Source organism: Halopseudomonas formosensis, from assembly GCF_900115905.1.
GTDB classification, from domain to species: Bacteria; Pseudomonadota; Gammaproteobacteria; order Pseudomonadales; family Pseudomonadaceae; genus Halopseudomonas; species Halopseudomonas formosensis.
The window spans coordinates 1-175,572 of sequence record NZ_FOYD01000006.1 but is presented as its reverse complement, the minus strand read 5'-3'; the positions used below and the strand labels follow the sequence as shown (position 1 = coordinate 175,572).

Annotated in this window: 166 protein-coding genes, 3 tRNA genes, 1 other RNA gene and 1 pseudogene; 77 read left to right on the top strand and 94 right to left on the bottom strand. The window is 64.0% G+C overall.

All coding sequences use genetic code 11. From position 1 onward, the window contains the following. Window positions 1-153: 153 nt before the first annotated feature. The gene (locus BM046_RS10615) at window positions 154-438 is read right to left on the bottom strand and encodes a CRISPR-associated endonuclease Cas2 (RefSeq protein WP_143084178.1); all 285 of its coding nucleotides are present in this window, start codon (window positions 436-438) and stop codon (window positions 154-156) included. A 4-nt stretch (window positions 439-442) separates the two neighbouring features. On the opposite strand from BM046_RS10615, the gene BM046_RS10610 reads away from it, so the two are divergent. Both BM046_RS10610 and tsaD read left to right on the top strand, forming a co-directional pair. After that, complete coding sequence (locus BM046_RS10610; RefSeq protein ID WP_090539273.1) at window positions 443-832, top strand: hypothetical protein; 390 nt, start codon at window positions 443-445, stop codon at window positions 830-832. Window positions 833-1,156: 324 nt separating this feature from the next. Then, on the top strand, window positions 1,157-2,188 hold the full coding sequence (tsaD, locus tag BM046_RS10605) for a tRNA (adenosine(37)-N6)-threonylcarbamoyltransferase complex transferase subunit TsaD (protein WP_090539308.1): 1,032 nt from the start codon (window positions 1,157-1,159) through the stop codon (window positions 2,186-2,188). Here the strand turns inward: tsaD and plsY are convergent, their stop codons facing one another. Next, window positions 2,189-2,773 carry a glycerol-3-phosphate 1-O-acyltransferase PlsY gene (gene plsY / locus BM046_RS10600; RefSeq protein ID WP_090539270.1) on the bottom strand — a complete coding sequence of 195 codons (585 nt, stop codon included), beginning with the start codon at window positions 2,771-2,773 and terminating at the stop codon, window positions 2,189-2,191. It lies immediately after the preceding gene. A gap of 54 nt (window positions 2,774-2,827) precedes the next feature. Here plsY and folB point away from each other — a divergent pair, with 54 nt between their 5' ends. Both folB and folK read left to right on the top strand, forming a co-directional pair. Continuing rightward, the gene (folB, locus tag BM046_RS10595) at window positions 2,828-3,190 is read left to right on the top strand and encodes a dihydroneopterin aldolase (protein ID WP_090539268.1); all 363 of its coding nucleotides are present in this window, start codon (window positions 2,828-2,830) and stop codon (window positions 3,188-3,190) included. Next, window positions 3,187-3,750 (top strand): 2-amino-4-hydroxy-6-hydroxymethyldihydropteridine diphosphokinase, encoded by a 564-nt coding sequence (gene folK / locus BM046_RS10590; protein WP_090539265.1) that lies wholly within the window; start codon window positions 3,187-3,189, stop codon window positions 3,748-3,750. The genes folB and folK overlap by 4 nt, the downstream gene beginning before the upstream one ends. Before the next feature lie 104 nt (window positions 3,751-3,854). Here the strand turns inward: folK and BM046_RS10585 are convergent, their stop codons facing one another. The 10 genes from BM046_RS10585 to BM046_RS10540 form a co-directional block, all read right to left on the bottom strand. After that, complete coding sequence (locus tag BM046_RS10585) at window positions 3,855-5,105, bottom strand: multifunctional CCA addition/repair protein (protein ID WP_090539263.1); 1,251 nt, start codon at window positions 5,103-5,105, stop codon at window positions 3,855-3,857. 194 nt (window positions 5,106-5,299) lie between these two features. Further along, window positions 5,300-6,853, bottom strand: coding sequence for a SpoVR family protein (locus BM046_RS10580; protein WP_090539261.1), 1,554 nt, complete (start codon window positions 6,851-6,853; stop codon window positions 5,300-5,302). Continuing rightward, on the bottom strand, window positions 6,850-8,124 hold the full coding sequence (locus BM046_RS10575) for a YeaH/YhbH family protein (protein WP_090539260.1): 1,275 nt from the start codon (window positions 8,122-8,124) through the stop codon (window positions 6,850-6,852). Before BM046_RS10575 ends, BM046_RS10580 begins: the two co-directional genes overlap by 4 nt. A 130-nt stretch (window positions 8,125-8,254) precedes the next feature. Then, window positions 8,255-10,177: a PrkA family serine protein kinase gene (locus BM046_RS10570; RefSeq protein WP_090539258.1), complete on the bottom strand. Its 1,923-nt coding sequence runs from the start codon at window positions 10,175-10,177 to the stop codon at window positions 8,255-8,257. Window positions 10,178-10,480: 303 nt separating this feature from the next. Beyond that, complete coding sequence (locus BM046_RS10565; protein WP_090539256.1) at window positions 10,481-11,293, bottom strand: symmetrical bis(5'-nucleosyl)-tetraphosphatase; 813 nt, start codon at window positions 11,291-11,293, stop codon at window positions 10,481-10,483. Window positions 11,294-11,304: 11 nt separating this feature from the next. Next, complete coding sequence (gene apaG, locus BM046_RS10560) at window positions 11,305-11,688, bottom strand: Co2+/Mg2+ efflux protein ApaG (RefSeq protein WP_090539254.1); 384 nt, start codon at window positions 11,686-11,688, stop codon at window positions 11,305-11,307. Further along, window positions 11,681-12,493, bottom strand: a complete 813-nt coding sequence (rsmA, locus tag BM046_RS10555) for a 16S rRNA (adenine(1518)-N(6)/adenine(1519)-N(6))-dimethyltransferase RsmA (RefSeq protein WP_090539251.1) — start codon at window positions 12,491-12,493, stop codon at window positions 11,681-11,683. Before rsmA ends, apaG begins: the two co-directional genes overlap by 8 nt. Then, a complete protein-coding gene (gene pdxA / locus BM046_RS10550; protein ID WP_090539249.1) occupies window positions 12,490-13,482 on the bottom strand; it encodes a 4-hydroxythreonine-4-phosphate dehydrogenase PdxA in 993 nt (330 codons plus the stop codon). The genes rsmA and pdxA overlap by 4 nt, the downstream gene beginning before the upstream one ends. Continuing rightward, on the bottom strand, window positions 13,483-14,775 hold the full coding sequence (locus BM046_RS10545; RefSeq protein WP_090539247.1) for a peptidylprolyl isomerase: 1,293 nt from the start codon (window positions 14,773-14,775) through the stop codon (window positions 13,483-13,485). After that, complete coding sequence (locus tag BM046_RS10540; protein ID WP_090539245.1) at window positions 14,765-17,509, bottom strand: LPS-assembly protein LptD; 2,745 nt, start codon at window positions 17,507-17,509, stop codon at window positions 14,765-14,767. Before BM046_RS10540 ends, BM046_RS10545 begins: the two co-directional genes overlap by 11 nt. A gap of 199 nt (window positions 17,510-17,708) precedes the next feature. Here BM046_RS10540 and BM046_RS10535 point away from each other — a divergent pair, with 199 nt between their 5' ends. From BM046_RS10535 to BM046_RS10465, 15 genes are all read left to right on the top strand, one after another. Next, window positions 17,709-18,716 carry an aminoglycoside phosphotransferase family protein gene (locus BM046_RS10535; RefSeq protein ID WP_235818621.1) on the top strand — a complete coding sequence of 336 codons (1,008 nt, stop codon included), beginning with the start codon at window positions 17,709-17,711 and terminating at the stop codon, window positions 18,714-18,716. A 3-nt stretch (window positions 18,717-18,719) separates the two neighbouring features. Next, window positions 18,720-19,394, top strand: a complete 675-nt coding sequence (gene murU / locus BM046_RS10530) for an N-acetylmuramate alpha-1-phosphate uridylyltransferase MurU (RefSeq protein ID WP_090539241.1) — start codon at window positions 18,720-18,722, stop codon at window positions 19,392-19,394. A gap of 1 nt (window position 19,395) precedes the next feature. Beyond that, entirely contained in the window at window positions 19,396-20,166 is a 771-nt protein-coding gene (locus BM046_RS10525) for a DnaJ domain-containing protein (RefSeq protein ID WP_090539239.1), read from the top strand. A gap of 133 nt (window positions 20,167-20,299) precedes the next feature. Continuing rightward, a complete protein-coding gene (rpe, locus tag BM046_RS10520; RefSeq protein ID WP_090539238.1) occupies window positions 20,300-20,974 on the top strand; it encodes a ribulose-phosphate 3-epimerase in 675 nt (224 codons plus the stop codon). Window position 20,975: 1 nt separating this feature from the next. Then, the gene (locus BM046_RS10515; RefSeq protein WP_090539236.1) at window positions 20,976-21,653 is read left to right on the top strand and encodes a phosphoglycolate phosphatase; all 678 of its coding nucleotides are present in this window, start codon (window positions 20,976-20,978) and stop codon (window positions 21,651-21,653) included. 177 nt (window positions 21,654-21,830) lie between these two features. Next, complete coding sequence (trpE, locus tag BM046_RS10510) at window positions 21,831-23,309, top strand: anthranilate synthase component I (RefSeq protein ID WP_090539235.1); 1,479 nt, start codon at window positions 21,831-21,833, stop codon at window positions 23,307-23,309. Between the two features lie 10 nt (window positions 23,310-23,319). Continuing rightward, entirely contained in the window at window positions 23,320-23,916 is a 597-nt protein-coding gene (locus tag BM046_RS10505) for an aminodeoxychorismate/anthranilate synthase component II (protein WP_090539233.1), read from the top strand. An 18-nt stretch (window positions 23,917-23,934) separates the two neighbouring features. After that, window positions 23,935-24,984 (top strand): anthranilate phosphoribosyltransferase, encoded by a 1,050-nt coding sequence (gene trpD / locus BM046_RS10500; RefSeq protein ID WP_090539231.1) that lies wholly within the window; start codon window positions 23,935-23,937, stop codon window positions 24,982-24,984. Further along, window positions 24,981-25,787: an indole-3-glycerol phosphate synthase TrpC gene (gene trpC, locus BM046_RS10495; RefSeq protein WP_090539229.1), complete on the top strand. Its 807-nt coding sequence runs from the start codon at window positions 24,981-24,983 to the stop codon at window positions 25,785-25,787. Before trpD ends, trpC begins: the two co-directional genes overlap by 4 nt. 187 nt (window positions 25,788-25,974) lie before the next feature. Beyond that, the gene (locus tag BM046_RS10490) at window positions 25,975-26,550 is read left to right on the top strand and encodes a cytochrome b (RefSeq protein ID WP_090539227.1); all 576 of its coding nucleotides are present in this window, start codon (window positions 25,975-25,977) and stop codon (window positions 26,548-26,550) included. Between the two features lie 4 nt (window positions 26,551-26,554). Continuing rightward, window positions 26,555-27,130 carry a YceI family protein gene (locus BM046_RS10485; RefSeq protein WP_090539225.1) on the top strand — a complete coding sequence of 192 codons (576 nt, stop codon included), beginning with the start codon at window positions 26,555-26,557 and terminating at the stop codon, window positions 27,128-27,130. 141 nt (window positions 27,131-27,271) lie between these two features. Then, the gene (locus tag BM046_RS10480) at window positions 27,272-28,207 is read left to right on the top strand and encodes a siderophore ABC transporter substrate-binding protein (RefSeq protein WP_218150031.1); all 936 of its coding nucleotides are present in this window, start codon (window positions 27,272-27,274) and stop codon (window positions 28,205-28,207) included. A gap of 78 nt (window positions 28,208-28,285) precedes the next feature. Then, window positions 28,286-29,296 carry an iron chelate uptake ABC transporter family permease subunit gene (locus tag BM046_RS10475; protein WP_090539222.1) on the top strand — a complete coding sequence of 337 codons (1,011 nt, stop codon included), beginning with the start codon at window positions 28,286-28,288 and terminating at the stop codon, window positions 29,294-29,296. Continuing rightward, entirely contained in the window at window positions 29,287-30,252 is a 966-nt protein-coding gene (locus tag BM046_RS10470) for an iron chelate uptake ABC transporter family permease subunit (protein ID WP_090539220.1), read from the top strand. Before BM046_RS10475 ends, BM046_RS10470 begins: the two co-directional genes overlap by 10 nt. Next, complete coding sequence (locus BM046_RS10465; RefSeq protein WP_090539218.1) at window positions 30,249-31,013, top strand: iron ABC transporter ATP-binding protein; 765 nt, start codon at window positions 30,249-30,251, stop codon at window positions 31,011-31,013. The genes BM046_RS10470 and BM046_RS10465 overlap by 4 nt, the downstream gene beginning before the upstream one ends. A gap of 238 nt (window positions 31,014-31,251) precedes the next feature. Here BM046_RS10465 and BM046_RS10460 read toward each other — a convergent pair whose 3' ends face one another. Beyond that, the gene (locus BM046_RS10460; RefSeq protein WP_090539215.1) at window positions 31,252-32,175 is read right to left on the bottom strand and encodes a LysR family transcriptional regulator; all 924 of its coding nucleotides are present in this window, start codon (window positions 32,173-32,175) and stop codon (window positions 31,252-31,254) included. Window positions 32,176-32,330: 155 nt separating this feature from the next. Between BM046_RS10460 and BM046_RS10455 the strand changes: the two genes are divergently transcribed. Then, window positions 32,331-33,512, top strand: a complete 1,182-nt coding sequence (locus BM046_RS10455) for an acyl-CoA dehydrogenase (protein ID WP_090539212.1) — start codon at window positions 32,331-32,333, stop codon at window positions 33,510-33,512. Between the two features lie 54 nt (window positions 33,513-33,566). On the opposite strand, the gene BM046_RS10450 is transcribed toward BM046_RS10455, so the two are convergent. The 5 genes and pseudogenes from BM046_RS10450 to ahcY form a co-directional block, all read right to left on the bottom strand. After that, window positions 33,567-34,367, bottom strand: a complete 801-nt coding sequence (locus BM046_RS10450) for a universal stress protein (RefSeq protein WP_090539210.1) — start codon at window positions 34,365-34,367, stop codon at window positions 33,567-33,569. 60 nt (window positions 34,368-34,427) lie between these two features. After that, complete coding sequence (locus BM046_RS10445) at window positions 34,428-35,015, bottom strand: DUF3617 family protein (RefSeq protein WP_090539208.1); 588 nt, start codon at window positions 35,013-35,015, stop codon at window positions 34,428-34,430. Between the two features lie 245 nt (window positions 35,016-35,260). Further along, window positions 35,261-36,691, bottom strand: a pseudogene (locus BM046_RS10440) (DEAD/DEAH box helicase); the annotation flags it as partial. Window positions 36,692-36,963: 272 nt separating this feature from the next. Next, window positions 36,964-37,800 carry a methylenetetrahydrofolate reductase [NAD(P)H] gene (metF, locus tag BM046_RS10435; RefSeq protein WP_090539206.1) on the bottom strand — a complete coding sequence of 279 codons (837 nt, stop codon included), beginning with the start codon at window positions 37,798-37,800 and terminating at the stop codon, window positions 36,964-36,966. Window positions 37,801-37,857: 57 nt separating this feature from the next. After that, window positions 37,858-39,264 carry an adenosylhomocysteinase gene (gene ahcY, locus BM046_RS10430; protein WP_090539305.1) on the bottom strand — a complete coding sequence of 469 codons (1,407 nt, stop codon included), beginning with the start codon at window positions 39,262-39,264 and terminating at the stop codon, window positions 37,858-37,860. 80 nt (window positions 39,265-39,344) lie between these two features. Between ahcY and BM046_RS10425 the strand changes: the two genes are divergently transcribed. After that, complete coding sequence (locus BM046_RS10425; protein ID WP_143084177.1) at window positions 39,345-39,803, top strand: c-type cytochrome; 459 nt, start codon at window positions 39,345-39,347, stop codon at window positions 39,801-39,803. 69 nt (window positions 39,804-39,872) lie between these two features. On the opposite strand, the gene metK is transcribed toward BM046_RS10425, so the two are convergent. Together metK and BM046_RS10415 are read right to left on the bottom strand one after the other, a co-directional pair. Further along, window positions 39,873-41,063, bottom strand: a complete 1,191-nt coding sequence (gene metK, locus BM046_RS10420) for a methionine adenosyltransferase (protein WP_090539202.1) — start codon at window positions 41,061-41,063, stop codon at window positions 39,873-39,875. After that, window positions 41,056-42,048 (bottom strand): ArsR/SmtB family transcription factor, encoded by a 993-nt coding sequence (locus tag BM046_RS10415; RefSeq protein WP_090539200.1) that lies wholly within the window; start codon window positions 42,046-42,048, stop codon window positions 41,056-41,058. Before BM046_RS10415 ends, metK begins: the two co-directional genes overlap by 8 nt. 232 nt (window positions 42,049-42,280) lie before the next feature. On the opposite strand from BM046_RS10415, the gene tkt reads away from it, so the two are divergent. The 4 genes from tkt (at window position 42,281) to fba (ending at window position 47,704) form a co-directional block, all read left to right on the top strand. Next, window positions 42,281-44,281 (top strand): transketolase, encoded by a 2,001-nt coding sequence (gene tkt, locus BM046_RS10410; protein ID WP_090539198.1) that lies wholly within the window; start codon window positions 42,281-42,283, stop codon window positions 44,279-44,281. Window positions 44,282-44,283: 2 nt separating this feature from the next. Then, window positions 44,284-45,336 (top strand): erythrose-4-phosphate dehydrogenase, encoded by a 1,053-nt coding sequence (gene epd / locus BM046_RS10405; RefSeq protein WP_090539196.1) that lies wholly within the window; start codon window positions 44,284-44,286, stop codon window positions 45,334-45,336. Window positions 45,337-45,375: 39 nt separating this feature from the next. Next, window positions 45,376-46,536: a phosphoglycerate kinase gene (locus BM046_RS10400; RefSeq protein ID WP_090539194.1), complete on the top strand. Its 1,161-nt coding sequence runs from the start codon at window positions 45,376-45,378 to the stop codon at window positions 46,534-46,536. 103 nt (window positions 46,537-46,639) lie between these two features. Then, the gene (gene fba / locus BM046_RS10395; RefSeq protein ID WP_090539192.1) at window positions 46,640-47,704 is read left to right on the top strand and encodes a class II fructose-bisphosphate aldolase; all 1,065 of its coding nucleotides are present in this window, start codon (window positions 46,640-46,642) and stop codon (window positions 47,702-47,704) included. Here fba and BM046_RS16490 read toward each other — a convergent pair. Then, entirely contained in the window at window positions 47,697-47,819 is a 123-nt protein-coding gene (locus tag BM046_RS16490; protein WP_268875175.1) for a hypothetical protein, read from the bottom strand. The genes fba and BM046_RS16490 overlap by 8 nt on opposite strands. A gap of 59 nt (window positions 47,820-47,878) precedes the next feature. Here BM046_RS16490 and BM046_RS10385 point away from each other — a divergent pair, with 59 nt between their 5' ends. Further along, window positions 47,879-48,154, top strand: coding sequence for a hypothetical protein (locus BM046_RS10385; protein ID WP_090539188.1), 276 nt, complete (start codon window positions 47,879-47,881; stop codon window positions 48,152-48,154). A gap of 3 nt (window positions 48,155-48,157) precedes the next feature. After that, entirely contained in the window at window positions 48,158-48,625 is a 468-nt protein-coding gene (locus BM046_RS10380; RefSeq protein ID WP_090539186.1) for a hypothetical protein, read from the top strand. Window positions 48,626-48,808: 183 nt separating this feature from the next. On the opposite strand, the gene dbpA is transcribed toward BM046_RS10380, so the two are convergent. Further along, a complete protein-coding gene (dbpA, locus tag BM046_RS10375) occupies window positions 48,809-50,188 on the bottom strand; it encodes an ATP-dependent RNA helicase DbpA (protein ID WP_090539184.1) in 1,380 nt (459 codons plus the stop codon). A gap of 92 nt (window positions 50,189-50,280) precedes the next feature. Beyond that, entirely contained in the window at window positions 50,281-51,180 is a 900-nt protein-coding gene (locus BM046_RS10370; protein ID WP_090539182.1) for an acyltransferase, read from the bottom strand. A 151-nt stretch (window positions 51,181-51,331) separates the two neighbouring features. Between BM046_RS10370 and lnt the strand changes: the two genes are divergently transcribed. After that, window positions 51,332-52,954 (top strand): apolipoprotein N-acyltransferase, encoded by a 1,623-nt coding sequence (lnt, locus tag BM046_RS10365; RefSeq protein ID WP_177197841.1) that lies wholly within the window; start codon window positions 51,332-51,334, stop codon window positions 52,952-52,954. Here lnt and BM046_RS10360 read toward each other — a convergent pair. The 4 genes from BM046_RS10360 to BM046_RS10350 form a co-directional block, all read right to left on the bottom strand. Then, window positions 52,930-54,150, bottom strand: coding sequence for a BaiN/RdsA family NAD(P)/FAD-dependent oxidoreductase (locus tag BM046_RS10360; RefSeq protein ID WP_090539178.1), 1,221 nt, complete (start codon window positions 54,148-54,150; stop codon window positions 52,930-52,932). The genes lnt and BM046_RS10360 overlap by 25 nt on opposite strands. 89 nt (window positions 54,151-54,239) lie before the next feature. Continuing rightward, window positions 54,240-54,392, bottom strand: a complete 153-nt coding sequence (locus BM046_RS16240; protein WP_177197840.1) for a hypothetical protein — start codon at window positions 54,390-54,392, stop codon at window positions 54,240-54,242. Window positions 54,393-54,406: 14 nt separating this feature from the next. Further along, window positions 54,407-54,955, bottom strand: a complete 549-nt coding sequence (locus BM046_RS10355; RefSeq protein WP_090539176.1) for a cation efflux transmembrane domain-containing protein — start codon at window positions 54,953-54,955, stop codon at window positions 54,407-54,409. Further along, window positions 54,952-55,485, bottom strand: coding sequence for a transporter substrate-binding domain-containing protein (locus BM046_RS10350; RefSeq protein ID WP_090539174.1), 534 nt, complete (start codon window positions 55,483-55,485; stop codon window positions 54,952-54,954). The genes BM046_RS10355 and BM046_RS10350 overlap by 4 nt, the downstream gene beginning before the upstream one ends. Before the next feature lie 150 nt (window positions 55,486-55,635). Here BM046_RS10350 and BM046_RS10345 point away from each other — a divergent pair, with 150 nt between their 5' ends. Then, a complete protein-coding gene (locus tag BM046_RS10345; protein ID WP_090539172.1) occupies window positions 55,636-56,352 on the top strand; it encodes a YebC/PmpR family DNA-binding transcriptional regulator in 717 nt (238 codons plus the stop codon). Here the strand turns inward: BM046_RS10345 and BM046_RS10340 are convergent. The 12 genes from BM046_RS10340 to norR form a co-directional block, all read right to left on the bottom strand. Next, the gene (locus tag BM046_RS10340) at window positions 56,347-57,144 is read right to left on the bottom strand and encodes a metallophosphoesterase family protein (protein ID WP_090539170.1); all 798 of its coding nucleotides are present in this window, start codon (window positions 57,142-57,144) and stop codon (window positions 56,347-56,349) included. The genes BM046_RS10345 and BM046_RS10340 overlap by 6 nt on opposite strands. After that, window positions 57,141-58,121: a diacylglycerol/lipid kinase family protein gene (locus BM046_RS10335; RefSeq protein ID WP_218150030.1), complete on the bottom strand. Its 981-nt coding sequence runs from the start codon at window positions 58,119-58,121 to the stop codon at window positions 57,141-57,143. The genes BM046_RS10340 and BM046_RS10335 overlap by 4 nt, the downstream gene beginning before the upstream one ends. 31 nt (window positions 58,122-58,152) lie before the next feature. Next, complete coding sequence (locus tag BM046_RS10330; RefSeq protein ID WP_090539165.1) at window positions 58,153-58,419, bottom strand: DksA/TraR family C4-type zinc finger protein; 267 nt, start codon at window positions 58,417-58,419, stop codon at window positions 58,153-58,155. A 10-nt stretch (window positions 58,420-58,429) separates the two neighbouring features. Continuing rightward, entirely contained in the window at window positions 58,430-60,076 is a 1,647-nt protein-coding gene (gene glgP / locus BM046_RS10325) for an alpha-glucan family phosphorylase (protein WP_090539163.1), read from the bottom strand. Window positions 60,077-60,306: 230 nt separating this feature from the next. Continuing rightward, a complete protein-coding gene (tatA, locus tag BM046_RS10320; protein ID WP_177197839.1) occupies window positions 60,307-60,501 on the bottom strand; it encodes a twin-arginine translocase TatA/TatE family subunit in 195 nt (64 codons plus the stop codon). Window positions 60,502-60,526: 25 nt separating this feature from the next. Further along, window positions 60,527-61,102: a nitrous oxide reductase accessory protein NosL gene (locus BM046_RS10315; protein ID WP_090539161.1), complete on the bottom strand. Its 576-nt coding sequence runs from the start codon at window positions 61,100-61,102 to the stop codon at window positions 60,527-60,529. A gap of 24 nt (window positions 61,103-61,126) precedes the next feature. Continuing rightward, window positions 61,127-61,954: an ABC transporter permease gene (locus BM046_RS10310; RefSeq protein WP_090539159.1), complete on the bottom strand. Its 828-nt coding sequence runs from the start codon at window positions 61,952-61,954 to the stop codon at window positions 61,127-61,129. After that, window positions 61,951-62,877 carry an ABC transporter ATP-binding protein gene (locus tag BM046_RS10305; protein ID WP_090539156.1) on the bottom strand — a complete coding sequence of 309 codons (927 nt, stop codon included), beginning with the start codon at window positions 62,875-62,877 and terminating at the stop codon, window positions 61,951-61,953. The genes BM046_RS10310 and BM046_RS10305 overlap by 4 nt, the downstream gene beginning before the upstream one ends. After that, entirely contained in the window at window positions 62,877-64,178 is a 1,302-nt protein-coding gene (locus BM046_RS10300) for a nitrous oxide reductase family maturation protein NosD (protein ID WP_177197838.1), read from the bottom strand. The genes BM046_RS10305 and BM046_RS10300 overlap by 1 nt, the downstream gene beginning before the upstream one ends. 78 nt (window positions 64,179-64,256) lie before the next feature. Then, entirely contained in the window at window positions 64,257-66,182 is a 1,926-nt protein-coding gene (gene nosZ, locus BM046_RS10295; protein WP_090539154.1) for a TAT-dependent nitrous-oxide reductase, read from the bottom strand. Between the two features lie 37 nt (window positions 66,183-66,219). Then, the gene (gene nosR, locus BM046_RS10290) at window positions 66,220-68,385 is read right to left on the bottom strand and encodes a transcriptional regulator NosR (RefSeq protein WP_090539152.1); all 2,166 of its coding nucleotides are present in this window, start codon (window positions 68,383-68,385) and stop codon (window positions 66,220-66,222) included. A 111-nt stretch (window positions 68,386-68,496) separates the two neighbouring features. Next, window positions 68,497-70,059, bottom strand: coding sequence for a nitric oxide reductase transcriptional regulator NorR (norR, locus tag BM046_RS10285; protein ID WP_090539150.1), 1,563 nt, complete (start codon window positions 70,057-70,059; stop codon window positions 68,497-68,499). A 152-nt stretch (window positions 70,060-70,211) separates the two neighbouring features. Here norR and BM046_RS10280 point away from each other — a divergent pair, with 152 nt between their 5' ends. After that, window positions 70,212-70,562, top strand: coding sequence for a hypothetical protein (locus BM046_RS10280; RefSeq protein WP_235818620.1), 351 nt, complete (start codon window positions 70,212-70,214; stop codon window positions 70,560-70,562). 27 nt (window positions 70,563-70,589) lie between these two features. On the opposite strand, the gene BM046_RS10275 is transcribed toward BM046_RS10280, so the two are convergent. Both BM046_RS10275 and BM046_RS10270 read right to left on the bottom strand, forming a co-directional pair. Continuing rightward, window positions 70,590-73,664 carry an efflux RND transporter permease subunit gene (locus BM046_RS10275; RefSeq protein WP_090539148.1) on the bottom strand — a complete coding sequence of 1,025 codons (3,075 nt, stop codon included), beginning with the start codon at window positions 73,662-73,664 and terminating at the stop codon, window positions 70,590-70,592. 3 nt (window positions 73,665-73,667) lie between these two features. Further along, window positions 73,668-74,768 carry an efflux RND transporter periplasmic adaptor subunit gene (locus BM046_RS10270; protein WP_090539147.1) on the bottom strand — a complete coding sequence of 367 codons (1,101 nt, stop codon included), beginning with the start codon at window positions 74,766-74,768 and terminating at the stop codon, window positions 73,668-73,670. A gap of 85 nt (window positions 74,769-74,853) precedes the next feature. Here BM046_RS10270 and BM046_RS10265 point away from each other — a divergent pair, with 85 nt between their 5' ends. Together BM046_RS10265 and BM046_RS10260 are read left to right on the top strand one after the other, a co-directional pair. Next, entirely contained in the window at window positions 74,854-75,492 is a 639-nt protein-coding gene (locus BM046_RS10265; protein WP_090539145.1) for a TetR/AcrR family transcriptional regulator, read from the top strand. 78 nt (window positions 75,493-75,570) lie between these two features. Continuing rightward, entirely contained in the window at window positions 75,571-75,807 is a 237-nt protein-coding gene (locus tag BM046_RS10260; RefSeq protein ID WP_090539143.1) for a hypothetical protein, read from the top strand. Between the two features lie 54 nt (window positions 75,808-75,861). On the opposite strand, the gene BM046_RS10255 is transcribed toward BM046_RS10260, so the two are convergent. Together BM046_RS10255 and BM046_RS10250 are read right to left on the bottom strand one after the other, a co-directional pair. After that, entirely contained in the window at window positions 75,862-76,113 is a 252-nt protein-coding gene (locus BM046_RS10255; RefSeq protein WP_090539297.1) for a hypothetical protein, read from the bottom strand. Between the two features lie 101 nt (window positions 76,114-76,214). Next, a complete protein-coding gene (locus BM046_RS10250) occupies window positions 76,215-78,392 on the bottom strand; it encodes a malate synthase G (protein ID WP_090539142.1) in 2,178 nt (725 codons plus the stop codon). Between the two features lie 205 nt (window positions 78,393-78,597). Here BM046_RS10250 and BM046_RS10245 point away from each other — a divergent pair, with 205 nt between their 5' ends. Further along, the gene (locus BM046_RS10245) at window positions 78,598-79,530 is read left to right on the top strand and encodes a phospholipase BipL (RefSeq protein ID WP_090539139.1); all 933 of its coding nucleotides are present in this window, start codon (window positions 78,598-78,600) and stop codon (window positions 79,528-79,530) included. A gap of 42 nt (window positions 79,531-79,572) precedes the next feature. On the opposite strand, the gene BM046_RS10240 is transcribed toward BM046_RS10245, so the two are convergent. Continuing rightward, the gene (locus tag BM046_RS10240) at window positions 79,573-80,316 is read right to left on the bottom strand and encodes a DUF2059 domain-containing protein (protein WP_090539137.1); all 744 of its coding nucleotides are present in this window, start codon (window positions 80,314-80,316) and stop codon (window positions 79,573-79,575) included. A 136-nt stretch (window positions 80,317-80,452) separates the two neighbouring features. On the opposite strand from BM046_RS10240, the gene BM046_RS10235 reads away from it, so the two are divergent. Beyond that, complete coding sequence (locus BM046_RS10235) at window positions 80,453-81,097, top strand: 2OG-Fe(II) oxygenase (protein ID WP_090539135.1); 645 nt, start codon at window positions 80,453-80,455, stop codon at window positions 81,095-81,097. Window positions 81,098-81,154: 57 nt separating this feature from the next. Then, window positions 81,155-81,673 carry a 2-thiouracil desulfurase family protein gene (locus BM046_RS10230; protein WP_090539133.1) on the top strand — a complete coding sequence of 173 codons (519 nt, stop codon included), beginning with the start codon at window positions 81,155-81,157 and terminating at the stop codon, window positions 81,671-81,673. On the opposite strand, the gene BM046_RS10225 is transcribed toward BM046_RS10230, so the two are convergent. From BM046_RS10225 to BM046_RS10215, 3 genes are all read right to left on the bottom strand, one after another. Then, window positions 81,637-82,536, bottom strand: coding sequence for an SdiA-regulated domain-containing protein (locus BM046_RS10225; protein WP_177197837.1), 900 nt, complete (start codon window positions 82,534-82,536; stop codon window positions 81,637-81,639). The genes BM046_RS10230 and BM046_RS10225 overlap by 37 nt on opposite strands. 62 nt (window positions 82,537-82,598) lie before the next feature. After that, window positions 82,599-83,270: a fumarylacetoacetate hydrolase family protein gene (locus BM046_RS10220; RefSeq protein ID WP_090539129.1), complete on the bottom strand. Its 672-nt coding sequence runs from the start codon at window positions 83,268-83,270 to the stop codon at window positions 82,599-82,601. 72 nt (window positions 83,271-83,342) lie between these two features. Further along, window positions 83,343-84,734: an FAD-binding oxidoreductase gene (locus tag BM046_RS10215; protein WP_090539127.1), complete on the bottom strand. Its 1,392-nt coding sequence runs from the start codon at window positions 84,732-84,734 to the stop codon at window positions 83,343-83,345. Window positions 84,735-84,905: 171 nt separating this feature from the next. Here BM046_RS10215 and serA point away from each other — a divergent pair, with 171 nt between their 5' ends. Beyond that, window positions 84,906-86,135, top strand: coding sequence for a phosphoglycerate dehydrogenase (serA, locus tag BM046_RS10210; RefSeq protein ID WP_090539125.1), 1,230 nt, complete (start codon window positions 84,906-84,908; stop codon window positions 86,133-86,135). Between the two features lie 42 nt (window positions 86,136-86,177). On the opposite strand, the gene mgtE (BM046_RS10205) is transcribed toward serA, so the two are convergent. Further along, window positions 86,178-87,521 carry a magnesium transporter gene (mgtE, locus tag BM046_RS10205; RefSeq protein WP_090539123.1) on the bottom strand — a complete coding sequence of 448 codons (1,344 nt, stop codon included), beginning with the start codon at window positions 87,519-87,521 and terminating at the stop codon, window positions 86,178-86,180. Between the two features lie 229 nt (window positions 87,522-87,750). On the opposite strand from mgtE (BM046_RS10205), the gene BM046_RS10200 reads away from it, so the two are divergent. The 3 genes from BM046_RS10200 (at window position 87,751) to BM046_RS10190 (ending at window position 90,476) form a co-directional block, all read left to right on the top strand. Then, window positions 87,751-88,353 carry an outer membrane beta-barrel protein gene (locus BM046_RS10200; RefSeq protein WP_090539121.1) on the top strand — a complete coding sequence of 201 codons (603 nt, stop codon included), beginning with the start codon at window positions 87,751-87,753 and terminating at the stop codon, window positions 88,351-88,353. Window positions 88,354-88,428: 75 nt separating this feature from the next. Continuing rightward, window positions 88,429-89,106: a response regulator gene (locus tag BM046_RS10195; RefSeq protein ID WP_090539119.1), complete on the top strand. Its 678-nt coding sequence runs from the start codon at window positions 88,429-88,431 to the stop codon at window positions 89,104-89,106. After that, window positions 89,103-90,476: an ATP-binding protein gene (locus tag BM046_RS10190; protein WP_090539117.1), complete on the top strand. Its 1,374-nt coding sequence runs from the start codon at window positions 89,103-89,105 to the stop codon at window positions 90,474-90,476. The genes BM046_RS10195 and BM046_RS10190 overlap by 4 nt, the downstream gene beginning before the upstream one ends. Here BM046_RS10190 and rpiA read toward each other — a convergent pair whose 3' ends face one another. Beyond that, entirely contained in the window at window positions 90,477-91,157 is a 681-nt protein-coding gene (gene rpiA, locus BM046_RS10185) for a ribose-5-phosphate isomerase RpiA (protein WP_090539115.1), read from the bottom strand. 123 nt (window positions 91,158-91,280) lie between these two features. Here rpiA and ilvA point away from each other — a divergent pair, with 123 nt between their 5' ends. Then, window positions 91,281-92,801 carry a threonine ammonia-lyase, biosynthetic gene (gene ilvA, locus BM046_RS10180; protein WP_090539113.1) on the top strand — a complete coding sequence of 507 codons (1,521 nt, stop codon included), beginning with the start codon at window positions 91,281-91,283 and terminating at the stop codon, window positions 92,799-92,801. On the opposite strand, the gene BM046_RS10175 is transcribed toward ilvA, so the two are convergent. From BM046_RS10175 to BM046_RS10155, 5 genes are all read right to left on the bottom strand, one after another. Further along, window positions 92,798-94,642 (bottom strand): diguanylate cyclase, encoded by a 1,845-nt coding sequence (locus BM046_RS10175; RefSeq protein ID WP_090539111.1) that lies wholly within the window; start codon window positions 94,640-94,642, stop codon window positions 92,798-92,800. The two genes, ilvA and BM046_RS10175, sit on opposite strands and share 4 nt — an antisense overlap. Window positions 94,643-95,005: 363 nt before the next feature. Next, a complete protein-coding gene (locus BM046_RS10170; protein WP_090539109.1) occupies window positions 95,006-95,608 on the bottom strand; it encodes a 5-formyltetrahydrofolate cyclo-ligase in 603 nt (200 codons plus the stop codon). A gap of 4 nt (window positions 95,609-95,612) precedes the next feature. Then, a non-coding RNA gene (gene ssrS, locus BM046_RS10165) (6S RNA) lies at window positions 95,613-95,791 on the bottom strand. 50 nt (window positions 95,792-95,841) lie between these two features. Beyond that, complete coding sequence (locus BM046_RS10160; RefSeq protein ID WP_090539107.1) at window positions 95,842-96,144, bottom strand: cell division protein ZapA; 303 nt, start codon at window positions 96,142-96,144, stop codon at window positions 95,842-95,844. Further along, a complete protein-coding gene (locus BM046_RS10155) occupies window positions 96,141-96,350 on the bottom strand; it encodes a TIGR02449 family protein (protein WP_090539295.1) in 210 nt (69 codons plus the stop codon). The genes BM046_RS10160 and BM046_RS10155 overlap by 4 nt, the downstream gene beginning before the upstream one ends. 174 nt (window positions 96,351-96,524) lie before the next feature. On the opposite strand from BM046_RS10155, the gene BM046_RS10150 reads away from it, so the two are divergent. The 11 genes from BM046_RS10150 (at window position 96,525) to BM046_RS10100 (ending at window position 111,311) form a co-directional block, all read left to right on the top strand. Further along, a complete protein-coding gene (locus BM046_RS10150; protein ID WP_090539105.1) occupies window positions 96,525-97,088 on the top strand; it encodes a UPF0149 family protein in 564 nt (187 codons plus the stop codon). Window positions 97,089-97,097: 9 nt separating this feature from the next. Continuing rightward, window positions 97,098-98,438 carry a Xaa-Pro aminopeptidase gene (gene pepP, locus BM046_RS10145; RefSeq protein WP_090539104.1) on the top strand — a complete coding sequence of 447 codons (1,341 nt, stop codon included), beginning with the start codon at window positions 97,098-97,100 and terminating at the stop codon, window positions 98,436-98,438. Continuing rightward, window positions 98,435-99,628, top strand: a complete 1,194-nt coding sequence (gene ubiH, locus BM046_RS10140) for a 2-octaprenyl-6-methoxyphenyl hydroxylase (RefSeq protein ID WP_268875174.1) — start codon at window positions 98,435-98,437, stop codon at window positions 99,626-99,628. The genes pepP and ubiH overlap by 4 nt, the downstream gene beginning before the upstream one ends. A 23-nt stretch (window positions 99,629-99,651) precedes the next feature. Then, window positions 99,652-100,911 carry an FAD-dependent monooxygenase gene (locus BM046_RS10135; protein WP_090539101.1) on the top strand — a complete coding sequence of 420 codons (1,260 nt, stop codon included), beginning with the start codon at window positions 99,652-99,654 and terminating at the stop codon, window positions 100,909-100,911. Between the two features lie 65 nt (window positions 100,912-100,976). Beyond that, the gene (locus BM046_RS10130) at window positions 100,977-101,978 is read left to right on the top strand and encodes an extracellular solute-binding protein (protein WP_090539099.1); all 1,002 of its coding nucleotides are present in this window, start codon (window positions 100,977-100,979) and stop codon (window positions 101,976-101,978) included. A 79-nt stretch (window positions 101,979-102,057) separates the two neighbouring features. Then, window positions 102,058-103,686 carry an ABC transporter permease gene (locus BM046_RS10125; RefSeq protein ID WP_235818619.1) on the top strand — a complete coding sequence of 543 codons (1,629 nt, stop codon included), beginning with the start codon at window positions 102,058-102,060 and terminating at the stop codon, window positions 103,684-103,686. Between the two features lie 81 nt (window positions 103,687-103,767). Continuing rightward, on the top strand, window positions 103,768-104,847 hold the full coding sequence (gene gcvT / locus BM046_RS10120) for a glycine cleavage system aminomethyltransferase GcvT (RefSeq protein ID WP_090539097.1): 1,080 nt from the start codon (window positions 103,768-103,770) through the stop codon (window positions 104,845-104,847). 66 nt (window positions 104,848-104,913) lie between these two features. Further along, window positions 104,914-105,294: a glycine cleavage system protein GcvH gene (gene gcvH / locus BM046_RS10115; protein ID WP_090539095.1), complete on the top strand. Its 381-nt coding sequence runs from the start codon at window positions 104,914-104,916 to the stop codon at window positions 105,292-105,294. A 59-nt stretch (window positions 105,295-105,353) separates the two neighbouring features. Beyond that, entirely contained in the window at window positions 105,354-108,239 is a 2,886-nt protein-coding gene (gcvP, locus tag BM046_RS10110; RefSeq protein ID WP_090539093.1) for an aminomethyl-transferring glycine dehydrogenase, read from the top strand. A 144-nt stretch (window positions 108,240-108,383) separates the two neighbouring features. Further along, entirely contained in the window at window positions 108,384-110,006 is a 1,623-nt protein-coding gene (gene mgtE / locus BM046_RS10105) for a magnesium transporter (protein ID WP_090539092.1), read from the top strand. A 111-nt stretch (window positions 110,007-110,117) separates the two neighbouring features. Then, a complete protein-coding gene (locus tag BM046_RS10100) occupies window positions 110,118-111,311 on the top strand; it encodes a class I SAM-dependent rRNA methyltransferase (RefSeq protein WP_090539090.1) in 1,194 nt (397 codons plus the stop codon). Between the two features lie 105 nt (window positions 111,312-111,416). Here BM046_RS10100 and BM046_RS10095 read toward each other — a convergent pair whose 3' ends face one another. Further along, window positions 111,417-112,073 (bottom strand): histidinol-phosphatase, encoded by a 657-nt coding sequence (locus BM046_RS10095; protein WP_090539089.1) that lies wholly within the window; start codon window positions 112,071-112,073, stop codon window positions 111,417-111,419. 142 nt (window positions 112,074-112,215) lie between these two features. Between BM046_RS10095 and BM046_RS10090 the strand changes: the two genes are divergently transcribed. Then, window positions 112,216-112,701 (top strand): RNA pyrophosphohydrolase, encoded by a 486-nt coding sequence (locus tag BM046_RS10090; protein ID WP_090539289.1) that lies wholly within the window; start codon window positions 112,216-112,218, stop codon window positions 112,699-112,701. A gap of 8 nt (window positions 112,702-112,709) precedes the next feature. Continuing rightward, window positions 112,710-114,977 carry a phosphoenolpyruvate--protein phosphotransferase gene (gene ptsP / locus BM046_RS10085; protein ID WP_090539286.1) on the top strand — a complete coding sequence of 756 codons (2,268 nt, stop codon included), beginning with the start codon at window positions 112,710-112,712 and terminating at the stop codon, window positions 114,975-114,977. Between the two features lie 135 nt (window positions 114,978-115,112). Here the strand turns inward: ptsP and BM046_RS10080 are convergent, their stop codons facing one another. Beyond that, window positions 115,113-115,865, bottom strand: a complete 753-nt coding sequence (locus tag BM046_RS10080) for an NRDE family protein (RefSeq protein WP_090539087.1) — start codon at window positions 115,863-115,865, stop codon at window positions 115,113-115,115. A gap of 69 nt (window positions 115,866-115,934) precedes the next feature. Continuing rightward, window positions 115,935-117,068, bottom strand: a complete 1,134-nt coding sequence (locus BM046_RS10075; protein WP_090539085.1) for a hypothetical protein — start codon at window positions 117,066-117,068, stop codon at window positions 115,935-115,937. Window positions 117,069-117,262: 194 nt separating this feature from the next. Between BM046_RS10075 and BM046_RS10070 the strand changes: the two genes are divergently transcribed. Genes BM046_RS10070 through BM046_RS10055 form a run of 4 tightly spaced genes read left to right on the top strand, consistent with a single transcriptional unit; the run spans window position 117,263 to window position 120,148 of the window. Continuing rightward, window positions 117,263-118,045, top strand: coding sequence for a sulfite exporter TauE/SafE family protein (locus BM046_RS10070; protein ID WP_090539084.1), 783 nt, complete (start codon window positions 117,263-117,265; stop codon window positions 118,043-118,045). 9 nt (window positions 118,046-118,054) lie between these two features. Continuing rightward, window positions 118,055-118,861 (top strand): prolipoprotein diacylglyceryl transferase, encoded by an 807-nt coding sequence (gene lgt, locus BM046_RS10065; RefSeq protein ID WP_090539082.1) that lies wholly within the window; start codon window positions 118,055-118,057, stop codon window positions 118,859-118,861. Next, window positions 118,845-119,639, top strand: coding sequence for a thymidylate synthase (locus BM046_RS10060; protein ID WP_090539080.1), 795 nt, complete (start codon window positions 118,845-118,847; stop codon window positions 119,637-119,639). Before lgt ends, BM046_RS10060 begins: the two co-directional genes overlap by 17 nt. Then, the gene (locus BM046_RS10055) at window positions 119,636-120,148 is read left to right on the top strand and encodes a dihydrofolate reductase (protein WP_090539078.1); all 513 of its coding nucleotides are present in this window, start codon (window positions 119,636-119,638) and stop codon (window positions 120,146-120,148) included. Before BM046_RS10060 ends, BM046_RS10055 begins: the two co-directional genes overlap by 4 nt. A gap of 3 nt (window positions 120,149-120,151) precedes the next feature. Here the strand turns inward: BM046_RS10055 and BM046_RS10050 are convergent, their stop codons facing one another. Beyond that, on the bottom strand, window positions 120,152-120,370 hold the full coding sequence (locus tag BM046_RS10050) for a DJ-1/PfpI family protein (RefSeq protein WP_090539076.1): 219 nt from the start codon (window positions 120,368-120,370) through the stop codon (window positions 120,152-120,154). A gap of 142 nt (window positions 120,371-120,512) precedes the next feature. On the opposite strand from BM046_RS10050, the gene BM046_RS16135 reads away from it, so the two are divergent. Continuing rightward, on the top strand, window positions 120,513-120,716 hold the full coding sequence (locus BM046_RS16135; RefSeq protein ID WP_143084176.1) for a hypothetical protein: 204 nt from the start codon (window positions 120,513-120,515) through the stop codon (window positions 120,714-120,716). A gap of 25 nt (window positions 120,717-120,741) precedes the next feature. Here BM046_RS16135 and ilvD read toward each other — a convergent pair whose 3' ends face one another. Beyond that, entirely contained in the window at window positions 120,742-122,580 is a 1,839-nt protein-coding gene (gene ilvD, locus BM046_RS10040; protein ID WP_090539072.1) for a dihydroxy-acid dehydratase, read from the bottom strand. 169 nt (window positions 122,581-122,749) lie between these two features. Further along, window positions 122,750-124,033 (bottom strand): amino-acid N-acetyltransferase, encoded by a 1,284-nt coding sequence (gene argA / locus BM046_RS10035; RefSeq protein WP_090539070.1) that lies wholly within the window; start codon window positions 124,031-124,033, stop codon window positions 122,750-122,752. 134 nt (window positions 124,034-124,167) lie between these two features. Between argA and amn the strand changes: the two genes are divergently transcribed. Then, window positions 124,168-125,640, top strand: a complete 1,473-nt coding sequence (amn, locus tag BM046_RS10030; RefSeq protein ID WP_090539068.1) for an AMP nucleosidase — start codon at window positions 124,168-124,170, stop codon at window positions 125,638-125,640. A 168-nt stretch (window positions 125,641-125,808) separates the two neighbouring features. Here amn and argE read toward each other — a convergent pair whose 3' ends face one another. The 3 genes from argE to BM046_RS10015 form a co-directional block, all read right to left on the bottom strand. Beyond that, window positions 125,809-126,954, bottom strand: coding sequence for an acetylornithine deacetylase (argE, locus tag BM046_RS10025; protein ID WP_090539066.1), 1,146 nt, complete (start codon window positions 126,952-126,954; stop codon window positions 125,809-125,811). A gap of 88 nt (window positions 126,955-127,042) precedes the next feature. Further along, window positions 127,043-128,293, bottom strand: a complete 1,251-nt coding sequence (locus BM046_RS10020; RefSeq protein ID WP_090539064.1) for an inorganic phosphate transporter — start codon at window positions 128,291-128,293, stop codon at window positions 127,043-127,045. A gap of 37 nt (window positions 128,294-128,330) precedes the next feature. Then, window positions 128,331-129,008, bottom strand: coding sequence for a TIGR00153 family protein (locus BM046_RS10015; protein WP_090539062.1), 678 nt, complete (start codon window positions 129,006-129,008; stop codon window positions 128,331-128,333). 141 nt (window positions 129,009-129,149) lie between these two features. On the opposite strand from BM046_RS10015, the gene BM046_RS10010 reads away from it, so the two are divergent. The 5 genes from BM046_RS10010 (at window position 129,150) to BM046_RS09990 (ending at window position 132,533) form a co-directional block, all read left to right on the top strand. Beyond that, window positions 129,150-130,553, top strand: a complete 1,404-nt coding sequence (locus BM046_RS10010; RefSeq protein ID WP_090539060.1) for a CYTH domain-containing protein — start codon at window positions 129,150-129,152, stop codon at window positions 130,551-130,553. Window positions 130,554-130,569: 16 nt separating this feature from the next. Further along, complete coding sequence (locus BM046_RS10005) at window positions 130,570-131,412, top strand: 23S rRNA (adenine(2030)-N(6))-methyltransferase RlmJ (protein ID WP_090539059.1); 843 nt, start codon at window positions 130,570-130,572, stop codon at window positions 131,410-131,412. 98 nt (window positions 131,413-131,510) lie between these two features. Beyond that, window positions 131,511-131,825, top strand: a complete 315-nt coding sequence (locus BM046_RS10000; protein WP_090539057.1) for a DUF883 C-terminal domain-containing protein — start codon at window positions 131,511-131,513, stop codon at window positions 131,823-131,825. Continuing rightward, complete coding sequence (locus BM046_RS09995; RefSeq protein ID WP_090539055.1) at window positions 131,822-132,292, top strand: hypothetical protein; 471 nt, start codon at window positions 131,822-131,824, stop codon at window positions 132,290-132,292. The genes BM046_RS10000 and BM046_RS09995 overlap by 4 nt, the downstream gene beginning before the upstream one ends. After that, complete coding sequence (locus tag BM046_RS09990) at window positions 132,249-132,533, top strand: hypothetical protein (protein WP_090539053.1); 285 nt, start codon at window positions 132,249-132,251, stop codon at window positions 132,531-132,533. The genes BM046_RS09995 and BM046_RS09990 overlap by 44 nt, the downstream gene beginning before the upstream one ends. 36 nt (window positions 132,534-132,569) lie before the next feature. Here BM046_RS09990 and mnhG read toward each other — a convergent pair whose 3' ends face one another. From mnhG to nudE, 9 genes are all read right to left on the bottom strand, one after another. Next, window positions 132,570-132,956: a monovalent cation/H(+) antiporter subunit G gene (mnhG, locus tag BM046_RS09985; protein ID WP_090539051.1), complete on the bottom strand. Its 387-nt coding sequence runs from the start codon at window positions 132,954-132,956 to the stop codon at window positions 132,570-132,572. After that, window positions 132,953-133,222: a K+/H+ antiporter subunit F gene (locus tag BM046_RS09980; protein WP_407920441.1), complete on the bottom strand. Its 270-nt coding sequence runs from the start codon at window positions 133,220-133,222 to the stop codon at window positions 132,953-132,955. The genes mnhG and BM046_RS09980 overlap by 4 nt, the downstream gene beginning before the upstream one ends. Window positions 133,223-133,230: 8 nt before the next feature. Continuing rightward, window positions 133,231-133,728: a Na+/H+ antiporter subunit E gene (locus tag BM046_RS09975; RefSeq protein WP_090539048.1), complete on the bottom strand. Its 498-nt coding sequence runs from the start codon at window positions 133,726-133,728 to the stop codon at window positions 133,231-133,233. Continuing rightward, window positions 133,725-135,365: a monovalent cation/H+ antiporter subunit D gene (locus tag BM046_RS09970; RefSeq protein WP_090539046.1), complete on the bottom strand. Its 1,641-nt coding sequence runs from the start codon at window positions 135,363-135,365 to the stop codon at window positions 133,725-133,727. The genes BM046_RS09975 and BM046_RS09970 overlap by 4 nt, the downstream gene beginning before the upstream one ends. Continuing rightward, window positions 135,362-135,703 carry a Na+/H+ antiporter subunit C gene (locus BM046_RS09965; protein ID WP_090539044.1) on the bottom strand — a complete coding sequence of 114 codons (342 nt, stop codon included), beginning with the start codon at window positions 135,701-135,703 and terminating at the stop codon, window positions 135,362-135,364. Before BM046_RS09965 ends, BM046_RS09970 begins: the two co-directional genes overlap by 4 nt. Next, entirely contained in the window at window positions 135,703-138,609 is a 2,907-nt protein-coding gene (locus BM046_RS09960) for a monovalent cation/H+ antiporter subunit A (protein WP_090539041.1), read from the bottom strand. Before BM046_RS09960 ends, BM046_RS09965 begins: the two co-directional genes overlap by 1 nt. 158 nt (window positions 138,610-138,767) lie before the next feature. Next, entirely contained in the window at window positions 138,768-139,409 is a 642-nt protein-coding gene (msrA, locus tag BM046_RS09955) for a peptide-methionine (S)-S-oxide reductase MsrA (protein WP_090539039.1), read from the bottom strand. A 51-nt stretch (window positions 139,410-139,460) separates the two neighbouring features. Next, on the bottom strand, window positions 139,461-140,264 hold the full coding sequence (cysQ, locus tag BM046_RS09950; RefSeq protein ID WP_090539037.1) for a 3'(2'),5'-bisphosphate nucleotidase CysQ: 804 nt from the start codon (window positions 140,262-140,264) through the stop codon (window positions 139,461-139,463). After that, window positions 140,261-140,827, bottom strand: coding sequence for an ADP compounds hydrolase NudE (nudE, locus tag BM046_RS09945; protein WP_090539283.1), 567 nt, complete (start codon window positions 140,825-140,827; stop codon window positions 140,261-140,263). Before nudE ends, cysQ begins: the two co-directional genes overlap by 4 nt. A 65-nt stretch (window positions 140,828-140,892) precedes the next feature. On the opposite strand from nudE, the gene yrfG reads away from it, so the two are divergent. Further along, the gene (gene yrfG / locus BM046_RS09940) at window positions 140,893-141,582 is read left to right on the top strand and encodes a GMP/IMP nucleotidase (protein ID WP_090539035.1); all 690 of its coding nucleotides are present in this window, start codon (window positions 140,893-140,895) and stop codon (window positions 141,580-141,582) included. A gap of 6 nt (window positions 141,583-141,588) precedes the next feature. On the opposite strand, the gene rimK is transcribed toward yrfG, so the two are convergent. Further along, the gene (gene rimK, locus BM046_RS09935) at window positions 141,589-142,494 is read right to left on the bottom strand and encodes a 30S ribosomal protein S6--L-glutamate ligase (RefSeq protein WP_090539033.1); all 906 of its coding nucleotides are present in this window, start codon (window positions 142,492-142,494) and stop codon (window positions 141,589-141,591) included. Between the two features lie 10 nt (window positions 142,495-142,504). Next, the gene (rimB, locus tag BM046_RS09930) at window positions 142,505-142,972 is read right to left on the bottom strand and encodes a retropepsin-like aspartic endopeptidase RimB (protein ID WP_090539031.1); all 468 of its coding nucleotides are present in this window, start codon (window positions 142,970-142,972) and stop codon (window positions 142,505-142,507) included. Window positions 142,973-143,079: 107 nt separating this feature from the next. On the opposite strand from rimB, the gene BM046_RS09925 reads away from it, so the two are divergent. The 3 genes from BM046_RS09925 to BM046_RS09915 all read left to right on the top strand — a co-directional run bounded on the left by BM046_RS09925 (window position 143,080) and on the right by BM046_RS09915 (window position 146,144). Continuing rightward, window positions 143,080-143,475 carry an RNA-binding S4 domain-containing protein gene (locus tag BM046_RS09925; RefSeq protein ID WP_090539030.1) on the top strand — a complete coding sequence of 132 codons (396 nt, stop codon included), beginning with the start codon at window positions 143,080-143,082 and terminating at the stop codon, window positions 143,473-143,475. A 79-nt stretch (window positions 143,476-143,554) separates the two neighbouring features. Next, the gene (gene hslO, locus BM046_RS09920; protein WP_090539028.1) at window positions 143,555-144,436 is read left to right on the top strand and encodes an Hsp33 family molecular chaperone HslO; all 882 of its coding nucleotides are present in this window, start codon (window positions 143,555-143,557) and stop codon (window positions 144,434-144,436) included. A 163-nt stretch (window positions 144,437-144,599) separates the two neighbouring features. Then, window positions 144,600-146,144 carry a phosphoenolpyruvate carboxykinase gene (locus BM046_RS09915; protein WP_090539026.1) on the top strand — a complete coding sequence of 515 codons (1,545 nt, stop codon included), beginning with the start codon at window positions 144,600-144,602 and terminating at the stop codon, window positions 146,142-146,144. Between the two features lie 436 nt (window positions 146,145-146,580). Here BM046_RS09915 and BM046_RS09910 read toward each other — a convergent pair. The 4 genes from BM046_RS09910 to BM046_RS09895 all read right to left on the bottom strand — a co-directional run bounded on the left by BM046_RS09910 (window position 146,581) and on the right by BM046_RS09895 (window position 147,158). Further along, window positions 146,581-146,656 (bottom strand) — tRNA-Lys (locus tag BM046_RS09910). Between the two features lie 9 nt (window positions 146,657-146,665). After that, a tRNA-Pro gene (locus BM046_RS09905) sits at window positions 146,666-146,742 on the bottom strand. A 13-nt stretch (window positions 146,743-146,755) separates the two neighbouring features. Next, a tRNA-Asn gene (locus BM046_RS09900) sits at window positions 146,756-146,831 on the bottom strand. A 150-nt stretch (window positions 146,832-146,981) separates the two neighbouring features. After that, the gene (locus BM046_RS09895; RefSeq protein ID WP_090539024.1) at window positions 146,982-147,158 is read right to left on the bottom strand and encodes a DUF3094 family protein; all 177 of its coding nucleotides are present in this window, start codon (window positions 147,156-147,158) and stop codon (window positions 146,982-146,984) included. A gap of 166 nt (window positions 147,159-147,324) precedes the next feature. On the opposite strand from BM046_RS09895, the gene BM046_RS09890 reads away from it, so the two are divergent. Continuing rightward, window positions 147,325-148,008, top strand: a complete 684-nt coding sequence (locus BM046_RS09890) for an energy-coupling factor ABC transporter permease (RefSeq protein WP_090539023.1) — start codon at window positions 147,325-147,327, stop codon at window positions 148,006-148,008. Between the two features lie 76 nt (window positions 148,009-148,084). After that, on the top strand, window positions 148,085-148,300 hold the full coding sequence (locus tag BM046_RS09885; RefSeq protein WP_090539021.1) for a hypothetical protein: 216 nt from the start codon (window positions 148,085-148,087) through the stop codon (window positions 148,298-148,300). Between the two features lie 6 nt (window positions 148,301-148,306). Here BM046_RS09885 and BM046_RS09880 read toward each other — a convergent pair whose 3' ends face one another. After that, on the bottom strand, window positions 148,307-149,008 hold the full coding sequence (locus tag BM046_RS09880) for an SIMPL domain-containing protein (RefSeq protein WP_090539019.1): 702 nt from the start codon (window positions 149,006-149,008) through the stop codon (window positions 148,307-148,309). A 171-nt stretch (window positions 149,009-149,179) separates the two neighbouring features. Between BM046_RS09880 and BM046_RS09875 the strand changes: the two genes are divergently transcribed. Beyond that, the gene (locus BM046_RS09875; RefSeq protein WP_090539017.1) at window positions 149,180-150,442 is read left to right on the top strand and encodes an ATP-binding protein; all 1,263 of its coding nucleotides are present in this window, start codon (window positions 149,180-149,182) and stop codon (window positions 150,440-150,442) included. A gap of 48 nt (window positions 150,443-150,490) precedes the next feature. After that, on the top strand, window positions 150,491-151,045 hold the full coding sequence (locus tag BM046_RS09870; protein WP_090539015.1) for a response regulator transcription factor: 555 nt from the start codon (window positions 150,491-150,493) through the stop codon (window positions 151,043-151,045). Between the two features lie 72 nt (window positions 151,046-151,117). Here the strand turns inward: BM046_RS09870 and BM046_RS09865 are convergent, their stop codons facing one another. The 6 genes from BM046_RS09865 to BM046_RS09840 all read right to left on the bottom strand — a co-directional run bounded on the left by BM046_RS09865 (window position 151,118) and on the right by BM046_RS09840 (window position 157,062). Beyond that, complete coding sequence (locus tag BM046_RS09865; protein WP_090539013.1) at window positions 151,118-151,963, bottom strand: Tim44 domain-containing protein; 846 nt, start codon at window positions 151,961-151,963, stop codon at window positions 151,118-151,120. A gap of 81 nt (window positions 151,964-152,044) precedes the next feature. After that, window positions 152,045-152,872, bottom strand: a complete 828-nt coding sequence (locus BM046_RS09860) for an SDR family oxidoreductase (RefSeq protein WP_090539011.1) — start codon at window positions 152,870-152,872, stop codon at window positions 152,045-152,047. Window positions 152,873-152,906: 34 nt separating this feature from the next. Next, window positions 152,907-153,371 carry a hypothetical protein gene (locus BM046_RS09855; protein WP_090539009.1) on the bottom strand — a complete coding sequence of 155 codons (465 nt, stop codon included), beginning with the start codon at window positions 153,369-153,371 and terminating at the stop codon, window positions 152,907-152,909. 54 nt (window positions 153,372-153,425) lie between these two features. After that, a complete protein-coding gene (locus BM046_RS09850; protein ID WP_090539007.1) occupies window positions 153,426-154,223 on the bottom strand; it encodes a TatD family hydrolase in 798 nt (265 codons plus the stop codon). An 82-nt stretch (window positions 154,224-154,305) separates the two neighbouring features. Beyond that, window positions 154,306-156,468 (bottom strand): hypothetical protein, encoded by a 2,163-nt coding sequence (locus BM046_RS09845; protein ID WP_143084175.1) that lies wholly within the window; start codon window positions 156,466-156,468, stop codon window positions 154,306-154,308. Between the two features lie 135 nt (window positions 156,469-156,603). Next, complete coding sequence (locus BM046_RS09840; protein WP_090539002.1) at window positions 156,604-157,062, bottom strand: EVE domain-containing protein; 459 nt, start codon at window positions 157,060-157,062, stop codon at window positions 156,604-156,606. A gap of 196 nt (window positions 157,063-157,258) precedes the next feature. Here BM046_RS09840 and BM046_RS09835 point away from each other — a divergent pair, with 196 nt between their 5' ends. After that, the gene (locus tag BM046_RS09835; RefSeq protein WP_090539001.1) at window positions 157,259-158,596 is read left to right on the top strand and encodes a DUF1329 domain-containing protein; all 1,338 of its coding nucleotides are present in this window, start codon (window positions 157,259-157,261) and stop codon (window positions 158,594-158,596) included. On the opposite strand, the gene BM046_RS09830 is transcribed toward BM046_RS09835, so the two are convergent. From BM046_RS09830 to nrdA, 4 genes are all read right to left on the bottom strand, one after another. Then, a complete protein-coding gene (locus tag BM046_RS09830; RefSeq protein WP_090538999.1) occupies window positions 158,597-159,148 on the bottom strand; it encodes a DUF3087 family protein in 552 nt (183 codons plus the stop codon). Window positions 159,149-159,152: 4 nt separating this feature from the next. Further along, window positions 159,153-159,416, bottom strand: a complete 264-nt coding sequence (yfaE, locus tag BM046_RS09825) for a class I ribonucleotide reductase maintenance protein YfaE (RefSeq protein WP_090538997.1) — start codon at window positions 159,414-159,416, stop codon at window positions 159,153-159,155. A 3-nt stretch (window positions 159,417-159,419) separates the two neighbouring features. Further along, on the bottom strand, window positions 159,420-160,559 hold the full coding sequence (gene nrdB, locus BM046_RS09820) for a class Ia ribonucleoside-diphosphate reductase subunit beta (protein ID WP_235818618.1): 1,140 nt from the start codon (window positions 160,557-160,559) through the stop codon (window positions 159,420-159,422). 188 nt (window positions 160,560-160,747) lie between these two features. Beyond that, on the bottom strand, window positions 160,748-163,024 hold the full coding sequence (nrdA, locus tag BM046_RS09815; protein ID WP_090538993.1) for a class 1a ribonucleoside-diphosphate reductase subunit alpha: 2,277 nt from the start codon (window positions 163,022-163,024) through the stop codon (window positions 160,748-160,750). 133 nt (window positions 163,025-163,157) lie between these two features. Here nrdA and BM046_RS09810 point away from each other — a divergent pair, with 133 nt between their 5' ends. Continuing rightward, entirely contained in the window at window positions 163,158-163,415 is a 258-nt protein-coding gene (locus tag BM046_RS09810; RefSeq protein WP_090538991.1) for a DUF1289 domain-containing protein, read from the top strand. A gap of 39 nt (window positions 163,416-163,454) precedes the next feature. Here BM046_RS09810 and BM046_RS09805 read toward each other — a convergent pair whose 3' ends face one another. Together BM046_RS09805 and glpD are read right to left on the bottom strand one after the other, a co-directional pair. Beyond that, window positions 163,455-165,044 carry a peptide chain release factor 3 gene (locus tag BM046_RS09805; RefSeq protein WP_090538989.1) on the bottom strand — a complete coding sequence of 530 codons (1,590 nt, stop codon included), beginning with the start codon at window positions 165,042-165,044 and terminating at the stop codon, window positions 163,455-163,457. Window positions 165,045-165,239: 195 nt separating this feature from the next. Continuing rightward, the gene (gene glpD, locus BM046_RS09800; RefSeq protein WP_090538987.1) at window positions 165,240-166,775 is read right to left on the bottom strand and encodes a glycerol-3-phosphate dehydrogenase; all 1,536 of its coding nucleotides are present in this window, start codon (window positions 166,773-166,775) and stop codon (window positions 165,240-165,242) included. Between the two features lie 413 nt (window positions 166,776-167,188). On the opposite strand from glpD, the gene BM046_RS09795 reads away from it, so the two are divergent. Further along, window positions 167,189-168,352 carry a type III PLP-dependent enzyme gene (locus BM046_RS09795; protein ID WP_090538985.1) on the top strand — a complete coding sequence of 388 codons (1,164 nt, stop codon included), beginning with the start codon at window positions 167,189-167,191 and terminating at the stop codon, window positions 168,350-168,352. Window positions 168,353-168,594: 242 nt separating this feature from the next. On the opposite strand, the gene nagB is transcribed toward BM046_RS09795, so the two are convergent. From nagB to BM046_RS09780, 3 genes are all read right to left on the bottom strand, one after another. Then, window positions 168,595-169,317, bottom strand: a complete 723-nt coding sequence (nagB, locus tag BM046_RS09790) for a glucosamine-6-phosphate deaminase (protein ID WP_090538983.1) — start codon at window positions 169,315-169,317, stop codon at window positions 168,595-168,597. Window positions 169,318-169,442: 125 nt separating this feature from the next. Then, entirely contained in the window at window positions 169,443-170,348 is a 906-nt protein-coding gene (locus BM046_RS09785) for an SDR family oxidoreductase (RefSeq protein ID WP_090538981.1), read from the bottom strand. A 128-nt stretch (window positions 170,349-170,476) separates the two neighbouring features. Next, the gene (locus BM046_RS09780; protein WP_090538979.1) at window positions 170,477-171,655 is read right to left on the bottom strand and encodes an acetyl-CoA C-acyltransferase; all 1,179 of its coding nucleotides are present in this window, start codon (window positions 171,653-171,655) and stop codon (window positions 170,477-170,479) included. 212 nt (window positions 171,656-171,867) lie between these two features. Here BM046_RS09780 and BM046_RS09775 point away from each other — a divergent pair, with 212 nt between their 5' ends. Both BM046_RS09775 and BM046_RS09770 read left to right on the top strand, forming a co-directional pair. Next, window positions 171,868-173,550 (top strand): fatty acid--CoA ligase, encoded by a 1,683-nt coding sequence (locus BM046_RS09775; RefSeq protein ID WP_090538977.1) that lies wholly within the window; start codon window positions 171,868-171,870, stop codon window positions 173,548-173,550. A 185-nt stretch (window positions 173,551-173,735) separates the two neighbouring features. Next, window positions 173,736-174,983 (top strand): dicarboxylate/amino acid:cation symporter, encoded by a 1,248-nt coding sequence (locus BM046_RS09770; protein WP_090538975.1) that lies wholly within the window; start codon window positions 173,736-173,738, stop codon window positions 174,981-174,983. Window positions 174,984-175,572: the final 589 nt, after the last annotated feature.

Here is a 175,572-nt window from a genome sequence, read left to right as displayed (position 1 = left end):
GTCCGGACATGAGCCCCGCTCAAAGGGGATTAAGACGCCGGAGCGGCGACCGGTCGGATCTTCCACGAAGTCCGGACATGAGCCCCGCTCAAAGGGGGTAGGATTTCCAGTTCTGGGTTGGGATGTGAGGTTGTACCGGGCTGGTGATGAAGATCAGGGCAGCCAGGCCCTTGAGTCTCGATGTTCGATAATGGGGGGCAGGCTGAAGTTGTACAAGCCGGCCGGCAGGCATCCTGTGCCCCAGCGACGAATGGGCTGGTCCGTGCGCAAGCGGTATATCAGCAGGTCATCCGTGCCAGGCTTGATCTCTTTCCACAGGGCGTTGCGTAACGCTTCGAGTTCGGCAGCGCTACCGTTGAATAGAAACAGCGATTCCAGCAATGCATAGGAACGGGGCTTCAGTACCCGGTGCCATGAGAGCCCGGAGCGTTTCATCACGAAAATGGAAGCCAGTTTTCTGTTAAAAAACCGGCCACATATTGGCGAGATGAAGGCAAGTAACAGTGGAGTGACGAGTCATGACAACGTCCAGCTGGATGATATCCGTGAGCGCATCTCGACCAGAATCGAGGGCATGAGGATCATGCGCTCCCAGCGCCCAGATCTGGTTAAAGCCTATGGCTTGCGTAGTCATGTGGTGAGGACGGGTAAATTATCCCTGGGGCAGGCTGCGGAACGTGATTTTGTGCTTGCCTGGGATAAAGAAAAGTCAGAACTGAAGAGGGAGCTGAAGGAATACTTCAGGATTCGCTTCAATCCGGACCTGGAATTACAGCAGACGGTATTGCAAAGCATCGGATTTGAGCCCTGCAAAGCCTGTGGCAGTATCTGACATTTGATAGTTTAGTTCCTTCATCACTTCCTTGGTTGAAGTACGATCCCCGCTCAAAGGGGATTAAGACAAGTTCTTCTGGACTTATAGGGCGGGGGACCTATTACCTGCAGGGAGATCATAATGATCTGGCAGTACTGCTCGGCGATTTGCAGGACGTGATAGATGAACGTCGTGACGATGTGCGTGCCTACTCGGTTCGCCCCTTGTCTGAAGCGCAGCAGATAGGTTGCCCATGGCTGCCGGAGGGCGTCGGGTTGTTTGAGTGAGGCTGGCTTTGGGATTATCATGCACGGCTATTTTTCAGCCGAGGCCTGTCCCGCCATGCGCGTTCTGGGTATTGAAACCTCCTGCGATGAAACCGGCGTTGCCCTCTATGACAGCGAACGCGGTCTGCTGGCCGACGCCCTGTTCAGCCAGATCGACCTGCACCGCATCTATGGGGGCGTGGTGCCTGAGCTGGCTTCCCGCGATCACGTCAAGCGCATGATACCGCTGGTACGCGAGGTTTTCGAGCGTGCCGGGGTGCCCCATGGCGAGGTCGACGGGGTTGCCTATACCGCCGGCCCCGGGCTGGTGGGGGCGCTGCTGGTGGGGGGCGCCTTTGCCCGGGCGCTGTCCTTTGCCTGGGGCGTGCCGGCGCTGGGCGTGCATCATATGGAAGGTCATCTGCTGGCGCCCATGCTGGAGGAACGTCCCCCGGCGTTTCCCTTCGTCGCGCTGCTGGTCTCCGGGGGCCATACCCAGCTGGTGGAAGTAACCGGGATCGGCGAATACCGGCTGCTGGGCGAATCCCTGGATGACGCCGCCGGCGAAGCCTTCGACAAAACCGCCAAGCTCATGGGGCTGCGCTACCCCGGTGGCCCGGAGATTGCGCGCCTGGCCGAGCAGGGCACCCCGGGGCGCTTCCTGTTTCCCCGTCCGATGACCGACCGTCCCGGTCTGGACTTCAGTTTCAGCGGGCTCAAGACCTTTACCCTGAACACCTGGCAGGCCTGTGTCGCCGAGGGTGACGACAGTGAGCAGACCCGCGCCGATATTGCCCTGGCCTTCGAGCAGGCGGTGGTGGAGACCCTGACCATCAAGTGCCGGCGGGCGCTCAAGGCGACCGGCCTCAAGCGTCTGGTGATTGCCGGTGGGGTGAGCGCCAATCGCCGGTTGCGCCAGTCACTGGAAAAGATGGCCGCCGGTCTGAATGGCGAACTGTTCTATGCCCGCCCGCAGTTCTGTACCGATAACGGTGCCATGATTGCCTATGCAGGCTGCCGGCGCCTGATGGCCGGCCAGCAGGACGAGGGCGGCCTGTCACCGCGGGCGCGCTGGCCGCTTGAGGAGTTGCCGGCTATCGTCAGTTGATCAGAACCGGAAGCGGTTCTCGTTGCCGGCCAGCAGACGGCCTATGTTCAGTCGGTGGCGCAGGAGAATGATGAGCACCATGAGGCTGACCGGGATCTGCAGTTCCGGGCTGTGCCAGGCCATCCAGGGTACCAGCGCGACACAGGCGGCCAGTGAGGCCAGCGAGGCGATGGAGCGGATGGTGAAGATGGCCAGCCAGACCAGTCCGGCGATCAGCGCCGCGGGCCAGGAAAGCACCAGCAGCACGCCTGCCGCCGTAGCCACGCCCTTGCCCCCATGGAAGCGGTGATACAGGGGCAGTATGTGACCGATCACCGCCAGCAGTCCCACCCAGGCCTGTTGTACCGGTATCAGTCCCATCTGGGAGGCCAGCCACACAGCCACAGCGCCCTTGCCCATGTCCCCGATCAGGGTTGCCAGGGCCAGGCGTCGGTGGCCGAGGCGCAGCATGTTGCTGGCGCCGGGGTTGCGTGAGCCGAAGCTGCGCGGATCCGGCTGATGGCGCAGACGGGCCAGCAGCACGGCAAAGGACACCGAGCCCAGCAAGTAGGCAGCGCACAGCAGCAGGAAGAATTCGACGGTCATGGTACGCCTGGCCGAATGATTGAAAGGCCATTGTAGACGACACGGGAGCAGACAGTGGATCAGGTTTTCATCAGAGGACTGGAAGTGCAGGCGGTGATAGGCGCCTATGACTGGGAACGGACCATCCGTCAGCGCCTGGTGCTCGACCTGGAGATGGACTGGGATATCCGGCCGGCGGCGGCTGACGATGATCTGACCCTGGCGCTGGACTACGCCGCGGTCAGTCAGCGGGTGCTGGACTATGTCAGTGCCAGCAGCTTCGAGCTGGTGGAAACCCTGGCCGACCGTCTCGCCACCCTGATCATGGAGGAATTCTCCGTTCCCGGGCTGCGTCTGGTCATCACCAAGCCCGGCGCGGTGCCGGAGGCGCGGCGTGGTGTGGGTGTCATCATCGAACGGGGACGCTCCCGCGCATGACCCGGATCTATCTGGGGGTCGGCACCAATACCCGCCGCGAGCATCATCTGCATCGCGGGCTGGATGCACTGCAGCAGCTGCTCGGTCCGCTGCAACTGTCGCCGGTGTTCGAGAGCGATGCGGTGGGCATTCTCGGGGCGCGGTTCTACAACCTGGTGGTGGCGGCGGACACGCCGCTGCCTTTGGCGGATCTGAATGCGGCGCTCAAGGCCATCGAGGCCGCCTGCGGTCGGCGCGAACAGAAGGTGCCCGGGCGCATCACCCTGGATATCGACATCCTGTTGTACGGCGAGCTGAGCGGCTGTCATGGTGGAGTGCAACTGCCCCGTCCCGAGATCAACCACAACGCCTTTGTGCTCTGGCCGCTGACCCTGCTGGCGCCTGAGCTGGTGCTGCCGGGTACGGACACCAGCTGTGCCGCCCTGTGGCAGGGCTGGCGGGGGCAGCAGAAGGTGTGGCCGGTCGCCTTCGACTGGCACGGTCAACCACTGACGCCGTCATTGCTGCTGCGTCAGTATCCTGCCCAGAGCAGTCCTGCGCCGGGCAGTGGTGCGGCCTGAGGTCTGTTTCAGTGTGTTTTAAGCAGGCGTAGCGCGGGTGCGCTACACCCCGCATTGCCGGGTTGGCGAGCACCAGCTCGTCCACCGGGGCTGCCAGCACCCCTTCATCGAGCTGGTGCTCGACGTTCCCGGCAGTACTCGGTTATCCGCTGCAGTCGCAGCTTCTCCATTTCCGCGCCCAGTGCGGCACCTTTGAATCCCTGCTCCAGCAATATCTTTACCTCCGCTGAGCGGGCGGCGTTGGCGGCGCCGCGCAGGTAGTCGGCCTGCGGATAGTCGCGTTCTTCCAATCCGGCCCGCCCGCGTGCGTCGGCTTCGCAGGCACCGAGAAAGAGGTCGAAGCGTTCCGGGCGACGGTAGATATCGAAGGCCTTGAACAGCTTCAGCAGGGTGGCCGGCTTGAGTTCCAGGGCGCGGTGGCAGTGGGTGTGGTACTCGCAGGTCAGCAGTGCCAGCTCCTGACATTCCCGGGGGGCCTTGCAGCGCTGGTTTACGGCCTTGACCGCAGCCAGGCCGGATTTTTCGTGACCATGGTGTTTCGGCCAGAAGCGCTCCGGGGTACGGCCCTTGCCCAGGTCATGCAGCAGGCAGGCCCAGCGTGCCGGCAGCGGTAACTGCATCCTCGCTGCCTGCTGCAGCACCAGCAGCAGGTGCTCGCCGGTATCCACTTCCGGATGGTGGGCCTCCGGCTGGGGGACGCCAAACAGTCCATCCACCTCGGGCAGCAGTTCGGCCAGTGCGCCGCAGGCGCGCAGCACCCGTATGAACACATCAGGGCGCGGTTCCATCAGCGCCCGGCTGATCTCCTTCCAGCTGCGCTCGGCGGTCAGGTGCTGCAGTTCCCCGGACTCGGCCAGCTCCCGCATCAGCGCCAGGGTGTCCGGCGCGACACGAAAACCCAGCGGTGCATAGCGGGCGGCAAAGCGGGCGACGCGCAGTACCCGCAGCGGATCTTCTGCAAAGGCCGGCGAGACATGACGCAGCAGGCGGGCCTGCAGGTCCTGCTGCCCCCCATAGGGATCGATGACCTGACCCGCGTCATCCATGGCCATGGCGTTGATGGTCAGGTCGCGGCGCTGCAGGTCCTCCTCCAGGGTGACCGAGGGATCGGCGTGGAAGGTGAAGCCGCCGTAGCCGTGACCACTCTTGCGCTCGGTTCGGGCCAGCGCGTATTCCTCGCCGGTGTCCGGGTGCAGGAATACCGGGAAGTCCTGCCCGACCGGGCGGAAGCCGGCCTCCAGCAGCTGGTCCGGCGTGGCGCCGACCACTACCCAGTCGCGTTCATGCCAAGGCACGCCCAGCAACTGATCGCGGACGGCGCCGCCGACCAGATAGGTCTTGAAGTCTGTTTTCATGGGCGAAGCTTAGGGCGGGGTGGGGTGGTGCTGCAAGGGGGCATGCAACCCCCAATTGCCGGGATGGAACCCGGCACTCCCTGGAAGAGGCGACCTGCTGGGAGCGTCGAGCACCACGGGCCGCGATCGGACTCGATGAAGGGGTGGCTGACAGTGCCGGTGGACGAGCTGGTGCTCGTCCTTCCCAGGGGAGGTCAGATCGGCGGTATGTTCATGTCGAAGCGGGGGATGCTTTCCTCGGTTTCGCTGGGTCGGGGTGGCATGTGCTGTTCTTCCTTGAGCGCATCGCCGTCCCAGCTCTGCAGATGGACATCGAAGCCCCACAGCCGGTGCAGGTGCTTGAGCATGCGCTCGGTGGTCTTGCCCAGCGGTTTGCCCTCATGGCGCTGGTGACGCAGGGTCAGTGAGCGGTCACCGCGGCGATCCACTTCCCAGACCTGGATATTGGGCTCGTTGTTGCCGAGATTGTACTGGGCCGCCAGCAGCTCGCGCACCCGGCGATAGCCGGAATCGTCGTGGATGGCGGCGACTTCCAGAAAGTCGTTCTGTTCATCGTCGACTATGGCAAACAGTTTCAGCTCGCGAATCACCCGCGGGGACAGGTACTGCAGTATGAAACTCTCATCCTTGAAGGTGCGCATGGCGAACTTGAGGGTTTCCAGCCAGTCGCTGCCGGCGATGTCGGGGAACCACCGGCGGTCCTCCTCGGTGGGGTTTTCGCACATGCGGCGGATGTCCTGCATCATGGCAAAACCCAGGGCATAGGGGTTGATGCCGCTGAACCAGTCGCTGTCGAACGGTGGCTGGTAGATGACGCTGGTGTGGGACTGCAGGAACTCCATCATGAAACCGTCGGTGACCTTGCCCTCGTCGTACAGATGATTGAGCAGGGTGTAGTGCCAGAAGGTGGCCCAGCCCTCGTTCATCACCTGGGTCTGGCGCTGGGGATAGAAGTACTGCGCGATCTTGCGCACGATGCGCACCACTTCGCGCTGCCAGGGTTCCAGCAGCGGCGCATTCTTCTCGATGAAGTACAGTAGGTTCTCCTGTGGTTCGGCGGGGAAGCGTGCCTCCTGCTGGCGCCGCTCATGGCTTTCCGGGTTAACCGGTATGGTCCGCCACAGATCATTGACCTGACGCTGCAGGTATTCTTCGCGCTCGCGCTGGCGGCGCCGTTCCTCCTCGGCGGACACCGGTGCCGGGCGCTTGTAACGATCCACACCGTAGTTCATCAGGGCATGACAGGAGTCGAGCAGGTCTTCCACCGCATCGATGCCGTAGCGCTCCTCGCACTGGGTGATGTACTGCCGCGCGAATACCAGGTAGTCGATGATGGAGCCGGCGTCGGTCCAGCTGCGGAACAGGTAGTTGCCCTTGAAGAAGGAGTTGTGGCCATAGCAGGCATGCGCGATCACCAGCGCCTGCATGGTCATGGTGTTCTCTTCCATCAGGTAGGCGATGCACGGATCGGAGTTGATCACAATCTCGTAAGCCAGACCCATCTGGCCGCGCTTGTAGTGCTTTTCCGTGTGCAGGAAGTGCTTGCCGTAGGACCAGTGGTGATAGCCCAGGGGCATGCCCACCGAGGCATAGGCGTCCATCATCTGTTCGGCGGTGATGACCTCGATCTGGTTCGGGTAGGTGTCCAGACCGTAGACCTCATGGGCAATGCGGCCGATTTCCCGGTCATACTCGCGGATCAGGTCGAAGGTCCATTCCGATCCGGTGGAAATGGGCTGACGGCTCATGTGACCATCCTCTTCTGGAACAGTTTGCGGAAGACCGGGTAGATGTCACCGGCATCCACTATCTGTTGCTGGGCGAAACTGTCGGGGAACAGCTCTGCGACCTTTTCGTATTCGTACCAGAGTGCCTGGTGCTCCCGCGGGGTGATTTCCACGTAGCAGTAGTACTGCATGGCCGGCATCAGCTGGCGGGCCAGCAGCTCCCGGCAGATGGGCGAGTCGTCGTTCCAGTTGTCGCCGTCCGAGGCCTGGGCACAGTAGATGTTCCATTCGTTGGGCGAGTAGCGGTCGGTGATGATCTGCTGCATCAGGCGCAGGGCGCTGGAGACTATGGTGCCGCCTGTTTCCCTCGAGTAGAAGAATTCCTCTTCATCGACTTCCCTGGCGCTGGTGTGGTGGCGGATGAACACCACCTCGATGCGCTCGTAGTTACGCTGCAGAAACAGGTAGAGCAGGATGTAGAAGCGCTTGGCGATGTCCTTGGTGGCCTGGGTCATGGACCCGGAGACGTCCATCAGGCAGAACATCACGGCCCGGGAGCTGGGGTCCGGCTGCTTGACCAGCAGGTTATAGCGCAGGTCGAAGGTGTCGAGGAAGGGGACCCGGTCGATGCGCGCCCGCAGTTGCTCGATCTCCTTTTCCAGCGCCTGGATGTCGATGAGATTGTCCGGCTGCTCACGGCGCAGCATCTCCAGTTCGCGCTGGGCTTCGCGCAGCCGCGCCCGGCTTGCGCCGGACAGGGCGATACGGCGGGCGTGGGCAGCGCGCATCGAGCGCACCACGTTGATGCGCGAGGGGTTGCCCTGCTGGCTGAAGCCGGCGCGCACCGTGCGGAAGTTGTCGGTGCCGGTCAGGTGGCGCTTGATCAGATTGGGCAGGGCCAGATCCTCGAACATGAAGTCGAGAAACTCTTCCTGGGTTATCTGGAAGACAAAATCATCCTCCCCTTCACCGGTGTTGCCAGCTTCGCTGCCGCCACCGGCTCCTCCGCCACCCCCTTCCGGCCGGGGAATGCGGTCGCCGGCGGCGAAGTCCCTGTTGCCGGGAAAGACCCGGGTCTGGCGCCCCCCGGGACCATGGTGGAAGATCGGCTCGTCTATATCCCGCGCCGGTATGCTGATCTGCTCTCCATGCTCGATGTCGGTAATGGAGCGCCGGCCGACCGCCTCTTCCACGGCTTTCTTGATGTGCGCCTTGTAGCGACGCAGGAAGCGCTGGCGGTTGACCGTGCTCTTGTTCTTCCCGTTAAGTCGACGGTCGATTACATAACTCATGGCCCCTCCAGGGCCAGCTGCAAGCCACTGGTTGCAAGCTTGAAGCTGGCCGTGCTGCTTCATTTGTGCGCGATGCCTATAGACACCTGCGGTCAACCTGCCGCTTGAAGCTGCAAGCTTGCCGCTGCATTTATTGGGCCTTGCGGACGCGCAGGTACCATTCCGACAGCAGTCGCACCTGTTTCTCGGTGTAGCCCCGCTCCACCATTCGGGTGACGAAATCGTTGTGCTTCTTCTGGTCCTCGGTCGAGGCCTTGGCGTTGAAGCTGATGACCGGCAGCAGGTCCTCGGTGTTGGAGAACATCTTCTTCTCGATCACCACACGCAGCTTCTCGTAGGACAGCCAGCTCGGGTTCTTGCCGTTGTTGTGCGCCCGGGCGCGCAGCACGAAGTTGACGATCTCGTTGCGGAAATCCTTGGGGTTGCTGATGCCGGCCGGCTTCTCGATCTTCTCCAGCTCCTCGTTGAGGGCGCTGCGATCGAGGATTTCCCCGGTGTCCGGGTCCCGGTATTCCTGGTCCTGGATCCAGAAGTCGGCATAGAGCACGTAGCGGTCGAAGATGTTCTGGCCGTACTCGCTGTAGGACTCCAGATAGGCGGTCTGGATCTCCTTGCCGATGAATTCCACGTAGCGCGGCGCCAGGTACTCCTTGAGGAAGCGCAGGTAGCGCTCGCTGGTCTCGGTCGGGAACTGTTCCTGTTCGATCTGCTGCTCGAGCACGTAGAGCAGGTGCACCGGGTTGGCGGCTACCTCGGTATTGTCGTAGTTGAACACCTTGGACAGGATCTTGAACGCGAAACGGGTCGACAGACCGCTCATGCCCTCGTCCACACCGGCGGCATCGCGGTATTCCTGGATCGACTTGGCCCTGGGGTCGGTGTCCTTGAGGTTCTCACCGTCGTAGATGCGCATCTTGGAGTAGACGTTCGAGTTTTCCGGCTCCTTCAGGCGCGACAGCACGCTGAACTGGGCCAGCATCTTCAGGGTGTCCGGGGCGCAGTGGGCACTGGCCAGGGAACTGTTGGCCAGCAGCTTCTGGTAGATCTTGATCTCATCGCTGACCCGCAGGCAGTACGGGACCTTGACGATGTAGATACGGTCGATGAAGGCTTCGTTGTTCTTGTTGTTGCGGAAGCTGTGCCACTCCGATTCGTTGGAGTGGGCCAGCACCACGCCGTTGAAGGGCAGGGCACCGAGACCTTCGGTACTGTTGTAGTTGCCCTCCTGGGTGGCAGTCAGCAGCGGGTGCAGCACCTTGATCGGCGCCTTGAACATCTCGACGAACTCCATCAGCCCCTGGTTGGCACGACACAGGGCGCCGGAGTAGCTGTAGGCATCCGGGTCGTTCTGCGGAAACTCTTCCAGCTTGCGGATATCCACCTTGCCGACCAGCGCGGAGATGTCCTGGTTGTTCTCGTCGCCGGGTTCGGTCTTGGCGATGGCGATCTGCTGGAGGATCGAAGGGTACAACTTGACCACGCGAAACTGGCTGATGTCCCCGTTGTATTCATGCAGACGCTTGACCGCCCAGGGCGACATGATGCTGTTCAGATAGCGGCGGGGGATGCCGTAATCCTCCTCCAGGATATGACCGTCCTCGCTGGCGTTGAACAATCCCAGGGGTGACTCGAACACCGGCGAATCCTTGATGGCATAGAAGGGTACCTGTTGCATCAGCGCCTTGAGCTTCTCGGCGATCGATGATTTTCCGCCGCCTACCGGCCCGAGCAGGTAGAGGATCTGCTTGCGCTCCTCCAGGCCCTGGGCGGCGTGTTTGAAGAAGGACACTATGCGCTCGACCGCGTCCTCCATGCCGTGAAAATCGGCGAAGGCGGGATAGCGCTTGATCACCTTGTTGGAAAAGATCCGCGACAACCGCGGGTCCAGGGAGGTATCAATCAGTTCCGGCTCGCCAATGGCCATCAGCAATCGTTCGGCCGCAGAGGCGTAGGTCGAGGGGTCGGCCTTGCACAGTTCAAGGTATTCCTGCAGGGACATCTCTTCCTGCTGGGTGGTCTCGAATCGATTCTGGAAGTGACTGAATATGCTCATGGCATGACCTCGCTGTTACCAGGAATGTGATCCGGGGCTTCCGGGTAGGAACCCGCCTGCCACGCAGCGAAGGGCGAAGATCTGGACAACATGTGCAATCCCCCGTTACCGCTGGTCAGTCAAGGCCCGGGAGTGCGGCCAGGGCTGGATACGCCCGGGCGTGATCCCCTTTATCGGAAGCCGGCGGACCGGCTCTGCTTGTTCTGATTGCCTTGACTTCAGGATAGTTGGTTTGCGCGGGGGCGACAGGAAGATTGGAAAATATTTACGCGAGACTGGTGGGGGACTGCTGCGAGGGAGTGCTCAGTGCGGGCATTTGCAGCACAGCTTTTCACCGGTGTCGACATTCATCAGGGTCATGCTGTTGCCCCAGACGCAACCGGTATCCAGCGCGTGGATACCGGGTTCGGAGACCTTGCCCTCCAATGCTGCCCAGTGACCGAAGATGACCTGTACCTCGGGGTTGCGGCGAGGCAGTTTGAACCAGGGCTGGTAGCCGTTGGGCGCCCCTCCGGGACCTTCCTTGGACTTGAGATCCAGGGTGCCGTCGGCACGGCAGAAACGCATGCGGGTGAGGTAGTTGGTGATCACCCGGAGCCGGGTGGTGCCCTCCAGGCCGTCGCTCCAGCACGCCGGTTCATTACCGTACATGTCATCCAGAAAACCGGGAATGCGCTGATCGTCCCGCAGCGCGGCACTGACTTCCGCGGCCAGGGTGCAGGTCTGCTCCACGCTCCAGATCGGCGGAATGCCGGCGTGGGTCATGAGGATGTTGCGCTGGGGGTCGAAGTGAACCAGAGGGCGGTGGCGCAGGCTGTCCAGCAGCAGTTCGCTGTCCGGGGCGTCGAGGATCGGCATCAGGGTGTCGGATTTGCGCAACCGTTTCGGGTTCTGGGCGCAGGCCAGCAGGTGCAGGTCGTGATTGCCCAGCACAGTGATGAAAGCGTTGCCGAGACCTTCGAGAAACCGCAGCGTTTCGAGGGAGTCGGGTCCGCGGTTGACCAGATCGCCGACCGCCCACAGGGTATCCCGCGACGGGTTGAAGTCGACCTTGCGCAGCAGGCATTGCAGAGGCTTCAGGCAGCCCTGAATGTCACCGACTGCATAGACAGCCATACCCTCAGTCCTCAGTGGAGCGCATTGGGTTTGGCCAGGCGAAACACCGCAATGGGTGCGCGGAACAGCTCGCCATCGCTGCTCTGCATGCCATAGCTGCCCTGCATGCTGCCTACCGGTGTCTCCAGCAGACAGCCACTGGTATAGGTGTGGCAGGCGCCGGGCTGGATCAGGGGCTGCTCACCCACCACGCCTTCGCCGCGCACCTCCTGGATCTTGCCGTTGCCGTCGGTGATGATCCAGTGCCGATCCAGCAGCTGGACAGTCCTGTCACCCTTGTTGCAGATGGTGATGGTGTAGGCGAAGGCGAAGCGGTTGTCGGCCGGCTTGGACTGCTCGGTGAGATAGCGTACCTGCACCTGGATGCTGATGTTCTTCGCCAGGGCGTCAGTCATGGCTGGCGCTCCGCTCGCGGCTCAGGCGGTTGGCCAGTCGCACGAAACCGGCCAGATCGACCTGCTCCGGCCGCAGGGTCGGGTCCAGACCCTCTCCGGCGATGGCATCGGCGTCCAGCAACGGCTTGAGCGTATTGCGCAGGGTCTTGCGGCGCTGGTTGAAGGCTTCGCGCACCACGATCTCCAGCATCTCCACGTCGTCGGCCGGATGAGGCAGCTCAGCATGGGGGGTAAGTCGGACGATGGCTGAATCGACCTTGGGTGGCGGATTGAATGCGCCGGGGCCGACATCGAACAGATGCTCCACGGCACACCAGTACTGGACCATGATGCCCAGGCGGCCGTAGTGGTTCATGCCCACACCGGCGGCCAGGCGCTGCACCACTTCCTTCTGCAGCATGAAGTGCATGTCACTGATGCAGTCGGCCTGACTCAGCAGGTGGAACATCAGCGGCGTGGAGATGTTGTAGGGCAGGTTGCCCACCACTCGCAGCTTCTGTCCGGGCTCGGCCAGGGCGCGGAAATCGAACTTCAGGGCGTCGCCCTTGTGCAGGGTGAACCGGGGGTTGTTGCCGAAACGGGCGAGCAGCAGCGGGTGCAGGTCGTGGTCCAGCTCGACCACGTCAAGGGTGGCGCCGCTGTCGGCCAGCCCCTGGGTCAGGGCGCCCTGGCCCGGGCCGATTTCCACCACGCGCTGGCCCTCGCGGGGGGCGATGGCCCGCAGGATGCGGTTGATCACTCCGTGGTCGTGCAGGAAGTTCTGACCGAAGCGCTTGCGCGCCCGGTGCGGAGCAAATTCACTCATGGTTTACCTTGGGCTTCGATCATGCTGATCGCTGTATGCAGGGCTACCCGCAGGCTGCCGACATCGGCGCGGCCGGTGCCGGCCAGATCCAGGGCGGTGCCGTGATCCACCGAGGTGCGGATGATGGGCAGGCCCAGGGTGATGTTCACCGCCTGGCCGAATCCCTTGTGCTTGAGCACCGGCAGGCCCTGGTCGTGATACATGGCCAATACCGCGTCGGCATGGTCCAGATACTTGGGCGTGAAGAGAGTGTCCGCCGGCAGGGGGCCTTCCAGCAGCATGCCCTCGCCACGCAGGCGCTCGAGCAGTGGGATGATCACATCCAGCTCCTCGCGGCCCAGATGGCCACCCTCGCCGGCATGGGGGTTCAGCCCGCAGACCAGGATGCGTGGGGCGGGCAGGCCGAACTTGGTCTGCAGGTCCCGGTGGAGTATGCGTATGACCTGTTCGAGGGACTCGTGGGTGATGGCATCGGCTACTGCGCGCAGTGGCAGGTGGGTGGTGGCCAGGGCCACGCGCAGGCCGGGGCAGGCCAGCATCATCACCACCTTGGGGGTGCCGGTCTGCTCGGCGAAGAATTCGGTATGTCCGGAGAAGCTTACGCCGGCATCGTTGATGACGCCCTTGTGCACCGGGGCTGTCACCACGGCGGCAAAGTCACCGTCCAGGCAGCCCTGGCCGCCCAAGCGCAGGGTTTCGAGGACGTAACGGGCGTTGCCCGGATCAAGCTGGCCAGGGACGCAGGGGCTGGCCAGGGACACCGGCAGCACGCTCAGCTGGCCGGCCTGTTGCGGTTGTGGGGACTGCGTGGGGTCAAAGAGATCCAGCTGAATGTCGAGGCCGAGCATGCTGGCTCGCTGGGCCAGCATGTCGGGATCGGCGATCACGACTCGCTGATGGGCGCAGGGCTCGGTGGCCAGCTGCAGGCACAGATCGGGCCCGATGCCGGCGGGTTCGCCGGCGGTCAGGGCAATGGACAGAACGCTCACTTAACTCTTGATCTCAACGTAGGCCTCGTCGCGGATCTCCTGCAACCAGCTCTGCAGTTCTTCGTCGAACTTGCGGTTCTGCAGCATGTTGCGGGCCTGTTGCTCGCGCATTTCATCCGTCATGTCCACTTCCCGCTGGTCCAGCACCTGCAGGATGTGCCAGCCGAACTGGCTCTGGAAGGGCGCAGAGACGGTGCCCTTCGGGGTGCTGAGCATGGTATCGCGGAACTCCGGCACCATGGCGTCGGCGGTGATCCAGTCCAGTGAGCCGCCATTGAGCGCAGTGCCCGGGTCTTCGGAGAAGGAGCGGGCCAGGGTTTCGAAGGATTCGCCGTTGCTGATGCGCTCATAGAGTCGCTGGATCAGTTGCGCGGCTTCGGCCTCGCTGCGGATCTCGCTGGGCTTGATCAGGATATGGCGCACATTGAATTCATCCACCAGCAGGTTGTCCCCACCGCGCTTGTCGAGCAGCTTGAGGATGTGGAAACCCACCGGCGAGCGCAGCGGTGGGGTGATGCCGCCGATTTCCAGGCGGTCCACCGCATTGGCAAACTCGGGGGGCAGCTGCGCCGCCTTGCGCCAGCCCAGCTCGCCGCCCTCCAGTGCGTGCTCACCGCCGGACCGACTGACAGCCAGGCGGGTGAAGTCGGCACCTTCCTGCAGCTCGCGGTGGATCTGTTCGGCCATCTCGGCCTGACGGCGTGCCTGCTCGTTGCTCGCGGTTTCAGACACGGGCAGTACTATCATGGCCAGGCGATAGTCCGCCGAGGTCTGATAACGCCCCATCTCCGAATTCAGGAAGTTGCGTACTTCCTGATCACTGACCTGGATGCGTTCGGCCACCCGGCGCTGACGTACCCGGTTGATGATCATTTCCCGGCGAACCTGCTCCCGGGCCTGCCTGTAGCTGATGCCGTCCCTCTCCAGCGCAGCACGGAACTGCTCGAGGGTAACGCCGTTGCGCTCGGCCAGTTGCTGCATGGTCTGGTTCAAAGAGGCATCATCGATCTGGATACCGGCCCGCTCACCCATCTGCAGCTGAATGCTTTCCAGGATCAGCCGGTCCATTACCTGCTTGCGGATCTCTTCGGTCGGTGGCAGCTCGCGGCTGCCGCCCTGACTGAGCTGGGCGCGGACGCTGTTGACCCGTTCCTCCACCTGGCTGGCCATGATGACATCGTTGTCGACGATGGCGACCACCCGGTCCAGCTCGACCATCTGCGCCTGCAGGCCGGTGCTGATCAGCAGACCGGCGCACAGGCCGATCAGTTTTGCGTGTAGCTTAAAATGCATTGGATTCTCGCTCTCGGTAACCGGTGATGCTGTCTTCCAGGAGCGTTTCCATGCTGCCACCGGCAATATTGCCGAGGCCTTTGAAGACAACCTGCAGGAAGATGCCACGGTCAGGCTCGTCGTTGAGTCTGGGATTCAGACTGGTTTCATCGTAATCGATCCAGTAGCGGTTGATCACCCGCAGTTTCCAGCAGCAGCTGTCGTACTCGAAGCCGCCGAAGGCCTCGACGGTGCGGTTGCGACCATAATCACGCTGCCAGCGGCCGATCAGGCTCCACTGGTTGGAAACCGGCCACATGAAGGAAATGTCATGCTGGTCGGTCTTGTAGTAGTTGGCGATGTAATTCGCGGTGCCTCTTCCGAAGTCAGGGTCTGTCGTCCAGTTCCCGGTGGCGCGGTCAAAGCGCACGGTGTCATTGCGGTAGATATAGCCCAGGTTGAGAATCTTGCGCGGATTGTCAGCGGGCTGGTAATGCCACATGGCGCTGCCGCTGCGGGTTTCGCTCTGCTCGGCATCCCAGTTGAAGGTCGAACTGAAGCGCCAATCTTCGTTGTGGCGGTACTGATAAGCCAACGCGATGGGCGACTGCGAAGATTGTGCGTCATCCCGCTTGCGATAATCGATGCCGCGCAGTTGCACTTCGCGGTCCCGGAAGTAGTACGCCTGACCGATGCTGAAGGTCTGCCGCTCGACGCCCCTGGAGTCTATCCAGCGGTTGGTCAGACCCAGCGAGATCTGGTTGGCATCACCGATGCGATCTCTGCCGGAGAAGCGGTTGTCGCGCCACAGGGAGGCGTAGCTGAATGCCGGCTCGCCACTGTCGAAGATCGGAATGTTGCTTTGATCTTCCTCCGGCACGTACAGGTAGAACAGGCGTGGTTCCAGCGTCTGGTTGTAGCTCTTGCCGAACACTTGGGTCGGACGGTCGAAGTACAGTCCGCTGTCGACACTGAAGATCGGCACGCTGCGATCCTGGCTGCTGTCAAAGCTTTCGTAGAAGACACCGTTCCGCTGCCCGAGACTGCTCCGGCCGATGCTGTCCAGCGACAGGTCGTAGCGCGTATAGGCGTACTTGGCGGTCGGCTTGATGAAGCCCCAGTCCCAATTGAGCGGCAGGCTGACGCTCGGCTCCAGATGCAGGCGGTCGCCCTCGGCGCGGGTCAGACCACGGAGGCTTGCGTCGTACCATTCCCGTTCCTGCTCGCCGTCTTCGTTCGTATAGAAACCGCTCAGCAGGCTGCGCTGGAAGCTGACGAACTCGGTGTCATAGCCCAGACGCAGGCCGCCCGGCTGATAGGGCAGGGTGCCGCCCAGCAGCAGTTGCGGCAGCCGCTCGTAGGGGGTGATCTCGGTTACCGTGGCCCGTTCGTAGGCGTGCACGTTGAGGGCGGCGAAGTGGTTGTCGCCACGCCATGCAAGGCTGCCGCGCTGGTCGAGGAAGTCGCCGGTATTGATGCCCAGGAAGGTGTCCAGGTCCTGGAAGTAGTAGTAATCGCTGATGTCGGTGTAATCGACACTGCCGCGCAGGCGCGGAGTGAAGTCACTGGTGTGCTGCCAGCTGTACATCCAGCGCTGGTCCTTGTATCCGGTCTGCAGCTCCCGCTCGTCCTCGCGGTCATCCAGTACCGAGGCACCGATCTGGCCGGAGCTGGTGGGCGTCAGGTAGCGGAATTCACCCTCCAGTTGCAGGCCCCGGTCGGTCATCAGCGTCGGATAGAGGGTAGCGTCGTAGTTCGGCGCCAGGTTGAAGTAGTAGGGCTGGGTATAGGAGCTGCCCGAGTTGCTGCTGTAGGACAGGCTGGGCACCAGCAGGCCGCTCTGGCGCCGGTCGTCCAGCGGGAAGTAGAAATACGGCGAGTAGAACACCGGCACGTCCTTGACCTTGAGAGTCACGTGCCTGGCTTCACCCCAGCCTTTTTCCCGATCCAGCTCGATATCGTCACTGTGCAGGCTCCAGGTGTTGCGTCCCGGATCGCAGGTGGTATAGGAGCCGTCGGTAATGACGATCACTGCATCATCCCGGCGACGCAGGCTGTCGGCGGTACCCCGGGCATTGGCCTCGTGTACCACATAGCGTACCTGGTTGACCCGGGCCTCGCCGGTCTCGATGTGCATCTGGCCGTCTTCGCCGAGAATCAGTACGCCCTGGTCGCGCAGACGGACGTTGCCTTCCAGGCGGACAAGATTGTTGGCACGGTCAAAGCTGGCCTGGTTGGACTGTGCCTGCAGCCGGCCCTGGCGCAGCACCACGTCACCCTGGAGGGTACCTGTCTGCTGGTCCTGCTCGAAGCTGCTGGAGTCGGCACTGGCGTAGACAGGCAGCTCATCGAAGGGGGTGTCGTCGTCGCGGCCGATGCGATCAGGCTCGATGTAGTCGCCGCTGCAGAAGGGCGCGATTGCCGCCCGCTGCGCCTCGGTCAGCTGATCACGCGGAACCCAGTCCAGTTCGCTGAAGTCCACCACCCGGCGCTGCTCGGCGGGGGCGGGCTGACGGGGTTGTTCGGTCGATACCGGCTGCTGAGCCGGCTCGCTGGCACGCACCACCGGTGCCTGGGGGCGTGGTGGCAGCTGACTGGTGGTTTCCAGCGGGTTGCAGGCCCAGCCGCGGCCGTCACTGCTTGGGCGGCACTCGACCTGGCTGGCAGCCAGACTGGATGCCGGCTGGGCCAACAGCAGTCCGCTGGCCAGCAACAGGGAGAATGTGGGGCGAAACGGAGGTCTTTGGTTGGCCATTATAATTGTCCGGGCTTCCAGTCGGTCGTACAGGTCGCGATGACTCGGTGAGCTCTGCGAGGTAAATGCAACATGGGCTGCTTCTACTTATAGAGATCGTGGATAATAAAGCATTGTTGGGCAGCAGAGCCAGCGCCGTACCAGCGTGACTGTCGCCTGTGCGAGCTAATCGACCTTCGCGGTCCCTAGGAGCTGAATGATGGATGCAAGACGACGTCTGCTGGATACCTGGTTGCCTGAGGCGCTGCTGCAGGCACAGCAGACAACAGGCTGGTCGCTGCGTTCCGGTGAGTTGTCGCCGGCCAGCAGTGATGCCAGCTTCCGGCGTTACTTCCGCTGGCATGACGGGCAGCACAGCCTGATCATCATGGACGCGCCGCCACCGCAGGAGGATGTGCGTCCATTCATGCGTATCGCCGCTCTGCTGGCCGAAGCAGGTGTGCATACGCCGGCGATCCTGGCGGCCGATCCCGCGCAGGGGTTCCTGCTGCTCGAGGATCTCGGCACCCATACCTACCTTGAAAGCATCCAGGCTGGGGTCAGCGATGCGGAACTCGAGCGCATGTATGCCGGGGCCATTGCCGTGCTCATTCGCTGGCAGCTGGCGAGCCGTCCGGGGGAGTTGCCCGAGTACGACGAGGCGGTACTGCGGCGCGAGCTGCAGCTGTTCCCCGACTGGTTTGTCGCTCACCACCTGCAGCGCGAGCTGAGTGCCGAGCAGGCTGCGGACTGGGACGCCCTGTGCAGGACGCTGCTCGATTCGCATCTGGCGGAAAGCCGGGTGTTCGTGCACCGGGACTACATGCCGCGCAACCTGATGACTGCCACTGGTGAGCCGGGTGTGCTGGACTTTCAGGATGCCCTCTACGGTCCGGCCAGCTATGACATTACCTCGCTGCTGGCCGACGCCTTCTTTCACCTGCCGCTGCAAGAGCGAGATCGCTGGCTGCGTCGTTACTGGGAACAGGCGCGGGCCGCTGGGGTACCGCTGCCCGAGCAGTTCGAAGTGTTTCACGGGCAGTCGCGGCTCATGGGCGTGCAACGGCATCTCAAGGTGCTGGGCATTTTCGCCCGGATCCGTTACCGCGACGGCAAGCCGCGCTACCTGGAGGATGCGCCGCGCTTCGTTCAGTACCTGCGCGATGCCTGTGCCGGCGATGGGCGCCTGCAGCCGCTGACGCGACTGCTGGACAGTCTGGGGCTGTAATCCATGAAGGCAATGATCCTCGCCGCTGGCAAGGGAGAGCGCATGCGTCCCCTGACCCTGCATACCCCGAAGCCGCTGTTGCCGGTGGGTGGCAAGCCGCTGATCCAATGGCACATCGAACGTCTTGCCCGGGCTGGCTTGCGGGAGCTGGTCATCAACCACGCCTGGCTTGGCGAGCAGCTGGAGGCACGGCTGGGTGACGGTACCGACCTTGGCGTGCGCATCCGCTGGTCTGCCGAAGACGAGCCCCTGGAAACCGCCGGCGGCATCCGTCGTGCCTTGCCCCTGCTGGGTGAACAGCCCTTCGTGCTGGTAAACGGGGACGTCTGGACCGATTTCGATTTTGCCCGACTGCAGCTGCCGACCGGCATGCTGGCCCACCTGGTACTGGTGGACAACCCGCCCTTCAAGGCCGCCGGCGACTTCCTGCTGCAGGGCGGGCGCATTGCCAACCCGGGCGCCGGAGAGCAGGCCGATGCCATGACCTACAGCGGTATTTCCATCCTGTCCCCGAGCCTGTTCGACGGGCTCGGTGAGGGGCCGCAGCCGCTGGCGCCGCTGTTGCGCCGAGCGGCGGAGCAGGGGCTGGTCAGCGGTGAGCGGCATACCGGGTGCTGGGTAGACGTGGGAACGCCGGAACGCCTGCGGCAGGTCGACCAACTGGCCCGGGAAGCCTGAGATGCTCTGGCCGCTGACGCTGGGAGGAATAGCGCTGGGCACTGTGGTGGCGGGCGTGTCCGGGGCCATCCTCGGCGGCATCCTCGGGCATGCCCTGGATCGTCACTGGCAGCTGCGGCGCTGGTCCGATCTGCTCCAGCGTCTTGGGCTGCGGCCCGATTTCGAACAGGTGCTGTTCCTCTGTCTCGGACGCATCGCCAAGGCGGATGGCCAGGTAACTCAGCAGCACCTGCAGCTGGCCCGTGAGTTGATGCAGCAATACCGTCTGGACGAATCCCAGCGACTGGCCGCCATGCGTGCCTTCAATCAGGGCAAGCAGCAGGCGCGGCGAGTCGAGCGCGCGGTCGAGCGTCTGTTCCGTCAGCAGCCGGCGCGCAGTGCCGAGCTGCTCGACGGTGGCTGGCGCATGGCTCTGATACACGGCCGGGTAGGGCGGGCGGGCCTGCTGCTGGATGACTGGGCGCAACGCGCGGGCCTGGGCAAGGCCGAGCAGCAGCGTCTGCGTCAGCGGCATCAGCGTCGTCAGACGGGGGCTGCCGCGCCGGCGCGCACCACGGGCAGTCTGCAGCAAGCGGCGCGGCTGCTGGGAGTGGAGCTGGACAGCAGCCCCGAACAGATCAAGCGCGCCTACCGCCGGCAGCTCAGCCGGCATCATCCGGATAAGTTGATAGGTACCGGTGCCAGTGAGGCGAAGCTGGCCGAGGCCAGTGAGCGGGTGCATCAGATCCAGCAGGCCTACGAAAGGCTGCGTCGGTATCACGGTATCCGCTGAGTGTGCCTCCTGCCACACCGCGGACGAGCCGGACGAGCCGGTGTTCGTCCCTCCCGGGGCTGGAGCTCGTCGCTCCCGGAGGAGCTGGGCATGGTAGAATGGCCCGGTTCCGATCACTCCCCTGAGGTCTGCCATGCCTGATTACGCGATTGCCCCGTCCATTCTGTCCGCCGATTTCGCCCGCCTCGGGGAAGATGTGGATCGGGTGCTGGCGGCGGGTGCTGACATTGTCCACTTCGATGTAATGGACAACCATTACGTGCCCAACCTCACCATAGGTCCCATGGTCTGCAGTGCCCTGCGCAAATACGGCGTGTCGGCGCCAATTGACGTGCATCTGATGGTGCGGCCGGTGGATCGCATCATCGGCGACTTTCTGGAGGCGGGGGCCAGTTACATCACCTTCCACCCGGAAGCCAGCGACCATATCGACCGATCCCTGCAGCTGATCCGCGATGGCGGCGCCAAAGCCGGGCTGGTATTCAATCCGGCGACCCCGCTGGATGTGCTCAGGTACGTGATGGACAAGGTCGACATGATCCTGCTGATGAGCGTCAACCCCGGCTTCGGCGGGCAGAAGTTCATCCCCACCACCCTGGACAAGCTGCGCGAGGCGCGAGCGCTGATTGACGCCAGCGGGCGTGATATCCGTCTGGAAGTGGACGGCGGGGTCAACACCCAGAACATCCGCCAGATTGCGGAGGCCGGGGCCGACACCTTCGTGGCCGGCTCGGCCATCTTCAATGCACCGGACTACAAGGCGGTGATTGACCAGATGCGTGCTGAACTGGCCCAGGTCCAGCGTTGACATGAACGCCCTTATGCGCCTGTTCGACGGGGCGCTGCCGCAACTGGTGATGTTCGATCTGGACGGCACCCTGGTGGATTCGGTGCCGGATCTGGCGGCGGCGGTAGACCATATGCTGGCGCTGCGCGGCAGGCCGCCTGCCGGCGTCGAGCGGGTGCGTGACTGGGTCGGCAATGGCGCGCTGGTGCTGGTGCGCCGTGCCCTGGCTGGTAGCCTCGCGCATGATGGGGTAGGTGAGGCTGAGGCCCGGGCAGCGCTGGATGATTTCTTCGAGGCCTACTCCGGTGATCACAGCGCCACCGCTGTATACCCCGGGGTAATGCCGTTCCTGGCCTGGTTGCGCGAGCGTGGCGTGGCACTGGCAGTGATAACCAACAAGCCCGGGCAATTTGTGGCCCCGATTCTCGAGGAAAAGGGGCTGGGGGATTTCGACTGGATCATCGGAGGCGACACCCTGCCGGTGAAAAAGCCGGATCCGGCAGGCCTGCTGCATGTGATGCGGGCCGCTGGCGCCGCTCCCGATCGCAGCCTGTTTATCGGTGATTCGCGCAACGATGTACTGGCGGCGCGCGCGGCCGGTGTCACCGTGGTGGCGGTGGATTACGGCTACAACCACGGCCGGCCGGTGGCGGCAGAGGGCCCCGACCTGCTGGTTGATTCGCTCGCAGCGCTCATATAGTCTTGTCCCGTTACACACCTTCGATAGATGGATCAGCCGTGTTTGTCAGCAACCGCATACTGATGGGAATCCTGAAAGCGCTCGCGCGCTGGCGTTGGCGTTCCTGACAGTGCTTTGCCCGCCACCGCTGCGGGTACCGGTTTGCATGTGACTTTCACCCGCCCCATGAGGCTGATCATGAATCAAAACGAATTTCTCCGTCTGGCCGCCCAGGGTTTCAACCGCATTCCCGTGGTGCGCGAAGTGTTGGCCGACATGGACACCCCCCTGTCCACCTACCTGAAACTGGCCGATGCGCCCTATTCCTACCTGCTCGAATCAGTGCAGGGCGGCGAGAAATGGGGGCGTTACTCCATCATCGGCCTGCCGGCCCGTACCGTGCTCAAGGTGCAGGGTCGTACTGCCCGGATCCAGGTCGATGGCGTCCTCACCGAGCAGCATGAGTGCGAGGATCCGCTGGCCTTCGTCGAGCAGTTCAAGGCCCGTTACCGGGTGCCGGACATTTCCGGGCTGCCGCGCTTCAACGGCGGTCTGGTGGGCTATTTCGGTTATGACTGTGTGCGCTATGTGGAGCCGCGACTGGCAAGATCGGTCAATCCCGATCCACTGGGCAACCCGGATATCCTGCTGATGGTTTCCGATGAGGTGGTGGTATTCGATAACCTTGCCGGCAAGCTGCATGTGATAGTGCTGGCCGACACCGGCGCGGATGACGCCTTTGCCCAGGCCAACCAGCGGCTGGAGCAGCTGCTGCGGCAACTGACTGCGCCCTTCACTCCGCGTCCGGGCCTGAACCTGACGGCGGTGGCCGAACGGGAGCCGGAGTACCGCGCCAGCTTCAGTCGGGAGGACTATCAGAACGCGGTGCGGCGCATCAAGGAGTACATCCTCGCCGGCGACTGCATGCAGGTGGTGCCCTCCCAGCGCATGAGCATCGACTTCAGCGCTGCACCCATCGACCTCTATCGCGCCCTGCGCAGCCAGAATCCCACTCCCTACCTGTACTTCTTCAATCTCGACGATTTCCATGTGGTCGGCAGCTCCCCGGAGGTGCTGGTGCGCGTGGAAGATGGCGAGGTTACTGTCCGTCCCATCGCCGGCACCCGCCCCCGGGGTGCCACCGAGGAGGCCGACCTGGCGCTGGAGCAGGACCTGCTGTCCGATGCCAAGGAGCTGGCCGAGCACCTGATGCTCATCGATCTGGGGCGCAATGATGTGGGTCGTGTATCGCAGATCGGCCAGGTGCGGGTGACCGAGCAGATGGTGATCGAGCGCTATTCCAACGTCATGCATATCGTCTCCAACGTGCAGGGCCGGCTGCGTCCCGAGCTGACCGCCATGGACGCCCTGCGCGCCATTCTTCCGGCGGGCACCCTGTCCGGGGCGCCGAAGATCCGGGCGATGGAAATCATCGACGAGCTGGAGCCGGTCAAACGCGGCGTCTATGGTGGCGCGGTCGGCTACTGGGCCTGGAACGGCAACATGGACACCGCCATCGCCATCCGCACGGCCGTGATCAAGAACGGTGAGTTGCACGTGCAGGCCGGTGCCGGCATCGTCGCCGACTCCGTGCCGGAAACCGAGTGGGAAGAAACCATCAGCAAGCGCCGCGCCATGTTCCGTGCGGTGGCGCTGGCCGAGACGACCATGCAGTGAGGGGAACGTCATGTTATTGATGATCGACAACTACGATTCCTTCACCTGGAATCTGGTGCAGTACTTCGGCGAGCTGGGTGCCGAGATCAAGGTGGTGCGCAACGATGAGCTGAGCGTGGCCGAGATCGAAGCGCTGCAGCCCGAACGCATAGTCGTCTCCCCCGGCCCCTGCACGCCCAACGAGGCTGGGGTATCGGTGCCGGTACTCAAGCACTTTGCCGGCGGGCTGCCGATCCTGGGCGTCTGCCTCGGCCACCAGAGCATCGGCCAGGCCTTCGGCGGCGAGGTGGTGCGTGCCCGCCAGGCCATGCACGGCAAGACCAGTCCGGTGTATCACAGTGATCAGGGAGTATTCGCCGGCTTGGCCAATCCCCTCACCGTCACCCGCTACCACTCGCTGGTGGTAAGCCGTGACAACCTGCCGGACTGTCTGGAAATCACCGCCTGGACGCAGCATGCGGACGGCTCGATGGACGAGATCATGGGCCTGCGTCATCGCCGGTACATGATCGAGGGTGTGCAGTTCCACCCCGAATCCATCCTCAGCGAACAGGGCCACGAGTTACTGGCCAACTTCTTAAAACAGCAGGGCGGAATGCGCAGCTGACGAATCAGGAGAGTCATAATGGACATCACCACAGCACTGGCCAGGGTCGTTGATCACATCGACCTGTCCACCGAGGAAATGCAGGACGTCATGCGGCAGATCATGACTGGACAGTGCACCGACGCCCAGATTGGCGGTTTTCTCGTTGCCCTGCGCATGAAAAGCGAAAGCCTGGATGAAATCACCGGTGCGGCGCTGGCCATGCGCGAGCTGGCGTCGGGGGTATCCATCCAGGGCGAGCATCTGGTCGATACCTGTGGCACCGGTGGTGATGGCGCCAACATCTTCAACGTGTCCTCAGCTGCAGCCTTTGTGGTTGCCGCAGCGGGCGGCCAGGTGGCCAAGCACGGCAACCGCGCGGTGTCCGGCAAGAGTGGCAGCGCCGACCTGCTGGAAGCCGCCGGCATCAACCTGAACCTGACCCCCGAGCAGGTGGCCCGCTGCGTCGAGCATGTCGGCGTGGGATTCATGTTCGCCCCGGCGCACCATGGCGCCATGAAGTACGCCGTCGGCCCGCGGCGCGAGCTGGGCCTGCGTACCCTGTTCAACATGCTCGGGCCGATGACCAACCCGGCCGGGGTCAAGCGTCAGGTGATCGGCGTGTTCAACAAGGCGCTGTGCCGACCCATGGCCGAAGTGCTGCGCCGGCTCGGCAGCGAGCATGTGCTGGTGGTGCATTCGCGCGACGGGCTGGACGAGATCAGCATCGCCGCCCCGACCCATATCGCCGAGCTGAAGAACGGTGAGGTCAGCGAATACCAGATCAGTCCCGAGGAGCTCGGCATCAAGAGCCGCAGTCTGATCGGCCTGACCGTGGAAGGCCCGGCCGAGTCCCTGACCCTGATCCGCGATGCGCTGGGCAAGCGCACCACCGAGAACGGTGAAAAGGCCGCGGACATGATCATCCTCAACGCCGGTGCGGCGCTCTATGCGGCAGATGTAGCCTCGTCGCTGCGCGAGGGTGTGGAGCTGGCCTCGGATGCGCTCTACTCCGGCATGGCCCGGGAGAAAATGGCGGAGCTGGCCGCTTTTACCGAAGTATTCCGTGAGGAGGCACTGCAGAAATGAGCCTGCCTACCATTCTGGAAAACATCGTTGCCCGTAAATATGAGGAAGTGCGGGAAAACCGCGCCAGGGTGTCCCTGGATGACCTTCAGCGTCAGGCCGCATCAGCCGATGCGCCGCGGGGCTTTGCCCGGGCACTGCGGGCGCAGGCGCAGGCGCAGGCGCGTCAGCCAGCGGTGATCGCCGAGATCAAGAAGGCCTCGCCCAGCAAGGGCGTGATCCGCGAGGACTTCAACCCGGCGCAGATCGCGGTCAGCTATGAGCAGGGCGGTGCTGCCTGCCTGTCGGTGCTGACCGATATCGACTTCTTTCAGGGCAGCCCGGAGTACCTCCAGCAGGCCCGTGCGGCCTGTGCGCTGCCGGTCATCCGCAAGGACTTTCTGGTCGATCCCTACCAGGTGGTGGAAGCCCGGGCCATGGGCGCCGATTGCATTCTGCTGATCGTAGCCTCGCTGGAGGATGCCCAGATGGCCGAACTGAATGCGGCGGCGGTGGAGCTGGGCATGGATGTGCTGGTAGAAGTGCACGACGCCCCGGAGTTGGAGCGCGCGCTGGCACTGGACACCCCGCTGGTGGGGGTCAACAACCGCAACCTGCATGACTTCAGCGTGTCACTCGATACCACGCTGGAGCTGCTGCCAAGGATTCCGGCCGACCGGCTGGCGGTCACCGAAAGCGGCATCCTCTCCCGGGCCGATGTGGAGCTGATGCTGGACAACGGCGTCTACAGCTTCCTCGTTGGCGAGGCTTTCATGCGCGCCGAGGATCCTGGCACCGAGCTCAAGCGCCTGTTCTTCCCCGGCTGAGCACACTCCTTTCTTTCAGCTAGTCTCATGACATGATCGGTGCAGTGGCAAGTCCACTGCACGGATCGCTGTCCCATTTGCGACCGTGGTCATATCGAATTATCAGATCGGTTGAAGCCAGTATTTGCGCTTTTTCTATCGCCCAGGCGATGTATGATCTTGGCAAAGGTTACAGGGAGCATCCGCCATGCACTGGAAGAACACCGCAACCCGTTATGGTCTGGTGGCCATAGTTCTGCACTGGGTGGTTGCCGTGACGGTTATAGGTCTGGCCATCCTGGGTTTGTGGATGGTCGATCTGAGTTACTACAGCCCCTATTACCGCAGTGCGCCTTTCTGGCACAAGAGTATCGGCCTGGCGCTGTTTGCGGTACTGGTGCTGCGGATTCTCTGGCGCTTGTTCACGCCGCGTCCTGCCCATCTGCCCAATCACAGGCGCTGGGAGAGGATCAGCGCTGCGCTGGTGCATGCTCTGCTATACCTGATGCTGTTCGTGATCCTCATCAGCGGCTATCTGATTTCCACCGCCAAGGGGCAGGGCATCAGCTTCTTCGGCTGGTTCGAGGTGCCGGCGACCCTGACCGGGTTGCCGAGCCAGGCTGATCGGGCCGGGCAGATACATTACTGGATGGCAATGGCAGTACTGGCGCTGGCAGGGTTACATGCCCTGGGCGCCCTGAAGCACCACTTTCTTGACCGTGACGACACGCTGCGCCGGATGCTCGGCCTGCGCCCTCGTCATCTGACTGATAGACAGGAGTAACTGTATGAAGAAGATTGTTGCCGGCATTGCACTGGGTAGTCTGATGGCAGTATCCGGTTCGCTGCTGGCCGCCGATTATGTGATCGACAAGGAAGGCCAGCACGCCTTCATCAACTTCAAGACCGGCCACATGGGCTTCAGCGTTCTGCATGGGCGCTTCAATGACTTTGACGGCACCTTCAGCTGGGACGCCGCCAAGCCCGAAGAGAGCAAGGTCGAAGTGACCATCAACACCGCCAGCGTGGACTCCAACCACGCCGAGCGTGACAAGCACCTGCGCAGCCCGGACTTCCTCAATGTGGACAAGCATCCGCAGGCCACCTTTGTCTCCACCGGTGTGGAAGTGACTGGCGAGAATACCGCCAGGGTCACCGGCGACTTCACCTTCAACGGTGTGACCAAGCCGGTGGTGATCGACGCGCAGTTCATTGGTGAAGGCGAGGATCCCTGGGGCGGCTACCGCGCCGGCTTTGTCGGTACTACCAGCATCAAGCTGGCTGACTACAACGTATCGATGGACCTTGGTCCGGCCTCTGCGGTGGTTGATCTGGATCTGACCATCGAGGGTGTGCGCAAGTAACCTCTGCGGCAGTAACCAGGGGCGAGCTTCGGCTCGCCTTTTTTATGCAGGAATTCCCGCTTCTCCGATTGCACCAGCGGAGCGGTCTCTGGTAGCATTGCAAACAATAACTATTCTCACTATTGCTTAGCAGGGGTGATCATGCTGCCAGCTGTTTCCCGTTTTGCCGCGGTATCGGGTATCTGTGTTTCCATGCTGTTCGGCGCCGCGCAGGTGCAGGCCGAGTCCGTCACCATCAGTCACTCCAGCGGCCAGACCGAGGTGCCGGTGCAGCCGCAGAAGGCGGTAGTACTGGACTGGTCGACGCTGGATACGCTGGCACAGCTGGGGGTGACTGTGGCCGGTATTCCATCCGGCAATCCGCCGGAAGTGCTCAGGCAATACCGGGAGGGCGAGTTTATCCGAGCCGGCAGCCTGTTCGAGCCTGATCTGGAAGTGCTGCGCACTGCCCAGCCTGATCTGATCATTCTCGGCCGTCGCGCCCAGGGCAAGTACGAGGAAGTCTCGGCCTTCGGCACCACCATCGACCTGACCCCCGATCCCAACGACCTGCTGGGCAGCGTGGAACGCAATACCCTGCTGCTGGGCGAGATCTTCGGCAAGCAGGAGCGGGCGGCTGAGCTGGTCGCTCAGCTCAAGGCATCGGTGGACGAGCTGCGTGCGCTCACAGCCAAACAGGGCGATGGCCTGCTGATTCTCACCACCGGTGGCAAGATGGCCGCCTTTGGCAAGGGCACCCGGTTCGGCCTCATTCATGATGTCTTCGGTGTCGAACAGGCGGTTGCCGAGCTCAAGGCCGGCCGCCATGGTCAGGCGGTATCCTTCGAGTTTCTGCTGGAGGCCGATCCGGACTGGCTGTTCGTCATGGATCGGGATGCGGCCATCGGCCGGGAAGGCACCGCAGCCGCCGAGCTGATGGACAACGAACTGGTTAAGGCGACCAGTGCCGGCAGCAAGGGTCAGATCGTGTACCTCGACCCGGCCAGCTGGTACCTGCTGGACAACAGCGGCATCGGGGTGATGCAGGCCAGTGTGGACGAGCTCATCAAGGTGTTCTCCGCCGCCGCTGCGCGATAATCGACCCCGCAAAGGACGCTGGCGAAACCCCATTCCTGCTCCGGTCGGGAATGGGGTTTCCTGTTGCAGGTAGAGTGCATGACTGATTCCCGTTTTTCTCCTCCGAGGGCGTCTCGCGCTGGCGCCCTCTGGCTGTTGCTGTTGTTGGTCCTGGTGCTGGTTCTGGCGGTGTGCAGCCTGAACGTCGGCGCCAGCCGGCTGAACCTGCTCAATGTATTGACCGCCGACCCGGATGACCGGGTCTCGAAGATCCTCTTCGCCAGTCGGCTGCCACGAACCCTGGCACTGATTCTGGCCGGCGCGGCGCTGGCGGTGGCCGGCGCCATATTGCAGATGATGGCGCGCAACCGGCTGGTGGATACCTCCACCACGGGCCCCATGGCGGCTGCGGCGCTGGGCATGCTGGTGCTGGCCATTGCGCTGCCGGACGGCCTGCCTTTGTGGGCGCGCTTTCTGCTGGTCAGTGGTTTCGCCGCCGGCGGCATTCTGCTGTTTCTCGGTGTACTGCAGCGCATCCCCCTGCGCTCGGCGCTGATAGTGCCGCTGGTTGGATTGATCATCGCCGGAGTGGTGCATGCCGGCAGTGGCCTGATCGCCCATCATTTCGATCTGTCCCAGTCGCTGCGTGCCTGGAACAGCGGCGATTTCTCCGCGGTGTTGCGCGGTCGTTACGAGCTGCTGTGGGTGGCGGCGGGGCTGACGCTGGCTGCCATGCTGCTGGCCGACCGCTTTACCGTGATCGGCATGGGGCGGGATTTTGCGGTGAATATCGGCGTCAACTATGGGTTGCTGATGGCCATCGGCGTGGCGCTGGTGGCCATGATCGTCGGCAGCGTGGTGGTCACCGCCGGGGTGATCCCCTTCATCGGACTGGTGGCACCCAATGTGGTGCGGGTGCTGACCGGCGACAACCTGCGGCGGGCGGTGCCCATGATTGCGCTGCTGGGGGCGGCCATTCTGCTGGCGGCCGATCTGCTCGGGCGGCTGCTGATCCATCCCTATGAGGTGCCCTCATCCAACCTGCTGTCGATTGCCGGCTGCGTGGTATTTCTCGCGGTCCTGCTGCACGGGAGGAAGCAATGGTCCTGACCCTGTGGCGACAACCCGCCGTGCGGGTACTGCTGCTGGCGATAGCGGCGGTGCTCTGCGTGCTTGGCTTCATGACCATCAACGTCCAGACCGACTGGGCCTTCATCCTGCAGCACAGGGGCAGCCGCCTGCTGGCGTTGCTGCTGGCAGCCAGCGCCATCGGCCTGTCCACCGTGCTGTTCCAGACCATCACCCACAGCCGGCTGCTGACGCCGGCCCTGATGGGCTTTGATGTGCTCTTTGTACTGGTCAACACCCTGGTGCTGCTGATCTTCGGTGGGGCGGAGCTGGCCGGTTGGCCGAGCTCGCTGCGGGTCGGGCTGCAGATGCTGCTCATGGTGGGGCTGGCGTTGTTGCTGTTTCGCCTGCTGTTTTCCGGTTCAGTGCGCAGCCTGCACCTGATGATCCTGCTGGGCATGCTGGCCGGCATGCTGTTCCGCGAATTGTCGGAGCTGGGTGCCCGGGTGCTGGACCCGAGCGAGTTCGGTATCAGCAGCGGTGTGCGCCAGGCCAGTTTCAGCCGGGTCAATACCGAACTGCTGGCGGTCAGCGCCGTGGCCCTGACCCTTGGCGGGCTGTTGCTGCTGCGCTGGCGGCGCTATCTGGATGTGCTGTCGCTGGGCCGGGATATTGCGGTGAATCTGGGCGTGGCCCATGGCCGTGTGGTGCTGGGCATCATGGCAGTGGTCGCCATCATGGTGTCGGTGGCTACGGTACTGGTCGGCCCGACCCTGTTCTTCGGCCTGCTGATTGCCAACCTGGCCTACTGGATCACCGGCACCCAGCGCCATCGGTGGACGCTCCCGGCCAGCGTGCTGGCGGGCATCATCTGCCTGGTCGGTGGTCAGGTACTGCTGGAGCAGTTGCTGGCCTCAACCCTGCCGCTGGCACTGGTCATCGAGTTGGCCGGCGGCCTGTTATTCATAGCGCTGTTGTTGCGTGGAGTCAGACAATGATTGAAACCCGGGGCGTATCCAAGCGCTACGGCGATACCCTGGTGGTGGATGATGTCAGCCTGAGCATTCCCAAGGGCGGTTTCACCTCCATCATAGGTCCGAACGGGGCGGGCAAGTCGACGCTGCTGTCGATGATCAGCCGCCTGACACCCATGAACGCCGGTTCGGTAGTGGTGGATGGCATGGACGTTACCCGTACACCGGGCAATGTGCTGGCCCGGCGCTTGTCGATCCTGCGCCAGGACAATCAGACCAGCCTGCGCCTGAGCGTGCGGGATCTGGTGGCCTTCGGTCGCTTTCCGCACTCGGGCGGCCGCCTCACCGCCGAGGACCTGCGCCATGTGGATGAGGCCATGGAGTATCTGCAGCTGCACGAATACCGCGACAGGCCGATTGATGAACTGTCCGGCGGCCAGCGCCAGCGTGCCTATGTGGCCATGGTCATGTGCCAGGACACCGACTACGTGCTGCTCGACGAACCGCTGAACAACATCGACATGCGCTTTGCCGTGGACATGATGCAGCTGCTGCGCCGGGCGGCGGACGAGAAGGGCAAGACCGTGGTGGTGGTTCTGCACGACATCAACTTCGCCTCCTGCTACTCCGATCACATCATTGCCATGCGCCGGGGCCGGCCCGTGTATCAGGGAGCCCCGGAGCAGATCATCCGTGACGAGGTGCTGCGCGATCTCTACGAGATGGATATCCGCGTGCACGAGGTCAACGGGCAGCGGATCTGCGTGTACTTTCGAATGGGCTGAGGCAGGTCGCAGGCCGCCCGGCCCGGGTGCGAATGGGGCTGGCGGTTTTCGCACCGAGGCGGTGCTCCTACAGCAGATCCCGATATCCTCGTTAGCTCTGTCCTTGCAGGAGCACCCGCCCCGGGTGCGAATGGATGTGGCGGTTCACACCGAGGCGGTGCTCCTACAGCAGGTCCCGATATCCTCGTTAGCTCTGTCCTTGTAGGAGCACCCGCCCCGGGTGCGAATAAATTGGGTACTACGCCTGCTGGTGCATTGCTGCGGCGGGGCCTGCGCGATACTGCTGCGCCTCGGCAATCACCCAGTCACGGAACCCCTGCAGGGTCGCCGACTCGGCCTTGCGCTCGGGAATGACCAGATAATAGGCGTTGCGGCTGTCGACGCTGTGATTGTTGGCGATCACCAGTCGGCCGCTCTGCAGCTCGCTGCGGATCAGGAAAGGCGGTATCAGCGCCACGCCCATGCCATGCATGGCCGCCTGGGCCAGCATGGAGAACAGCTCCAGGCGCGTGCCGTTCAGATCATGCTCGATGCGCATGTCGCAGGACTCGAACCACTGGCGCCAGGCGTAGGGCCTGGTGGACTGCTGCAGCAGCGGCAACTGGCTGATCTGCTCGGCGCTCAACTCGCTCAGCCCCTGCATCAGGGCAGGGCTGCAGACCGGCACCGGGGACTCGTTCATCAGAAAGTGCACTTCGGTACCCGACCATTCCCCGTCGCCGAAGTAGATGGCGGCATCGAACTCGGTGTCGGCGAACAGAAAGGGGCGGGTGCGGTTGGTCATGTTGACCGTGACGTGCGGATGTTGCACAAGGTACTGACCAAGCCGAGGCAGCAGCCATTGGGTGCCGAAGGTCGGTACCAGGGCCAGCTCCAGGGTGGCGCTGCCCTTGTTGCCCATCAATGACAGGGTATCGCGCTCCATGGCATCCAGCCGATTGGCAATGCGACGATGGTAGGTCAGTCCCGCCTCGGTCAGCCGTACTCCGCGCCGGGTACGGCGGAACAGCTCGACGTCAAGGAATCCTTCGAGATTGGCGATCTGCCGGCATACCGCGCTCTGGGTCAGGGCCAGTTCCTCGGCGGCCCGGGTAAAGCTCTCATGGCGGGCGGCGGACTCGAAGCAGATCAGGGCCTGGGTGGGGGGTATCTTGCGGCGCACGGTGGGATTCTCGAAGTGAGGGTGTGTTTACGGAGTTCCAATCTAGCACAGGTCGCTGAAAAAAACGCGTTTGCTTGTGCGCCTTGGCAGGACTAGGCTTTAAACCATTCTGCGGCGTTGTGCCGCGCCAACACCACGATATTCACGGAGTACCCATGGCTAACAAGGCATCCTTCAACTGGGCAGACCCGCTGCTGCTGGACCAGCAACTCACCGAAGAAGAGCGCATGGTGCGCGACTCCGCAGCACAGTATTGTCAGGACAAGCTGATGCCGCGCGTGCTGGAATCCTTCCGCCACGAGCAGACCGATGCCAGCATCTTCCGTGAGATGGGTGAGCTGGGCCTGCTGGGTGCAACCATTCCCACCGAGTACGGCGGCAGCGGCCTGAACTATGTCTGCTATGGCCTGATTGCCCGTGAGGTCGAGCGGGTGGATTCCGGTTATCGCTCGATGATGAGCGTGCAGTCCTCGCTGGTCATGGTGCCGATCAACGAGTTCGGCTCCGAGGCCCAGAAGCAGAAGTATCTGCCGAAACTGGCCAGCGGCGAGTGGATCGGCTGCTTCGGCCTGACCGAGCCCAACCACGGTTCCGACCCGGGCTCCATGGTCACCCGTGCGCGCAAGGTCGAGGGCGGCTATCGCCTCAAGGGCGCCAAGATGTGGATCACCAACAGTCCGATTGCCGACGTGTTCGTGGTCTGGGCCAAGACCGAGGACGATGTGATCCGCGGCTTCATCCTCGAGAAGGGCTGGGAAGGTCTGAGCGCTCCGGCGATCAAGGGCAAGGTCGGTCTGCGCACTTCGATCACCGGCGAGATCGTGATGGATGATGTGTTCGTGCCAGAGGAGAACCTGATGCCGGGCGTGACCGGTCTGCGCGGTCCCTTCACCTGCCTGAACTCCGCCCGTTACGGCATTTCCTGGGGTGCCCTGGGTGCCGCCGAGTTCTGCTGGCACACCGCCCGCCAGTACACCCTGGATCGGCATCAGTTCGGTCGGCCGCTGGCGCAGACCCAGCTGGTACAGAAGAAGCTGGCCGACATGCAGACCGAGATCACCCTGGCCCTGCAGGGCTGCCTGCGCCTGGGCCGGATGAAGGACGAAGGCACCGCTGCGGTGGAGATCACCTCCATCATGAAGCGCAACTCCTGCGGCAAGGCGCTCGATATCGCCCGGGTTGCCCGTGACATGCTCGGCGGCAACGGCATCTCCGACGAGTACGGCGTGATCCGTCATGTGGTCAACCTGGAAGTGGTCAATACCTATGAGGGTACCCACGACGTTCACGCACTGATCCTGGGCCGTGCCCAGACCGGTCTGCAGGCGTTCTTCTGAGGCGTCGCTGAGCAGTACCGAAACGGCCCCGGCAACCCCGGGGCCGTTGTCGTTCTAGAGGCCGGTGCCGGCGGGCACCAGCAGTACCGGGCGGCGGCTTTCCCGGGCTACCCCTTCGGCGGTACTGCCGATCATCAGATCCTGAATGGGCGTGGTGCCGCGCTTGCCCAGGATCACCAGTGCCACCTGCTCATCCTCTGCGGTGCGGACTATCTCGCGAACTGCCGAGCCCTTGCCCAGACGGGCCACTGCCTGCTCGTGCCTGGCGGTGAGATCGGCTATCTGCGATTGGACAAGGGCGCTGTTGTCCGCCTCCTCGGTCTCCACCCAGAGCACCAGTCCATGGCGACCGTCCACCAGGTAGTGTTCGAACATGCGCTGCGCCGCCTGGGCCGGGTCCGAGCCGTCGGTGGCGAGCAACAGGGTGCCGGCCGGCTCGATCGCCGGTCCGTCAGCGGGCAGCACCAGCAGCGGCAGGCGTGTCAGACGCGCCAGGTTCAGGGTGGTATTGCCGTAGAACAGTGCCCGGCCCGCGGAGTGGCTCTGATTCAGCATGATCAGGCCGTCAGCCTTGTGCCGCCGGGCCACTTCGTGGAGCTCGGTCGCGGCAAAACCGCGGCGAACCTCATGATCGACGGCGATGCCGAGCTCCGTCGACAGCGTGCCCGCCAGTTTTGCCAGATGGCTGTCGGCGGCCGCTTCGCTGTCCTCGACGTTGATGCGCCGGGTAGTGTCCACGACATGCACGAGCGTGAGTCGCTTCACGCCGAGCAATTGCACTATCGGGGGAAGGCGTTCGCAGGTCCTGTCCCAGCTGTCCGAATAATCAAAGCCAAGAATGCAGTGGTTCAACATGGTGCCCCCTTTGCGCTGTCCTGAGCTTCAGTCTAGACGAGGGCGGGGATAAGACGAGGATCAGAACGCCATGCGGTCGTGGGGTTCGTACTGCCCACAGTCAGGGGATGCCCAGCGGTGAACCTCATGCTGCTGGATGATCAGTCCCGAGGGGGAGTTACTCTCTGGCTGGCCGGGGGTGGGTGCACGGCCGAGGAACGACGCGTGAATCTCATGGGTGCTGACAAACTCGACCAGGCCTTCCATCTTGCCGTTGAAACGTTCGGGGTCCTGGCAATCGCCACGCACCTGAACGGTGGAGCGGCCGACCTTCTGCAGGCTCAGGTCGCACTCCGGCAGTTTGCGCTGGAGGATGTTGTGGAGACTGTGATGGCTGCCCAGCTCGGAGGCCTGTGAAGGCGTGAGGCAGACCAGTTCGATCTTGGGTTGTGCCACGCGTCTGGCCGTCTCGTGCAGGATGCGGTAATCGACATGGGAGAAGGTGAGACCCGGCTGAACGGAACGCATCCGGCGCAGGCTACCCTCGTTGTCGGTAATCAACCGGCTTTCGGAACGCCACAGGCCGGCTTCGGGGGGCGGAGCCAGACGGTTCTCCGCTTGAAGGTCCAGTGCTATGAGCAGCATCAGTATGGCTAAGGTGCCTCTCATCAGAACCTCCTGTCGGTATGTGAGAACTTTTGGTGTGGAACGTTGACTATAGCCTCTTGCCCAAAATTTACACGGCGCCGTTTGAGGCGCTCTGGACCATGGATTCCGTAGGGTTTATGTGGCACAACGCCACGTGGCTGATAGCTATGAAAAAAAGAGGATGGAAGCGGGAGATGGCGAGAAAATGAACAGGTTCTGCGACCTGTTCATTTCTGACGAACGGAGACTCAGCTGCCGAGCAGGGCAGGCTTTTCGCGACGCGGGCGGTTACGTTTGGGGGCCGGTGTTTCCGGCACGACCCGGTTGCCCATCGCCTGCAGACGGCGCTCGCGGGCGACCGCGTCCTCGGGCTCGGCGATACCCGGCATGGCCTGCTGCGGGCGGCGTGGCTTGCTGCCGGGGCGGGGCTTGTCAGCACGACCCTGACCCCGCGGAGCGGCGTTACTGCGGGGCTGGCCGCGACCCCTGCTCGGGGTATTGGCGCCACGCGGACGCTCGGGGCGGTCGCTGTTGAGTTCCGCCTGCGCCGGGGGCACGAAGCCCTGCAGATCGCCTTCCTCGAAGCGCTGACGGGTCAGTCGCTCGATGGCCTTGAGCAGCTTCTCCTCATCGGGGCTGACCAGGGAAACCGCCTCGCCACTGCGTCCGGCGCGGCCGGTACGACCGATGCGGTGCACATAGTCCTCAGCCACGTTGGGCAGCTCGAAGTTCACCACATGGGGCAGCTGGTCGATATCCAGGCCGCGGGCGGCGATATCGGTTGCCACCAGCACGCGGATGCCGTTGCTCTTGAAATCCGCCAGTGCCTTGGTGCGAGCGCTCTGGCTCTTGTTGCCGTGAATGGCGGCCGCCGGCAAGCCGTGCTTGGACAGGTATTCGGCCAGGCGGTTGGCACCATGCTTGGTGCGGGTGAACACCAGTACCTGTTCCCAGGCGCCCATGGTGATCAGGTGGGCGATCAGGGCCCGCTTGTGGCCTGCCTCTACCCGGAAAACCCGTTGCTCGATGCGTTCCACCGTGGTGTTCGGCGGGGTTACTTCGATCCGTGCGGGATTGTGCAGCAGGCGGTTGGCTAGCTGTGTGATCTCGCTGGAAAAAGTCGCCGAGAACAGCAGGTTCTGGCGCTTGGCCGGCAGCTTGGCGATGACCTTCTTCACGTCATGAATGAAGCCCATGTCCAGCATGCGGTCAGCTTCGTCCAGAACGAAGTATTCCACGGCAGACAGGTCCACGGCGCGCTGGCCAACCAGGTCCAGCAGCCGTCCGGGGCAGGCCACCAGGATATCCAGGCCAGGGGCCAGCGCCTTGATCTGCGGGTTGGCACCCACGCCGCCGAAAATGCAGGCGCTGTGCATCTGCAGCTCGGTGGCGTAGGAGCGGATGTTGTCATGCACCTGGGCCGCCAGCTCGCGGGTAGGGGTCAGCACCAGTGCACGAACCTGACGGGCAGTGCGCTTGTAACCGGACGGACGCTGACCATCGGGGAACAGCAGCTCGAGAATCGGCAGGGAGAAACCGGCGGTCTTGCCGGTGCCGGTCTGGGCCGCGACCATGAGATCACGACCTTCCAGCACGGCCGGGATGGCCTGCGTCTGGACCGGAGTGGGGGTGGTGTAACCAGTGGCAGCCACGGCGCGCACCAGCGCGTCGGACAGGCCGAGAGAAGCAAAGGACATTCAGATAAACCCTGTGATGGCCGTTTGCGAACAGGGGCTGTCCGTGCGGCCGGAATGAAGATGAAGAGCGGCGAGTCTAACAGAAAGCTGCAGATCTCGCAGAAAAATAGCGCAGACGGTTGCCGAAACGTCACTGCGCTCCCGACAGCCGAACCGCTGGGAGGGCCCAGCCGAACTTCCGGGAGGGACGAAAATCAGTACGTTCGGCACAGCAGCCGCTACGGATAATTGCCACGGCCGTGCCGGGCTGAACCCGGCACGGCGCACCTGACTCAGAGGTTGCGCAGGATCGCCAGGCTCGGCTCTGCCTGGTTCAGCGTGTAGAAGTGCAGGCTGGGTGCACCACCGGCGATCAGGCGCTGACACATGTCGCTGATCACCTCGGTGCCGAAGGCGGCAATGCTGGCTGTATCGTCGCCATAGGACTCCAGCTGCTTGCGGATCCAGCGGGGGATCTCGGCGCCGCAGGCGTCGGAGAAACGCGACAGGCTGCTGTAGTTGGTGATTGGCATGATGCCCGGCACTATCGGCACGTCCACACCGGCCTTGCGAACCCGGTCGACGAAGTGGAAATAGCAGTCGGCATTGAAGAAGTACTGGGTGATGGCGCTGTTGGCGCCGGCCTTCACCTTGCGTACGAAGTTTTCCAGGTCCACTTCGAAATTGCGGGCCTGGGGGTGGGATTCGGGATAGGCAGCCACCTCGATGGTGAAGTGATCACCGGTTTCCTGGCGGATGAACTCCACCAGCTCGTTGGCGTAACGCAGTTCACCCGAGGCCCGCCCCATGCCCGAGGGCAGGTCGCCACGCAGGGCGACGATACGGTGGATGCCCGCTTCACGGTACTCGTTGAGCAGCTGGCGCAGGTCTTCCTTGCTGTCGCCGACGCAGGACAGGTGTGGCGCGGTGGGCACCTTCACCTGCTGGTCGAGCTGCAGCACGGTGTTCTGGGTACGGTCGCGGGTGGAGCCACCAGCGCCGTAGGTAACCGAGAAGAACTCGGGCTTCTGTTCGGCCAGCACATGGGCTGCGGCGATCAGTTTTTCATGGCCGGCATCGGTCTTGGTCGGGAAGAACTCGAAGCTGACCGGGATGTTGCTGTTGTTCATATCCTGTCTCTTGGCAAACGCTGGGGGTGGCGCGCTCGCGCCCCCCCCAGGCGGGTATCAGTAGCGGTAGGTGTCCGGCTTGAACGGACCTTCCACCGGCACGCCGATGTAGTCGGCCTGTTGCTGGGTCAGACGGGTGACCACGCCACCGAAGCCCTTGACCATTTCCAGCGCCACTTCCTCGTCCAGCTCCTTGGGCAGCACTTCCACGCGCAGCAGCTCCTCGCGGGCGGTGGCGTCCAGGTTGGCATAGCCCTGGCGGAACAGGTGGATCTGGGCCAGCACCTGGTTGGCGAAGGAGCCGTCCATGATGCGGCTGGGGTGACCGGTGGCATTGCCCAGGTTCACCAGGCGGCCCTCGGCCAGCAGGATCAGGTAGTCGTCGTTGGCCGGATCGAAGCCGTCCTTGCCGGTACGGTGGATCTTGTGTACCTGCGGCTTGACCTCTTCCCAGGCCCAGTTCTGACGCATGAAGGCGGTATCGATCTCGTTGTCGAAGTGACCGATGTTGCACACCACGGCGCGCTTCTTCAGCGCCTTGAGCATGTTGGCGTCGCACACGTTGATGTTGCCGGTGGTGGTGACGATCAGGTCGGTGTTGCCCAGCAGCTCGCGGTTGACGCTGGCTTCGGTGCCGTCGTTGACGCCGTTGATGTAGGGCGAGGTGACCTCGAAACCGTCCATGCAGGCCTGCATGGCGCAGATCGGATCGGCTTCGGCCACGCGCACTATCATGCCTTCCTGGCGCAGGGACTGGGCCGAGCCCTTGCCCACGTCACCATAACCGATGACCAGCGCCTTCTTGCCAGACAGCAGGTGGTCGGTGGCGCGCTTGATGGCATCGTTCAGGCTGTGACGGCAGCCGTACTTGTTATCGTTCTTGCTCTTGGTCACCGAGTCGTTGACGTTGATCGCCGGTACCTTCAGGGTGCCCTTCTTCAGCATCTCCAGCAGGCGGTGTACGCCGGTAGTGGTTTCCTCGGTGATGCCGTGGACCCTGTCCAGCACCTGCGGGTACTTCTCGTGCAGGATCTGGGTCAGGTCACCGCCGTCGTCCAGTACCATGTTGGCGTCCCAGGGCTGACCGTCCTTGAGAATGGTCTGCTCGATGCACCATTCGTACTCCTCTTCGGTCTCGCCCTTCCAGGCGAATACCGGAATGCCGGCGGCGGCGATGGCGGCGGCGGCGTGGTCCTGGGTGGAGAAGATGTTGCACGAGGACCAGCGCACTTCGGCGCCCAGCTCGACGAGGGTCTCGATCAGCACCGCGGTCTGAATGGTCATGTGGATGCAGCCGAGGATGCGTGCGCCCTTGAGCGGCTGCTCGGCCTTGTACTTGCGACGCAGCGCCATCAGCGCCGGCATTTCCGATTCGGCGATGACGATTTCGCGGCGGCCGTAATCGGCCAGGGTGATGTCCGCTACCTTGTAGTCGGAAAAATCTGCTTGCATGACTGCGCTCATAATCAGCTCCAATAAGAGTAAGCTTGCGAGGGCCGATTCCGGCCCCACTATCAATTCCACGTACGTCAGGGAGAAATCCGTTGTCTGTTTCCCTTCCCCGAATATTGCTGCCTGCGGCCCTGGGCCTGGCTCTGGTCGGTTGCGGCGGTCCTGCCGATCCCGATTCGCCTGAGGGCAAGCGTCAGGCGGTGTTCAAACAATTCCTCCAGCACAGCGAGCCCATGGGCGGCATGCTGTCGGGGCGCGTGCCCTTCGATGGCGAGGCCCTGGCCGGACACGCCGAGGGCCTGGCCGAACTGGTCGAGGCGCCCTGGGACTACTTTCCCGAGCCCGGCGACTCCAGGCAGCGCAATGCGGCCCTCACTGACATCTGGCAGCAGCCGGATGCCTGGCAGCAGGCCATAGCGGATTACCGCCAGGCCGTGGCCGATCTGCTTGTCGTTACCCGCGAGGGTGTCGACAGTCCCGAGCAGGTGGCTGCCCCTGTGGCAGCGGTACAGCAGGGCTGCAAGGGATGCCACGACGGCTTCCGCCGCTGATTCCACTTCCCTGCAGGGCAGGGCCGCACCGCGTATGCCGGGACGGCCTGCTCCGGATTCCCCGGTCTGTTACAGCCCGGCGTCGGCGCGCAGGGCGTCGGCGCGGTCGGTCAGTTCCCAGGGGAAGGCGGTGAAGGTGTCGCCCTTCACGGTCATCTCGTAGGGGTCACGACCGAAGTGGCCGTAGGCCGCGGTGGCCTGGTACATCGGGTGCAACAGGTCGAGCATGCGGGTGATTGCATAGGGCCGCAGGTCGAAGTGCTCGCGAACCAGCTGAACGATGCGCTCGTCGCTGACCTTGCCGGTGCCGAAGGTGTTGATCGACACCGAGGTCGGCTGGGCCACGCCGATGGCGTAGGACACCTGGATCTCGCAGCGATCGGCCAGGCCGGCAGCGACGATGTTCTTGGCCACGTAACGACCGGCATAGGCGGCGCTGCGGTCGACCTTGGACGGGTCCTTGCCGGAGAAGGCGCCGCCACCGTGACGGGCCATGCCGCCGTAGGTATCGACGATGATCTTGCGTCCGGTCAGACCGCAGTCACCCACAGGGCCACCGATGACGAACTTGCCGGTGGGGTTGATGTGGTACTGGGTGCCGGCATGCAGCAGCTCGGCCGGGATCACGTGTTTGATGATGGTCTCCATCACCGCCTCGCGCAGGTCTTCCTGGGCGATCTCCGGATTGTGCTGGGTGGACAGCACAATGGCATCGATACCGACCACCTGGCCGTTCTCGTAGCGGCAGGTGACCTGGGACTTGGCGTCCGGGCGCAGCCAGTTCAGCGTGCCGTTCTTGCGCACCTCGGCCTGGCGCTCGACCAGACGGTGGGCGAAGGTGATGGGCGCGGGCATCAGTACGCTGGTCTCGTTGCTGGCATAACCGAACATCAGGCCCTGGTCCCCTGCGCCCTGATCCTCGGGCTTCTGCCGGTCCACACCCTGGGCGATATCCGGTGACTGCTTGCCGATGATGTTGATCACGCCACAGGTATCGGCGTCGTAGCCGACCTCGGAGGAGGTGTAGCCGACATCCTTGATCACCTTGCGTACCAGATCCTCCAGGTCGACCCAGGCGCTGGTGGTGATTTCCCCGCCGATGATCGCCACGCCGGTCTTGACCATGGTTTCGCAGGCCACACGGGCCAGCTTGTCCTCGGCGAGAATGGCGTCGAGCACGGCGTCGGAGATCTGATCAGCCAGTTTGTCCGGATGGCCTTCGGATACCGATTCGGACGTGAAGATGCTGTATTCACTCATGGTTCTGGTCCTTGGAAAATTGTTGAAGCTGAATCTGAAATCCGTTGCGCAGTCCCAGATAGAGGCTGACGCCACTGTTCAATCCCGCCTGTGAAGCCCAGCGGGCGAGGTCGCTCTGGTCGAAGCCCAGCCACAGGTCACCGCAGGTGTCCTGAACCCAGCTCTGATCATGTCGGCACAGCTCGGTGAGGATCAGGCTGCCGCCGGGCCTGAGCAGGTCGGCGAAGCGCTTGAGCGCCTCCGCTGGCGCCGGCATGTGGTGCAGCACCATATTGCACACCACGGCGTCCGCCGGGGGCAGGGCCTGGGGCTGCAGGGCATCGGCCAGCAGGCATTCGACATTGACCAGACCGGCCTCGCTGCACTGCTGGCGGGCGCGCTCCAGCATGGCCGGGGCGTTGTCCAGGGCCAGCACCCGGGTGAAGCGGCCGGCCAGATCCGGCAGGAAGCCGCCTTCCCCCGGCCCGACCTCGATGGCCAGCGCCCGGTCCGGCAGGGCCAGGCTGTCGATCAGGTCCAGCAGCGGTTCGCGGTACAGGCCGAAGTGGGCAATCAGGTCCTGCTGCGCCGGGGTGCCATCGGTAAAACGGGCGAAGAACTGCCGCGACACCTCGCCGCGCTGACTGTGTACCAGGGCGATGGCGCTCTGCAGTCGGTCTTCCAGCGGCAGGGCGTCAAGTTCGCCGAGCAGCTGCTCGTGCAGCACCGGCCAGGGGCTGGCGTCGGCCAGGCTGCGCCGGTAGAAGATCGAATTGCCTTCACGACGGGTGCTGACCAGACCTGCGCTGGCCAGTACCTTGAGGTGGTGGCTCATGCCTGACTGGCGCATGTCGAAGATCTGCGCCAGTTCCAGCACGCCGAAGGAGTCATTGCGCAGTACCCGCAGGATATCCAGGCGCAGCTGATCCCCCGCCGCCTTGAGAAAGGCAGCCAGTTGCTCGGAACTCGAGCTGGCGACGAGGGCGAGGGAGGCGGTGCTGTTCATGCTGGGGGATTCTAGTCAGCCGCGACCGGTCTCGCAACGGCTATATCAAAATATTTTGATATTCATCTCGGATTTGGGCCGCTCGTCCACAATTCCCGGCGTTTTCCATGGTCGGTCCGGGTTTTCATTGCCCGTTGCAGCAGTTTGGGCGAAAATGCCGTCCTTTCATTTTCCGGGGGCGTGGACCAGTCCTGGGCCCCTCCCAGCCTTGCCAAAATCACAGGAGTTGTTCATGCCCAGTCGTCGTGACCGAGCCAATGCCATTCGTGCCCTGAGCATGGATGCGGTGCAGAAAGCCAACAGTGGTCATCCGGGTGCGCCAATGGGCATGGCGGATATCGCCGAAGTGCTCTGGAGGGACTTCCTCAAGCACAACCCGGCCAACCCGCAATGGGCTGACCGCGACCGTTTCGTGCTGTCCAACGGCCACGGCTCCATGCTGATCTATTCCCTGCTGCACCTGACCGGCTATGACCTGACCATCGATGATCTGAAGAACTTCCGTCAGCTGCACAGCCGCACCCCCGGCCACCCGGAATACGGCTACACCGCCGGTGTGGAAACCACCACAGGTCCGCTGGGGCAGGGCATCGCCAACGCCGTGGGCTTTGCCCTGGCGGAGAAGATCATGGCCGCCCAGTTCAACCGCCCCGGGCACAACATCGTCGATCACGACACCTATGTGTTCCTCGGTGACGGCTGCATGATGGAAGGCATTTCCCATGAAGTCTGCTCGCTGGCCGGTACCCTGGGCCTGAGCAAGCTGACCGCCTTCTATGATGACAACGGCATTTCCATCGATGGTGAAGTGCATGGCTGGTTCACCGACGATACCCCCCGGCGCTTCGAGTCCTATGGCTGGCAGGTGATCCGCAACGTCAACGGCCACGATGCCGACGAGATCAGGCTGGCCATCGAGACTGCTCGCAAGAGCGACAGGCCGACCCTGATCTGCTGCAAGACCATCATCGGCTTCGGCTCGCCGAACAAGCAGGGCAAGGAATCCTCCCACGGCGCAGCCCTGGGTGAGGACGAGATCGCTCTGACCCGCGAGGCGCTGGGCTGGAAGCATGGTCCCTTCGAGATCCCCGAAGACATCTACGCCGAGTGGGACGCCCGCGAAGCCGGTGCCCGTGCCGAGCAGCAGTGGAACGAGAAGTTCGCTGCCTACCAGGCCGAATTCCCCGAGCTGGCTGCCGAGTTCAAGCGCCGCATGGCCGGTGAGCTGCCGGCGGACTTCGAGGAGAAGGCCAGTGCCTTCATCCGCGAGGTAGCGCAGAAGGGCGAGAACATCGCCAGCCGCAAGGCCAGCCAGAACTGCCTGAATTTCTTCGGTCCGCTGCTGCCCGAGCTGCTCGGTGGCTCCGCTGACCTGGCCGGTTCCAACCTGACCCTGTGGAGCGGCTGCAAGCCGGTGGTGGCCGAAGATGCCTCCGGCAACTACATGTACTACGGCGTGCGCGAGTTCGGCATGGCCGCCATCATGAACGGTGTCGCCCTGCACGGCGGTCTGATCCCCTATGGCGCCACCTTCCTGATGTTCATGGAGTACGCCCGCAATGCGGTGCGCATGTCGGCGCTGATGAAGCAGCGGGTCATCTATGTGTTCACCCACGACTCAATCGGTCTGGGCGAGGACGGCCCGACCCACCAGCCGGTCGAACAGCTGACCAGCCTGCGCACCACCCCCAATCTGGATACCTGGCGTCCGGCGGATACCGTCGAGTCGGCGGTGGCCTGGAAGCAGGCACTGCTGCGCAAGGATGGTCCCAGCGCACTGATCTTCTCCCGCCAGAACCTGCCGTGCCATGTGCGTGATGATGAAACCGAGGCGGCCATAGCCCGCGGCGGTTACATCCTCAAGGACTGCGCCGGCGAGCCCGAGCTGATCCTGATTGCCACCGGCTCCGAGGTCGGCCTGGCGATGCAGGCCTGGGAAAAACTCAACGAACAGGGTCGCCGCGTGCGCGTTGTATCCATGCCCTGCACCAGCGTGTTCGACCAGCAGGACGCCGAGTACCGCCAGGCCGTGCTGCCGCTGGAAGTGGGTGCGCGCATCGCCATCGAGGCGGCCCACGCCGACTATTGGTACAAGTACGTTGGTCTGGACGGCCGCATCATCGGCATGCACACCTACGGTGAGTCAGCGCCGGCAGGGGAGCTGTTCGAAGCCTTCGGCTTTACCCTGGACAATGTCCTGGCGGTGGCCGACGAGCTGCTCGAAGACGAGTGAACATGTCGCGCGGCAGGCCCTATCGCATCGCCCTGAATGGCTACGGCCGTATCGGCCGCTGTGTGTTGCGCGCCCTGCATGAGCGGGGTGGGCAGGACATGCAGATAGTGGCCCTCAACGATCTGGCCGATCAGGCCAGCGTCGAGTACCTGACCCGCTTCGACTCTACCCACGGGCGCTTTCCCGGTGAGGTGCGGGTCGACGGCGACTGCCTGCACATCAACGGCCACTGCGTGAAGGTGCTCTGTGCGTCCACCCCCGAAGCGGTGGACTGGGCGGCGCTGGATATCGACCTGCTGCTGGAATGCTCCGGGCAGTACACCCGCCGTGACGAGGGTGCCCGCTTCGTCGAAGCCGGTGTACCCCGTGTGCTGTTCTCCCAGCCGATGGCCAACGCCGAGGCGGTGGATGCCACCCTGGTCTACGGCGTCAACCACCACAGCCTGAATCCGCGCGCGCGGCTGATCTCCAATGCCTCCTGCACCACCAACGCCAGCGTGCCGGTGCTGCATCTGCTCAACCGCGAGCTGGGTCTGGAGCAGGTGTCCATCACCACCATCCACTCGGCGATGAACGACCAGCCGGTGATCGACGCCTACCACCATGCGGACCTGCGCCGCACCCGCTCGGCCTTCCAGTCGGTGATCCCGGTGTCCACCGGGCTGGCCCGGGGCATCGAGCGGCTGCTGCCGGAGCTGGTCGGGCGGGTGCAGGCCAAGGCCATGCGGGTGCCCACGGTCAACGTCTCGGCGCTGGACATCACCCTGCAGACCCGTCGTGACACCAGCGCCGAGGAAGTGAACCGGCTGCTGCAACAGGCGTCAGAGTCTGAGTATTCCGGCCTGCTGGGCTATACCGAGCTGCAGCACGCCAGCTGTGATTTCAACCATGATCCGCATTCCGCGATCATCGACGGCAGTCTGACCCGGGTCGCCGGCCCGCGCCTGGTCAACCTGCTGGTGTGGTTCGATAACGAATGGGGCTTTGCCAACCGCATGCTGGATGTGGCGCAGTACTGGCTGCAGCAGCTTGAGGGTGCGGCGGCCCGCGACTGAACAACAGTTAATTTCCAATCTCTGGACAAGGAGCACTACATGCCGGTACTGACCATGGAGGCACTCGACCTGAACGGGTTGCGGGTTCTGATTCGTGAAGATCTCAACGTCCCGGTCAAGAATGGCCAGGTCGCCAGCGATGCGCGCATCCTGGCCGCACTGCCGACCATCCGCCTGGCGCTGGAAAAGGGTGCAGCGGTCATGGTCTGCTCACACCTGGGTCGCCCGGAAGAGGGCGTGTTCAGTGAGGAGAACAGCCTGGCACCGGTCGCCGCGTACCTGAGCAAGGCGCTGGACCGTGACGTCCCGCTGGTGCGTGACTACCTCGGCGGCGTGCAGGTGCAGCCGGGCGAGCTGGTACTGCTGGAGAACGTGCGCTTCAACACCGGCGAGAAGAAGAACACCGATGAGCTGGCGCAGAAATACGCTGGCCTCTGTGATGTCTTCGTCATGGACGCCTTCGGTACCGCCCACCGTGCCCAGGCCTCCACCCACGGTGTAGCCAAATTCGCCGCCACCGCCTGCGCCGGCCCGCTGCTGGCAGCCGAGCTGGAGGCCCTGGCCCGGGCGCTGGACAAGCCGGCCAAGCCGATGGCCGCCATCGTTGCCGGCTCCAAGGTGTCGACCAAACTGGATGTGCTCAATGCCCTGTCCGAGAAGTGCGACCAGCTGATCGTCGGTGGCGGCATCGCCAATACCTTCCTTGCTGCGGCCGGTCTGCCGGTGGGCAAGTCCCTGTACGAGGCGGATCTGGTGGATACCGCCCGCGCCATCGCCGAAAAGGTCAGCGTACCCCTGCCGGTGGATGTGGTGGTGGCCAAGGCCTTTGCCGAGGACGCCGAGGCCACGGTCAAGGCGGTCGAGGATGTGGCCGCGGATGACATGATTCTGGATATCGGTCCGAAAACCGCTGAACAGTTCGCCCAGTTGCTCAAGTCCTCGGGTACCATCCTGTGGAACGGCCCGGTCGGGGTGTTCGAGTTCGACCAGTTCGGCGAAGGTACCCGCGCGCTGGCCGAGGCCATTGCCGAGAGCCCGGCGTTCTCCATTGCCGGCGGCGGCGATACCCTGGCAGCCATCGACAAGTACGGTGTGGCCGATCGCATTTCCTACATTTCCACCGGCGGTGGCGCCTTCCTCGAGTTCGTCGAGGGCAAGGTGCTGCCGGCGGTCGAGATACTGCAACAGCGCAGTAACTGAGCAACCGTTATCCTGCCCCGCGCGCGGGGCACTTGCAGCCACGGGCCTGCTGCGGCAGGCTACGCGGCAGTGAATTGAATACAGTTAACCGGAGAATATCACCATGGCTTTGATCAGCATGCGCCAGATGCTGGACCACGCCGCCGAGTTCGGCTACGGCGTCCCGGCCTTCAACGTCAATAACCTGGAACAGATGCGGGCCATCATGGAAGCGGCTGACAAGACCGACTCCCCGGTGATCGTGCAGGCCTCCGCCGGCGCCCGCAAGTACGCCGGTGCACCCTTCCTGCGCCACCTCATCCTGGCCGCCATCGAGGAGTTTCCGCATATCCCGGTGTGCATGCACCAGGACCACGGCACCAGCCCCGCCGTCTGCCAGCGCTCGATCCAGCTGGGCTTCTCCTCGGTGATGATGGATGGCTCGCTCGGCGAGGACGGCAAGACGCCGACCAGCTACGAGTACAACGTTGACGTAACCCGTCGCACCGTGGAAATGGCCCACGCCTGTGGTGTTTCCGTAGAGGGTGAACTGGGTTGCCTGGGCAGCCTGGAAACCGGCCAGGCCGGCGAGGAAGACGGCATCGGTGCCGAGGGTACCCTGGATCACAGCCAGATGCTGACCGACCCCGAGGAGGCCGCCGACTTCGTCAAGAAAACCAAGGTGGACGCGTTGGCCATCGCCATCGGCACCAGCCACGGCGCCTACAAGTTCACCCGCCCACCGACCGGCGACATCCTGGCCATCGACCGCATCAAGGCGATCCATGAGCGCATCCCCAACACCCACCTGGTGATGCACGGCTCCTCCTCGGTACCCCAGGAGTGGCTGGCGATCATCAACGAGTATGGCGGCGACATCAAGGAAACCTACGGCGTGCCGGTCGAGGAGATCGTCGAGGGCATCAAGTACGGCGTGCGCAAGGTCAATATCGATACCGACCTGCGTCTGGCGTCCACCGGGGCCATCCGTCGCTACATGGCGCAGCACCCCAGCGAGTTCGACCCGCGCAAGTTCTTCAGCGAAACCGTCAAGGCCATGCGCGATATCTGCATCGCCCGGTACGAAGCCTTCGGCACCGCCGGTAATGCTTCCAAGATCAAGCCGATCAGTCTGGAAGCCATGTACCAGCGTTACGAAAGCGGTGAGCTGGACCCCAAGGTCAACTGATCAGGGCGTTCCAGCCGGGGTTGGCGAGCGTCTGCTCGCCGAGCCCGCAGCATGCGCTGCTGGCGGCGTAACGCACCCGCCGGGACGGCCCGGGCTTGCCTTGAACCTCGAGCACCAGCTCGATGAACCTCGGAGCCCCGTGCCACCCGGAACAGAACACCAACGAGACCAAGCATGTCCCAAGCCGATAACGAAGCCGACGAGTCTTTCACCCACGAGAAGCTGCTGGAAGCGATCGAGAACCAGCTGGCCGACGGTTCGCCCGCCGCTGCCCAGGCCACGCTGAACAAGCTGACCCTGGTGGGTTATGAGCGCGCCGACAGTCTCGACCTGATGGCTCAGGTGCTGGCCTTTCATATCAACCAGATGCTGGAGCAGGACGCCCCCTTTGACCTCGAGGGCTATGAGCAGTCCCTGCGCAACCTGCCGGATCTGCCTGACAAGGACTGAACGATGTCACCCATAGCGATACTGCGCATCATCGCCTTCTATCTGCTGGCGGTTGTGGTGGCGACCATTCTGGGCGGCCTGGTGCAGGCCCAGATCGAGATCGCCGCCCTGGCCGAGACACCCCTTGACCTGAACGAGCGCGTGGCGGCCGGCTGGCCGGCGCTGCTCGGCCTGCTGCCGATCCTGGCGGCCATACTGGCCGTCACCCTGCTGATAACCCTGCCGATTGCCGAAGCGCTGGCGCGGATCTTCCGTCCCTGGCGCTGGCTGCTGTTCGCGCTGGCCGGGGCAGGGGGTATCTGGGCGGCTTACAAGCTGCTGCCGGCACTGCCGCTGACGCTGCCGAGCCTCACCACCCCGGCAGGTGGATGGCAGTGGCTGGCCCTCTGCGTGGCGGTGGCCATCGGCAGCTGGCTGTTCGGCCAACTGACCCGCCCCAAGGCCAAGCGCGGCCTGCGCGTACTGGGCTGAGATGGGTGTGCCGGGTTACATCCCGGCCACCCGGGGTGGCGGCGAGCACTCCAGGGAGGGACGAGCACCAGCGCGTGCGCGGTGTTGGGTCGGCAGCGCATGCGCTGCGTGTCAGTCCGCTCATCGAGCTGGTGCTCGAGATTTCCCAGAGGGAAGCCTGGAAAACCTACGCTGCGCCACGCCTTACAGCAACCGCACCTTGAACCGGCGGCCCTTGATCTTCCCCTGTTCCAGCCGCTCCAGCGCGGTCTGGGCCAGATCCCAGCGCACCGCTACCAGCGCCTGGAAATCACTGATACTGATCTTGCCGATGGCATCGCCGGGCAGTCCCGCCTCTCCGGTCAGGGCGCCGAGCAGGTCGCCGGGGCGAACCTTGTCCTTGCGTCCACCGGCCACCGCCAGGGTGCGCATGGGCGGCAGCAGGGGTTTGTCCAGATGCTCCGGCAGCCGGTCCAGTGAAGCCCAGTTCAGCGGCTCACCCAGGGCTTCCTCGATACGCCGGGCTCGTCCCTGTTCAGCCGGGGTAACCAGGCTCAGGGCCAGCCCCGGCTGACCGGCGCGGCCACTGCGACCGATGCGGTGGGTATGCACCGCCGGGTCCGGTGACAGTTCGGCGTTGATCACCGCCGCCACCCCCTCGATATCGATGCCCCGGGCTGCCACGTCGGTGGCCACCAGCACGCTGCAGCTCTGGTTGGCGAACAGGGCCAGTACCTGATCCCGTTCACGCTGTTCCATATCGCCGTGCAGGGCCAGGGCGCTGACCCGGTTGCCATTGAGCAGTTGCTGCAGTTGCTGGCACTGCTGGCGGGTCTGACAGAACACCATGCAGGGCTGCGGCCGTTCGGCCGCCAGCAGGCGCAGCACCGCCGGCAGACGCTGTTCGGCGCTGACCTCATAAAAGCGCTGGCTGATGGGGTTCCTGACCTCGGTTTCCTCGATCACCACCTGCTGCGGGTTGCGCATGAAGCGCCCGGCCAGACCTTCGATCCCCGGTGGATAGGTGGCGGAGAACAGCAGGGTCTGACGCCGGCTCGGGGTGCACTCGATGATCTCGCTGATGACCTCGATGAACCCCATGTCGAGCATGCGGTCGGCCTCATCCAGTACCAGACAGTTGAGTCGATCCAGCTTCAGCGTGCCGCGCTGCAGGTGGTCGCGTACCCGCCCCGGGGTGCCGACAATGATGTGCGCGCCCTGCTCCAGGGAGGCGGCCTGTGGACCGAAGGGGGTGCCGCCGGCCAGGGTCAGGATCTTGATGTTGCCGGTGCCCCTGGCCAGTGCCCGCAGGGCGTCAGCGGTCTGCCCGGCCAGCTCCCGGGTGGGGCTGAGCACCAGGGCCTGACAGCCGAGGAAGGCGGGATTCAGCGGCGCCAGCAGGCCGATGCCGAAGGCGGCGGTCTTGCCGCTGCCGGTGCGTGCCCGGGCAATGAGATCCTCACCGCCGAGGATGACCGGCAGTGCCGCGCGCTGGATCGGGGTCATCTGCTGATAGCCCAGCTGCTGGATGCTGTCGAGCAGAGGGGCGGGCAGCGGCAGTGTGGAAAAGTCGGAATGGCTCACGTCATTGACCTGCAGGGAAGGGGCGGGGAGTGTAGCAGATGCGCCCGCCCGATGGGCGGGCGCCGGTCGCCCCGGCGCGGCAGCCTTCCGGCTCAGCCGCGGGTACCCAGCGCCGCGCGCAGTTCGGCGATACGCTGATCCTTGGCATCCCAGATGCTGTTGACCCAGTTCTGGAAGTACTCGCGGAACTGCGGATCCTCGCTGTAATCGCCATGGAAGAGGTCGGCCGGCAGCGTCTGCGAGCGGATGTCCACCAGCACATAGGGTACCCGACCGCTGATCAGGGCCCAGAAGCCCGGCGGCGTCTGCTCCGGATAGACGATGGTCACATCCAGCAGCGAACGCATTTGCTCGCCCAGCGCGGCGGTGACAAAGGCAATGCCACCGGACTTGGGCCGCAGCAGGTGGCGGTAAGGGGATTGCTGGGCGGCATGCTTGGCCGGGGTGAAGCGGGTGCCTTCCAGGAAGTTGACCACGGTCACCGGCAGGTGGCGGAACTTCTCGCAGGCGCGGCGGGTGATTTCCAGATCCTTGCCCCGGTCCTCGGGATGGCGTTCCAGGTGCGCCTTGCTGTAGCGCTTCATGAAGGGGTAATCCAGCGCCCAGAAGGCCAGCCCGAGAAAGGGCGCCCAGATCAGCTCCTTTTTCAGGAAGAACTTGAAATAGGGCGTCTTGCGGTTGAAGGACTGCACCAGTGCCGGTATGTCCACCCAGGACTGATGGTTGCTGATCACCAGGTAGGAATGGTCGCTGTACAGGGGAGTATCGCAGCGGATGTCCCAGACCGTCGGCAGCATCAGGCGGAAGATGGCCTTGTTGGTCTCGGCCCAGGTTTCGGCAATCCACATGACCCAGCGTGAACTCCAGCGGCGGAAACCCTGGTGGGGAATCACTACCTTGAGCACCGCAAGCACCATCATCGGGCCGATCCCGATCAGGGTATTGAGCAGGACCAGCAGGCTGGTCAGGGTTCCGGTCAACCAGTGGGGCATGGTGTGTTATTCCTCGACGGTCAGAAACGAGGCCAAGCATAGCGGCTTTGGGCGTTACTGTGGCAGGGGTCACGATTCACTCGGACAGGGTATTGCCTGCGACCGCCTGACGGGCAAGGATGGGGCTGAACCCGTACCGGATTGCCGACCCATGCTGCCTACCAGTTCCCCTCTGCCAGCGCAGCCGGCCCTGATCGACCGACTGCAGGCTGGGTACCGATCGCTGCTGCTGCGTCTGCTGCTGGCCGCACTCAGCGGTCTGATGCTCTGTGTGCCCTGGCTGAACAATCAGCTGTTCTGGAGCGGATGGCTGGGCTGGGTGCCGCTGCTCTATGCCCTGCGGGGGGCCGGCCCGGGCATGGGACTGCTGCTGGGCTGGGTTGCCGGCACCCTGTGTTTTGCCGGGGGCAGCTACTGGCTGGCCCAGTTCATGATCAACCTCAAGCAGGTCAACCCCGGCCTGAGCCTGGTGCTGGCGGCGCTGTTCTGGAGCTACCTGGGGTTGACCCTGGGCCTGACCAGCATGCTCTATCGCTGGCTGGTGCGCCGGCTGGGTGGCTGGGAGCTGCTGGCCTTCCCGCTGTCGCTGGTGGTGGTGATGGCGTTCTATCCGATGCTGTTCAAGACCCACTTTGCCGATGGTCAGGTGCAGTTTCTGCCGGCGCTGCAGGCGGTGGAATGGACCGGCGCCGCCGGCCTGGACGCGGTAATGGCGCTGTTCGCGGTGCTGCTGTACCGGATGCTGACCCGGGATGGGCCACGGTCGGCGATGGCCAACCGCATCGCCTGGATCGCCCTGCTGCTGTGGCTCGGCTACGGCGTCATCAGTCTGCAGGACTGGGATCGGCGGATGCATGACTGGGAAACGCTGCGCATCGGGCTGGTCCAGCCCAATGACCCCATCACCCTGGATATTCCCCCTCCGGCGCCTGGCTTCACCCGGGAGTTTCCCCAGGAGATGGAAGCGACCCGGCGGCTGATCGAGGCGGGCGCCCAGTGGGTGGCCTGGCCGGAGGCCCGTTACAAGGGCTATTTCGACACCTACAGCGTACGCCAGGCCTATGCCCGGGAGGTGTCTCGCCGGGGGGTGCCGCTGATCTTCCATGATGTCGAGCGCCAGTGGCAGGGCAGCGAGCGAATCAGCTACAACACGGTGGCGCTGCTGGATGCCGAGGGTGAGCTGGCGGCCCGATACCGCAAGATGCTGCGCATGCCCTTCGGCGAGTATCTGCCGCCGCCCTGGTCATGGTCCTGGCTGCGCCCGATCAATGACCGGGTGTTCGGCGAGTTCCTGCGGCCCCTGGGTGCCGGGGAGGCCCATGTGGAATTTCCGGCGGCAGGCATGAGGGTCATGCCCATGGTCTGCTACGAGGCGGCCTTTGCCGACTTCGTAGCCGCTGCGGTAGGTGCCGACGGTGCCGGCAAGATGCTGCTGTTCCTGTCCCAGGACAACTGGTTCGGTGAGAGCACTCAGCCCCGGCACCACGCCAACATGTCGATCCTGCGCGCGGTGGAGAACCGCCTGCCGATGGCCCATCTGATCAACAATGGCCCCTCGGTGGTGGCTGCACCCCATGGGCGGATTCTCGGTGAGGGCCAGGCCTTCAATGCGGACGAGCTGCTGGTGCGGGTGCCCTTCGATGCGGCCTCCGGTGGCAGCTTCTTCAGTCGTCATCCGCGGCTTTTCATCCATGGGGCGACCTGCCTGCTGGGACTGCTGATTCTGGGGGCGCTCTGGCGCAGCCGGTCTCAGACTGCCAGTCCGGCACTGTAGCCGGATGACCAGGCCCACTGGAAATTGAACCCGCCCAGGTGACCGGTGACGTCCAGCACTTCGCCGATGAAGTAGAGCCCGGGGCAGTCACGGGCTTCCATGGTGCGCGAACTGATGGCGGCGGTATCCACGCCACCCAGGGTCACCTCGGCGGTACGGTAGCCTTCGGTGGCCGAAGGCTTGATGACCCAACCATTGAGCTGGCCGGCGATGTGCAGCAACTGGCGGTCACTGAACTCGGCCAGGGGTTTGTCCGCCGCCTCCGGCCACCAGAGCTGTTGCAGCTCGGTGACCAGGGCTCGTCCCAGCTTCTCGGCAAGTACCGTCCTGAGCAGCTGGCGGGCCTGCAGCTGCTTGGCTTCCCGCAGCCACTGGGCAGCGTCGATCCCGGGCAGCAGATCCAGGGTCAGGCTGTCGCCGGGGTGCCAGTAGCTGGAGATCTGCAGAATGGCCGGACCACTTATTCCCCGGTGGGTGAACAGCATGTTCTCGGTGAAGCTCTGGCCGTTGCAGCTGGCTTCGACTTCCAGCGCCAGCCCGGACAGGCGTTCGCAGAGACCCTTCATGCTGTCACTGAACATGAAGGGCACCAATCCGGCGCGTCGCGGCGTCACCGACAGACCGAACTGCTCGGCAATCTGGTAGCCGATACCGCTGCCGCCGAGGGTGGGAATGGACAGGGCGCCGCTGGCCACCACCAGCGAGTGGCACTCGATGCGCAGCGGTTGCTGGCCCTGGCGCAGCTCAAGACGGTAGCGAAGGTGCTGCGAATCCAGTGCGCTGACCTGCAGCAGTTCGCAATGGGTACGGATCTCCACGCCGGCAGCGGCACATTCGTCCAGCAGCATGTTGAGCACATCCCGTGCCGAATGCCGGCAGAACAGCTGGGAATGCCGGCGCTCTTCGTATTCGACGGCGTGGCGTTCGATCAGGCTGATGAAGTCCCACTGGGTGTAGCGCTTGAGCGCTGCCTTGCAGAAGTGCGGGTTGGCCGATATGAAGTTGTCCGCTTCGACCTGGTAGTTGGTGAAGTTGCAGCGCCCGCCACCGGACATGAGAATCTTCTTGCCGGGCTTGTTGGCCTTTTCCAGTACCAGTACCCGCCGGCCGCGCTGACCGGCGGTGGCGGCGCACATCAGGCCGGAGGCGCCGGCGCCGATGATGACAACATCGAAACTCAGAGTGGGGGCGTGCACGGGCAGGTCCGTATCGTTACATGGAAACGGGCGCCGCCTTGGTTGCGGCACCGGCGCGCAATGGTAGCACGCCGGTGCCTGTCAGATGCCTACTTGAGCAGTGCCTTGCGTCGCCAGGCCGGCAGGGGCTGATGGCGGTTGATCCGGCACAGCGGATCATCCTGAGCGGCAAAGGGGCGGCACCACCAGAAGGTGGAGTTGCCGCTCGGGTTGTGATGGGGACCGGGGTTGGGTTTCCACATGATCGGGCTCCTGTTCAACGGTTGATTTTCTCGACCGGCATGAGGATCAGGTCATACAGACGCCAGTCCAGCTCGCGGGACAGCGGCAGCTTCATGCGCCCGAGAATGATCGGCGGAATCATGGAGTACACCAGGGCCAGGATCATCACCCAGCCACCCCAGATCGGATAGGCCTCGCCGAACAGCTGGAAGTGGCCGATGCTGGGCCTTTCCTGGCGCAGCAGCGAGCTTGCCGAATCGATCAGCATGAATAGGCCGAACAGGACTATGGCCATGGCGGCGGCAAGGAAGGCCAGCAGGATGGCGCGACTGTAGCCGTAAGGGTGCTGCTCGTCCGGAGGCTGCTTGCGCATGCGCATGGCCAGCAGGAAGACCACCGGCGGCACCAGGGCCAGCAGATCCTCGAGCAGGGCCATCTTCATGGTCTGGGAAGAACCCATGCTCAGGTACATCACCAGCACTATGCTGAGCACGAAGCCCAGCGAGATCCACTCGAGGCGGATCGCCTTGTGCAGCAGGGCTTCCCGGTCTGCGGGCAGCCGATAACCCTGACGTACCCTCATGGCTGGCCGGCGGCTCGCAGCGTGGGCAGGTAGTGTTCCGGGTCCTGGCGGGTGAACAGGAAACGCTCCAGCGTCAGGAGCAGGGCATTCTCGCCGGGCGCCGTGAGGATGACATGTTCACCCAGTGTGCCCTGCTGGTTGCGTTCGTTGAAATAGATAAAGGTCTGGCCGACCTCGGCGCGCCAGGGGTGGGTGGCGGAGAAACCACCGATCAGCAGGTCCAGTTCATGTCGACGCAGGGACTCCACCAACTGCTCGACCCCGCGATGATGCCATTGGATATCCAGATCCTGACGCTCGGCGAACTCGCGCACCAGTTCACTTTCCAGGCCGACCGGCGCCGCCGGGTCCGGCACTTCAACCCAGGGTGGGTTGGCCACCACACCGACACGCAGGGCGCCCCGTTCCCGGGCCGCGGTCAGGGAACGTTCGGGATCTGCGGGCCATTGGCAGCCGGTGAGCATCATGGTCAGGGCCAGGACCGTGGTGAGCGGCCTGAAGAAGCCGTCAGTCAGGGAATGCAGCATCATCGTCAGCACCTCGAATGGGTATCAGTTCTGACTGGATAAACGACGCGGGAGTTCAGACCGGATTTTCCGCTGGGCGGGGAGTGGAAAATACTCCAGCGCAGCGGGCAACTGACGTAGAATGACGGCTTTTCAATCAAACGGGACCGCCGGATGGGACGCGCTTATCAGAACCGCAAGGAATCCATGGCCAAGACGGCCGACGCCAAGACCAAGCTCTACAGCAAATACGCACGGGAAATCTATGTCTGTGCCAAGTCCGGCGGTGTCGACCCCGCAGGCAACCTGTCCCTGCGTGGCCTGATCGAGCGGGCCAAGAAGGATCAGGTGCCGGCCCACGTGATCGACAAGGCCATCGACAAGGCCAAGGGCGGCGGTGGTGAGGATTTCTCGGTGGCGCGTTATGAGGGTTTTGGCCCGGGTAACTGCATCGTGATTGTCGAGTGCCTGACCGATAACCCCAACCGCACCATTGCCGATGTGCGCCACTGTTTCACCAAGACCAAGTGCAAGATGGGCACCCCCGGCAGCGTCAGCCACATGTTCGACCACTGCGCTATCCTGGCCTTCAAGGGCGACGACGAGGAAGCCGTGCTCGAGGCGCTGATGATGGCTGATGTGGATGTCACCGACATCGAGAACGAGGATGGCCTGATCACCGTTTTCACTCCCAACACCGAATATGCCAAGGCCCGCCAGGCGCTGACCGAGGCCCTGGGTGAGGTGGAGTTCGAGGTCGACGAGATCCAGTTCCTGCCCCAGACCTTCACCGCCATCGGCGAGGAGGATCGACCCATGTTCGACCGCTTCCTCGACATGCTCAATGATCTGGATGACGTGCAGAACGTCTACCACAACGCCGAGCTATAGGTCGCTCAGGCGCAGCTCGCTGCGCTCGACCTCCACGAAGCCCTGACCCGCCAGATAATCCCAGCGGGTCAGGCAGCAGCGCCGCGGCCCGCCGGCGTCGTATTCGATCAGATTCACCGAGTTGGGCACGGCGCCGCGGGTACGCGTCGAGAGTCCCGTGCCCGCCTGCACTGCCCAGCCGCGCCGCTCGGGCTGGCTGCCCTGCAGCGGTACCAGATAGGGCAGGTGGATGTGTCCACCCAGCAGCAGATCCGCCCCGGCATCCACCCACTCCGGTACTGCCCGCTCCCGACCGATCAGCAAGTTGCTCAGGTCCGACTCTTCTATGGCACGAACCGGATGGTGCAGCATCACTATGCGCAGCTGTCCGGGTGCGGCCTGTTGCAGGCGCCGGCTCACCCGCTGCACCTGGGCGGCGGACACCTGACCGTCCTTGTGTCGCGCTGGCCGAGTACTGTTGACGCCGATCACCAACAGCCGTGGCGTGTCCAGCACGGGCTCCAGATCCTGCCCGAACGCCTGGCGGTAGTTGCCGTAGGGATTGAACAGACGTGCCGCCAGATTGAACAGCGGCAGATCGTGATTGCCGGGCACGGCCATCACCGGGGCGCCGAGACGCCGCACGAAAGCCTGGGCGGCGGCGAACTGGCCGCGCCGCGCCCGCTGGGTGATGTCGCCGCTGAGCAGGCAGTGATCCGGCCGCAGTTGCTGCTCCAGTTGCAGCAGGGCCTGAACCACTCCGGGATCCTCGGTGCCGAAGTGCAGATCTGACAGGTGCAGCAGACGGGTCATGGATGCTCCGGTGTGGGGGCGCTGCGCGGAATGAGCAGCGGCAGCACATGCGGGGCAATGCGGAAGGTCAGGGGCGTGCGCATGCGCAGTATCTCGCCATCCACCGCCACCTTGACCATCCGCGGCCGGGCGTTGGGGCGCACCGTCAGGTTTTCGAAACCGAAGCTGATGACATTCTCCGCTTCACCCATGCGGCTGAGCAGGCCCTGCAACAGCAGCAGGTAGAGCGCGCCGGTGCCCACCGGTCTGGAGGCCAGGGCCACCAGATGGTCGCGGTTGTCCGGCAGCGCCGGATCCACACCTATGTGCTTGAGCTGCAGGGCGTTGTTGCAGACCACCAGGGTCGGCGTGCGCAGGCGCTCGTGGCGGCCGCCATGCTCCAGGGTGATGTCGAGCTGGCGATGGGCCCGCGCCAGGGTGACCAGGGCGGCGACCAGGGCGATCCAGCGGCTGCGACCGTAGCGCTGCTTGTACTCCTCGCGGTCCTCCAGCAGTTGCGGATAGAGGCCGAGACTGGCATTGACCAGAAAATAGCGTCCGTTGATCTGACCCAGACTGATGTGTTCCAGACGGGCGTTGAGCAGGTCGTGCATCGCCTGGCCGGTGTCCTGGGAAATGCCATGGGCGCGGCCGAAATAGTTGAAGGTCCCCTGGGGCAGGACGCCGAAGGGCACGCCCTGGCCCACCACCGCCTGACACACCGCATTCAGGGTGCCGTCGCCACCGACGGCCACCACTATGCCGCCCTGTTCACGGGCCAGGGTCACGGCCTTCCGTGCGGCGCTGTTCAGGTCGGCGCCGCGCTCCATCACCAGCAGCTCGCAGCGGCGCCCGGCCTCGGCACAGGCTGTCCGTATGGCCTGGCGTGTGGCCTCGCTATCCTGCTTGCCGGAGCGGCTGTTCATGACCAGGAACAGGGGTTCGCAGCCGGTCAGCTGGACCGCCGCGGCAGGGGTTTCGGGAACGGCTGTATGCAAGCAAAGCTCCTTCCGGTATCGGGCCGGTATTTCAACGTAATTGACTGTCCTTGCTGCCGCGGCGGTTGTAACCGGCGGACTGGCGCTGGTCGGCATCATGCTCGGTCTGGCAGGGTACGCACAGGCGCACCCCGGGCAGTGCCTCGCGTCTGGCCTGCGGAATAGGGTCGCCGCATTCCTCGCAGTGGGTCAGGCTCGGCCCTGCCGGCAACTGGCTGCGTGCCCTGTCCACCGCATCCTGGATGCTGTCTTCTATCTGTTCCTGAACGGCACCGTCCTGCGCCCAACCTGTGGCCATGTCGTTCTCCTCAGGGGTTGTACATGAGTTCGTAGTACTGGTGTGCCAGCCGGTCGGAGTCGAAGCGGGGCTGTACATCGCGCATGCCCTGTTTCATCAGCTGCAACCAGCGTCCAGGTTGATCGTAGTACATGGGCAGGGCCCGGTTCTCGAGCAACTCCATCAGCTGCAGGGCGTCCTCGGCGCGCTGGGCCTCGACATCCCCGGTCGGATCGGCCGGCGGTATCAGCAGACAGTTGTGCCCGTCCACGGCGAACTCCGGTACCCAGCCGTCGCAGATGGTCAGGTTGACCGCACCGTTCATGGCGGCAGTCATGCCACTGGTGCCCGAGGCCTCGCGCAGCCGTTGCGGCGTGTTCAGCCAGATATCCGCACCCTGTTTGAGCAAGCGCGACAGGCGGATCTCGTAGCCGGTGAGCACCGCGATCCGGGGATGGCGCCAGGTCAGATGCACCAGCTGGTCGAACATGTCCACGGCGGTCTGATCGAAGGGGAAGGGCTTGCCCGCCCAGATGATCTGAACCGGTCGATCCTGCTGCTCCAGCAGCCGATTGAAGCGATAGAGGTCGTGCAGCAGCAGGTCGGCACGCTTGTAGGCGGCAAAACGGCGGGCCCATACCAGGGTCAGCGTCTGTGGGTCGAAAAGCTTGCCGGTCTGATCGGCCACCTCCTCGAACAGCGCCCGCTTCATGGCCTGCTTGCGTGCCACCAGCGCCGCATCGTCATCGGTGTCCAGCGCCTGGCGCAGCTGCGGGTCCTGCCAGAAACGGGCGTTCTGGGCATTGGTAATGCCGATGATCGGGCAGGTCCCGGCATTGTCGCTCCACATATCCCGGGCCACCTGCGCGTGCAACCGGGACACGCCGTTGGCCCGTGCGGCCAGGCGCAGGGCGGCCAGAGTGTGGCTGAACAGGGCGCCATCGGTCCCGGTAGCCTGCCTGACGGTCTCCAGCGGCAGGCCGGCGAAGTAGCCCATGCTGTGCAGGAACTGCGGGTCGCTTTCCTCGTTGCCCGCCTTCTCCGGGGTGTGGGTAGTGAATACCACGCGTCGGCGGACCTCAGCCACATCACCGAGTCTGGCCAGCAGATGGAAGGCCAGGGGCAGCGCATGCGCCTCGTTGAGGTGGTGAATGGCCGCGCCACCGAGCTGTTCAACCACCTGGGCACCGCCGATGCCAAGAACTATGCTCTGGGCCACCCGGGTTGCCGGTTCCGTGTCATACAGGCGGTGGGTGATGGTGCGGGCGAGGTAGTCGTTTTCCGGAATATCGGTGGTCAGCAGATAGACGGGGGCAGTGCCGAAGGTCTCCGGCGCCAGACGCAGTACCCGGATATGTACCGGATGACCATTGACGCTGACCTGGGCACGCAGATCCGTTGGCTGCAGGAAGGGGTAGTACTTCCTGATGAACTGCACCCGCATGCACTGATCGTCCTGGCGTACCTGGTCGTAGTAACCGTACTTCCAGAGGATGCCGATGCCAATCAGGTTCTGCTGCAGATCGTGGGCGCTACGCATGTGCGAGCCGGCCAGAAAGCCCAGCCCGCCGGCGTAGATCTTCAACGCCTGATCGATGGCGTACTCCATCGAGAAGTAGGCCACGGCCTTGCGGTAGCGCGGATCGGGCTCCCAGGGGAGCGGTCGGGGTGAATCCATGAGGCGTGCCCTTGAGCGGTTGCCACGGGGTTACCTCTTACAGACAACGGAGAAGGGCATGGGTGCCGCTGACACCGTCGGGATGTCGAACACCCGCTCGACGACGGGGTCTCTGCCGCCTGAGGCTGTGCAGGCGCAGCGCGGGTGCGCTGCACCCCGGGCAACAGGCGACGGGGCGTGCGCCCGCGGGCCGCGATCGGACTTGCCGACCCGATAGGCGCGAAGCCTGTTCAGGAATGCTGTTGGCTCTTGAGCTTGTCGCTTTCCAGCGCTGCGGGCGTGCTGTCACCCTCGTTGACGGCCTTGCGGAAGCCGCTGATGGCGCTGCCGACATCCGAACCCAGGCCGCGCAGGCGCTTGGTGCCGAACAGCAGCACCACGATCAGCAGAATGATTGCCAGTTGCCAGATACTGATACCCATCATCTCGTTGAACTCCTCGGTACCGACCTCAGTGGCCGGTGTGACTGTGTGGATCCATCGGCTGGGAGTGCATGTCATGCCCCATACCGCCGTGCTGCGCAGCTGCGGCCTGCTGCAGGAACTGCTCGTCGATGTCGCTGAAGGCTACTACCCGTGCGCCCTGGTGTCGGGCGGCCAGTGCCTCGGCGGCCTCGCGCTCGGCAAAGGAGGCCAGCGATGCGCCCATGGCGCCTTCCAGCCCGGTGCCGGTGACGTACCAGGCCTGGGTGGCATCGACCAGGTACGCGTCATCGGGCTGGCCCCAGTGGCTGCGACCCATGTCATGGACGTAGAGGCGCAGCTGCAGGATACGGTTCTCCGGTTGCAGCCACCAGCTGAGCATTTCCGCAGTGGAGCAGAACTTCCGCACCCCGTCGCGGGCTACTGCCTGTCCCTTGGGCCCGGGGAAATCCATCACCACCATGCCGCACACATGGCATTCGTCCTCGCTGTGGAAGGCCACCGGGTCCAGGGATACCTCGGCCTCTTCCCGGTCGCCGCAACCGGCCAGGCCCAGCAGCACTGCCAGGATCAGCCCCAGGGGAAGGTTGTATCGCAGTTTCATGACAGTTTTCCTCTTTCCTTGAAATCAGGCAGCCCGACGGCGGAAGGCCGCCCAGGCCAGCAACAGGGCGGCGCCGGCCCAGCCCAGCAGACCGGCCCAGAGCACGGCGCCGTGCACGGGCAGATCCTCGGCCAGCGACAGCACGCCGATGGCGTTGCCGCCGTCGAAGCCGCCGAGGTTGATCAGCCGGTAGATGTCGGTGGGGTTGAGCAGCAGCAGCCAGGGCAGCAGTTCGGGGTTGAACTTGCCTTCACTGAACACCAGCAGGGCCAGCAGCACCAGATCGAATACCAGCACGAAGAGGAACCAGACCCCCAGGGCCAGTCCGGCGGCACTGGACTTCTCGCTGACCAGGCTGCTGAGCAGGTAGGCCAGGGCGAGGAAGGCCCAGCCCAGCAACGTGGAGGACAGCATGAAGCGGCCGAAGGCCCAGACCAGCAGGTTCAGCTCGATATCCTCGACCAGGGCGCCGATGGCGACTGCCGCGCAGCCGAAACCGATGAGTACCGCCAGCGCCAGGATCAGGCCGTGACCGACGAACTTGCCGAGCAGTATCTGCCCGCGGCTGATGGGGTAGGTCATCAGCAGCATCAGGGTGCCGCCTTCGTCCTCACCGACGATGGCATCGTAGGCCAGCAGCAGGGCGATCAGCGGCATCAGGAAGGTGGCCAGGCTGGCCAGACTGGCGACGGTGGCAGGAATCGAAGTGAAGCCCAGCTGCCCTGACGCCGCCGCGCCGAGCCAGGCGATACCCACCGCCAGTACCGCAAACAGCACACTGATGGCCAGCAACCAGCGGTTGCGCAGGCCGTCGCTGAGTTCCTTGCGCGCAATGTTCCATACCTGGTTCATGCCTTGTCCTCCGCCGCACGCGCGCGGCTGGCGCGTTCGGTGTAAAAGCGGTACAGATCCTCCAGCGAGGGCTGCAGTATGTCGATATCGCCGGGCTGGTCCCGGTCCAGCAGCTGACGCAGCAGGCTCATCTTGGTGGCGGCGCTGCCGGTCAGCTCTATGCCGTCGCCCCCCAGCGGCCGCGCGTTGCCATTGAGCGAACTGAAGCTCTGCAGTACCTGCTCGCGTTGCTTGAGGCCGGTAGCGCGGATGCGCGAGGGCAGACCGGCGCCGGTGCGCAGGCTGGTCAGGGTGCCCACGGCTTCCAGCTGGCCGCCGGCCAGGATCGCCGCCCGGTTGATATGGGCTTCCACCCCCGGCAGCACGTGGGAGCAGAGGATGACGCTGGTGCCCTGCTGGCGCAGCTGATCAATAAGCAGATAGAGATCCTGGGTGGCGATGGGGTCGAGGCCCACGGTGGGCTCGTCCAGCAGCAGCAGGCGAGGCTCGCCGAGCAGGGCCTGGGCCAGACCCAGGCGCTGGCGCATGCCCTTGGAGTAGGTCTTCACCCGGCGATCGGCGGCGTGGGCCAGCCCCACCTGTTCCAGCAGCTGGTCGGCCTGCTGCCGCGCCGCACCCTTGATGCGGGCGAAGTGGTGCAGAGTCTCGCGGCCGGTCAGCTGCGGATAGAACATGACGTTCTCCTGCAGATAGCCCATGCGGCGGCGGACATCGGCATCATTCGGCGCCTGACCCAGCACCCGCAGCTGCCCTTCGCTGGGGGTGAGCAGGCCGAGGATGAGTTTCATGGTGGTGGTCTTGCCGGCGCCGTTGTGACCGAACAGCCCCAGCACCTCACCTTCCTCCAGATGAAGGTCGAGTTGGCGCAACGCGGTCATCTTGCCGTAACGCAGACTGACGCCCTGGATATCAACGGCATTCATCAGCGGGTTTCCTGTGTAGGTTGAATCAGATGGGTGGTGGGCATCCGCATCAGGGGGTGGCTGTCCTGCACGCCCTGCATCCTGATGACCGGGAAGGCCCGCTGCACCCAGCGCAGCACCTGGATGGCCGGACTGTTCATCAGCAGGCGCACCTGGGGATACATCCACAGCAGGCGGTCAACGTTGTCATTGGGTTCGTAGGGCACATCGCCGAGCCCGTCGTCGTTGCGATCCCAGCCCAGATAATCGCTCCAGAAATTGCCGCGGCCCTCCACCGACCACTCCTGGGTGCGGGTGGCCACGTACTTCACCTGCTGCTCGTTGCCGGCAAAGGTGTTGCTGCTGATCCTGTTGTTCTCCGAACCGGCGGTCAGGTGAATGCCCAGGTTGCTGCGTTCGAAGTGGTTGTTGGCGATGGTGTTGAACAGCGAGTTGTAGATGAACAGGGCCTTGCCTTCGCCGCCCTTGATCATGCTGTCATCACCGGTCTGCCCCCGCTGCACGTTGGAGACGAAGTTGTCGGTGATGGTCGAGTAGGTGATGAAGTTCATCAGGATGCCGTAGTTGCGGTCATCTTCGGAGCGGTTGTGCTCGACCGTCAGCATGCGGCTCTGCATCAGCGCATAGCCGGTACGGGTACGGCGGGTGGTGTTGCCGATTACCCGGTTGCTCTGGGAGAACATGTAGTGGATGCCGAAGCGCAGGTCCTCCATCAGGTTGCCCTGAATCAGGTTGTTGTTCGAGTTGCCCAGATAGATGCCGTCGCGGGTATGGCGCACCCGGTTGTTGAGCACCCTGGCTTCATTGGTATTGATCAGGTGGATGCCGTTGCCTCGGTCCTGGGAGCGGTAATCGGTGTCGCCCTCGACCTGGTTGTTCTCCACCACCAGATTGCGGGTGCCGTCCGACCAGATGCCGAAGCCGGGGCCGCGCAGCCGGTTGCCCTGCAGGGTCACGTCGGTGGCGCTGGGCTCGACGAAGATGCCGGCGTTCATCTCGGTCAGGTTGGAGCCCCAGTTGCGCAGGGTGCAGCCTTCGATGGTGACGCCCGGCGCCCGTATGGTCAGCAGGTTGTCATGGCCACCGCCATCGAGCACCGCCTCCGGCGCGCAGCGCAGGTGAATCGGGGTCTCCAGTACAAAGTTGCCGGTATGGGTGCCGGCGGGCAGAACGGAAATCTCGCCATCAGCCTGCAGCGGCAGGCTGTCGATGGGCAGGGGTGAGGCCTGGGCGTTCGCCCAGAGGCCACAGGCGATCACAAGTGCCGCAAGGTGCCGGCCTGTAGCCAGATGCGTGAACAATGCTGCATTCCTTCATGCCGGTTGAGTGGATCGGGGATGGTGCAATCCGGGCGCGGCCAGCGCGCCCGGATCCCAGGCTTATGCCGGCTCGACCAGCATGCGACCGCACATTTCCATGTGCAGCGCGTGGCAGAACCAGCTGCAGTAGTACCAGAAGACACCGGGCTTGTCGGCCGTGAAGGTGATCGACGAGGTCTGCTGCGGGCTGATCTCCATGCTCACACCGTGGTTGACCATGACGAAACCGTGGGACACGTCCTCGATCTGGTCGATGTTGGTGATGATCACGGTGACTTCATCGCCCTGCTTGACGGTGAACTCGTTGATGCCGAAGGACGGCGCCATGGATACCATGTACACCCGGACCTTGTTCCCATCACGGATGATCTTGCTGTCGGTGGTCAGGTTGATGCCATCGGCCTCGGCCATCTTCACGGTTTCGGCGAAGAAGGGGTCGTCCCGATCCCAGATCTTCTTGGTGCGGATCTGGTCGCGGCGGCACATGATGCAGTCATGCGGCTCGGCGTAGGTCGGGCCGTCGTGTACCAGCACCATCTCGTCGCCGGAGATGTCGATCAGCTGGTCGTTCTCCGGGTGCAGCGGGCCGGTGGGCAGGAAGCGGTCCTTGGAGAACTTGGACAGTACTACCAGCCACTGGCCGTCGGCTTCGCTGGTCTCGGTCAGCGAGGCGTGGGTGTGGCCGGGCTGGTAATGCACGTCCAGCTTCTGCTTGATGTAGTTGACGTTCTCGCCGTTGTGGGCGCGGATCGCCTCCTCGATGTTCCACTTGACCACCTGGCTGTCGATGAACAGGGTGGTGTAGCCGTTGCCGCGGCCGTCGAAGGTGGTATGCAGCGGCCCCAGGCCCAGTTCCGGCTCGGCCACGACCACGTCACGGGGGTCGCTGATCTTGCCGTCGAACAGATCAGGCAGCTTGTCGATGGCGATGATGGAGACGGTCGGCGACAGCTTGCCCGCTGCGATGAAGTACTTGCCGTCCGGCGAGGTGTTCAGGCCGTGGGGGTTCTTGGGCACCGGAATGTAGCGGGTGACCTTGCTGTCCTTGCCGTCCTTCTTGCGACCATCGATCACCGGTACCTTGGAATCACCCAGGGTGATGAAGTTGCCGGCCTTGACCTCGGCCTCGATGGCGTGGACGTCGAACACCACCACCCAGTCGCGTTCGTTGCGCATGGTGCCGCCCAGGTCCAGGGCCTTTTCCGAGTTGTAGCAGGTGGAGGCGCAGAAGCGGCCGGTGTAGTCCATGTCGGTGTTGTCGAGGTTGCCGTCGACGATCACCTGCCAGGCCACTTCCATGGTTTCCGCGTCCACCGCGTTGTACATGGTGTAGCTGTTCTCATCATCCATGGCGAAGATCTTGCCATCGTTGGGATGGGGGATGATGAACTCGGCGTTACCGAACACGTACTTGGTATGGGGCACCTTCTGCAGGCGCAGGCCGTGGATGGCCTGGACGTTGGGGATGGTGACCATCTTGTCCGTCTTCATGATGTCCAGACGGATACGCGCAATGCGGCTGTTGGCCTTGTCGTTGATGAACAGGTACTTGCCGTCGTACTTGCCATCGGTCATCGACAGGTGCGGGTGGTGGCAGTCGCCGTTGGTAAACCTGGCACTGTCCCCCATGATCCGCTTGCTTTCGTTGGTCATGCCCCAGCCGGTGGCGGAGTCATGGTTGAACACCGGGATGCGCATCAGCTCGCGCATGGACGGAATGCCCAGCACGCGGACTTCGCCCTGGTGGCCGCCGGACCAGAAGCCGTAGTAGGTATCCAGCTCGCCGGGGCCGACATGGATCTTGTCCATCGCCTTCTTCTGGGCGTCGCTGACGGCCTGGGCCCAGGCCTCACGGCTCATCACCGCGCCGCCGAAGGCAGTAGCGGCCACTGCCGCACCGGTGGCCGCGCTGGCGCCGAGGAAACCACGCCGGCTGAGGCCCCTGGCTTCCGGACTGGCCGGAGGGTTGTTGATCTTGTCGCTCATGTTGAAGCTCCTTGTTGGCACACTTGGTTGACGTTGGTCAGGGTTCTACTACTTGCACTACCGGAATCAGCTGCTTATCCGGCGCTTTCTTGCCACGTGTCTTGCGCTTGTTCTTCAGGATCAGCGGCGGACACTTGTTCTCGTTGTGGTAGGTCATCTGGCAATCGAGGCAGTAATGGCACTCGTTGTGGTTGATATGGCCGTCCGGGTGGATGGCCTGGATCTCGCATTCCTTGGCGCACAGCTGGCAGGGGTTGCCGCATTCCTTGCGGCGCTTGAGCCAGTCGAACAGGCGCACCCGGCTGGACACAGACAGCGCCGCACCGAGCGGGCACATGTAGCGGCAGAACACCTTGCGGGTGAAAATGTTGACCACCAGCAGGATCACCGCGTAGAGCACGAACCACCACTGGCGGTCGAACTTGAGCATGATGGCGGTCTTGAACGGCTCCACCTCGGCGGCCTTCTCGGCCAGCATCATCGATTCCAGGGAGATGCCGAACAGCACCAGCAGGATGATGTACTTGATCGCCCACAGCCGCTCATGCACCGCAAAGGGCAGCTCGTACTGGGGTATTTTCAGCTTGCGGGCGATTTCGTTGATCAGCTCCTGCAGCGCACCGAAGGGGCACAGCCAGCCGCAGAACACGCCCCGACCCCACAGCAGGATGCTGGCGGCGGTGAAGGTCCAGAGAATGAAGATCACCGGGTCGCTGAGGAACAGTTCCCAGCGGAACTCGGTTACCAGGGCATGCACGAAGGTCAGGACGTTGACGATCGACAGCTGCCCCAGAGCGTACCAGCCGATGAACACCACCGTGAAGGTCAGGTAACCGTGGCGCAGCCAGCGCAGGAAATTGGGGTGCCGGGCGAAGCTGTCCTGGAAGAACAGGATGATGGTCAGCAGCAGCAGGGCAACCAGGATCACGCCGACCTGAAAGCTCTTCTGGTACCAGATGTTGACCCACATCGGCCGGTTGGCCTCCTCGATGGCGCGCAGCTCCTCGGGGGTGGGTTCGGGGCGCTGGATGTAGTCCTCGGGTGTCTGGTAAGGCAGCTCGAAGGTGACAAATGTGCTGTCTACCGGCCCGGTCTGGCGGCGTACCAGCAGCTCCAGGGTCCAGGGGGTGCCCGGATCGAACAGAGCATCCTCACGCAGGATGAACACCCCCAGCTCCTGGAAGCGCGGCGCGCCGTCGGCCATGAGGTCATACAGGCGCTGGTGATCCAGGTCGCGGAAGCTGTGGATGTTGCCGAACTGTCGGATCTGGAAGCGATCGTAGATGCCACCGCGGACAAAGCCAGAGCCCTTGTAGGAGTACCGGCCATTGCTCAGCACGGCAAAGGCGTGTTCGCCGGGCTTGAGATCCTGCATCAGGAAACGGTACTGGTTGTCGCCCAGCAGGTTGCGGCCGACGGTCGGCGGATTCAGGTAGGCCACGTGCAGGTCGATGAAGGTCTCTTCAAGCTGGTCCGCCGGCACCTGATCGACCTGTTCGGCAGCGGTGCCGACAAAGGCCTGATTGACCTCGGCATTGCTCAGCAGCAGGCGGCGGATGGATCCATCCCCGATCAGTTCGGTCCAGCTGGCTGGCCGATAGACCTCCTCGAGCACAGTGGCCGGGCGACTGCGGGCCAGGGTATTGCTCTTGACCAGACCAAGGGCTGCGCCCACCTCCTGGGCGGCGCGCATCACTATTTCGTTGACCACCATGACGGTCACGGTGGCCCCGGCAACCGCGTCGACGGTGACCGCATCGGGATCCTTCGAGCGTCCGACCACTACCCGCTGGTCGGCGCGAATGCCGTGGTACAGGGCATTGAAATCGTGCAGGCGCTGCTCGGGGATGCCGATCAGCAGGATCGGCTCATGGTGCTCCAGCACATAGGCATCCTGGATCACGCCCTCGGTGTCCAGCAGGATCAGCATGTTGATCGGCTTGCCTGAATAGGCGGGAATGTTGAGCACGTTGATGCTCTCGAAGGCATAGCCGTAGACGGTACCCACGCCATCGGCCAGGGTGCGTATCCCATACTCGCCTTCGGGCTCGGAAATGGCGGTCACCTGCGGGAAGAACTGGCTGATGCGTTCCTCTATCAGTGCCTGCTCGGCGGAGGCCGTCGCGGTGAGGAAGAAAGACAACATCAGTACCAGGCACAGCAACCATCGGCTGGGTCCTGTGGCAGTGCGCGACGCGTTCATGGCAGACACTTCCCGTGTTCAGGGGTTCATTATCGTTATCCCGGCATGCTTGAGCCTTGCTCAGCATCAATGTCCTGTCAAATCGCCGGGAGAACGGCTCGGTAATTCGGTTCAGTTTTTGCTTCGGCCGCCCGGTGATGCTCCTTCCAGTCCCAGGCGGCGGGTCAGCCGGTGCAGGTTGCCCCGGTCGATCTTCAGCGCCCTGGCGGTCGCCGACAGGTTGCCCCTGTTGTGCTGCAGCAGGGTGCCGATCAGGCGACGCTGGTAGTCATCCACCGCTTCGCGCAGGCCATTGACCGGCAGGACGGCATCGGGGGCTGGATCCCACCCACAGGCCGACAGGCCCTCATCCAGCCCGAGGTCTGTGGCGGTCAGCTGCAGGTTGCTGCCCTGGGCCCGGGCTCGGAGCAGGGCGCGGCCGATCAGGTGTTCCAGCTCGCGCACGTTGCCCGGCCAGCCGTGTTCCAGCAGTGCCTGCCTGGCGCTTTCGGTGAGGCCGGCGCTGCGGATCTGCAGGCGGGCCCGGTTCCGTTCGATGAAATGCCCGGCCAGCAGCAGCACGTCCGTTCCGCGCTCACGCAGGGCCGGCACCTGCAGCGGATAGGCACCGAGGCGGTGATAGAGGTCGGCGCGAAAGCGTCCCTCGCGCACCGCGCTGCCCAGATCCCGGTTGGTGGCGGCGATGATGCGCACATCTACCTGATGTTCGCGGTCCGACCTCAGGCGCTGCAGCTGGCCGCTCTGCAGTACCCGCAGCAGCTTGGCCTGGACCGGCAGCGGCAACTCGCCGATCTCATCGAGAAACAGGGTGCCGCCATCGGCCAACTCGAACTTGCCGGCACGCGCCGCGGTGGCCCCGGTGAAGGCGCCGCGGACATGGCCGAACAGCTCGCTTTCCACCAGAGACTCGGGCAGGGCGGCGCAGTTGATGCTGATCAGGGGTTTGTCGTGGCGCGTGGACTGCTGATGTATGGCCCGGGCGACCAGCTCCTTGCCGGTTCCGGTCTCGCCGCAGATCAGGACGGTCAGGTGACTGCGCGCTACCAGTGCCATCTCGCTCTGCAGGTGGTGCAGGGCCGGGCTGTCGCCGATCAGCTCGGGGGCCGCGATCGGCGTGGCGGCATCCCGCCAGGTCTGTGCCGAGCGCTTCTGCTGCTCGGCAACCCGGGTCAGCCAGCGCATGCGCTCGCTGGCCTTGACCGTGGCGGCGGCCAGATGGCCGAAAGCTTCCAGGGTATCGAGACTGATGCTGCCGAAGCGTGCCGGATTCAGCGAGTCGAGGGTGAGCACGCCCCAGGCTCTGCCATCGATGTGCAGCGGGCAGCCCAGGCAGTCATGCACCTGCAGTGGACCGCTGGTGCCGCTGATCAGGCCGTCATAGGGATCGGGCAGATCACAGTCGGCGGCAAAACGGGTGGCCCGCTGCTGCTCGAGGATGTACTGCAGGCGCGGGTGTTCATCCACGTGGAAACGTCTACCCAGGGTATCGGTACTCAGCCCCAGCACCGCCACGGGTACCAGGCGACCGCCGTCCAGCCGCAGCAGCGCCAGGGCGTCACAGGGCAGGCAGGCCTGCAGTGTCTGCAGCAGGCGCCGGTAGCGCTCGGCCTGGGGCAGGTCACGGCTCAGGTCGTCGAGCAGTGGCAGCAGCGCGGTGAGTGGCGAGGGGCTCATGGGTGTGTATTCCACATCGTCTGGGCGTTCTTACCCGGTTGGTGGTTGTTAATGTGACGACTTCACCGGCGCATATCCTTGATTTTGGTCAAATCCGCCACTGGCATGCTTCCTGAATAGGTCCCGGTACACTTATCCACAGGAGAAATGGCATGAAGGTGAAAGCAGGCGTGGTAGCAGCGGTACTTGCTCTGGGCAGTATCCCCGCAATGGCGGAGCAGGTGGTGGCGGAAATGGGTGATACCACAGCCGGCGCTGGGCTGGGCGTGAGCACCGGGCTGATGGTCGGCGGCGCTGCCGGTGGTCCGCTGGGCGCGCTGGTGGGTGCCGGTGCCGGGCTCTGGCTGGGCAGGACGGTGCAGCAGGCAGGCGGGCTGGAGGAGCGCGCTTATCAGGTCCGCGACGGGATGGGTGAGCTGGATATCGTGCGCTCACCGACAGCGCAGTTCGCCGTCGGCGATCGGGTCGAGCGCCGCGGCAACCGCCTGTACGCGGTGCCGTAGCAGGGTGAGGGGGCCTGTGGCCCCGGATCAGCTGTGCTGCGGCGGCCTGACCCTGAACCAGGCGGCATAGAGTGCCGGCAGGAACAGCAGGGTCAGGGCCGTGGCCACCGTCAGCCCGCCCATGATGGCTACCGCCATCGGACCGAAGAACACGCTGCGCGACAGCGGGATCATCGCCAGGATGGCCGCCAGCGCGGTCAGTACTATGGGGCGGAAACGCCGCACCGTGGCATCGATGGTGGCGGTCCAGCGGTCATGGCCGGCGGCGATGTCCTGATTGATCTGGTCGACCAGGATCACCGAGTTGCGCATGATCATGCCGGACAGGGCGATGGTACCGAGCATGGCGACGAAGCCGAAGGGTTCGCGGAACACCAGCAGGAACAGGGTGACTCCGATGATGCCCAGGGGCGCGGTGAGAAACACCATGGCCGACAGCGAGAAGCTGCGCAGCTGGATCATCAGCAGGGTCATGATGACCAGTCCGAGCAGCGGCAGCCCCTTGATGATGGACTTCTGCCCCCGCGCCGAATCCTCCACGGTGCCGCCGGTATCGATGCGGTAGCCACTGGGCAGCTGCTCGCGGATCGACGCCAGGCTGGGCAGGATCTGCTTCACCACGGTGGCCGGCTGCTCGGCGCCTGGGATGTCCGCCAGCACTGTCACCGTGGGCAGCCGGTCCCGGCGCCAGATGATGCCTTCCTCGAAGCCGTACTCCAGAGTCGCGACCTGCTCCAGGGCAACGCTGCGTCCGTCCCCGGTGGGAATGGCCAGACTCGGCAGGTGCTGCAGCTGGTCCCGCTCCTCGCTGGTACCGCGCAGCAGTATCTCGATCAGCTCGTTACCGTCGCGGAACTGGCTGACCCGGTTGCCGGTGAGCTGGCTGGCGAGGAAGCCGGCCACATCGGCGGTACTCAGGCCCAGGGCCCGGGCGCGCTCCTGATCGATGTTCAGGTGGACTATCTTGCTCGGCTCCTCCCAGTTCAGATGGACATGGTTGACCGCCGGGTTGCGCCGTACCTGGGCGGCGACCTCCCGGGCCACACGGCGCACCTCATCGATATGCTCGCCGGAGATACGGAACTGGATCGGATAGCCCACCGGCGGCCCATTCTCCAGTCGGGAGATGCGGGCGCGCACCTCGGGGAAGTCGCGGGCGAAGACCTCCATCAGCCAGCTGCGGATCTCCTCGCGATCTTCGATGGAACGGGCCTTGACCACGAACTGGGTGAAACGGGTGGCCGGCAGCTGCTGGTCCAGCGGCAGGTAGAAGCGCGGGGAGCCGGTGCCTATGTAGGCGACAAAGTTCTCGATGCCCGGGTGATCGCGCAGTCGCTCCTCCAGACGTCTGGCCTGTGCCTCGGTCGCCTTGAGCGAGGAGCCCTCGGCCAGGGTCAGGTCGACCATCAGCTCGAGGCGGCCCGAGGGTGGGAAGAACTGCTGGGGGACCAGCCGGAACGCCAGCAGCGAACCGATGAACAGCGCCAGGGTCAGCAGCAGCACCAGCCAGCGGTGGTTCACGCACCAGACGATGGTGGCCCGTACCCGGTGGTAGAAGGGGGTGGCATAGGGATCCTGGCCCTCGGCGTGGCTGCCGTGCTTCTTCGCATGCAGGGCGGCCATGTCCGGCAGCAGCCGGTAGCCCAGCCAGGGTACGAAGATCACGGCGGCAATCCAGGACACCAGCAGGGCGATGGTCACCACCTGGAAGATGGCGCGGGTGTATTCGCCGGTGGCCGAGGCGGCGATGGCAATGGGCAGAAAGCCGGCGGCGGTGATCAGGGTCCCGGTCAGCATGGGGAACGCGGTACTGGTCCAGGCGAAGCTGGCTGCCTTCATGCGGTCAAAGCCCTGCTCCATCTTGATCGCCATCATCTCCACGGCAATGATGGCATCGTCCACCATCAGGCCCAGCGCCAGTACCAGCGCGCCCAGGGAGATCTTGTGCAGACCGATGTCGAACTGGTTCATCAGGGTAAAGGTCATCGCCAGCACCAGCGGGATCGACAGGGCCACGACCAGGCCGGTGCGCAGGCCCAGGGAGAAGAAACTCACCACCAGTACGATGATGACCGCCTCGGCCAGTACCCGGACGAACTCGCCGACACTGTCGCGTACCGCTTCAGGCTGATCCGAGACCTTGTGCAGCTCCATGCCCAGGGGCAGGGTCTGGCGCAGCCGATCGAACTCGGCCTCCAGGGCATCGCCCAGTTGCAGGATGTCGCCCCCGGGTTTCATCGATACCGCCAGGCCCAGGGCATCCTGCTCCATGAAGCGCATGCGCGGGGCCATGGGGTCGTTGAAGCCGCGGAAGACGTCGGCGATATCCTCGATATGGAAGGTGCGGTCACCGACCCGCAGGGGGAAGCGGCGGATCTCCTCGACGCTGCGGAACTGACCGGAGACCCTCAGACGTACCCGCTCATCCGGGGTCTCGAAGAAGCCGGCCTCGCGCAGATTGTTCTGCTCCTGCAGTGCCTGCTGCACTGCCGGCATCGACAGGCCCAGGGTAGCCAGCCGCGGGTTGGATATCTCGATCCAGATCTTCTCGTCCTGCACGCCGATCAGCTCGACCTTGCCGACGTCGCGGATGCGCTGCAGCTGCAACTGCAGGCGCTCGGCATAGTCCTTGAGCACGGCGTAGTCGAAGCCTTCACCGGTCAGGGCATAGATGTTGCCGAAAGTGGTGCCGAACTCGTCGTTGTAGAAGGGACCGACGATATCCGGCGGCAGGGTATGGCGGATATCGCCGACCTTCTTGCGCAGCTGGTACCAGAGCTCCGGAATCTCCCGGGGCGGCAGGTCGTCCCGGGCGACGAAGGTGATGGTGGACTGCCCCGGGCGTGAATAGGACACCACCTGCTGGTAGTCCCCGGTCTCCATGACCTTCTGTTCGATGCGGTCGGAGATCTGCTGGGCTACCTCCTCGGCGGTAGCGCCGGGCCACTGGGTGGTCACCACCATGGCCTTGAAGGTGAAGGGCGGGTCCTCGCTCTGGCCCAGCTGCCCGTATGACAGGACGCCGGCCACCGCCAGCACCAGCATGAAGTAGAGCACGAGCTGGCGGTTACGCAGCGCCCAGCTGGAGAGGTTGAAATTCATGGCTCACTCCCCGGAGATCTGGACGCTGCGGTTCTGCCGGTCGACCGGCAGCACCTGCTGGCCCTCAAGCAGCATGTGAACCCCGGCGGCCACTATCCAGTCGCCTGCCTCCAGGCCCTGGAGAATGGTGGCGCGGTCGTGCTGATAGTTGCCGACCTGCACCGGCTGGCGGCGCAGGCGGTGGGACTCTGACTCCACCACCCAGACAAAACTCTGGCCTGCCTCGGCACTGACTGCCGCCAGCGGTACTGCAAGGGCGCTCTGGCTGGGGTTCTCGATGAATACGCGAGCGCTCTGGCCCAGCTCGATCTCCGCTTCGGGCGCCTCGAAGGCGACCCGTGCGGCGAAGGTGCGGGACTGCGGGTCGGCTGAAGGGGACAGTTCGCGCAGGCGCCCCGGGTATAGCTGATCGGGACGCGACCACAGCTGCACCTGCACCGGCAGGCCCAGCTGCAGCTGTCCGAGGCTGCCCTCGGGCAGGCTGAACAGCACCTCGCGCTCGCCATCGGCGGCCATCACCAGCACCGTCTGGCCGGCGGCGACGACCTGGCCGCTTTCCAGCAGGCGGCGGGTGATGACCCCATCCTCCGGTGCGCGCAGCACGCTGTAGGTGGCGTGGTTCTGTGCCACGTCGAACTCGGCGCGGGCCTGCTTCAGCCGGGCGGCGGCGGAGCGGTAACTGTTCTCGGCGTTGTCATACTGCGAGGAACTGATCATCTGCCGCTCCAGCAGGGTGCGGTAGCGGTCGCGTTCGGCCTGGGCAAGACTCAGGTTGGCCTCGGCGGCAGCCACCTGCGACCGTGCCGCTTCCAGCTGCAGGCGCGCATCCTCGGGATCCAGTTCCGCCAGCGGCTGGTTCTTTTTCACCCGATCACCGACCTCGACCAGGCGCCGGGTGACCTTGCCGCCGATGCGGAACGCCAGTTCCGGTTCGTGGCGGGCCCGCACCTCTCCGGGGTAGCTGAGTACCTGGGCGCTGGCGGGCTGGGGCTGGGTGACCAGTGCCGGGCGGGGTTGCTCGTCCACCGTCTGTGGATCGCTGCAGGCTGACAGCATCGAGCAGAGAAGGGCAATGACGCCAAGGGAAGCAAGATAGCGGTGCATGGTCGTGTGCCTGAATCAGAGTGGAATAAGTGTGCTGGCGAGTATAGTATGAATAGTGAACTCATCAGTCCAGTATTGGCAAGATATGTCGAACGCGAAAATTCCTGCTCCGGGTCCCGGGCGTCCCAAGGACCCCGCCAAGCGTGCCGCGGTGCTGCAGGCAGCGCAGCAATTGTTTCTGCGCAATGGCTACGAGGGCACCAGCATGGATGCGATCGCCGCCGAGGCCGGCGTATCCAAGCTCACTGTCTACAACCACTTCCGGGACAAGGAGACACTCTACGCCGCTGCCATCAGACTGGTCTGCGAGGCGCAACTGCCCGACCTCTACAGTGGTATAGCGCCGCAATGCGATATCCGACAGACCCTGGAGCGGATCGGGCTGTCCTTCTGTGCGCTGGTCAACAGTCCCGAGTCCCTGGCCTTGCACCGCCTGCTGGTGGGGATGGCCGGGCAGGATGCCAAGCTGGCCGAGCTGTTCTACGAGGCCGGTCCGCAACGGGTATGTGAGGGCATGACCCTGATCCTCGAGCAGGCCTGCGCGCGCGGGGAGTTGTGCATCGACCAGCCGATGGATGCGGCGCGCCACTTCTTCACCCTGCTCAAGGGCGATCCCCACTTCCGGCTGCTGATCGGATTCGCGCCGGCCATGGACCAGGGGCAGCTCCAGGAGCACGTCGGGGGTGTAGTCGAGTTGTTTCTCAGGCTCTACGGCCCGGCCTGAGGCTGCTGGCAGAGGGCCGCCGCTGGTTGCCTGTCGCGCTTTGCTATATGCTCTGCGGTTTTTTGCCGGGGGCTCAAGATGTTGGAAACCACGCTTACACAACTGGAACGTCTGCTGGATGATCTGCTGCAGCAGAACAGTACACAGCAGGAGACGATCGCCAGACTGGAGCGGGAACTGCTGCAGCTGCGTGAGGAGAACGACAACCTCCAGCTGAGCAATCTGGAACAGGAAGAGCAGCTGGCCACGACGCTGGAACGGCTCAAGGGCATGCTCGAACGCAGCGGCGCCGGTTCCCAGAGTACTCCTGCCTGATTTGGGATATTCCGAAGTTCGATGAAAAGGCCGCTTACGCGGCCTTTTTCAGGTTCATCGCGCGTTTCCAGGGGGGGCGGCGTTCTTCCGGGTGCCGCGCAGATTCATCGCGAACAGCCCCAGCTGCAGCACTATCAGTGCCCAGGCCTGACTGTGCCAGCCCCAGATGACCCAGAGTACATTGCTCAGAATGAAGCACAGGAAACCGGCACAGCGGCGGACGCGGTGGCGCGAGCCCACCAGCCAGGCGGCGATGAGGGTGACCAGCATGGCCGGCCACTGCAGCAGGTCGATCAGCGATTCCATAGTCATGAAGGTTCAGACCGGAGCGCTGGGCTGCCGTTCATTGATTGCACCGGAAACGCAAAACCCCGGCCTGGGCCGGGGTTTTGCTGTTACGCTGGTTCTCAGCAGCCGAAGCGCGCCTTGAACTCGCGACGGCGACGGTGCAGAACCGGCTCGGTGTAGCCGTTCGGCTGCTTGGTGCCTTCGAGGATCAGCTCCAGCGACGCCTGGAAGGCGATGCTGTCATCGAAGTTCGGTGCCATCGGGCGGTAGGCCGGGTCACCGGCATTCTGCCGGTCGACCACCTCGGCCATGCGCTTCATGCTCTCGACCACCTGCTCCTCGGTGATGACACCGTGGCGCAGCCAGTTGGCCAGCAGCTGGCTGGAGATGCGCAGGGTGGCGCGGTCTTCCATCAGGCCGACATCGTTGATGTCCGGCACCTTGGAGCAGCCGACGCCCTGGTCGATCCAGCGTACGACGTAACCCAGGATGCCCTGGACGTTGTTGTCGATCTCGTTCTGCTTCTCCTCGGCACTCCAGTTGGTGTCCTGAGCCAGCGGAATGGTCAGGATGTCGTCCACCGAGGCGAAGGGGCGCTTGGCCAGTTCCTTCTGACGCTCGAACACGTTGACCTTGTGGTAGTGCAGGGCGTGCAGCGCGGCAGCAGTGGGGGAGGGTACCCAGGCGGTGTTGGCACCGGCCATCGGGTGGCCGATCTTCTGCTCCAGCATGGCGGCCATCAGGTCCGGCATGGCCCACATGCCCTTGCCGATCTGGGCGCGGCCGGACAGGCCGAGGTTCAGACCGTGGTCGACGTTCCAGTCCTCGTAGGCAGCAATCCACTTCTGGGCCTTCATGGCAGCCTTGCGTACCACGGGGCCGGCCTCCATGGAGGTATGGATCTCGTCACCGGTACGGTCGAGGAAGCCGGTGTTGATGAACACCACGCGCTCGCTGGCCGCCTTGATGCAGGCCTTGAGGTTGACGGTGGTGCGACGCTCCTCGTCCATGATGCCCATCTTCAGGGTGTTGCGGGCCAGGCCCAGCAGGTCTTCCACCCGGTTGAACAGCTCATTGGCGAAGGCCACTTCCTCGGGGCCGTGCATCTTCGGCTTGACGATGTACACCGAGCCGGCGCGGCTGTTCCGGCGGCTGGTGTTGCCCTTGAGGTTGTGGATGGCAATCAGGCTGGTGACGATACCGTCCATGATGCCTTCGGGCACTTCGTTGCCGTCCTTGTCGAGGATGGCATCGTTGGTCATCAGGTGGCCGACGTTGCGCACGAACAGCATGGAACGGCCGTGCAGGCTCAGCTCGCTGCCATCGGCGGCGGTGTAGGTGCGGTCCGGGTTCATGGTCCGGGTGAAGGTGCTGCCACCCTTGCTCACGGCTTCGGCCAGGTCGCCCTTCATCAGGCCCAGCCAGTTGCGGTAGGCCAGTACCTTGTCATCGGCGTCGACGGCGGCGACCGAGTCTTCGCAGTCCATGATGGTGGTCAGGGCGGCTTCCATCAGCACGTCCTTGACTCCGGCAGCGTCGGTCTGGCCGATCGGGCTGCTGCGGTCGATCTGGATCTCGAAGTGCAGGCCGTTGTTTTTCAGCAGAACGGCGCTGGGTTCGGCGGCATCACCCTGGTAGCCGATGAACTTCTCGGGCTGGGCCAGACCGGTCTGGCTGCCATCCTTGAGACTGACCTGCAGCTGGCCGTTGACCACGGCATAGGCTGTCGCATCGCTGTGGGAACCTTTGGCCAGGGGTGCTGCCTCATCAAGGAATGCGCGGGCATAGGCAATTACCTTGTCGCCCCGTACCTGGTTGTAGCCCGGGCCCTTCTCGGCGCCACCTTCTTCACTGATGGCGTCGGTGCCGTACAGAGCATCGTACAGCGAACCCCAGCGGGCGTTGGCGGCGTTGAGCGCGAAGCGGGCGTTCATGATCGGCACCACCAGCTGCGGACCGGCCATGGTGGCGATCTCGTCGTCCACGTTCTGGGTGGTAACCTTGAAGTCGGCCGGCTCCGGCAGCAGGTAGCCGATCTCCTGCAGGAAGGCCTTGTAGGCTGCGGCATCGTGGGCCTGGCCGGCGCGCTGCTGGTGCCATGCATCGATCTGAGCCTGGAGGTCGTCACGTTTTTTCAGCAGTGCGCGGTTTTTCGGTGCCAGATCGTGAATCAGCGTGTCCACACCGTTCCAGAAGGCGGTGACGTCAACGCCAGTACCGGGAATGGCCTGCTCATTGATGAAGTCATAAAGAACCCTGGCAACCTGGAGATTACCAACCTGGATGCGATCACTCATGAAAACCCCTCACTCTTCGGAGAAACTGCGCCATGGCGCATAAGGACGTGACATTTCGAGACGCAGCATGTTACACGATGATTCATTGCAAAGCATGTTCACTACAATGAATTGTTCGGCAGACGAGGCAATTGAGCAGACTTTTACCCGTTTGGCAGGGTAATTCGCTACCGATGCGGAAAAAAACCGTCACAAGGCCCATTGGATGAATCAGACGTTTTTCGAGGAACTGGTCGCGCAGTTACCGCAACTGGAGGCAGATCAGCCCATCAATCCCCAGGCCAGGCAGTACGCCGCCTATTACGGAATCGACTTCAGTGACGAGGTACGGCAGCATCTGGGACGCATCCGGGTGGACGGGTTCGATGTGGCTCTGCAGATCTGGCGACCCTCCGCGCCGCGGGGCACCCTGTTCATTCTGCATGGCTACTACGACCATATGGGACTCTACCGGCACGTGATCCGCTGGGCGCTGGAGCAGCGTCTGGCGGTGCTCGCCTTCGATCTGCCGGGCCATGGTCTGTCCAGTGGCGAGCGGGCCAGTATCGACAGCTTCCTGCGCTATCAGCAGGTGCTGGATGGCGTGATCGAGCATGCGGGGCTGTGGAAACTGCCCGCACCCTGGCACTATCTGGGCCAGAGTACCGGCGGTGCCATCCTCATTGACCGTCTGCTGCACGGGGAGGTCCCCGAGCAGAGCGGGCGCACCATCCTCATGGCGCCCCTGGTACGCCCCCGGCAATGGGGCGTTTCCCAGTTCAGTCTGAAACTGCTCGGCGGTTTCATTCAGCAGCTGGGGCGGCGCTTCACTGACAACTCCACGGACGAGGAATTTCTCGCCTTCATCCGTGAGCGCGACCCGCTGCAGCCGCAGGTGCTGCCAGTGGCCTGGGTGCAGGCGCTGGACAAGTGGATTCCCCACATCGAGGCGGCGATCCCGGCTGACCATCGGCCGCTGATAGTGCAGGGCCAGGCCGATGGCACCGTGGACTGGCAGCACAATATCCGTGTTCTGCAGGACAAGTTCGACGATCCGGAACTGCTCTACCTGCCCGATGCCAGGCACCACCTGGCCAATGAGAAGGCCGACTTCCGCCAGCGCTATCTGGACTGGCTGGGCGAGCGTCTGGGGTACTGACGAAGGTGCTGCGGTATCGCCGGGCGATACCGCAGGAGTCGATCAGGGATTGAGGGCGTCCTGCACCGCCCGCTCGGTGGCGCGGTAGAAGGCGCGGCCAGCCGCCGACTCGCTCCAGTCGGCAAAGCGGGTCAGCTCGGCGTCAGACAGGTCCCGGTAGATATAGGCGAGGGTATTGGGCAGTTCCGGGCGCATCTGCTGACGGAGACGCTCGCGGCCGCCATCGCTGGCCGCCTGAGCGGTGCCGAGCAGGCCACCGAGCAGGTCGTTGGCGCTCTGGGCCGCCAGGCCGGTCAGGGCAGTGGAAACCTCGACGCCCATTTCCAGCGCCGGCAGCTGGCTGGCCAGACGATCGATCAGCGCCCGCCGCTCGGGGCTCAGCTGCATCACCGGCAGACCGCCCTGCATGGCGGCCACCGAGGCCGGCGAGCTGGCGTTGGTTTCGATCTGCACTATCTTCCGGCCCAGGGTGCTGTCGAAGAATTCCAGGGCCTGGCGCATATGCCCCTCATCCAGCTCGAGCGCCAGCCGCGTCTGCGCCCGGTCATGCATGCCGCGCAATTCGAAGCGCTGGCTGCTGTTGCGTTGCAGGGTGTCGCGTACCGCCGGTGGAAGCTGGGCGCCATACTGCTGCTGGGCCTTGGCCAGCGCGGCCTGGAAGTGCTCCTGATGCTGGGCCATGCCGCTGGCCTGATACAGGCGGCCGGTATCGGCCAGGGCGTTCAGGCTGGTCAGCAGCAGACCGAGGAACAGGCCGAGGGGCAAGCGCAATAGGGTGAAATGCATGTGGACTCACTATTAATGACAGAGGGGTGTTTTCAGCAACTTTTATCCGGGTTTACACTGAGCGCCGCCCAGTCCGGTGGGTCTTTTCCGTTGACCGGCGTCCGTCAGCCAACGCCTTTCCAGTCCCGATTTGAGTATGAAGATGATGCCCGAGTTCCCCTTTGCGGTGCCAGACCGTCTGTTGTCGATTGCCGACCTGCTGGCCGAGCAGGGCTGGGCGGTGGCCGAGAGCGGCCTCGCCCCCGAGGTGCTCGACCAACTGGAACGCAACTGTCGCGCCCTCTGGCAGGGTGAGGCCCTGCGCCCGGCCGCCGTGGGCCGGGCCGGTGAGCGTCAGGTGGTGCCGGAGATCCGCGGGGACCATATCCGCTGGCTGGATGACTGCCCGCCCTGTGCTGCCCAGGACGCCTACGTCGAGGCCATGGCCAGACTGCGTCTGACCCTCAACCGCACCCTGCTGCTGGGTCTGGACAATTACGAGACCCATTACGCCCTGTACCCGCCGGGGGCCGGTTACAGCCGGCATCTGGACAGGTTCAAGGACAACCCCCTGCGCACCGTGTCGGTGGTGCTCTACCTCAACAGTCAGTGGCAGCCGGGAGATGGCGGCGAGCTGCGCCTGCATCTGCCGGAGGGCCCCGTGGATGTGGCGCCCCGCGCCGGCACCCTGGCGGTGTTCATGAGCGACAGTATCCTCCACGAGGTGCTGCCGGCCCGCCGTCCTCGGGCCAGTCTGGTCGGCTGGTTCCGCCGGCGTCCGGACAACCCGCTGCTGCGCTGACAGGCGGGTCCGCGCCAGCCTTGCAGCAGGCAGCCCCGAGCCTGTAGCGTACCCTGCATGGAAAAGATTCTGGTCAGTGCCTGTCTGCTGGATCAGCCGGTGCGTTACGACGGCACCGGTGCCGGTTGTCATGCCTTGCTGCAGCGCTGGTGGGCGGAGGGCCGGATAGTGATGGTCTGCCCGGAGGTCAGCGGCGGGCTGCCGACCCCGAGACCGCCGGCGGAGATCCCCGGAGGGCAGGGCGCTGCGGTGCTGGAGGGGCGGGTGCCGGTACGCGACATCCAAGGCACCGATGTCACCGCGGCCTTTATCGCGGGAGCGGAGACGGCGCTGGCCCTGGTTCGGGAACATGGCATCCGCTTTGCCGTGCTCAAGGCGCGCAGTCCCTCCTGTGGCAATCACGAGACCTATGACGGCAGTTTCAGTGGCACCCGGGTGCCCGGCGAGGGTGTGGCCGCCGCCGCCCTGCGGCGCCAGGGTGTACAGGTATTCAACGAGACCGAGCTGGCGCAGCTTGAGCAGCTGCTGCAACAGCAGGTTCAGTCCTGCGACGAACCCTCGGGTACAAAGCGATAGAACAGGTTGGGCTCGCTGGCGATATAGACGCGCCGCTGTGAATCTATCGCCAGTCCCTCGGCCTGAGGAATGCTGCGGGCCAGACCATGGGAGCCGCGGCGCAGGCCCAGCATGCTCACCGGCACACCCTGCTGGTCATATTCCACCACCATCCGTGATTCATCGCTGAGCAGCAGCAGGTGGCCGCTCGTCTCATCCGCTACCACCGAGGACAGGTCGCGCAGCTGCAGCGTGTTCTGATTGAACAGCGTCTTTTCGCTGATGCTGATGTTCTGCTGGCTGTCTCCGGTGACGAAGCCCTCGATCACCAGTACCCGCAGCGGATCCCGTTCGCGCACCGCCAGCAGCTGCTGGCGCTCGCTGTCCCAGGACAGACCTTCGAAGCCCTTGTTGTCACCTTCATCCATGGCCACCGTCAGCTGCGGCGCCTGGCTGAGATCCAGCTCGGTGGCTGCTTCCGGCAGTTCGATGAGGTGCAGGCGCTGGCGCCGCTCTTCGACCACGACATAACGGTTTCCGCCGACGTGGGTCAGGCCTTCCATATCCTGCAGTCCTGTCAGGTGCACACGGCGCAGCACCTCGCCATCGAGGCTCAGCTCCAGCAGATAGGGGTCGCCGTTGAGCAGGGCAAAGAGGGTGTCGCGCTCGGCGTTGTAGGTCAGTGCCGACAGATCATCCTCTACCCCCTCCAGCACCAGCGCGTCGATATCGACGCGGTAGCCGCCGAGGCCCACCGCCTGGGGCGGCAGCTCGCGACCAGCCAATTGCCATTGGTACCACAGATACAGCGGCAGCTGGGTTTGATGCAGGGTCAGACCGGCCAGCGCCAGCAGGATGGCGAGCAACAGCAGAAAACGCTTCAAGGGTGTACTCCAGAATTTCGGACAGCCCTTTGAGGGGGCGATCGGGCCTTGGGTTCCCGGGGTCAGTCGCCGGCAACACGGGCCGACTGTTGCAGCGCCCCGGGAATGTCCAGCGCCAGTTCATCACCGGGCTGCAACACACCGACGCCCGCGGGGGTGCCGGTCAGCACCACATCCCCCGGCAGCAGTGTGAAGATACCGGCGATATGCTGCAGCAATGTGACAATCGGCGTGATCATCTCGGCGCTGCTGCCGTTCTGGCGCAGCTCGCCGTTGATCCGCAGCTGCAGGCCGATGCTGTCCAGCGCCGGCACGGCGTCGGGCCGCAGGAAGGGTGACAGCGGGCAGGCCCCATCGAACGCCTTGGCACGCTCCCAGGGGTGACCCTTGGCCTTGAGCTGATCCTGCAGCTCGCGCAGGGTCAGGTCCAGGGCCAGGCCGATACCGGCAATCGCAGTGCTGGCCTGGGCATCACTGACCACGCCCGACAGGGGCGCGCCTATCAGTACGGCGATCTCGGTCTCGTAGTGCACCGCGCCGCGCCCACGGGGCAGATGGATCGGCTCGGCCATGGGCGTCACTGCCGTGGCCGGCTTGATGAACAGCAGGGGTTCGCTGGGTACCGGGTTGTTCAGCTCCCGGGCATGTTCGGCGTAGTTGCGCCCGACGCAGACCACCTTGCCCAGCGCGTGGGGGAAGGGGCTGCCGTCGGTGTATTGGTGCTGGTAGGTCATGGTCATTGTCATTGTCTCGAGCCGGGCCCATCGGGGCGGCGATTGGCACCGGCCCCGAGAGCGGGTGGTGCCTCAGGCGAAGATCTTGCCCGGGTTCATGATGCCGTTGGGGTCGAATACCGCCTTGACCGCCTTCATGATGGCAATTTCCTCGGCGCTGCGGCTGTAGCCCAGGTAGTCGCGCTTGGTCATGCCCACGCCATGTTCGGCGGAGATGGAGCCGTTGTACTTCTGCACGATATCGAACACCCACTGGTTGACGCTGGCGCACTTGGCGAAGAACTCTTCCTTGGGCATGGCGTCGGGCTTGAGGATGTTCAGGTGCAGGTTGCCGTCACCGATGTGACCGAACCAGACGATCTCGAAGTCCGGATAGTGCTCGCCGACGATGGCGTCGATATCCCGCAGGAACGCCGGTACCTGGCTGACGGTGACCGAAATGTCGTTCTTGTAGGGCGTCCAGTGGGAAATGGTCTCGGAAATGAACTCGCGCAGCTTCCACAGGTTCTGCAGCTGCTGCTCGCTCTGGCTCATCACCCCATCGAGCACCCAGCCCTGCTCGACGCAATATTCGAAGGTGGCCAGTGCTTCGTTGGCCACCTCCTCGCTCACCGCCTCGAATTCCAGCAGGGCATAGAACGGGCAGTCGGTCTCGAAGGGCGCGGGGACGTCGCCCCGGGCCAGCACCTTGGCCATGGCGCGGTCGGAGAAGAATTCGAAGGCAGTCAGATCCAGCTTGCTCTGGAAGGCATGCAGCACCGGCATGATGGCGTCGAAATCCGGTGTGCCCAGTACCATGGCGGTGAGGTTCTTCGGTGCCCGCTCCAGGCGCATGGTGGCCTCGACGACGAAGCCCAGGGTGCCTTCGGCGCCGATGAACAGCTGGCGCAGATCGTAACCGGTGGCATTCTTCATCAGGCCCTTGTTCAGTTCCAGCAGCTCGCCGGTACCGGTGACCACTTTCAGCCCGGCTACCCAGTTGCGGGTCATGCCGTAGCGGATCACCTTGATGCCACCGGCGTTGGTGCCGATATTGCCGCCGATCTGGCTGGAGCCGGCGGAGGCGAAATCCACTGGGTAGTACAGCCCCTGTTCCTCGGCGAACTGCTGCAGCTGGGCAGTGACCACGCCCGGCTGGCAGGTCACGGTGCGGTCGTAGGCATTGAAATCGAGAATGCGGTTCATGTAGTCGAAGGACACCACGATCTCGCCATTGGCGGCCACCGCGCCGGCGGACAGCCCGGTGCGGCCGCCGGAGGGGGTCAGCGCCAGTTTGTGTTCGTTGGCAAAGCGCACCACAGCCTGCACATCCTCGACGCTGCGGGGGAAGACGATGGCCAGCGGCGCCGGCTCGAACTGCTTGGTCCAGTCGCGGCCCCAGTTGGTCAGCGACTCGCTGTCGGTACGCACCTTGTCGACGTCAAGCAGCGTTTTCAGGTTCTCGATGATGGCTTCTGGGGTCATGGTCGCTCTCAAACAGGATTCAAGCTGGGCCTGAACAGATTTCATGCTGCCCGGGCAGTGAAAAAAGGGAGATTATGTTAGCATGTGCGGCTTCCGAAACAGGTGTCCGACTGAGCAAACGCCGAAAAACCTGACGGACCATCATACATCAGCATTACGGGTAACTCACTCATGGCAAAAACCTCGCTGGACAAGAGCAAGATCAAATTCCTGCTCCTCGAGGGTGTGCATCAGACTGCCGTCGATACGCTGCAGGCAGCCGGCTACACCAATATCGACTACCACAAGGGCTCGCTTCCTGACGAAGAGCTGAAGAAGGCGATTGCCGATGCGCATTTCATCGGTATCCGTTCCCGTACCCAGCTCACCGCTGATGTGCTGCAGCATGCCCACAAACTGGTCGCTATTGGTTGTTTCTGCATCGGCACCAACCAGGTGGATCTGGACACTGCCCGTGAAATGGGTGTGGCCGTGTTCAACGCGCCCTACTCCAATACCCGTTCGGTGGCCGAGCTGGTGCTGGCCGAGGCCATCCTGCTGCTGCGCGGTATCCCGGAGAAGAACGCGGTTGCCCACCGCGGTGGCTGGCTCAAGAGCGCTGCCGACTCCTACGAGATCCGTGGCAAGACCCTGGGCATCGTCGGCTATGGCTCCATCGGCACCCAGCTGTCGGTACTGGCCGAAGGTCTGGGCATGCATGTGATCTTCCATGACGTGGTGACCAAGCTGCCGCTGGGTAATGCCCGTCAGGTGGGCAGCCTCGACGAACTGCTGCGCACCGCTGACATAGTGACCCTGCACGTGCCGGAAACCCCCTCCACCAAATGGATGATCGGTGAACAGCAGATCCGCGCCATGAAGAAGGGCGGCATCCTGATCAACGCCGCACGCGGCACCGTGGTGGATATCGACGCACTGGCCGCGGCGCTCAAGGACAAGCATCTGAACGGCGCCGCCATCGACGTGTTCCCGGTTGAGCCGCGTTCCAACGATGACGAGTTCGTCTCCCCGCTGCGTGGTATCGACAACTGCCTGCTGACCCCGCATATCGGTGGTTCGACCATGGAAGCTCAGGCCAATATCGGTCTGGAAGTGGCGGAGAAGCTGGTGCGCTACAGCGATAACGGCACCTCCATCACCTCGGTCAACTTCCCCGAAGTGGCCCTGCCGTCGCATCCCGGCAAGCATCGTCTGCTGCACATCCACCAGAACATTCCGGGTGTGATGAGCGAGATCAACCAGGTGTTTGCCAGCAACGGCATCAACATCTCCGGTCAGTACCTGCAGACCAACGAGAAGGTCGGCTATGTGGTCATCGACGTCGATGCCGCCTATTCCGATCTGGCGCTGAAGAAGCTGAACGAGGTCAACGGAACCATCCGCTGCCGCGTGCTGTTCTGATGCCTGCCCGTGGCGGGGTTGCCCCCGCCACGGGCTCTGCCGCTACGCCGGCATGTTCAGCAGCACGCTGGCGATGCTGAAGTAGATGAGCACCCCGGTCGCGTCGGCGATGGATGTGACCAGTGGCGTGCTGGCCGTCGCCGGGTCCAGCCGGAAGCGGCTCAGCAGGAAGGGCAGCAGCATGCCGATCAGGCTGCCGACCACTACGATCAGCACCATCGACAGGCTGATCACCAGGGCAATCTGCTGCCCGCCCCGCACTACCCCTATCACCCCGATGGCGCAGGCCATGCTGACCCCCAGCAGCATCGCCAGTACCAGTTCCCGCCCGAGTACCCGGGTCCAGTCCGACAGGCCTATCTCCCCCGTTGCCAGCGCCCGTATCATCAGGGTCGCGGACTGCGAGCCGGCATTGCCCCCGGAGGAGATCAGGATCGGCAGGAAGAACATCAGCGCCAGGTTGGCGGCAATGGTGTCCTCGAAGTGCGCTATGCCGGCACCAGAAAAGATGCTGCCGAAGACCAGCAGCATCAGCCATACGATCCGCGCCCGGTAGAGCATGGGAATGGAGGCGGAGCCGACGCCGGATTCCAGATGGGTAACTGTGCCCACCCGGTGGAAGTCTTCGGTGGCGCCGGCCTGCAGCACATCCAGGGCGTCGTCATGGGTGATGATGCCCACCAGACGATTGTCCGCATCCACCACCGGCAGCGCGATCACATCGTAATGGGCGATCCGGCGGGCGGCTTCCTCCGCATCCTCGTCGACGCGGATCTGATAGGAGCAGGTCTTCATCAAGGCGCTGACCCGGGTCTGTGCTGGTGCGGTAATGAGGTCCTGCAGGCGCACCGACCCGAGCAGCTTCCTGTGGCTGTCGATCACGTAGGCGCGGTAGATGGTTTCCTTGTTCGGTGCCTCGCGGCGCAGTACGGCCAGGGCGTCGCTGGCGGAAATGCCGGGCGGCAGCGCAGCATAGGCGGAGGTCATGATGGCGCCGGCGGTGCCCTCCCGGTAGGCCGCCAGGCGGCGGATATCCTCGCGCTCGGCCTGGGCCAGCGCGGGCATCAGGGTCTCGCGCTGCTCCTCGGTCAGCTGCCGGTACAGGTCGGCGCGATCGTCCGCTCTCATGTGCATGACGATGGCGGCCAGGTCCTGCTGCGAGATGCTGTTGACCAGCAGCGTCCGGAAGTCCGGGTCCAGATAGCCGAACACGGCGGCCTGCCGGGGAATGGCTGCCTGATGCAGGATGTCCCAGGCGACAGACGGCTCGAGGTCCTGCAGTGCGGCGGCAAGATCGGCCGGGTGGTGGGCTTTGAGTGCGGTAGCCAGCTCGTCGCTGTTGCCACGCCGCAGGCTGTCCCGAAGGAGGTTGATGTCGAGTTCCATAGCTTGCTTCTGTAGATACCAGGCAGAGAGGCTGGCGGCGGGCAGCCGGACAGGGATGCCTGCTGCACGATAGCCCGAGGTTCGGGAGGTTGGTCCGGAATATAGCAAAACGCCGCTGGCGGTCGGGCGGCATCTCGCTCTCGTTCAGCCCGGGTTCAGCGAGTGTTCAGCTGCGGTTCAGGGCTGCTCAGGCAGTCTGTATTCCGACATTTACAAGGAGACAGCCCTTATGCAGAACACTCTGAAAGCACTGACGGTCGGTACCGCCATCGCCCTGGCCAGCGTGCCGGCATTCGCCCAGGACAGCTTCGTCGGTCTGACCTGGGGTGAGACCAGCAACAACATGGACCGCTCCGGCAGCCTCACCGGAAATCCGCTGGCGCGCAGCCTCGACAGCACCATCAACAACGAGAGCACCTGGGGTGTGCGCAGCGGTGTGCAGGATGACACCGGACGCATGTACCTGAACTATGAATACATCTCCGGTACCGGCAATGGCTACAAGCTGCGCCAGCAGAACCTGCTCGGCAGCTACGATCTGTTCATGCCGATCGCCGACAGCACCCGTCTGTTCGGTGGCGTGACCGCCGGTCTGGTCAAGCTGGAGCAGGACTCCCCGGGCTTCCACCGTGACAGCGATCTGGGCCTGGCCGGTGGTCTGCAGGCCGGTATCCTGCACCAGTTCGATGCACCGGTCTCCCTTGAGGCGGGTTATCGCTACCTGCGCACTACCGCGGATGTCAGCCTCAATGCGCGCAGCGGCGCGGTAGGTGGCTCGGCTGACCTCAAGAGCAGCGAGCAGCTCTATCTGGGGTTAAACTACCACTTCTGATATCGGCGCAAGCCGCACTCTGCCCGGCACTGACCGGGCAGAGTCGCATGCGTCAGTCCTGCCGTGGAGGGTGACATGAAGCTGCTGTTGGTCGAAGACGAGGCGCTGCTGCGTCACCACCTGGCGACGCGCTTTGCGGAGCTGGGGCATGTCGTCGATGCAGTGGCCGATGCGGAGGAGGGGCTGTACCGCGCCCAGCAGTACAACCATGATATTGCCATCATCGATCTGGGACTGCCCGGCATGGGTGGACTGGACCTGATCCGCGAGCTGCGCAGCATGGACCGCAGCTTTCCCATCCTCATCCTGACGGCCAGGGGCAACTGGCAGGACAAGGTCGAGGGGTTGACCTCCGGCGCCGACGACTATGTGGTCAAGCCCTTCCAGTTCGAGGAACTGGAGGCCCGTCTGAATGCCCTGGTACGCCGCGCTGCCGGCTTCGTTCAGGCGCAGATCCAGGCAGGCTCGCTGGTGCTGGACCTGCATCGACGTCAGGCCACGGTCGACGAGGAGGCGGTTCCCCTGACGGCCTTCGAGTACCGGATTCTCGAGTATCTGATGCGCCATCATCAGCAGGTGGTCTCCAAGGATAGGCTCATGGAGCAGCTGTACCCCGATGATGAGGAGCGTGATCCCAACGTCATCGAGGTGCTGGTCGGTCGGCTGCGCCGCAAGCTGGAGGCGGCCGGCGATCTGCGCCTGATCGAGACCGTGCGCGGCCAGGGTTACCTGTTCAGCGAGCCGTGCCGTTGACCCGCTCGCTGCGTTCACGCCTTGTCGTCAGCGCTGCGGGGTTCGCTGCGCTCTTCGTGCTGGCGCTGGTGCCGGCGCTGGAGAGGGTATTTGATCAGACCCTGGAGCAGGTGGTGCAGCAGCGGCTGGCGGCGGACGCCTCGACCCTGATCGGCGCCGCCAGTGTGGTCGATGGGCAGCTGGTGATGCCCGAGCAGATGCCCGACGAGGAATTCAATCTGCCCGAAGCCAAACTGCTCGGCTATGTCTACGATGCCGAGGGCAGTGTCATCTGGCATTCACGCTCGACCACTGACGAGGAGCTGCACTATTTGCCGTTCTATGCCGGCAATCGCATCGACTTTCTGCGCATCCGTGATCGGCACGGCAATGAATACTACGTCTACGACGTGGAGGTGCAGCTGTCCGGTGAACAGAGTCTGCCCCTGAGTTTCGTTACCATGCTGCCAACCAGCGAGTTCGCCGGCCTGCAGCAGGATTTCAGCCAGCGTCTGCGCCTGTGGCTGGGCGGTGGACTGCTGGTGCTGCTGGGCATGCTGTGGCTGGCACTGACCTGGAGTCTGGGTTCGCTGCGCGGCGTGCGCCGGGAGCTGCAAGAGATCGAGAGCGGCGGCCGCGAGCATCTGAGCGACCAGCATCCCCGGGAGCTGAACCGCCTGACCCAGTCGCTCAACCGCCTGATTGACAGCGAGCGCCTGCAGCGTACCCGTTACCGGGACTCGCTGGCGGATCTGGCGCACAGTCTGAAGACGCCGCTGGCGGTGCTGCAGACCGTGGTGGAGAATCTGCGCGCCCAACCGGCCGGGCGCGAGCAGGCGCGCATTCTGCGCGACCAGATCGAGCGCATGAGCCAGCAGATCGACTACCAGTTGCAGCGCGCCAGCCTGCGTCGCAGCGGGCTGGTGCGGCACAGTGCGGCCCTGCAGCCGCTGGCGGGCAAGCTGGGCGAGGCGCTGGGCAAGGTCTACCGGGACAAGGACGTGACACTGCAGCTGGACATGCCCGAAGGTACCCGGCTGCCGATCGAGGAGGGTGCTCTGCTGGAGCTGCTGGGCAATCTGCTGGAGAACGCCTACCGTCTGTGCCTGTCACGTATCCGCGTCAGTGCCCGGGCGTTGCCCGGTGGCTGGGAAATCTGGGTCGAGGATGATGGTCCGGGGGTGCCGGAGGATCAGCGCGAACGGGTCATCGGCCGAGGGGAGCGCCTGGATGCGTCGCACCCGGGACAGGGCATAGGCCTGGCCGTGGTCCGCGATATCATCGAGAGCTACGGGGGCAGTCTGAGTCTGGATGCCTCACCGCTGGGCGGCGCGGCATTCCGGGTATGGCTGCCGGGAGATGCCCGGCCAGCGAAGGGCCGGGCGCTCTGATCAGGGCCGTGCCCGTTCCATGCGCTTGACGCCCTCGCTGGTACCCAGCAGCAGTATGTCCGCCGGGCGGGCGGCGAACAGACCGTTGCAGACCACGCCGACGATGGCGTTGAGCTTTTCTTCCAGGCTGCGCGGGTCATGAATCTGCATGTTGTGGACATCCAGGATCACGTTGCCGTTGTCGGTGACCACACCCTGGCGGTAGACCGGATCCCCACCGAGCCTGACGATCTCCCGGGCTACATGGCTGCGCGCCATGGGGATGACCTCCACCGGCAGCGGGAAGCTGCCCAGGGTATCCACCAGCTTGCTCTGATCGGCAATGCAGATGAAGGTCCGGGCCACCGCGGCGACGATCTTTTCCCGGGTCAGCGCGGCGCCGCCACCCTTGATCAGCTCCAGATGGTGGTTGCTCTCATCCGCGCCATCGACGTAGAAGTCCAGGCTGGCAACGCTGTTGAGGTCATAGACCGGAATGCCATGCTGGCGCAGGCGCTCGGCGGTCGCCTCGGAGCTGGCCACGGCGCCGTCGAAGCTGGCCTTGTGGCGGGCCAGGGCGTCGATGAAGAAGTTGGCAGTGGAGCCGGTGCCGACACCGACGATGCTCTTGTCCTCCAGTTGCGGCAGCAGAATGTCCACTGCGGCCTGGGCAACGGCCTGCTTGAGTTCGTCCTGGGTCATGCCGGATACCTCTGTATGCTGAAAAACCGGGGATTATACGATCCTGCCCGGATACCGTGTAGTCGGAGGAAGGCGGATTCGTTTAGACTGGCCTCTTTTCCCTTACCTGCCAAGCCGAACGCGATGCCTACCCTTGAAAGCTATGTAAAGAAGATCCTCTGCTCTCCGGTCTACGATGTGGCGGTGGAAACCCCCGTGCACCGGGCCAACTTCCTCTCCGAGCGTCTGGGCAACACCGTCCTGCTCAAGCGAGAGGACCTGCAGCCGGTGTTTTCCTTCAAGATTCGCGGAGCCTACAACAAGCTGGCGCGCCTGACCGATGAGCAGCGCGCCTGCGGCGTGATTGCCGCCTCGGCGGGCAACCATGCTCAGGGGCTGGCCTTTGCCGCCCGGCACATGGGGGTCAAGGCGACCATCGTCATGCCGCGCACCACCCCGGAGATCAAGGTCAAGGCCGTGCGCGCCCGGGGCGGCAAGGTGGTACTGCACGGGGATGCGTTCGACGAGGCGCTGGCCTATGCCCAGAAGCAGGTGGAGGAGAAGGGGCTGGTGTTCATCCACCCCTATGATGACCCCGACACCATTGCCGGCCAGGGTACCGTGGCCATGGAGATACTGCGTCAGCACCAGGGCCAGCTGGACGCCATCTTCGTGCCGGTGGGCGGTGGCGGGCTGATCGCCGGGATCGCCGCCTATGTGAAGTACCTGCGTCCCGAGATCAAGGTGATCGGCGTCGAGCCGCGCGACTCCAACTGCCTGCAGACCGCCCTGCAGAAGGGCCGGCGGGTGACCCTGAGCCAGGTCGGCCAGTTCGCCGACGGCGTGGCGGTGGCCCAGATCGGCAAGTACACCTTCGATATCTGCAAGAAATACGTGGATGAGGTGATTACTGTCTCCTCCGACGAGATGTGCGCGGCCATCAAGGACATCTACGATGACACCCGTTCGATCTGCGAGCCCGCCGGTTGCCTGGGTGTGGCCGGGATCAAGAAGTATGTCGAGCGCGAGGGCTGTACCGGCCAGGTGCTGGTGGCCATCGATTCGGGTGCCAATATCAACTTCGATCGCCTGCGTCATGTGGCCGAGCGCGCCGAGATCGGCGAGCAGCGCGAGGCCCTGCTGGCGGTGACCATTCCGGAACGTCCGGGCAGCTTCAAGGCCTTCTGTCAGGCGATCGGCAAGCGTGCCATCACCGAGTTCAACTATCGCTACCACGACAGCCGCGAGGCGCATATCTTCGTCGGCGTCCAGACCCATCCGGAGACGGATCCGCGCGAGGCGCTGGTGGCGGGGCTGGTGGAGAAGCAGTTCCCGGTGCTGGATCTGACCGACAACGAGCTGGCCAAGCTGCATATCCGTCACATGGTCGGTGGCCATTCGGTGCAGGTGGAGGACGAGGTGGTGTACCGCTTCGAATTCCCCGAGCGCCCCGGCGCGCTGTTCAACTTCCTCAACAAGCTGGGCGGGCGCTGGAACATCTCCATGTTCCACTATCGCAACCATGGCGCCGACTACGGCCGCGTGGTGGTCGGGCTGCAGGTGCCGGAGGCCGAGCGCGGTCTGGTGCCCGAAGCACTGGATGCCATCGGCTATCCCTACTGGGACGAAACGTCCAACCCGGCCTACCAGCTGTATCTGGGTTAACTCACCAGTTCGGCACAGGCGCTGCGGTTGCGTCCGGCCTTCTTGGCTTCATAGAGCGCCTGATCGGCGGCCTGCACCAGGCTTTCCGGCGGGTGCTCGCAGCCGGGCAGGGCGCAGGCGATGCCGATACTGATCGACAGTCGCCGCTCCGGCTCCACCACGTGGGGGATCTTCATCTGCCGCACTTCGGCATGGATCAGATCCGCCACCTTGCGACACTGGGCAATATCGGCACCCGGCAGCAGAATGGCGAACTCCTCGCCGCCGTAGCGACAGACCCTGTCCCCTTCACGGCCGACATGCTGTTGCAGTGCCCGGCTGACACTGCGCAGGGCATCATCCCCGGCCAGGTGGCCATAGGTGTCGTTGTACAGCTTGAAATGATCGACATCGACCATCAGCATGCCCAGTGGCAGCTGCTGGCGCTGCAGCCGGCGCCACTCGGCGGCCAGGGCCGCATCGAAGGAACGACGGTTGAACAGCCCGGTCAGGCCGTCGATCTGGGTCAGCCTTTCCAGTTGCGCCGTGGCCTCCAGCTGCTGGTGGTTGTTGCGGCCGACGCACACCAGGTAATCGATGCCCAGGCGCTTCATCGGACGCACACTGATCTCCAGTGGAACCAGCTTGCCGGTGCGCGTGCGTGCGTATCGTTGATAGATGGCACTCTCGCCCTTGCGCGACTGCTCGCGCAGGGTCTCCAGCCAGTCCTGCGCACCGGGCACGACATCGTCCGGGCAGATACCCAGCAGATTGCGCAGCTGCTCGGCGCTGTATCCCAGACTCGCCCAGCAGGTGCGGTTCATGTAGACGATCTCGAAGGGATCCAGGTTGAGGATGAAGAGCGCGTCATAGCTGTAATCGGTCATGTCCAGCACCAGCTGCAGGCGGGACTGGCTTGACTGCAGCACCTGTTCGACCTGTTGGCGACGGGCGATCTCGCTTTGCAGGGTCCGGTTGGTCAGCTGCAGCGCATCGAGTCGTCGGGTCGCCAGCAGGGCCATCCAGAGCGCGTGGCACAGCAAGGCGCTGGCCAGCAGGCCGCTGATCAGGGTGATGGTCGGGATCGGGCTGTTGTGCAGGGTTGCCGCATTGGGATAGCTGTACAGGGTGAAGTTGTCGCTGTCCCCCAGGTGGACCCGGGCCTGGGCCGGCGGCAGGCTGTAGTGGGTATCGGCGCGCAGGCGCTGGAACAGGGTGCCGCGCCGGTCTTCGAGCGTCAGGCTCAGGTGGGCGGTGGGCAGCTCGGCCAGCAGGCTGTGCAGCAGCGCTTCCGCGCGGAAGATGGCGATCAGGTAGCCGTCGAACTGCGGATTGCCGCCGGCGTCGCGATACAGCGGGATCTGGTAGGCCAGCCCGGCGCCACCCTGGACCAGCTCGAACTGGTTGCTCAGCACGGGTTGCCCGCTTTCCCGGGCGATCTGCAGATAAGGCAGGTTGGGGTGGTCATCCGGGTACTGGAATTCCACCGCTGGCTCGTTGCCCTGCAATGGGTGGATCCAGCGGATGCAATGGCTGGCGTCCAGCCATTCGATGGCCTGGATGTTGTCGAAGTCCTCCAGCAGGGCGTCGGCGTCCCGCTGCCAGGCCGGGGGATGGCGCCGATAGTCACTCCAGCGTCGCGCCATCCGCTGGATGGCGTCAGTCTGGTAGTCGAAACGGGTTTCCATCTGCCGCGCCAGACCTTCCACCTCCTGTTGCAGCAGCTCCTGCTGGCGGTGGGTTTCGTTCTGCACCAGGGTGCGCCAGACGCTCAGCGTGCCGATCGCCAGGCACAGCAGCAGAACCATCACCAGAATGGCGTGGAACAGTCGTGGCTGGGGCTTGTGCGGCAGGGCATCCATGGTTGGAAGGTACGTCCTGTAGCTGGCATTGGCCCAGCTAGTATATGACGGCGCCGGGGATTGCGCTCGGCCTCCGGTCGACTGATGGCTGCAGGCTATCAGCCTGTCGGGGGCTTATCTGTTGATTTTTTCCGCTGGATGGGGTATAGGGTGTCGCTCAAAGTTTTGAAGTGTTCCAGAACGATAATAATAATGGACTCCGTCTCATGGCCTGAGTGCTTCAGGTCGGGAGTCGGCCGGAAAGGAGAGCAGGTGTCATGCGCCGCAAGCCGGATCTTATCTGGATTCTCGTCTTGATATTCACACTGGGGGTGGTCACCACCGGGTACACCCAAAGTTACCTGGAACGATCGGAATCACCGATTACGCAGTTCCCTGCAACAGAATGATCTGCTGATCGCTGACGATCCCGTCCAGTGGCACGTCCCAGGGCGCGACCGGAAGCTGGTCGACCTTCTGGCAATGGTGCGCCAGCCCCAGCAGACGGGGGCCTGGCCAGTGTGCGCGGGTCCGGCGGTAGGCGAACAGGCGGTCGTAGTAGCCGCCGCCCATGCCCAGGCGATTGCCCCGGGCATCGAAGCCGACCAGTGGCATGAGCACCAGATCCAGCCGCCAGGGGCTGACCTGCCAGCGGGGGTCGGGTCGGGGTTCACGGATACCGTATCTGTTGGTGGTCCAGCGCTGGCCCGGGCGCAAGCGCTGGAAGTGCATCTGATTGGCTGGCCAGCGGCGCAGTACCGGCAGGTAGCAGTGCTTGCCCAGTTCGCGGGCGCGCTGCATGAGCAGATGCGGATCGATCTCGCCGTCGTTGGCCAGGTAGAAGGCGATATGCCGGCTGCGGCGGAACAGCGGATGATGTACCAGCTGGCGCAGCAGCTGTTCACTGGCGGCACGTTGCTCGCGTGGAGTCAGGGCGCGTCGGGCCTGACGCAGCTGGCGACGCAGAAGAGTACGCGGGTCGCTCATTGAATGGATCCCCGGGACGCCGCTGTCAGGTTAGCCCTTGAACCGTGAAGTTCAAGGTGGGGGACACGGTACCGGCTTAGGCTTTCCGTCTTGCGGACATGCACACTGACGGCAACGCGTGGCCTCCTTCTGCAGGAGTATCGGCTCAGGGACGTCTCCGACTGGCAAACACCCCAGGGATGTGACCGAGTATACAGAATATTCACCCGATTTCCACTGACCCGCCGGTCGAACTATTCCTGCTGACGTGCCAGCGCCTGATCCAGGCGCTGGTTCAGTTCGTTGATCTGCTGTTGCTGCTCACCGGACAGCTGCTGCTGTTGGCGCTTGCTGATGAGCATCTCGTGGCTGATGTTCAGGGCCGCCATCACGGCAATGCGCTCCAGGCCTATCACCTTCCCGCGGTTGCGGATGTCCCGCATGGTGGCATCCAGATGACGGGCAGCCTCCTCCAGGTTGTAGCGTTCTTCAGGGGGACAGGCGACCTGATATTCCTTGTCCAGAATACGCAGGCTGACGGTGAGGGGCTGGCTCATGAATCGTGCTCCAGGGATTTCAAACGCAGTATCATGGCTTCGACCTTCTGGCGGGCCAGATCGTTCTTTTCGATCAGTTGCAGACGCTCTTCCCGCCAGTTGCGTTCCTGAGCCAGCAGTTGACGATTCTGCAGTTGCAGCTGGTCGCAGAGATCGATCAGCCGGTCTACCTTTTCAATCAGGGTGGTTATTTCGGGTTGTTCCATGGGTGCCATTCTGTCATCCCGGTGTGCAGCTCACTATAGAGTGGCCCGCAGGGGCGGTCAAACTCCCGTGGGCCGCCGGTTGTTGGCTGCGACGCTGCGTCGGTAGGATATGCCGCCGGTCTGGAATACACTGCTGGGTTCATCGACCTGAGAGATTGCAAGAATATGCTTCGGATGTCTGCCGCTTTTGATTACGACCGCTTCGACCAGTTGTTCCGGCAACTGGGCGCCGCCGGTTACCCCGCCGAGCTGCACGGCCACCTGGTGGGCCGTCTCAGTGCCGGCAGCCGCCTGGACCATGGCACCTGGCTGGATGTGGCCAGGGAGGTCATCGACGGTCGCGGCGCCCCCGGTGAGGCGGACCGTATCCTGCTGATCCAGCTGTATGACTCCAGCCTGGCCCAGCTGGCCGGCAGCGGTTTCGATCTGCAGCTGCTGCTGCCCGACGATGAGGCGCCGATCGACCAGCGCACCCAGGCGCTGGGCCAGTGGTGCGAGGGTTTCCTCGGCGGCTTCGGTCTGGTGGCCCGTGAGCGGGCCCTGAGCGAGGAGGCCGACAGCGTGCTGGCCGACTTTGCCGCCATCTCCCAGGTGCAGAGCGATCTCGAGGAATCCGAGGCCAACGAAGTGGACTTCATGGAGGTCATGGAATACGTCCGCATGGCCGTACTGATGTTGTTCAGTGAGTGCCAGCCGGCCGAGACCAGTCAGGACCAGCCGCCCGCATCACTGCATTGAGGAGAATCCATGCGCATCAGCAAACAGGAATACGCCCGTCGTCGCAAGGCCCTGATGAGCCAGATGGAGCCGGGCAGCATTGCCATCCTGCCCGCTGCACCGGTTCACGCACGTAACCGGGACACCGAATACCCCTATCGCCAGGACAGTGATTTCCAGTACCTGACCGGCTTCCCCGAGCCGGAGGCGGTCATGGCACTGATTCCCGGGCGCGAGCATGGCGAGTACGTGCTGTTCTGTCGGGAGAAGGACGTGGAGCGGGAGCTGTGGGACGGTTACCGCGCCGGCCAGACCGGCGCCGTGGCGGATTATGGTGCCGATGACGCCTTCCCCATCGCCGATATCGACGACATCCTGCCGGGACTGATCGAAGGGCGCGAGCGGGTCTACTACGCCCTGGGTGCCAATCACGAATTCGACATGCAGCTGACCGGCTGGATCCAGGCCATCCGCAGCAAGACCCGTCTGGGTGCCGAGCCGCCCAAGGAGTTCGTCGCCCTCGATCACCTGTTGCATGACATGCGCCTGTATAAAAGCGCCGCCGAGGTACGGGTGATGCAGGCAGCGGCGGATATTTCCGCCGAGGCCCACGTCCGTGCCATGCAGGCCTGCCGTCCGGGCATGTACGAATATCAGCTCGAGGCCGAGCTGCAATACACCTTCATGCGCCACGGCAGTCGTGCGCCGGCCTATTCCTCCATAGTGGCGGCCGGGGCCAATGCCTGCATCCTGCATTACACCGAGAACACCGCACAGATCCGTGACGGCGATCTGGTGCTGATCGACGCAGGCTGCGAGCTGGACTGCTACGCTAGTGACATTACGCGTACCTTCCCGGCCAATGGTCGCTTCTCCCCGGAACAGCGGGCCATCTATGATCTGGTGCTGAGGGCTCAGGCGGCGGCCTTCGAGGCGATCGGCCCGGGGCGTACCTGGAACGAGGCCCATGACGCTACCGTACGGGTGATCACCGAGGGGCTGGTGGAACTGGGTCTGCTGGCGGGCGATCCCGAGGAACTCATCGCCAGCGGTGGCTACCGCCCCTTCTACATGCACCGCGCCGGTCACTGGCTGGGCATGGATGTGCACGATGTCGGCGAGTACCGGGTCGGCGGCGAATGGCGGGTGCTGGAACCGGGCATGGTGATGACCGTGGAGCCGGGTATCTACATCGCCCCGGACAACCAGCAGGTGGCAGCCAGGTGGCGGGGTATCGGCATCCGTATCGAGGATGATGTGCTGGTCACCCGCGACGGACACCAGATCCTTACCGGCAAGGTGCCCCGTGAAGCTGACGAGATCGAGGCGCTGATGGCAGCGGCGCGGACTGCGGCGAGCGTGCCGGCGTGAGCTACAGCCTGAATATCGTCGGCGGTGGCATGGTCGGGGCCAGTCTGGCACTGGCGCTGCAGGACTGTGCCCGCCAGTCGGGCTGGGCCATTCGCCTGATCGAGGCCCAGCCGCCGGTCGAGGGGGGCTGGCAGCCCAGCTACGATAACAGATCCACCGCCCTGTCCCATGGCAGCCGCCGGCTGTTCGAGCGCCTGGGCATCTGGCAGGAGCTGGCCCGGCGCGCCGAGCCTATCCGGCAGATACACGTCTCCGACCGGGGGCATCCGGGCTCGGCCCGCATGCATGCCGAGCAGGAGGGGGTGTCCGCCCTGGGCTACATAGTGGAAAACGCCTGGCTCGGCGAAGTGCTGCTGGGCAATCTGGATCGCCAGGCCATCGAGTGGGTGGCGCCGGCGCGGGTTGCCCATGCCCGGCCGCATCCCGGCGGCTATCAGCTGGACCTGCAGGTGCCCGGTGGTACCCGCCAGCTGGAGTCGGACCTGCTGGTGATTGCCGACGGCGGCCGCTCAGGACTGCTGGATCAGCTGGGCATCCATCGCCGGGTCAATCCCTATCAGCAGGTCGCCGTGATTGCCAATGTGACCACTGCCAACGGGCATGCCGGTGTGGCCTACGAGCGCTTCACCGAAACCGGGCCGCTGGCCCTGCTGCCGCTGTCCGGACAGCGCAGCGCGCTGGTCTGGACCCTGGCGGTGGACGTCGCCGAGGAGGTGGCGCAGCTGCCGGACGAGGCCTTTCTCGAGCGCCTGCAGGCGGCCTTCGGTTTCCGCATGGGCGCGCTGCTGCGGGTCGGCGAGCGGGCCAGCTATCCGCTGAACCTGATCGAGGCTGAAGAGCAGGTGCGTTCCAATCTGGTGGTGCTGGGCAATGCCGCGCACAGTCTGCATCCCATTGCCGGACAGGGCTTCAACCTGTCCCTGCGTGACGCCATGGCTCTGGCCGACCAGCTGCAGCGGGCCGGGCGCGAAGGACATCACCCCGGCTCGCTGTCGGTACTGCAGCGCTATCTGGACGGCCAGCGCGGCGATCAGGCGGCAACCGTGGCCTTCAGTCATTACCTGACGCAGCTGTTCAGCAATCGCAACCCGGTGCTGGTAGCCGGACGCAACGCCGGGCTGCTGGCCATGGACCTGCTGCCGCCCTTGAAGACCAGACTGGCCCGTCAGGGCATGGGGTTGCGCGGATGAGTGAATCGATATCGGGAGGCGCCATGGTGCAACAGTACGATCTGATTGTCGTCGGCGCCGGCATGGTCGGTGCCACTCTGGCGCGGGCCATGGCCGACAGCCCGCTGCGGGTGGCGCTGCTCGACGCCATGCCGCTGGACAGGCCCCTCGAGGCCCGCCCCACGCCCTCGGGTTACGATCCCCGGGTCAGCGCCCTGAGCGCCGCCTCGGAGAACATCCTCACCCGCCTCGGTGCCTGGGAACAAATCGCGACCGATTACCGCAGTCCCTACAGGTATATGTGCGTCTGGGATGGCGCAGGCACCGGCGAGATCCGTTTCGATGCCGGCATGGTCGGTGAGAATCGCCTGGGCCATATCATCGAGAACTGGCGGGTGCAGCAGGCGCTGCTGGACAGTCTGAACACCACCGATGTCAGCCTGCTGGGTGGCAGGCAGGTCGAGCAGCTGGTGCAGGAAGCCGATGGCTGGGCACTGCAACTGGCCGATGGTGAACGCCTGCAGGCGCCGCTGATAGTGGCCGCCGACGGTGCCCGCTCGAGACTGCGGGAGCTGGCCGGGTTCGCCATGCGCGAATGGGATTACCTGCACCATGCCGTGGTCACCACGGTGCAGACCGAGCGTCCGCATGCCGAGACCGCCTGGCAATCCTTCCTCGATGCCGGGCCGCTGGCCTTCCTGCCGCTGCAGGACAGGGACGGTCGGCATTACTGTTCCATCGTCTGGTCGCTGGTACCCGAGGAGGCCCGGCGGGTCATGGCGCTGGACGAGGCGACCTTCGCGGAGGAGATCGAGGCGGCCATCGAAGGGCGTCTCGGCCGGATCCTGCAGGTCGATGCGCGGCACTGCATTCCCCTGCGCCAGCGCCATGCCCGGCGTTATGCCCAGCCCGGGCTGGTGCTGATCGGCGATGCGGCGCACAGCATCCATCCGCTGGCCGGGCAGGGGGTCAACCTCGGCCTGCTGGATGCGGCGGAGCTGGCGGCGGTGCTGCAGGCGGCACTGACCCGGGGCGAGGCCTTCGCCAGCCTGCCGGTGTTGCAGCGCTACGAGCGCCGCCGCATGGGAGCCAACCTGTCGATGATGCTGGCGATGGAAGGCTTCGAGCGCCTGTTCCACGCCGATACGCTGGCGCTGCGCTGGGTGCGCAATACCGGGATGCGCTGGATGGACGGCCTGCAGGGGCTCAAGGCCGGGATAGTCCGGCGGGCGCTGGGGCTCGAAGGCGAGCTGCCGCCGCTGGCTCGCCCGGTTATCGAGGGGGAAGAAAGTCCGGCTGTCTAGTTGATGATCTTAATTAAAATCATTATCATCCAGGCTTCCGAACTCCCTAATCGAGGCTTCCACAGATGTCATTTACCCGCAATCTCGTCGTGCTGAGTCTGGCCCTGAGCGCCTTCACCAGCGTCGCCCAGGCCAAGGAACTGGTGGTCTACTCCTCCCGCCAGGATCATCTGATCAAGCCGGTATTCGAGATGTACACGGAGAAGACCGGGGTCAAGATCAACTTCATCACCGATCGTGAAGCTCCCCTGATGGCCCGTCTGCGCGCAGAAGGTGTCAACACCCCGGCGGACATGTTCATGACGGTGGACGCGGGCAACCTGTGGCAGGCAGAGGAGCAGGGGCTGTTCCAGCCGGTACAGTCGGAGGTCATCGAGGGCAACATTCCCCAGCACCTGCGTTCGAGCAACAACATGTGGACCGGGCTGTCGCTGCGTGCGCGCACCATCGCCTACTCCACCGAGCGGGTGAAGCCGGAGGAGCTGAGCACCTACGAAGCCCTGGCTGACGAGCAGTGGAAGGGCCGGGTGTGCCTGCGTACCTCCAAGAAGGTCTACAACCAGTCGCTGGTTGCCACCATGCTCGAATCCATCGGTGAAGAGAAGACCACCGAAGTGATTCAGGGCTGGCTGGCCAATCTGGCCACTCCGGTCTTTGCCGATGACACCGCCCTGCTGCAGGCCATCGACGCCGGTCAGTGCGATGTGGGCATCGTCAACTCCTACTACTTCGGCCGCCTGCACAACGCCCAGCCGGATGTGAAGGTCAAGCTGTTCTGGCCGAACCAGGAAGACCGCGGCGTGCACGTGAACATCTCCGGCGCCGGTGTCACCAGACACGCGAAGCATCCGGAGGAGGCCACCCGCCTGCTGGAATGGATGACTACCGAGGAAGCCCAGCGCATCTTTGCCGATGTGAACATGGAATTCCCGGCCAACCAGGCCCTGGAGCCCTCCGCGGAAGTGGCTGCCTGGGGTGACTTCAAGGCCGACAACGTGAACATCGAGGTGGCCGGTCGTCGTCAGCCCGAAGCCATCATGCTGATGGATCGCCTCGGCTGGAACTGATTCCGCCCCGGTCATTTGTTTGTATACTGCACGCCCGGCTTCTGCCGGGCGTGTTTTTTTACCGTTACAGGGAGTATGCGTGGCCCGTCCAAGTCCCGCCCACAAGCTGCGCTGGCAGCTGATCACCTATCTGGCTGCCGGGCTGGTGCTCATGCCCTTGCTCGTATTGCTGTTCAGCTGGCAGAGCGTGGATCAGACCATCTGGGGCCACCTGCTGCAGACCCAGCTGGCGCGCCTGATCGGCAATACCCTGTGGCTGGTACTGGGCGTCGGGGCCGGGGTGATACTGCTGGGTGTGAGTCTGGCCTGGCTGATCAGCCTGTGTGAGTTTCCCGGGCGCCGCTGGCTCGACTGGGCACTGATGTTGCCCTTTGCCATACCGGCCTACGTCCTGGCCTTCGTCATGGTCGGGCTGCTGGATTTTGCCGGCCCGCTGCAGACCCTGCTGCGCGGCTGGTTCGGCAATGACTTCAGGCTGCCACCGATTCGCTCCACCGGCGGGGTGATCCTCACCCTGGTGCTGGTGTTCTATCCCTATGTCTACATGCTTGCCCGCAGTGCCTTCATGGCCCAGGGCAGGGGACTGATGGAGGCCTCGCGCATCCTCGGCCAGACGCCCTGGCAGGGTTTCTGGCGGGTGGCGGTGCCCATGGCGCGGCCGGCCATCAGTGCCGGCGCGGCTCTGGCCATCATGGAAACCCTGGCCGATTTCGGCGCGGTTTCCGTGTTCAATTACGACACCTTCACCACGGCGATCTACAAGACCTGGTACGGTTTCTTCAGCCTGCAGAGCGCCACCCAGCTGGCCAGCCTGCTGCTGCTGTTCGTGTTTCTCGCCCTGTTCGCCGAGCGCCACGCCCAGGGGCGCAACAAGCGGTTTCCGGCCAACGACAAACCGCGTAAGGGCGCCCTGTACCGGCTGCAGGGGCCGTTGGCCTGGCTGGCCAGCGGCTATTGCCTGCTGGTGCTGTCGATCGCCTTCATCATTCCGGTGGGGCAGTTGCTGTACTGGCTGCTGAGCAGCGGGATTGCCGATCTTGACAGTCGCTACTGGGCGCTGATCCAGAACACCCTGCTGCTCGGGGCGATTGCCGCGCTGATGACGGTGGTCGTGGCCACTCTGCTGGTGCTGGCGCTGCGCCTGCAGCCGATCCGCCGGGTGCGCGGTGCGGTGGCCCTGGCCAATCTGGGTTATGCGCTGCCCGGGTCGGTACTGGCGGTGGGCATCATGTTCTTCTTCAGCTTTCTCGACAACAACCTGGTGGTGCCCCTGCGCACCTGGCTGGGGGCGGCCAATCCCGCGCCTGTCCTGCTGGGCGGCCTGTTCGCCTTGCTGCTGGCCTATCTGATCCGCTTCATGGCGGTGGCCTATGGTCCCCTGGACACTTCGTTGGCGCGCATCCGGCCGTCGCTGCCGGAGGCGGCCCAGAGTCTGGGTCAGTCCGGCTGGCAGGTCTTCTGGCGCGTCTATGTACCGCTGCTGCTGCCCGGCATCCTCAGTGCGGCGCTGCTGGTGTTCGTCGACGTGCTCAAGGAAATGCCAGCCACTCTGCTGATGCGGCCCTTCGGCTGGGATACCCTGGCGGTGCGTATCCACGCCCTGACCAGTGAGGGGGAATGGCGACGAGCTTCCCTGCCGGCGCTGACCCTGGTACTGGTCGGGCTGGCGCCGGTGATAGTGCTGATCAGACGTTCCGCCCGCCGCTGAATGCGGCTCGGCGCAGGGAGCAATGGACCCCGTTTGTGGCTACAATCAGCCACTGGGTCGAAGATAACAAGGAACAACGCCATGGGTCTGCGCACACCCCTGTATGACAGTCACCTGGCCACCGGTGCCAGGATGGTCGATTTCGGCGGCTGGGACATGCCACTGCATTACGGTTCGCAGATCGAGGAGCACCATCAGGTGCGCCGCGAGGCCGGGATCTTCGACGTTTCTCACATGGGCGTGGTGGATATCACCGGCGCTGACGCCACCGCCTTCCTGCAATACCTGCTGGCCAACGACGTCGGTCGTCTGCAGGCGCCGGGCAGGGCGCTGTATACCGCCATGCTCAACCCGGACGGGGGCATCCTCGACGACCTCATCGTCTACCGCCTGGCCGACGGCTACCGGCTGGTGGTCAATGCCGGTACCCGCCAGCGTGATCTGGAATGGATCCGCGGCCAGGCTGCCGGGCGTCAGGTCGAGGTGACCGAGCGCCGGGAGCTGGCGATGATCGCGGTCCAGGGCCCTCTGGCCCGGGCCCGTTGCGCCAGTGTGATGACAGATGCGCAGGCCGCGCTGGCCGAGCGGCTCGAACCCTTCCATGGGCAGGCCGAGGGTGACTGGTTCATAGCCTGTACCGGCTATACCGGCGAGGACGGTCTGGAAATCATGCTGCCGGCCGCGGAGGCGGCAGCCTTCTGGAACGCCCTGCAGGGCGCCGGCTGCAAGCCCTGCGGACTGGGCGCCCGGGATACCCTGCGACTGGAGGCCGGACTGAATCTCTACGGCGCCGATATCGACGAACAGACCTCGCCCCTGGCGGCCAACATGGCCTGGACCATCGCCTGGGAACCCGAGACGCGGGACTTCATCGGCCGCCGGGCGCTGGAGCGCCAGCGCCAGGCCGGCGATCTGCCCCGGCAGGTCGGTCTGGTGCTGGAGCAGCGTGCAGTGCTGCGCAGCGGCCAGAAGGTCATGATCGACGACCGCGAGGGTGTCATCACCAGCGGCAGCTTTTCCCCGACCCTGGGCTGTTCCATCGCGCTGGCCCGGGTGCCCCGCAACACCGGTGACAGCGCCCGGGTGGACATCCGGGGCAAATGGCTCGATGTGCAGGTAATCCGCCCCGGGTTCGTGCGCAACGGCATAAAACTCTTTTAAATCAACGGAGAACGCGTCCGCCAGGCGGAGCGAACTTCACCATCCATGCACCGAGGACAATAGAAGATGAGCAACACCCCCAGCGAACTGCGCTACGCCAGCAGCCACGAATGGAGCCGCGAGGAAGCGGACGGCACCATCACCGTGGGCATCACCCACCACGCCCAGGACGCGCTGGGGGACGTGGTCTTCGTCGAGCTGCCGGAAGTCGGCCGCCAGCTGACTGTCGGTGACGAGTGTGCGGTGGTTGAATCGGTCAAGGCGGCCTCGGACATCTACGCGCCGGTCAGTGGTGAGGTCGTTGCCATCAACGAGGCACTGGCCGATTCCCCCGAGCTGGTGAACTCCGATCCCTACGGTGAAGCCTGGTTCTTCAAGATCAAACCGACCGACAGCAGTGAGCTGGACAAGCTGCTGGACGCTGACGGATACCTCGCCAGCCTCTGATACGGCGCCTCCGGGCGCAGCGGTACAGGATCTGGTCCCGATTGATAGGAGGTGAGCGTATGAACCCCACCCGGAGTCTTGCCGAGCTGGAGCAGCAGGATGCCTTCATCCGGCGGCACATAGGTCCGGACGCCGAGGAGCAGCGCAGCATGCTGCAGACCCTGGGCCTGAGTTCGCTGGATGAGCTGATCGACCAGACGGTACCGCGCAGCATACGCCTGAACAGTCCCCTGGAACTGGCCGGCCCGCGCAGCGAGACCGATGTGCTGGCCTGCCTGCGCGAGATGGCTGCGGGCAATCAGTTGTTCACCTCCTGCATCGGCATGGGGTATTACGACACCATCCTGCCTCCGGTGATACTGCGCAACGTGCTGGAGAATCCGGGCTGGTATACCGCCTACACCCCCTATCAGCCGGAGATCTCCCAGGGCCGGCTGGAGGCGCTGCTCAACTTCCAGCAGCTGACCCTGGACCTGACCGGGATGCAGCTGGCCAACGCCTCGCTGCTGGACGAGGCCACCGCTGCCGCCGAGGCCATGACCCTGGCGCGGCGGGTGGCGCGCAGTCCGAGCAACGCGTTCTTCATCGACCAGGACTGTCACCCGCAGACCATCTCGGTGGTGCGCACCCGGGCCGAGGCCTTCGGTTTCGAGCTGATCGTCGGGGACGTCGCGCAGTTGCAGGACCATCCGGTATTCGGTGCGGTGTTGCAGTACACCACCACCTGGGGCGAGGTCCGCGATCTGCGGCCATTGATCGAGCAGGTCCAGGCGCAGCATGGCCTGGCGTGCGTGGCGGCCGACCCCCTGAGCCTGGTATTGCTGACCCCGCCCGGGGAACTGGGCGCGGACGTGGTGTTCGGCTCCTCCCAGCGTTTCGGTGTCCCCATGGGCTACGGCGGCCCCCACGCCGCCTTCTTTGCGACTCGGGATGAGTACAAGCGGGCCATGCCCGGGCGCATCATCGGGGTATCGGTGGACAGCCGTGGCCGCCGGGCGCTGCGCATGGCGCTGCAGACCCGGGAGCAGCACATCCGCCGCGAGAAAGCCAACTCCAATATCTGCACCGCTCAGGTACTGCTGGCCAATATCGCCGGATTCTACGCGGTGTACCACGGCCCGGAGGGACTGCGGACCATCGCCGAGCGGGTGCACCGGCTGACCGCCATCCTCGCCCTGGGTCTGGAACGCTGTGGCATCACGCGCAGCAACCGGCACTTCTTCGACACCCTGACACTCAGGGTGCCGGGCCAGGCCCGGCTGATTGTCGGCCGCGCGCGGTCCCTGCGTATCAATCTGCGGCTGATCGATACCGATCACCTGGGAGTAAGTCTGGACGAGACCAGCACGGCGGCCACGGTGGCGGCCCTGCTGCAGTGTTTTGCCGGGGACGCCCATGGTCAGGAGGTGGAGGCGCTGGATCTGGCGGTGCGCGGCGCCGACACCGGCATTCCCCTGTCGCTGCAGCGCCGTTCGCCCCTGTTGACACATCCGGTGTTCAACAGTCACCACTCCGAGACGGCCATGCTGCGCTATATCAAGTCGCTGCAGAACCGCGACCTGGCGCTGGATCATGCAATGATCCCGCTGGGCTCCTGTACCATGAAACTCAATGCCACCAGCGAGATGATTCCCATCACCTGGCCGGAATTCGCCCGCATGCATCCCTTTGCGCCTCGGGAACAGGCTGCCGGCTACCGTCAGCTGATCGACGAGCTGGAAACCATGCTGCGGGCCATCACCGGCTTCGATGCCATCTGCATGCAGCCCAACTCCGGTGCCCAGGGCGAATACGCCGGACTGCTGGCGATCCGCAAGTTTCACGAGGCCAATGGCAACGGCCACCGGGATGTCTGTCTCATTCCGACCTCGGCCCACGGTACCAACCCGGCCTCGGCACAGATGGCCGGCATGCGTGTGGTGCTGGTGGCCTGCGACGAGCAGGGTAACGTCAATATCGACGATCTGCGGGCCAAAGCCGAGGCCCATTCCGAGCACCTGTCCTGCCTGATGATCACCTACCCTTCGACCCACGGCGTGTACGAGGAGGGGATAGGCGAGATCTGCGACATAGTGCACCGGTACGGCGGGCAGGTGTACATGGATGGCGCCAATCTCAATGCCCTGGTGGGTCTGGCCCGCCCGGCGGATTTCGGTGCCGACGTGTCGCACATGAATCTGCACAAGACCTTCTGCATTCCCCATGGGGGCGGTGGTCCGGGCATGGGGCCGATCGGTGTCAAGGCGCACCTGGCGCCCTATGTGGCCAATCACGTGGTGGTGCCTCTGGACGGCCCGGACCCCGAGAACGACGCGGTCAGCGCCGCGCCCTGGGGCAGTGCCAGCATATTGCCGATCAGCTGGACCTATATCGCACTCATGGGTGGTCGTGGCCTGCGCCGGGCCACGGAAATAGCCATTCTCAATGCCAACTACATTGCCCGGCGGCTGGGCCAGGCCTATCCCGTGCTCTACAGCGGGCGCAATGGCTGGGTTGCCCACGAGTGCATTCTCGACATACGCCCGCTCAAGGCGGCCACCGGCATCACCGAAGAGGACATTGCCAAACGCCTGATGGACTTCGGCTTCCATGCGCCCACCATGTCCTTCCCGGTCCCGGGCACCCTGATGGTGGAGCCCACCGAGAGCGAGTCGAAGGCGGAGCTGGACCGTTTCATCGACGCCATGCTGACCATCCGCGAAGAGATCGCCCGGGTCGAGCAGGGGCAATGGGACGGTGAGGACAACCCGTTGCGCCTGGCGCCGCACGTCATGGCCGACCTCACCGGCGACTGGCAGCGCAGCTATTCCAGGGAACAGGCGGTATTTCCCTTGCCCTGGGTGGCCGCCAACAAGTACTGGCCGGTGGTCAACCGCATCGATAATGTCTATGGCGACCGCAATCTGTTCTGCGCCTGCCCGCCAGTGGAGGAGTGGGCGCAGTAGGGGGGCGCCCACGCTCCCGGGGCAGTCTGCCACGCGCCTGGGAGCGTCCCGTTGTGGTATTTTAGGAGCCTTGCCGCCACGCCTGCCTGTAACCCGGAGGCGCGGTGGCGCGTCAACCGATCCACCGCCTGACGGAAACGCGCCATGACTGAAGAAACCCCTGTCGCAGCTGAAACCCAGGAGTCCATCGCCGAAGCGCTGGCCAAGGGCAAGCTCAAGCGCGTGCGCCGGATACTGCGTGACCTGTCGGCGGCGGAAACCGCCGAGCTGCTGGAGCAGCTTGATGAAGATCAGCAGCAGATCGTCTGGGACCAGATCGGGGACGTCGAAGAGCCGGCCATTCTCGAACTGCTGGATCCGGCCCTGGCCGAGCGCCTGCAGGTCAACAGCGACGACAACCAGCTCGAAGCCCTGCTCGACAGCGAGGACGAGACCGACATCAGCCCCATCGCCATAGTGCGCGAGGCCCTGGAGGCCGGTCGCTTCAAGCGGGCGCTGAAGGTCTTTGCCCTGCTGCACCCGTCCCAGGCCGCAGGCCTGCTCGAGTCCCTGCCTCCCGGGGAGCGCAGCAGCATCTGGTCACGGCTGGACAGCGCCCGGGCCGGTCAGATCCTGGTCCATCTGCGTGAGGAAGTGGCCGCCAGTCTGGCCCTGGAGATGTCCGACGCCGAGCTGCTCGAAGCCGCGCGCCAGCTGGATCTCGATGACCTGGTGGACCTGATCCAGGCACTGCCCTTCGGCCCCGGCCGGCAGCTGCTGCTGTCGATGGATGTGAAGAAGCGGCAGCAACTGGCGGACATGCTGTCCTACCCCGAGGACTCGGCCGGTGGTCTGATGAACATCGACCACATCTCGGTGCGCGCGGACGTCAAGGTCGGCTCGGTGCTGCGCTACCTGCGTCTGCTCGAGGATCTGCCCGACCATACCGACAAGCTCATGGTGGTAGACCGGGAGAACCGTTATCAGGGCGTGCTGCGCCTGAGCCGGCTGGTCACCAGCATGGCCGACGAGCTGGTGCGGGATGTGATGGACGCCGAGTTCAAGCCGCTCGACGTACTGATGAGCAGCCAGGAGGTGGCGCGCCAGTTCGAGGATCTGGACATGCTCTCGGCGGCGGTGGTCAGCGAGGATGGTGTGCTGCTCGGACGCATCACGGTGGACGACGTGATGGACAGCATCCGGGACGATTCCGAGCGGGCGATCATGGGTATGGCCGGTCTGGACGACGAGGCGGACATGTTCGCGCCCATCCTCACCAGTACCCGCCGCCGCTCCGTCTGGCTGGGCTGCAATCTGATCACAGCCTTCCTGGCCGCCTCGGTGATCGGCCAGTTCCAGGGGGCGCTGGAACAGATAGTGGCGCTGGCGGTGCTCATGCCGGTGGTAGCGAGCATGGGCGGCATCGCCGGCAGCCAGACCCTGACCCTGGTCATCCGCGGTCTGGCGCTCGGCCAGGTGGATACCGGCAACCTGCGGGTGCTGCTGGGCAAGGAGCTGGGCATAGGTACGCTCAACGGCGTGTTATGGGCGCTGCTGGTGGCAGCGGTGGCCATCATCTGGTTCGGGGATCTGGGCATCGGCTGGGTGATAGGCCTGGCGATCCTGATCAACCTGGTCTGCGCGGTTCTGGCCGGGTTGCTGATACCACTGATCCTGCGGCGCTTCGGCATAGATCCCGCGCTGGCCGGCAGCATGGTGCTGATGGCGGTCACCGATGTGGTCGGCTTCTCCTCCTTCCTCGGGCTGGCGACCCTGTTTCTGATCTGAGGCAGGGCGCGGCTGGCTCAGCGTCCATTGAGTCTGGTCGCAGACGCGGGACCCTGCTGCCGCTATACTGCCGCCCCGAGCCCTTCACGCCTGCCACCCGGAGAGATCAGCATGAATCTGCCCACCCTGCGCCTCAAATCCAACTGTGACCGTCGCCTGCGCGCCGGCCACCTGTGGGTATTCAGCAACGAGGTGGATACCGCGCAGACGCCGCTGACCGCCCTGGCTGCCGGCGACGAGGTGCAGGTGCTCAATGCCTCGGGCAAGCTGCTGGGTCTGGCCACGGTAAGTCCCGACAATCTGATCTGTGCCCGGCTGCACAGCCGTGAGGCCAGGCATGGTCTGGACAAGTCCCTGCTGGTGCACCGCATCAAGATCGCCCTGAGCCTGCGTGAGCGGCTGTTCGACAAACCCTTCTACCGTCTGGTTTACGGGGATTCGGACCTGCTGCCCGGACTGGTGGTGGATCGTTTCGCCGACTATCTGGTAGTGCAGATCACCACCCCCGGCATGGAGCGGGTGCGCGGAGAGATCGTCGAGGCGCTGGTGCAGGTGCTCAGACCCGAGGGCATCCTGCTGCGCAACGACGGTGGTGCACGCAAGGCAGAGAATCTGGCCAGCTATGTCGAGGTGGTACACGGGCAGATGCCCGAGCGGGTCGCGGTCGAGGAGAACGGGGTGCACTTCGAAGCCCCGGTGCACAGCGGCCAGAAGACCGGCTGGTTCTATGACCATCGCATGAACCGGGCGCGCCTGGCGCCCTATGTCGCCGGCAAGCGGGTGCTGGATCTGTACAGCTATATCGGAGGCTGGGGTGTGCAGGCGGCGGCCTTCGGTGCCAGTGAGGTGATGTGTGTCGACAGCTCGGCGCCGGCGCTGGATCTGGTCGAGCACAATGCCGAACTCAACGGTGTTGCCGAACGCATGAGCGTGGTCGAGGGGGATGTCATGGACGCCCTGCGCGAGCTCAAGGGTGCCGGGGAGAAGTTCGACGTCGTCATTGCCGATCCGCCGGCCTTCATCAAGAAGCGCAAGGATATCCGCAATGGCGAGGCTGCCTACCGTCGTCTGAACGAACAGGCCATGCGCCTGCTCAACCGCGATGGGATTCTGATTTCGGCCTCCTGCTCCATGCATCTGGCCGAAAACAGCCTGCGCGACATGCTGCTGGCGGCCAGCCGCCACCTGGACCGTCACCTGATCATCACCGAACGGGGCTTCCAGGGCGCCGACCACCCGGTACATCCGGCGATTCCCGAGACCAGCTACATCAAGGCGTTCTTCTGCCGCGTACTGCCGGTCTGATGAGGTATTGCGGTTGCTCCGCGCCGGGCCGCGCCCGCGGAGTTGCCGGCGAGCAGGTGCTCGTCAACCCGACCTCGGTTGCCGGGATCGGACCCGGCAACCCGCTCAATCGCGCAGGCTGATCACCGGCCAGCCATGCTCACGGGCATGGGCCAGCAGGACATCGTCCGGATCCACCGCCACCGGGTTGTCCACCAGGGACAGCAGCGGCAGGTCGTTGCGTGAGTCACTGTAGAAATAAGCGCCCTTGAGATCATGGCCGGTTTCCTCCAGCCAGCGCTGCAGGCGGGTGATCTTGCCCTCGCGGAAGCAGGGGATATCGCAGGGTTTGCCGGTGTAGCGCCCGTCGATCTCCTCGCATTCGGAGGCCAGCATGATATCGATCCCATAGCGGCGGCCGATGGGACCGGCGACGAAGCGGTTGGTGGCGGTGATGATCAGGGTGGTGTCGCCGGCCTGTTCATGGCGCCGCACCAGCTCGATGGCCCTGGGCAGGATGAAGGGCTCGATCTTCTCCTCCATGAACAACGCATGCCAGCGCTCCAGTTCCTCGCGGCTGTAGCGCGACAGGGGCTCCAGGCAGAACTCCAGATAGGCGTTGACGTCCAGCTTGCCGTCCAGATAGTCGTTGAAGAACCGGGTGTTCAGCGTGCCGTAGGTTTCCGCATCGACTATGCCCCGCGCCACGGCGAATTCGCCCCAGGCGTTGTCACTGTCGGTCCCCAGCAGGGTGTTATCAAGGTCGAAGATGGCCAGTGCCACGGTGCGCTCCTGTCTACTGAATCGGGCTGAGGCGCAAGGATAATCCAGCTGCGGAATAAATGCGCGACTGGCGCCCACGGGCAATTGCTGGTACGCGCGTCTTTGTGGAACAATGCAGTGGAACTCACACAAGGATATGGCAGTGATCGACTCCGACGGCTTTCGTCCCAATGTAGGCATCATCCTGACCAACGGGTCCGGGCAGGTGCTCTGGGCCCGGCGTATCGGTCAGGACGCCTGGCAGTTTCCCCAGGGCGGCATACGCCGCGATGAGGACCCCGAGCAGGCGCTGTATCGCGAGCTCCACGAGGAGGTCGGGCTGCTGCCCGGCGATGTGGAGATACTCGGCTGTACCCGGGGCTGGCTGCGGTATCGTCTGCCGCAGCGGTTGATCCGCAGCCATTCCCAACCGGTTTGCGTGGGCCAGAAGCAGAAGTGGTTCCTGCTGCGTCTGACCTGTGCCGATGAACGCGTGTGCATGACCCGGACCGCCAAGCCCGAGTTCGATGGCTGGCGCTGGGTCAGCTACTGGTATCCGCTGGGGCAGGTCGTGTCCTTCAAGCGCGACGTCTACCGTCGGGCCATGAAGGAACTTGCCCCCCGGCTGCCCCTCGATGAGTTCAGCTGATGCTGAACATGCTCAGTACGCTGCGGCGTATCGTTCAGGAGGTCAACTCCGCCAAGGACCTGGCCACCGCGCTGGATATCATCGTCAAGCGGGTGCGCGAGGCGATGGAGACCCACGTCTGCTCGGTCTATCTGCTCAATCCCGATACCGATCGCTATGAGCTGATGGCCACCGAGGGCCTGAACAAGAGCGCCATCGGGGTGGTGAGCCTGGCCAGCAACGAGGGTCTGGTCGGTTATGTCGGTGTCCGCGAGGAGCCGGTGAACCTCGAAGACGCCGCCTCGCATCCCCGTTTCCGCTACTTTGCCGAGACCGGCGAGGAGCGCTATACCTCCTTCCTCGGGGTTCCCATCATCCACCACCGGCGGGTGATGGGCGTGCTGGTCATCCAGCAGAAGGAGCGCCGGCTGTTTGATGAGGTGGAGGAATCCTTCCTGGTCACCATGAGTGCCCAGCTCTCCGGGGTGATTGCCCACGCCGAGGCCACCGGTGCCATCCGTGGCCTGAGCTGGAGTGGCGAGGTCATCCAGGATACCCGGTTCGACGCTGTTCCCGGCGCACCGGGCGTGGCCATCGGCCGCGCGGTGGTGATGTTGCCGCCGGCGGATCTCAAGTCCGTTCCGGACAAGGAGATCAAGGATGTGGATGCCGAGATCGCTTTGTATCGCCGCGCGGTCGAAGCGGTGCGGGCGGATATCCGCCAGCTGGCGAAGAAGCTCTCGGCCCAGTTGCGGCCGGAAGAACTGGCCCTGTTCGACGTCTACCTGATGATGCTCGAGGATGCGTCCCTGGGGAACGAGATCATCCAGGGCATCCGCCAGGGCCAGTGGGCCCAGGGCGCCCTGCGCGACGTGATCAGCGCCCATGTCGGTCGCTTCGAGGTGATGGACGATCCCTACCTGCAGGAGCGTGCAGCGGACATCAAGGATCTCGGGCGGCGCCTGCTGGCCCGCCTGCAGGAAGCGGATCGCCAGCAGCTGGTGTTTCCGAAGAAGACCATCCTGGTGGCCGAGGAACTGACCCCGTCGATGCTGGGCGAGGTACCGGAGGGGCGCCTGGTCGGTCTGGTCTCGGTGCGCGGTTCGGGCAGCTCCCACGTGGCCATCCTGGCCCGTGCCATGGGTATTCCCACGGTGATGGGGGCGCTGGATCTGCCCTACCTGCGCATGGATGGGATGGACCTGATCGTCGACGGCAACGCCGGCGAAGTGTACTGCAACCCGTCCCAGGAGCTGCGCCGGCATTACCGCGAGCTGATCCGCGAGGAGCTGGAGCTGTCCCATGGTCTGGCCAAGCTGCGCGATCAGCCCTGCGTGACGCTGGACGGCCATCGCATTCCCCTGTGGGTGAATACCGGGCTCTATGCGGACATCGCCCGCTCGCTGGATCGTGGCGCCGAAGGGGTAGGCCTGTACCGCACCGAAGTGCCCTTCATGATCCAGGACCGCTTTCCCAGCGAGAAGGAGCAGCAGACCATCTACCGGGAACAGCTGCAGGCCTTCCATCCGCAGCCGGTAACCATGCGCACGCTGGATATCGGTGGTGACAAGGAGCTGAGCTACTTCCCGATCAAGGAGGACAACCCCTTCCTCGGCTGGCGTGGCATCCGCGTCACCCTGGATCACCCGGAGATCTTCCTGGTCCAGATCCGCGCCATGCTCAAGGCCAGCGAAGGTCTGGAGAACCTGCGCATCATGCTGCCCATGGTCAGCAGCGTGCCGGAGGTGGAGGAGGCCCTGCACCTGATCCACCGTGCCCATGGTGAAGTGCAGGATGAAGGCTGCAATGTGCCCATGCCGCCGATCGGCGTGATGATCGAGGTGCCGGCGGCGGTGTATCAGGCGGCCGAGCTGGTCCGCATGGTGGACTTCCTGTCGGTCGGCACCAACGACCTGACCCAGTATCTGCTGGCGGTGGATCGCAACAACCCGCGGGTCGCGGATCTCTATCACTCCTTCCACCCGGCGGTGCTTAAGGCACTGCAGCTGATTGCCAGGGCCTGCCGCGAGGCGGGCAAGCCCATGAGTGTGTGCGGTGAGATGGCCGGTGACCCCGCAGCAGCGGTGCTGCTGCTGGCGCTGGGCTGTGACGTCCTGTCGATGAGCGCGTCGAGTCTGCCCCGGGTCAAGTGGCTGCTGCGCCAGATCAGTCTCGATGACGCCCGCGCGCTCCTGCGTGACGCCCTGCGGGAAGACAACGCCTATCTGGTGCAGAGCATGCTGCACCTGTCGCTGCGCAATATGGGGCTGGGCAAGGTTCTGCAACCCCTGCGCTGAGTTCCGCGGACCTGGAGCCTTTCGGGGCTCGTTCGGATTCGGTCACCCCTCGCGTTATCCTGCACCTGCGCCGGACGAGCCGGTGCTCGTCCCTCCCGGGAAGGGCCGGCGAGTGGGTGCTCGCCAACCCGAGGCCTAGAGAATCCAGCCCGATTCGCCCAGCTCCTGCCCGTTGGGGCCGAAGTTCCGCTCGACGAAGGTAATGCTGCCGTCGGCATCGATGGCCAGCAGGCTGCTGGCACGGGTGCCGTAGTCTTCCCCGCGGATGAAGGTGGCGGACAACCGCCGTTCCCACTCCAGACCCACACCACTGTCCGGCAACTGTTCGTCGGGGTATTCCCGGCTGTCCCTGAGCAGGCCCAGCAGGGCGTCGCTGTCACTCTCGCTGTCCAGATGCTGGTCGAGCCCCTGGCGCAGCGCCTGCAGCTTGGGCCAGGGACTGTTCAGCGCGGCATTGGACAGACCGTAGAGCCCGGGCGTCAGTGCCTGGGGTCGAGCCTCATCGCTGTTGAGGTACCACAGCTGCTGCATGTTGCCGACCAGCAGATTGAAGCCCGCATAGCCCGCCAGGTCATCGACCAGGGCGTTCAGGTAATCCTCCGGCGCGCTGCGTCCGGTGAGGTAGCCCAGTACCAGACTGCCCCGGGAGCGGGGCCCCCGGCGTGCACCGGGCGAGCGGATATTGGTCAGCGCAGCGAAGCGCCCGCTGCGGGTGACCCCCAACCAGGTGCCGCCGGCTTCCAGATCCTTGCCGGCGAGCAGCTCCGGGTGGCCCTCCTCGTTCCAGAAGGTGGCGGGGCGGGTAGGGCGGGCATGGAACTCGTCGCGGTTGCCGAGCAGCAACAGCGGGCGCCCGGACAGCTGCCAGGCAAAGGCGATCAGACACATGGCACTCTCCATCAGGTTGGCACCAGTGTACCGGTTTCCATGCGCCCGGTCGTCAGCCCACCAGCGCGATCAGGCAGGTGTCCCCGGCAGGGTCTCCGCAGCGCCCAGTTTCTCGAGATAGCTGATGGTGCGGGTCTGATCGAACTGCCGTGCCAGCTGCAGAGGCGTACTGGCCATGCGCGAATCGAATACCTGCACGGGGAAGTTGATATCGAGTCCGGCGCCCACCAGTGGGGCAAGGAACTTCTGTCCCGGGTCGAAGCGCTGCCAGGCGCCGTAGGGCGGAGCATAAAGCAGATGCAGCCATATCTCCTGCTGCACCTCGGGGCGCTGCAGGCGGCTACCCAGCAGTAGTTCCAGCAGGCGGGGGTTATCGGTAATAAAGAATTGCTTGATGAACCTGCCGATGGCCTCGATGCTGTGGCCGAGCTGGGCGGAACGCAGCAACAGCGCCTCCCGAGCCGGCTCATCCTCGACCAGCCTGATCAGATGGCGGACATCCAGCCCCAGCTCCATGAGGCTGGCCAGATAGCGATCCAGCGTCGGGAGCTGCTCGGCCAGCTGGCGGGCCTGGGGCGCGTTCAGCAGCACCCTGGCATCGGCCACACGCCCGCCCGCAGCGACGATGGCCTGGATGAAGGTCAGGGCGGTCTTTGCATCGTGCAGGACGAAGGGACCGAAGTTCAGTGCCGACAGATCCAGATCATGCAGTCCGCCGCTTTCCAAAAGGAGCCATGAGACCGCAGCAGCCCTGCTGGCATCGACCGGTGGCTGCCATATCCGATTGAACAGCGACTGGCCCTCCACCTGCGCTGCCAGCCCCGGTCTGGCTTCTGTGATCCTGCTCAGCAGGGTCTGCAGAAAACCGTCGCGCAGGTGGCAGGCGGCGTCCTGATCATCAAAGGTTTCGCAGATGGCCAGCTGGCAGCCCAGTCTGTGCAGATCCCGGAAGTGGGCAGTCTGGGGGCTGGCGCCCGGCGGCGTGGTCAGCCAGACCTCGACGCCGGCGCCAAACAGGGTGAGGGAGTCGACCGGAACATCCTCCAGCTCCCCGGCGAGCAACGGCTTGAGGCCCAGCTCCCGGTTGAGCTGGGCATGGCGTGATTGATCCGCCTGCTGCAGTGCGCCAAGGCAGTCAGCGTAGCGCTCAGCCTGATGCGGGTCGTTGAATACGGCGGTCATCCAGATACGTGTTTCAGACATTGGCACTTCCCTGTGACAGTGAGCCCATGATGACAGCGCCTCAGCACTACCGGCCATGCAACGCGGAGCCGGTCCGGGTCGGCGGTTTCGGCTCCAGGGTTATCGCGTTAAACTAGCGCACTTTGACATTCTTGGGGATAGGCTGCAGCGGACCCGGGTATGCCTCGCCTCGTTTTTCCGCACAGGGGACGTTAATGGAATTCATCTTGTATCTGGTTCTGGGAGGTTGTGCGGGGGTGCTGGCGGGTCTGTTCGGGGTCGGCGGCGGCATGATCATAGTCCCGGTGCTGGTCTACAGTTTCGCCTTGCAGGGCTTTGCCCCCGATGTGCTGACCCATATGGCGGTGGGTACCTCGCTGGCGACCATCGCCTTTACCTCGATCAGTTCGGTGCGGGCCCACCACAAGCTCGGTGCGGTGCGCTGGCCGCTGTTTGTCTGGCTGACCCTGGGCATCATTGGTGGCTGCGTGCTGGGTGCACTGACCGCGGCGGCGCTGAGCGGACCGGTGCTGCAGAAGGTGATAGGGGTGTTCGCCATCTGCGTGGCCATACAGATGGCCTTCGATCTCAGACCCAGAGCGGCGCTGGCCGAGCCCGGCAGGCCGACACTCGGCGTGGCCGGGGTGGTAATCGGCTGGGCGTCGAGTATCTTCGGTATCGGTGGCGGCTCCCTGACCGTGCCCTTCCTGGTCTGGCGCAGCGTACCCATGCAGCAGGCGGTGGCCACCTCCGCCGCCTGTGGCATGCCGATCGCCGTGGCCGGCGCGCTGAGCTTCATTGCCACCGGCTGGGGCGCCACACCGCTGCCGGATTGGAGCCTGGGCTATGTTTACCTGCCGGCGATGGTCGGTATTGCCGCCACCAGTGTGTTCTTCGCCGGCTTCGGGGCGCGTCTGGCCCACCGGCTGTCGCAGCGCCTGCTCAAGCGGCTGTTCGCCCTGCTGCTGGTGCTGGTGGGCATCAACTTTCTACTCTAGGACCCTGTCATGCTGACTTACCCGCAGATTGATCCCGTTGCCCTGTCCCTGGGGCCGGTGCAGATTCACTGGTACGGCCTGATGTATCTGGTCGGCATTGGCGGCGCCTGGTGGCTGGCCGCGCGGCGGCTGCACCGCTTCGAGCCCGGCTGGAGCCGTGAAACCCTGTCCGATCTGGTGTTCTGGGTAGCACTGGGGGTAATCGCCGGAGGGCGCCTGGGTTATGTGCTGTTCTACGATCTGGGTTCCTACATTGCCGACCCCAGCCTTGTATTCCAGATATGGAAGGGGGGCATGTCCTTCCATGGCGGTCTGATCGGCGTACTACTGGCGGTGTGGTGGTTCTCCCGCCGGCAGCAGGTGGGCTTCTTCCGGCTGATGGATTTCATCGCGCCGCTGGTTCCCATCGGCCTGGGTGCCGGGCGCATCGGCAACTTCATCAATGCCGAGCTCTGGGGCAGGGCGACCGACGTGCCCTGGGCCATGGTGTTTCCCACCGACCCGCAGCAGCTTGCCCGCCATCCGTCTCAGCTCTATCAGTTCGCGTTGGAAGGTGTCGCGCTGTTTGTCATACTCTGGCTGTTCTCCCGCAAGCCGCGACCAACCATGAGTGTCTGCGGGCTGTTTGCGGTGTGCTACGGAGCCTTCCGCTTCTTCGTCGAATTCTTCCGCGAGCCGGACGCCCATATCGGCTATCTGGCCTTTGGCTGGCTGACCATGGGTCAGCTGCTCTGTATACCTATGATTTTGCTCGGTGCCGCCTTCATCTGGTGGGGGTATCGCAAGGGGGATGTAAGGCATGAAACAGTATCTTGAGCTGATGCGCCGGGTGCGCGAGACCGGCACCTTCAAGAGCGATCGCACCGGTACCGGGACCTGGAGCGTGTTCGGCCATCAGATGCGTTTCGATCTGGCTGATGGTTTCCCCCTGGTGACCACCAAGAAGTGCCATCTCAAGTCCATCATCCACGAGCTGCTGTGGTTCCTGCAGGGCGATACCAACATCCGCTACCTCAAGGAAAACGGCGTCTCCATCTGGGACGAGTGGGCCGATGAAAACGGCGATCTGGGCCCGGTCTACGGCTACCAGTGGCGCAGCTGGCCGGCGCCCAATGGCGAGTCCATCGACCAGATCAGCAAACTGGTGGAGATGATCAAAACCAACCCCGATTCCCGTCGGCTGATCGTCTCGGCCTGGAATCCGGCGCTGGTGGACCAGATGGCGCTGCCACCCTGCCATGCGCTGTTCCAGTTCTATGTTGCCGATGGCAAGCTGAGCTGCCAGCTGTACCAGCGCTCGGCGGACATCTTCCTCGGTGTGCCCTTCAATATCGCCAGCTATGCCCTGTTGACGCTGATGGTGGCCCAGGTCTGCGATCTCCAGCCGGGTGAGTTCATCTGGACCGGCGGCGATTGCCATCTGTACGCCAATCACATCGAGCAGACCGATCTGCAGCTCAGCCGCGAGCCGTTGCCGCTGCCGACCATGCGTCTCAATCCCGAAATCAGGGATCTGTTCGCCTTTACCTTCGAGGATTTCACCCTGGAAAACTACCAGTCCCACCCGCACATCAAGGCGCCGGTGGCGGTATGACCCGTTCGCTGCCGCTGTGCCTGATCGCCGCCTGTGCCCATGACCGGGTGATCGGGCGGGATAATCAGATGCCCTGGCATCTGCCGGAGGATCTCAGGCACTTCAAGGCGAAGACCCTGGGCAAGCCCATCATCATGGGGCGCAAGACCTGGGAGTCGCTGGGCCGGCCGTTGCCGGGGCGTCTGAATCTGGTGGTGACCAGGCAACCCGATCTGGTGCTGGAGGGGGCCGAGGTATTCGGCGATCTGCCGTCGGCCATTTGCCGAGCCGAGGAGTGGGCACGGCAGCAGGGCGTTGACGAGATCATGCTGATCGGCGGCGGTCAGCTGTATGCGGCAGCCCTGCCGCAGGCCGACCGCATCTACCTGACCCGTATCGAACTGGACGTGGCCGGGGATGCCTGGTTCCCGGCCTTCGAGGGCTGGGAGCGGATTGAGCATGAGGCCCATCCGGCTACCGGGAACACCCCGGCCTACAGCTTCGAAACCTGGGTCAGACCGGCTGGCTGATGCTCAGCCTGCCCTCGCCAGCTGCTCGACCAGTGCCTGACTGAAGGCAGGAATGTCGTCCGGTTTGCGGCTGCTGATCAGCTGGCCGTCGACCACCACCTCCTGATCTACCCAATGGGCGCCGGCCTTCTCCAGCGCCTCCCTGGGCCCGGTCAGCTCTACCTGCTCAAAACCTTCGGTTGCCAGGATGGCCACGCGCTTGCCACGCTGTGCTTGAGTCATGCCTGTTCTCCTCGATCTGAAAAATGGATACAGGATTTCGAACCATGGGATGGACGCTAAGTTCGCCCTATCGGTCGTCCGGCAGGGTGGGGGGCAATGGATCGTCTATGCTCCAGAGGTATCGCCATTTCCGGAGACGCCCATGGGCAAGTCCTTTTTGATCGCGCTGCTGCTGCTCGCTCCCGGCGAGGATGACAGTGCAACGCAGTCGGCAGTGAGGGAGGAGGGGACAGGGTCGTCCGTACAGGTAGTGAAGCTGGAACCGCTGGAGCAGGAGCCGCCGGGTACACCGGCGGCGGATCTGGGGAATGCAGCCCAGGATCTGGGGGAGCTGTGGACGGAGTAGCAGACGCTGCTCCGCCCCCCGACTGTCAGCCCTCCAGAAGAGCCTTGTTGCGCACCGCGCCCTTGTCGGCACTGGTGGCCAGCAGGGCGTAGGCCTTGAGCGCAGTGGAGACCTTGCGGGCGCGCGGCTGGGCGGGTTTCCAACCCTTGGCGTCCTGCTCGGCGCGGCGCTGGGCCAGCTCCTCGTCGGAAACCAGCAGGTTGATGCTGCGCTGCGGGATGTCGATGAGGATCCGATCGCCGTCGCGGATCAGGCCGATGGCGCCGCCGGACGCCGCTTCCGGTGAGGCGTGGCCGATGGACAGGCCCGAAGTGCCGCCGGAGAAGCGGCCGTCGGTGAGCAGGGCGCATTCCTTGCCCAGGCCCTTGGACTTCAGGTAGCTGGTCGGGTAAAGCATTTCCTGCATGCCCGGCCCGCCCTTCGGACCTTCGTAGCGGATGATCACCACATCGCCCGGCTTGACCTCGTCGCAGAGGATACCCTTCACTGCGGCGTCCTGACTTTCGTAGACCCGGGCACTGCCCTCGAATACCAGGATGGACTCATCCACGCCGGCAGTTTTCACCACGCAGCCGTCCAGCGCGATATTGCCGTACAGTACGGCCAGACCACCTTCGCTGGAATAGGCATGCTCCACCGAGCGGATGCAGCCCTCGGCGCGGTCCAGATCCAGGCTCGGCCAGCGGGTATTCTGGCTGAAAGCGGTCTGGGTCGGGATGCCGGCCGGACCGGCCTTGAAGAACTCATGCACCGCCGCATCGTCGGTCTGGGTGATATCCCACCGGGCGATGGCCTCGGCCATGGTCGGGCTGTGCACCGTGGGGACGTCGGTATGCAGCAGGCCGCCTCGGGCCAGCTCGCCGAGGATGGAGAAGATGCCTCCGGCGCGGTGCACGTCTTCCATGTGGTACTTCTGGATGTTCGGCGCCACCTTGCACAGCTGCGGCACCCTGCGCGACAGCTGGTCGATATCCCGCAGGTCGAAGTCGACTTCGCCTTCCTGGGCTGCGGCCAGCAGATGCAGGATGGTATTGGTCGAGCCGCCCATGGCGATATCCAGGGTCATGGCATTCTCGAAGGCCTTGAGGCTGGCGATGTTGCGCGGCAGCACATTCTCATTGCCCTCTGCATAGTACTGGCGGCACAGATCGACGATCAGGCGGCCGGCCCGCAGGAACAGCTGTTCACGATCGGCATGGGTCGCCAGGGTCGAGCCGTTGCCCGGCAGGGACAGGCCCAGGGCCTCGGTCAGGCAGTTCATCGAGTTGGCGGTGAACATGCCCGAGCAGCTGCCGCAGGTGGGGCAGGCGCTGCGTTCATACTCGGCCACGGTTTCGTCGGAGCAGGAGTCATCGGCCGCCGCGACCATGGCATCGACCAGATCCAGACCGTGGTTGGCCAGCTTGGTCTTGCCGGCTTCCATGGGGCCGCCGGAGACGAAGACCACGGGGATGTTCAGGCGCAGGGCGGCCATCAGCATGCCGGGGGTGATCTTGTCGCAGTTGGAGATGCAGACGATGGCGTCGGCGCAGTGGGCGTTGACCATGTACTCCACCGAGTCGGCGATGATCTCCCGCGAGGGCAGGGAGTAGAGCATGCCGTCATGGCCCATGGCGATACCGTCGTCCACGGCGATGGTGTTGAATTCCTTGGCCACGCCGCCGGCCTTCTCGATCTCGCGCGCCACCAGCTGACCCAGGTCCTTCAGGTGCACATGACCCGGCACGAACTGGGTGAAGGAGTTGGCAATGGCGATGATCGGCTTCTTGAAGTCTTCATCTTTCATGCCGGTGGCGCGCCACAGCGCACGGGCACCAGCCATGTTGCGGCCATGGGTGGACGTCTTGGAACGGTAATCAGGCATGGGTACTGTCTCGTTATGCGTGAAGCAGGGATGGGCCTAGCATACCAATTTGCCGCCAAGGCCGCAGCCTTGTGCTGGGAGTGTCGAGCACCGGTTCGATGAGCGGCGTGGCAGCCGGTTCGGCGAGCGCCTGCTCGCCGAAGGGCAGTACTGCAGCTCACCCGGCGGGTTACAGGTTCTTCTCGAACACCTTGGAGTTGCGCTGGTAGTTGTACAGCTGGGCACGTTGCTGGGGCAGGCGCTCCACCGAGCTGGGCTCGAAGCCGCGTTCGCGGAACCAGTGCGCGGTACGTGTGGTAAGCACGAACAGCCGGGTCAGCGAGCGGCGTCTGGCTTCGGCCTCGATATGTTCCAGCAGCTGGTCGCCGCGCCCGCCGTGGCGATAGTCCGGGTGGATGGCGACGCAGGCCAGCTCGGCGCTCTGCTCGTCCAGCGGGTAGAGGGCGGCGCAGCCGATGATCATGCCGTCACGTTCGATCAGGGTGAACTGGTCGATCTCGGTTTCCAGGACCTCCCGGGAGCGGCGCACCAGGATGCCCGCCTGTTCCAGCGGACGCAGCAGATCCAGCAGGCCGGCCACATCGTCGATATGGGCCCGGCGGATCTTCTCGAAGGGCTCCTGGGTCACCAGGGTGCCGCCCCCGTCACGGGTGAACAGCTCGGTGAGCATGGCGCCGTCGTCGGCGTAGCTGATGATGTGGCTGCGCCGCAGCCCGGCGTTGCAGGCCTTGCAGGCGGCGCTGAGCAGCGAGCCGGGCAGGCTGTTGCCCAGCGCCTCGATCAGCGGCAGCGCGCGGCTGGGCTTGAGTTCGCGCAGCAGCTGGCCGTCGGTATCGAAGATGCCGGTGTCCGGCCCGAACAGGATCAGCTTGTCCGCTTCCAGTGCCGCCGCCGTGCTGATGGCCACATCCTCGCAGGCCAGATTGAATACCTCGCCGGTGGGCGAATAGCCCATGGAGGACAGCAGTACTATGGAGGCATCATCCAGGTGGCGACTGATGCCCTTGCGGTCGATGCGCCGGACCTCGCCGGTATGGTGCAGGTCCACCCCGTCGATCACGCCGATCGGCTTGGCAGTGACAAAGTTGCCGGAGACCACGCGCAGCCGGCTGCCCTGACCGGCCAGTGTGCACAGGCGCGCCTCGATGGCGATGCGCAGGCTGCCCACCGCATCCATCACGCAGCCCAGGGTATCGCTGTCGGTAATGCGCAGGTCATTGTGGAAGCGCGAGGTCATGCCGCGGGCCGCCAGACGTTCCTCGATCTGCGGACGCGAACCGTGCACCAGCACCAGCCGCACGCCCAGGGTGCTGAGCAGCATGATGTCATTGATGATGTTGTTGAAGTTCGGGTGCGCGATGGCCTCGCCCGGCAGCAACACCACGAAGGTACGGTCGCGGTGGGTGTTGATGTAGGGCGTGGAGTGGCGGAACCACTTGACGTAATCGGACATGCTGCTGTTCCGTGGAAAAATGCCAGTGTAGAGACAATCAGGGGCGGGCATCAAGGTCGGGGCCTGCGGGCGTGCCACGAGACTGAAACACAGGCAAGATAGAAGGGTATCGATACTGTGCAAGGGGCAATGACGTGAGTACCGGATCCGAACAATTCAGAGTGGTGCACACCCCCGAAGAGGCCGTGGACCAGCTGGCCGCCCTCTATGATCAGGCGGTTCAGGCGCTGTCCGAGGCGCTCAGGGGTTACCTGCGCGATCGCACCCGGCCCAGCGCTTCGCAGCTGGCGCTGTTCCGCTATCCCGAACTGCGCCTTGTCTGGGACGGCGACGACCCGGCGCCCAGCAGCGTGCGCGCCTGGGCGAGATTACAGGTGCCCGGCACCTATGCCGCCACCATCACCCACCCGCAGGCCTTTCGCGGCTATCTGCTGGAACAGCTGGGCCCGCTGACCCGGGACTTCAAGGTGCGGCTGGAGGTCGGTGTCAGTCAACAGGCGATTCCCTATCCCTATGTCGTGGAGCAGGGCGATGAACTGGCCGGTTCCGGCGTGACTGCCGCCGAGCTGGCCCGGGTGTTTCCCAGTACCGACCTGTCGGCGACCAGCGATGGCGTCGCCGACGGCCTGCTGGACTGGGCCAGCAGCGACCCGCTGCCACTGGCGCTGTTCGATGCGGCGCGGGTGGACTTCTCCCTGCGCCGGCTGGTGCATTACACCGGTACCGACTGGCGCCATGTCCAGCCGTGGATACTGCTGACCAACTACCACAGGTATGTGGACCAGTTCATCCGCCACGGGCTGGACATGCTGCTGGGCCAGTCGCGCTTCTGCCGCCTGGTGCTGCCCGGTAACGTGGTGGTCGAGCGGGGCATGCCCGAGGGCGAGATGCAGGCGGTGCTCGACAGTGTGGTCTGGCACAAGTACCAGATGCCGGCCTACCACCTGGAGGCCGCCGACGGCGACGGCATCACCCTGGTCAACATCGGCGTCGGCCCGTCCAATGCCAAGAACATCACCGACCACCTGGCGGTGCTGCGCCCCCATTGCTGGCTGATGATCGGCCACTGCGGCGGACTGCGTCAGTCGCAGACCATCGGCGACTACGTGCTGGCCCACGCCTACATGCGCCGCGACGGCATTCTCGACCGGGTGTTGCCACCGCATATTCCGCTGCCGGCGCTGGCCGAGGTGCAGCAGGCCCTGCAGGAGGCCGCCGCCGAGGTGACCGGCGACCGCGGCGACGCCCTCAAGGGGCGCCTGCGTACCGGCACGGTACTGACCTACGATGACCGCAACTGGGAACTGCGCTGGGCCCAGGAGCGGCCGCTGATCAACCTGTCCCGGGCGGTGGCGGTGGATATGGAAAGCGGCACCATCGCCGCCCAGGGCTACCGGCTGCGGGTTCCCTACGGCACCCTGCTGTGCGTGTCGGACAAGCCGCTGCACAGCGAGCTGAAGCTGCCTGGGGCGGCCGGGGCCTTCTACGAGCGGGCGGTGGCCCAGCATCTGCACATAGGCATTGCGGCGCTGGAGTTGCTGCGCAGTCAGGTGGGGAGCCTGCACTCGCGCAAGTTGCGCAGTTTTGACGAGCCGTTGTTTCGCTAGTCGCTTCCCCCTCTCCCCGGCCCTCTCCCGCCGGGGGAGAGGGAGCAGCCTTTGCCAGCAGGAACCGCAGGCGCTCTGCTGAAGACATCCCTCCCTTGGCGCGACAGGCGCTGCGCAGAACGGCCAGCTGGCCCGAGGGGGCGAGTAGTGGGCCGGGGAGAGGGGATGCTACAAGCAAAACCGCCCGATCAGTTCCCGCAGCACCCTGACCGTGGGCTCGATCCGCTCCATCGCCAGGTACTCATCCGGCTGGTGCGCCTGGGCGATGTCGCCGGGACCGAGGATCACTGTCTGCAGGCCGAGCTGGTTGAGGTAGGGGCCTTCGGTGGCGAAGGCGACGCTGCCGGCACTGTAGCCGGTGAGCTGTTCACAGGCCCGGACGATCTCGGCACTGGCCGGGGTATCCAGCGGTGCGACACCGGGGAACAGGGGCTGGTAATCGATCTCCACTCGGTGCCGTTCGGCCACCACTGCCAGGCGCTGGGCGATGGCCGCGCGCAGGGCATCCGGATCCATCCCGGGCAGGGGACGCAGATCGAACTCCAGGGCGCAGCGACCGCAGATGCGGTTGGGGTTGTCGCCGCCGTGGATGCAGCCCAGGTTCAGGGTCGGGGTAGGTACGCTGAACAAGGGATTGTGCCATTGCGCCTGCCAGCTGCGACGCAGCTCCAGCAGCTCGCTGATGACCTGGTGCATCGCCTCGATGGCGTTGCGTCCCAGGCTCGGGTCGGAGGAATGTCCGGCCTGACCGATGATATCCACCCGCTCCATCAGGATGCCCTTGTGGATGCGGATCGGCTGCAGCCCGGTGGGTTCACCGATCACCGCATGGCGGGCACCGAGCAGATCGTCCGCCACCAGTGCCTGGGCGCCGCCCATGGCGCTTTCCTCGTCGGCGGTGGCGAGGATGATCAGCGGCTGCTTCAGCGGCTGGTCGAGCAATGGCCGCAGGGCCTCGATGATCAGCGGGAAGAAGCCCTTCATGTCGCAGCTGCCCAGGCCGTACCAGCGGCCGTCGGCCTCGGTCAGGCTGAAGGGGTCGTGCTGCCAGCGCTCGGGATTGCAGGGCACTGTATCGGTATGGCCTGCCAGCACCAGTCCGCCGGGACCGCTGCCCAGGGTGGCGATCAGATTGGCCTTGCCCGGCGCGCCCGGCACGGGCTGGATGCGGCAGTCGAAGCCGAGCTGGTCGAGCCAGTCCGCCAGCAGGTGAATGACCGGCAGGTTGGACTGGTCAAGCTCGGGCTGGGTACAGCTGATCGAGGGGGTCTGCAGCAGGGCGGCGAACTGCGCCTTGAGGGAGGGGAGGGACATGGCAACTCCTGACTGAACACCCTGCGGTCGTGGTGCTGACCACAGGGTCGTAGCTGAAACAGCAGCTTACGTCAGTCGGGCGCCGGCGTCAGCCGAAAATGGCCGAGAAGATCAGGAAGTAGATGATCGACAGAATGGCGCCAGCGGGCAGGGTCACTACCCAGGAGGTGAAGATGGTACCGATGACCCGCAGGTTGAGTGCGGCAATACCCCGGGCCATGCCGACCCCGAGAATGGCACCGACCAGCGTGTGGGTGGTGGAAATCGGCAGACCCAGACCGGAGGCGCCGACCACGGTGGAGGCGGCAGCGAGCTCTGCGGCAAAACCGCGGCTGGGGGTCAGTTCGGTGATGTGCTTGCCGATGGTGGCGATGACCCGGTAGCCGTAGGTGATCAGACCCACCACGATGCCCAGGGCGCCCAGCAGCAGTACCCAGCCCGGCACGGTGGATTGCGGCTGGATGGTGCCCGACTGCAGCACACCGACGATGGCTGCCAGCGGCCCGACGGCGTTGGCCACGTCATTGGAGCCGTGGGCAAAGGCCATGGAGCAGGCGGTGAAGATCATCAGGATGGCAAAGACCCGCTCCACTCCCTGCAGGTGCCGGCTGTCATCCTGTTCCTCCTTGATGCGGCTCATCAGCGCGACGCCGAGGACGGTCACCACCGTACCGGACAGCAGTGACAGGCCGAAACTTTCCACATTGTTCAGGTCCAGACCAACGTGCTTGAGGCCCTTGGTCAGGGTCATCAGGGCAATGATGAAACCCACCGCGAACATGTAGATGGGAATGTAGCGCTTGGCATTGGCGAAGGGGTTATCCGTATCCAGGATAAGCTTGTGCACCGTGACGAAGATCATGAAGGAGATGCTCCCCGCCAGCAGGGGCGAGATGATCCAGCTGGACACGATCGGCACGACGCCGCCCCAGTGCACCGACTCCACTGATACGCCGACCGCGGCAAAGCCGATCACGGCGCCGATGATCGAGTGCGTGGTGGAGACCGGCCAGCCCTTGATGGACGCGATCAGCAACCAGGTACCCGCTGCCAGCAGCGCGGCCAGCATGCCGAAGATCATCTGCTCCGGGCCGATCATCGAGGAGTCGACGATGCCGCTGCGGATGGTCTGGGTCACGGAACCCCCGGCCAGGTAGGCGCCGAGGAACTCGAAGACCATGGCGATAAGAATCGCCTGCTTGATGGTCAGGGCCCGGGAGCCGACCGAGGTGCCCATGGCATTGGCCACGTCGTTGGCGCCGACGCCCCAGGCCATGAAGAAACCGAACAGGCAGGCCAGCACCAGCAGGATGGTGCCATATTCTGCTATCAGGGTCATAAGTCAGAACTCATTTGGATTGAAGTAAGGTGACCCGTCAGCGGGCCATGATGATTCCCAGGCGGTTCCCTACCCGCTCTGCCCGGTCCGCCACATCACCGATCCACTCGATGACCTGGTAGGTGAACATCACGTCCACCGGGGGCAATACGGCTTCGCGCTGGTAGAGCGCGGCCCGCAGTTTGATCTGCATCTCGTCGGTATCATGCTCGATGCGCTCCAGTTCATCGATCAGATTCTCCACCAGCTTGACCTCACGGCCTGCGAAGCTGGTTTCCATCAGATCGCTCAACTCGCCAATGGCCTTCAGAGCCTGGGCAGAAGCGTCCACGGAGCGAACCACGAAGCTTCTGAATGCGGGCTGCACATCCGGATGAATCTTCATCTTGCGGCCCAGCATCAACCCGGCGATATCCTTGGCGCGGTTGGCTACTTTGTCCTGTACACTGAGCAGCTCCAGCAGATCCGAGCGGGGAACCGAAAGGAAAAGACTGTTGGGCAGACTGACGCGAATATTCTTCTTCATCTGATCGGCTTCGCGTTCAAGGTGGGATATCTGCTGCTGGATGCGCTCGGCCTCGACCCAATCCTCCGCCATCAGGGCATCGATAAAGGGAATCAGCTGCGCTGCGCATTCGTGTGCCTTGGCCATGTGTCGCTGCATCGGCCCGATGGGGGAGCGACCGAACAGGTTCAGAAAGGGATTGTTGGGCATATTCCAGGCTCCAAGGCATGAAGGGGGCGTAATTATAAGCCCGGATCGCACGGGTGGTCACCCGATAGCAATAAAAAGGCCACAATCAGAATAGACGCTGTATCACCGTTGAGGGTGGTGCAACCAGGTATGAGACAGAGTATGGACAAGGAAACAGAGATCAAGCTGCGGGTCAGCCCGGCGGCGATCACCAGCCTGCGGGAGCATCCGCTGCTGAACAGGCGCAGAACCGGAGAGTGGCATACCGGCACCCTGTACAACCAGTACTACGACACGGCGGAGCGGGATCTGGCCCTGGCCCGGGTGGCCCTGCGTGTACGCAGGGACGGCGAACAGTACATCCAGACACTCAAGAGCAAGGGCCAGAGCGTGGCCGGGCTGTCTGAACGCAACGAATGGGACTGGCCCATCGATGGTCCCGGTCTGGACCTGACGCAGCTGGATGACAGCTGCTGGCCGGCCAGCCTGGCGACCCTGGACAAACTGCTGCTGCAGCCGGTGTTCACCACCGATTTCCAGCGCACCAAGGCGCTGCTGAACTGGGAGCACGAAGGCCAACCGGTGCAGGTGGAGGTCGCGCTGGATCAGGGGCAGGTGCTGGCCGATGGCCGTGCCGAGCCGATCTGTGAGCTCGAGCTGGAACTGCGCAGCGGCCCCGTCGTGGCATTGCTGGAGCTGGCGACCAGCCTGTCGGCCGATATTGCCCTGATACCCTGCGACATCAGCAAGGCCGAGCGCGGCTACCGGCTGTACGACCCCGCCAGCTACGAGCTGCAGTTGCCGGCCCATCCCTGGAGCGAACAGACCACGGTCGATGAGGTGGTGGCGGCAGCCGGCTGGCAGTTGCTCGGGCATACCCAGCGCCTGGCCGAGCAGTACCGTTTCAGCGGTCAGTGGCGCCTGTTCCGGGAGCTGGTGGCGAGGCTGGTGGATCTGCGGGCCTTCTTCAGCGTGTTCGATCTGGGCGTGCCGCGCAGCTCGACCCAGCGCTTCACCCCCCGTCTGGACAGCCTGCTGGCGGAGTACCGGCCGCTGGTGCTGGCCGGCTGGGCCGATGATGAGGATGGCCGGCGGGCCAGGGAACAGGCTCCGGTGCTGTTCGAGCGTACGCTTCAGGATCCGGCCTGGGGGCAGCTGTTCCTCGGACTGGCCCTCTGGCTGCACACCGGCGGCTGGAACCAGGAGCGGCCGCCCCGGGGGGACAGGGTTGGCGCGCTGGCGTTGCCGCGCTGGTTACTGGCCGCCGTGGCCCGGGAGATCCAGGAGCTGCGCGTACCCCACCAGAATGACGATGACCGCGATGTCCAGCTGTGGCTGGCCCAGCAGCCGCGTCTGCAGCGACTGGGCTTTTTGCTGGGGGGCTTTCGCCAGTTCCTTGCTCTGCCCCAGGTGGATCACCTGTATGGCGAGCTGAACAAGCTGCAGGCGCTGCTCGAGCAGTACCCGCTGGTCGACGACGAGGTGCGCCCGGCGCTGCTGCTTGCCCTGCGCAAACAGGGTCAGAAGGTGCGTCGGCTGGACGCCTGGCGCGAATTGAACCGCTGATCACGGGGCCAGCTGGATGAACTACCGTCACAGTTTCCACGCCGGCAACCATGCCGACGTACTCAAGCATGCCGTGTTGTTGCGCGTGCTCACCCTGATGCAGCGCAAGACGACCCCGCTGTGCTATCTCGACAGCCATGCGGGCATCGCGCTTTACGACCTGCAGGGCGACGACGCCAGCCGTACCGGCGAGTATCTCGATGGCATCGGACGGCTCTGGGAGCGGGACGACCTGCCCGAACTGCTCGCCGACTACCGCGCTGCGGTGGCGCGGCAGAATCCGGACGGGGCGTTGCGGTTCTACCCCGGCTCACCGCAGCTGGCGGCGGATCTGCTGCGCGAGCAGGACCGGATGATTCTGAGTGAGCTGCACCTGGAGGATGCCGCGACCCTGCGCGAGCATTTTGCCGGGCACCCGGCCGTTGCCGTGCACCACCGCGATGGCTACGAGTTGCCCAAAGCCTTCCTGCCGGTCGCGGAAAAGCGCGCCCTGTGGCTGCTGGATCCGCCCTTCGAGAAGAGCGATGACCTGCAACGCTGCGTGGATGGCGTGCAGCAGGCCATCGGCCGCATGCGCCAGACCGTGATTGCTCTCTGGTACCCGATCAAGGACGAGCGCCTGCTGCGTGATTTCTATCGCCGCATCGCCGAGGCCGAGGTACCCAAGGTGCTGCGCGTCGAGCTGCATGTTCGACCTATCGACACCGGCCTCGGGCTCAACGGGTCGGGGCTGATGCTGATCAATCCGCCCTGGCCTTTGTGGGAGGAGCTGGAGGCAGTGCTGCCCTGGCTGGCCTCCCAGCTGGCCCAGGCCCCGGGGGGCGGATGGCGGATGGACTGGCTGGTCGGGGAACCCTGAGGCGGATATAGCGGGAACACCGGGGGCGCTTCGGTAGTCAAGTACTATGTCGGCGCCCTGGCGTCCGGCCAATTCGAAGCTATCAAGGAGCCCTGAACATGAGTGCTGTTGACAAGAACGGACCCGTAGCAAACCAGAGCAACGATCGCAGGGAAGAGGTCGAATCGGGCAAGGAAGCCGTGGCAGCCGCCTACAGCAAGCTGATGGAAGCCAAGGAGCATTTCCGTCATGCAGCCGAAGCGGCGGGGATGGACTGGAAGCATGATGCCGAGGCGCAGCTGGCCAAGGGCAAGAGCAAGGCTACCGAGCTCTGCGATCATGCCAAGGGTTACCTGCACGACAAGCCGCTGGTGACCCTGGGCATCGCCTTTGCCGCCGGTTTCCTGGTTGCCCAGCTGACCTCCCGGAAATGAGCAGGGTGCCGGGGGACGACGTCCCCGAGAGCGGAGATGTCGGGGGCCAACCCCGGCAATCCCAGCCGGTGCTGGACGAGCTGAAATCCTCCGCGCAGTGGTTGGAACATGCAGCTCTGGTCGGCGGGGATCTGGTTCGCCTGGCGGGTATGGAGCTGCGGTTGGCGGCCGGGGACTCCGGCCGCATGCTGCTGCTTGCCCTGGCGATGATCCCGGTAGCCATTCTGGCCTGGACCGGGCTGTCGGTGCTGCTGGCCTGGCTGGTTTTCACCTGGCTGGGGTCTGTCGCCTGGGGCCTCGCGGGCTTCATTGCGCTGCAGTTGCTGATGCTCGGGATCGTGGCAGCCTACTGTCGAAAACTCTCCGCCAGCCTGCGCTTTCCGGCTACCCGCCGTCAGCTCAATGCCCTGAAGGAGCAGATCCATGGGACGCAAGATACTGCAGAAACAGATTCAACAGCTGGATGAGCAGCTGGGCATCGAAATGGCCCTGCTCAAGCTCGATGGGCGGGAACGCCTTGCCGCGCTCAAGGGAGTGTCGCCGCTGTACTGGATCGGCGGCGGCCTCGCGCTGGGGCTGCTCACCGGCAAACTCATGGGCGCCAACGGACCACGCCTGCTGATCAGTCAGGGCAGTCAGCTGCTGCGGATTGGCAGCCTGCTGATGCCGGGCCTGGCCGTTGCAACAAGCCCGCCCGAATCCCTCTGACCCGACGGGCGACCGGTGTCGCCCGCCTCTTCCCGTCTATTCATCTTCCGGAAACTGGTAGGCATCGGTCTGGTCGTCGCTGGCCTTGCGCCGTGCCCGCAGGTCGCGGTACACCGCGGCCCGCATGATCATCATGGATACCACTGGCGCGGTAAGCAGAACGAAGGCGGTGATCAGCAGCTCGTGCACCACGGGGCGTTCCAGCGTTCCGGAGAAATACAGCATCGAGGCAATCAGGAAGCAGCCGGTGCCGACGGTAATGAACACTGCCGGGCCATGAATGCGTTGATAGAAGTTGGGCAGGCGCAGCAGACCCAGGGCCCCGATGAAGGTGATCAGACCACCGATCACCAGCAGCAGCGCTATGGGCAGCGCCAGCCAGATACTGAGCTCGGCCATGGGCAGGCTGAGAAAACCGCTCATTCGATGATCTCCCCGCGTATCAGGAATTTGGCCAGGGCGATCGACGACACGAAGCCGGTCAGGGCAATCACCAGTGCGGCCTCGAAATAGACCACGCTGGAAAAGCGGATGCCCAGCAGCAGGATGAACAGCATCGCCGCCATCCACAGTGAATCCAGCGCCAGCACTCGGTCCTGGGCGGTCGGACCGAGCAGCAGGCGGATACCGCAGAAGATCAGCGCCAGCATCACACACAGCAGGGCGAAGCCGAGCGCGGCGGTCAGCATCAGGCCTGTCATGCTTTCTCCTGTTCGAATATCTCGATCAAGGGCTGCTCCAGCTTGGTCTTGATCATGTTTACCCACCAGTTGGCATCATGCAGGTCGAAGACATGCAGGGCCAGATCGTTGGTGCCCGGGATGATCTCCACCCACACGGTGCCGGGCGTGGAGTTGATGATGCAGGCCAGCACCGCCAGACCGTGGGGGTCACGCAGATCCAGCGGAATACGGATGAACTGGGTGTTCAGCCCCCTGGAGCGGAACAGGATCAGCGTGCAGACGTTGAAGCACGAGCGCAGTATCTCGATCAGTGAGGAGATGGTGAGCCTTATCACGGTCAGCGGTCGCGACACCCGTACCGGGGTCGGACGCAGCGGGGCTACCAGCAGGGGGATGGCAATGGCGATCACCGCGCCCAGCAGCAGGTGGGCCGGGTGCAGGGTCTGATTGAGCATCAGCCACAGCCCCAGCAGGGACAGGGAAATCAGCGGGGTCGGCAGCCAGCGCCTCATGAATCACCTCCGGTGATGCTGACCACGCCAGGCACCGCCGGCGTCGACATCACCCGCTCGATATACCGCCCCGGATCGTGCAGGGCGTCGGCGGTACGGTCCAGATAGCGGCTGGTGGGGCCGGCCGCCAGGCTGATGGTGATGCACAGGGCCAGCAGCACGGTAATCGGCAGGGCCTCGCTCAGCTGCAGGCGCGGCGCCGTGGCATCCGCTGCGGCCCAGAAGGTCCGCACGCCGTAGCGCATCAGCGAGATGATCGCTGCCAGCCCGGACAGGATGATCAGCGCGAGTATGGTCCAGGCCAGCGGATCGGCGACATAGGTGTTATCGGTGAACATGCCGGTCGGATTGAGCAGGGCGTGGAACAGCGCGAACTTGGCGATGAAGCCGGACAGTGGCGGCAGACCGGCCATGATCAGGGCACTGGCGACGAAGGACAGACCGAGGAAGGCCATGGCGGCGGGAATCACCACCCCGGCGGACTCCTCGGGAGCGTCATCGATGGCGAAGGCCTCCATGGTCAGGGCCAGTACCGCGGCACTGGGTTTGCGGATGCGTTCGATCAGCTCCATCAGCAGCATGAAGGCGGCCACTGCCAGGGTCGAGCTGATCAGGTAGAACAGGGCGGCGCTGATCACCCGGGGCTCACCATAGCCCAGGGCGGCCAGCAGGGTGCCCGAGGAGATGATGGCGCTGAAGCCTGCCATGCGTCCCAGTTCCTGGCTGCCGAGCATGCCGATGGTGCCGAAGGCCAGGGTCAGCAGGCCGCCAGTCACCAGCACCGCACCGGACAGGGCATTGAGCAGCTCGGTCTGCTCGGCGAACACCAGCTGCCACAGGCGCAGCAGTACATAGATGCCCACCTTGGTCATCAGCACCAGCATCGCGCCCACCGGGGGCGCGGCGGCCGCATAGGTGGTCGGCAGCCAGAAGCCCAGCGGCCAGACTGCACTCTTGATCAGGAATACGATGGCCAGCACCGCTGCGCCGATTTCCAGCAGCAGCCGCTCGCTTTCGCCCATGGTGCTGGCGCGCACCGCCAGATCGGCCATGTTCAGGGTGCCGGCGGCAGCATAGATCAGGGCCACGCCGATCAGGAAGAAGGATGAGGCCACCAGGTTGATCACCACATACTGCATGCTGGCCCGGATCCGCTCCGATTGCAGACCGAGCAGCAGCAGGCCGTAGGACGCGGCCAGCATGATTTCGAAGAACACGAAAAGGTTGAACAGGTCGCCGGTGATGAAGGAGCCGTTGATACCCGCCAGCAGGAACTGGAACAGGGAATGGAAGTGCACCCCGGCGCGGCTCCAGCGGCGGTAGGAAAACACCAGTGCCGCCAGTGCGATAACGGCACAGAGGGTCAGCATCAGCGCTGACAGGCGATCGACCACCAGGGCGATACCGAAGGGCGCCGCCCAGTTGGCCGCCAGGTAAACGCCGACGCCCTGGGGCCAGACCTCCCGATCGGTGAACCAGAACAGCGTGATCGCGGTGGCCAGCAGGGCCAGGGTGCCGATCAGGTTGATGGCGAACTTCAGCTGCTGCCGGCGGCCGCTGAGCAGGACCAGCGCTGCGGCGAACAGCAGCGGCAGCAGGATGGGCAGGAGTATCAGTTGATCAGCCCAGAAGCTCATTGACGGGGTTCCTTGCCATCCACGTGGTCGGTTCCGGTCAGACCCCGGGAGGTGAGCAGCAGTACCAGATACAGGGCGGTGGTGGCGAAGCCGATGACGATGGCAGTCAGCACCAGGGCCTGGGGAACCGGGTCGGCGAACAGCGCCGGATCAACAGCCTGCTCCAGGGTCAGCGGCGGTTTGTTCACCCACAGCCGCCCCATGATGAAAATGAACAGGTTGACCGCATAGGACATCAGCAGCAGGCCGATGATCACCTGGAAGGTACGCGGCCGCAGGATCAGCCAGACGCCCGAGGCAAAGAGTACGCCAATGGCAATGGCGATGACGGCTTCCATCAGTTTTTCTCCTGTCCGGTGGCATCAGCCGCATCGATGGCGGCCACCGGCAGGCGGTGGCTGCGCAGCGACTGGTGCGCCAGGGCGGTGAGTATCAGCATGGTGGCGCCCACCACCACGCTGAACACGCCCAGATCGAAAAAGAAGGCGCTGGGCAGGTGCAGCTCGCCGAGCAGTGGCAGCTCGAAATGGGCGGTGTGGCTGGTCAGGAAGGGGTAGCCCACCACCAGCGCGCCCAGTCCGGTTAGCACGGCGAGGGCCAGGCCCAGCGCCAGCCAGCGGTGCGGTTGCAGGTGCAGCCGGGATTCGACCCAGACGGTACCTGCCAGCATGTACTGGATGATGATGCCGACCGAGAACAGCAGACCGGCGACGAAGCCGCCCCCCGGCAGATTGTGACCGCGCATGAAGAAGTACAGGGCGCACACCAGAATCATCGGTAGCAGCAGACGCAGGTAGACGCCGGGCACCATCAGGTAACCCGTTTCGGCCTGCTCCGCGGGCTGCTGCGAACCGGCGGGGTCTACGGGGTTGGTCTGCTGCGGCGGCAGGGTCATGCTTTCCGGCGCCGGACGGAAGCGCCGCAGCAGGCCGTAGACGGTCAGGGCGACAATGCCCAGCACGGCGATCTCGCCCATGGTGTCGAAGCCGCGGAAATCCACCAGCAGCACGTTGACCACGTTGCTGCCGCCACCCTCGGACAGCGAGCGCTCGAGGAAGAAGCCGCCGATACCGGCGCCGGCCGGCAGCATCAGCACCAGATAGCTGATGGCTGCCATGGCCAGACCCGACGCCACGGCGAGGATGAAGTCCCGGGTGCGGCGCGAGCGGGCAATGCGGTTCTCCCGCTTGTCGCGCTCGATATCCAGCAGCCGCGGCGGCAGCCAGCGCAGGCCCAGCAGGATCAGCACCGTGGTCACGGTTTCCACCATCAGCTGGGTCAGCGCCAGGTCCGGTGCAGACAGCCAGAGGAAGGTCAGACAGACCACCAGCCCGGCACCGCCGACCAGCGCCAGCGCCGCCAGTCGGTGATATTTGGCCTGCCAGGCGGCCGCCACGGCGCAGACGCAGCCGATCAGCCACAGGGCCGCGAAGGGCAGGTGCGGGGTGCTGGGTTGCATCGCCGTCCATACCCCGGGGGCGCTGGCTGCCGCTGCCACGCCGGCGAGCAGACAGACGGAAACGATCAGCACCAGCTGCGGTTGCAGGCGTCGAGTCCCCAGCAGGCGCTCGAGACGCGAGGCAGCGCTGCGCATCTCCAGCATGATGTTCTCGTAGGCCTGCTTGCCGTTGAAGCGGTACAGCACCGGTACCCGGTCGACCTGCTGAAGGTTGAAGCGCACCCGCAGCACGGTATAGAACAGCACGCCGCCGCCCAGTGCCACGAAGCTCATGATCAGCGGGATGTTGAAGCCATGCCAGAGCGCCAGGCTGTAATAGGGGGTCATGTCGCCGAGTACCGACTGCACGCTGTTGTGCAGCAGCGGGCCCACGCTCAGCCCGGGGATGATGCCGACGATGAGGCAGAATACCACCAGCACCTCCACCGGAAAGCGCATCCAGCGCGGCGGTTCATGGGGGGTACTGGGCAGATCGGTGGCCGGCTTGCCGAAGAACACGTTAATGAAGCGCAGCGAGTAGGCGACGCTGAACACACCCATGGTCACCGCCGCCAGGGGCATCCACCAGTTGTCGCTGCTGCCGACCATCAGCGTCTCGGCGAAGAACATTTCCTTGGAAATGAAGCCGTTCAGGAAGGGCACGCCGGCCATGGCGGCGGAGGCCACTATCGCCAGGGTGGCGGTATGCGGCATCAGATGGTAGAGCCCGCGCAACTTGCGCATATCCCGGGTGCCGCTCTCGTGGTCGATGATACCCACGGCCATGAACAGGGAGGCCTTGAAGGTCGCGTGGTTGAGCGTATGGAATATGGCGGCGACCATGGCCAGTGGCGTGCCTATGCCGAGCAGGGCGGTGATCAGGCCCAGGTGGCTGATGGTCGAGTAGGCCAGCAGGCCTTTCAGGTCATGCTGGAAGATGGCGATGAAGGAGCCCAGCAGCAGGGTGCAGACCCCGGCACCGCCGATGATCCAGGTCCACTCCGGCGTGCCGGACAGTACCGGCCACAGGCGCATCAGCAGGAAAATCCCCGCCTTGACCATGGTGGCCGAGTGCAGATAGGCCGACACCGGGGTCGGCGCGGCCATGGCATGGGGCAGCCAGAAATGGAAGGGAAACTGGGCGCTCTTGGTCAGCGCGCCCAGGGCAATGAGGATCAGGGTCGGCAGGTACCAGTCATGGTCGCGCAGGGTTTCGCCGGAGTTGAGCACCACATCCAGATCATAGCTGCCGATGATGTGCCCGAGCATCAGTACCCCGGCCAGCAGACAGAGCCCGCCGCTGGCCGTGACGGTGAAGGCCATGCGGGCACCCCGGCGGGCGTCGGCGCGGTGGTGCCAATAGCCGATCAGCATGAAGGAGGACAGGCTGGTCAGTTCCCAGAACATCACCAGCTGGATCAGGTTGCCCGACAGCACCACACCGAGCATGGCGCCCATGAACGCCAGCAGAAAGGAGAAGAAGCGCGGCACCGGATCTTCCGGTGACATGTAGTAGCGGGCGTAGACCACCACCAGCAGGAAGATGCCGATGATCAGCAGACTGAACAGCCAGGCCAGGCCATCCATGCGCAGTACCAGATTCAGGCCGTACTCGGGCATCCAGTCGATCTGCTGGCGGACCACGTCACCGTTATTGATCTGCGGAAACAGGTATCCGAGGATGACCAGGCCGATCAGGCCGATGGCCGCTGCAAGCCATGCTTCCTGATTGCGCGCATTGACCGGCAACATCGCTGCCAGTGCGCACCCGATGAAGGGGATCAAGGTCAGTATCAGTAACAGCATGGGCTCCCGGGATGACTGAATTTGAGAGGGATTTGTTATCGCGCTCTGATGTCCGAAGAGCGTCAGACGAACATCACCGGCTCGCTGGAATCCCGGTGATGCTCATGGCAGAGCGGATGTTTTATTAGCAATCCGCTGAATTCGCAAGTAAAAAACTATTACCTCATGCAAACTCCGGTGCCGCCTATGCCGCAGTATCCGCCCGGATTCTTGTGCAGGTACTGCTGATGGTAGTCCTCGGCGTAATAGAATTCCCCGGCCGGAGCAATCTCCGTGGTGATCGGGCCCAGGCCGGCGGCCTGCAGGGCATCGGCGTACTGGGCACGGCTGGCTTCGGCCACGGCGCGCTGATAGAGGTCGAAGGTGTAGATGCCCGAGCGGTACTGAGTGCCCAGGTCATTGCCCTGGCGCATGCCGGAGGTGGGATCATGGTTCTCCCAGAAGACCCGCAGCAGCTCCTCCAGTGGCAGCCTCTCGGGGTCAAATACCACCAGCACCACCTCATTGTGTCCGGTCAGGCCCGAACAGACTTCCTCATAGGTCGGGTTGGGCGTAAGTCCCGCGCTGTAGCCCACAGCGGTGCTGTACACGCCATCCAGCTGCCAGAACAGCCGCTCGGCGCCCCAGAAACAACCCATGCCTACCACCAGCTGCTGCAGGCCGGCGGGGAAGGGGGGCTGTATCCTTGTGCCCAGTACGGCGTGGATCTCGCTGGTGACTACGGGTTCGGCCCTGCCGGGCAGGGCTTCCTCGGCGGTGGGCAGGCGCATCTTGTGCTCGGGCACGGTGCGGAAGAACATGGCCGACTCCTGAATCCTGAATGAATGGGGTGGGATCAGCTCCCAGTCTAGCTAGTCGAGCAGCAATCGGGTCAGTGCTCCGTCAGGCAAGCCGGTGGCGATGAACCAGGGGTTCAGCCAGTCGGCGCGCTGGGGGTAGTGAAAACGCCGGCCATCCAGTCCCAGCACCTGACCACCGGCCCCTTCCACTACGGCCTGGGCGGCGGCGGTATCCCACTGGCTGGTGGGGGCAAAACGCGGGTAGAGATCGGCGCTGCCTTCGGCCAGTACACAGAACTTGAGCGAGCTGCCGACATTGGTCAACTCCAGGCTACGGGCGGCCTGCAGGCGTTCGAGCAGGGCTTCCTGGTCGGGACTGCTGTGGCGGCGGCTGGCGACCACCCGCAGGGGCTCGGCGGGGGCGCGACAGCGGATCGGCTCGGCGGGCCCATCGCCCTGCCGGCGCCAGCTGCCCAGCCCGGCGCCGCCCCAGTAGAGCACGCCGCGTGCGGGGACGCCCACCACACCGAAACGCACCTGGTCCGCTTCGATCAGGGCGATGTTGACAGTGAATTCGTCGGTGCCGGCGATGAACTCCCGGGTGCCATCCAGCGGATCCACCAGCCAGAAGCGCGTCCAGTGCCGGCGCGCCTCGTAGGGTACATCGGCCGCTTCCTCGGAGAGGATGGGAATATCCGGGGTCAGGGCCTGGAGACCCTGCATGATGTGTCTGTTGGCGGCCAGATCGGCGGCGGTGACCGGTGAATCATCGGCCTTGGTGATCACCTCGGGGTCCTGGCGCCACCAGGGCAGGGCGATCTCGCCGGCGTCCCGGGCCAGCTGGCACAGGGCTTCAACGGCAAAGGGCAGGGTCATCGACTCAGCTCTCCACGTTGTTCCAGCAGATCCCGCACCAGGTAGAGCGCAGCCAGCGCGCGGCCTTCGGAGAAGCCGGGACGGCTCATGAGACCGCTGAGGTCATACAGATCGACACTGTCGACCCGGATGGGCTCGGGCTCGTCGCCCGGCAGGCGCTTCTCGTACAGGTCCCGGGCCAGCACCACGGAAATGCTCTGGCTCATGTAGCCCGGTGACAGGGACAGCTTGCCCAGCAGCTCCAGCTGCCTGGCACCGAACCCGGCTTCCTCCATCAGTTCGCGGTTGGCCGCATCCAGCACGTCCTCGCCGGGTTCGACCAGCCCCTTGGGCAGGGACAGTTCGTATTCCTGAGTGCCGCCACAGTACTCCTCGATCAGCAGGGCGGTGCGGGCATCCTTCAGCGCCACCACCATCACCGCGCCGTAACCGGAGCCGGAGCTGACCAGGCGTTCATAGGTGCGCTCGGTGCCGTTGCTGAACCTCAGTTGCATCTGTTCCACGGTGAACAGGCGGCTCTTCGCGACAATGCGGGCGTCAAGGATGTCTGGCTTCTGCGGCATGCTGTCTCCGTGGTCACTGGCTGGTCTGTTATCATAGCCGTCCACCTGTTCAAAACCCAACTGCCATGCCTGACTGGAACACCATAGATACCGTCCTGCTGGATATGGACGGCACTCTGCTGGATCTGCATTTCGACAATCACTTCTGGGTCGAGTACCTGCCGCGGTGCTACGCCCGCAAGCACGGCCAGTCCGAGCAGTGGGCCCGGGAACGGATCTTTCCGCTGATGCAGCGCATCCAGGGGCAGCTCGACTGGTACTGCCTGGACTTCTGGACCCGCGAGCTGGATCTGCCGATCGTCGAGCTGAAGCGGGAGGTGGCCCATCTGATCCAGTTGCGACCCGATGCGGACCTCTTCCTCCAGGCGCTGCAGCGCAGTGGCCGCCAGGTGGTGCTGATCACCAACGCCCACCGCGATTCCCTGTCCCTGAAGATGGAGCGGGTACAGCTGCGCACCTGGTTCCAGCGCCTGATCAGCTCCCACGACTTCGGTTATCCCAAGGAGGAGCAGCGCTTCTGGCAGGCCCTGCGCTCTGAAGTGGACTTCGAGCCCGAGCGGACCCTGTTCATCGATGACAGTCTGGGCATACTGCGCGCGGCCCGGCAGTTCGGCATCGGCCAGCTGCTGGCGGTGCGTCAGCCCGACAGCCGCGGTGAGCGGCGCGATACCGAGGAATTCGCGGCGGTGGAGGACTATCTCAGTCTGGTGCGGGATATCGAGGCAGGCCACCCGCTCGAGGTCCGGGAGGCCTGACCGCTCTCAGCCCTTGCCCTTGGTGCGGGTCTGGTTGGGTCGAGCGTTCTTCTCGATATAGCTGATGATGAGGCCGGCCACGTCCTTGCCGGTGGTCGACTCTATGCCCTGCAGTCCCGGCGAGGAGTTGACTTCCATTACCACCGGACCGTGGTTGGAGCGCAGGATATCCACCCCCGCCACGTTCAGTCCCATCACCTTGGCCGCGCGTACCGCGGTCATGCGCTCCTCGGGAGTGATCTTGATCAGGCTGGCGCTGCCGCCGTGGTGCAGGTTGGAACGGAACTCCCCCGGCCGCGCCTGGCGTTTCATGGCGGCGATCACCTTGTCGCCGACGACCAGGCAACGGATGTCCGCCCCGCCGGCCTCGCGGATGTACTCCTGCACCATGATGTTGGCCTTCAGGCCCATGAAGGCTTCCAGTACCGACTCGGCGGCCTTCTCGGTCTCGCACATCACCACACCGATACCCTGGGTCCCCTCCAGCAGCTTGATCACCAGCGGCGCGCCACCGACCATGCTGATCAGGTCGGGAATGTCGTCGGGAGAGTGGGCGAATCCGGTCACCGGCAGACCCACGCCCTTGCGTGACAGCAGCTGCAGCGAACGCAGCTTGTCCCGGGAGCGGCTGATGGCCACCGATTCGTTGAGCGGGAACACGCCCATCATCTCGAACTGGCGCAGCACGGCCGTACCATAGAAGGTGATGGAGGCGCCGATGCGCGGAATCACCGCGTCGAAGGGCTCCAGCTCGGCCCCCTTGTAGTGGATGCTCGGCTTGTGGCTGGCGATGTTCATGTAGGCACGCAGGGTGTCGATGACATGAACCTCATGGCCGCGCTCTCGTCCGGCCTCGACCAGGCGCCGGGTGGAGTAGAGGTTGGGGTTGCGCGACAGTACCGCAATTTTCATGGTGTTCTATTCAACCTCTGAGGGTTCGATCGGTCTGGGGAAAGCCCTGGACGAAGCGTTGTCCGGGGTTGATCACAAGCTGGCCATCGAGCATGGCGCTGCAGCCGAGCAGCACGCGGTAGCGCATCGATTCCCGGCAGGTCAGGGTGAAGTCCACCGGCCAGCGCTGGTCACCGAGCACCAGGTCGGTGCGAATCACGTGGCGCTCCTGCAGCTGACCATTGGAACTCCTGACCCGCCTGAAACTGACCAGTCTGGCTTCGCATTCAACGTCCCTGGGGTGGCGCCGGGTGCCGGTGTGTGCCTTGAAGCGCACCCAGGTTTCGCCGTCGCGGTAGAAGGTGACGATATCGCTGGCATGCAGGGCGGAGGTTTTCGCGCCGCTGTCCACCTTGGCGCGGACCCGGTCGATGCCCAGTTCGGGCAGGCCTATCCATTCGCGCAGACCGATCACGCTCAGATGGTCAAAGGTTTTCATGCTGTCTCCGCCACAGGGCTCTGATCGCGCGCATCATGGACCATGATCGGCCTTTCAACAAGCTTGATACACTGGCTGCCGGAAGAAATGCATGGAGTCCCCCATCAATGAGTGAAGACAGCAAGCCGCGCCTCGATAAATGGCTCTGGGCGGCGCGCTTTTTCAAGACCCGTGGCCTGGCCAAGGCCGCCGTGGAAGGCGGCAAGGTGCATTACGCCGGCGAGCGCTGCAAACCCAGCAAGGAGCCCAGAGTAGGCGACCAGTTGCGAATCCGCCAGGGCTTCGATGATCGTACCGTGGTGATACGTGCCATCTCCATGACTCGCCGGGGCGCGCCCGAGGCGCAGCTGCTCTATGAGGAGACTGCGCAAAGCATCCGTCTGCGCGAACAGGCTGCCGCCGCGCGCAAGGCCGCAGGTCCGGGGCTGGTGATCAGCGAGCAGCGCCCGACCAAGAAGCAGCGCCGCCAGATCCACCGGTTCAAGGAGCAGCAGGGCGACTGAGGGCGGGGCGCTCCGTCAGTTTGCGGATACCCTTCTGTGGGTCGTGGGTTATAATCGACGTTTTTCGAAGGTTCCCGTCATGCCATCCCAGGATGTCACACAGCGTTTTATTTTCGAGCAGGCCGATGTGCGCGGCGAACTGGTATCGCTGAACGAGAGTTATCGCGAGATCCTCGCCCGTCACGACTATCCCGAACCGGTCAAGGCGCTGCTGGGGGAGATGCTTGCCGCCGCAGTCCTGCTGTCCACCGCCATCAAGTTCGACGGTCTGCTGGTCATGCAGGCCCGTTCCTCCGGCCCCCTGTCCACCCTGATGGTGGAGTGTTCCAGTCGCCAGGAAGTGCGCGGTATTGCGCGCTATGCCGATGAACTGAGCGGTGACACCCTGTCCGAGCTCATGCCCGACGGCGTGCTGGCGATTACCGTGGACCCCGAACGTGGGCAACGCTATCAGGGCGTGGTGGCGCTGACCGGGACCAGCCTGGCCGATGCTCTGGCGGGCTACTTCGACAGCTCCGAACAATTGCCCAGCCGCTTCCGCCTGCTGGCCGACGGCCAGATGGCGCGCGGCTTCATGCTGCAGGCGCTGCCGGCCAACCGGGAAACCGATCCGACCGCCCGTCAGGAGACCTGGAATCGTCTGAGCACCCTGGCCGACACCCTCACCGTCGAGGAGCTGAAGGCCCTGGACAATCGCACCATACTGCACCGCCTGTACCATGAGGAGGATGTGCGCCTGTTCGACGAGCAGCCGGTGTGCTTCCGCTGCAGCTGCTCGCCGGAGCGTTCGGGTAACGCGCTGATCAGCCTGGGACGCGAGGATGCCTTCGCGCTGCTGGCCGAACAGGGCGGCGAAATCAGGGTGGACTGCCAGTTCTGCAATGCCTGTTACCGCTTTGATCAGGCTGCCCTGCAGACGCTGTTCGACAAGGCCCGGGAGCATGCCAGAAGCCTGCATTGAGGTCACCCGGCGCTCGGCTTAGCGCGCCGCGTAATTCTTTGGCATAATGTCGCGCCTGCGCGGCCATGCCGCTTGATTTTTTGAGGAACTGTAACCCCCACGGGCGAGGCCGAAACCGTCGGTCTTATGGAGATTTCGGTCAAGCCGAAGAGGATTAAGTTTGATGACGCAAGCAACCAATACCGTATTTAACGACCTGAGCATCGCCGAGTTGATCGAGGCGGCGATCCAGCGCAATGAGGGTCAGCTGGCCGATACCGGAGCTCTGGTCGTGAAGACTGGTGAGCGTACCGGCCGTTCGCCCATGGACCGTTTCATCGTCGATGAGCCGTCCACCAGTGCCGATATCGCCTGGGGTCCCATCAACCGCCCGTTCCCGGCTGACAAGTTCGATGCCCTGTGGACCCGGGTGGAGGACTACCTGGCCGAAGGTCCCAGCTACGCTTCGCGTGTACACGTGGGTGCCAGCCCCGAGCACTACCTGCCGGTGGTCATGGAAACCGAAACCGCCTGGCACAACCTGTTCGGCCGTACCCTGTTCATCAATCCCGAGCAGTACAATCCGGCCGGCAAGGACGAGTGGCAGATCCTCAATGCGCCGCACTTCGTCTGCGAGCCCGAGCGTGACGGCACCAACAGCGATGGTTGCGTGATCATCAACTTCGCCCAGCGCAAGGTACTGCTGGCTGGCATGCAGTACGCCGGCGAGATGAAGAAGGCGATGTTCTCGGTGCAGAACTTCCTGCTGCCGGCCAAGGACGTGCTGCCGATGCACTGCGCCGCCAACGTGGGCGACGACGGCGATACCACCCTGTTCTTCGGTCTGTCCGGCACCGGCAAGACCACCCTGTCCGCCGATCCGGCACGCAACCTGATCGGGGACGACGAGCATGGCTGGGGTGAGGGCGTGGTGTTCAACATCGAGGGTGGCTGCTACGCCAAGTGCATCGACCTGTCGCAGAAGAACGAGCCGGTGATCTGGAATGCCATCAAGTTCGGCTCCGTGCTGGAAAACGTCATCATCGATCCGCAGACCCGCAAGGCCGATTACGCCGATGTGAGCCTGACCCAGAACACCCGTGCCGCCTATCCGCTGGAGCATGTCGAGAAGCGTGTCGAGGCGAACCTGGCCGGTGAGCCGAACGCCATCATCTTCCTGACCTGCGACCTGACCGGCGTACTGCCCCCGGTGTCCATCCTGAACAACGAGCAGGCGGCCTACCACTTCCTGTCCGGTTACACCGCGCTGGTCGGTTCCACCGAGATGGGTTCGGGCGGCGGCATCAAGTCGACCTTCTCCACCTGCTTCGGCGCACCGTTCTTCCCGCGTCCGGCTGGTGTTTACGCCGAACTGCTGATCAAGCGCATCAATGCCTTCGGCAGCAAGGTCTACCTGGTCAACACCGGTTGGACCGGCGGTGGTTACGGTGTGGGCACCCGCTTCAGCATCCCCACTACCCGGGCCATCATCACCGCCATCCAGTCCGGCGCTCTGGTCGGCGCCGAGACCGAGCACGTCCCGGTCATCAACCTGGACGTGCCCAAGGCCGTTGAGGGTGTCGACAGCAAGCTGCTGAACCCCCGCAACACCTGGGCTGACCCGGCTGCCTACGATGCCGCCGCCCGGGATCTGGCCGGCCTGTTCATCCAGAACTTCAAGAAGTTCGATGTGGCCGAAGCCATCGTCAAGGCCGGTCCGCAGCTGTAAGGCTGACCCCTTGATGTGACAAACCCGCCTGCATGGCGGGTTTGTTGTTTCTGGGGTGCTGATGGTATGGGGCCTTTCGCAGCGGGGCGCTGCTCCTACAGCAGAGCGGAGAGGTGCTCGGCTTTGGTGGTGGGGGGCTTTCGCAGCGGGGCGCTGCTCCTACAGCAGAGCGGAGGGGGCTCGGCTTTTTGTAGTGGGGGCCTTTCGCAGCGGGGGCGCTGCTCCTACAGGCGATCTTGGAGTTGCTCATCCGTTGTAGGAGCAGCGCCCCGGCTGCGAACGGCGCGCAACGCGCGCCCACAGGCTGCGATAAATCGCCGGCGCAAAGAGGTCTCTGGAGGGTCGAACACACAGCATCAAGCCCCGCCTGGACAATCATCCCGGACGGACACGATAAGCGGATTTGAGGAGGAGAGGGCGAACAGGAAGTTTTGAGTGGTGGGTCGTGCAGGATTCGAACCTGCGACCAATTGGTTAAAAGCCAACTGCTCTACCAGCTGAGCTAACGACCCGCTCAAAATTGGTCGGGGTAGGGGGATTCGAACTCCCGACATCCTGCTCCCAAAGCAGGCGCGCTACCAGACTGCGCTATACCCCGAATATTGACAGGATGGCTCCGCGACCTGGACTCGAACCAGGGACCCAATGATTAACAGTCATTTGCTCTACCGACTGAGCTATCGCGGAATTATATCCTGAAAACACCCTTCAGAGGATTGGGCTGTGGCCATATATCCCCTGTCGAGGCGCGCCATTTTACCCGCCACAGCGGTGCTGTCAACCCTGAAAAAGGGCTGTCGAAGAAAAAGTCAGGTTGTGCCGGCCGGCGGCCTGAAATCAGCCGATGACCGTCCAGGCCAGAAAGCGGGACAGCAGTCCCAGACCGGCGACGGAGAGGGTCAGTATCAGCAGTAGCCACCAGACCCGGAAGGGTTTGCGTTCGACGCGGTGCTGGGGCAGGTTGAGGTATTCCTCGACGCGCTTCTGGTCGTCGGGGTAGAGGCGGCTGGACATGTATCACCCTGTGCTGCTTGTTGTCATTGATTTTCAGAACCCGGGTTGCGAGCTTCAGTCTATACCCGGTGTGGGCGCTTTGCACACCTGGCTGCCTGCAGCGTCGCGGCTCGCCTGATATCATCGCGCGGCACGCTTGTCGCTTCACCGCCACCGGGGGACTCCCATGCTGTCAGTCAGTCTGCTCACCACCACCCAGATCATCCTCAGCCTGCTGCTGTATGCAGGCGTGCTGCTCTGGGCTCTGGCGCGCGTTTCCTGGGTCGAGCTGGTGGCCGACAGTCGACGCCAGCACCTGCTGTTCGGCAGTGTGTTCGTGTTGTTCGTGCTGTGGCTGCTGCGCAAGGAGTTCGATAACGGCCTGACCTTCCACTTCCTCGGGCTGACCGCCATCACCCTGATGCTCGACTGGCCGCTGGCCGTGCTGGCCGCCAGTCTGGCCCAGCTGGCCCTGGTCGCGCTGGGGCTGGATGATGCTGGCGCCCTGGGCGCCAATGGCCTGCTGCGCATACTCCTGCCGGTGCTGGTCACCGTGGCCATGAGTCGGCTGCTGGAGCGCTTCAGGCCCACCAACCTGTTTCTCTACATCTTCATCGCCGGCTTCTTTGCCGCCGCGCTCGCAGCGGTGACCACCATGCTGGCGGGCCTGGGGCTGCTGGCTTGGTCCGGTCAGCTGCGGGCACCGGACTCGCTGGTTGAGCTGGCCGGGTACATGATCCTGGTGGCGTTCCCGGAGGGGTTCATCAACGGCATGGGCATAGCGGCGCTGGTGGTGTTCCAGCCGCACTGGGTGGAAACCTTCGACAGCGACCGCTATCTGCAGGAGCCGTTCGACGACGGGGATCACTGATACTGAGCCAGATCAATGCACGCACCTGCCGGGCATGGTGCAATCAGCCTTTTTCCAGATCATGCGGAGGTGCGATATGTCGGTATACGGATTGGCAGCACAGGTGATGCAGCAGGCGCTGGAGCAGGGGCAGCAGGCCGGGTACGGGGAACAGGAGCTGGCCCGGGCGCTGATGACCGAAGTGCTGGCGGTATACAAGCGTGGGCGTACCCCGGCGGACATCGCCCACGAGCTGAATTTCCTCGCCGAGAATCTCGACGAGGATCAGGACTATGCCTTCATGCGGCCCTGAGCGGGCTCAGCGCATCTGCACCTCGATGACGCCGTCGGCGCTGACCTGGACGTCGGCTTCGCCACCCTCGACCGCGGGCGTGGCCATTTCCATGTCGGCGGCCATCGCCATCATGCGGCCGCTTTGCATGTAGGGGCGGGGCGTCATGAACTGGGTGTTGAGGTTGAGGTGGACAATCCGGTAGTCGCTGCCGCCCAGACTCTCGGTGGCGATGTCCGCCCGCTGACGGAAAGCCGCTATGGCGCGCTTGATCAGCTCGTCCTCGGTGGCACTGCGGCTGTCGGCTGACAGGCTGAACTGCATGCTGCCCAGGGCCAGATCACCCAGCAGCTCGCCCATGGTGCCGGACAGGGAGGCGAAATCGGTTCCTTCAAGGCGAATCTCGCCGCGTTCGCGCCAGGCGATGATGTTCTCGCGCTTCTCGTCGTACACCGGCTGGGTGGAACGGTTGCCGCTGGAGACCTTGATGCCGGTGTTCTTGCGGGCAACTTCCAGGCCCTTGTTCAGGCGGGTGGTGATACGATTGGCCAGTTTCGCCGGGTCGGTATCCTGGTCCTCGGTGAACAGGGTGACGGTCAGGGTGTCGTTGTTCACCGACTGCCTGACTTCGGCGCGCAGGGAAATCTGGTTGTAGTTGAGCGAATCGGCCAGTGCCGGCGTGGCCGTGGCGAGGCACGCCATGACCGGAAGCAGGAAAAGCGGGCGCATGAAGGTCTCCTTGTGACATGCTGGGGCCCGGGCCCCATGACTGATCTATGACCCATGGCTGCCAACAGGGTTCCAGCGGGTCGGGACACCAAGCTATATCACGTATGCCGTATCACGGAAACGGCCGAGGGCTGACTTATCTGGAGCAAGGTTGTGGCTGAGCGACTGTCAATGAACCTGAATACGCTGGCCCTGTCGCCGGCGCGGCAGAATCTGTGGCGGGTCATCATCATCCGTCTGCTGGTGCTGATGGCCCAGGCCATCTCCATCCTGGGCGCCTGGTACAGCGGGCTGTTCGCCCTGGAGTGGCTGCCACTGTTGCTGACGCTGGGACTGTCCGGCGCGGTCAGCCTGCTGTCATTGCTGCGCCTGACCCGCAGCTGGCCGGTGACCAATCTGGAATACAGCATGCAGCTGCTGTTCGACATCCTCATTCACAGCGTCCTGCTGTACTACGCCGGGGGGCCGACCAACCCCTTTGCCTCCTATTTCCTGGTGCCCCTGACCATAGCGGCGGCGACCCTGTCCTGGCTGTATACCGCCGCCCTGGCCAGCATCGCCATGCTCGCCTACAGCCTGCTGCTGTTCTGGTACCATCCGCTGCCACTGTTCGAGATGCGCACCGGCGAAAACCAGATCAATATCCGGGTGATCGGCATGTGGCTGAACTTCGCCATGAGTGCCGGGCTGATTACCCTGTTTGTGGTGCACATGGCCGAGGCCCTGCGCAAGCACGCCGAGCGGCTGGCCGAGCGTCGCGAACAGAGCATGCGCGATTCGCAGCTGCTGGGCATCGCCAGTGTCGCAGCGGGGGCGGCCCATGAACTGTCCACACCGCTGTCGACCATGAGCGTGTTGCTCAAGGATCTGCATGCGGACAACAAGGATCCGCAGATTCAGGAAGACCTGGAGCTGCTGCAGGAGCAGGTGCGCCAGTGCAAGGCCAGCCTGCAGCAGATGGTGCGCAGTGCCGAGTTCAATCGCAGCCAGCCGCACAGCATGCAGGCCGCCGACAGCTGGCTGCATGGACTGCTAGAGCGCTGGCAGCTGATGCGCCCGGAGGTCAGTTGCCGACTGCGGCCGCTGCCGGAGGGCAAGGTGCCGCTGATCAAGGACAGTCCCGAGCTGGGGCAGTCGATACTCAACCTGCTGAACAATGCCGCCGACGCCTGTCCGGACAACATCCAGATCGGCCTGGAATGGAACGAGCAGCGCCTGCGGCTGTGCATCCGGGACCATGGCCCGGGTGTACCGCTGCACATCGCCGAACAGCTGGGTACCGCCTTCGTGACAACCAAGGGCAAGAAGGGCTTTGGCCTGGGACTGTTCCTCAGTCAGGCGGCGGTTGAGCGGGTGGGCGGCAGTGTGAAACTGTTCAATCAGGATGGCGGGGGTACCCTCACAGAGGTAATCTTGCCGGTGGAACATGACTGAGCCGCGCTGCGGGATGCGGCGCGGATCGAGTGTTAGCGAGGAGCGTGCATGACTGAGAAAACCCAACCGCAGGAACAGCCCCTGCTGCTGCTGGTCGACGATGACCCGACCTTTACCCGGGTCATGGCCCGGGCCCTGACCCGGCGCGGTCTGGAGGTGGAAACGGCGGGTGATGCCGAGGAAGCCATGCAGCTGGCGCGTCAGCGCAAGCCGGACTATGCGGTGCTTGACCTGAAGATGGAGGGCGACTCCGGCCTGGTGCTGCTGCCCCGGCTGCTGGAGCTGTACCCCGATCTGCGGGTGGTGATACTCACCGGCTACTCGAGCATCACCACGGCGGTGGAGGCCATCAAGCGCGGTGCCTGCAACTATCTGTGCAAACCCGCCGATGCGGACGACGTGCTGACGGCACTGCTGTCGGACCAGGCCGATCCGGAAAGTCTGGTGCCCGAGCACCCCATGTCGGTGGACCGCCTGCAGTGGGAGCATATCCAGCGGGTGCTGGCCGAGCACGACGGCAACATCTCCGCTACGGCCCGGGCACTGGGCATGCACCGCCGGACCCTTCAGCGCAAACTGCAGAAGCGCCCCGTGCGTCGCTGATCAGACACTTTCCTGCGATAAAAGAAACCCCGGCCTGAGCCGGGGTTTTTCATGGTGCGATCAATGCGGATATCAGTTCTGACGGATACCGCAGATGATCCAGGGCTGGTTGTCCCCATCGGCACGTTCCAGCCGCCAGCTCTCGTCGAAGTGTTCGCCCTCGTCGGTGGGGAACTCTCGGTCCACGCCGGTGAAGCCGACGGTGGCGATGGTCCGGCCTTCGCGCTGCTCGATGCCTTCCAGACGTGCTTCCAGCTGCTCGACGAAGCCATTGCTGCTCGGCGGATTGGCACTGCGTTCGGCCAGCATCTGCTGCAGCAGGGCCGGGTCCAGGTATTCGGCCATGCCCGCCACATCGTTGTCACGCCAGTGGCGCTGCAGGGTGTAGAAGTGCTCCTCCGCGCCTTTCAGGAAGCTGTCGGCATCGAACCAGGCGGGTGCGTCCATGGTGACCGGGGCTGCTGCCGGCTGGGCGGAGGCGCTCTGGCTCGGCCAGACCGGCTGCTGCTGCGGGGCTGGCACCGGACCACCCGCCGGGTGCGGCTGGCGCTGCATGGCCGGGGCATTGCGGCGGGAGAACAGCTTGAACAGCACGAAGGCCAGCAGGCCGAAGATCAGGATGTCGAACAGCTGCAGGCCCTGGAAGCCGTCACCGAACAGCATGGATGCCAGCAGACCGCCGGCGGCGATACCGGCCAGCGGGCCCAGCCAGCGGCTGGCGCCGGAGGTGGCCGCGGGGTTCGTCTGCTGGTTGCGTGGTGTAGCCTGCTGCGGAGCCTGCTGGCGCTGCGCCGGCTGGCTCTTGTGCATGGGGGCGGCGCCGAAGCTCTTGCCGCCACCCATACGACGGGCTTCGGCATCGGGGACGGTCAGGCCGACCATGAGGAATACGGCAAAGAAGGGTAGCAGCCAACGCATGGGCAGTTCTCCAGGGAAAATCAGGCCTGCGATAGTGCCAAAGGCGGGCGCTGCCCGCCAGCAATAAAGTGTTTCGTGTTTTTAGAGCATGCGGTCGAGCTTGAAGCGCTTGCGCAGCCGGGTGTCGAGTATCGAGGTCGGCAGCCAGCGCTTGAGGCGGACCATGCTGCGTGCGCCGGAGCCGATCAACGCGGTTTCCGGACGCAGCGGCTTGCGGATGTAGTCCATCAGTTCCTCGGCAAACTCCCGGGCCGAGGTGGAGCGGGCGTTCTGCGACGCCTTGGCCCGGGCCTGGACGGCCTTCTCCCAGGGCTTGAACCAGGAGTCCTCGGCCATGGTAATGGCGGCACTGGCATTGTTGCCGAACTCCGAGGCGATGGCCCCGGGCTGCACCGTGAGGACCTGGATGCCGAAGGGGGCCAGCTCCAGACGCAGGGCATCGGACAGGGCGTGCAGTGCCGCCTTGGATGCACAGTACACCCCGGAGAAGGGGGTGGTGGTCACCCCGGAAACGCTGCCGATATTGACGATCAGCCCGCGCGCCTCGCGCAGCAGATCGGCATGGGCGCGAACCATTTCCAGCGGCGCGAAGACATTGGTGTCGAACTGCTTGAGCAGGGTCGCGCGGTCCGCATCCAGTACCGGGCCCATGGCACCGTACCCCGCGTTGTTGACCAGCAGGTCCAGCCGGCCCGCCTCGCTGCGCAGACGTTCGGCACAGGCGGCAACCTGTTCGGCGTTGTTCACGTCCAGGGTGACAGCCAGCGCGCCTCGGCTGGTCAGCGGAGCCAGGCTGTCGGGATTGCGCGCCGTAGCATAGACGGTATAGCCCTCATCCAGACAGACCTGGGCCAGCGCCTGGCCGATACCGCTGGAACAGCCGGTGATGAGTGCAACGGGTTTGTTCATGGGTACTTGTCCTTGTTCTCTTTGTTGTTGGATCTCAGCGCTGGAGCCGGGCCCGGACCTGGTCTGCCCGGTATTCCAGATCTCCTGCGCGGTAGCCACTGCGCAGGGCAGGCGCCGGGTAGCAGCGCTGCCACCGCCCGTCGGCTGGCAGTATGTCGTCGAGCAGATAGGTTCTGCGACTGGCTTCGCCGGTCAGCAGATCGAAGCTGTACCCGGGCTGGCTTGCGCGCAGCTGCCAGCTCATTCCGGTCACGGTGCGGGTGCTGCGATTGTGTACCTCGACCCGCAGCGGCCTGCCGAATTCGCAGTGCTCCGGGTCGTGCCGGATGCTGATCTCGATCTGGCTGACCTGACGCTCATGTCGCCACTGGGCGACAGCCGCTACCGCCGCGATGAGCAGGGCGATGACCCCGATGATCGCGGTCGCCGGCAGCATGGGACGCGGATAACGCACCAGCAGTACCAGCCAGACCAGCAGCAAGACGATACCCAGTGGCATGATCACTCCCGCAGACAGCTTCTGTGACAGTCCGACTCTACCAGACTGACCGGCTCAGGAAAGTGCAGTGGCAGACCAGTCGAACAATTCACAGGTGTTATGCAGGCACTGTCTGGCCAGCTGCTCCGGAGTTTCCCCACGCAGCGCCGCCAGCTCGCTGCATATGCGCGGCAGGTTCTGCGGTGTGTTGCGCTGGTGGGGGGTAAAGGCAGGGGCCATGTCCGGACTGTCGGTTTCCAGCACCAGGCTGGTGCCCGGCAGCTGTGCAATCACCCGGTGCATGCGGCGGGCCTGGGGCCAGGTGGCGGCGCCGCCCAGGCCCAGCCTGAAACCCAGGCGAATGTATTCCCGCGCCTCCTCCAGGCTGCCGGAGAACGCATGGATGATGCCGCCCCGGGCCAGTCGGTAGCGTTTGAGGGTGGCTATGGTCGGGGCGTGGGCTCGGCGTACATGCAACAGGGCAGGCAGTTGAAGATCCACCGCCATCTCAAGCTGGGCCTCGAACAGGCGCTGTTGCTGCTCCCGATCCGGGTCATCAATATAATAATCCAGCCCGAATTCACCAATGGCGCAACAGCGCGGATCACCCGCATGCTGGTCGAGACGGTCGCGCAACAACTGCAGATCCTGCGGCTGGTGCTGATCGAGAAAAACCGGGTGCAGACCAAAAGCCGCGTACAGCCGGTCGTCGGCGCTGGCCATCGACCAGATCCTGTCCCAATTACTCGCGGTAACGCCCATCAGCAGGACGCGCCGCACACCGAGGCGCTCGCATTCAGCCAGTACCGAATCGCGATCAGCGTCGAAATCAGGAAAGTCCAGATGGGTATGGGTATCGATATAGATGCTCATGGCTATAGCATGGGCATCCGCCACGGAGCTGGCAAGCGTAGCGGAAAAGAGGCAGGCCCATGGCGGGCCTGCCCTCATCGGGTCAATCGCAGTTCGTACACACCGCGATGGTTGGGCCGAACAGGGCGCCACCACTATGTGTCAAAGTACGGTTAAGCAGCAGCACCCGGCCGCCTTCCTGCACGTAACCGTCCAGCTTCAACGTCGAGGTAGCGCTACCCTCGCCGGGGATCGTGGTCGACACGGTCAGGTGACCATCATCCAGATTGATGGAAGAGGCGGGGATCGCGAAGCTCTGTTGCAGGTTGTTGAAGCCCGCTCCGAGCCCATCAAGACGAGCGAATTGCCCCTGGCTACTGGCTTGAACCTGAGCTTTGCCCTCGGCATCGAACTCCAGCGTGCCAGCAAGGAAACGATTCATCCCGGCCATGCCCTCACCGCGCACCGCCCGCGCATCCAGAGCCAGGCTGAACAGGCTGTAGCGCCGGCCAGCGAGGCTTTTCAGCTCTTCATCAAGCTTGACGGAAATCAGCGCGGCGCGTTCGCCTTCGTTCACTTGCGCATAGTCGTCCATGTCATCCTGGTCAGGATCCTGGGCGGCCATGAGGATGGTCAGGCCATCCGCTGAAACCCAGCCTTCAATATGGGGGCCGTCTGGTTGAAGAATCGTCAGCTTCCCATCCTCTTCAAGGATGAATTGCCGCTCTGCCGAACCATACAGACAGTCGCCGTCGGCCGGTTCCATCCGTTCGTACTGGTGGGTCAGATCGTTTGTGTAGACCTCAAGGTCAACGTTGGCGGTCTCGCAATAACGAACGGTACTGGTCTGATAGTGCATATCGACCAGCCAGGCTTCGAAGTCCACGACATCTGGATCCTCAGCTTCCACCTGTATGCCGTACTCCAGAGTGCCGTAAGCCCCCTGTAGCCGGATGGGCGAGGTGGGTTTACGTATCCCCAGATCGAGGAAGCCAGCCACTACCTGCAGCTCGGTATCGCCATCGGCATTGGTAACGTGGCGGTCGTTATAACTGGCGCCGATCAGGGTGTTGAAACGTGCATCTGCCGGGCCGGCGGCGAGCATGCGAAGCGCCGAACTGTAATCACGATCAGTACAATCGGCTGCGGGTGTCTCGCAGGCCTCCACGTCGTTACTGTCTTTCTCATAACGGGCTACCGATTCCGACTCGGCATTGAGCAGACCTCGGCTATCTATCGTAATAGTGGCTGGCTCATCTTCCAGCAGCTCGGCGGTAACCACGGCTGAGCCCCCCACCGGATGAACAGCCTCGAACTCGAGAACCGCGCCCTGGGGTGACAACGTTGCTGCGCTGCCATCGACCGTCAGCCGCGCGTCATTATTATGGCCACCCAACAGCAAGCCACCGCCCTGGGGAGAGGAAAATGCGCCGATGGAAAGTCCCATGAAATGGTAGCTTCCGATCGCCTGGCTAGCTGAACTTGCCGGTAATGGCGGCGTTACAGCTTCTTCCACCTTGTGTTCGATAGTCGAAGCCAGTTGCGCGGCGACCCCAGCGAGGAGCTCTTCAGTATCGGTCGCCTGAAGATAGGCCTGACTCAAAGCCTGTTGTACAGCGGGATCGGCTGCCAGTTGTTGGATTTCTTCGATCAACTCATCCAACTCTTCCAGATCCAGCTGATCCAGCTGAGCAGCGTAGCTGCTGATGACCCGGGTAATGAAGGTACTGACCGGATCGGCGATCAGGCTCTGGTCGTGGGTGAGCACCGTGAATTCCATGCCGGGACTGACTTCCACGCCGATATAGCTATTCACCTGGGGCTCGAATGGCAATTCCAGCCGGTAGCGCCCACCATCGGAAGTAACGTCAAAATCTTTGCCGCCGAGCAGGATTCGGTCTTCATCATCAGTGACATCATCCGGCGTACCATTGTCATCGCCATTGATAATGACCGCGCGAAAATCCTCCGGCCGTGGATCAATGACTACCTGCGCAAAGGCAGGAGTGATGAGCGTATTCATGACCGCGGTCAGCACCCGTTCACTGCGGCTGGTGGGGCTGAATGTCACCTGTTGCTGAGGTGTCTGAATGGTGAGGTTGTAACTGGTCAGGTTGTTGTCTGGCGGGTTGGTTCCGCCGCCCCCACTTCCCCCATCACTTCCACCGCTGCTGCTACCGCCGCCCCCGCCACCGCCGAAGCAGCCTGTGAGAGCGATAGCGGTCGCAATGGCAATGGATACAGGAGCCCTACGAAATATGTCCATGCAGAATCCCTCTTTTAATGTCTTTTTATTTCCGTCTGATGGCTTTCAGCCACTGGCAGCAGCATAGATCGCAATCTTGAAAATGAAAACTGGAATTATCAGCAGGGGTGGCGCAGATAAGCGCGCCGGTATTGGTCAGCTACTCGCGTGCAGCAATATCCGCCATTGCTCCGGCGACACCGGCATGACCGACAACCGGTTGCCCCGCTGCATCAACGGCAGCCCGTCGAGGCCGTTGAGTGACTTGATGCTGTCCAGCGGCAGCAGTTCGGCAAAGCGCTGCTGAAAGATCAGATCCACCGCCTGCCAACGGGGCTTGTCCTCGCGGCTTTTCGGGTCGTGGTAGGGCGAGCTCGGATCGAACTGGCTGGGGTCAGGGTAGGCGGCGGTGCTGACCCTGGCGATGCCGGCGATGCCGATCTCGCGGCAGCTGGAATGGTAGATGAACACCAGGTCGCCGACGCTCATCTGCCCGAGATAATTGCGTGCCTGAAAGTTGCGTACGCCGTCCCAGCGGATCGGGGTCTGCGGGGCGCGGGCGAAGTCATCGATGCTGCATTCATCGGGTTCGGTCTTGGCCAGCCAGAATGCCATGGGGTCCTGCCTCGAACTTGGATGGGGGAAGCCGCCCAGTTTGCAACGGCCGGACCGGCGCGTAAAGCCTTTGTGTCTTTATGTAATCATTCGTGGAGTTTGCAGCCGTTTCACGTAGGATTGCGGATTTTCGAAAATGTATGGCCTGGGCAGCGAGGCTGCCGGTTGCGGTCGGGCCGCTTGATGGAGCGTGAATATGTACAGGAAGTTGGGCGTTATATTCTTGACCGTGCTGGCCAGTCAGGTGCAGGCGAAGGTGGACAGCAGCCAGGCGGCCCGTCTCGGGCAGGATCTCACACCCCTGGGCGCGGAGCGCGCAGGCAACGCCGAGGGCAGCATTCCCCCCTGGGAGGGGGGTGTGCGTCCCCCAGCCGGTTATCAGCCGGGCATGCATCATCCCGATCCCTTTTCCGGCGACCAGCCGCTGTTTCGCATAGACGCGCAGGACGTCGAGGGATTCCGCGCGAAGCTGCCGGCGGGTCTGGTCGATCTGCTCGAGCGCCATGCGGACTATTACCTGCAGGTCTATCCCACCCGCCGCAGCGCCGCGTCGCCGGAGCGCATCTACGCGGCGACCCGGCACAATGCCGAGCATGCCGAGCTGATCGAGAACGGCAATGGCGTATCCGGTGCGGTCGCCGGCATTCCCTTTCCCATTCCCCAGAGCGGCATGGAGGTCATCTGGAACCATTTGCTGCGCTATCGGGGCGAGCAGACGCGCATCATCAACAACCAGGCGGTGGTGATCAACGGACGTGCCAACCTGATCAAGCGTGACCGCTACCTGCTCTATGTGTACAACCGCACCGGCATGACCCCGGACGAGCTGGGCAACACCCTGCTGTACTACCGCTATCAGGTGACCGCCCCGGCCAAGCTGTCGGGCACGGCGCTGGTAGTCCAGGACCCGCTGGATCAGGTGCTGACCACCCGCCGCGCCTGGCGGTACAGCCCCAGCGACCGCCGGGTGCGGCGCCTGCCTTCGCTGGCCTATGACTCGGTGCAGCCGGACACCAGTGGCCTGGCCACGGCGGACGTGGTGGATGCCTACAATGGCGCGCCGGACCGCTACGAATGGGTGCTGCTGGGCAAGCGCGAAATGCTGGTGCCCTACAACAGCTACAAGGTGCATCAGCAGGGCCTGGCCTACGATGAGATAGTGCTGCCCGGGACGCTGAACCCGGCGCTGCTGCGCTATGAACTGCACCGGGTGTGGGAAGTGGAGGCCAGGCTACGCACCGGCTACTCGCATCCCTATGCCACCCGGCGTTTCTATCTGGACGAGGACAGCTGGTCAATCCTGGCGGCGGATCTGTACGACGCCCGCGGCGAGCTGGTGGGGCTGCAGGAAAGCCACCCGATCAGCTACTACGAGGTGCCCATGTTCAACAGCACCCTGGAGACGCTCTATCACCTGAAGACCGGGAACTATTTTGTCGACGGCCTGGACAACAACGAGCCGATGTACGACTTCGACTACCCCATGTCGCCCCAGGACTTCACTCCCCAGGCCCTGCGCCGGGCGGGCAACTGATCAGCGCCGCTTGAGGTGGCGCCAGCGCTGGCTGATCTGGTCCAGCCAGACCTGCTCCAGGCGGTTCTGCTCCGGCGCCAGGCCCAGGGCCGTCATGCGCTCGAGGTGACGATCGACTCCCTTGACCAGATCGCTGATGGCGGTCTGGTTGCCCTCCAGGGTGTGCATCTGGATCAGCCCCAGATGGTAGAAGCGCAGCACCTTCATCGCCGTCGGGTCCTCCTCGGCCACAGCGGCTTCCACCTGATGCAGCATGTTGGTGATCTTCATCAGCTGGCGCTTGAGGCGCAAGCCATAGACGGCGGCAGCCATCCAGGGCTGTTCCCAGAGGACCTTGCGAACCAGGGCGATGGTCAGCAGCAGTCCGGCGATCACCCCGGCCAGATTCCAGCGGAAATTGTTGTCGCCGCCCGGCTCACCGAACAGGAAGATGGACAGGTTGGCCATCAGAAAGCAGGACGCGGCCAGAATGACACAGACCATCAGGGTGCTGCGCCGGGTCTGGCTGCGGTAGAACTCGGCCGCCATCGGGTGGAGCTCGAACATCGGCAGTACCTCAGAGCTTGCTTTTCAGGGGGACGTCGTCGATCACTATCTGCTCCGCCGGCCGGCAGCAGCAGGGCAGTATCTCGTCACGCTTGACGAAGGCCAGCGGCGCCGTGGAATAGACCACGCTGCCGACCTTGAGTTTGATCCGGCAGGCGCCGCAGTAACCACTGCGGCACTGGTACTCCACATGGTGACCGGTACGCTCCAGGCCTTCGAGCAGGGTTTCCTCCTCGCCCAGCTCGAAGAAGGTGTCGCGGGTGAAGACCTGCACGACCTAGAGCTCGAAGTCGCCCAGATCCTCGACCGACACCTCCGCATCGATCTGACCGACCAGGTAGGAGCTGACCTCCACTTCCTGGGGCGCGACCTGCACGTTGTCCGAGACCAGCCAGGCATTGATCCAGGGGATAGGGTTCTGCGAGGCGCCGGGGAAGATCGGCTCCAGCCCCACCGCGCTCATGCGCAGGTTGGTGATGTACTCCACGTACTGGCTGAGGATGTTGTAGTTCAGGCCGATCATGGAACCGTCCTTGAACAGGTACTCGGCCCAACGCTTCTCCTGCTCGGCGGCGTGGCGGAACAGCTCCACGCTCTGTGCACGGCAGGCCTGGGCCACCTCGGCCATCTGCGGATCGTCCTCGCCCTCCTGCATGATATTGAGGATGTGCTGGGTGCCGGTCAGGTGCAGCGCCTCGTCCCGGGCGATCAGGCGGATGATCTTGGCGTTGCCCTCCATCAGCCGGCGCTCGGCGAAGGCGAAGGAGCAGGCGAAGCTGACATAGAAGCGGATCGCCTCCAGCACGTTGACCGACATCATGCACAGGTACAGCTTCTTCTTCAGTTCGAACAGACTGACGTTGACGGTCTGGCCGTTGAGCTGGTGGCTGCCATCGCCGAACTGGTTGTACAGGTTGCCGTACTGGATCAGGTCGTCGTAGTAGTTGGAGATGTCGCCGGCACGCTCGATGATGTGCTGGTTGCGCACTATGTCATCGAATACCACCGCAGGGTCGTTGACGATGTTGCGGATGATATGGGTGTAGGAGCGGCTGTGGATGGTCTCGGAGAAAGACCAGGTCTCGATCCAGGTTTCCAGCTCGGGAATCGACACCAGCGGCAGGAAGGCCACGTTCGGGCTGCGGCCCTGGATGGAATCGAGCAGGGTCTGATACTTCAGGTTGCTGAGGAAGATGTGCTTCTCGTGGTCCGGCAGGTTGCGGAAGTCGATGCGGTCCTGGGACACATCCACCTCCTCCGGGCGCCAGAAGAACGACAGCTGCTTCTCGATCAGTTTCTCGAAGATCGGGTATTTCTGCTGGTCGTAACGGGCGACGTTGACCGGCTGGCCGAAGAACATCGGCTCGCGCATCTGGTCATTGTCGGTCTGGGAAAAGGTGCTGTATTTCATTTTCATGCTGGCCCCTCGGGGAACCTGAAGTCGTTAATTAGCTTTGAGGGGGCCCGCAGTACGGGCCATCGCGGCGAGGGCGCCGCTCCTACACCAAACCGGGGCGCCACGGGCCGCCGGCGCAAACGCATCGGTGGCATGGAGCGGCAGGAACGTCGACCCGGCGCGATGCTGGCCGCACGGCCAGCCGGTTGTCAGATCTTGCACGCCCCACCCGCACAATCATCCGCCAGGTCCGCCTGGGCATCATCGGCCCCGTCCCGGGTGTTCTGATAGTACAGGGTCTTGAGGCCGAACTTGTAGGCGGTCAGCAGATCCTTGAGCAGCTGCTTCATCGGCACCCGGCCACCCTCGAAACGCTGGGGATCGTAGTTGGTGTTGGCCGAGATCGCCTGGTCGACGAATTTCTGCATGATGCCCACCAGCTGCAGGTAGCCGTCATTGCTCGGCATCTGCCACAGCAGCTCGTAGGCGTGCCTGAGTTCCTGGTAGTCCGGCACCACCTGCTTGAGGATGCCGTCCTTGGACTGCTTGACGGTGACCAGACCGCGGGGCGGTTCGATGCCGTTGGTGGCGTTGGAAATCTGGCTGGAGGTCTCCGAGGGCATCAGCGAGGACAGGGTCGAGTTGCGCAGGCCGTGGGCGACGATGTCGGCGCGCAGGGCTTCCCAGTCCAGATGCAGCGGCTCGGAGCAGATCGCATCCAGATCCTTCTTGTAGGTGTCGATCGGCAGCACGCCCCTGGCATACACGGTCTCGTTGAAGCCGGGGCAGGCGCCTCGTTCACGGGCCAGCTTGTTGGACGCCTTGAGCAGGTAGTACTGGATGGCCTCGAAGGTGCGATGGGTCAGATTGTTGCCCGAGCCGTCGGAATACTTCACGCCGTTCTTTGCCAGATAGTTGGCGAAGTTGATCACGCCGATGCCCAGGGTGCGGCGTTTCATCGAAGCGCGGCGCGCGGCCTCGATCGGGTAGTCCTGGTAGTCCAGGAGCGAGTCCAGCGCGCGTACCGCCAGCTCGGCCAGCTCTTCCAGCTCGTCGAGGCTGTTGATCGCGCCCAGGTTCAGCGCCGACAGGGTGCACAGGGCGATTTCGCCATTGGCGTCGTCCATGCTTTCCAGCGGGCTGGTGGGCAGGGCGATTTCCAGGCACAGGTTGGACTGGCGCACCGGCGCCACCTTCGGGTCGAACGGGCTGTGGGTGTTGCAGTGGTCGACGTTCTGGATATAGATGCGGCCGGTGCTGGAGCGCTCCTGCATCATCAGGCTGAACAGCTCGACCGCCGGCAGGCTGCGCTTGCGGATCGACGGATCCTGCTCGTACTTCTCGTACAGGCGCTCGAATTCGTCCTGGTCGGCGAAAAACGCCTCGTACAGGCCGGGCACCTCATGGGGCGAGAACAGGGTGATGTTGCCGCCCTTGATCAGGCGCTGGTACAGGGTGCGGTTGATCTGCACGCCATAGTCCATGTGGCGGACGCGGTTTTCCTCGACGCCGCGGTTGTTCTTCAGTACCAGCAGGGATTCCACCTCCAGGTGCCACAGCGGGTAGAACAGGGTCGCCGCGCCGCCCCGCACGCCGCCCTGGGAGCAGGACTTGACCGCCGCCTGGAACAGCTTGAAGAAGGGGATGCAGCCGGTGTGCTGGGCCTCGCCGCCACGGATGGGGCTGCCGACGGCGCGGATGCGCCCGGCGTTGATGCCGATGCCGGCCCGCAGGGACACGTACTTGACGATGGCCGAGGTAGTGGCGTTGATCGAATCCAGGCTGTCACCGCACTCGATCAGCACGCAGGAGCTGAACTGCCGCGAGGGCGAGCGCACGCCGGACATGATCGGCGTCGGCAGCGAGATCTTGAAGGTCGAGATGGCATCGTAGAAGCGCTTGATGTAATCCAGCCGGGTGTCGCGCGGGTAGTCGGCGAACAGGCACATGCCGATCAGCATGTAGAGCATCTGCGGGCTTTCGTAGACCCGGCGGCTGACCCGGTCCTGGATCAGGTACTTGCCTTCCAGCTGCTTGACCGCGGCGTAGGAGAAGGTCAGGTCGCGGCTGTGATCAAGGTAGTCGTTCAGGGTGTCGAATTCGTCACGGCTGTAGTCGCGCAGGATGTGCTGATCGTAGCGCTTCATCTCGGTCAGCCTGGTCACGTGATCGAACAGGTGTGGCGGTTCGAACTGCCCATAGGCTATCTTGCGCAGATGGAAGATCGCCAGGCGCGCGGCCATGTACTGGTAATCCGGCGTTTCGGTGGAAATCAGATCGGCGGCGGCCTTGATGATGGTCTCGTGGATATCCTGACTGCGGATACCGTCGTACAGCTGGATCTGGGATTTCAGTTCGACCTGCGACACCGATACATTGTCCAGCCCCTCGGCGGCCCACTCCAGAACGCGATGGATCTTGTCCAGATTGATGGGCTCCTGGCGGCCGTCGCGCTTGGTTACCTTGAGGGACTGGAAATCGGTCATGGTGCGTATCCTGGGGTTTTGAGGCTTGATTTGGCGATCAAACCGTTGTATGGCATGAATCACTACATATAGTGATCCTTGAGAATATAGACGCAATATAGGGTGTCTCGGGGCTGGGGTCAAACTGAAAAAAATGAATAATCAGCTTGAAATTTTCGAGATACCCAGTCCCTGCATCGGCGTCTGCCAGGTCAACAACAAGGGCTTCTGCAAGGGCTGCTTCCGCTCCCGGGAGGAGCGGCTGTACTGGCTGCAGTTCTCGGTTGATCAGAAGCGCGAAGTGATCCGCCTGTGCCAGAGCAGACGGGCCCGGGTGATGCGCGCCAGGCAGGAGGCCCTGGCCAGACAGCAGGCACAGGAGCCGTCTGCGGATCAGGGCGAGCTGTTCTGAAGCAGGCGGGGCGCAGGTGCCCCGCCGCTGCAGTGGCGGTCAGTGGTGCTCGCGGGTGGCGTTGAACCTGATGTCCGGCCAGCGCTCCTCAGTGAGGCTGAGGTTGACCCGGGTCGGTGCCAGATAGGTCAGGTGGCCGCCGCCATCGATTGCCACGTTCTCGACGTTCTTGTTGCGGAACTCCTCCAGCTTCTTCCTGTCGGAGCTTTCCACCCAGCGGGCGGACCAGACGTTGATCGGCTCGTACAGGCACTCGACCTTGTATTCCTCCTTGAGCCGGCTGGCGACCACATCGAACTGCAGTACACCGACCGCGCCGAGGATGATGTCGTTGTTGCGCTCGGGGAAGAATACCTGGGTGGCCCCTTCCTCGGCCAGCTCCTGCAGGCCCTGGCGCAGCTGCTTGGACTTGAGCGGGTCCTTCAGGCGCACCCGGCGGAACAGCTCCGGCGCAAAGTGCGGGATCCCGGTGAAGCTCATGTTCTCACCGGCGGTGAAGGTATCACCGATCTGGATGGTACCGTGGTTGTGCAGGCCAATGATGTCGCCGCCGTAGGCTTCCTCCAGCCGCTCCCGGTCACTGGAGAAGAAGGTCAGGGCATCGGCGACCCGGATGTCCTTGCCGATACGCACATGGCGCATCTTCATGCCCTGTTCGTACTTGCCCGAGCACACCCGCATGAAGGCGATACGGTCGCGGTGGCGCGGGTCCATGTTCGCCTGGATCTTGAACACGAAGCCGCTGAAGGCCTCCTCGGTGGGCGCTACCTCGCGCTCCTGGGTCGAACGCGGCAGCGGTGCCGGGGCCCAGTCAACGAAGGCGTCCAGTACATGGCTGACACCGAAGTTGCCCAGCGCGGTACCGAAGAACACCGGGGTCAGCCTGCCGGCCAGGTATTCCTGCAGATCGAACTCGTGGCAGGCGCCCTGCACCAGCTCCAGTTCCTCCACAAAACCGTCGTACAGGTCGCCGAGCAGGGCGCGGGCCTCGTCACTGTCCAGCCCCTGGATGATCCTCTCTTCGGTGCGCTCGTGACCATGCCCTGGGGTGTAGACATGGATGCAGTCGTTGGCCAGATGGTAGACACCCTTGAATTCCCGGTAGCAGCCGATCGGCCAGGTGATGGGGGCGGCCTTGATGTCCAGCACCTCCTCGATCTCGTCGAGCAGCTCGATGGGATCGCGGATATCCCGGTCCAGCTTGTTGACGAAGCTGATGATGGGCGTGTCGCGCAGCCGGCAGACGTTCATCAGGGCGATGGTGCGCGGTTCCACGCCCTTGCCGCCGTCGATCATCATCAGCGCGCTGTCCACCGCGGTCAGGGTGCGGTAGGTGTCTTCGGAGAAGTCCTCGTGACCGGGGGTGTCGAGCAGGTTGATCATGTGCTCGCGGTAGGGGAACTGCATCACCGAAGTGGTGATGGAGATGCCGCGCTGCTGCTCCATGGCCATCCAGTCGGAGGTGGCATGGCGGTCGGACTTGCGCGACTTGACGGTCCCGGCTACCTCGATGGCTTTGCCCATCAGCAGCAGGCGCTCGGTGATGGTGGTTTTACCGGCGTCGGGGTGGGAGATGATGGCGAAGGTGCGTCGACGGGCGACTTCTTTCTGGATCTGTTTACTGGACATAGGCGCTGTTTCGGTTCATGCCGGCACCACTGGCGGGTCAGCGCAAGGGCAACCGGATGGCAATGAAATTGGATTGGCGCGTATTGTCGCTGATCCGGCGGGGCAAACAAAGCACAAATACCGCGCTACGGCTCACATCGACAGTTACCGGTCCAGGTGATCGACGGCACCAGGTTGATTGACTCAGGTGTGCAATCAGCTCAGGTTGGCCGAGTGCCAGCGGGTGCGTATGTCCATGTAATCGCGCAGCACCGAGACCTCCGCGGGGCGCAATCTCAGTCCGAGCTTGGTTCGGCGCCACAGCAGGTCCTCCGGTTCCAGCACCCACTCACGCTGAATCAGGTAGAGCACCTCGCGGGCGTAGAGGTCGGCACCGAAGTGGCGGCCCAGATCATCCAGGCTCCTGCAGCCCTCCAGCAGCTCATGGGTCAGGGTGCCGTAGCTGTGACAGAAACGCCGCAGCAGGGTGTCCGGCAGCCAGGGGTAGAGCTTGTGCAGGTCGGCTGCCAGGGTGGCGGGATCGGCAAAGTCGCCGCCGGGCAACGCGGCCCCGGCGGTCCAGGGGCGGGACGGGCGCTGCAGCAGGCTGCAGAGCTGATCGGTAGCTTCCTCGGCGAGTCGGCGGTAGGTGGTGATCTTGCCGCCGAGCACCGAGATCATCGGCGCCTGCCCAGGCGGCTGGTCGAGATCGAGGGTGTAGTCCCGCGATGCGGCCTGGGCCTTGCCATGGGTGTCATCCGCCAGCGCACGCACCCCGGCATAGCTCCAGAGTACATCGGCTTCCTGCAGCTGCTGGCGGAAATGGGCGTTGACCACACGCAGCAGGTAGCGCGTCTCCTGAGGCGATATGGCCGCTGCGGCCGGATCGCCCTGGTAGTCCACATCGGTGGTACCGATCAGACTGTAGTCGTTCTCGAAGGGAATGACGAAGACGATGCGGTCATCCTCGTTCTGCAGGATATAGGCATGCTCGCCGGGATACAGCCGGGGCACCACCACATGGCTGCCCTTGACCAAGCGCAGGGGGTGGTGCACCTGGCAGTGGATGGTCGACTGCTGCAGTTCCGCCACCCAGGGGCCCGCCGCATTGACCAGCGCCCGGCTCAGGTGGGTGCTGCGCCGCCCGGTACGCCGGTCCTCCAGGGTCACCTGCCAGAGGTCGCCCCGGCGCTCGGCATCGATACAGGCGGTGCGGGTCAGGATGCGCGCACCGTGGCTGGCCGCTGCCCGCGCGGTGAGTACCACCAGGCGGGCATCGTCCACCCAGGCATCGGAGTACTCGAAGCCGCGGACGATATGCGGCTTGAGCGGGCTGTCCGGTCCCAGTTGCAGGCTCCGTGAGCCGGGCAGGGCCTTGCGCCGGGCCAGGTGGTCGTAGAGGAACAGGCCGCTGCGGATCATCCAGGCCGGACGCAGGTGGGGCTGGTGGGGCAGGTGGAAGCGCAGGGGGCGGATGATATGCGGCGCATTGTGCAGCAGTATCTCGCGCTCGGCCAGCGCCTTGCCGACCAGGCGGAACTGAAAGAACTCCAGATAGCGCAGGCCGCCGTGAATGAGCTTGCTGCTGCGCGACGAGGTGGCGCAGGCCAGATCATCCTGCTCGCACAGCAGCACCGTGAGACCACGTCCGGCGGCATCCGTGGCGATGCCGCAGCCATTGATGCCGCCGCCGATGATCAGCACATCGTGGATCGGCTCCGGCTGCTGGCCGGGTGCTGTCACGTCCCCCATGGGTAAACCTCCTCGGATGGCGGCGGGCGGGCCCACGTCAGATTATTGCATACTGGCGATGCCGGGCTATTGACCGCAGCGCCTCTTGGTTTTAAGGTGCGCACCGAACGTTGAGGCTGGCACGATCCATACGGCTCAAGTACTGACGACGAGACAGCAAGACCGGTTCCCGAAGGGGGCGGACTTATTGCTTTCGGCGCACGCCTTGGGAAGTAGGCGAACCAAAGTGGGGATACTGATCAGACGTTCGCACCCCCGGGTTGTGTGTTGGCTGAAAACGTTCAGAGTCGCTTACGGAAGGCGTATCCCGTCCTGGCAGTTGCCGGGCGAACGGGCACGTCTATCTGCCCTGCACCTGATCTTCATGTCCCCACGCGGCCCGACACCAGAACTTTTGCTTTGGAGCCGACGCCATGACCATCAAGCTTGACGAGTATTTCGACCGCGAGACCTTCAGCCGCATTCGCGCCTGTGCCGACCAGCACGAAACCCCCTTTCTGGTCGTTGACCTGAAAACCATCGACCGTGCCTACGACGACCTGGTCGCCGGCTTCCCCTATGCCAAGGTGTTTTACGCGGTCAAGGCCAACCCCGCCAACGAGGTCCTGAGCCTGCTGCGGGACAAGGGTTCCAACTTCGATATCGCCTCCATCTACGAGCTGGAGAAGGTGCTGGCGCTGGGCGTCAAGCCGGAACAGATCAGTTACGGCAACACCATCAAGAAGTCGAAGGACATCCGCGCTTTCTACGAGAAGGGTGTGCGCATGTACGCCACCGACTCCGAAGCCGACCTGCGCAATATCGCCAAGGCCGCGCCGGGCTCCAGGGTCTATGTACGCATCCTCACCGAAGGTTCGACCACCGCAGACTGGCCGCTGTCGCGCAAGTTCGGTTGCCAGAGCGACATGGCCATGGACCTGCTGGTGCTGGCGCGTCAGCTGGGTCTGGAGCCCTATGGCGTGTCCTTCCACGTCGGTTCCCAGCAGCGTGACATCGGCGCCTGGGACGCGGCCATCGCCAAGGTCAAGGTGATCTTCGAGCGTCTGAAGGAAGAGGACGGCATCACCCTGAAGATGATCAACATGGGTGGTGGCTTCCCGGCCAACTATCTGACCAAGACCAACACCCTGCAGACCTATGCTGAAGAGATTACCCGGTTCCTGCAGGAGGACTTCGGTGACGAGCTGCCCGAGATCATTCTCGAGCCCGGCCGTTCCCTGATCGCCAACGCCGGCGTGCTGGTCAGTGAAGTGGTGCTGATCTCGCGCAAGTCGCACACCGCGCTGGAGCGCTGGGTGTTCACCGACGTGGGCAAGTTCTCCGGCCTGGTGGAAACCATGGACGAGGCGATCAAATTCCCGATCTGGACCGACAAGCGTGGTGAGCTGGAAGAAGCGGTGATAGCCGGCCCGACCTGCGACAGTGCCGACATCATGTACGAGGATTACAAGTATGGCCTGCCGCTGAACCTGGCCATCGGTGACCGTCTGTACTGGCTGTCCACCGGTGCCTACACCACCAGCTACAGTTCCATCGAGTTCAACGGTTTCCCGCCGCTGGAAGCGTTTTACGTCTGATCGAAGTCGGCGGCAGGTATTGAGTTAATGCCTGCCGCCGGGGGCTGCTTCGCAGCGGAGGGCGGTGCCCCTACAGGCAAGGGAGCCCGTTTTGTAACCCCGAGTGGTCCAGTGAACCGGCGGGTTGGGTACCGTCTCACAAGCTGATAATGTAGGAGCAGCGCCCCCGCTGCGATTGGCGGCCGAAGGACGCCCAAGGGGGAAGGCTCAACACCCCAGGCCTCCCATCCACCCGCCTTCCCCTACAACAAACTCGCCGCCTCCTCATCCACAATCACAGTCACATCATCATGCAGCCGCAAGGCAGTGGCAGGTACCTGCTCGGTGATCGGTCCGTTCACCAGGTCGGCGATGCACCTGGCCTTGCCCTTGCCGCTTGCGATCAGCAGGATCGAGCGGGCGCGCAGGATGTTGGCGATGCCCATGGTGATTGCGCTGTGGGGCACTTCATCCAGTGAACTGAAAAAGCGCTGATTATCCAGGCGGGTCTCTTCGCTGAGGGAGGTGAGAAAGGTTTCCTGATCGAAGGAGGTGCCCGGCTCGCAGAAGCCGATATGGCCATTGCTGCCGATACCGAGCAGCTGCAGGTCCACTGTGGCGCTGTTCAGCAGGCGGTTGTATTCGTCGCACTGGACCTGCGGGTCGCAGTCCTCGGTGCAGGGGATGTGGACGTTTTCCGGGCGCAGGTCAACATGCAGGAACAGGTTGTCCTGCATGAAGCGGTAATAGCTCTGCTCATGGCTGCGCGGCAGTTCACAGTACTCATCCAGATTGAACGTCTGCACATCCTTCAGCGTGATGTCGCCGGCACGATAGCGTTCCACCAGATACTGGTAGGTCCCAAGGGGGGTGCCGCCGGTGGCCAGTCCCAGCGTGCAGTCTGGCTTGCTGCGTATCAGGTCGGTGATGAGCTGGCCGGCTTTGGCGCTCAATTCGTTGTAATCACGGACGGTGATGACTTTCATGGCCTGCTGATTTCCTTTGCTCCAGCGGTTAGGCGCGAAATTCTACTGGTGAGGCCGGCACAGGGAAAGCGGAAATGAAAAACCCGCTCCGTTGCCGGCGCGGGTTTTCCTGCACAGCTATCGGATCAGCTGAATTTCTGAATGTTCTGCATCAGCTCTTTCAGCGCTTCGATGTTGTCTTTCGGATGCACGGCGTTCTCGAAGCTGCACAGCTGCTCGAAGTTGGCCTGAACGTCCTCGGGAGTGAAGCCTTCATCCGGGTTGAAGCCGATGCCCAGCGAGCGCTCCCAGCGCACCTTGCCCATCCAGCCGCCACCCACTTCGAACAGACTGCCGGTCTCCTGGCAGTGTTCGGAGCACAGATAGACCACCAGCGGGCTGACCAGTTCGGGTTTGAGCTTCTCGAAGGCACCGGGCGGGAACAGGCCTTCGGTCATGCGGGTGCCGCCGGTGGGGGCAATGGCGTTGACGAAGATGTTGTTCTTGCGGCCTTCAATGGCCAGGGTGCGGGTCAGACCATAGAGGCCGAGCTTGGCCATGCCGTAGTTGGCCTGACCGAAGTTGCCGTAGATGCCGGAGGTGGAGGAGGTGAAGATGATGCGCCCGAAGTTCTGCTCCTTCATCTGGTTCCACGCAGCATGAGTGACCTTGTAGGCCCCTTCCACATGAACCTTGTAGACCAGATCCCAGTCGGTGTCGGTCATCTTGGCAAAACTCTTGTCGCGCAGGATGCCGGCGTTGTTCACGACGACATCCACCCGGCCGAAGTTATCCATGGCGCACTGTACGATCTTGTCGCCATCCACAACGCTGTCCGGGTTGGCGATGGCGGTGCCGCCAGCGGCCTTGATTTCTTCCACGACCTTCAGCGCGGCTTCGCTGTTGGCGCCTTCTCCCTGGGTGCTGCCACCCAGGTCGTTGACCACGACCTTGGCCCCATGCTTGGCGAACAGCAGGGCATGCGCCCGGCCGATGCCGCCGCCGGCGCCGGTTACGATAACGACCTTGTCTTCAAAACGGATGTCGCTCATGGGAGTCTCCTGGAATAGGGCTACGCTGAAAATGGCCGACAGTGTCGAGCAGCCCACCGCGCCTTGGCAAGGGCGCGGTGGCTGGTGAATGGTGATACATAAACCAGTGTTGTTGCTTGGATGGCCAGTTACAGCAATTCGATTGCCACGGCGGTCGCTTCGCCCCCGCCAATGCACAGCGAAGCCACACCGCGCTTGCCGCCGGTCTTCTGCAGGGCGTTGATCAGGGTGACGATCAGTCGCGAACCGGTCGAGCCCACCGGGTGCCCTTGGGCACAGGCGCCGCCGAAGATGTTCACCCTGGAGTGATCCAGACCGTGTTCCTGCATGGCCAGCATGGTCACCATGGCGAAGGCCTCGTTGATCTCGAAAAGGTCCACATCCTCCTTGCTCCAGCCCACCTTGCGGAACAGGTTGGTCATGGCGCCGACCGGCGCTATGGTGAACTCGCTCGGGTCCTGGCTCTGGGTGGCATGGCCGACGATGCGGGCCAACGGCTTGAGTCCGCGCCGGGTGGCTTCGGATTCGGTCATCAGCACCAGCGCGCTGGCGCCATCGGAAATGGAACTGGCATTGGCTGCGGTGATGGTGCCGTTCTTGGCGAAGGCCGGGCGCAGGCTGGGGATCTTCTCGATGTTGGCGTTGTGCGGCTGCTCATCGTCCTTGACCACCACATCACCCTTGCGGGTGCTGACGGTGACCGGAATGATTTCACTGTCCAGCGAGCCGTCCTCGATGGCCTTCTTGGCCCGGGTCAGGGATTCGATGGCATAGGCGTCCATCTGCTCGCGGGTCAGGCCGTATCTGTCTGCGGTTTCCTGGGCGAAGGAGCCCATCAGGCGTCCGGTGCGTGCATCCTCCAGACCGTCGAGGAACATGTGGTCCTTGATTTCCCCGTGCCCCATGCGCAGGCCGCCACGGGCTTTCTCCATGATGTAGGGGGCGTTGGACATGCTTTCCATGCCGCCGGCAATCATCACCTGATTGGAGCCGGCCTTGAGTGCGTCATGGGCCAGCATCACCGCCTTCATGCCCGAACCACACAGCTTGTTGATGGTGGTGCAGCCGGTGGAAACGGGCAGGTCGGCGTTGAGCGCGGCCTGGCGAGCCGGGCCCTGCTTCAGACCTGCGGGCAGCACGCAGCCCATGATCACTTCCTGTACATCGGCGCCGTCGATACCGGCCCGGGCCACGGCCTCGCGGATTACCAGTGCGCCCAGGTCCACCGCCGTCAGGCTCGACAGGCTGCCCTGGAAGCCGCCCATGGGGGTGCGCACGCCGCTGACGATTACGATGTTCTCGGTCATACCAACTCCTGAAATGTGACTGATCGTTTATCTGTGGTCATCAATCGACTTTATACGCCGATTTACCCCTTATTGTCGACGGCAAAGCTTTGTATGATCGGGTCACAAAACTGCGATGGCAGTGCGGTTGCAGGCTGGCTATAGTGCTCGCAGGAGCCAGCAGCTGCTGTGACCGGCTCAAGAACAAGCCCAATAAAAGAAAGGTCGTACCCATGTTGAAGACACGGATTTTGCCGCCCACCCAGCAGGCGCATTCAACGCCGCTGCTGATCAAGAATTTGCTGCTTTCCGGGGTTCGCTACGAAGCCTCGCAGGAAATCGTCTACCGGGACATCAGCCGTTACGACTATGCCACCTTCATCGAGCGCATCCATCGCCTGGCCGGCGCGCTGACCGCTGCCGGGGTCAAGGCCGGCGACACCGTGGCCGTGCTGGACTGGGACAGTCACCGCTATCTGGAGTGCATGTTCGCGGTGCCCATGATCGGCGCGGTACTGCATACGGTTAACGTGCGCCTGTCGCCGGAACAGATCATCTACACCATGAACCACGCCGATGACATCATGGTGCTGGTCAACAGCGAGTTCCTGCCGCTGTATCAGGCAGTCGAGCCGCAACTGACCACGGTGACCAGCACCATTCTGCTCACCGACGATGGCACCCGTACCGCTGAGCTGCGTGGTTTTGTCGGCGAGTATGAAGCGCTGCTGGCTGCAGCGGACAGCCACTACGACTTCCCCGACTTCGACGAGAACTCGGTGGCCACCACCTTCTATACCACCGGCACCACCGGCAATCCGAAGGGCGTGTATTTCACCCACCGGCAGCTGGTACTGCATACCCTGACCCAGGCCGGCATGCTCAACAGCCTGGGGCAAGAGCGGATGATGAGCAACCGCGACGTCTACATGCCCATCACCCCCATGTTCCATGTGCATGCCTGGGGCATGCCCTACACCGCGACCCTGCTCGGGGTGAAGCAGGTCTACCCCGGCCGCTACGAGCCCGAGCTGCTGGTCCGGCTGATTCAGCAGGAGAAGGTCACCTATTCCCACTGCGTGCCGACCATCCTGCAGATGCTGCTGAACGCCGAGGCCGCCCGCGGGTACGACTTCGGCGGCATGAAGATCATCATCGGCGGCAGCGCCCTGACCCGGGGCCTGTACGAGGCGGCAGGGGCGCGCGGCATACGTCTGTCGGCGGCCTATGGCATGTCCGAGACCTGCCCGCTTATTTCCGCCGGCTACACCAACCTGCAGATCGAGGCAGCCGGTGAGGAGGAACAGATCACCTACAAGATCAAGGCCGGCGTACCGGTACCCATGGTGGAAGCCAGGCTGATGGACGAGCAGGGCAACTTCCTGCCCCACGATGGGCATACCCAGGGCGAACTGGTGCTGCGCGCCCCCTGGCTGACCCAGGGCTACTTCAAGGAGCCGGAAAAGAGCGCCGAGCTGTGGCAGCACGGCTGGATGCACACCGGCGACGTCGCGGCCATCGACCATACCGGCAGCATCGAGATCCGCGACCGCATCAAGGACGTGATCAAGACCGGCGGCGAGTGGCTGTCCTCCCTGGAGCTGGAAAGCCTGATCAGCCTGCACCCCTCGGTCCGCGATGTGGCGGTGGTGGGCGTGCCGGACCCGCGCTGGGACGAGCGCCCCTTCGCCCTGGTGGTGGTCGCCCCCGGCGAGCCGATGGACGCCACGCTGCTGGCGACTCATCTGCAACCCTTCGTCGATGAAGGGCGGATCAACAAGTGGGCGGTGCCGACCCAGATCGCCGTGGTCGATGAGATTCCCAAGACCAGCGTCGGCAAGCTGGACAAGAAGCGCATCCGCGTGGACGCGGTCGCCTGGCTGGAACAGCAGGCCGACTGCATCTCCTCGCGCTGATCCAGGTCCGGGGCTCTCCAGCTCCGATAGCGCTCTTACCCCGGGAGGGACGAGCACCAGCTCGTCCAAGTGGCCAGCGCGTTACGTCAATGCTGACCCACCCGGGGTGTAGCGCACCTGCGCTACGCCTGCCGACCACGGCTACCTGAGGTATGCTTGCGCACTGGTTATCAAGGAGAAGCGCCGTGCCCAGTCTCAACCGCCTGATCTTCATTGCTGCTGCCATCGGTGTTCTCGTCGGCTGGCTGATCGGCCTGCTTCCCGATGATGCCGGCCTGCGTGGTGGGGTGCTCTATGCCAGCAGCCTGATCGGCTCGGTGTTCATCGGCCTGCTGAAGATGATCCTGATCCCGCTGGTTTTCACCTCCATTGTAGTCGGGGTGGCGAGCCTGCAGGCCCACCATCAGGTCCACCGGGTCTGGATCACCACGCTGCTGTTCTTTGCCCTGACCACGGCGCTGGCCATGCTGCTGGCACTGGTGGTGGCCAATATCTTCAAGCCCGGAGCGGGCATGTCACTGGCCATGTTTGCCGATGCCATGCAGGACTTCGAGGTCCGGCAGATGAGCATGCCGGAATTCTTCCAGCACTTTCTCTCCGGGCTGTTCAAGAACCCCTTCCAGGCCTTCACCAACGGAGACATCCTCTCGGTCCTGATGTTCGCCATTTTCATCGGTGTGGCACTGGTAGCCGGCGGGCAGCGCTACCAGACCATACTGCAGATGATGCAGGAGCTGCTCGACATGCTGCTGCGCATCATCAGCTGGATCATGTGGCTGGCGCCGCTGGGCATCATGACCCTGCTGATTCGGTTGGTCGCCGAGCAGGATGTGACCCTGCTGCTGAGCATGCTCGGCTTCATCGTGCTGATCTTTGCCACCACCCTGTTCCACGGCGCGGTGGTGCTGCCCGCGCTGCTGTATGCGGTAACGCGCAAATCCCCGCTGTGGTTCTTCCGTGGCTCCCGGGAGGCGCTGGTCACGGCCTTCGCCACCAGCTCCAGCTCGGCGACCATCCCCATCTCCCTGCGCTGCGCCGAACAGAACCTGGGCGTGCCGCGGCGCATTGCCGGATTCGTCATCCCGCTGGGTGCCACCGTGAACATGGACGGCACCGCCCTGTATGAGGCGGCCGCGGCGCTGTTCGTGGCCAACCTGATTGGTGTGGAGCTGACCCTGGTGCAGCAGCTGGTGGTGTTCATGACGGCGATGATCGCCTCGGCCGGGGCGCCGGGCATCCCCAGTGCCGGCATGGTGACCATGGTCATGGTGCTGCAGGCCGTCGGGCTGCCGGCCGAGGCCATCGCCATACTGCTGCCGATCGACCGGCTGCTGGATACCGTGCGCACGGCAGTGAACGTGGAAGGCGACATCATCGGCAGTCTGGTAGTGCAGAAGCTGGCGGACGACGGCGCCGAATACCAGGGCGCCTGAGCCCGGGAGGGGACGAGCACCGGCTCGTCCGCGGTGGTTCAGGCGACCACGTCCATCGAGCTGGTGCTCGACGTTCCCGGGACGCTGGCTCAGCGGTGGTTTAATCCAGACTGATGGATTTCGTCTGCCCGGCCGGGGGGGACGAGCACCAGCTCGTCCGTGGTGGCTCAGGCGACTCCGCCCATCGAACTGGTGCTCGACGTTCCCGGGAAGCTGACTCTGCGGTGATTTGATCCAGACTGACGGGGTGCCGTGAACCCGCCCGGGAGGGACGTATATGGTCTCCTCCCTCATTGCAAGGCATTCAACAGTCAATGACAAGAGCAGGTTGTCTGTCGTATATCCGGCCTCCATGTGCAGCACAGAGCTGCGGGCCTTGATGAGCAGTCGCTGTGTATCGTCCTTATCGAGCACGCGGCCTGGTTGGCCCTGTCCCTCCTCAGGTTTTCGATACACCGGTTTGACCTGGATTGTCATCACATTGCTGATTGCCTTCGCAACCTGGGGGAGTGCTTTACCTCTCTGTGTTTAACCTTGTGTGCTATCAGCCTGCGCTACACAGGTATGGCTGCATATGCCTGTTCCTTCG

Bases quoted from the DNA above. Each gene is read 5' to 3' on its own strand.
- BM046_RS10610 (WP_090539273.1), top strand. From the start codon at position 443: ATGGAAGCCAGTTTTCTGTTAAAAAACCGGCCACATATTGGCGAGATG.
- tsaD (WP_090539308.1), top strand. From the start codon at position 1,157: ATGCGCGTTCTGGGTATTGAAACCTCCTGCGATGAAACCGGCGTTGCC.
- plsY (WP_090539270.1), bottom strand. From the start codon at position 2,773: ATGACCGTCGAATTCTTCCTGCTGCTGTGCGCTGCCTACTTGCTGGGC.
- folK (WP_090539265.1), top strand. From the start codon at position 3,187: ATGACCCGGATCTATCTGGGGGTCGGCACCAATACCCGCCGCGAGCAT.
- BM046_RS10585 (WP_090539263.1), bottom strand. From the start codon at position 5,105: ATGAAAACAGACTTCAAGACCTATCTGGTCGGCGGCGCCGTCCGCGAT.
- BM046_RS10580 (WP_090539261.1), bottom strand. From the start codon at position 6,853: ATGAGCCGTCAGCCCATTTCCACCGGATCGGAATGGACCTTCGACCTG.
- BM046_RS10575 (WP_090539260.1), bottom strand. From the start codon at position 8,124: ATGAGTTATGTAATCGACCGTCGACTTAACGGGAAGAACAAGAGCACG.
- BM046_RS10570 (WP_090539258.1), bottom strand. From the start codon at position 10,177: ATGAGCATATTCAGTCACTTCCAGAATCGATTCGAGACCACCCAGCAG.
- BM046_RS10565 (WP_090539256.1), bottom strand. From the start codon at position 11,293: ATGGCTGTCTATGCAGTCGGTGACATTCAGGGCTGCCTGAAGCCTCTG.
- apaG (WP_090539254.1), bottom strand. From the start codon at position 11,688: ATGACTGACGCCCTGGCGAAGAACATCAGCATCCAGGTGCAGGTACGC.
- rsmA (WP_090539251.1), bottom strand. From the start codon at position 12,493: ATGAGTGAATTTGCTCCGCACCGGGCGCGCAAGCGCTTCGGTCAGAAC.
- BM046_RS10545 (WP_090539247.1), bottom strand. From the start codon at position 14,775: ATGCATTTTAAGCTACACGCAAAACTGATCGGCCTGTGCGCCGGTCTG.
- BM046_RS10540 (WP_090539245.1), bottom strand. From the start codon at position 17,509: ATGGCCAACCAAAGACCTCCGTTTCGCCCCACATTCTCCCTGTTGCTG.
- BM046_RS10535 (WP_235818621.1), top strand. From the start codon at position 17,709: ATGGATGCAAGACGACGTCTGCTGGATACCTGGTTGCCTGAGGCGCTG.
- murU (WP_090539241.1), top strand. From the start codon at position 18,720: ATGAAGGCAATGATCCTCGCCGCTGGCAAGGGAGAGCGCATGCGTCCC.
- BM046_RS10525 (WP_090539239.1), top strand. From the start codon at position 19,396: ATGCTCTGGCCGCTGACGCTGGGAGGAATAGCGCTGGGCACTGTGGTG.
- rpe (WP_090539238.1), top strand. From the start codon at position 20,300: ATGCCTGATTACGCGATTGCCCCGTCCATTCTGTCCGCCGATTTCGCC.
- BM046_RS10515 (WP_090539236.1), top strand. From the start codon at position 20,976: ATGAACGCCCTTATGCGCCTGTTCGACGGGGCGCTGCCGCAACTGGTG.
- trpE (WP_090539235.1), top strand. From the start codon at position 21,831: ATGAATCAAAACGAATTTCTCCGTCTGGCCGCCCAGGGTTTCAACCGC.
- BM046_RS10505 (WP_090539233.1), top strand. From the start codon at position 23,320: ATGTTATTGATGATCGACAACTACGATTCCTTCACCTGGAATCTGGTG.
- trpD (WP_090539231.1), top strand. From the start codon at position 23,935: ATGGACATCACCACAGCACTGGCCAGGGTCGTTGATCACATCGACCTG.
- trpC (WP_090539229.1), top strand. From the start codon at position 24,981: ATGAGCCTGCCTACCATTCTGGAAAACATCGTTGCCCGTAAATATGAG.
- BM046_RS10490 (WP_090539227.1), top strand. From the start codon at position 25,975: ATGCACTGGAAGAACACCGCAACCCGTTATGGTCTGGTGGCCATAGTT.
- BM046_RS10485 (WP_090539225.1), top strand. From the start codon at position 26,555: ATGAAGAAGATTGTTGCCGGCATTGCACTGGGTAGTCTGATGGCAGTA.
- BM046_RS10480 (WP_218150031.1), top strand. From the start codon at position 27,272: ATGCTGCCAGCTGTTTCCCGTTTTGCCGCGGTATCGGGTATCTGTGTT.
- BM046_RS10475 (WP_090539222.1), top strand. From the start codon at position 28,286: ATGACTGATTCCCGTTTTTCTCCTCCGAGGGCGTCTCGCGCTGGCGCC.
- BM046_RS10470 (WP_090539220.1), top strand. From the start codon at position 29,287: ATGGTCCTGACCCTGTGGCGACAACCCGCCGTGCGGGTACTGCTGCTG.
- BM046_RS10465 (WP_090539218.1), top strand. From the start codon at position 30,249: ATGATTGAAACCCGGGGCGTATCCAAGCGCTACGGCGATACCCTGGTG.
- BM046_RS10455 (WP_090539212.1), top strand. From the start codon at position 32,331: ATGGCTAACAAGGCATCCTTCAACTGGGCAGACCCGCTGCTGCTGGAC.
- BM046_RS10450 (WP_090539210.1), bottom strand. From the start codon at position 34,367: ATGTTGAACCACTGCATTCTTGGCTTTGATTATTCGGACAGCTGGGAC.
- BM046_RS10445 (WP_090539208.1), bottom strand. From the start codon at position 35,015: ATGAGAGGCACCTTAGCCATACTGATGCTGCTCATAGCACTGGACCTT.
- metF (WP_090539206.1), bottom strand. From the start codon at position 37,800: ATGAACAACAGCAACATCCCGGTCAGCTTCGAGTTCTTCCCGACCAAG.
- ahcY (WP_090539305.1), bottom strand. From the start codon at position 39,264: ATGAGCGCAGTCATGCAAGCAGATTTTTCCGACTACAAGGTAGCGGAC.
- metK (WP_090539202.1), bottom strand. From the start codon at position 41,063: ATGAGTGAATACAGCATCTTCACGTCCGAATCGGTATCCGAAGGCCAT.
- BM046_RS10415 (WP_090539200.1), bottom strand. From the start codon at position 42,048: ATGAACAGCACCGCCTCCCTCGCCCTCGTCGCCAGCTCGAGTTCCGAG.
- tkt (WP_090539198.1), top strand. From the start codon at position 42,281: ATGCCCAGTCGTCGTGACCGAGCCAATGCCATTCGTGCCCTGAGCATG.
- epd (WP_090539196.1), top strand. From the start codon at position 44,284: ATGTCGCGCGGCAGGCCCTATCGCATCGCCCTGAATGGCTACGGCCGT.
- BM046_RS10400 (WP_090539194.1), top strand. From the start codon at position 45,376: ATGCCGGTACTGACCATGGAGGCACTCGACCTGAACGGGTTGCGGGTT.
- fba (WP_090539192.1), top strand. From the start codon at position 46,640: ATGGCTTTGATCAGCATGCGCCAGATGCTGGACCACGCCGCCGAGTTC.
- BM046_RS10385 (WP_090539188.1), top strand. From the start codon at position 47,879: ATGTCCCAAGCCGATAACGAAGCCGACGAGTCTTTCACCCACGAGAAG.
- BM046_RS10380 (WP_090539186.1), top strand. From the start codon at position 48,158: ATGTCACCCATAGCGATACTGCGCATCATCGCCTTCTATCTGCTGGCG.
- BM046_RS10370 (WP_090539182.1), bottom strand. From the start codon at position 51,180: ATGCCCCACTGGTTGACCGGAACCCTGACCAGCCTGCTGGTCCTGCTC.
- lnt (WP_177197841.1), top strand. From the start codon at position 51,332: ATGCTGCCTACCAGTTCCCCTCTGCCAGCGCAGCCGGCCCTGATCGAC.
- BM046_RS16240 (WP_177197840.1), bottom strand. From the start codon at position 54,392: ATGTGGAAACCCAACCCCGGTCCCCATCACAACCCGAGCGGCAACTCC.
- BM046_RS10355 (WP_090539176.1), bottom strand. From the start codon at position 54,955: ATGAGGGTACGTCAGGGTTATCGGCTGCCCGCAGACCGGGAAGCCCTG.
- BM046_RS10350 (WP_090539174.1), bottom strand. From the start codon at position 55,485: ATGATGCTGCATTCCCTGACTGACGGCTTCTTCAGGCCGCTCACCACG.
- BM046_RS10345 (WP_090539172.1), top strand. From the start codon at position 55,636: ATGGGACGCGCTTATCAGAACCGCAAGGAATCCATGGCCAAGACGGCC.
- BM046_RS10340 (WP_090539170.1), bottom strand. From the start codon at position 57,144: ATGACCCGTCTGCTGCACCTGTCAGATCTGCACTTCGGCACCGAGGAT.
- BM046_RS10330 (WP_090539165.1), bottom strand. From the start codon at position 58,419: ATGGCCACAGGTTGGGCGCAGGACGGTGCCGTTCAGGAACAGATAGAA.
- glgP (WP_090539163.1), bottom strand. From the start codon at position 60,076: ATGGATTCACCCCGACCGCTCCCCTGGGAGCCCGATCCGCGCTACCGC.
- tatA (WP_177197839.1), bottom strand. From the start codon at position 60,501: ATGATGGGTATCAGTATCTGGCAACTGGCAATCATTCTGCTGATCGTG.
- BM046_RS10315 (WP_090539161.1), bottom strand. From the start codon at position 61,102: ATGAAACTGCGATACAACCTTCCCCTGGGGCTGATCCTGGCAGTGCTG.
- BM046_RS10310 (WP_090539159.1), bottom strand. From the start codon at position 61,954: ATGAACCAGGTATGGAACATTGCGCGCAAGGAACTCAGCGACGGCCTG.
- BM046_RS10305 (WP_090539156.1), bottom strand. From the start codon at position 62,877: ATGAATGCCGTTGATATCCAGGGCGTCAGTCTGCGTTACGGCAAGATG.
- nosZ (WP_090539154.1), bottom strand. From the start codon at position 66,182: ATGAGCGACAAGATCAACAACCCTCCGGCCAGTCCGGAAGCCAGGGGC.
- nosR (WP_090539152.1), bottom strand. From the start codon at position 68,385: ATGAACGCGTCGCGCACTGCCACAGGACCCAGCCGATGGTTGCTGTGC.
- norR (WP_090539150.1), bottom strand. From the start codon at position 70,059: ATGAGCCCCTCGCCACTCACCGCGCTGCTGCCACTGCTCGACGACCTG.
- BM046_RS10280 (WP_235818620.1), top strand. From the start codon at position 70,212: ATGAAGGTGAAAGCAGGCGTGGTAGCAGCGGTACTTGCTCTGGGCAGT.
- BM046_RS10275 (WP_090539148.1), bottom strand. From the start codon at position 73,664: ATGAATTTCAACCTCTCCAGCTGGGCGCTGCGTAACCGCCAGCTCGTG.
- BM046_RS10270 (WP_090539147.1), bottom strand. From the start codon at position 74,768: ATGCACCGCTATCTTGCTTCCCTTGGCGTCATTGCCCTTCTCTGCTCG.
- BM046_RS10265 (WP_090539145.1), top strand. From the start codon at position 74,854: ATGTCGAACGCGAAAATTCCTGCTCCGGGTCCCGGGCGTCCCAAGGAC.
- BM046_RS10260 (WP_090539143.1), top strand. From the start codon at position 75,571: ATGTTGGAAACCACGCTTACACAACTGGAACGTCTGCTGGATGATCTG.
- BM046_RS10255 (WP_090539297.1), bottom strand. From the start codon at position 76,113: ATGGAATCGCTGATCGACCTGCTGCAGTGGCCGGCCATGCTGGTCACC.
- BM046_RS10250 (WP_090539142.1), bottom strand. From the start codon at position 78,392: ATGAGTGATCGCATCCAGGTTGGTAATCTCCAGGTTGCCAGGGTTCTT.
- BM046_RS10245 (WP_090539139.1), top strand. From the start codon at position 78,598: ATGAATCAGACGTTTTTCGAGGAACTGGTCGCGCAGTTACCGCAACTG.
- BM046_RS10240 (WP_090539137.1), bottom strand. From the start codon at position 80,316: ATGCATTTCACCCTATTGCGCTTGCCCCTCGGCCTGTTCCTCGGTCTG.
- BM046_RS10235 (WP_090539135.1), top strand. From the start codon at position 80,453: ATGAAGATGATGCCCGAGTTCCCCTTTGCGGTGCCAGACCGTCTGTTG.
- BM046_RS10230 (WP_090539133.1), top strand. From the start codon at position 81,155: ATGGAAAAGATTCTGGTCAGTGCCTGTCTGCTGGATCAGCCGGTGCGT.
- BM046_RS10220 (WP_090539129.1), bottom strand. From the start codon at position 83,270: ATGACCTACCAGCACCAATACACCGACGGCAGCCCCTTCCCCCACGCG.
- BM046_RS10215 (WP_090539127.1), bottom strand. From the start codon at position 84,734: ATGACCCCAGAAGCCATCATCGAGAACCTGAAAACGCTGCTTGACGTC.
- serA (WP_090539125.1), top strand. From the start codon at position 84,906: ATGGCAAAAACCTCGCTGGACAAGAGCAAGATCAAATTCCTGCTCCTC.
- mgtE (WP_090539123.1), bottom strand. From the start codon at position 87,521: ATGGAACTCGACATCAACCTCCTTCGGGACAGCCTGCGGCGTGGCAAC.
- BM046_RS10200 (WP_090539121.1), top strand. From the start codon at position 87,751: ATGCAGAACACTCTGAAAGCACTGACGGTCGGTACCGCCATCGCCCTG.
- BM046_RS10195 (WP_090539119.1), top strand. From the start codon at position 88,429: ATGAAGCTGCTGTTGGTCGAAGACGAGGCGCTGCTGCGTCACCACCTG.
- rpiA (WP_090539115.1), bottom strand. From the start codon at position 91,157: ATGACCCAGGACGAACTCAAGCAGGCCGTTGCCCAGGCCGCAGTGGAC.
- ilvA (WP_090539113.1), top strand. From the start codon at position 91,281: ATGCCTACCCTTGAAAGCTATGTAAAGAAGATCCTCTGCTCTCCGGTC.
- BM046_RS10175 (WP_090539111.1), bottom strand. From the start codon at position 94,642: ATGGATGCCCTGCCGCACAAGCCCCAGCCACGACTGTTCCACGCCATT.
- BM046_RS10170 (WP_090539109.1), bottom strand. From the start codon at position 95,608: ATGAGCGACCCGCGTACTCTTCTGCGTCGCCAGCTGCGTCAGGCCCGA.
- BM046_RS10160 (WP_090539107.1), bottom strand. From the start codon at position 96,144: ATGAGCCAGCCCCTCACCGTCAGCCTGCGTATTCTGGACAAGGAATAT.
- BM046_RS10155 (WP_090539295.1), bottom strand. From the start codon at position 96,350: ATGGAACAACCCGAAATAACCACCCTGATTGAAAAGGTAGACCGGCTG.
- BM046_RS10150 (WP_090539105.1), top strand. From the start codon at position 96,525: ATGTCTGCCGCTTTTGATTACGACCGCTTCGACCAGTTGTTCCGGCAA.
- pepP (WP_090539104.1), top strand. From the start codon at position 97,098: ATGCGCATCAGCAAACAGGAATACGCCCGTCGTCGCAAGGCCCTGATG.
- BM046_RS10135 (WP_090539101.1), top strand. From the start codon at position 99,652: ATGGTGCAACAGTACGATCTGATTGTCGTCGGCGCCGGCATGGTCGGT.
- BM046_RS10130 (WP_090539099.1), top strand. From the start codon at position 100,977: ATGTCATTTACCCGCAATCTCGTCGTGCTGAGTCTGGCCCTGAGCGCC.
- gcvT (WP_090539097.1), top strand. From the start codon at position 103,768: ATGGGTCTGCGCACACCCCTGTATGACAGTCACCTGGCCACCGGTGCC.
- gcvH (WP_090539095.1), top strand. From the start codon at position 104,914: ATGAGCAACACCCCCAGCGAACTGCGCTACGCCAGCAGCCACGAATGG.
- gcvP (WP_090539093.1), top strand. From the start codon at position 105,354: ATGAACCCCACCCGGAGTCTTGCCGAGCTGGAGCAGCAGGATGCCTTC.
- mgtE (WP_090539092.1), top strand. From the start codon at position 108,384: ATGACTGAAGAAACCCCTGTCGCAGCTGAAACCCAGGAGTCCATCGCC.
- BM046_RS10100 (WP_090539090.1), top strand. From the start codon at position 110,118: ATGAATCTGCCCACCCTGCGCCTCAAATCCAACTGTGACCGTCGCCTG.
- ptsP (WP_090539286.1), top strand. From the start codon at position 112,710: ATGCTCAGTACGCTGCGGCGTATCGTTCAGGAGGTCAACTCCGCCAAG.
- BM046_RS10080 (WP_090539087.1), bottom strand. From the start codon at position 115,865: ATGTGTCTGATCGCCTTTGCCTGGCAGCTGTCCGGGCGCCCGCTGTTG.
- BM046_RS10075 (WP_090539085.1), bottom strand. From the start codon at position 117,068: ATGTCTGAAACACGTATCTGGATGACCGCCGTATTCAACGACCCGCAT.
- BM046_RS10070 (WP_090539084.1), top strand. From the start codon at position 117,263: ATGGAATTCATCTTGTATCTGGTTCTGGGAGGTTGTGCGGGGGTGCTG.
- lgt (WP_090539082.1), top strand. From the start codon at position 118,055: ATGCTGACTTACCCGCAGATTGATCCCGTTGCCCTGTCCCTGGGGCCG.
- BM046_RS10060 (WP_090539080.1), top strand. From the start codon at position 118,845: ATGAAACAGTATCTTGAGCTGATGCGCCGGGTGCGCGAGACCGGCACC.
- BM046_RS10055 (WP_090539078.1), top strand. From the start codon at position 119,636: ATGACCCGTTCGCTGCCGCTGTGCCTGATCGCCGCCTGTGCCCATGAC.
- BM046_RS10050 (WP_090539076.1), bottom strand. From the start codon at position 120,370: ATGACTCAAGCACAGCGTGGCAAGCGCGTGGCCATCCTGGCAACCGAA.
- BM046_RS16135 (WP_143084176.1), top strand. From the start codon at position 120,513: ATGGGCAAGTCCTTTTTGATCGCGCTGCTGCTGCTCGCTCCCGGCGAG.
- ilvD (WP_090539072.1), bottom strand. From the start codon at position 122,580: ATGCCTGATTACCGTTCCAAGACGTCCACCCATGGCCGCAACATGGCT.
- argA (WP_090539070.1), bottom strand. From the start codon at position 124,033: ATGTCCGATTACGTCAAGTGGTTCCGCCACTCCACGCCCTACATCAAC.
- argE (WP_090539066.1), bottom strand. From the start codon at position 126,954: ATGTCCCTCCCCTCCCTCAAGGCGCAGTTCGCCGCCCTGCTGCAGACC.
- BM046_RS10020 (WP_090539064.1), bottom strand. From the start codon at position 128,293: ATGACCCTGATAGCAGAATATGGCACCATCCTGCTGGTGCTGGCCTGC.
- BM046_RS10015 (WP_090539062.1), bottom strand. From the start codon at position 129,008: ATGCCCAACAATCCCTTTCTGAACCTGTTCGGTCGCTCCCCCATCGGG.
- BM046_RS10010 (WP_090539060.1), top strand. From the start codon at position 129,150: ATGGACAAGGAAACAGAGATCAAGCTGCGGGTCAGCCCGGCGGCGATC.
- BM046_RS10005 (WP_090539059.1), top strand. From the start codon at position 130,570: ATGAACTACCGTCACAGTTTCCACGCCGGCAACCATGCCGACGTACTC.
- BM046_RS10000 (WP_090539057.1), top strand. From the start codon at position 131,511: ATGAGTGCTGTTGACAAGAACGGACCCGTAGCAAACCAGAGCAACGAT.
- BM046_RS09995 (WP_090539055.1), top strand. From the start codon at position 131,822: ATGAGCAGGGTGCCGGGGGACGACGTCCCCGAGAGCGGAGATGTCGGG.
- BM046_RS09990 (WP_090539053.1), top strand. From the start codon at position 132,249: ATGGGACGCAAGATACTGCAGAAACAGATTCAACAGCTGGATGAGCAG.
- mnhG (WP_090539051.1), bottom strand. From the start codon at position 132,956: ATGAGCGGTTTTCTCAGCCTGCCCATGGCCGAGCTCAGTATCTGGCTG.
- BM046_RS09980 (WP_407920441.1), bottom strand. From the start codon at position 133,222: ATGCTGACCGCCGCGCTCGGCTTCGCCCTGCTGTGTGTGATGCTGGCG.
- BM046_RS09975 (WP_090539048.1), bottom strand. From the start codon at position 133,728: ATGAGGCGCTGGCTGCCGACCCCGCTGATTTCCCTGTCCCTGCTGGGG.
- BM046_RS09970 (WP_090539046.1), bottom strand. From the start codon at position 135,365: ATGAGCTTCTGGGCTGATCAACTGATACTCCTGCCCATCCTGCTGCCG.
- BM046_RS09965 (WP_090539044.1), bottom strand. From the start codon at position 135,703: ATGGAAGCCGTCATCGCCATTGCCATTGGCGTACTCTTTGCCTCGGGC.
- BM046_RS09960 (WP_090539041.1), bottom strand. From the start codon at position 138,609: ATGCTGTTACTGATACTGACCTTGATCCCCTTCATCGGGTGCGCACTG.
- msrA (WP_090539039.1), bottom strand. From the start codon at position 139,409: ATGTTCTTCCGCACCGTGCCCGAGCACAAGATGCGCCTGCCCACCGCC.
- cysQ (WP_090539037.1), bottom strand. From the start codon at position 140,264: ATGACCCTGCCCTTTGCCGTTGAAGCCCTGTGCCAGCTGGCCCGGGAC.
- nudE (WP_090539283.1), bottom strand. From the start codon at position 140,827: ATGCCGCAGAAGCCAGACATCCTTGACGCCCGCATTGTCGCGAAGAGC.
- yrfG (WP_090539035.1), top strand. From the start codon at position 140,893: ATGCCTGACTGGAACACCATAGATACCGTCCTGCTGGATATGGACGGC.
- rimK (WP_090539033.1), bottom strand. From the start codon at position 142,494: ATGAAAATTGCGGTACTGTCGCGCAACCCCAACCTCTACTCCACCCGG.
- rimB (WP_090539031.1), bottom strand. From the start codon at position 142,972: ATGAAAACCTTTGACCATCTGAGCGTGATCGGTCTGCGCGAATGGATA.
- BM046_RS09925 (WP_090539030.1), top strand. From the start codon at position 143,080: ATGAGTGAAGACAGCAAGCCGCGCCTCGATAAATGGCTCTGGGCGGCG.
- hslO (WP_090539028.1), top strand. From the start codon at position 143,555: ATGCCATCCCAGGATGTCACACAGCGTTTTATTTTCGAGCAGGCCGAT.
- BM046_RS09915 (WP_090539026.1), top strand. From the start codon at position 144,600: ATGACGCAAGCAACCAATACCGTATTTAACGACCTGAGCATCGCCGAG.
- BM046_RS09895 (WP_090539024.1), bottom strand. From the start codon at position 147,158: ATGTCCAGCCGCCTCTACCCCGACGACCAGAAGCGCGTCGAGGAATAC.
- BM046_RS09890 (WP_090539023.1), top strand. From the start codon at position 147,325: ATGCTGTCAGTCAGTCTGCTCACCACCACCCAGATCATCCTCAGCCTG.
- BM046_RS09885 (WP_090539021.1), top strand. From the start codon at position 148,085: ATGTCGGTATACGGATTGGCAGCACAGGTGATGCAGCAGGCGCTGGAG.
- BM046_RS09880 (WP_090539019.1), bottom strand. From the start codon at position 149,008: ATGCGCCCGCTTTTCCTGCTTCCGGTCATGGCGTGCCTCGCCACGGCC.
- BM046_RS09875 (WP_090539017.1), top strand. From the start codon at position 149,180: ATGAACCTGAATACGCTGGCCCTGTCGCCGGCGCGGCAGAATCTGTGG.
- BM046_RS09870 (WP_090539015.1), top strand. From the start codon at position 150,491: ATGACTGAGAAAACCCAACCGCAGGAACAGCCCCTGCTGCTGCTGGTC.
- BM046_RS09865 (WP_090539013.1), bottom strand. From the start codon at position 151,963: ATGCGTTGGCTGCTACCCTTCTTTGCCGTATTCCTCATGGTCGGCCTG.
- BM046_RS09860 (WP_090539011.1), bottom strand. From the start codon at position 152,872: ATGAACAAACCCGTTGCACTCATCACCGGCTGTTCCAGCGGTATCGGC.
- BM046_RS09855 (WP_090539009.1), bottom strand. From the start codon at position 153,371: ATGCCACTGGGTATCGTCTTGCTGCTGGTCTGGCTGGTACTGCTGGTG.
- BM046_RS09850 (WP_090539007.1), bottom strand. From the start codon at position 154,223: ATGAGCATCTATATCGATACCCATACCCATCTGGACTTTCCTGATTTC.
- BM046_RS09845 (WP_143084175.1), bottom strand. From the start codon at position 156,468: ATGGACATATTTCGTAGGGCTCCTGTATCCATTGCCATTGCGACCGCT.
- BM046_RS09840 (WP_090539002.1), bottom strand. From the start codon at position 157,062: ATGGCATTCTGGCTGGCCAAGACCGAACCCGATGAATGCAGCATCGAT.
- BM046_RS09835 (WP_090539001.1), top strand. From the start codon at position 157,259: ATGTACAGGAAGTTGGGCGTTATATTCTTGACCGTGCTGGCCAGTCAG.
- nrdB (WP_235818618.1), bottom strand. From the start codon at position 160,559: ATGAAAATGAAATACAGCACCTTTTCCCAGACCGACAATGACCAGATG.
- nrdA (WP_090538993.1), bottom strand. From the start codon at position 163,024: ATGACCGATTTCCAGTCCCTCAAGGTAACCAAGCGCGACGGCCGCCAG.
- BM046_RS09810 (WP_090538991.1), top strand. From the start codon at position 163,158: ATGAATAATCAGCTTGAAATTTTCGAGATACCCAGTCCCTGCATCGGC.
- BM046_RS09805 (WP_090538989.1), bottom strand. From the start codon at position 165,044: ATGTCCAGTAAACAGATCCAGAAAGAAGTCGCCCGTCGACGCACCTTC.
- glpD (WP_090538987.1), bottom strand. From the start codon at position 166,775: ATGGGGGACGTGACAGCACCCGGCCAGCAGCCGGAGCCGATCCACGAT.
- BM046_RS09795 (WP_090538985.1), top strand. From the start codon at position 167,189: ATGACCATCAAGCTTGACGAGTATTTCGACCGCGAGACCTTCAGCCGC.
- nagB (WP_090538983.1), bottom strand. From the start codon at position 169,317: ATGAAAGTCATCACCGTCCGTGATTACAACGAATTGAGCGCCAAAGCC.
- BM046_RS09785 (WP_090538981.1), bottom strand. From the start codon at position 170,348: ATGAGCGACATCCGTTTTGAAGACAAGGTCGTTATCGTAACCGGCGCC.
- BM046_RS09780 (WP_090538979.1), bottom strand. From the start codon at position 171,655: ATGACCGAGAACATCGTAATCGTCAGCGGCGTGCGCACCCCCATGGGC.
- BM046_RS09775 (WP_090538977.1), top strand. From the start codon at position 171,868: ATGTTGAAGACACGGATTTTGCCGCCCACCCAGCAGGCGCATTCAACG.